The organism is Rothia sp. 27098_8_29 (genome assembly GCF_041432785.1).
GTDB lineage: Bacteria > Actinomycetota > Actinomycetes > Actinomycetales > Micrococcaceae > Rothia > Rothia mucilaginosa.
Map to the genome: position 1 here is coordinate 1 of NZ_JAPWAI010000001.1, position 230,686 is coordinate 230,686.

A 230,686-nucleotide genomic window follows, 5' to 3' on the forward strand; every position below is an offset into this window, starting at 1 on the left:
ATCGCCTACCTGCTCGCAACCCACCGCGCGACCCCCGGCCAGATTCTCGCCATCACCTTCACCAATAAGGCTGCCGCCGAAATGCGTGAACGTATTGAGGCGCTGGTTGGCCCGCGCGCCAAGCACATGTGGATCTCGACCTTCCACAGCTTCTGCGTGCGCGTGCTGCGCCGTGAGGCCGCCGCCCTGGGTCTGAAGTCCACCTTCACCATTTACGATTCGACCGACTCGCAGCGTCTGCTGAGCCTCATCATTAAAGAGCTCAACCTGGACACCAAGAAGTTCACCGCCAAGGCTGTGGGCAACCGCATCTCCGCGCTGAAGAACGAGCTGGTCAGCGCCGAAGCGTACGCATCCCGCGTGGCGAGCGATAACCCGTACGAGAAGACCATCTCGCAGATTTACACCGTCTACACGCAGCGTCTGCGCGCCGCCAACTCCCTCGACTTTGACGACCTGATTGGCCGCACCGTCTTCTTGCTCAAGAAGTTCCCCGAAATCGCGAACTACTACCGCCGCAAGTTCCGTCACATCCTCGTGGACGAGTACCAGGACACTAACCATGCCCAGTACCAGCTGGTGCGTGAACTGGTCGGCGCCCACACGAAGGCACCGGCTGACCGCGGCCCCTACCCGGATGCCGCGCCCCCTGCCGAGCTGACCGTGGTGGGTGACTCCGACCAGTCCATCTACGCTTTCCGCGGCGCGGATATCCGCAATATTACGGACTTTGAGAAGGACTACCCGAACGCCCACACGATCCTGCTGGAACAGAACTACCGTTCCACGCAGAATATCCTCTCCGCGGCGAACGCGGTCATCGAACGCAACCCTGACCGTCGCCCCAAGAAGCTGTGGACCGCCTCCGGCGCCGGTGCGAAGATCATCGGTTACGTTGCCGAATCCGAACACGCCGAGGCACGCTACATCACCCGCGAAATTGACCGCCTTGCCGATGAGCACGGCGTGCAGCCCGGTGACGTCGCAATCTTCTACCGCACCAACGCGCAGTCCCGAACCCTCGAGGACATGCTCATGCGTGCCGGCCTGCCCTACCGCGTGGTCGGCGGCACCCGCTTCTATGAGCGTAAGGAAATCAAGGACGCGCTGGCGTACCTGCGCGCCCTGAGCAACCCCGATGACGACGTGAACGTGCGCCGCATCCTCAACGAACCCAAGCGCGGTATCGGTGCTAAGTCTGAGTCCGTGGTGGCGGAGTACGCGAGTGCGAACCGCATCTCCTTCTACGCCGCCGCACGCCAGGCAGCCGACATCCCCGGCCTGGGTGCCGCCGCGGTCAAGAAGTACGCCGAGTTCGTGCGCCTCATGGACGACCTGGCGCAGATTGCCCGCACCGAACCCGCCGCAACCTGCCTGGAAGCGGTCCTGGAGCAGACCGGGTACCTGGCGGCTCTGCGCGCCTCCAAGGACATTCAGGACGAATCGCGCGTGGAGAACCTCTCCGAGCTGCTCGACGCCATGGTCGAGTTCGAGACCGAGAACCCCGGCGCTGACCTGGAGCAGTTCCTCGAACACGTGGCTCTGGTCGCCGACGCCGACTCAATCCCGAACCGCCCCGCCAGCGCGGAGGGTGAGAACGCCTCCGCCGCACAGATTGCCGCCGAAGCCGCCGAGGCGAAGGCGCAGGGTATGGTCACTCTCATGACCCTGCACACCGCCAAGGGCCTGGAGTTCCCCGTGGTGTTCCTGACCGGCATGGAGCACGGCCTGTTCCCGCATCAGCGTGCCCTGACCGACGAGAAGGAAATGAGCGAGGAACGCCGCCTGGCGTACGTGGGTCTGACCCGCGCCATGGAGCGCCTGTACCTGACCCGCTCCGAGACCCGCACCATGTGGGGTAAGAGCCAGTTCAACCCGCCCTCGCCCTTCCTGGAGGAGATTCCGGAGGAGCTGATTGAGTGGAAGCGCACCGCCGGTTTTTCGGGCTTTGGCGCCTCCGGTATGGGTGCGTATGGCGCTCGCGGCAGTTCCTATGGCGGTAGCTCATACGGGAACTCGTACGGTGGCGGCTATTCAGGCGGTTCTCGTTCCGGCTACGGTTCCGGCGGCTATTCGGGTGGTTACAGCTCGGGCGGCTACGGCTCGGGTGGTTACAGTTCCGGCGGCTCGCGCGGCTCATACGACCCCTACGAGTCCCGCCCCGCACGCCGTTCTGAGCCGTCCACCGCGGATATTAACGGCTCGGCAAGCTACGGGCTGGCGGCGGCCACCTCGAAGGTGACGAACCGTTCCCGCGTGCACCAGAGCAAGGAAATCCCGACTCTGGCGGTTGGCGATACCGTGCGCCACACCAAGTTTGGTGAGGGTCGCGTGCTCGCCGTTGAGGGTAGCGGCGATAAGACCGTGGCGAAGGTCCGTTTCGGTTCGGAAGAGAAGCGCCTGCTGCTGCGTTACGCGCCGCTGGAGAAGGTGAGCTAACGCGTCGGGCGTAAGAACCTGACAATGCCTATGGAGGGGCGGGTACCTGAGGGTGCCCGCCCCTCTTTTGTGCGCTGTACCGGGCGTATTGTCCGCCTGCTGAGAAGGTGGCCGGGGCTTTGCAGAGCACGGCGGTAAACGCCGCATTTTCGCCGGTATTTCGCGGCGGATCGGGGAGCGTTAGTTCGGGTTAGTTACCCGGTGCACAGCCTTTGGGTGGAATGTACCCAAAATATTTGTGAGCTGAGTCGCTAAAATCTCAGATTTGGGGCTCTGTGAGTGCGAGCTCACGCCGAATCCGATAGAGTAGAGACGAGAGAAATTCCCCGCGTCAATGATGCGTGTGCGCCGGGTGCGAGAGACCCCTATCGCACCGTACTGACCACACGGGGGAACCTCCTCTAATGAGACCAGGCCGAGTGCACCAGTACTCGGCACCACTTCGAAGAAGAAGGACACCTGTGGACCTTTTCGAATACCAGGCGCGCGAGCTCTTCGCAAAGCACGGTGTACCCGTGCTCAAGGGCATTGTTGCGACCACCCCTGAAGAAGCAAAGGCAGCAGCTGAGGAAATTGGCGGCCTGACCGTCATTAAGGCTCAGGTTAAGACCGGCGGCCGCGGTAAGGCTGGCGGCGTTAAGCTCGCAAAGTCCCCCGAAGAAGCTTACGAGCACGCTAAGGCAATTCTCGGCATGGACATCAAGGGCCACACCGTTCACCGCGTGCTGGTCGCTGACGGCGCAGACATCGCCGAAGAATACTACTTCTCCCTCCTGCTGGACCGCGCAAACCGCTCCTACCTGGCAATGTGCTCGGTAGAAGGCGGTATGGAAATTGAGCAGCTCGCTGCTGAGCGCCCCGAGGCACTGGCAAAGATCGAGGTTGACCCGCTGGTCGGCCTGGACCAGGCTAAGGCTGAGGAAATTGCTAAGGCAGCAGGTTTCTCCGCAGAACTGCAGGAGAAGGTTGTTCCCGTTCTCGTCAAGCTGGGCGAAGTCTACACCAAGGAAGACGCAACCCTGGTTGAGGTTAACCCCCTCGTTCTGACCCCCGAGGGTACCATCCTCGCCCTGGACGGCAAGGTCTCCCTGGACGACAACGCAGAATTCCGCCAGCCCGAGCACGAGGCTCTCGTGGACAAGTCCGCTGAGAACCCGCTGGAAGCTAAGGCAAAGCAGTTCGACCTGAACTACGTGAAGCTGGACGGCGAGGTCGGCATCGTTGGTAACGGTGCAGGTCTGGTTATGTCCACCCTGGACGTCGTTGCATACGCTGGCGAGAACCACGGCAACGTCAAGCCCGCAAACTTCCTTGATATTGGTGGCGGCGCGTCCGCTGAGGTTATGGCTGCCGGCCTGGAAATCATTCTGGGCGACGAGCAGGTCAAGAGCGTTTTCGTGAACGTCTTCGGCGGCATCACCGCATGTGACGCAGTGGCAGACGGCATTGTGAAGGCTCTGGAGATTCTGGGCGACGCAGCAACCAAGCCCCTGGTTGTGCGCCTGGACGGCAACAACGTTGCTGAGGGTCGCCGCATCCTCTCCGAGGCGAACCACCCGCTGGTTGTTCTGGCTGAGACCATGGACTCCGGCGCTGACAAGGCAGCAGAGCTCGCTCACAAGGCGTAATCGCCAGCAAAGGATTTCAAGGAAGTAATATGTCTATCTTTGTGAACAAGGACTCCAAGGTCATCGTTCAGGGCATCACCGGTGGCGAGGGTACCAAGCACACCGCACGCATGCTCGCAGCAGGCACCAACATTGTGGGCGGCGTGAACGCTCGCAAGGCTGGCACCACCGTCACCCACAAGGCGAAGGACGGCTCCGACATCGAGCTGAACGTGTTCGGTTCCGTAGCTGAGGCTATGGAGAAGACCGGCGCGAACGTCTCCATCGTCTTCGTTCCCCCGGCCTTCACCAAGGCAGCAGTTCTCGAGGCTATCGAGGCTAAGATTGGCCTCGTCGTCGTCATCACCGAGGGCGTTCCGGTTCAGGACTCCGCAGAGTTCTGGGCAGCTGCTAAGGCATCCGTGGACGAGAACGGCAAGCAGATCACCCGCATCATCGGCCCCAACTGCCCCGGCATCATCTCCCCCGAGGAGTGCCTGGTTGGTATTATCCCGGCGAACATCACCGGCAAGGGCAAGATCGGTCTGGTTTCCAAGTCCGGTACCCTGACCTACCAGCTGATGTACGAACTGTCCGACATTGGTTTCACCACCGCTATCGGTATTGGTGGCGACCCCATCATCGGCACCACCCACATCGACGCTCTGGAAGCTTTCGAAGCTGACCCCGAGACCGAAGCAATCGTCATGATTGGTGAGATCGGTGGTGACGCTGAGGAGCGTGCTGCAGAGTACATCAAGGCAAACGTGACCAAGCCCGTCGTTGGTTACATTGCAGGCTTCACCGCTCCTGAGGGTAAGACCATGGGCCACGCAGGCGCTATTGTCTCCGGTTCCTCCGGTACCGCTCAGGCGAAGAAGGAAGCTCTGGAAGCAGCAGGCGTGAAGGTCGGTAAGACCCCCTCCGAGGCTGCAAACCTGATGCGCGAAATCTTCGCAGCGAAGTAAACAGCATAGTATTGCGGCAGATGCCGGTAGTCGAAAGACTGCCGGCATTTTCGCGTTAAATCAGGTTTTTGAAAATAGTTCAGTGAGCTGAAGAGCCTATTTTGTTATATATATCATGCGAAACAAATGAAAAGTCTATGCTGAAGGACTATACAATAGAACGCATTGAGCCTAGTCAGATTGTTATACCAGCGGGCTCTATCTATATGTCATCACATACGAGGAGAACATTCACTCATGACTCAGTCCATTTCCCGTCGTTCTGTCGCGAAGGCAGGCGTCTGGTCTGCACCTGTTATTGCGGCTTCTGCTGCAGTGCCGGCCTACGCAGCATCCTCCAGGAGCGATGATTCTGAGGAGAAGCTGACTATCCAGAGCGGCCTGTTTGTCAGCGCTCAGTACGGTGGCGGCTTTGTTGGTTACGCTTCGTCCACCAGCACCGGTCCGATTCACCCGACCACTCCTGAGGCGTACTTCGCATCTTCTTCCAAGCCCCAATCCGACCTGAACTGGGACGATAGCGCTTCCAAGCCCACCAACCCTGACCTGTTTATCAACGGTGAGGGTACCTTTACCCCGGTCAATAACTCCCAGACTGCATCCCCCGGCTCCTACGTGGCATCTAGCGGTTTCTGGTGGTCTGTTCCGACTACTGCACCCAAGACTGGTACCGGCTACGTTGCAGGTTCTACCGCGACCCTGGCTGCCGGGGCAACCTTCGTGACTGATGTTGAGTACACCGTGCCTGCTAATGCTCTGAACGCTGCTAAGAGCGGTAAGGTCAACGGTCAGGCATGGACCCCCAACGGCCGTGCGCCGAAGGGTACGCTTGCAGAGCTGGTTGCTTCGGCAGGTCAGGCACGCTACCTGTCGGTTGCTCAGGCAGCAGGCAACTGGTCTGCTTCGGTCCCGACCGTGACCAAGAATTCTGATGGCACCTACACCTTCAAGGGCCGTATTACCTTCACTACCACCAAGGCGTACACTCTGAAGCAGACCGGTAACAAGCTGTACGGTCAGGTCGTCATTATGCCCGGTATTGTGTTCTTCAACCCTGCACAGGGTTGGGTCTCCTACAAGCAGACCTCCAGCATCCAGAATGCAACCATTACCTACTCCGGTAACGGCTACACCGACACCAAGGTGCTCTCTGGCGCTGAGACTACCACCCAGATTAACCCCTAATCTGGTTATACTGTAGGGCATCAGCTTAACGCCCCGTGAGGTTCGCCCCGCATTGTTGCTTGCCCCGTGCTGAGCGGTGCAAGTGCAGAGAGTGATGAATCCCCCGGCGGATACACTGAATGTATCCACCGGGGGATTTCTGCATCTGTATAGTTCTCAAACGCTTGAAAACGAATTCCAGAGCGGCTATATACACTTGTCGAGAGATTACGTGGGGTGCGACTAGCCGACCGTCGTGCCGAAGGCCAGACCCAGCAGATAGGTCACGAACGCCGCACCAAAGCCAATTAGAATCTGGCGAATACCGCGCTTGAGGGGGGAAGCACCCGAAAGCAGGCCCACCACGCCGCCGGTGAAGCCCAGCGCCGCACCCACAAACAGCAGGGACAGCACCATCGCGAACACACCCGACAAGCCAAAGATATAGGGCAGAATCGGAACCAACGCACCCGAAGCGAAGAACGCGAACGACGCTGCGGCGGCACCAATATCGGTACCCAAAGCCACATTCTCCTCACGATCCTCTTCCTCGCGGTGAGACAGCGACGGATCGCAGTCACAATCCAGGTAGCCGAAACGCTCCATCGCACGGTGATGTGCCGCTTCCGGCTCCATGCCGCGGGCACGGTAAATGAGCTCCAGTTCGTTCGAATCCAAATCCAAATCGTGCGCAACACGCAGGGTCACCTGGGTCGGCTGGGAAGCATCCAGCAGTTCGCGCTGAGAACGCACAGACACAAACTCACCCGCCGCCATCGACAGCGCACCCGCCAGCAGGCCCGCAATACCCGAGAGCAGGACCATCGAGCTGGACGCGCCCGAGGCGGTAATACCCATAGTCAACGCCAGGTTCGACACCAAACCGTCGTTAGCGCCAAAGACCGCCGCACGGAAATTACCCGAAAGCTTCTCGCGACCGTTAGTTGCCAGGGCGCGAATAATTTCCTCGTGAATCGCCTCGTCGGCCGCCATTTCCTCGGTAGCGTCCGGGTCCTCAGCGTAAGGGGAACGAGACTCCGCGCGCTGCGCCATCGCCAGAATGAACACCGAACCGAAGTTCTTCGCCAAGAACTGCAACACTAGAGACTGCATAGACGGGCGCACGTGAACATCCGCGTGTTCGCCGAGCATGTCACGCCAATGCTGCTGGTGACGCTTCTCCGCCTCAGCAACCTGCAAAAGGATTTCGCGGTCGGTACCCTCGGCGCGGCGAGCCAGGTAGCGGTAGATGCGCGCCTCCGACTCTTCATCAGCTAGGTAGCGGCGCCAACGCTTAATCTGCGCGGGGGAGGGGGAAGTAACCGCACTGTGGCGGGTCGGTTCGTGCTCGGTCGCCTCAGCTGCGGTCTCTTCAGCCTCGGCCGCGTTAGCCTGAAGCTTCTCGGTCTGCTCGCCGTGCTTGTCTTCGCCGTGCTCGTTCGGGGCGTGCGTGCTCATATCTCTCTTTCCGCCGGGTACGGGCCGCGCCGGGTATCTTTCGGGCGCTCAATCATGTGTTCGATCTGTGTGCTCTGTGTTGATCAGTGAACCACTGTAGAGCACTCCGAACAGAAAATCTAGGACGGCCTAACCCGGTGTTATTGTTCGCCTCAACGTACTTTGCTGTACCGCATGGACGAGGACTCAAGGGTCGGGAAGAGTGAAAGTGGGCGGGAAGAGGCGGGGTAGCTTCGAGCATAAAAAGCCGGGCGGGCGCACCCTCCGTATAGGAGAGCGCACCCGCCCGGTTCGTGACTCTAAAAGCTTGCGCCTATATAACTTGCCGCCGTATGTAGGCTGCAGTTTAGAGGCTACGGCTTAGAAGCCTATGACTTAGAAGGCTGCAGCTTAGATGTTGCCTTCGCCGTTCTCCAGGAACGCGCGGATGAACCACTGGAACTTCTCCAGCTCGGCGGTCTGACCGATCAGCAGGTCCTCGGTGACGGGGTCGGACTCGCCAGCGAACGCGATCGCCTTGCGGTGAGCCTCAATCACGCGGGTGTAGACGTCGTTCAGGGCGCGCAGGTGAGCGGCGACGGGTGCGCGGCCAACTGCGTAGTCCTCGACGGTGCGCTGTGCGACCAGTGCGCCAGCCAGGCCGTTGGGGGTTGCGCCCAGGGTTGCCATGCGCTCTGCGATGGCGTCGACGAACTCGCGGACGGTGTCGACCTGGGGGTCAATCATTTCGTGAACGGCGATGAAGCCGGGGCCGGTCACGTTCCAGTGAGCGTGCTTCAGCAGCAGGTGCAGGTCGTTCAGGTCGTGCAGACGTGCCTGGAGAACCTCGGAAATGCCCTTGCCTTCTTCGAGGGTCAGGCCGGGTGCGGTGTAGTTTGCAAATGCCATGATGGTCTCCTTCATGATGCTGTGATGTTTGTGGTTCGGTGGGGTTTGCGTGCCCCGCCGAATCGTTATTATGAGTAAATCATTTTAAGGAACCGCTGTCAAGGTTATTTTGAGTAATTCGTAATAAATTGTCATCTATGTGTCGCGCCGCACTTAAAAGCCCCTGTTCAAAAGGCGCTGCTTAAACGTGTCAGCCCCAAATGCCCGTGTGGCTCACCGCCCAAGCACGCACAAAGGGTGGGACGCGCGGTATCTCATCTTGTGCATCCCACCCTTTACGGTGAAGTGTATTCAGTTTTCTACAGGGCCTCTAGCCTTTCTGCAGAGCTTTCCGCGTGCGAATCGGGCGGTTACGCCAGCGCGCGAACCGCCTCCAGAGTCAGCTCCTCATGCTTGAGGCGCGCGGTGCCCAGCTCCGCCGGAACCTCCAGCTCGCCCGGCACAACAATGACACGCATACCCGCCGCGGTCGCACTGCGCACGCCCGACGGGGAGTCCTCAAGAGCCACGCACTGAGTCGGATCAACACCAAGACGCTCCGCCGCCAAAAGATAGGGCTGCGGGTCCGGCTTGGGGTTGGTGGTCTCATCGTTGCCAATAACCACCGAGAACGTGCCCTCGGGTGCCGCGTTTGCGGTGCGGCGAGCCACGGAGGTGGTTGCGTTTGTGACGATGGCGGCCGGAATCTGTGCATCGTGAACCTCCGAGAGGAAACGCTCAATGCCAGGAAGGAACTCGACCGGCTGCTGCGCCAGGGCCTCGCGCACCTTCGCCACCAGTCGATCGTTAATCTCCTCGTCCGGCAGGTTCACGCCGCGCTCGCGCAGACGATCCAGGGTGAACTGCATCGACAGGCCCAGGCAATCGAGGGTGTCCTGCTCGGTCCAGGTGCCGCCAAATTCTGCGGTGAGAGCAACCTTTGCGGCAGCCCATACGGGTTCAGTATCGACGAGGGTTCCGTCGTGGTCGAAGAGAATGGCGGCGGGGAAGGTGTTCGTAGTCGTCATGTCATTAAGCCTACCGGTTTATTTCTGGGGCGAGTGTAGGGCAACGTCCCCAATCGTCACCAAAAAATCTGTGCCCGCATTCTGAGGGTTCTTGGCGATAGTGAGCAGTGCATCGGCAACGTCTTCACGGGCAATCGTGGGGATGCCCGGAGTTCGCTCGACGCTCGCCATGTCAAATACCTTCACCCCGCCCTTACCGGGCTTATCGGTCAGCCTGCCCGGATGAGCACGCGAAATATATGGCTGATATTCGGCAACCAGGGCGTCCGCCTTAACCTTGTCGGTGAAAATGCCGCGCATGATGACCTTGCACACCAGGCGCATGGGGAGGGACGCGGTCCGTACCGTATTGCCGACACCGTAGGCACTCATCAGAACGCAATGCTTTACGCCTGCGCCCGTGACCGCCTCCATGATGAGGGGCAGACGCTCCTGCATGAACGTGGAGGAGAGAAACTCTCGCACCGTGGCTTTCTGCCCCAGGACGCTCACCATGACGTCCTGCCCGGAGGATGCTGCGGCGAGCTGTTCGGCATCGTTCAGGGTCCCCGGAATGATAGTGAGATTTTGGTGCGCCCCCAAAAGCGCTTGTGCCCTATCGGGGTTGCGCACGTAGGCGGTGACGGTGTGCCCCTCCTCTAGGGCTTTGCGGGTGAAGAGGTAGCCGGTGCGGCCGGTTGCACCTAGAACCAGTATTTTCATGTGGGTCCCCATTCGTGACTGTGATTGTTGTGGGAGCCCGCAAGCACCCAGCCTCGCAAGTACCCAGTCCGGTCAGTATAACAATGCGGTTTTGACTGGGGCTTTTGTCCGGGGCTTTTGTTTGGGGGTCAGGGGTGTGAGGTGGGGTGAGGTGGGGTGAAAAATATGAAAATTTTTTTGCAGGAGGCTTGCGAAACATAATTGAGTCGAGTAGACTCAAGTTATGTAATGCAGGGGCGCATAGGATAAGCCCCTCGAAATGCGAAAGGAACATCATGGACAACAAGTTCACGACCAAGAGTCAAGAAGTTATCTCGGCGGCAAATACTAATGCTCAAACCGCCGGTAACCCCACTATTGAAACCGCGCACATCCTCAAAGCCCTCATGGACCAGCGCGAAGGCGTCGCCGTAGCAGTCCTCAAGGCTGCAGGCCTGGATGTGGACGCTATCTCCGAGGCGGCATCCGCTGAAATCAAGAAGCTGCCGAAGGCATCCGGTGCCTCCGTGCAGAATGCTTCCCTTAGCCGTGCAGCGCTCTCTGCTCTGCAGGCGGCACAGACCCGTGCCCAGGGCTTCGGAGATACCTACGTTTCTACCGAAATGATTCTGCTCGGCATTGCCAGCGGAACCGATAGCACCGCTGAAGCAATGCACAAGCTCGGCGCTACCGCAGAGCTCATCGCACAGACCATCCCCAACGTCCGAGGAGACCGCACCGTGGACACCCCCGACCCCGAAGGCACCTTCCAGGCGCTCGAAAAGTACGGCACCGACCTGACCGCCATTGCCCGCGCGGGCAAGCTCGACCCGGTCATCGGCCGTGACTCTGAGATTCGCCGCGTCGTGCAGGTGCTTTCCCGCCGAACCAAGAACAACCCCGTCCTGATTGGTGAGCCCGGCGTCGGTAAGACCGCCGTCGTGGAAGGCCTGGCACAGCGCATGGTTTCTGGCGACGTGCCCGAATCCCTGCGCGGCAAGACCCTCATCAGCCTGGACCTGGGCTCCATGGTCGCAGGCGCAAAGTACCGCGGTGAGTTCGAGGAGCGCCTGAAGGCAGTCCTCGAGGAAATCAAGAAGTCCGAAGGTCAGATCGTGACCTTCATCGATGAGATTCACACCGTCGTCGGTGCCGGCGCATCCGAAGGCTCCATGGACGCAGGCAACATGCTCAAGCCCATGCTTGCCCGTGGTGAGCTGCGCCTGATCGGTGCAACCACCCTGGACGAGTACCGCGAGAACATCGAGAAGGACCCCGCACTGGAGCGCCGCTTCCAGCAGGTGTACGTGGGCGAGCCCAGCGTAGATGACACCATCGGTATTCTGCGTGGCTTGAAGGAACGCTACGAGGCACACCACAAGGTGCAGATCGCTGACTCCGCGCTGGTTGCCGCAGCAACCCTGTCCAACCGTTACATTCCCTCCCGTCAGCTGCCTGACAAGGCAATTGACCTGATTGACGAGGCAGCATCCCGCCTGCGCATGGAAATTGACTCCGCACCGGAGGAAATCGACCAGCTGCGCCGCGCCGTGGACCGCCTCACCATGGAGGAACTGGCACTTGCCGACGAGACCGATCCCGCATCCGTGGAGCGTCTGGAAGCGTTGCGCAAGGACATGGCTGACAAGAAGGAACAGCTCGACGCCCTCAACGCTCGTTGGGAGGCCGAGAAGGCTAGCCTGAACCGTGTGGGTGACATCAAGACCCAGATTGACGAGCTACGTTCCCGCGCAGAGGTTGCACAGCGCGAGGGTAACCTCGCTGAGGCATCCCGCCTGCTCTACGGCGAGATTCCCGCAAAGCAGGCTGAGCTGGAAGAAGCACAGCGCGCCGAGGACACCGCCAAGAACGAGTCCATGGTCTCCGAAGAGGTCACCGCGGACGATATTGCCGAGGTGATTTCCTCCTGGACCGGTATTCCCGCAGGCCGCATGATGCAGGGTGAATCCGAGAAGCTGCTCGAAATGGAGAAGCGCATCGGTGCCCGCCTCATTGGCCAGGAAGCCGCAGTAGTCGCTGTCTCTGACGCTGTGCGCCGCGCCCGCGCCGGCATCTCCGACCCGAACCGCCCGATTGGTTCCTTCCTGTTCCTGGGCCCGACCGGTGTCGGTAAGACCGAGCTGGCTAAGGCACTGGCTGAGTTCCAGTTCGATGACGAGCGTGCCCTGGTACGCATCGACATGAGCGAGTACTCCGAGAAGCACACCGTGTCCCGCCTGGTCGGTGCCCCTCCCGGATACGTTGGCCACGAAGAGGGCGGTCAGCTGACCGAGGCTGTACGCCGTCGCCCCTACTCGGTGGTCCTGCTCGACGAGGTCGAGAAGGCACACCCCGAGGTCTTCGACATCCTGCTGCAGGTACTCGATGACGGCCGCCTGACCGACGGCCAGGGCCGCACCGTGGACTTCCGCAACGTCATCCTGATCCTGACCTCGAACCTCGGTTCGCAGTACCTGGTCAACCAGGATTTGCCCTTCGAGGAGCGATCCGAGAAGGCGCTGGAGGTTGTTCACCAGGCATTCCGCCCCGAGTTCCTCAACCGACTGGACGACATCATCATGTTCCAGCCCCTGTCGGCTGAGAACCTGGGCCAGATCGTGGGCCTGCAGATCAAGAGCATGGCTAAGCGTCTGGAGGACCGCCGCCTCACCCTGAACGTGACCGAGGCAGCCCTCGAGTGGCTGGGTAAGACCGGCTACGACCCGGCATTCGGTGCCCGCCCGCTGCGCCGCCTGGTTCAGCGTGAGATTGGCGACCGCCTGGCTCGCGGCATCCTCTCCGGCGCAATCCACGACGGCGACACCGTGACCGTGGACGTGAACCCGGACGTTGCCAGCGACGGCCTGTCGGTGACCTCCGAGCGTGAGCAGAAGGCTGAGAACTAAGCTCAACCGGTTGGCTGGGCGGACTTAGCCTGTGGCTGAGTTTGCACATTCGAAACCATAAGAAATAGGCTGTGGGGTACCCTCAAAAGGGGTACCCCACAGCCGTTTAACGCACTAGAACCGCACTAATACACAGAGCATTGAGGAGAAGAATGGACCGCTGGACTGACCACCAGAACTTCGCCGCCGCCGGTGAGCAGCGCGAAGAAATCGCCTCCGTGCACCGTGCCGCAATCCGCTCGATTCAGCGCGTTGTCTCTGAGAACGCCACCCCGCACGACGAAGAATACGCCTCCGCGGGTATTGCCAAGCTACTCAAAGCGGGTAAGGTTCTCGTGCTCACCGGCGCGGGAGTGAGCACCGAATCCGGCATCCCCGATTACCGCGGACCCGGCGGCTCCCTGCACGACCACCGCCCCATGACCTACCAGGAATTCCGCTACGATGACGCCGCCCGCCAACGCTACTGGGCGCGCTCCTACGTGGGTTGGCGCCGCATGCGCCGCGCCGAACCGAACCGCGCCCACTATGCGCTCGCCGAGCTGGAGCAGCTGGGTGCCGTGAGCGGCGTGATTACGCAGAACGTGGATGGGCTGCACGCCCGTGCTGGAAGCTCCCGTCTGCTGGCGCTGCACGGCGACCTGTCGCGCATCGTCTGCCTGGACTGCGGGCAGGATGAGGGCCGCGAAAGCCTGGATGCGCGCCTGGACGCGGCGAACCCCGGCTACCTGGCGCGCCTTGATAACGAAGAGCTGCGCGTGAACCCTGACGGTGACGTGGAGCTGGACGAACGCTATATCCGCGATTTTCAGATGGTGCCCTGCATCGCCTGCGGTTCGACCCGCCTCAAGCCGGATGTGGTGTACTTTGGTGAGTCCGTGCCCGCCGAACGTAAGGCGCTCAAGGACGCCATGCTCGCTGAATGTTCGGCGCTGCTGGTGGTGGGCTCCTCGGTGGCGGTTATGAGTAGCTACAAGATTGTGTTGGAGGCTCTGCGTGCCGGCAAGCCGGTCGCTGTCATCAATGGCGGCCCCGGTCGTGCGGATGCGAAGGCTACCTACCTGTGGCGCACCGGCGTGGGTGAGGCGCTGGAACTCATGCTCGACGCCGTTGACGTTTAAGGTTGCTGGAGTCGTTGCAGAGGTCTAGGCTGCGCTGTTTTCCAGTGAATGCTGTTTCTCTAGCGAATTTTGCCGCGCGTGCACTGACCTATAGCTGGCCCGTCGTTAACTGCACGAAAGTGCTATTTTGTGTTGCAAGTCATTGCAAATAGCCCCTGGACAGGCGGATACACCCAGAGCGCGGGGATAAAATGATGGGATGGACATTCGACACACTATCACTCGCTTCGGTGCCACCGCCCTGATCGGCTGCGGTCTGGCGGTCACCGCAATCCCCGCAACGTTCGCTCAGAACGGTGAAGAGTCCGTCACCCACGTCTACTCCGACAAGGCGACTTCCCACATCTCTGAGGTCTGGTACAAGGGCGAAACCCTGAAGATTACCGGCGAAGGCTTCCTGACTCAGGACGGCACCTCCGGCTCCGTCATCGCTATCAAGCTGAACAAGGGCTCCGTCAAGATTGACGGCAAGGACTACCTGGAAGTTCAGGCTGACGAGAAGGGCAACTTCTCCGTTTCCATTCCCTGGCAGAACGACCTGGATGAGCGTATCTCCGTGGACGTCTACCTGCTCTCCGGCTCCCTGAAGGACAACGACACCGCTCGCGGCGGCAAGGCTGCGACCGTGAAGATTGAGGCTCGTTCCGTTCAGGAAGCAACCCCCTCCGCTACCGCTTCGGTGAGCCCTTCGGCAACCGCTTCTGCTTCGGCTTCCGTGGTGGCTACCCCCTCCGCTTCTGTTGCGCCCTCCGCATCTGCGACTCCTTCGGCTTCGGCTACCGCCGCTGATGAGGTTGTTGCCTCCGTGGATGCAAAGATCAAGGACCGCGCCGATGAGAAGGCGTCCGCTACCGCTTCGGTGAGCCCCTCGGCTACCGCGTCGGCTTCCGCTTCTGTGGTTGCAACCCCCTCTGCTTCGGCTTCTGCTTCCGCATCGGCTTCCGCTTCGGCCACTACTGAGCAGAACGCACCTGTAGCGAACGAAGCGAAGGATCAGCTGGGTGATTCCACCTCCGCTACCGAGCAGGTGACCGCTTCGGCTGAGAGCACCCGCTTCGCGAACTGCGCAGAGGTTGCGGCTGCTGGCCTGGCGCCCATTCACGAAAGCCACCCGGACTTCCGTAAGAAGTTCGACAACGATGGTAACGGCCTGGGCTGCGAGGTCATTAACAGCGAGGTGACGGACGGTTCCTCTTCCAACGGTTCCTCGGGTTCTTCTTCCCGCAACTCTGGCGGCCTGGACAACCTGGGTAGCGGTTCCTCCTCTTCGAGCAATTCCACTTCGAGCCGCGCTCAGCGCTCCTCCCTGGCTAACACCGGTGCTTCCAACGCCTTCACCATGGCTGGCCTGGGCCTGGTAGCTCTGGGTCTGGGCGTTGCTGGCGTGACCGCTGTGCGTAACCGCAAGAACTCCTAAAACTATCGTCACCGCCCGGTGCGGTGCGTGAGAGTCCCCTCTCCTGAACGCTTTTGAATGTTCGGCGGAGGGGATTCTTGCGTTTAACGGGGTGGTTTTTGTTGGCGTGTTGTGTCGGTGGGATGGCGCATGTACTTGCTGGTTTCTTCAAGTCTCAATTGAGACTTTAGGGGTGCACGGCGGTGCAAAAGGTCTCTATGGTTCAACCATGCCTTCAATAAACCTTCAAGAAAACCCCGGTTTGTGAGTCAGGTCATGGCAAATTGGCGTCTTGGGAGCCGGTATCCCAAGCTTCGCTCGTTAGAATGGGGGGCATGAACATTCGAAACAACATCGCACGCATCGGTGCCACCGCTCTGATTGGCTGTGGCCTCATTGCTACTTCCGTTCCCGCAACCTTCGCTGTTGAAGGCGCGCCTCAGACTGTCTACACCTACGCAGACTCTGCACAGTTCATTGCCCCCGACACCTGGTATGAGGGTCAGGGCCTGAACATTGGTGGCGAGGGCTTCAAGACCGCTGACGGCACCTCCGGCTCCGTTCTGGCTCTGAAGCTGAACAAGGGCGCCGTTAAGATTAACGGCCAGGACTACCTGGAAATCCACGCTGATAGCGATGGTAACTTCTCCGCCACCATCCCCTGGCAGGAAGAGCTGCACGGCAGCGTTTCCGTTGACATTTACCTGCTGTCCGGCTCCCTGAAGGACGGCGACGTTCCCCGCGGCGGTAAGGCAGCTACCGTGACCATTAAGGTTGCAGAGCAGCCCGCACCGGCTCCTTCGGAGGACCCGACCCCCGCTCCTTCTCAGGACCCGACTTCGGAACCCACCCAGGATCCCACTCCCGAGCCCTCCAAGGAAGCAACTGCTGAGCCGACCACCGAGGCTCCCAAGCCTGCTGAAGAGACCTCCGCACCCGCAGTTGAGGACGCTAAGGAAACCAAGCCTGCCGAAGAGCAGAAGTCTGAAGACCAGAAGTCTGACCAGGCTTCCGACTCCTCCGCAAAGGACGAGAAGACCTACAAGTACCAGAACTGTGCTGACGTGTGGGCAGACCGCGGCACCTCTATTCATAGGGGTGACCCGGACTTCCGCGATAAGTTCGACGCTGACGGTGACGATGAAGGTTGCGAAGAGCAGCCGAACTACGAGAACTCCAACAAGTCTGACAGCGTTTCGCTGAGCTCCGGCTCGAATGACAACCTGGGCTCCGGTTCTTCGAACGCATCCTCCAAGAGCTCTTCTTCCCTGGCTAAGACCGGTGCATCCGACGCGATGACCGCTGCTGGTCTGGGTCTGATTGCTCTGGGTGCTGGTGGCGCGACCATCGTGGCAACCCGTATGCGCAAGAAGGCATAATAACGCCTAGTCGCTAAGTTTTTAGCTGCTTTTATGGGCTCCCTCCATATCGGAGGGAGCCCATTTTTTGTGCTTTTTGAAGCTGTGGGATGCTCCGTCAAGGACGCGAGAAAAGAGAAAAATTACGATTGAATAGCGCCACGATTAGGGTATTTATTAGAGACATATAACACTTATCTATAAGTTAAGGCGAGCACAGGGTAAACACAGGCTTGCACGGGAATCTAGATACTACAAAGAACGCACAGCCCGAAGCTGAAGAACAGACAGCAAAGAGCACCGCGAACATCACGACACGATACCTGGAGCACCCAATGACTATTCTGACCATGGCGATTGCCGATGCCATAGCCATCGCAGCTCTCTGCACCCTCTACATGGTGCGGCACCGCAACCGCGAACTGATGATTTCCTACGCGGTCATCAACGCCGGCATCTTCACCGTCTCGGTGGCGCTGGTATCCGCCGGATCGAACGCATCCGCTATGGGTATGGGCCTCTTCGGTGTCCTGTCGATTATCCGATTGCGTTCCACCGCCCTGAGCCAGCGCGAGGTGGGTTACTACTTCGTAGCCCTCTCGGTCGGCATGATCGCAGGTGTGAACATTAGCCCGGCGTACATCGCCTTCGGCCTCATGGCTACCCTGGTCGCCCTGATCGCGATTCTCGACTCGCGCAGCACCCCGGTCTCTACCGATCAGACTCAGGCCGTCACCGCCGATCGTGCGATCAGCGACGAGGAAGAGCTCAAGGCATACCTGAGTGCTCGCCTGGGTTACACCGTCACCTCGGCGAAGATCACCGAGCTGGACATGGTGAACAACCTGACCCGCGCCACCGTCACCTACCAACCCAAGGAAACCACCGAGGGCGGCACCCCCGCGGCAGTGGAGACAGCACCGGCTAACGCAGCACCGATTGCGGCTCAGCCTGTAGCCGCTCAGACGGTAGCATCGCAGGCTCCTGCGGCCTACCCGGCAGCACCTCAGGTTCCCACCGCCGAGGCGCACACCACCCTGGACACCCGGATGGTTCCGCTCCAGCGCACCCCGGTAGGCAAGTAAGACCAGCCGGTATAAAAGCCTCCGATTCACTCTAACTGCACAAACATCTCCGATACCCACGACACGCCGCCCCCAGCGCACAGCACGCAGGGACGGCGCCCCAGAAGGACGAAGACCCATGACTAACGCAGCCGCAAACATCATCCCCGCAGAGTGGAAGAGCATCAGCCTCGAAGCCATGAACGAGAAGGCAGCCATGCAGACCCGCGTGGACCGCAAGTACATTGTCGACGCAGAAACGGCCGCCAAGGTACTCTCCACGCTCGGCGCAGATGCCTCCGTCATGGAAATCGATGGCCAGCGCGACTTCGCCTACGACTCGGTCTACTTCGACACCCCGCAGATGCAGAGCTACCACTCGGCAGCCTACAGCCGCGATGACACCTTCAAGATTCGTACCCGTAGCTACCTGGACTCGGAGCTGACCTTCCTGGAGGTCAAGACCGACGGTGAGCAGGATATGACCGTCAAGAAGCGTATCCCGTACACCTTCGAGAACCGCGATACGCTTACCGTGGAAGGCCACGAGTACATCACCGCAGCACTCGGCGATATTCTCGCCGGCCCCGTGCACAAGCTGGAGGCGGTTCTGACCACCGGCTACCGCCGTACCACGGTCTTCCTGCCGCAGAGCGAGAAGAACCCGGTCGCCTCCCGTATGACCGTAGATAACGCCCTGACCTGGACCCCTCTGTCCGAGAACATCCTCATGGCGGGCGTGAACTACCGTAACTTCCACGGCAACCTGGTTGGCACCACCTACGGCCTGCCGAACGCGGTCATCATCGAAACCAAGTCCGGCGTGGAGCCTTCCGTGGCAGATCAGCACCTCTGGGATGCGGGCATCACCCCCGCGAAGATTTCCAAGTTTGCAACCGGTATGGCGGCGTTGAACCCGCAGCTGGCAAGCAACAAGTGGGAAGAAACCCTGAAGAACTGGATGCACCTGGAACCGGTCAATGGCACCCGCCTGAACGTGGATGACATGACCGAAGAGGACTACCAGAAGCTGCTGACCGAGCGTTTCGCAGCCGCCTAAAACGGCAATCTGGCTATAACAACAATCTGGATGCGCGGGTAGGGTAGCGCACCTACCTTACCCGCGTCCCCAGCCCCCTAACCTATACCCCCGAACCAAGCACAACATCGGCCTTATTCGCCCCACACAGGCAATAACCGCTCTCACACATATTCACATTTCACATACGTCTTACCCCTGTGGCGCTGGCTCTACGCGAGTGGTCACCCAAACACAAAGGAAAACCCGTGAAAAAGAGCAATATGATTAAGAGCGCAACCTCCATTACCCTCCTGGCAGCCCTGGCGTTGACCGGCTGCTCGGCAACCTCGGCATCGAATGCCAGCGCTTCGAGTGCAATCAGTACCTCCGCTTCGAGCACTTCGGGCACCACGTCGAAGGTGGCAGACTCCTTCTCCACCGACGTGAAGAGCGGAGCGAAGCTCGCCGAGGACACCCACTACTCCGCGAAGGATCTGACCTGGGATTCCTCCAGCGAAGTTACTATCGATCTTTCTAACCCGACCGCGACCGACGGTGTGACCGTCAGCGACGGCGTCATCACCATCACCAAGGCGGGCAACTACAAGCTCACCGGCACCTACGATGGCCAGATTAAGGTTGATGCAGCCGACAGTGACATGGTCCGCCTGATCCTGAACAACGCGACAATCACCAACTCCACCGGTGCAGCTATCAACGTTGTTGAGGCGGACGAGGTCGTCATCTACACCGCATCGGGTACCACCAACACCGTCTCTGACGGCTCCTCCTACTCGGATACCGCCAGCGGCAGCCCCGACGCAGCTATCTACTCCAAGAGTGACCTGACCCTGGCGGGCGAAGGCACCCTGAAGGTTGAAGGTAAGTACGAAGAGGGTATCCACACCTCTGACGGCCTGGTCATTGCCTCCGGTACCCTGGAAGTGAACGCGGCAAACACCGGCATCAAGGGTAAGGACTACGTCGATATCCTGGACGGCACCATCACCGTGACCGCAACCAAGGACGGTATCAAGGCAACTAACGACACCGACGGCAACCGCGGCTGGGTACGCCTGAGTGGCGGTACCGTGAACATCTCTGCAGGTGATGACGGTTTCAAGGCTGAGCGCGTGCTTGAAATCTCCGGCGGTACCCTGAACATTACCAAGGCGAACGAGGGTATTGAGGCGCAGTACATCAACATTCTGGACGGCACCGTGAACGTGACCAGCTCGGATGACGGTATCAACGCCTCGTACAGCACCACCTCGACCAGCACTGAGCCGACTACTGCAACCTCGACTAAGCAGAGCGCGCAGAATGGCCAGAACTCTGCACCCCAGGCGCCCAGCGGTAGCGCAGGTCAGGCTCCGGCAGGCGGTCAGGCACCCTCCGGTACCATGGGCCAGCCCCCGGCTGGCGGTGGCGCAGGTGGCGGCATGGGCGGTGGCGGCAGCACCTTCGAGGTGGTCGACGCAACCATCAACATCTCCGGCGGTACCGTCACCGTGAACGCGAACGGCGACGGCATCGACTCCAACGGTACGGCAACCCTCTCCGGTGGCACGCTGATCGTGAACGGTCCCTTCACCGGCGGTAACGCATCCCTGGACACCAACGGCAACCTGCTGCTCAACGGCACGACCGTGGCCGCGGGTAACTCCGGTGACATGTTCGAGGCGCCCGCGACCAACTCCACCAGCGGCTACGTGAAGATCAGCAACGTATCGAACCTGAGCGCAGGCACCACCGTACAGGTGACCGACTCCTCCGGTACCGTGGTGGCGAACTACAAGGTGGCTAACTCCAGCACCACACTGATCCTGGTCTCCAGCTCCAAGATCACCAAGGGCGAGAGCTACACCGTGTACACCACCACCGATAGCGTGGATGCCTCCAGCACCACCCTGGCTTCTAACGCCACCTCGCTGGGCTCCTTCACTGCAAGCTAAGCGGCAGGAGTGCCCCTCAAGCTCCGTGCTGGATGTCATGACCGGCACGGTACCCTCTCCGAACCCGGTCTTGTGAGTGAGCCGGAGGCAGAGACACTCACCCCGCATCGGATGTAGTGATATATCCGGTGCGGGGCTACGTGTTATATAGGGAGTGTGGCGGCTGGGGTAAAAAAGCTGCGGGTGCAAAATAAAACGGTTGTTCCGGTGCGAAGAAGTGCTCTGATACGCAAAATAGGTGCCGTTGAGCGAGACATTCAGGGCTGAAACAGGGTACTCTATAGTGTAGTAAAGACTGTTGAACGATCCGAGAGCGATGCGCCGCGCGTGCTGTTCGCCTCGGACAGGATGAAAGAGGGGGTCACGCCATGGGGCGCGGCCGTCAGAAGGCTAAAGCAACAAGGCAGGCTCGGGAGATGAAGTACTTCAGCCCCGAGACCGACTACAGCGCACTCGAGCGCGAGCTCAGCAGCGCGAAGAAAACGAAGTCCTCCGATTCGTCCCGCCGTCGCTATGACGACGAGGACGACTACTCGGCATACGCAGAAAAGTACGCGTCTTACGAGGATGAGGCATAAAGAATACGCGGAATGATTCGGTGCATATCGACCGAGCGTATTTCATAGATGATGAACCGGCTTGAGGCCCCGCACGGGGTGCTCAGCCGGTTTTTTCGTGCCCGCAGTTTTTGAGGATGCACTCTCAGGTGTGTGCGCGAGGACAGGTTGCCCACCGGGTTCTCAATTATGTGGAGTACAAAGCCAATACACATGTTTATACACATATATGCATAGCGCCATCTGGTAATAAAGCATAGGCAGTAATAAAAAAGTTTGGAATGAATAAGCATACATAGCTTCTGCACAGCTTAGTCATGCCTGGCGCAGAGAATAGACCGGCATTCTAGAGACATGAACAACGAACAGAACATGACTCAGAGCATTGACCAGGCAACCCAGACCGCAGCAGAACAAGCTAACGCAGCGCAAACCGCAGCAGAGCAGAAGCTAGCCAAGAAGAAGCTCACCCGTCGAATCTTCATCGGCGGCGGCCTCGGCGCACTCGCAGTAGTCGGCGGCGGCGCAGGCTGGGCCTACAACCGCTACCTGGCAGAGCACACCGAAATCGAAGACACCACCGCCTACGAGGCGGCAGCAGCTCAGGCAAACGCAAGCGCCTCCGGCTCCGCCACCGCAGATCCCACCGAACTGACCGGCGTGAAGGTCAACGGCCAGAGCCTCACTGCTAACGAAGGCTCGATCACCATCACCTCCAACACCACCGGCAGCGGCTCGGATGCGGTCGTCTCCTTCGTAGCAGACATCAAGCTCGACAATGCAACCCTGCTGCGAAGCGCCTTCGCCAACAACAAGTTCGGCCAGAACATCATCGACACCCCCTCGAACATTGCCTCCGAACACAACGGCATCTGGGCAATCAACGGCGACTATTACGGCTTCCGTACCACCGGCATCGTGATTCGAAACGGTGTTGTCTACCGTGACTCCGGCGCTCGCGAGGGTTTGGCCTTCTACCGCGACGGCTCCGTCAAGCTCTACGACGAAACCGCAACCAACGCCCAGACCCTCGTCAGCGAGGGTGTGTGGAACACCCTCTCCTTTGGACCCGCACTGGTCAAGGACTCCGCAATCGTCGACGGCATCGACAGCGTCGAGGTGGACACCAACTTCGGTAACCACTCCATCCAGGGCAACCAGCCGCGAACCGGTGTGGGTGTGCTCGGCACCAACCACCTGGTCTTCATCGTGGTCGACGGCCGCTCCACCAACTACTCGCGTGGCGTGACCATGCCCGAGTTCGCCCAAATGTTCAAGGACCTCGGCTGCGTGAGCGCCTACAACCTGGACGGTGGTGGCTCCTCCGCCATGGTCTTCAACAACAAGCTGGTCAACCGCCCGCAGGGTGGCACCAAGGAACGTAGCACCAGCGACATCCTCTACATTGCAGGGAGTGCATCGTGATTATCCTGATACCCGCCTATAAGCCGGACCAATCACTGGTCCGCCTTGCCCGGGCCCTGCGCGAACAGGACCCTGCCGCCGAAATCCTCGTGATTGACGACGGATCCGGTAGCACCTACGCACCCATCTTTACCGAACTGCGCATCGACGGCGTGACCGTGCAGACCCACCCCGCCAACAAAGGCAAGGGTGCGGCACTGCGCACCGGCATCGCCTGGGCGAAAGCAAACCGCCCCGGCGAGGTCATCGTCACCGCCGACGCGGACGGCCAGCACCTACCTCGGGATATCTTCCGTGTGGGCGTGCGCACCGAAACCGCCGCGGTGGCAGGTCAGCGGAGCATCATCCTCGGCGTGCGTACCAAGCCCGACCCAAACGCCGGCGAAGAAGGCACCAAGGTGCCGCTGCGCTCCAAGATTGGCAACAGCACAACCGTAGGCTTCTTCGCCCTGGCGACCGGCGCTCGCGTGGCAGATACCCAGACCGGTCTGCGCGGCTTCACCCCGCAGATCCTGGACTGGCTGTTGCAGATTCCCGGCGATAAGTACGAGTACGAGTTCTCCATGCTGCTACGCGCAACCCGCGCAGACGTGGAACTGGTGCAGGTGCCCATCGTGAAGGTCTACGAGCCCGGCAACCCGACCAGCCACTTTAGGCCTCTGCAGGATTCGGCGCTCATTTACGCACCGCTGCTTGCCTTCTTGGCATCGTCTTTCCTGACCGGCTTCCTCGTGGATGCTATCGCCCTCTTCGTCCTGGTGGGCATGGGCGCTCCGCTACTGGCAGCCGTGGTCGGTGCGCGTGTCATCTCGGCGCTGACGAACTTCACCGTCAACCGAATGCTCATGCACGACGGAGGCGCACGCCCCTCGGCATCCTCCTCGCTGGTACGGTACACCGTGCTGGCGGTGGGTATCCTCGCCGCCAACGCGGCCCTGATGGAAGCTTTGACCGGCCTGGGTGCATCCCTGCTGGTCGCCAAGATCCTGACCGAACTGATTCTGATCCCGATCAGCTTCGCGGTCCAGCGCCGCTGGGTCTTCCTGCCCACCCAGGGTCAGGAAAAGCCGCGAGAGAAGGCAGTAGCAACCAACGCCCCCTCGGGTCTGCATGCGGTCAGCTACGAGTCCGCCCGCATGGAGGCTGCCGGTATTCGTACCGGTGCGCGCGCCTCCCAGGTACGCCCCTAGCTCGCTTACCCTAGCCTCCAACAGGCTCGGGGCGTACCCAAAGATTTCTCCCACCTGTCGGTCGTGAGGGTGGGTGGGAGAAGCAAGCTGCAGCACCAAAAGCCGCAGCGTTTCTGTTCACGAAAAGCCCCCGCTGAGAAAACTCAACGGGGGCTTTTTGTATGTGGCATCCTTCAGAAGCCTATTGGCTCACCGGCTTCCGAGCTGGCAACATGCCGATTACTGACCGGGAATCAGGCCGTGAGCAGTAATCAGGAACGGCGGGTTGTGGTTAACAGCCGGGTTAGTCACGTAACCAACACGAGCCGCACGGGTCGGGTGCTTGGGTGCACGCTTCGGCCAGGGCTTTGCCTGCGGGTTCGGGTCCTTCTTGCCCTGCACCATAGCCAGTGCGCTCGCGGCGTTCACAATGCCGGAACCGCAACCGTTCACATCGCAGGTGAGTGGCTTGGAGCTCTGCTTCAGAATCTGCTTTGCACGCTCAGCGTTCAGCGAGGGATCCACGGACTTCATTAGAGCAATCACGCCAGCAACCTGGGGTGCCGCCATGGAGGTGCCGTCGTACTCGGTGTAGCCCGCACCCTTGGAAACGGTGGTGCCCAGGTCCACGGTGGACATGATGCTACTGCCGGGGGCGCTCACATCAACAAGCTTGCCGTAGTTGGAGAAGTCGCTACGCTTACCGTTCTGGTCGGTAGCGCCCACCACGATCGAACCGCCGCAGTTAGCCGGAGCGACCTTGGAAGTGTCCTGACCATCGTTACCAGCAGCGACAACGAGAATCGCGCCGCGCTTGTTCACTTCAGCAATAGCCTTGGAGTAGGTTGCGGGGCAGGTGCCTTCGCCGCCGAGGGAGAGGTTAATGATCTTGGCGGGGTTGGAGTTCGCAGGAACGCCTTCAACGGTGCCGCCGGCTGCCCAAACCATTGCATCCGCAATGTCGGAGTCGTAGCCGCCGCACATGCCCAGGGCACGCACGGGCAGGATCTTGGTGGAGGGTGCCACGCCGACGATACCGCGCTTATTGTTCATAATCGCCGCGATGGAGCCGGCAACGTGGGTGCCGTGCCAGTTCGACTCGCTTGCCTCTGCATCAGCACCGCAGACGCCCGCTTCTTCCCAGTTGCCCTGGTCGGTCGGGTCGGAGTCGCGGCCGTTGCCGTCACGAGCAATGGAGGGCTCGGTGATGAAGTCGTAGCCGGGCAGGACGTTAGCGTCCAGGTCGGGGTGCTTGACGATGCCGGAGTCAATCACAGCAACGGTCACGCCGGCACCCTGGGTGGTCTTCCACGCTTCGGGGGTAGCCAGACCCTTGGTGCCGTGCAGGTTCCACTGCTGCGGGTAGAGGGTGTCGTTCGGCGCCACAACCTGGTTCGACGCCTGGGCAGCCTGGGCTACCTGAGCGACCTTGGAGTTTGCGGCGGTACGGGTGCGTGCGTTGGAGCGGCGCAGCAGGTCGGGCTCAACCGACGCGACGGAGGGGTTAGAGCTCAGCGCCGCCATGTACTTCTCTGCCTGCTCCGCGGTGAGCTTGGAGGAGAGAGTCACCACGGTTGCCTTCTGAGCGGTGGTGCGTACGTAGCTGGTCTTGATTTTGAAGAGGTCATCGACGCTCTTCACCTCGGAGGTGAGACCCTGGTAGAGGCCGTCGTTCCAGGTGGCAACCTGGGTGCCTGCGGGGCTTGCCCAGTTGATGCCACCTGCGTTCAGAGCGCTATCGGTGTAGGTGATAACGAATCGGTTGAAGCCTGCCTTCTGCTGTGCGGAGCTGAGGGAGGAAATGGTGGTGTGCGCCTTGGCGCGCTCGGCTCCGTTAGCCTTGGCGGGTGCCGCGAAGGATGCGGGGGCGCCCAGGGTCGTGACGAGTGCTGCGGCGGTGCCCAGGCTCAGCGCGGTGCGTGCGACACCGCGCGCTGAGGGGTGAGTGGTAAAAGACATCGGGGTCCTTTGCGTATGTGAGTGCCGGAAGCGGCAAGTGGGTTGGTCATCCACTCACATAAATGCACCTTCGAGAAAATATTTGCATTCTTTTGCATATTTGCTTGTGAGGAGCGAATAGAAAAAGAAAATGCACATCACTGCATTGATGTGTATTTTTCTCTAAACCCCCGTGCGGGAGTTCATCGGAAGTAGTTTATGTGGTGAGATATCGCTATCCTAGCACCTTTTTCTATGTTTGGCGGGGCTAAAACTCGATAGTGTGGCGTAAATAATGAGATTTTTCTTTCATGTAAATGCAGATAAAGAAATGCCTAGTCGGAATATTCTCGCGACTTAAAGTAGTGATTTAAGTTTTACTCATCTATGCATAAAATGACATGCATCACAAAGGTTATTTTATTCATAAAGTAACTGAAAAAGGGTGCTAGAGTATCTCACGGTGCGTACCCGTGCACGCACATTGTGGAACCACTTCACAGCACACACAATGCACCAACACCTCACTCTTCCGTATTCACTCGTACCGAGTACACACACCTCACTCTGCGCCCTCAACGCGAGTCGGCAACGCTACGCCGCATCGTGCGCACCCGGTACCACTCACCTCAAGGACGTCCATGCTTCGCATTGCTCGCCCCTCGCAGGCACGCTCCTCACAGCGTTCCCTGCTGAGCTTCGTCACCGCAACCTGCCTGCTCTCGGCAAGCGTGATCCCCGCCGTGGCGGCACCCACCGCGCAGGCTACCCACGCAACCCAGGCTTCTGTGGCGACACAGGCTTCTAACACCACCCAGTCCGCGCCCGTGGCATACAACCGCTTCATCATCACTTACACCGATGAAGCGAAGAACGCCGCCTCCACCGATGCCACCGCAGACCAGATTGACTGGTCCGCAGCCGCCGGTACCCAGCAGGCAACCTGGAGCGACGCACTCTACGCGGGCATCACCTCCGAGGTGCAGAGCATTGACGAGCTGCTGAACATTAAGACCAGCTACGTCCGCTCCACCGCGCTGGATGCCAGCGTGGTCACCACCTCCGCGGAGCTCACCCCCGCTCAGGCCCAGCAGTACATGGACGCCCTGAGCGCGAACTCCAAGGTCGCCTCCGTGTCGCCCGATATGCGCCGCTACGCCACCGTGGACAACACCTCGGAGACCGTCAAGATTAACGACCCGAAGATGAACCGCATGTGGTCCCTCACCGGCGAGAAGGGCGTCTCCGCTCTGGAGGCGTGGGGCACCACCCGCGGCAAGGGCGTGACCGTGGCGGTGCTGGACTCCGGCATTACCGCCCACCCGGACCTGGACGCTAACGTGCTGCCCGGCTACGACTTCATTGCCGAATCGGCGTTCTCCAATGACGGCGACGGCCGCGACTCCGACCCGACCGACGCCGGCAACTGGACCGTAGATAACCAGTGCTTCACCGGTTCGAAGGCGACCGCCTCCGACTGGCACGGCACCCACGTGGCGGGCACTATTGCCGCTATCGCGAATAACAACGAGGGCATTGCCGGCGTGGCACCCGAAGCGAAGATTGTGCCCGTGCGCGTTCTGGGCGCCTGCGGTGGCTTCGACTCGGACATCACCGACGGCATTATTTGGGCTGCCGGTGGTAGCGTGCGCGGCGTTCCCGCAAACCAGAACCCCGCCCAGGTCATTAACATGTCCATCGGTAGCGAGGGCACCTGCACCACCCCGTACCGCCAGGCGATTGCCCAGGCGAATAAGCGCGGCTCCAGCGTGGTTGTCGCTGCGGGTAACAATAACTTTGACGCGTCGAAGTCCAGCCCCGGCAACTGCGAGGACGTCATCACCGTGGGCGCGACCGATAAGAACGGCAAGCGCTCCTACTTCTCTAACTACGGCTCCCGCGTGGACGTGAGTGCCCCCGGTGGCGACCGCCGCTACTGGGGTGGCGGAATCCTCTCCACCCTGAACGCTGGCAAGACCGCTCCCGGTAAGGCTGACTACGCCGAGTACCAGGGCACTTCCATGGCGGCACCGCATGTTGCCGGTATTGTGGCGCTCATGAAGTCGGTTGATCCGAAGCTGACCTACGCTCAGGCGAAGAAGGTTCTGCAGTCCACCTCTCAGGGTGTTGAGTGCGACCAGTCTGCGTGCGGTTCCGGCATTGTGAATGCGGCGCGCGCGGTTCAGCAGGTCCGTTCCGACCGTGAGGCTGCGGATGCCGCCGCAGCTGAGGCGGCACGTAAGAAGGCTGAGGAGGAGGCCGCACGTAAGAAGGCGGCCGAGGAAGCGGCCCGCAAGAAGGCTGAAGAGGACGCTAAGCGTCAGCAGGCTCCCGCGCCTAAGGCGACCCCGGCTCCGAAGACTAACCGTCCGGTGACCCGCCCGTCCCGCCCGGTGACTCGCCCCTCGTACCCGTCGCGTCCGCGTCACGGTCACACTCCGCGTTACCGCTCCTGGTACGGTTCTTCTGCGAACACCTACCCGAGCAGTGGTTACTTGGGTTTCGCTTCCGGTAATCACCGCTAGTCGAAACTCTTTTTAGATACGAAAAGCCCCCGATGATTTCTCTCATCGGGGGCTTCGCTATGCCCGTGAACCGGGTCTGTCTACGCTACGGGTAGCTTAGTGCTGATCGTCTGCTTCGCGGGGCTTCTGTGCGGGGTTGGTGACCAGCGGCTCGTCCTGGGTGACGGGCTCGGCGTCACCGTTCAGGTCTTGGACCTGGGCGTCTTCGGGGATTTCCATGGCGGGTGCGCCGGGAATTCGGTCGTAGTCGCCGGTGAGGGTCTCGCCGTTGGTTCCTGCCGCCTGCGCTGTTGCGGTAGTAGTTGCCTCTGTAGCTTCACCGGTATCGTCCGCAATCTTGGTGTTAGATGCTCCGGCGCTCAGGCCCTTAGAAATGATCTTGCGCGGTCGCAGATAGGTCACCCTGCCGTTCGCGTCCAGGTTTCCAGCCTTTTTCGCCAGGTTGAAACTGTTGATAATGCCGCGGCTGCAGAAGACCTTGTCGCATTTGATGCGATTACCTCCCGCGAGGGTGAATGCTCTCTCGACCTGCTGAGTGGTCATGGAGGTGCCGTTGACCAGCTGCTGCGCCAGGAGTGCGGAGACGTGCGGCGCCGCCATGGAGGTGCCGCTCTCGTAGACGTAGGTGAACTTGGTGTTATCCGGGCGGTCGAGGCTGTTCACGGACAGGGAGAGGATGTTCTCACCGGGTGCGGAGATATTGACCCTCGTGCCGTAGTTGGAGAACGACGCTCGCTTGCCTTCCTTGGTGGTTGCGCCAACCGTGATGACGCCCATGCAGTTGGCGGGCGCGTACTTGGATGCTTCCGTGTTGCCGTTACCCGCCGCGGCGACCACGAGTGCACCCTTGGAGCGTGCAATGTCGATGGCGCGCTGGTAGGCGGCGGGGCACCGGGTTACGGTGCCGATGGACATGTTGATGATCTTGGCGGGGTAGGTGTTGTCCGGCACGCCGTCAACGTGTCCGCCGGCTGCCCAGATAATCGCGTCGGCAATGTCGGAGGTGCGGCCACCACAGCGGCCCAGCACGCGCACGGGCTGCACGCGGGCGAGGTCGGCGACGCCGACGATGCCCATGCCGTTGTTACCGCGGGCACCGATAATGCCCGCCACGTGGGTGCCGTGCCAGGTGGAGGTGTGGGCGTTCGCCTGGTCCTTGCAGAGGTTGTAGGGTGCGTAGTCGCCTTCATCCAGGGGGTTGGGATCGCGGCCGTTGCCGTCGCGGGCGCTGAGCGGGTCGCTGACGAAGTCGTAGCCGTTCGCCATGCCGGTGACCAGGTCGGGGTGCGGCACGTAGCCGGTGTCGAGCACGGCGACCTTCACGTTTGCGCCGCGGCGCAGGCGAGCGTTACCGGTGTTCTGCACGCCGGTGGTGGGGTTGGTGAGGTTCCACTGCTTGCTGTACTGCGGGTCGTTGAACTGGAAGGTGATGTCGCCTTCTGCGGCGGGGTAGTTGATGTAGTCGGGCTCGACGGATGCTACGTCCGGGTCGGAGGCGACCTTCGCCATGAACTCCTTTGCCTCGTTTTTGTTGAGGGTTTTGGAGGTCTGGATGACGGCGTCATCGGTGGAGGTGTTGTGCAGGAACTTGGTATCGACGTTCAGCGCTTCGCTGACGACCTCGACAGTGTCCATGATGTCGTCAACAATGCCGCGGACTGCGTCCCAGTCGCCGTCGCGCTGCATTTTGCGCTGCTTGGCTTCCTTGGTGTAGGTGACGATGAATCGGTCGAACACCTGCTGGGGGAGCGTACCGGGCGCCGCCGCGGTGGGGGTGTTGGGGCGTGCCGCGCCGTTGCGCGCGAGGGTGAGGGGGCTGACCGGGCCTTCGATCTGGGGTGCCGCCTGAGCTGCTGCCAGGATGGCTTCGTCGCTGGGTGCCTGCGCGAGGACGGCGGGCAGGTCACCTCCGAAGAGGATGGCGCCGGCGGCGAGCAAGCTCAGTGCCGCGCGTGCGGGGCGCTTGCGGCGGCGGTTATCGGTGCAGGGGCGAGGAGGTGTTTCGGTGCGCTGCGCGCCGATGTATGGAAGCCTCATCTGGTTCTCCTGATGTAGGTGGTATGCGGACTGTGTGATGTGTACTGGTGTTTCCGTCTGTAGGTGCACGAGGTGCGGATAGGGTTTTTACGGGGCGGCAAAAGGGGTCTGATTTTGGGCGCGCTGAAGTAATAAATGGGGTGAGGGAATAGTGTTTTGTGGACCCTTTTTTCGTACCGGAAGAACTCTTTTTTGGACGGTGTGCAACGTACGTTTCTAAGGTATCACTTCAAGGTGAGCTTGAGGGATTTTTGAGGTGCTTTTCACGGGTTAATGTGCAGAAAATCAACCTGTGGAGGCTGAATAGCGCCCAATGATTGAGAGTTTATGTAAGTAAAGCTTGAGGGTTGGAATATGCGAGGCAGGATATGCGGCACCTCTTGCTGACAGGGGAGAAAAATAAATGTTTTAACACTATGGTGTAAGCACTAGAATGCATTAAAAATGCAGTTGATAGCAAAAAATAAAAATAGCCCAAAATACGCGTGAAAATAAATAAAAAGCTGGCATCAAACACACGGGACAGCACGCCCCGCCGGTAGACACACAAAGACCGGGGCGGCCACCGCATGGGTGACCGCCCCGGTCTATAGAATCATCAGCACCAGCAAGCTGGCGCTCGCTACCTGCTGGAGAAAGCGTCCTTAGGAAGCGTAGGAGCCCAGCAGGCGAACCGCGCCGCCGTCCACGCCCTTAGCGCCCTGAACGTAATCGGGGTTGTTAGCCTCGGGCTCACCGGCGGCAACAACGTCACCCATAATCCAGGAGGGGATACCGCGGTCGTTCAGACGCTTGGTAGCAGCCTCAGCCACGGAGGGGTCAACGATAGCGATCATGCCCACGCCCAGGTTCAGGGTGCGCTCCAGGTCGGCAAGGGGCACGTTGCCCAGCGAACCAATCAGGGAGAAGATAGCGGGAATCTGCCAGGTGGAGCGGTCTACGCGACCCTCCAGGCCCTGGGGCAGAACGCGAGCCAGGTTAGCAGCCAGGCCGCCGCCGGTCACGTGCGAGAAGCCGCGTACACCGCTGCCGGTGGTGCCGTCTTCGCCGTTGACGGGGAATGCTGCCGCCAGGTCCAGGCAGTCTGCAGCGTACACGCGGGTGGGTTCGAGCAGTTCTTCACCGATGGTGCGGCCCAGCTCGTCCACCTGGCGCTCCAGACCCCAGCCGGCAACGTTCAGAACCTTGCGGACCAGGGAGTAGCCGTTGGAGTGAATACCGGAGGATGCCATAGCAATCAGCACGTCGCCCTCACGCACGCGCTCGGGGCCGAGCAGCTCGTCTGCCTCAACCAGACCGGTTGCTGCGCCCGCAACGTCGTACTCGTCTTCTGCGAGCAGGCCGGGGTGCTCAGCGGTTTCGCCGCCAACCAGGGCGGTGCCAGCCTGTGCACATGCGCCAGCGATACCGCGCACAATGTCAGCGATACGCTCGGGAACGACCTTGCCGGTGGCAATGTAGTCGGTCATGAACAGCGGCTTCGCACCGCACACGACGATGTCATCCACGACCATGCCGACCAGGTCGTAACCGATGGTGTCGTGAATATCGAGTGCCTGCGCAATAGCGACCTTGGTGCCCACACCGTCAGTGGAGGTGGCAAGGTAGGGCTTGCGGTACTTGACCAGCTCGGAGACGTCGTACAGGCCCGCGAAGCCGCCCACGCCACCAACGACGGAGGAGTTGTGGGTCGCCTTGATAGCGCCCTTCATCAGCTCAACGGCGCGATCGCCAGCCTCTACGTCAACACCTGCGCTTGCGTAGGTTACGGTGGTGGTGTTCTCGCTCATTAGGATTCCTTCGGGGTAGTGGTAGCGGAGGAGTTTGCGGGGGTGCGGTCCTGCTCGGTGAGCAGTGCCTCGAGGTCGGCGTCGGGGCCGGGGTTGCACATGCCCATACCGGCATCGTCTGCGGCAATCTGTACTGCGGAGGGGTCGAACTTCGTTTCGAGAGTTTCGGTGCCTTCGCGAGTTTCAATGGAGACAGCCTCGGCGTGCTCGGGCTTGGAGGGAACGGGACGTTCCACGGTCACCTCTGCCGCCATACCGGCGAGGGGGCCGCCCTTGCCCTTTTCTTCAGCGTCAAAGAGGGACTTACCGCGTCGTTCTTCGCTGGGCAGCTCAATCGGGTATTCGCCGGTGAAGCATGCGGTGCACATGTTCTCGGCGGGCTGTTCGGTGGCTGCCATCATGCCGTCCTGGGAGATGAAACCGAGCGAGTCGGCGCCCAGGGAGGAGGCGATTTCGTCCACGGACAGGCCGTTAGCGATCAGCTCCGCGCGGGAGGCGAAGTCAATACCGTAGAAGCAGGGCCACTTTACGGGCGGGGAGGAGATGCGCACGTGCACTTCCTTCGCGCCGGCTTCGCGGAGCATACGCACGAGGGCGCGCTGGGTGTTACCGCGAACGATGGAGTCGTCAATGACGACAAGGCGCTTGCCAGCAACCACGGACTTGAGCGGGTTCAGCTTCAGACGGATACCGAGCTGGCGGATGGTCTGCGAGGGCTGAATGAAGGTTCGACCCACGTAAGCGTTCTTGACCAGGCCGTTACCGTAAGGAATGCCGGACTCTTCGGCGTAACCGATAGCAGCCGGAACACCGGATTCGGGGGTGGGCATGACCAGGTCAGCTTCAACGGCGTGCTCGCGGGCGAGCTGACGGCCCATTTCTACGCGGGATTCGTAAACGCTACGGCCGGAGATGGTGGTATCCGGGCGAGCGAGGTAAACGTACTCGAAGACACAACCGGCGGGCTTAGCCTCAGCGAAGCGCTGGGAACGCAGGCCGTTCTCGTCAATGGTGAGGAATTCGCCGGGCTCCACTTCACGCACGAAGGACGCACCGACAATATCGAGTGCCGCGGTTTCGGATGCGACAACCCAGCCGCGCTCCAGGCGACCGAGCACGAGGGGGCGTACACCCTGCGGGTCGCGTGCGGCGTAGAGGGTGTTCTCGTCCATGAAGGTGAGGCAGAAGGCACCGCGCAGGGTCGGCAGTAGGTCGAGTGCTGCTTCTTCGAGGGAGTCGAAGTCGTGCTCTGCCAGCAGAGCGGTGACGAGTGCGGTGTCGGTGGTGTTACCCTGGGCGAGTTCGCCGTGCTTGGGGGGCTTGCCGCCGTTCTTTTCAATCAGACGGTCGTAGAGATCAGCCGAGTTGGTGAGGTTACCGTTGTGCGCCAGGCAGAGCGTGCCGTGCGGGGTGGTACCGAGAGTCGGCTGTGCGTTAGCCCAGTGGGATGCGCCGGTGGTGGAGTATCGGGCGTGGCCGATAGCGTGGTCGCCGGGCATGGAGCTGAGGGTGGCTTCGTCAAAGACCTGGGAGACGAGTCCCATATCTTTGTACACGTGGATACGTTTGCCGTTACTGGTTGCGATACCTGCTGATTCCTGGCCGCGGTGCTGGAGTGCGTACAGGCCGTAGTAGGTTAGCTTTGCCACGTCCTCGCCGGGTGCCCAGACGCCGAAGACGCCGCAGGCGTCCTTGGGGCCGTGGTCAATCGGATCGAGATCGTGAGTGAGTTTTCCGTCGGGGCGAATCAATTCACTTCTTTTCGACGTTGGGACTGCGGATGCGTCTGCGCAGGCGCAAGATTGGGGCGTGTTGCCGCACTCACACCTGCCTGCGTGTGCCGTAGCATACACCAGACCTTTAAAAGTGTACCGGGTTTCGGGGTCGATGCGGTGAAGGATACGCTAAATACCTCAGGATGGACCACTAGAACAGGCAACAAACACGCCAAATTACGAAAACTGCGTGGGCCTGCGGGCTCGTAGCAAATTCTAGAAGAGCGGAAGAAGCGCCGATAAATCACTGCGCTCGCCCGAAGCGTCCAGCGCACCGGCACCCACCGCCTGATCCCACGAACACGCACCCAACACCAGCGCCGCCCACACGAGCGGGCGCGCCTCCACCACGGACGGCGGGGTGCCGCGCGTATGGCGAGGACCCGCCACGCACTGGGTCACGCCCAGCGGGGGCACACGCACCTCCACACTATTGCCGGGGGCGAGGGTCGCCAGCTCTTCAAGGGTGAAGCGAACGAAGGTCGCACGCACCGAACGGGGGAGCGCGGCAAACGCCTGCTCCACCTCCGGGCTATTCAGCAAGTAGCTGTTCAGCAGGTACTCGCCTCGGGCGTGCGAATCCGCAGGCTCGCCGGTTGCTACACACTGTTCCTCAAAGAAAGCGCGCACTTCGCGTACCGCCGCCATGCCGTCTGCTTCGGAAGTTTTACGTCGAATCGCCACGACTAGTCCTCTTCCGGGGTGCCGGGAGCCAGATTTTCGCGGGTGAAAAGCTCCTCATGCACGCGCAGCTCGCCCACCTCAACCGGCTTGCCGTCCACGAAGCCGCCGGTCACCGGGTGAACTACCAGCGCGAGTAGGCGCTCGCATTCCTCGGCGCTCAGGTAGCCGCCAGCGGTGAGAGCGCGCAGAGCCACGGCGTACATGGCGCGGTGCGAACCGTCGCTCATCTTCACCACCACGGATGCACCCGAACGCAGGCCGATGCAGAGCACGCCCTCCGCGCCGCCCTTGACGATCGCGTCCAGTTCTTCGCTGAGCACGGTGTCGGGGGAGCCGGGTGCCTGAATCAGCTCGGGGTAATCCACCATGGCGGTCGCGACCGTGGAGGCGCGCGCATCCGCCCCGAGGTTACGGATTGCCGCACCCAGGGTCGAGTAGGCGCGTGCGGCACCGGCCAGGGAGACGGCGTGCACGGGCGCACCGCAGCCGTCAACGCCGATTGCGGCTACGGGCTCGCCGGTGAACGCCTCAATTTCTTCGGTGATGACCTGTTGCAGCGGGTGTGCGGGGTCGAGGTAGTTGTGCAGGGTCCAGTTCTGCGAGCCCTCTTCGAGGTCACCGCGTTCAAGCTTGGCGGTGCACGCCCACAGGAATGCGGCGTGCTTGCCGGAGCAGGGATGCGCCAGAGTAGTAGCGGCAAGGTTCGACTGAACCATTGCCTGGCGTGCCTGCTTGTCGGAGGGGAGTGTGGGCTTGAGTGCCAGGTTTGCCGGGGTGAGCGGGTTGGTTTCGGTACTGCCCTGGGTGAGTACGTCCTGCACGGCGCGCATCTGCTCGAAGGTGCCGCGGTGCGAGCCGCAGGCGATGGCGACCTGGGATCCGCGCAGGGGCGCGCCCGCCTTCATGGATCCGATAGCCTGCAGCGGTTTGGCGGCGGAGCGCAGGTAGAAGGGCTCGTGAATGTCGCCGAGGGCAAGCTGAATTTCGCCGTCGGGGCCCAGCAGGATGAGGCGGCCGCGGTGGCGTGCCTCAATGAAGTTGTTGCGGGTGAGCTGCGCGAGTTCTACGTCGAAGGCGCTGCTGTGGTCGGTGGTGTGAGTGGTTGCCTGTGGGGTGGTGCTGTTGGTCATTCTTCTAGTTTAAACGGGGCGTGCGGCTTGACCCTATTTGTCTCTGGTGGCGCGGAGCTAAGATGGGCTGGCACGGTCGAGGGAGAGACGTGTGAAGAGATTCACGCCCACTACGGGTTGAAGCTATGAGTAACTCATTTTTATAATTGAAGGGTGCTCAAGCGCAACGGGTAAGACTAAGGTAAGTGAGCGAGGCACAGCCCGCACGAACCGAAAAACCCAGCACCGCATAGGACCGACCACGATTGACGCCCGACGAACCATTCTGGCGCCTCGACGTACCGCCTCATGAATACGGCGATGACCAAGGCAGCGGCAGATGAGCAAAACCCCACCCCGTCAATCGATGAGCTATGAGTGTATCCACGGTTTATCATCTCTGACATGCCCCAATATGCAGTCTGAGAACGGGCGTATGTATCCAGTTAGGAAAATGATGCGGCCCCGGGGTCCTATATCTAGGCAAAACTAGTTAGACGTGACCCGGTACGAGTATGCATCGCTTAATGCCCCTCACCCCTCCTTGATTGGTGAGCGGCAAACCATGTAAAGGAGTACATCCATGGCAGAGCAGAACAACACCTCCGTAAACACCTCCGCACAGAACACCTCCCACAAGGGTGGCGTGGGCGTGGATTCTGAATTCCACGCAAAGTTCTTCCCCATCCTGGCTCGCGTTGCTTCTGTGACTGCAGTGCTCATGTACGTCTTCTACTTCCCGCAGATTATCGGTAACCTGAACGGTCACAAGGGTGACTGGATCCAGCCTCTGGTTGCTGCTGTGAACTGCACCCTGTGGGTTCTGTACGGTCTGTGGCGCCCCAAGAAGGATGTTCCGATTATCATCGCGAACGCTCCCGGTATTCTTTTCGGCGGCCTGGCAGCTATTACCGCCCTCATCTAGTGCTTTTAGCTTGATTCGGTAGCTTCGGTTACCGCGCTGTGCGGCTCTTCTCTAGCGTGCATTCTTGCGAATGTGCCGCTACATGAGAAGGGCCGCATTTTTAGTGTGCTCAGCTCACATTTTTGAGAGGGTACCGGGTACCCTAAATACTATGAAGGTTTTGGTACTGGGCCCCGGCGGCCGCGAACACGCAATTATTCGAGCGCTTCTGCGCGACCCTGAGGTAACCGAGGTGCACAGCGCCCCCGGCAACGCCGGCATTGCCCAGGATGTTCCCGTCCACGCAATTGATGCGAATGACCCCGCCCAGGCAACCGCCCTGGCACGCGAACTGAACGCCGACCTGGTCGTTATCGGCCCGGAGGCGCCCCTAGTCGCAGGTGTCTCCGATGCACTGCGTGAGGCGGGCTTTGACGTTTTCGGCCCCTCCGCAGCTGCCGCACAGCTGGAAGGCTCCAAGGCGTTCGCTAAGCAGGTCATGGAAGAGGCTTCCGTACCGACCGCCCGCGCCTACGTGGTGAAGAACGCCGCTGAGGCGCAGGCGGCACTGGACGAGTTCGGTGCACCCTACGTGGTGAAGGACGACGGCCTGGCTGCGGGTAAGGGCGTTGTGGTGACCGAGGACCGCACCGCGGCACTGGAGCACGCTCAGGCTTGCTTCAACGCCGGCGGCACCGTGGTCATCGAAGAGTTCCTGGACGGCCCCGAGGTGTCCCTCTTCGTCATCTCTGACGGCAAGAACGTTCTGCCGCTGTCCCCGGCTCAGGACTTCAAGCGCATTTTCGACAACGACGAGGGCCCGAACACCGGCGGTATGGGCGCCTACACCCCGCTTCCCTGGCTGCCCGAGGGCTTCGTGCAGGAGGTCGTGGAGAAGGTTGCCCGCCCGACCGTGGCTCGTATGGCTGAGCGCGGCACCCCGTTCGTGGGCGTGCTCTTCTGCGGCCTGGCTGTGACCAGCCGCGGCGTGCGCGTTATCGAGTTCAATGCCCGCTTTGGCGACCCGGAAACCCAGGCGGTTCTGGCTCGTTTGCGCACCCCGCTGGGTCAGCTGTTGCGCGCGGCTGCTCGCGGTGAAATTTCTGAGGGTACCGAGCTGGATTGGGATCCCCGCACCGCAGTTGACGTGGTTATGGCTGCCGAGAACTACCCGGACACTCCCCGCAAGGGTGACGTTATCTCCGGTCTGGATGAGGCGAACGCCCTGGAGGGCGTGCACGTGATTCACGCGGGCACCGTCGCATCTGAGGAGGGTGTGCTGACTGCTGGCGGTCGTGTGCTGGCTGTTGTTGCTCTCGGCGATGACCTGGCTGCCGCCCGTAACGCCGCCTACGAGGGTGTTCGTGCTATCTCCTGGGCTGGCGCGCAGTACCGCACCGATATTGCGCTGAAAGCTGTGGAGAACCGCATCCACATTCCCGCTCCGCGCGGCTAAAACCTAAGGTGACCGGCTTCCCCGCTTGAGGGTGGGGGAGCCGGTCGCTTCTTTGCCACTCGCTTCTTGCCGCCTCAGCTTTTCCCGGGTTCATTTCCTCAGCTCGGGGTGCTGTCGGCGGCGACCGGGGCAGGTTGGGCTCTCAAGATTGTGCCGTATTGATGACTGGTTGGCACTATCGGGAGCCGTGCCTGTCGCGGTATTGTAATTACACAGACTTTTTGCATCCACATCACACCACCTCATCAGGAGAAATTCTCATGACTTCTCGTTCTAACCCCGTGGAAATCCCGGGCTGGACTCACATTTATTCCGGCAAGGTCCGCGACCTGTACGTTCCGAATGAGGAACGTTTTGATGCTACCGGCTTGACCGTCAATGATGACGCTGAGCTACGTGCCGGTTCGGTCATGGTTGTTGCCTCGGACCGTATTAGCGCGTTTGACCGTATTCTGCCCACCGAAATCCCGGATAAGGGCAAGATTCTGACTCAGATGTCCCTGTGGTGGTTTGAGCAGCTCAAGCAGGTTCCGAACCACGTGCTGTCCACTGACGTTCCGGATGTTGTGGCTGGTCGAGCAATGATTTGCCGCTCCCTGAACATGTTCCCGGTGGAGTGCATTGTGCGCGGTTACCTGACCGGTTCGGGTTTGGCTGTGTACAACGAGACCGGTGAGATTGCTGGTGTGAAGCTGCCTGCGGGCCTGGTGGATGGTTCCCGCCTGGACACCCCGATTTTCACTCCGACCGGTAAGGCTGAGGTGGGTGAGCATGATGAGCTGGTGACCCGTGAGGAGCTGTACGCTGAGGTTGGTCAGCCGGTGGGTGAGCGCCTGGAGGAGCTGAGCCTGAGCCTGTACACCACTGCGGAGAAGATTGCTCGTGAGCAGGGCATTATTCTGGCGGATACCAAGATGGAGTTCGGTACTGATTCGTACCGCGGCGAGATCACGCTGGGTGATGAGGTTCTGACCCCGGATTCTTCGCGTTTCTGGGACGCTCAGCAGTACGAGCCGGGTCGTGCGCAGCCGAGCTTTGATAAGCAGTACGTGCGTGACTGGCTGCGTTCCCCGGAGGCGGGTTGGGACGGTTCGGATAACGTGCCGCACCTGCCTGAGGAGGTTGTGGAGAAGACTCGTGCCCGTTACGTTGAGGCGTATGAGCGTCTGACCGGCACGAAGTTCTAAACTGAATATTTCGGGCTGAATAAGTCTTTGAGATAGCTAAAGGGCGGTGCCCCGGAAGGTCATTCTTCCGGGGCACCGCCCTTTAATCCATAAGCTCTTTTACATGCATTCTTATAGGTGCTATACGTCATAAATACATCTTGTGTGTCTATTGTACGGGGGGGGGTTGTCCTCTATCATACTTAGTAATCGGCTCATGATGCTTCTACTCCGCAAAACGCAGGTTTACACCATATAGCTGGTCTGTAGATAGCCCTCACGATACGCTCGTATCACTGCCGGTTCTCGCCCATCAATGATGCTTGAGAAAGGTGAAGTCCATGGCAAAGAAGCCCTTCGCATCCCTCGCCCTTATCGGTATTGCCTGTTGCCTAGGCGTATCGAGTTGCTCCACCACTGTTGAAGTTAAGCAAGACATTCGTAATGTCCTGGCAAGCTACGAGAATCCCTCCCCGGATATTAACGTGGCCCTCGTCAACGAGGTCAAAAAGTGTATGAGCGAGAAGTCCTTCACCTACTCCGGTAGCCAGAACATTATTGACGGCTCCTCCGTTCATGAACTTGCGATGAGTGGCGCCCACTTCGCCAACGAAGAAGCGGCCACCCAGGGATACTGGTCCACCCGGCAGGGCAACGCTAGCTCCAGCAATGCACCCGCGATGGAAAACCCGGCATATCGGAAGGCGTTCCTAGGCGACTCTCAAGCCCCAGACAGCAAAACTGTCACCATCACGATGAGTAACGGTGCCCAGACCAGCATGGCAACAGATTCATGCCTCGGACGTGCGGCAGAAGCTGTCTTCGGCTCAGCAGAAAACTACCTCAAATACACCAACTTCGTTAACGAACTCACCACGGGCGGATCCAAAAACAACGCGGTAGAAGAAATGGGGAAATACTACCGTAATGACACCACCTACGGTGCATGCATGAAAGAAAGCGGATACGCCGATATCCAGCACTTCGGAGATGCTCCCAGCTACGCAGAGAAAACCTGGGGTAAGTACAAGGCAGCCAATGTAGCCGCCAATGCGGAAGAGCAGTCCCTAGCTCACGCCGACTACAACTGCCAAAAGTCCACTGGAATCCTGACTAAGGCACAGAATATCTACTACGAAAAGGCTGCGACCTGGCTCAATGAGCATGAGCCGCTCATCCTTGAAGTACGCGATATCGAACGTCAGGCCCAGGAGCGTGCCGCAGCTCTACTCAACGGCAACTAGTCAACGGCAACTAGCCGACGGCAACCAGTAAACGCTGATTCCTCGTTGGATATTTTCTAGCGAGATTTTTCTACCGATCCTCTGCTCTCAACCGCTTTCACCCGCGGATGAGAGCAGAGGATACACCCCTTTATTCAGTCCCCGCCACGTTGTTTCCCTCAGCAATTACCTCTAGTCCCGCCCCATATTTCACCGCAGAAAGGTGAACCCATGAACACGCAGCAGAGTTCAGAAAACCCCCGCCGCGCCGCTACGACGGCAACCATACGCGCCTACCTGGTTCCGGTGCTCGTCATTCTGCTCGTCATCACCGGCGGGTTCTCCATCTACGCACTTAATACGGGGCTACGCACCAATGTTGAATCCAATGCGCAGCCGTCCCGCGCCGCGCAACTAACAACCCGAATTAGCACGCAGACTGTTACCCGCACCTACTCGGGAGAAGTTAGCGTGTCACCCGCCCGAAGCTACACCGTAGGAACCCCTCAAGGAGTGGTGACCAGGGACGGCGCCAAGGCGGGTACCCAGCTGAGTAACGGCTCAATTATCACCACTATCAATGAGCGTCCCATCATTGCGTTCAAGGGTAGTATTCCCGCCTACCGCGACCTTGCCGTAGGCGCTCGCGGCGATGATGTTAAACAGCTCCAAGAAGCTCTAGAATCGCTCGGCTACAGTATCTGGGATGAGGAAGGAAACTACGGCGAAGCAACCGCTAACGCTGTCTACCGTTTCTACCTGGATCGTGGCTACTACCCTCCCGGGGATACTGACCGAACCGAAGAAGGACGCTACAGCACCGCACTGCCGCTCTCTGAATACCTCTTCGCTGACGGCAATGAATACACCGTAGACAACAGCTGCGGCACCAAAGGCCAAACCTCAACTCCGGCGCTGTGCACCCTATCCGCGGGTGGATACCGTCTGGTACTCTCCGCGGACGGTAGCGCTCTCAGCAATGAACTCGCTGAGGGACAGAAAGTCCAGATTCTTACCGATAACGGAAGTCCGCTCGAAGGCACTCTGGGCGCGGCCCTCACACCCGAAGGCTCAACTAACGCTGACGGCGGCGCTAACGCAGGTGCCTCCAACGGTGCGCAGAACAGCGCGCGACCTAACAGCGATACCTCCGCACAGGGAGCTACCGCACGGAAACGCTACCCCATCACAATCGACTTGCCGGAAAACACGACGGCATCAACACGTTTTCAAGCAACCGTCACTCTCAACCGAGGCGCTGAAAACGCCCTCGCAGTGCTTGAAGCAGCCGTCAAAACCGAAGAAAACGGAACGCACTCCATCACCCTGGAGAACGGTCAGAGCGTTCCCGTCACCCTCGGTGTGTGCTCCGCCGGAATCTGCGAGCTCGTCAACCCCGCTGCAGAACTCAAGGCAGGTACCGTCGTGAAGCTGAAGGAGCGCTAAAATGCCTCATCACGAGACAGAACGTGCCCTCCCCGCGAGCGCTACCGCCACAAAACCTAATATCGAGTGCCACAATATTGCGCGTTTCTTCCCGCCCTCCACTTGGGCGCTTAAAAACGCAACCCTCAGCATTCATGAAGGCGAATCAGTGGCCATTACTGGCGCCTCCGGAAGCGGAAAATCTACGCTCCTCTCTATCATTGGGCTACTCGATCAGCCCTCCGAAGGTGAGCTGAAAATATTGGGCCAAAACATGGGCACCGCCAGCGACGCCGAGCGAACAGTGGCGCGCCGTGAGCATATTGCCTTCGTCTTTCAGGCGTACCACCTCATTGCTCATCTGAACGCCACCGAGAGCATTGCCCATACCCTCCGGATGCGCGGCGTACCGGGCCGTCAGGCACGTCAGCGTGCGTTGCAGGCACTCGAACAGGTGGGTTTGGGGCACCGTCTGGAGGTTCTTCCACGCAACATGTCCGGTGGTGAACAGCAACGAGTCGCGGTTGCGCGCGCGTTAGCTTGCGCCCCGCGTATCCTGCTGTGCGATGAGCCTACAGGAAACCTCGACACTGAAAACTCTCACAAGGTGTTGGATCTGCTCCTCGCCGGCCGTGCGGAGAAGCAAAGCCTGGTCATCATCACCCATGAACCCGATATCGCGGCTCGCTGCGACCGGCAGCTACACATGGTCGATGGGATGCTCGTTAGCCCCGAACTCACTCGTCCCGAAGAATCGGCCTATCAATCGCTCAAAGAACCCGTTGTCAGGGGAGGATAGATGCTAAGGAACAACCTTCACTACGCTCTCCTTGCAGTTGTTCGTCGTTGGCGCCGCAACCTGCTCACGGTACTGGCGATGCTCGCGGGAACAACCACCATCATCATGCTTGTGGGCGTCAGCGAGTCATCGGCGCTCAATACGAGCTCGCAGCTGGCCAGCTACGATTCCACCCGGCTCGGTGTGCGCCTCCAGCCGCAAACCTGGGATATACCGGAGGATGAACTGCTCTGGCGTGTTAACCAAGTTCCAGAGGTCAAAGCTGCCGGTACAGTCACCATCGATACGCAGACAACGCGCCCGCAGGTCAACAGGCCGGGGCAGGAGGGCCAACAGACACCCCTTGCAGTCGTTTCAGAAGCAGGTTTGAAAGCACGAGGTGCGCACATTGTCGAAGGGCACTTTTCGGAGCCTGCCCGCGAACGCCCCGGTGAGCCTACCGTCTATCTGGGCGTTGCCCTCGCAAAAGAGCTAGGGGTCAGTACTGAGCCCGGGCGGAACATGATTGAGGTCAACGGAATGCGAGCTTACGTGCTCGGCATTATCCGTGACGGCGGCAAAAACGCGGCTCTCAGTAGCGCTCTTATCCTGCCGACCACCTCCACTTTCTTGCCGCAAGCCCACACCCTGCAACGCGGTATGGACGTCATCGTGAATCCAGGAAGTGCAGATACGGTCGCGGAACAGCTCAAGCAGGTACTCGATCCGCAGCGTGCCCCCGTTGATACAAACATTGAGATTCCGCCTTCACCGGTGACTCTTCGTGCTTCCTTGACGAAGGATAGCCGAGCTCTTACGACCATCATCCTGGTGGTTCTTATCGCCTCGACAAGCTTCGGCATTGTGATGACCATGCAGATTTCGGTCTGGGAACGCCGCAGGGAAATCGGCATTAACCGTGCATTAGGGTTGGGACGGCGAGATGTGGCGGTGAGCTTCTTGGCGGAGGCGGCTCTCCTCGGGGCCCTGGGCGCTCTTGGAGGCTTTATCCTCGGTATTCTCGGTTCCTGGGTTGTGTGCCTTCTCAACGGATGGGCGCTATCTCTGCCGCCCCTTATCTTAGGGATTCCTTTCCTCGGCTTGGGTGTGGGCATCGTGGCGGGTGCATTGCCCGCCTACGCGGCAACGAAGGTTCAGCCGCTTGAGCTCTTGCAATAATTGCCCCGCTGAAATAATTGCTCGGCGCATAAGGGCGGCGCCCCGGAAGGTCATTCTTCCGGGGCACCGCCCTTTAGCTATGTGGGTTTATGGGGTTGAGGGGCGAAGCCTAGCCGGCGTGAACGTCTTCGTCATGTACGTTCTCGTGGCACAAATCCTCGTGCAGAATATCCCGCGCCGGATGCTGCCGCGCCCGCTCCTCCGCAGCACGGTCAGACAGCGAATAAAACCACGTAATGTGCTCGCACACCCGCTCATAGGCTGCCTGCTCATCGTGAGAGGCAATCGCCTCAATAATGCCGTAATGCTGCTGCTGCAACGTGCGCTTGACCGCCTCCCAATCCTTTAGGAAAGGAACCGCCTCCTGCACATAACTCATCGTCGCCATGTGCAGAGAGTCAATCACTGTATCAAGCACAATATTGCCGCCGAGCTTCGACAGCTCATAGTGAAAACGCGTATCGCAGAAATGGAAGCGCTCATCGCTGATCTGCTCATCCATCTCCGCCAGATGTACGCGCGCCCGCTCCAGCGCCGCCGCACGCTCCGGGGTGTCCGGCGCGGCAGCCGCCGCACGCGCCGCAGGGCCCTCCAGTAGCAGACGGGTTGAGACAACGTCCTTCACCGGCAGGCTACGGGTCGCAATGTGCATGCGCAGCGCCCAGCTGAGCGCATCCGACGGCTCCGAAATGATAATCGCGCCCGACTTCGGCCCCGAACCGGTGCTGGAACGAATCAGACCCAGCGCGTTCAGAACCCTCAACCCCTCACGGACCGAGGGGCGGGAAATGCCGTGCCGTGCCGCCAGCTCACGCTCGGAGGGGAGCTTATCGCCCACACGCAACTCACCCAGGCGCAGGCGCCGTTCAAAGGTCTCCAGAATGATGCTGTAGCTGCGGTCCGCCAGAATCGGCTGGCGGTCAACCGCAGGGGGCGCCTCAGCAGGCTGGGTATCGTCATAAGAACGAGGCATAATCTCTCCTGATAACGAGGCGGATAACGAAAAGAAATACTCTGCGCCTGAGATATCTCAGAGCTAATTCAGAGATATTTCGGGCTATTCGTTGAGTGGTCAGGACATAAAAAGCGGGGCGGCAGAACCGAGAAGGTTCGCCGCCCCGCCGTGGCCACCGGAAAATACCGGGGCGAATGTCCTACGGCCCTTGAGGCTTTCACCTCAAGAACTCTCTAAGGGGTGAGCCTCAGATTAGGGAACCAGGAAGGACAGAACGTTGGTCTGCAGGAAGACCAGGACGCAGACGAACAGGAGCATAGCGAAGGACCAGGGGAGGACAGCCTTGAGGATGTCGGATTCCTTGCCTTCCATGTCCACGGAGGTAGCAGCAATAGCCAGCGACTGCGGGGAGATCATCTTACCGACCACACCACCGGTGGTGTTAGCAGCCAGCATGAGCTCGGGGGTTGCGCCGTGGATACCTGCGTGCTGCAGGTTCTCAGCAGCAGACACCTGCAGCTTGGAGAACAGTGCGTTCGCACTGGTGTCCGAACCGGTCACAGCGGTACCGATCCAGCCCAGAGCCGGTGCGAGGAACGCGTAGACGGTGCCCAGGCCTGCCAGGAAGGTACCCATAGCAATGGTCTGACCAGAGAAGTTCATGACGTATGCCAGTGCCAGAACCGAAGCAATGGTCAGGATGGACCAACGCATGCGGTAGACAACGGAACCGAACTCGGTGAAGATTGCCGGGAACTTGAAGGCGTAGCGGCCCTTCTCGTTGAAGAAGAAGTAGACCACAGCAACAACCAGACCGGAGATGATCAGCAGGGTGCCGGGGTTGGACATCCACGCGAAGTTGTAGACTGCATCCTTGACGGGCTTGCCGTCAGCGGTGACGAGGCGGGAGCTCAGAGCCTGGATGTCGATCTTGAGGACGAAGCTCTTCAGCCATGCCTTCAGGCCAGCGTGCAGGTTAGCAACACCGAAGATTGCAACGACGATGACGTAGGGCAGCAGTGCCATCCAGACGCGAACGGCGGGCAGAGCTTCCTTCTCTTCAGCCTGTGCGGGCAGGCCGTAGCGTTCACGAACGCCCTCGACGCCGCGCGGCTTCCAGAACTGCAGGAAGATAACAGCAACACCCATGGAGACGATGCAAGCAACAACGTCGGTCAGGTTGAACGCGGGGGTAGCAGCGGTGACCCACTGGGTAATTGCGAAGGAAACACCGATGATCAGTGCGGGCAGCCAAGCGTCCTTCAGGCCCTTCATACCGTCGAGGATGACGAGCAGGATGAGCGGAACGAGCATTGCCAGGAACGGAGCCTGGTGACCAACGATGGTTGCGATAACGTGTGCGTCCTTGCCGCCGACGTCAGCTGCGGTGGTAATCGGGACAGCAACTGCGCCGAATGCCACGGGTGCGGTGTTAGCGAGCAGAACGGTAATAGCAGCCTTGAGGGGCTTAACGCCCAGGGCGAGAATCATGGTTGCGGTAATTGCAACGGGAGCGCCGAAGCCAGCCAGTGCCTCGAGCAGACCGCCGAAGCAGAATGCGATGAGGATAGCCTGGATGCGCAGGTCGCCGCCGCCGAGGCGGTCGAAGACGCGGCGCAGGTCTTCAAAGCGGCCGGAGAGAACGGTGAGCTGGTAGAACCAGATTGCACCGAGGATAACCCAGCAGATGACCAGGCCGTAGATGCCACCGCGGACGGCGCTCAGACCGGCGAGGTCAGCGGGCATGTGGAAGCCCAGGACTGCTACGAGGATGGATGCTGCCAGTGCCACGAGTGCGGACCAGTGAGCGCGTGCCTTAACGCCCAGTAGCATCACAAAGAAGGTGAGGAGGGGAATGGTTGCCACGAGCGCGCTGAGGCCGAGGCTACCTCCCACTGCATTGGTTACAGCGGTATAAGTTTCCACTGGAACTCCTTTGGTTCAGGGTGTGTTTTGTGTGTGGTCAGACCATAGATAATTCTGTGGGGAACGAGTCATTGTTCCCTGCATGGGGATGTGGTCAGACCATTGATCGCATGTTTAGAAGAGTACCGGATAATGTGGTGTTTCACCAAAAGTGACCTGACTCATTTTTGTGGAAGGCGACCGGAACCTGGGCTCGCTTCCAGTGAAACTGCCGAAATATTGCGGTTCTGATAGTTAATTCCAGGTTCTGAAACTCGAATATTTTCAGATACATCACGAGTTGGGTGTATGGGTCATTGGTTTACCCAGGGGAGAGTCTTCATTTGGACGCATATACCCGAAAAGAATGTTGTTTTAAAAAGGAAAAGCCCCATAAAACAACCATAAAATCTTCAGAACGGCGGATTTCTAGGGGGTTTATGGTCCACTTCTGTGTGTTTGATAAATGTTCAATCTGCGAAAAGAATATAGGGGTCTTACGGGGGGTGCATGGGAGATGAGGTCACATGTACCGGAAGGTAGGGAAATATACCTTAAGGTCAGGTCGACCTAACCGGTTATTTAACAAGGAAAGTATGTGCTATTCCAACTAGAGAAAAGCCGTCCAACGGTGTTAAATGGCTAGAAAGATAAAAGACATCACCACGGTTTCTGATCCCACCGCATCCCACCTCCACTTGGGGCGCGCACATTAGCCGGAACCATCCGGCCCAGCTTCCCCGACTCAATACATCTGAGTCGCTTCTTTGGAAGACCGAACTTGTTCGGACTGTGCCCCGCCTACCCCAGACGCAGGCGGTGAGACCGAGAAACTCTGAACACAGAGGAAAGGACGGACAAGTCATGCGCATTGCACTCTTCTCCACGTGCATCGTTGACGGCATGTACCCCCGCGTAGCACGCGCCACCGTCGAAATTCTTGAGCGCCTGGGCCACGAGGTTGTCTTCCCCCCGAACCAGACCTGCTGCTCTCAGATGCACGTCAACTCTGGCTACTTCGATGACGGTTACGAAGTCATCAAGAACCACGTTGAAGCTTTCGACTCCTGGGACTGGGACGTAGCTGTTGCACCCTCCGGCTCCTGCGTTGCTTCCCTGCGTCACCAGCAGGCAATGGTCGCACGTAGCCGCGGCGACGAAGCGCTGGCTCTGAAGGCAGAGCAGATCGCTTCCCGCACCTTCGAGCTTTCCCAGCTGCTGATCGACATCCTCGGCATCACCAACGCTGCTGAGCAGCTCGGCTCCTACTTCCCCGAGCACGTCACCTACCACAGCTCCTGCCACGGTATGCGTATGCTCGGCCTGGGCACCCGCCAGCAGGACCTGGTCCGCACCGTCGAAGGCATCAAGTACACCCAGCTCGAGGGCATGGACCAGTGCTGCGGCTTCGGTGGTACCTTCTCCTTCAAGAACGCTGACGTCTCCGGCGCAATGGTCAACGACAAGGCAGACAACGTTGAAGCAACCGGTGCTTCCGTCTGCACCGGCGGCGACTGCTCCTGCCTGATGAACATCGGCGGTGCGCTGATGCGTCGCGGCTCGGACGTTCAGACCATCCACTTCGCTGAAATCCTCGCATCCACCAAGGAAAACCCGCTCAAGATCAACTCCGAGCGTGTTGAGCTCTCGATCGGCTAAGGAAAGATAAGACCTCATGACCGCTATTCAGCTTGGTATGCCCAAGGTCGTTCACTACGGCGAGGGCAACATTTTCGAAGAAACCCCCTTCCCCAAGTACGCGAAGGAAGAGCTCAAGAACGAGCAGCTACGCGCCAACCTGCGCTTCGTGACCCACGCGATCCGTAACAAGCGCGCACGCGTCACCGCAGAGGTGCCCGACTGGCAGGACCTGCGTAACACCGGTGAGTCCGTCAAGAACTACGTTCTGGCGAACCTGCCCGAGCTGCTCGAGCAGTTCGAGCGTAACTTCACCGCCGCAGGCGGCCACGTGCACTGGGCACGCAACGCCTCCGAGGCAAACCAGATTGCTCTGGACCTGATCCGCGAGCAGGGCGTGGACGAAATCATCAAGATTAAGTCCATGGCAACCGCAGAGACCGGCCTGAACGAGTTCCTCGAGGAAAACGGCATCAACGCTATTGAGACCGACCTCGCGGAAGAAATCGTCCAGCTCGGCCACGACCGCCCCTCCCACATTCTGGTGCCCGCAATTCACCGCAACCGCCGCGAAATCCGCGACATCTTCCTGCGCGAAATTGAGGGTATTAACCCGGACATCACCGATGAGCCGGCAGAACTGGCAGAGGCATCGCGTAACCGTCTGCGTAACAAGTTCCTGAACACCACCGTGGCAGTCTCCGGCACCAACTTCGGTATTGCTGAGACCGGTACCCTGACCATCGTGGAGTCCGAAGGTAACGGCCGTATGTGCCTGACCCTGCCCGACACCCTCATTACCTTCATGGGTATTGAGAAGATTCTGCCCACCTTCCAGGACTACGAGGCATTCCTGCAGTTGCTGCCCCGTTCCTCCACCGGTGAGCGCATGAACCCCTACACCTCCATGTGGACCGGTGTAACCCCCGGTGACGGCCCGCAGAACATGCACGTCATCCTCATCGACAACGGCCGTACCGCCGTTCTGTCCGACGAGCTGGGTCGCCAGGCACTGCGTTGCATCCGTTGCTCCGCTTGCATGAACGTGTGCCCCGTGTACGAGCGCGCAGGTGGTCACGCCTACGGCTCCACCTACCCGGGCCCCATCGGCGCGATTCTGTCCCCGCAGCTCTCCGGTATCGAGGCTGCAGAGAACAACTCCCTGCCGTACGCATCCTCCCTCTGCGGCGCATGCTACGAGGTCTGCCCCGTGAAGATTAACTTCCCCGAGGTCCTCGTGCACCTGCGCGCTAAGGACGTCGAGTCCAAGCACGCTATCCGCGAGTTCGAGGGTAACAAGAAGGCTCCCTTCTCGCAGATGGACGGCATGATGCTCGGCGCGAAGAAGCTCTTCACCTCCGGCAAGATGATGTCCATTGCAGAGCGTGGTCTGCCCATGTCCCGCCTCATCAGCGGCCGCAAGCACAGGATCACCGCTGTTCCCGGTATCGTCGGCGGCTGGACCGCTTACCGCGACATCCCCGAGCCTCCCAAGGAATCCTTCCGCAACTGGTGGAAGAAGGAGAAGGGTCAGGCTCCGGCACGCGATAACGCACAGCGCGTTGACATTCAGGCCCTCATCGAGGCTAACAAGGGTAAGGCAGCTGAAGCGGCTGCAAACGCTAAGGCTGCTCAGGAAGCCCGTGAAGCTAAGGAGAACAACTAATGTCCTCTGCTAAGGAAGATATCCTCGCACGTATCCGCTCGTCCCTGGCTGACGCACCCGTCGCCCCCGAGCCCGTACGTAACTACCGCCGCGTCAGCGAGCTGAACGAAGAGCAGACCATTGAGATGCTCGTCGACCGCCTCATTGACTACAAGGCAAACGTGTTCCACGCGAACAAGGAGAACATCTCCGAGGTCATCGCAGAGCGCCTGGGTGAAAAGTCCACCTACGTGGTTCCCGAGGGCCTGAACATGGAGTGGCTGCCGGCTGACACCGCTGACCGCAAGCGCGTCACCGACTCCGGTAGCACCCTCAAGCCCGGCTGCCTGTCCCTGAAGGAACTGGACGCAGTTGACGCTGTGGTGACCGGTTCGACCGTCTCCTGCGCAGAGACCGGCACGATCTTCTTGAATACCAACCCCGATGAGGGTCGCCGCGCCATCACCCTGGTGCCCGACCACCACATCTGCGTGGTGCCCCGTTCCACCGTCGTGGAGCTGGTCCCCGAGTCGATCGAGCGTATCACCTACACCCGCCCCGTGACCATGATTTCCGGTCCGTCGGCAACCAGTGATATCGAGCTGATCCGCGTGGAGGGTGTGCACGGCCCCCGTACCCTGGACGTCATCATCTACGACGCCTAAGGTACAGCGCCAGAAGGCAAACCTCTAAAGAAAACCGCCCGAGAGCTAAGGCTCCCGGGCGGTTTCTTTATGCCCTCATGCCGCGGTAAAACGGTGGAGAGAATAGACGAACGGTGGCGGGCCCATGTTTCCCGCCACCGTTCTGTGCTTTATAGGGTGGTGTATCGACGGTTAGCGTCGTAGCGCCCCGTAAGGGTGCTTAGGCGCGTGCGTCGAAGTGCTGCAGACCGGAGTCCTCGCGGCTACCGCCCTGGCCATCGCCAACATCGCGGTAGTCCTTGATCCACTCGATCTTCTGAACCCACTTGACCATCTTGTAGCCGTGCATGGAGTCCGCACGCAGACGCAGCGGGCCACCGTACACATCCGGCAGGGGCTTGTCGTTCATGCCCCACGCCAGGATGGTCTCATCTTCCATTGCCATGGAGATGTCCAGGCACTCGTAGTAGGGTTCGGTCGGTCGGCCGTCGTAGGTGTGGCCCACGTGGCCGAAGGAGGTCACCATAACGTAGCGTGCCTCGTCGGTCTTCTCGACCAGTGCGAGAACGTCGCGCAGGCGCACGCCCTCCCACTTGGCGATGCCGGTCCAACCCTGCATGCAGGTGTGCATGGTGATGTTGACTTCCTTGCCCAGCTGCTTGAGCTCGTCAATGCTCAGGGACTTGGATTCCTTCACCAGGCCGCCCAGTTCCAGGCGGTAGTCAACGAACTCGTGCTCCTTCAGGCGGTTCCACTCGGTGCTCTCACGCTCTGTCGGCGGGCGAGTGTTGACCCAGTGGAAGGGCGAAATGTCGGCATCGGTGAAGGTCTTCTTCTGCACCTGACGGGAGGTGATGCGGTCCAGCAGGACGTTACGAATCGGCTGGGTCAGACCCCAAATGAAGGTCTGAGTGAATCGCAGGTCGCGCAGGGACCAGTACGAAGCGAAAATCCACAGAGCCACGGCGAAGACAATGCCGCCAATGAGCATGGTGACTGCCTGAGCGAACTGTGCTGCGTCCACCTCGTTGTAGGGCTTGTTCAGCATCATGTGAGCGATGTTGTACTGGGGGTGAACCACGAACACCAGCGCCACGTGAATGACGGTGAAGACGCAGTAGAACGCCATGCCCAGGAAGTGGATGGAACGTGCGGTCTGGCGGTTACGGAAGAGGCGCACGTAGCCGGGGAAGCGGCCGCAGAATGCCGGGCTCATAATCGGGCCGGTTGCAATCATCAGCGGTGCCACGATGAACACCACGGTGAAGTACATGATCTGCTGCAGAGCGTCGTACGGCTGGAAGTGCTCAATCGAGGGAATCTGGAAGCCAGCGTAAATCTGGATGGACTCCCATGCCTGCGGGATGATGTCCCAGCTGGTCGGGACGATGCGGCGCCACTGACCGGTCAGGAACAGCAGGGAGACATATACCAGACCGTTAACAATCCAGATGACGGTCACCAGCGCGTGCCATGCGCGGCCCAGACCAATCTGAGCCTTACCGGGCAGAGAAATCAGGGGAGACAGGGTGCGCTGGTCATCGCGCGCAGTAAATGCGCCGGGGGTGGTAGGGACCTTGTCCTTGGTGAACTTAATCCACTCAGAACCCGGGGTGCAATGGTTGTTCCAGTACAGGCGGGGGTGAGAGGCGAGAACTTCCCAACCTGAACGAATCAGGAAGCCCATCATAATGAAATTGATGAAGTGCGTAATTCGGAGCCAGGCCGGGAAGTCCAGCTCTACGCCACCAGTGCTCGCGGTGAGGAGTAGTTGGTGCATGATATTTCCTTCGGAAATGACTGTGTGTGCAGACAATCGTTAGGATTCAGTGCGAGGCCTTGAGATGCGAAGTTAGAAATAGTTACCTTTCTGAACCATATAATCCTCCTCCATGGTTGGGAGCCGCCGGGGGTATCGTCGCGGATACTCCCGAAAGGGGCGCCTCCCGTGTGTGAGATGGGAGGTGCGCCAGCTCCCGCTGGGGCGGAAGCGGCTCTGTGTATGTATGTTGGTTTATGTGTGTTTTAGGGAAAATCCCTGTCCGCTTTCAATTTTATAGGACAAAGTGTCAGTCGAGAAAGCTAAGACACGTCATGTTCTGTAATATTTGCATAAAAAATCCGAATTTAAGGAAGATTCTCATCTTTCCGCGGTTTATAAGGTCACTCGGGTGTAAAAAACCCACCGCAGCCTCAAGAGAGGATGCGGTGGGTTTTGATCATATATGTGGGATGCATGTTGGTTTGCGGGGTCTTAACTGCCTGGTATTGTGTGGTTTTATAAAGTTAAACCCACATAAGGTTGGGGTGACTGTAAGCGGGATACCCGCTCAAACCGGTTCGTAACCCGCCCTTGAAACGCTGAAGGCAACCATACCGTAGCCGCTGCTAGATTTCTGCAGAACCCGTATTTTCCGCAGAACCCTTACGCTTCTTTGCCCCAGCCCGAGAGGCTGCTCGGGACGCAACGCTAGAACCAGCGGAAGCGCCCGCAGCCTCGGCAGAGCCGGGCTGAGCATCAGCCGGGGACTCAGAATCAGGCTGGGACTCAGAATCAGGCTGGGTTTCGGAATCAGCCTGCGACTTCAAACGAACCACCGGAATCATGCCCGTGGCAAGCTTCGCCTGCGCATTACGCTGAGCCTTCAACGCATTCATCTGCTCCTTACGGCTCGGCTCCTGCTGAATCGGCTGACCAGAACCAAACGCCTGACGAATACCCAACGCCCATAGCGGGAACAGCAGAACCGTCAGCGCGCCGCCGGCAACCAGCAGCGACGCCGTGGACTCCTCCAAAAGATCCGAACTGGTCGCAACCTCCGTCACCGCCACAATAATCGGCAGACCCGCAGCCGAATACAACGCCAACTGCGCCTTCTGTGCGCGAGTGGTCAGACCCGAACGGGTATCGAAGAAATGCTCCGCCAAAAGAACCGGAACGCCGCGGCACAGCAGAATACCCACCACCACGGCAAGCAGACCCAAAGGCTTAGCCACCACAGCAGAGACATCAATGCCCATACCGCTAACCACAAAGAACAGCGGAATCATGAACGTAAAACCAACCACCTCAAGGCGACGAGTCATCATATGCAAAGCCGCCGGAGGGGTCAGGGTACGCAGAATAAGGCCCGCCGCAAAGGAACCGAGCACCGCATCCAAATCAAAGAGGGCAGTGCACATGATTAGGGTCGCCAGCAGGAACATGGCAAGACGCAGAACCGTCTGACCGGTCGTATTCGCCTCCGCAGCCATAATCTGACGCAGACCCGGCACATGCGCAAACAGACGGTGAGGAATCAGCGCCACAATCACCGCCACCACCATAAACGCCAGCAACACCACAAACGCCATGCCCGGCGAACGCGAAGACAGCAGTAGTGAAATAGCGAAAATCGGCAGAAGCTCACCCACAGCACCGTGCACCAGCACCGCATTACCCACCGGCGTACCGGCAGCACCGTGAGACTTCAACATCGGCAATAGCGTGCCCAAGGCCGTGGAACTCAACGCCACGCCCACCGCAATATACGTATTCAGCTCATGCGAGAACGACGTAATAACCGCCGCACCCGTCATACCCAGAGCAAAGCACACCACCCACGTGGCAATAGCGCTATAACCCTGACGGCTACGCAACGACGACACGTTAATCTCAAAGCCCGCAATCAAAAAGAGCATGCCCAAGCCCAGCTCCTTCAGCAGCGGGATACCGCCCTCACTGCTGGCAAGGTTGAGCATATTCGGGCCAATCAGCAGACCAAAAATGAGCAGGAAAACCACATCAGGGATCTTCTTGCCCGTCAGCCGCGAAAGAATCGGCGACAGCAACGCAACCAACGTAATCCAGAAAATGGACACAAACTGGCCGCTATCGTGGCTCGACCCTTCCGACAGAGTCGTACCCGAAGCAAGAAGAGCACCAGAAGTCCCCAAATCCGTCAAGAAAAGCGGGGAAAAAGTCGAAAACATAAAACCTCAACGTGGTGTGTGCAGGTGGGGCGCGTTTGGGACAGTAAAAGGAGCGAAATCATGCTCCCGCGGGATTGCCCCACCTTTAAGAACGTACCAATGGTACACACCTAACCTCGTGCAACAACACTTGAACAGCACGTATCGAGCGCCTGAACACCGAAAATAACCGCACGAGGAAACCACATGAGAGCAAAACCTCCGCGCCACCACCTGAGCAGACACAGCTTCCACCGTTACACTTAACACCTATGCCAGAGCATCCGGCTCACACCACCGGACGCGGCAGATACCCTGGCAGCGCACATCCCCTGGCAGGGTACACACCCCTGGCAGGGCGCACAGACTCTCAAACACGGCACTACAAGGAGCGAGGACATGGCAGCAGGGCGCACACAACCCATCCCCACCGTCAGCAGCGGGGCACGCGCCGCCTCCCTCGGAGGCACCCGACGCGACCTCGGGCTCGACCTTGCCCGCGCCTTCGCCGTGCTCAGCCTGCTCATCCCCTTCGGATACTGGCTGCAACTGATTCCGGTGTCCTGGAAGTTCTGGATTCCTCAGACCCTCGTACCGGCAGAGCCGCTCTTCGCCGCGATCCTGGGCGCAGCCGCCTGGCGCTACGCCCGCACCGCAAACTTTCCGCAGCTCTTCGCCGGAACCATCGTGCGATTCCTCGCGCTACTCCTGCTGGGCGTGGCACTCATGCAGGGCATCACCTACCTGCCGCAAGCCGGCGTGACCGTACCCGCGCAGGGCTTCTCCTACTCCCTGCCCTTCGACATGCTCGTGCACCTGGCGCTACTCACCCTGCTGACCCTATTCGTCGTGCACCTGCCCCTGTGGGCAATCGCAGTGCTAGCGGTAGTCACCAGCCCCTTCATTACCTGGACCTACACCCTGCTCATGGACGTAGCCGCCCAGGCAGATGCGTGGACCGCCGTCCAGCTACCCTTCCTCGCAAGCCACGGCGTCAACCATGCCCAAAGCGCCCAGCTCATCTGGGTCATGTGCCTGGGCATCGTACTCGTGCGCCTCTACGACAACCTGCAAGCAAAGCTCGCAATCCCCGTGGTACTCGCCGTGCTGGCGCTCGCCGTCTACCGCACCTTCAACCCCTACACCGAGCTCGGCTTCCTCAACAGCCCGCAGGTGCTGCTAACCCTAAACCTCGCGGCAACCCTCTACTTCTGGGCCGAATGCGCGCGCCTGCTCTCCGCACAGGCGGGAATGCTCACCCCCATCGCCCGCCTGGGCCAGATGTCGCTGAGCGCCTCCATTGTGCTGAGCGGAATCATCATCTACGCCGGACCCACCATCAAGGCATTCACCGTCGGCGAGCACTACGTCGCCACCGGAGGCTGGGGCACCGCCGTGTACTGGAGCGCCTTCCTGCTACTCGGCGCTGTTATCGCCCTGGGCTTCTGCACCCTCTGGTCACGCATGGCACGCTCCATTGCCGGACGCGGCCCCCTGGAGGCGATTCTCGCCCTCATCTCCGGGCGCGGCTAAACGGAACTGAACTCAACGTGAAAGCGGCCCCCTCCCTGCGTTCCTGCGCGGGGAGAGGGCCGCTTCTATACACTCAAACTGCGCAGCAAAAATACTGCGGTACGACAAAGCCCCGGTCCAGAGGACCGGGGCTATCTGTCGGGATGACAGGATTTGAACCTGCGACCTCGTCGTCCCGAACGACGCGCGCTACCAAGCTGCGCCACATCCCGATGTTGACCTATCAGTGAATACCGTAGGCAACTCACCTAGGATAACCCAAAAAAATTCAGAACGCAACACAGCGGCACACCACCGCTCGGAGGAGGGGCAGATAAAGCTTCTAGGCTTCAGTCTCCTGAACCTGATTCAGCTCATCCCAGGAGGCGTACATCGCCGCAAAACGACCGCCGGAGGCAATCAGTTGCTGCGGGGAGCCATCCTCCATTACGGAGCCCTCATGAATCACCAGCACACGATCAGCACCCAGAACTGTCGAGAGGCGATGCGCAATCACCAGCGCCGTACGCCCCGCCAACACGGTTCGCAGCGCCGCCTGCACCGCACGCTCACTCGGGATATCCAGCGAAGCCGTCGCCTCATCCAGAATCAGCACCCGCGGGTTCGCCAAGAACACACGAGCAAACGACACCAGCTGACGCTGACCCGCCGACAGGGTAATACCGCCGCGGCCCAGCTGCGACTCGTAGCCCTCACTCAGACGCTCAATGAACGCGTCAGCACCCACCGCCTTCGCGGCAGCCTTCACCTGCTCATCGGACGCCTGCGGGTTACCCATGCGGATATTCTCCAGAATCGACGCGGAGAACAGGAACACCTCCTGGGTCAGCATGAGCACCTCACGGCGCAGCTGCGCATCCGCCAACTGGCGGACATCCACGCCGTCAATACGCACCTGACCGGCTGAAACATCGTAGAAACGAGCCACCAGCTTAGCGATAGTCGACTTACCGGCACCCGTAGCACCCACCAGTGCCACGGTCGTACCCGGCTCAATGCGCAGGCTTGTCTCCTTCAAAGCGTGACGATCCGAAGTGTACCCAAAGACCGCCGAATCCAGCTCCACCAGAGCACCCTGAACCGTGCCGGACGTGCCCGCAGCGGTACCGGTAGCAGACTCTACAGCGCGCTCATGCGGATGCTCCGGCTCAGCAACCTCCGGCTCCTCAGCCAAGAATGACGACAGCTTCTCCAGCGCAGACATCGCCGACTGGAACATGTTGTAGAACTCAGAGAGCTGCATGACCGGCTCAAACACACGGTTCGCGTAAATCACCAGCGCCAGCAACGTACCGATCTGCATGGTACCGCCCAGTACCGCATAACCACCCAACACCAGCGCACCGGCAATAAACACATTGCCTAAAAGCATCAGCACGGGCGAGTAGACGCCGAAAATCTTAATGGAATCCATCACCGCAAGGCGGTAACGCTCCGACGCCTGAGCGTACTCATAACGCATCTGCGCCTCCGCACCAAACGCCTTCACCGCGCGGATACCCGTAAAAGTCTCCACAAAACGGCTCGTCAAATGCGCAGACTCGGTACGCATCGTACGGAAAACCGGCACCGCAGCCTTCTGGAACCAGCGCGTCAAGAAGTAAATCGGCACGCCCATGACCAGCATGAACAGACCAATACGCCAATCTAGAAGGAAAATAGCGACCGCAGAAATCACCATGGACAGCAACGTAATCGCCAACTGGCTGATGCCGCTGTCCAAGAAGCTGCGGACCGTATCAATATCGCTGGTCAAACGCGAAATGACCTTGCCCGAGGTGTACCGCTCATGGAACGACACGCTCAGCGACTGCGCGTGACGGAACACCCGCTTACGCAGGTACACCACCACACCCAGCGACACACGCACCGTGTACGCCACGTTGACCCACGAAAAAATCGCGGTCACCGCGGTAGCCGCCACAAAAAATACCAGCAGGGTCAGCAGAGGAGAAACGTCGCCCTGCTTGAGCGGCTCAATGGAACTATCCAGGACGCGGGCAATCAGAATCGGCGCAACCGCCGAGGAACCCGAGACCAAAAGCACCGAAATAATCGACAGAGCCAACGCCCCACGATGCGGGCGCAACATCTGGCGTAACAGCGCCATCGAGCGTTCACGGGTCTCCGCGCGCTCCTGCGGGCTCATCTGCTCCCGCGGCTCCGCCGGACGATGATGGGCCATTAGGCCTCCTCCTCCATCGTCATCAGCTGACGGTACTGCTCCGAAGAGTCCATCAGCTCAGCGTGAGTGCCCTCGGCGACCACAGCACCATCAACCATCAGCAGCACGCGGTCCGCCAATGCGACGGTGGAGGGGCGGTGCGCCGTCAACAGGGTAGTAGCGCCGCCCAGTCCCTCCAGACCCTCACGCAGACCGGTAATAATACGCTCCTCGGTGTTCACATCCAGCGCCGAGAACGGGTCATCCAGCAGCAGCACGGAGGGGCGCTTCGCCAAAGCGCGCGCCAACGACAGACGCTGACGCTGACCACCCGAAAGGCTCAGACCCTCCTCACCAATGACGGTATCCAGACCCTGCGGAAGCTCCGCCACGAAATCGCACGCAGCCAGCTGCAACGCCGTCTGGAGAGTCGCCTCCAGCTCTTCTGCGGCGGGGTAGTCCTCATCCTCGGTGCCGTGCTCGTACTGCTCGGCAACGCCCATCAGTACGTTCTCGCGGACCGTGCCGGAGAAGAGTACCGCCTCCTCAAAGACGAACGCGGTCTGGGCGCGCACCTCCTCAAGAGACATGTCGGCGGTATCTCGGGTGCCAAAACGCAGGGAACCGGAGGTCGGCTCGTAGAAACGCGGAACCAGCGACAGCACGGTCGACTTGCCGCTACCGGTTGCACCCACCAGCGCCAGAATCTCACCCGGGAAGACCTTGAAGTTTACGTCCTTCAGCACCGAAACCTCGGGTGCCTTCGTCTCAGAAGCAACTTCAGAATTCGCCTCAGTGGTAGCCTCAGCCGGCGCCTTGGCAGCGTCGTAGCTGAACTGAACGTGATCGAAAGTGACAGATACTGCGCCACCGCTGGGGTACTGCATAGTTTCCTTCCCGGAGCCGCCCTCGGCAGACACTCCAGCTACTGTTGACGAATCAGAAGCACCCTGCGGATGCTCGGGCCCAGACATAGCCGCGGAGCCACGAACCAACGGCACCGCCTCAAAGCCGGGCTCGTCCATGACCTCGTTGTGGCGTTCCAATGCCACCTTATAGCTCAAATAGGCAGACATCAGCGCGGTCGAGCGCGTCACGTGGCTGAGCACGGTCGTCTGCACCGCAAAGTAGGCGGTCATCGCGCCCAGGCTCAAGGTGCCCGCCGCAACCTGCGAAGCGCCCACAGCCAGCGCCACTGCCGTGGAGACACCCACAATTAGGCCCTGGTACAGGGCAACACGAGCCACCAGCATCGACCTGCCGTACTCGCGCACCTGTAGGGCGTCCACCGACTCGGAATATTCCTGAATCTGCTCGGGGGAGCGACCCAACGCCTTAATCACGCGGATACCGCGCACCGACTCCTCAATGCGGGTGGAGAGGTCGCCCGTCATCTGCTGAATCTCATGTGAAGCGCGGTAGTACTTGCGGGTGAAGTTCACCAGCGACAGCACCAGAATAGGCACGGTCACCACGAACACCAGCGCCAGAGACGGCGAAGAACGCAGCATGAAGAAGCCACCGACCAGGAACATCACCGCAACAGTCAGCATCTGAACAATACCGAAAGACAACCAACGGCGAATCGTCCCCAAATCGCTCATGGAGCGGGTCAGCAACTGACCGGAGGGCCAACGATCCAGCAGAGAAAGCGGGGCGCTGAGCAGGCGGTCAAAGAAATTCATGCGCATGGACAGCTCAATCGTGGAGGTCGGGTCCACAATCAGCCAGCGCCTCCAATACATGAAGGAGGCGTGGGCAATACCCAGCAGAAGCACCAGGCCACCGGCAATCCAGATGGCGCTCTCGGTGGTGCTCTGCGAGAGATGATCCACAATAATCTGCAGTACCTGCGGGATGGAAATCTCAAGGGCACCGGCACCGAACGCCACCAGCAGGCCCACGCCCCAGCGCACACGAATCGGACGTGCATACGCGGCGAGGGTGTGCGGGGCACGCTGACCGTGCGCGTAGTCGATCGGGTCGGGGGTCGGTTCGCTCGCCGTCTCCAAGAAGGGGTTACGGCGGCGCTTAGTCGTGCGTGCTGTAGAAGCCTCAGACATTAGAGATGACCACCCGCTGCGGTAGCGGAGGCGCCCTGCTCCTGATCACGAGCCGTGAGGGTCACCAGGATTGCCTCCGGCGGGCAGAACAGACGCACCGGCGCAAAACGAGAGGTGCCCAAGCCGGCAGAAACCTGAACCGGAATACCGGACTGCTCACTGACACCCTTCGCACGCGAAGGCGGCAAATCGCAGTTGCTGACCAGGGCATGACCGCCGGGCAGGCAGACCTGACCGCCGTGCGTATGACCGGCAAAAATAGCCTGCGCACCGTCCTGCACGAAGCGGTGCAGGGTACGCATATAGGGGGCGTGCGCCACGCCGATACGGACGCTCGGCTCCTCACCCTCATCGAAGGCGCCGGGAGCGAAGCCGGGGTGCTCATCGTAGCGCAGATGCGGGTCATCCACACCGGAGAACTCCAGACGCAGACCCTTAAGGTTCAGCGTATCGTAGCGGTTGACCAGGCCCGTCCAGCCGCGCGACTCGAACGCCTCGTGCATCCGCTCAATGGGCAGTGCTACACGCGAGCCCTCCTCAATCATCTGCGGGGTGCGCGGCTGCCACAGGTAGCGTGCCGGGTTCTTGAAGACGGGTGCGAAATAGCAATTCGAGCCGGGCACAAACACGCCGGGGAAATCCATGAGCGGGTCGAGCGCCTCCAGCAGCGGACCCATACCGTCCACGTGGGAGAGGTTATCGCCCGTGTTCACCACCAAATCCGGCTCCAGGGCAGCCAGCGAGTGCATGAAATCAATCTTCTTCTGCTGGCCCGGGATCATGTGCATATCCGAAATATGCAGAATCCTGAAGTCAGGACTACCGGCGGGCAGTACTGGCAGGGACTCGGTGCGGAGCTGAAAATTGTTCAGCTCAATAAAGTGCCCATACGCCGCCGTGGCGGCCCCCAAGGCTGCAGTGGCGGCTACCGCCCCCGCTACCTTCTTCAGGAGCGGGGAGGAGCCGCGTGCGCCGGGGACCGCCACGGGGACGCGGGCGTTGACTGCGTTTTCACACATTATCAATCGCCTTTCAGGCTTCAGCTGATGAGCTGTGATTCTAGCTGTACGACAGAATCTTATCGCTGGGGGTGGTGAAGTCCTTCGTGTTGTACTTCGGTGCGATCGTCTTCATGAACGACTGCCACTGAGCACCGGCGTAGGTCGCACCATCCACATAGTTCAGAACACGACCGTTAATGCCCACACCGTTCAGGGAACGGAAGCCGAGGTTGTTAGAACCAACCCAAGACGCGGTGGACAGGCCACGAGTGTAGCCAACCTGCCAGGTCTGGGAGGAGTTATCGTTCGTACCGGTCTTCGCAGCCGAACCGTTCGGCAGACCAATACCGCGCTGAGAAGCGGAACCGCCAGGCTGGATAACACCCTTCAGAACCCAGCTGACACCGTTCGCGATGTCCGGATCCAGAACCTGCTCACACTGGTTCTGGTATTCCTTCATGGTTTCACCGTTGGTCTTGGTGATCTTCTCGATGGGGCGCGGGGTGCAGTACTTACCCTCAGAAGCGAAGATAGCGTACATGGATGCGCTGGTCAGCGGGGAGATACCGTACTTGGTACCACCAATGTTGGTACCCAGGTCGGGGATGCTGTGCAGCGGTTCGCCGGTACCGTCCAGGGCGTGCATCTTGATTGACAGGTCGTGCACATCGCACAGGTCAAGCTGGGAGAGCATGCCGTACAGGTACGAGTTCAACGACTGGCGAATACCGTACGCAGCGGTACCGTAGGTCAGACCGCCGTTGACTGCGTTCTTATAGGACCAGCCGTTCGGCTGACCGGTGTAGTAGTACTTACCGCCGTCGTAGCACTTGGCGTTCCAGCCGAAGCTGGTGGGCCAGAACAGCTGGGTACCGTTCACGGTAGCGTTAGCGCCGCGGCCGCTGATGAGCCACTGAGCCAGAATAATCGGTTTGAACGTCGAACCGGGCTGGAAGCCGCGGGTACCACCGTAGGCGCTATCAACGTTGTAGTTGTACTCGGTCTTGGAGTGGTCGTTTGCGTCAGCCGGGGTGCCGAGCTCAGTGTTCTGTGCCATCGCGATGACACGGCCGGTGCCGGGCTCAACACTGGTCAGCGCGGAGTTCACGTCGTTCCAGTTGGTTGCTGCGGGCTGGGTGGAGTCAACTGCCTGCTTTGCCGCGGTCTGAGCCTCGGGGTTCAGGGTGGTGATCACCTTCAGACCGCCACGCTTGATGGCGGTGTTACGCAGCTCAGCGGTTGCGCCGAGGGACTCATCCTGCAGCAGGTAGTTGACCACGTAGCGGCAGAAGAACGCCTTATCACCTGCCAGGGAGCAACCCTGGGACTTGGTGTGGACGTTGAGCTTAATGTCGCTGGCGATAGCGTCGCTGTATTCCTTATCGGTAATCTTGCCGTCGCGGAGCATGGTGCCCAGAACGATGTCGCGGCGTTCACGGGCGAGCTCGGGGTTCACGGTCGGGTCGTACACGTTCGGTGCCTGCACCAGACCGGCAAGAAGCGCGGACTGAGCCACGTTCAGGTCCTTAGCGGAAATACCCCAGTAGTACTGTGCAGCAGCCTCAACACCGTAGTTCGAACCGCCAAGGTTCACGATGTTCAGGTAGCCTTCAAGGATTTCGTCCTTGGACTTGTTCTGCTCCATAGAAATCGCAAGCTTCATCTCGCGAATCTTTGCGGCGTAGGTCTTGTTACCGTTCAGGGTTGCGGTTGCGTCCTCACCACGAGCCACAGCGGAGTCAACAATGAGGTTGTTAACGTACTGCTGGGTCAGGGTGGATGCACCCTGACGGCGGCCGCTGTTGGAGTTAATGATGTTGTTCAAGAACGCACGACCGATACCGATAGCGGAGACCGCACCGTGGTTGTAGAAGTCACGGTCCTCCACTGAGACGATAGCGTCCTTCATGTGCTGAGAAATCTGATCCAGCTTGACCGGTTCACGGTTCTCTTCAAAGAAGGTTGCGATTTCGGTCTTGCCGTCAGCAGCGTAAATAGTAGAAGGACGGGAGGAGATGCCATCGGCAATGTCGTCAGGAAGGTCCTGGAACCATGACATCGACGCGTTCGCGACCATACCGGCACTCACTGCCGGGGGTACGACAATAATTGCCGCGAGGAAACCGGCAATCACGCTGAACGCGAGGAACTGCAAAAAATCTCCCGGGCGGCGACGCGCACGGGTTTTCTTAGATGAAGCCATTCATTCAGTTTATCCCATGAAGCTGTGAGAGAAAGCCCGTCTCGCCACCCCACAGGGAGGTGGGCGCCTCAGCCCTGAGAATAAAGCCCCCAAAAGCGCCGGACATTGACCAAAACCATAGTGAATCCCTTTTACTTATTGAACACCGGGCGATAGGCTAGAGGGTATGAAGAAATGGGAATACGCAACTGTACCGCTGATGATCCACACGACCAAGGCAATCCTCGACAACTGGGGTGAAGACGGCTGGGAGCTCGTAACCGTTCTCCCCGGCGCATCCGCACCTGCTGGCGCAACCCCCGCATCGAACATGGTCGCTCCGACTCAGGGCAACCCCATCGCCTACTTTAAGCGCGAGAAGGCTGACTAAGAGCAGCGTACCCGGCGGTCACCTCGCTATCCCGGCTCTCCTTTAACTAGGGGAGCGCGGGAATAGATGAGGAAGGCCGCCGGTTAGCCGTTTAACAGCTGCCTGAATATCAGTAGCGTTTAGATTTACGGCATTTCCCCTATCACCGTTTGGGTGCCAGCACCCGCCATCCTTCTGGAGTAATCATGACTGAATCCCGTATTGAAGCACGTATCCGCGAACTCGGTTACGAACTGCCCGTAGCACCCGCCCCCGTCGCAGCCTACGTTCCGGCTGTTACTTCCGGCTCCTACGTGTACACCTCCGGTCAGCTGCCCTTCGTTGAGGGCGCCCTGCCCGAAACCGGTAAGGTGTCCGACTCCGGTGCTGAAGGCTTCGTGACCCCCGAGAATGCGAAGAAGTACGCGGGTATCAGCCTGCTCAACGCCCTGGCAGCGGTCAAGTCCGTCATTGGCGACCTGGACCGCGTGCAGCGCGTCGTGAAGGTTGTCGGCTTCGTGGCATCCGAGGTGAACTTCACCGCTCAGCCCGCCGTCATTAACGGCGCATCCGAACTGCTCGGCGAAATCTTCGGTGAGGCAGGCCAGCACGCCCGCTCCGCCGTCGGCGTTCCCGTTCTTCCCCTGGACTCGCCCGTAGAGGTCGAGATCATTGTTGAATATGTCTAATCTGTACACCGGCGCGCTGCCGCTGTCTGCTATTCGTGCTGCCCAGGCTCAGCGGGCAGCACAAAGTGGCGCCCAAAAGACGGTGAACGGTATAGACGGTCACGGATCCGGCGAATCACAGGATATCAAGACTCTGCCCCTGCCGGTGCAGGAACGCCGCTTCGGCACCCCCACCCCGGCTGAAGGCGTGGAACGCCCCCGCATGTTTACCGGCCGCCAGTCTGCGGCTAACCCGCGAACCTCCTGCATCCAGCGTCTCTACACGATTCCCGAGTTCATGCGCACCGCAGCCGAAAGTTGGCGTGAAGGCGGTAACGAAGGTGCGACCGGCTGTACGATGCGCCAGGCGGCATCCGTCATTTTTGTGCGCGATGGTGACAACGGCCTCGAAACGATTCTGACCTACCGCCCCGGCACCTCTCCGTTGGGCGTGGTGGCTTTCCCCGGCGGCACGGCTCTTCCCGGTGATGATGAGGCGGCCTCCTGGGTCGGCCCCGGTGCCGAATACTGGGAAGAGCAGTTCCACTTCTCCGATATTGCTCAAGCACGCCGCAGCGTCATGGCTGCCGTGCGTGAATCCTTTGAAGAGACCGGCATTCTGCTCGCTGGTGAGGACGAACAGGACGTCGTGGAGCGCTCCAGCACCCCTGAGCTCATGGCGTGGCGTGAAGCGGTTGCCGAGCAGGACAAGAGCTTCTCTAACTTCTTGACCTCCAGCGGTCTGAGCGTACGCGCCGACCTGCTGCGCCCCGTAGCGCGTTGGCAGTCCCCGGACTTCTTCCTCAAGCGTTACGACATTGCCTACTTCACCACGGCGCTACCCGTAGGCCAGGACCCGAAGCTGCTGCTCGGTAAGGGTGTGTGGGGCGACTGGCTGAACGTGCGTGAACTGCTCGAAGCTAAGGACACCAGTGAACTGGGCGACCGCATCGGTCAGTCCAATACGGTGGGCCGTACCCTCGACCAGCTCATCACCCCCGGCGTGATGTGCCTGCTCGAATCTTTGGCGAAGGCCCAGACTTCCGTGGCCTGGCTGTCCAAGCGCCGCAATATTGAGGTGAAGAAGCCCGTGCTCGTCACCCACAACGGTGCGTGCATGCTCTCCTTCACCGAGGTGGTTCCGGCTACGACCGGTTCCATGTACACCGGCGCAATGGGCGTGCTCTAGCGAGCTGCCGCCTACACTTGCTTTCGAGATGAAGCGTTAAAGAAATCAGGAGCCGTTTCCCCAGGCAGAGGGAAATGGCTTCTGATTTATTTAAGTCGTGCGTCTTTTAGCGAGGGCGTCCTAGAATGCCCTAACTCAAAGAGACCTTAGCGGGAACGCTGGCGCAGGCGGGGCAGGTCCAGAATGACAACTGCGCGTGCCTCCAGGCGGATCCAGCCGCGAGAAACGAACTCGGCAAGAGCCTTGTTCACGGTCTCGCGGGATGCACCAACCAGCTGTGCCAGCTCTTCCTGGGTCAGCTCGTGAGCAACGAGCACACCGTCGGTTGCGGGGCGGCCGAAGCGGTCAGCCAGGTCCAGCAGTGCCTTAGCGAGGCGGCCGGGAACGTCGGAGAAGACCAGGTCAGCCAGTGCCTCGTTAGCGTGGCGCAGGCGGCGAGCCAGAGTCTTAATGACCTGATCGGAAATCGAGGGATCCAGCTGCTGTGCGCGCTTGAAGGACTCGTGCTTGATGGCAGCCAAGCGGGTCTCAGAAACAGCCACAGCGTTGGTCGAACGGGGCGAGGGGTCGAAGAGAGCCATCTCGCCGAAAACATCACCGGGACCCATAATCGCGACCATGTTCTCGCGGCCGTCAGCGGCGGTGCGGCCCAGCTTGACCTTACCGGAGAGCACAGCGAAGAGCTGATCGTCCTGGTCACCCTCGTAGAAAAGGACAGCGTTGCGGGAGAGGTCAATCTCCTGAATGTCATCGGTCAGCAGAGCGAAAGCTGCGTCGTCGAGGTTAGCAAAGAGAGGGGTACGACGGAGGATCTCGAGATCCATAAAGTTCTCCTAGATGTGAGGTGATGAGCCGAAGCTCGTAAATGTTCAGTGAGTGAGCCCGAACCGGTGCCATGCGTCTCAACATCTGAAATGTGAGAAGGCTCAAGCTAGTGTGACATATTCAACTGATATGAGCGTACCCTAAAAAAGCTGTTTGTGCATTCCGATAGGGCGAGCTTTACAGCAAAAGTTATTTCTTCCGAGAAAATTCAAAGCTTACCCACAGGTTCACCACCTAATATCAGGCATTCAGGTGTGTACTTTTTCGGTACCAAGCACGCAGACACCCTCATGACCAGGAGGCGCACCGCCTCCACACACGGTACGATGCGACGAGGCAGAAACCCGAGCCCAAAAACCCCGGGAACACAAGCTCGCCGCACCCACCACTGGGTGTTAACGCGCCGCCACACTCACCGGGCACAGCCCGCACCAACCACATGGGCACACCGTGACCATTTCTACCCACCAAGGAGGCAATTAGTCGTGACGACTGGCATCAACCTGCTTGATATTGCTATCCCCATCATTCTGCTGCTCTACTTCCTCGCCGGAGTCCGCAGCGGATTCTTCACCACCCTCGGAACCTTCCTGGGCCTGGGCCTGGGCGTCTGCGCCGCAGCCTGGCTCGTGCCCCTCGCCGTGGCATCCGTGGGATCCCAGTGGAGCCTCATTACCGCCGTCGGCGTGCTCATCATCTGCCTGACCATCGGACAGTGGCTCGGCCTCGTTGCCGGACGCACCATCCGCCGCGTCACCGACATCACCCCGCTCAAGGGCGTAGAACGCTTCTTCGGCGGTGTGCTGAACCTCGCCGCCTGTGCCCTAGTCATGGTCGTGCTGACCATCTCCATGCGCACCGTACCCATCCCGCAGCTCAACACTGCGCTCAGCGACTCCAAGACCCTCTCCTGGATGGTCGCCTCCACCCCCGAGGTCGTCAAGGACCGCATCAACACGGTACGCAATGACGTGCTCGCCTTCGGAACCATTCCGGAAGTCAGCCAGCTCATCGCCCCCGAAACCAGCGCCCCCACCGAGACGGTAGAATCCGCGGCACTGGACCAAGCGGCAGCCTCCGTGGTTGAGATTCTGGGCGCCGCAGAGCAGTGCGGCTACACCTCCACCGGCTCCGGCTTCGTAGCGGACAACGGCCTGGTCGTCACCAACGCCCACGTGGTCGCCGGCGTGACCTCCCCGGTCGTACAGGACTCCCGCGGCCGCACCTGGCCCGGCACCGTCGTCTACATGGATACCGAACAGGACCTCGCCTTCATCAGCGTGCCCAAGCTGCCGCTCGAACCGCTGACCATCGGCACCAACGCCACCGCAGGTAGCCTTGTAACCTTCATGGGCTACCCCAAGGGCGGCCCGTTCAAGGCACTGCCCGCCACCGTGCAGGGCATCGGCAACACCCAAACCATCGATGCCGACACCGGCCGCGCCAACGCCATGCGCCAGGTCTACCAACTGGCAGCCGACGTGCAGCACGGCAACTCCGGCGGCCCCGTCCTCGACGAAAACGGCAACGTGGTCGGCGTGATCTTCGGTAAGGCAACCACCGGCCAGACCGGCTACGCCATCACCGCAAGCACCCTCAAGCAGGCACTGGCCGAAGGCGGCGACAACACCGCCGCAGTCTCCACCGGCACCTGCCACAAGTAACTAGCCGCTAAATAGCGATAAAAGTTCAGGCTCTCGCCCTCACACGAGGAACGGGAGCCTGAACTATTTAACGAAAGGAGGCGGCGCGCTGTTATTCCGCGAAGCGCTGGGCTACTCCACCAAATGTTGCGCTGTTATTCCGCCAGGTGCTGTGCCAGGAAATCAACCGCCATGACATAGCCGTACGCACCCGCACCGGCAATCACCGCGGTAGCCTGCGGCGACACAAACGAATGATGACGGAACTGCTCACGACGATGCACATTCGACAGATGCACCTCAACCACCGGAAGCTCAGCTGCCTCCAGCGCATCATGCAGCGCCACCGAGGTGTGCGTGTACGCCGCCGGGTTAATAATAATCGCCGCGCCACGAGTACGAGCACGCTGAATCTCATCCACCAGCGCACCCTCATGATTCGACTGCATAAACTCAACATCAAAACCATGATCCGCCGCGCGCTCACGCACCATACGCTCAATATCGTGCAGAGTGGTGTAGCCGTACACCTCGGGGCGGCGCTGCCCAAGCAGGTTCAAATTCGGTCCATTAAGCACAAAAATCGTATCTGACATAAAACCAGTGTGGCACAGCAGGTGCCCGCTGAGCGTCAGTCGGCGCGAACTGCCCAGAAAATGATGGGGAGCGGGCCAAGTACGGTGAGCCTCGCTACCGCCCGCACCCCCAAGCCCGGTACCCTCGCGCTATGACCGAGAACGCCACCCGCACCGAAGTAGAGAACACCGCGGCAGAAAATAACGCGGCTGAGAACAACGCGGCAGAGAACACCGAATCGCTCCTGCAGATCCGATTCGTTCCCGAATTCAAAGCCGCAGCCGCCGCACGCCGCCTCAACGCCCGCGCACCCGAAAGCCACCTCGCCACCGTGCGCCGCGCCCGCAAAATCAACCGCATCCTCGGCGAAACCTACCCCTACGCCGTTGCAGAACTCGACTTTGACAACCCCTTCGAGCTACTCATCGCCACCGTGCTCTCAGCACAAACCACCGACGTGCGCGTCAACTCCGTCACCGGTGCACTCTTCGCACGCTACCCGGACGCCGCCGCGCTCGCCTCCGCACGTAGCGAAGAGGTCGAACCCTACATTCAGTCCCTCGGCTTCTACCGCGCCAAGGCACGCTCCATCGTCACCCTCTCCCAGCAGCTCGTAGAACGCCACAACGGGCAGGTTCCCTCAACCCTCGAAGAGCTCGTAGAACTCGCCGGAGTCGGCCGCAAAACCGCGAACGTGGTCCTCGGAAACGCCTTCGACGTGCCCGGACTGACCGTAGACACCCACTTCGGCCGCCTCGCACGCCGCATGGGATTCACCACCGCAGACGCCCCCGAGACGGTCGAAAAAGACGTCGCCGAACTCATCGAACGCAAAGACTGGACGCTCTTCTCACACCGCATGGTCTACCACGGCCGCCGCATCTGCCACGCCAAAAAGCCCGCCTGCGGCGTATGCCCCGTCGCCGATCTCTGCCCGTCCTATGGCGCCGGGGAGACGAACGAACAAGCAGCACGTAAACTCATGAAATACGAAATGGCACCCGGCCGAGAAGACCTGCACCTGCGATTCCTGCAGGGCGCAACCCGCCGCGAACTCATGGCAGAAGGCTACCCGCTCAGCGCCTAACGGCGACTGAGCCGAACCGGAATGTAGCCGCGCAGAAGAGAGGTACACAGATGAGCGAAAACACGTCCCAGCAGGAGGCGCAGCACCCCGCCCAGCAGGCACTGGCGGCTCTCGCAGAGGGCGGCGTGGAATTTGACGTCCAAGCCCTACTGCGCAGCGCACCCGCCAGCCCCCTGAGCAAAGAAGCCGCCGTGCTGATCCTCTTCGGAGTGCTCGACAACTCGCCCTCCACCGGCGAATTTGACGGCTGCCCCGAAAACGTCAGTGCCGACCTGGATGTACTGCTCCTCGTACGTGCCGCAACCCTGCGCTCACACGCCGGTCAGCCCGCCTTCCCCGGCGGCAAAATCGACCCCGAAGACTACGCGCTCGCCGAAACCACCGGCGAACCCGTCGCCCACATCGCCGCCCTGCGCGAGGCGGTCGAAGAAACCGGGCTCGACCCCGCCGGCGTGCAGATCCTCGGCCAGCTGCACACCCTGCCGCTACCCATCAGCAACTTCATGGTCACCCCCGTCATCGGCTGGTGGAACAGCCCCGTGCCCGTCGAAGTCGTCGACCACAACGAGTCCGCGCTCATCGCCCGCGTGCCCGTGCGCGACCTGCTCAACCCCGCCAACCGGCACACCGCCTACGTCAAACGCGGCCGCACCTCACACCGCACCCCCGCCTTCGAGGTGCGTATGCCCGGCGGCGAAGAATTCACGGTGTGGGGATTCACCGCGATTCTGCTGGACCGGATCTTCGACTCGCTTGGCTGGACCGTGCCCTGGGATACAAAAAAGATGCGCCCGGCACCCGGCTACGAGGAGTAAAGCTTATCGCAGAATAAACGCCTGACCAGCGGATATAGGGAGCAGAATAGTGCGCAGATAGGGGCGGTAGGTAACTTGAATGAAGTTACCTGCCGCCCCTATTTTTTTATTGCACGGTGCCGCTTATGCGCAGCTGATTATTTACCGCAGATTATTTACCGCTGATTATTTATTTACCCTCAGCGTAGTTGCGCACTCGCGCCACCGACACCGGAAAATCAACCGGCACACGACCGAACAGCAGACGCGCCGCCTCCGCAGCGCCCTCACGCACAATACGCTCCACGCGATCCGCCTCCAGCTCGGGACCGCACAGCAGAAGCTCATCGTGCAAAAAATACACAATGCGGGTGCGCATCGGCATACCAAAAATCCGCTCCGACAACAGACGAGAACGCACCGCGCCCATCCAACACAGAGCCCACTCCGCCGCCGTACCCTGCACAATAAAATTGCGGGTCATACGCCCGTGTGCACGCGCAGTCGACACCGCACGCGACTCAGCCGCCGGCGAAGACCGATCAGCCACAATCTCACGGAAACGCTCATCCACCGGCGGGGACGTACGACCCAAAAAAGTCGTCACCTGACCGCCCGCCTCACCAATGCGCGCGGCACGCTCCGTAAAGTCCATCGCCTGCGGAAAAAGCGCCGCCACATGCGGCAACAGGGCGCCAATCTCACCGCTGCGGCCGCCATACATAATCGCCAGCATGCCCACCTTCGCGTGGGAACGCTCCGTCAAACCCACACCCTTCATGCGCGCCAGCTCGGCAATACCCGCATACAGGTCAGCGCCACGACCCGCCGAAGCGAGCGCCTCATCACGGCTCAACGCCGCCAAAATACGCGGCTCAATCTGCGAGCCATCCGTCACCGTCAGCACCTGACCCTCCGGCGCCTGCACCGCCTGACGAATCTCCGCAGGAAGCTGCAACGCACCACCGCCGGAAGCGCCCCAGCGCCCCGTTGCGGCGCCACCCACCTCAAGATGCGGGCGGAACGCACCCTCAGAAACCCAAGTATCAGCCCACGTCCAGCCGTTAGCAGTCCAAATACGGTACAGCTTCTTATAACGCAGAATCGGGTCAATCAGCGCCCAACGCTTCTGCCGCTGGGCTGGAATCGCATCCGCCCAACTCTTCAACTCCCACGAACGCGTAGACTTCACCGAAACCCCCGCAGACTGCAAAGCACGCAAAAGATCCTGCGGCGAATCCGGGTTCAACGACGGCATAAACAGCATGCGCTGAATCTGCTCCGCCAACTCCTGCATCTTCTGCGGGCGCTCCCCAGGCACCGGGCGCGGACCCAACAACTCGCACAGATGCTCATGATGTGCCTGCACATTAAACGGGATGCCGTAATAGCCAATCTCAGCCGCCACCAATGCACCAGCAGACTCAGCCGCCGCCAAAAGACGCAGCCGCTCCGGGTGCCTCGACTCGCTAATAGCGCGCGCCTGCGCCAGCCATTCACGCATCAGCACGCGCACCACCGGATGCTCCGGCAGCAGAGTCACCGGGCCTGCCGCCAACTGCGGGGCAAAAGGCTCATGAGGCGCCGCCTCAAGGAAATCGGGGGAGGAATCAGCAGGGGGCTGGGTGGCGTTGGTAGCGGGGGCACTCAAAAAATCAGCGCCGAACAGCTCCTCCTGACCCTGAACCTGCCGCGCCACCGGCAGATACCCCTGAGGCTCGGCCGCCTCACGCACATCAGAAAGATCTAGCACCGGGCTGTACTCCACAAAACCGCTCGGATGCGTAGCGGCAGTCGTCAAAATTCGCTGCACTAGACGCAAATCATGGCACAGATGCACCCGCACCCCGCGGCGCAGAAGCAGCGGGTCAACGTGGCGGGTATCAGCCCAAATCCAGCGGGGGAAACGCCCCTGCGCCGAATCTGCCGCCTGCCGCTCCACCTCTCGCACATACGCCGGAAGATTCGCCGCACTCACCCGATCCGCGCGCGTAATCCGCGGAATAAAGGTCGGGTCCTGCAACTGCTCAGCGGTCGGCGCCGAAAAATGAAAAGCACCCCACGAGGTCACCGGCTGAGCACCGCGCGGGGACGCACCCGCGGCAATAGCCGATGTAACCGGGTGCGCGGAGGTGCCGGTCTGAGCGGTAATACCCGCGCCGGTGGCAGGACTGAGCAGAACGTACATTCTTCCATTATCGGTGACCGGGTGCGAAGGCGCGCGGTTTGTGGTCGTGGGTGGGCGGTTTGCAGAAGGGGCAGGGGAGGGCTGAACGTGCCGTGGTTTGTCATAAAAGTGCCGGATGCGTGCGTTTTGTTCGTTTAAGGTGCGTGCAACGTGGATATTTCGGGGTGTGCGAGGAGTTATCCACAGAACGCCCATTCTCTTAAAAATCGAGGCGAGTGCAATGCTCTCCTAGAGCTATGAACCCCTCCAACAATCCCGCCGAGCACACCGCCACCCCCAACGGCTACCCGCCCCGCACCGCGCAGAGTCCAATCACGCAGGCGCAGGGCCCCATTGCGCAGGCGCAGGGAATGGGGCAGTCGAGTATGAATCAGCCGGGCGTCCAGAACACCGGCGTGCACTCGCTACCCGCCCTGCTCATTCCCGAAGACTATCGCGCCCGCGCCGTCGCCCTGCACGCCCGTGAGCTGATCCTGCGCTCGCCGCAGATGAGTGCTATCGCCCTGGGCGGTTTTAGTGCCGGGTTCAGTGGCGGATTCAGTAACGGATCCAACGCCGGGTTTGAGAATGCAGGGGAGCGGCCGCCCACAGAGGGTGTAGCCGCCGCGGGCAGTGCAAACACTGCGAGCACCGCGGGCGGTGGGTTACTCCAGGAATCCCAGCCCCTCCGCGAGATCCTCGAAAACGCCGTGGACGAGGCAATCTGCGCCATCGACGGCGGATGCCGGGGGAATGCTCGGGGGAACACGAGCGCAGAAGGAACGGGCGCAGACGGAACTAATGTGACGAAGCCCCGAAAATTCCGCACCAAAACGGTGCACCCCGCGCCCACCTCCTGGAGCTACCCCAGCGTGGAATACGTGCCCGTCAACCGGCAGACCGCGCTACGCTACCTCGCCGCGGAACTCTACGGCCTCGGCGTCCTCGACCTGCTCCTTGACGAGGGGCAACGCGCCGGAACCATCACCGATATCTACGTGAACTCGCCCTGCGATATCTGGGCGGGCATCAACGGAACCACCCGCCCCGTGGCGCTGAGCCTCGGCAATGAGCGGCGCGTGCGTGACCTCGCCGAGCGGCTCATCCGCAGGCACGGCGGGCAGCTGGATGCCGCGCATCCGGCGGCTGACATTAGCGATGAGCACGGCAGGCGCATTCACGCGATTATCCCGCCGCTGAGCGAACGTACCCGGCTCTCCGTGCGTCTACCCGCCCGCGAGCGCCCCACCCTGGCGCAGCTGCAGGCCGCCGGGCTGTGCGATGAGGCAACCGCCGCCTACCTGCGCCGCATGATTGCTGAACGCCGCGGATTCCTCATTAGCGGGGGCACCGGTACCGGCAAAACCACCCTGCTCAACGCCCTGCTGGGGCTGTGTACGCCGCAGGAGCGCCTTATTTTGCTCGAAGACACCCCGGAGCTGACGCCGCAGCATGAGCAGGTTATTGCCCTCAAAACCCGCGCCGCCAACTCCGAGGGTGCCGGCGAAATCGGGCTGGGTGAGCTGATTGTGCAGGCGCTACGCATGGGCCCGGATCGGCTCGTGGTCGGTGAGTGCCGCGGCGCGGAGGTGGTGCATCTGCTGACCGCCATGAACACCGGTCACCGCGGCGCCGGAACGACCCTGCACGCCAATAGTGCGCAGGCGGTGCCCCTGCGTTTGTGCGCCCTGGGCGCGCTCGCCGGACTGGATAGTAGAACGGTCGCTCTACATACGGCGACGGCTTTTGAACGCATTATCCACCTGGAACATCGGGATGGTCGCCGTCGCATCGAGGGTATTTACAGCCTGCACCCCGCCACACGGGGGAGTGAAGAGTACCTGCAGGTCAGGCGTATTTCTACTGGTTCTGAAGTTGGGTACTAGCCCCCCCGAAATGGGGGGAAGCAGAAAACGTGAAAGGAGGAAGCAATGGAGCAGAACGAGAAGAGCAACGGAAGCCTTCGCGAACGCTGGGCTGAGCGCTGGGCCGAGCGTATCGCTGGAGCAGCCAGTGCCGAGGAAATGCGCATGTGGCCGCTCATGCTACGTACCCTCGCCCTGAACCTACGCGCCGGCATCCCCCTGCAGGAGGCGGTGCACGCCAACCCGAGCTCCGGGCAGTTCGGGGAGTTCGGGCAGGGCGAGCTGATGCAGGGTACGGGGAAAACGCGTGCGAAGAATAGCTCTCGGAAAAGCGCCCGATCCCGACGGGCACGAGGGCCCCTTTCCGAAGACTACGGGCACAAGCGGTGCGCCGAAGATATCCGCCGCTTCACGCAGGCTCTCGCCACGGTCACCTCCTGGGGTGCCCCCGCGCAGCTCGCCTGCGCCCAACTGCTCGAAAATAGCGCCCGGATGCGCCCGCACAGCCGCGAGCGCCTGCACGACCTGCAGCTGAGTCTGCGCATGAGCGAGAGCGCCGGTGCGCCGCTCGCCACGAGCCTGGAACGCGCCGCTGAACACGCCGAAGAACGCATCGACGCGCTCATGGGCAGGCAGAGCGCCCTCGCCGCACCACGCGCCACCGGCAGGATTCTCTCCTGGTTGCCGCTGCTCGGCCTGGGGCTGGGTGTGCTCATGGGAAGTGACCCCGTGGGCGTGCTGACCGAATCCGTTCTCGGGGCGCTCACCGGTTTGCTCGGGCTGGGGCTTGCCTTCGCCGGGCGCCGCTGGACCGCCGCGCTCGTGCATCGGGCAGAGGTGGAGAGCACGGCAAGTAATGGAGCCGAACAAACCTCGAATATGCCGCCCGTTGATACCGCCCTCGTGCTGGAACTACTCGCCGCGCAGTTGAGAGCCGGGCTCGCACCGCTCGCCGCACTGGGCACCCTCGCCGAGGCGCTTAACAGCCGACCGTTGCACACGGTCTGCCAGCGCCTGCAGATGGGCAGTGGCTGGGGGAGCGCCTGGTCGGGCTCCGCGGCGGGAACCTTCGGTGAGCTGCGGGATGCACTCGCCCCCGCCTACACGGGCGGCGCACCCAGCACGGCGCTACTGCTCTCCCTTGCCGATGCGCACCGCCTCAGCGAACGCCGCGCGGCAGAACGCGCCGCCGGAAAGCTCTCTGTAGCGCTCGTAGTACCCCTCGGGCTGTGCTCGCTACCCGCCTTTATCTGCCTGGGCATTGTACCCATCCTCATTTCGCTACTACCCACACTGACCGGCTAAAGAACCATGCCCATAAGCGCTGTTGACTAGCCGAAATGCCGAAAAGTTTAGACCTTTGCTTTAGACCTTTGCTCATCTGCCGTGAACGCGGATGAGTACCCACCCCGCCCCGAACGAACGGGGCACAACGAAAGGAAAACCAATGACGAACACCCTCTGCGAAGCAATCCGCCACGACCTGCACACTGCCGATGCTCCGGTCAACGCCCCGGCCGGTGCTCCGCGTGAAATTCAGCCCACCGCATCCGGCGCAGAAGCCCAGACCATTCTGGGCCCCGTGCCGCTGTCCGTTGACACCGCAACCACCATGAAGCAGTTGCGCGAAGAATGCCCCGAACTCTTTACTGATGCTGAGCTTTCCGCCGGCGCTGAACAGAAGCACGCCGGCCCCAGGATTGACCCTCACGAAATGGAGATTGATATGAACACGAATCACCTGAGCCCCGAGCAGGCGCTGACCATTGCCCGCGCTCTCGCCGAGGGATGCACCCTGGATGAATGCGGCGCCACCTGCCGCAGTCTGGGTGAGCACGCGCCCGACTGTACCGAATATGTACCCGCTGAGGAGCAGGAAAAGGTGCTCGAAGAGTACGCCCCGGCGGGCGATCCGGAGGAGGGCGCCTCCACCGCGGAGTACGGCATTGTGATGCTCGCGGCGGTCGGTTTCGCGGGCCTGCTGGTGCTGATTCTCAAGTCGGATGAGGTGCGTTCCATGCTCCTGGATATTGTGCGTAACGCCCTGTCGATTGCGGGCAACACGGGGTTGCTCTAGAACCTTTGGAGAATCCATCGCAGGGTTTGACTCTAGGTTTTGGGAGCCCTGGAAAATCAAGTCAGAAAGGAGGAATAAAGAATGAACGCTCATGTGAATTTGGGTGCTTTGTGGTGCACTTGCTCCGCAGGGAAAGCCGGAGCGGAACCAGCACCCTCGACCCCGCACAAGAGTCCAGCAGAAGAGGGCGTGATTACCGCCGAATTTGCGGTCGCCCTACCCGCCGTGACGGTGGTGCTCGCCCTCTGCCTGGGTGCCGCCTCCACGGGGGTTGCACAGCTGAAGGTGGAGGAGTCCGCGCGAACGGCTGCACGCGCCGCCGCCCGTGGAGATTCCGAGGTGCAGATTCGCTCCGCCGTTAGCCGCATCGACCCGGCGCAGAGCGTGCAGATTTCCGTTTCTCCTGATGATGCAGCCGTGACGGAGGCGGGGCGCGCCCGGCAAGTGCACGTGCGGGTGAGCCGCCCCGCCCCCGGTGTAATCGGCTCGGCAACCGGCTGGGTGCTGCGGGCGGACGCCCACGCCCGCGTTGAAGGCGGCAGCGAAAACGATGCTGAAAACGGTGCGGTGCATGAGAACGAGTAGAGCCGCTATGTGCCCCGCTCCGAAGGCATCCTCCGAGAATCAACGCCCCGAAGAGGGGAGCGGCACCGTCCTCGCCCTCACCATTATTGCCGCATTACTGGTGCTGACCGTGGTGATTGCCGGGCTCATCGGGGTGGTATTCGCGAACCGCAGGGCATCCGCAGCCGCCGATTTGAGCGCGCTCGCGGCGGCGGATGCCTACCGCGGGCTCACCGAGGGCGACCCGTGCGCGGTCGCGGCGGATCTTGCCGAACGCCACGGGGCGCACCTGGAATCCTGCACTTTTCCGGATCGACCCGAAACGGTGGAGGTGACGGTCGCCGTCCCCGTCGCAGGGCCCATGGGGATGCTGGGCCCGGCGAGGGTGCGTGCCCGCGCCGGGGCTGAGCGCCCCGAAGAAGAGCATGACGCGGCGGGCAACGCGGAGGAGCTGAGCTCCGATGAGGTTGCCGCGTTGGAGGAGGAGCTGGAAGCTGGGCAGGATTCGGTACCCGAATCTCCCGAGCCGGAAAACCCTGCCGAGTCAGAAAACCCAGATGAGTCGGAAAGCCCTGCCGACTAGGTTATTTGCACTCGCCGGGAGTTGTCATCCCAGCGCGCCCCGCGTCCCCAGTGTGCCCTACACCCCAGTGCGCTCTATGCCTCCGCCATGCTCCGCAACATTGCCTGCAGTAGCGCCCGTGCGCCGTGCTTGCTGAGCGGCTCGTTGCGGTTGCCGCACTTGGGTGAGTGTACGCAGGAGGGGCAGCCGTTGTCGCATCCGCAGCTTTCGATGGCTTCGAGGGTGGCGCTCAGCCACTGCGTAACCGCGTTGAAGCCGCGCTCGCTAATACCCGCACCGCCGGGGGCTGCGTCGTAGACGAAAATGGTGGGCCTGCCGGTGTCTACGTGAAGCAGCGTGGAGAGCCCGCCCAAGTCCCAGCGGTCGCTGGTGGCGATGAGCGGCAGCAGTCCGATGGCGGCGTGCTCGGCGGCGTGTAGGGTGCCGGGGCCGTCCTCTTCGGTCACGCCCGCGCCGAATAGGTAGCTGGGTTCGAAGGTGAACCAAACCGCCTCGGTCATGAGCACTTCCGGCGGCATGGGTTGTGCCTCTTCGCCCAGGTATTCGCCGCCGTAGACGGAGAAGCGCCGGTAGCCGGTGACCTGGTCGGTGACCTGAACCTGCCCGCGGTGCATGGTGAGCGGGGCAAGCTGCTGCGCGTTGGTTTCGGGGATAGAGATTTCGGGAACAGGCTCTCCAGGAGCGGGTTCACCGGGAACATACTCACTGGGAGCAGTCTCGCCGGGAACCGCTTCCCCAACAGCGTTTTGCGCACCGTAACTAACCCGTGCACGCTCGACCAGAATACGCACCTCGGTGCTCTCAATGGCGCGCGTGTAGTAGTCCGGGTAGACGCGACTGAGTAGAATCACGCGCTCGCCCTCGCTGAGGGACTCGACCACGTACTGCGCGTTCTGGTGAATGTAGATTGCGCCCGGGTGCCCCTGGCTCATGGCGTGCGCGGCGTCCATGGTGCCAACCAGGGTGCCGTCTTCGGCGTCGATGAGCTGGTAGGGGCCGCCACCGGTTCCGCGGATATCGACCAGGTCGGCGGCTGATTCGGCGTGCGTCCAGTACCAGCCGTCCGGGCGGCGACGCAGGTACCCCTGCTGCACCAGCCGATCCAGCAGGGCTGCGGTATGCGGCCCGAACAGGCTCAGCTCTTCGGCACGGAGGGGTGCCTCCTGCGCGGCGGCGCACAGCTGCGGTGAGAGCACGTACGGGTTTGTCGGGTCGAAAACGGTCGCCTCAACCTCCTGCCCGAAAATCGCCTCCGGGTGGTGCACCAGGTAGGTGTCGAGCGGGTTGTCGTCGGCAATGAGCACGGCGAGCGCGTCCTGACCGCTTCGACCCGCGCGGCCCACGCGCTGCATGAAGGAGGCACGGGTACCCGGCCAGCCAGCCACGAGTACGGCGTCCAGCCCGGAGATGTCGATACCCAGTTCCAGTGCGGAGGTGCTCGCCAGGCCGAGCAGTTCGCCGTTGCGGAGTTTGCGTTCGAGTTCGCGGCGTTCTTCGGGGGTGTACCCGGCGCGGTATGCGGCGACGCGGTGGGAGAGGCCCGCCTCCACCTCGTCGAGGTAGCGTTGGGTCTTCTGCGAGAGGATTTCTACGCTGCGGCGCGAACCGGCGAAAACCAGGGAGCGGGTGCGGGAAAGCACCAGGTCGGTGAGCATTTGCGCGCCCTGCTCCACGGGGGAGACGCGGCGCGGCGCCTCCTGCTCAGCCTTCGACTGAACCGCTTGCTGCTGGGTGCTGCGGGCGCCCTTGGCGAGCTGATCGTGCGCCTTGGGCGGCATGAATTCGGGCTCCCAGAGCGCGACGGTGGTTTCACCGCGCGCGGAGGTGGACTCGGTAATGGCGGTGACCGCCTGCTGCGGCACGCCAATGAGCTTAGAGAAAGACTCGACCGGGTTGGAACTGGTCGCGGAAGCGCCGTAGAACACGGGTACGGTGCGGTAGAGCGCGCAGACGCGGCGCAGGCGGCGCAGCAGGTTGGCGATGTGCGCGCCGAAAACGCCGCGGTAGCTGTGTGCCTCGTCGAGCACCACGTAGCGCAGCCCGCGCAGGAAGGATGCCCACTGCCGGTGGTTGCTCAGGATTGAGTAGTTGAGCATGTCCGGGGTGGTGAGGATGAAGTTGGCGTGTTCGCGGATCCAGCGGCGTTCGCCGGTTGGGGTGTCGCCGTCGTAGCTTGCCGCGTGGAGTCCGGGCAGGTTGTAGGAGGTGAGGGCGGTGAGCTGGTCGGCGGAGAGTGCTTTCGCCGGTGAAATGTAGAGAACGTTCGATCTATTATTAAGGTTTTCCTCCCCAGAATACGCGGAAGTTGAGCTCACCGGCTCGCCGCACGATGCACGATAAATAGCGTCCAGGGTAGGCATCAGGTAGCTCAGGGTCTTGCCCGAGGCGGTACCAGTCGCCACAATCACGTGCCCGCCGCTGCCGGTGCTCTTTACGTCTTCGGCGTGCGCGGGAGTCGGTGCTTCAACCCGCTCAGCCTCAATCCGCCCCGCCTGCCAGCCGTAGCGTGCCGCACTTGCCGCCAGCGCCGCATCAAGACCCGCGTGGGCGGCGTCTGCCGCCTGCACCTGGTGGGCGTAGGGCTCGGCAATGCCGAGCGATTCAAAGGCCTCCACCACGCGCGGATGCAACCACTGCGGCCACGGCGCGTAGCTCGCCTCCCTGGCGGCAATGGTGTGAATATGGGTCACCTGCTCGGGTAGGGTTCCGGTGCGTTCTGCCTCCGGCAATAAGGACGCCAGCACCTGCTGTGCGCTCACGGGTAGCTCGCGGTAGCGTAGCGTTTTTGGGTGCGCCGCAGACTGCCCCTGCTCGTGCCGGTGAGCGGGTTGCTGTTCAGGGTGCTGGTTGGCGTTCTGCGAGGAGGTACTGTGCGGCATGGGTTCCATTGTAGAGCGGTGGGCTAAAACCTGACCTGCCGCCGGTCACGCGCTACCCTGGACGCCGGCTCCGAGCCCGGTTCCGCACCCGCTCGGATCCTGCCCTGACCCCGAGCTTAGCCCCTGCCCCGACCCTGAGTCCAACCCCGCCCCGGCACCGCTTCTGTGCCGCCGACCCCGTAGTCAGCGCGCACATATCAAAAAATTTGCATGCTTTAGACGTATATGACGATAAAATAGTTTCGTGGCTCAAAATAAGATTATTCTGTATTACCAGTTCGCCCCCATCGCCGACCCGCAGGCGGTCATGCTCTGGCAGCGTGCCCTCTGCGAGAAGCTCGGCCTGCGCGGGCGCATCCTCATTTCCAAGCACGGTATTAACGGCACCCTCGGCGGCGAAATCAACGCGGTCAAGGCGTACACCAAGGAAACCCGCAAGTACCCCGGCTTCAAGAACATGGAGTTCAAGTGGTCCGAGGGTGGCGCGGAGGACTTCCCCCGCCTGTCCGTGAAGGCACGCGACGAGATTGTGGCTTTCGGCGCTCCCGACGAGCTGCAGGTGGACGAGAACGGCGTCGTTGGCGGCGGCGTGCACCTGAAGCCTGAAGAGGTTAACAAGCTTGTTGAAGAGCGCGGCGACGAAGTGGTCTTCTTTGACGGCCGTAACGCGTTCGAGGCGAAGATTGGCAAGTTCAAGAACGCTATCGTTCCCGACGTGCGCACCACCCACGACTTCATCCGCGAGATCGAGTCCGGCAAGTACGACCACATTAAGGACAAGCCGGTCGTCACCTACTGCACCGGCGGTATTCGCTGTGAGATTCTCTCCGCGCTGATGAAGAACCGCGGCTTCAAGGAGATCTACCAGATCGACGGCGGTATCGTGCGTTACGGCGAGAAGTACGGCGATAAGGAACTGTGGGAAGGCTCGCTCTACGTCTTCGACAAGCGCATGCACATGGAGTTCACCCCGGACACCGTCACCATCGGCAAGTGCGAACAGTGCGGCGCCCCCTCGAACAAGTTCGAGAACTGCTCCAACGATTCCTGCCGCGAGCTGGTTCTGCTCTGCCCCGAGTGCGCAGCTGATGACGCGAAGCGCCACTGCGTGCCCGAGTGCTCGGTGGACCGCGAAGCAGCTGAGGCGAACGCCTAATGGCAGCCGCTAAGGGCGGCGCGGTTCAGATTTCTGAACCTCGCATTGAGGAGCACCCGGCGATGGTCGTTGCCGGCGTTTCGCAGGTGTTCCCCCTGGATGGCGACTTCTCCTCGCTGTGGGATGAGCTGAATCAGAAGGCGTCCCCGGCGATGCTGGATGTTCTGAATGTGACCCAGTACCTGGGCGTGTGCACTCAGCCGAACCCGAAGGGTCAGGTCCGCTACACGGCGGGCTTCCTGGTGTCGGAGCCGGCGAGCGCGGCGAAGCTTGGTCTGGGCGTGCTGGAGTTGCCTGCGAGCACCTACGCGGTGGTTGAGGTGACCGGCCCGATTTCGGAGTCCATTCCGGCTGGCTTTGCGAGCTTTGAGGAGGCGTTCTTCGCGAAGAATCCGCAGTACCGCCCGGTGGGCGGCCTTGAGGTGTACGGTCGCGGCGATATGCAGGCGGCTGATTACCGTATGGAGCTGTGGGTTCCGCTGGTAAAGCGTTCCTAGGGCAGTTTGTTTCTGTCGTTTTAGTTGCAGTTTTAGCTGTTGAATAGAAGGGCCCGGTGGTGCGATGTGTTCGTGCCGCCGGGCTTTTTTGTACCCTTTTCGGCTGTATTTTGTGCCAGCATTTTGTGGCGGTATGTGTGCCCCGGGTGGGTGGGGCGTGCGGGTGGTGTGTGCGGCGAAAGGGGAGCGGTGCTCTGTGCGTAATACCCCGAAACAAAATACTTGACATGTAAAGTATTTTGGTTTAGATTTAAACCACCAGCCCGGCACTACACGAACCCGGGCGCAACTCGCTAAGGAAAAACAATGAGCACCCCCACTAACCCCAGCACCCCGCAGCTCGACGAATCCATCCGCATCAGTCACCTCGAACCCATGCGCGGTGAGGAGAAGAAGCTCGGCTTCCTCTCCTTCGGCCACTGGGCTGAGGTTCCCGGCTCCCGCGTGCCCTCCGCGGCAGAATCTCTGCACCAGGCAATCGACCTTGCCGTAGGTGCCGAAGACATCGGGCTGGACGGTGCGTTCTTCCGCGTGCACCACTTCGACCAGCAGCAGGCAACCCCCTACCCGCTGCTCTCCGCAATCGCCGCCAAGACCGAACGCATCGAGCTCGGCACCGGCGTGATTGACATGCGCTACGAAAACCCGCTCTACATGGCTGAACTTGCCGCCATAGCAGACCTCATTGCGGCGGGCCGACTGCAGCTCGGTGTCTCCCGCGGTTCGCCCGAATCCGTGATTCGCGGCTTTGAGAGCTTCGGCTACTACCCGGCAGAAGGCGAAAACGAGAGCGATATGGCGCGCCGCCACCTCGACATTTTCCTCAAGGCAATCGAGGGTGAGGGTATGGCGCCCAGTGCCCGTGTGGCGGGCAAGTACGCCCCCGTCCAGCCGCAGTCGCCGGGTCTGCGCGAGCGCATCTGGTGGGGCGCGGGCACCGATAGCACCGCCGTGTGGACCGCGCAGAAGGGTCTGAATCTCATGTCTTCAACCCTGATGCTGGAAGATAAGGGTATTCCGTTCGATCAGCAGCAGGCGCAGCAGATTCGCCTTTTCCGCTCCGGGTGGGTGAAGGCGGGCAATTCGGGTGTTCCGCGTGTTTCGGTGTCCCGCTCGGTGCTGCCCATTATTGATGAAACCTCGGCGCGCTACTTCGGTCGCTGCGCGGCAGAGGACTCGCAGGATTACACCGGCATTATTGACAACAGCTTCTCCCGCTTTGGTCGTAGCTACATTGGCGATCCGGCGGATATTGCCGAAGAGCTCGCCCGTGACGAGGCAGTCCAGGCAGCGGACACCGTGCTGCTGACCGTACCAAACCAGCTGGGCGTGGACTTCAATCTGAAGATGCTGGATGCCATCGTCAAGGAAATCAAGCCCGCGCTGACCACCAAGTAAAGCCCCTGAGGTGAAGACTCCGCAGAACCTTCTGCGCTAGCAGGGTTTCGCGCCAGCGTGCCGCCGTCGCTTCCGTGATGGGCGGTGGTCGCTGATGAGCGCGAACTCTGCCGCCTCCCGAGGGCAAGGGCGCGGAGCACGTGCGACAGCCCGCACAAGTGGACAATTGGTCAGTTATCACTGTATAGTCATCGTATGCTGACTATTGCTTCACACCTCGACGTCATGAACCGGCTCGGCCGCGCCATGGCCGACCCGACACGTTCCCGGATTCTGATGACCCTCCTCAGCGGCCCGAGCTATCCAGCCGTGCTCTCGCGCGAGCTGGAGCTGACCCGCTCGAACGTGTCCAACCACCTGACCTGCCTGCGCGATTGCGGAATCGTCGTCGCCGAGCCCGAGGGCCGCCAGACGCGCTACGAGATCGCCGACCCGCACCTCGCCGCGGCGCTGACGTCCCTGATCGACGTCACGCTCGCGGTGGACGAGGCCGCGCCGTGCATCGACCCGGCATGCTCGGTGTCGGGCTGCTGTGGAACGGCGGCGGGAGCATGAGCGAGACCCTGACCACCGCACGCCGCGCGATGCTGCACCGGCGGGTCCGCTTCATCGTCGGCTTCACGATCACGTACAACGTAATCGAGGCAATCGTCGCAGTCTGGGCAGGCGTCCTCGCCTCGTCCGCGGCGCTCATTGGCTTCGGGCTCGACTCGGTTGTCGAGGTACTCTCGGCCGCGGCCGTCACCTGGCAGTTCACCCGCAAGGACCCTGAGCGGTGGGAAACGGTCACCGTCAAGGCCATCGGCATCGCGTTCTTCGCGCTGGCGGCCTACGTCTCGATCGACGCGGTGCTGGCCCTGGTCGGCCAGGAGGGCCCCGACCGCAGCCCGCTGGGTCTCGGTATCACCGCGCTGAGCCTGGTCGTCATGCCTCTGCTGGCGTGGATTGAGGTCCGCACCGGGCGGGAGCTGGGCTCCAAGAGCGTGATGGCCGACGCCAAGCAGCTCATCCTGTGCATCTACCTCTCCGGTGCGGTGTTCATCGGCCTCGTCCTCGACAGCCTGTTCGGCTGGTGGTGGGCTGACTCGGTCGCGGCGCTGGTCGTGGCGGTGCTCGCGGTGCGCGAAGGCCTGGAGGCCTGGCGCGGCGACGTCGAGTCGCCGTTCGAAGTGCTAGAGGACCTCGAAGACGAGGACGACTGACCCGTCGCCCGACGATGAAGAGCCAGTGCTGCAACCCAGACATGCGCTACAAAAACCCGCTCTACATGGCTGAACTTGCCGCCATGGCCGATCTCATTGCGGCGGGTCGACTGCAGCTGGGTGTGGACTTCAACCTGAAGATGCTCGACGCAATCGTCAAGGAGATCAAGCCCGCGCTGACCACCAAGTAAAGACTCTGAGGTGAAGGTCCTGGGGTAAAGACCCTGAGGTAGACCCCGTGCCAAGCTGTTTCCAGCGCTCTGTAATGCGCTGAGATGCTTGTTTCCATACAGCTTGAGCCACGCATACAGCGATGCCCCGGCAGGCACCCGCAAGGGTTCCGCCGGGGCATTACTATGCTCACGTTCTTAGGAATCCTTCTGTCTAGAAATCCCTCTGTCTAAAAGTCTTTCGTCTTTTCCCAGGGCTCAATAGCGCCCGGAACCACCTCAAAGAGCGGATGCGCGCACGCCGCCAACTCGCCGCGCGCCGCCAGGCGCTCGCTCAACTGGTGCTCCCACTCGGGGTCGCGCCCAGCCACCTTGTGCCGCAGAAAGGCGAGCTCGTACTCCAACTGGCCCAAAGGAACGGGAATCAATGCGACTGAAGCGTACGGGTCTTCCGCCTTGTCGGCACCGTTTTTACCTGCGCTATTCTCGCCCGCATCATCTTCGCCTGCACCAATCAGCGCACGGTTGAACGAGTAGCCGCGGGCATCCGCCTCATCCGCCAGCCCCCACAGGTAGGCGGCAACCGCCTCCAGCGGCTGCGGATGCGCGCGAAAACGAATCAGCTGCGGATGGTTCGTGTACCCGCGAGTCAGACCCCGCAGCACCTTCTGCGCCAGCAGAGTTTCACGCCAACAGGCGACCAGGGCGCGACGATCGAGCAGGGAAGGGTGAAGGGACCAAAAGCGCACGCCTAGCCCTGCGCTTCTGCCGCATGTACCTCAGCGGCATTTTCGTCAGCCGATGCTGCGCCCGCGTGCTCGTCGCTAAAGTGCAGGAAGCTCTTGAGCACCAGCTCACGCACCGCGTGCAGCAGGGTGTCGCGCGGATGCTGCTCCTGCGTACCGCGCGCGGCGGCGGCAGCCTCATCGTATTCGGGCCAGGACAGCAGCATAGCAAGAGCAGCCACAATCTGACCCACGGCAAGCTCACCATCGCTCGCCGACGCAAAACCTGCCGTCTCGGTGGAGAGCAGCTGGGTGCGGCACAGACCCGAACCGGCACGCAGCAAAATGACGCTGGGGTGCTCTGCACCGGGGCGGCCGTGGCGTTCCTCGGTGACGTCCTCGGCAACCTCCAGGTGTGCGGTTAGGAGCGCCTCATCGTCCATGGTGGCGAGGCGGTCGTAGCGGCGCACGGACTCGGTGAGGGCGCGGGCGATGGGCTGCTGAATCGGGTAGGTGATCTCCTCGAAACGCTGCAGGGGCTCGGTCACGCCTGCCGCGGTCGCCTCGGTCGGGCGGCGCAGCCAAATCATGCCGAAACCAATAGAATGAACGTTCCGGGAAGCGAAGTCGTTCAGGTACGCCACGTAGGTCTGCTCGTAGTGGCTGCGGTCGCGGTTCTCGCTCGCATCCTTCAACCAGGTCTCCGCGTAGGAGGCGGGGGTCAGCGCCTCACGCTGAATAAACCAGGCCTCCGCGCCGCCGTCGGCAACCCAGGCGCGCGGGCGCTCATCCCACGGGCGCGGTGCATCCGGATCCTCAGAATCGCGAATAATTTCCCAGTTACCCAGCATCTGCGCGCGACCACCGGGCACCAGCACCGACGGCAGCTGACGCACCATCGTGCTCACAATTTCGTCACCGGGCAGGCCGCCGTCGCGGTAGGTGAACTGCTCCTCGGCGCTCTCACCGGCAACGCGCGGGGTAATCACGAACGGCGGGTTTGACACCACCAGGTCGAAAAGCTCACCGGCGACCGGCTCCAGCAGGGAACCCTCACGCAGGCTCACGCGCGCCTGCGGGTTCTGCGGATCAATATTGAGTGCCTGCGCGTTCAGCAGCAGGTTAAAACGGGTGAACGCCAGGGCACGCTCCGAAATGTCGGTGGCGGTCACGTGCTTAGCGTGGGCGAGCAGGTGGAAGGTCTGAATACCGCAGCCAGTGCCCACATCCAGGGCACGCTTGACGGGGGTGCGCTCGGTAATCTGTGCCAGAGTCAGGGAGGCGTGACCAATGCCGAGCACGTGATCCTTACGGAGCACGCCGGGGCGCTGATGCGCACCCAGGTCGGCGGCAACAAAGATTTCGGTGCCGTCATCGGCGGCGTGCGGGCGCAAATCAACGCTCGCGGACCAGCGGGTAGAATCCGCAGCGTCGCGCTCAATCAGCGCGGCATTCTCGAAGTCAACCAGGGTATCGCCGAAAACCTCGGCTGCCTCAGACACAGTGAGCGGGCGAGCCAGCAGGAAAAACGCCAGCAGACGCGCCAGGTTCTTCTTACCCGCGCTGTAATCGCCGCGCAGAATATGCTCCACACGCCACAGGCCCGGAACTACCTGGTCGCGAGCCATCGCCTCAGCCGCCTCAGCACCGAGCAGTTCCTGCACAGCGTCATAGCTGTAGTTCAACGCCAACAGGCGTTCACGGATGCGGGTCAGGCGGGCGTAATCATCGCTGCGGGGAGCATCCGCAACGGCGGCGTACTCGGGAGCGAAAGAGGCGGCAGAAATAGTCATGCACACCATTCTACGCACCCGCCGCATCTGCCCGGGCGCGCCCACCGTGTATAGGCGGCAGCGCAATGACACAGCCCCGACCCACCCACTGACCAAAACCGTCATCTGCGCAAGAGCACCCACCCCATCGCATACACTGAAACCATGAGTAACCTGTACCCCGATGAAAGTATCAGCGTCGACAAGTGCTGGGAGCGTCTGCACGCAAACACTCTCGGCCGCCTCATCCTCACTGACGGACAGCACGTCGATGTGCTGCCCGTGCTCTACGCCGTCGCCAGCCAAGACGACAAGCAGGAAATCTATATCCGCACCACCCGCGGCAACAAGTTCTCCTCCGTGGTGGTCAGCCGCCGCGTCGCCTTCGAAATCGACGAAACCCTCGAAGACGGCATCCGCTCCGTCATCGTGGTCGGTATCGCCCACTGGCTACCGCCGGAAATGACCCCGCAGATTGTGCGCACCTTCGACCTGCCCGATTCCGAAACCCACGAAATGCAGTGGGTGCGCATTGCGCCGCAGACCGTGTACGGCCGCGAATACCCGCTGTTGCCCGCATACCTGGACGGCACCCACCCCGACTCTGATACCCTCACCAGCTAGAAACGCAGGTGAGCGGGTGCGGTGCGCCCCAGCAACCGCCCCCATGTATCCCGTGCACACACCACCGCTCCGGTACCGTATGATGTACCGAGTACCCTGCGCACTTATGCAAGCTCAACACGCCCGGTCCTCATCAACCAGAACCGGGCCAGCTCGCCTCGCGCCGGGTTCCGTGCGCTCGCCGCATGAAACGAACCGAGCGCACCACATCAACCCAACATAAACTACACCCCCACCGATCACCTCACCCGCGTACAACCACACCCCGCCGGCGCCCACAAGCGCCAGCGTAGGTTATGGTTGAATACGTAGCTTTTCAACACACAGATAGAGGAGTGCCGTGCCCGCTCAGGCAAAGACCGGAAAAGCCCTGCTGATTGTGGAGTCTCCCTCCAAGGTCAAAACCATTAGCAGCTACCTCGGCGAGGACTACCTTGTCGACTCGTCCATGGGCCATATCCGCGACCTTCCGCAGCCCTCCGAACTGCCCGAAAACCTCAAAAAGAGCCCCGTCGGCAAGTTCGCTGTCAACGTTGAAGAGAACTTCGAACCCTACTACGTGGTCAACCCCGACAAAAAGAAAAAGGTCGCCGAACTCAAGCGCAAGCTCAAAGAAGTAGACGCGCTCTACCTGGCAACCGATGGTGACCGCGAAGGTGAAGCCATCGCATGGCACCTGAAGGAAGTCCTCAAGCCCAAGGTACCCGTCTACCGCATGACCTTCCCCGAAATCACCCGGGAAGCCATTCAGCGTGCCTTCGGCGAACTGCGCGACATCGACCTGCACCTGGTCGACGCACAGGAAACCCGCCGCATCCTCGACCGCATCTACGGTTACGAAATTTCCCCCGTACTCTGGCGCAAGGTCGGCCGCGGCCTCTCCGCAGGTCGCGTGCAGTCCGTCGCAACCCGCCTCGTCGTTGAACGCGAACGCGAACGCATGGCATTCGTCGCCGCCAACTACTGGGACCTGACCGGACGCTTCCTGACCGCAGCCTCCGAAGGCTTCGACGCCAAGCTGGTCGCTGTAGACGGCAACCGCATCGCCACCGGCAAGGACTTCGCAGACAACGGCACCCTCAACACCTCCAAGGTCACCCACCTGAACGAGGAAGCCGCCCGCGCGCTCGCCGCAGCCCTGCAGACCGCCGCGTTCTCCGTACGCTCCGTTGAGACCAAGCCGTACAAGCGCCGCCCGGCAGCACCGTTCACCACCTCCACCCTGCAGCAGGAAGCCGCCCGTAAGCTGCGTTTCTCCTCCCGCGTGACCATGCAGGTGGCGCAGCGCCTCTACGAAAACGGTTACATCACCTACATGCGTACCGACTCGGTGGCGCTGAGCGAGCAGGCAATCTCCGCCGCACGCCGTCAGGCATCCGAGCTGTACGGCGCAGAATTCGTGCCCTCCGCACCGCGCGTGTACACCTCCAAGAGCAAGAACGCACAGGAAGCCCACGAAGCAATCCGCCCCGCCGGTGACACCTTCCGTACCCCGGACGCTGTGCGCGGCTCCCTGTCCAACGACGAATTCCGCCTCTACGAACTGATCTGGAAGCGTACCGTCGCCTCCCAGATGGCTGACGCGACCGGTTCCACCGCCTCCGTGCGCCTGGGCGCCGTGGCATCTAACGGCCAGGACGCTGAGTTCGCTGCATCCGGAACCGTCATCACCTTCCGCGGCTTCCTCGCCGCCTACGAGGAGGGCGTTGACGCATCCCGCGTGGCTGAGCGTGAGGCGAAGGACGCTGAGAAGCGCCTGCCGAACCTGACCACCGGCGAGGCGCTGACCGCCGAGGCGATTGAACCCGCCGGCCACGAGACCCTGCCGCCCCCGCGCTACACCGAGGCGTCCCTCGTGAAGACCCTGGACGAGCTGGGCATCGGCCGCCCGTCTACTTACGCGGCGGTTATTTCGACCATCATGGACCGCGGATACGTGAACGTTCGTTCTGGTTCGCTGATTCCGTCCTGGATCGCGTTCTCCGTGGTGCGCCTGCTCGAATCCAGCTTCGGCCCCTACGTGAACTACGAGTTCACCGCGCAGATGGAAGAAGACCTCGACCGCATCGCACGCGGCGAAGAATCCCGCGTCGAATGGCTGGGCGAGTTCTACTTCGGCGGCGGCTCCAAGCGCGGCCTGAAGCCCATCGTAGACAACCTCGGCGAGATTGACGCCCGTAGCATCAACTCCATCCCGATTGCGGACGGCATTGTGCTGCGCGTGGGCAAGTTCGGCCCCTACCTGGAAGCCGAAGGCACCCTCGACACCGAGACCGGCGAGCTGACCGAACCGATCCGCGCGAACGTACCCGCCGACCTGGCACCGGACGAACTGACCGAAGCGAAGGCACGCGAACTGCTCGAACAGGGCAAGTCCGACGGCCGCGTGCTCGGCGTTGACCCGGTCTCCGGCAACCAGATTGTGGCTCGCGACGGCCGCTATGGCCCCTACGTCACCGAGGTAATCGAGGAGATGACCGAGGAACAGATTCAGGCGTACCTGGACGCGCAGCCGACCGAATACTACAAGAACGGCAAGCCCAAGCCGAAGAAGAAGCCGAAGCCCGCCAAGCCTCGCACCGCGTCCCTGTTCAAGTCCATGGACCTGGCGACCGTGACCCTGGAACAGGCGCTGCAGCTGATGAGTCTGCCGCGCGTGCTCGGTACCGACGCTGAGGGCGTGGAGATTACCGTGCAGAACGGCCGCTTTGGCCCGTACCTGAAGAAGGGCACGGACTCCCGCTCGATTGGCAGCGAGGACGAGATTTTCACGATTACGCTGGAGCAGGCACTGGAGATTTACTCCCAGCCGAAGCAGCGCGGCCGTGCGGCGGCTAAGCCTCCGCTGGCTGAGCTGGGCGTGGACCCGGTCAGCGAGAAGAAGATCGTGGTGAAGGACGGCCGCTTTGGCCCGTACATCACCGACGGTATTACGAACATTACGGTTCCGCGTGCGGAGTCGGTCGAGTCGCTGACCCACGAGCGTGCGGTGCAGCTGCTGGCTGACAAGCGTGCGAAGGGCCCGGTCAAGCGTAAGACCGCCGCGAAGAAGACCACTACTGCGAAGAAGACTACGACTCGTAAGACTGCGGCGAAGTCTACTACCGCGAAGAAGACGACCACTCGTAAGACTGCGGCAAAGAAGACCGCCGAGTAACGCTTCTGCTTGAAGGCGCAGGATGCGTCCCGAAACCCCCGCGTGGGGGAGGGGCGCCTCCTGCGCCTTTTGCGTGCCCGAGGAAGGTTTTTATGCCCGTGCTGTGCTGATGCTGGGCATCCGCCCGGATTGTTTGCGGAGTGAGCCGCGCCTCTGACAGACTGGGAGAGGAGCCGCACCTGCGGTACCGCACACAGATAGTATCCCGCCGCGGGGCGGGGGAGGGGAGCGCATCGTGCGCCTGGGAGTTCTGGATGTCGGGTCGAATACGGTCCACCTGCTGCTGATTGACGGTAGCCCTGGAGCGCGCCCCGAACCGTACGCATCGCATAAGATTCCGCTGCAGCTCGTGCAGTACCTCGACGCTGAGGGCAATATCTCGCAGGAGGGTGCGGACGCGCTGACCCGCTTCGTGACGAGCGCCCGCGACTTCGCGATTGAGAATGAGGCGGAGGACCTGCTGGCGTTCTCCACGAGCGCTATCCGCGAGGCGGGTAACGGCCCGGCGGTGTTGCAACAGGTGCGTGAGCAGACCGGTGTGAGCCTGAACGGTATTTCGGGCGACCAGGAGGCGGCAATTACGTACTTTGCGGTGCGCCGCTGGCAGGGTTGGGGCGCGGGCCGCATCCTTGATTTTGATATTGGTGGCGGTTCGTTTGAGTTTTCGACGGGTACGAATGCGTTGCCGGATGCGGCGATGAGTGTGCCGTTGGGCGCGGGCCGCCTGACTCGTGAGTTCTTTGATGAGCAGCCGCCGAAGCCGAAGCAGGTGAAGCGTCTGCGTAAGTATGTGCGTGAGCAGATCGCCCCGGTGGCGGAGAACCTGCTGAAGTATGGTGCGCCGGATATGACGGTGGGTACGTCGAAGACGTTCCGTTCATTGGCGCGTATTTGTGGTGCGGCGCCGTATTCGGCGGGCCCGCACGTGAAGCGTGAGATGCACCTGCAGGATTTGCGCCTGTGGACTCGTCGCATGGAGGCGATGACGGTGTCTGAGCGTAGCGATCTGCCGGGTGTTTCGAAGGCGCGTGCGGAGCAGATGCTGGCGGGTGCTATTGCGGCGGAGGCTGCGATGGAGGCGTTTGGTGTTGAGACGATGCGTGTGTGCCCGTGGGCGCTGCGTGAGGGCCTGATCCTGAAGCGTATTGAGCATTTGGCGGAGGGTACGGGTACTCCGGTCAACCCGAAGACCCTCCTGGGTGATTAACTGGTGCGTAACGTGGCCGAATAGCCGTAGTGAACCCCGCAGGCTGGTGCGTAACGGGCACCGGCCTGCGGGGGTCACCGCTTTTCTTGTATATAACCCACCGACAAAGACGTAGGAAAGGAACAATCACCGATGAAAATCCAAGACGTTATTGACGAGGTCAACAACACCTGGGGCGAAGAACACGAAGAAAAACGAAAAAAGATATTTCGGGAAAATATTTTTTGGAAACCCGTGGAAGCGTTTTTTATAGTTTCTGGACTTTATTTTTGCACTACATTTTTTGCATGGTTTTCTCTTATTACTGCCCCCAGTGAAATGAATGACGGGGCGATTTTCTATTTAAAATTAGTATTTAATATTCCTTATTATTTATTTGATATACGCTTAGGAATCATCGTTTCCTTAGCGAGCCTCCTTTTGAGTCTTTATGTTAGTGTTGGTAAATTTGCAGATGGTGTAGAAGGTGCCGTTGGTGACGCTCGTCGCGCAGCATATCGCCATTTTGCTAAATATGTAAGTCGCATTATATTTGCAATCTTTATTCTAAATTTTTGGCATGCTTTACTTTCGGTGTATTTTCAGAGTCCCCATTATGCTCCTGAATTTCTAGGGGGTATGCGTGTAAGCCCTGACTGGGGAAATCTTGTTGTTCCTGAGAGTATGAGCCTTTCTCGATATAGTGAAATTCCATTGTGGAGTTTATTGTTCTTTGCATGGTTTACTCTAGCATCTTCCCGTATGTTAACTTATAGTGAAAAAGATATATTGGTTAAAAAAATATATTTGTTGAGAAGGATTAATAATGTTAGCGGGGGCAAAGATTTGCTAGCTCGCCATGTATATGAAGTTGCGGCTGATGAAATTAATTCTAAAGGAACCGTTCCTGCTTTGTCTAGCAGTAGAAAAAATAGGGGGCAAGAGGGGTATGCCAATCTCTTCTATTGGGACTATGGATATTCGGGCTTTAGATATAAATATGAGCGTCGATGGGAATGTGTTTTATATGGGGCGCAGTTTCTGACGATTCCTGCATTCTTATTTTTAGTTGAATACTATATTGGATATGTTGTAATTGGGGTTATGTTGTTCCTCTGGGAGGTTGCAATATTTTGTGTCTCTGAGAATTGTCTGCATGGTGCAGTTTATCAATTTAATAAGAATTTTGAAAGTAAATATGGTAAATTCATTGAATTCTGGAGATTTTATTCATCAAGGGTTTTGTTTGAAGCCCTTCGGGTGATGCTTTTGCTAGCTATTTTAATTGCGATCTTGATTGCAAATACTCAGTATTTTGTGCAATCTACGCTGCTTATTGTTGTTTTTTATGCTTGTCGGTGGAAGAATTTTAAAAAGATTAAGTATGGTTTTTATTGTCGTCTTAAGCAGGATACTAGGGCTCTGCTATCAGAGGGGGCATTATCTTTAATTGACGAATTTCAAAAATTTCCCAAAAGGAGAGAATGCGATAAGTCTGAGATTGTAAATAAAACTTCTCGGGAGGGGTATAGGTTAAAAAAGCATCGCGTGTTTAGTGTTCGACTTGAAAAATTCCATATATTGATGGGGAAAATCTATTTATGGATGAAGGTGGCTGCAGGGTTTTTTATTCTTGATGAGAAAAAGCATGAGGAATATGCTGAATATATGTTGCTTGCATATGTTTATTGTTTAATGATTAGGGTAAATGAATCTTATATTGAATATGAACTGGAAAGTGGTGGAAATAAAGGTGGGCGGGGCTCTATTGTTACAAATAATTTGATTCGCTATAAATATTCCAGACCTGCTACCCATAGGTCTCTTCGCCGTAAGTAGCCTCCAGTCTCGGCGAGGGTAAGCGCTGAGAAGCCACATGTGTTTCGAACAGCCACGTGATACGTGGCTTCTCGAAACATATGTGGCTTTTCGCTATGAGGGAGCTGTACCCCCCCCGCAGAATTTGTGCCATGGTTTAGCTTTTTCGGTAATGGGTTAGTGACTTCGGGCTGGGGTTTTAACCATTACCAAAGACGCTAAGTCATGACTGAAATTGCTAAGTCATTACCAAATTTCCGCCCCGCGCCGAGCAACCCAAACGAAACAGAGTGGCCCCGGACATGCACGCATCCGGGGCTGCTTCTTTCGCTTTTTTGACGAATTCTCTATTATCATTTTGATATAATTATAGGAGATGTAATTAATAGTCAGAAGGACTGGGGTATCTTGATATATTGCAGAATTTTTTCATATTAAAATTTAGTGACGCAACAAGAGAAGTGACTCTATGAGAGGCTATTGGAGGTATCGATGACTTTTCTAAACTATAACAAAGACGAAAAGTTAGAATTTAACTATAAGAGGGCATGCGGTCTGTGGCTAATTGTGGTAGCGGCAGTTATAGCAATAGCCACCATGACTGGAGGAAAACAAATAATAAATATGCAAGTATTCAGCACTGGGTACATCGTCAGCTTTTTGCTAATCAACATGAATAAAAAGGTGCTGAATAGCCTGTCTGATGGGCCTTCGAGTGAATTTCAAAAGAAAGTATCTTCACGTGCCGTTATTCTATTGTTTGTCTTAATGGTTTTGCTGGGCGGCCCATTCTTCGCAACTGAAAATTGGAGACTGATTTGGCTAGGGGCACTGATGGCAACCGCGCTGCATTTCTTCCCATACTATTATGTGCATGGAAAGTCAATGATATACCTGGGTCTCGCCTGTGCCATTAACGTGTTTGCGGGATATATTTTTACCAACATTCCGTTAGAGGTAATTGCGTATATCGACGCGGCAATTAAGCTCGTCTTCGGAATTTATCTGCTATTCCTTTCAAAGCCGTCAAAGCAAATTTAAGACAGTTCTTCGGCACCGCAAAACAGAACGGCCCCGGACGCACACACGCATCCGGGGCCGCCCCCTTACTTCTGAAAGCTACTTCTTAGAGCCGAACACTCGCGTCCACGCCCAGCGGGTCAGCACCGCCGTACCCACCGCAACCGCCATCGGCAGCCACGCACTCGCACCCTGACCCGTAAAACCAATCAACAACGTCAACGCAGATAACGGCGCATTCATCGACACACCCAAAAACGCCGCCGTACCCGTCAACGCCGCAGCATACAACACCATCGACGCGCCACCCGGCACCCCGCCCAAACCCGGGAACGCCCACAGCACCAGCGCCGCCACACAAAACGCAGCCGCCGCACCCAACGCCAAACCCGGCGTCAACGTACCGCCATAAGAACCAAAACGCAGACTCAACACCACCACCGCAGCCTTCGCCACGCACAACGCCAACACATACACTGCCGCCGCCGCAGTCAAACCGCCCGCCGCCGCATCCAACGACACATTAAACGTGTGCTGAGTCAGCAGACGACCATTACCCAGAATCTCCGGAAGCCACAGCGAAACCACCGCGACCAGCGCAAACGCCACAGGAATACGCCACAGAAGAGAACGATCCTTCGCCTTCAACTTCTCCGCACGCTGCGACAACGCCCTAAAACCCAACGCCAACGGAGTCAACACCACACCCGTCAGCGCCGCCACCGTCAGCGTCGTCGCATCCAACGGAAGCTGCGGCACCGGGTACGTCGGCTCATTGACAATCACCAGATTCGCCGTGACCGTCGCCGTCCACACCGTCACCGCACCCACATACAGCGACCGCAGGCTCAAACCAACAGCCATCGCCTCCACAAGGTACACCACGCCACCAATCGGCACCTGATACACCGCCGCCAAACCAGACGCCGCACCCGCCGCCACCAGCAGACTACGCTCACGAACACCCAACAGCGGGGCACCATCAGCGCCCACAAAACCAAGACGCACCAGCAGATTCGAGGTACGGCCAGCAGCCAAAGCACCCAGCTCACGAGGCGCGACCTCCTTACCCACAGGAGAGCCCGCACCCACAGCAACAATCTGAATCAGCGAATGCGAAATCTGCCGCCACAGCGACGGGGTACGGTCCTCCTCGGTAGCACCGGCAATCTGCGACTTCACGCCGACCACACGCCGCCCACCGGACTGCAGGTAATACCAGACCAACGCCACAAACGGGCCTAGTGCCGCTAAAACCAGGGCACGACGCGCCGGATCGGCACCCTCAGTCACCATCGGGTGATGCCCCTCAGCCTGACCGAAAGTTAGCTCCTGCATAAAGTCCAGAACATAATGCAGAGCAATCGCACCCAAGCCGCTGAACACGCCCGTGACCAGTGCGGCAAGAGTCAGCCCCAGCAGGAGGCGAAACGAAAAAGAACGGAAACCCGCAGAATTCTGCGGGCTATTCGGGGAAGAATTCGAGGAAGAACCAGTATGAGAAGACATAGAAAAAGAGGTTTGTGTGTTGCGTGCTGTGTGGTGTTGGAGGCTTCATGCCCGGCACAAACTGCCGCGGGTGATGCTGTTCTCATTCTACGCCCGCAGAATTACGCCCTCCCCGGCATGCCAGAACGTGAGAAGCGGAGCCCCGCGCATTGGGTCGCGGAGCATGAGGTGAAGCCGCCGCCCCAGAAAACGCGGAAGAAACACGAGCCAGGTCACATGCCCGTAGCCGCACCCGCTATGCTGGAAGGGTACGCCTCCACGCGCCCGCCGCGCACCGAACAGTAGCCCCCGGAACACACCGGCGGCACGCCTGCCGGCACCCGGCGCAGGCATCCCATTAGGAAGGATCAACGATGACCGCAACTATTGCTTTTCTCGGCACCGGCTCCATGAACGGCTCCATCGCCGCAGGTCTGCTCGCTGCAGGCCACGACCCCGCCCACATCCGCGCTACCGTGCGTAGCGAAGAATCTCGTGCCGCCCTCGCCCAGCGCCTCGGCGACAAGGTAGAAATCATCACCACCGGCGGCGAAGCTGACGGCAACCACAAGGCAACCGCCCACGCAGACGTCGTGCTGCTCGGCGTGAAGCCCTACGGTATCGTTGAGCTAGCCCGCGATATCGCACCCGCTCTCGCGCCGAATGCTGTTGTGGTGTCCGTTGCTGCTGGCGTGACTCTCGAAACCCTCGCCGAGTGCCTTCCCGCAGGTCAGCCCATTGTTCGCTGCATGCCGAACACCCCCTCCTCCGTGGGCAAGGGCGTGCTCGCCATCTCCACCACCGACACCGTGAAGGACGAGCAGAAGAAGCTCGTCGAAGAGGTCCTGGGCACCGTTGGCTTGGTCGTTGAGGTCCGTGAAGACCAGATGGATGCGGTCACCGCCGTCTCCGGTTCCGGCCCGGCATACGCGTTCCTGCTTGCGGAGGCGATGGCAACCGCCGGTGAGAAGCTCGGCCTGGACGCAGACACCGCCCTCAAGCTTGCCAGCGCAACCGTTGCCGGTGCGGGTTTTCTGCTCGACACCAACCCGGATGCACCCGCCCTGCGCCGCGCCGTGACCAGCCCGAACGGCACCACCGAGCGTGCACTGAACACCTTCGTGGACGGTGGCCTCTTCCAGCTGACCGAGGACGCGATGCGCGCCTGTGCGGCACGTTCGGCGGAAATGAGCCAGCTGTACACCGCTGACGAGGACTAATCAGTGGGGACTAACCAGCGGAGACTATTACCGTCCGGTAGCATCCCCCCTGACTAGGTGAAACTACAGAAAAACAGCCTCCTCCCGGCAGAACGGGAAGAGGCTGTTTTTGCTATGTCTAATCGCGGGCTACTCAAACGTGGGCTGCTCAACTGCGGGCTCCTCAAAACCAGCAGAGCTGGGGAAGATAACCGCCGCAGCGAGGAAAAATGCGCTTAGGGCCGCGCCGCGAAACGCTCAATCAGGTCCACCTGACCGGACACAATCAGAATGTCACGCGAATGAATGCGGGTGGTTGCATCCGCGTAGGTGAAGTCCTCACCGGGGGACTTAATGCCGACCACGGACACGCCGTACTTGGAGCGGATATCCGATTCAGCAAGGGTGAAGCCGTGGGTTTCCTTCGGCGGGCGCATCTTCGCAATCGCGAAGTCGTCATCAAACTCAATGTAGTCCAGCAGTCGACCCGAGACGAGGTGCGCGGCGCGGCGGCCGGCGTCCGCCTCCGGGTAGACCACGTGGTGCGCGCCAATACGCTCCAGAATCTTGCCGTGCGCGGGGGTAATAGCCTTCGCCCAAATACGCTCCACACCAATGTCCACGAGGTTCGCGGTAATTAGCACGGATGCCTCCACGGAGGTGCCCACACCCACCACGGCGGAGCCGAAATCGTCCGCACCCAACTGGTGCAGGGTGTCGATATCGGTCGCGTCGGCGGAGACCACGTGCGTCAGCACGCCGGACCACTTCTGCACTAGCTCGGGGTCCTTCTCAATAGCAAGGACCTCCTTGTTCTGCAGGCGCAGCTGGGCCGCCACCGCGGAGCCGAAGCGCCCCAGACCAATCACGAGGACAGGGGCGTTATGTGCACTAGCCAATGGTGGGCCTTTCTTCGGGGAACTTGTAGAGGCGGCGGCGTGAACGCAGCGCCAGGCCGGTCGCGGCGGTTGTGGTGCCCACACGGCCAATGAGCATCAGGCCGCTGAGCACGTAGATACCGGCCGGTGGCAGGCTGGAGGAGAGACCATTCGAGAGGCCGCAGGTCGCGAAGGCGGAGATGACCTCGAAAATGACTTCCTTGAGGTCCGCGCCGCTAATAATCAGAATCGACGCGGCGCCGACACCTACCACGGTAGCACCCATAACAATCACGGAGATAGCAATACGCAGGGAGGACTCGGGGATGGTGCGGTTGAACGCGACAACCTTCTGATCGCCTCGCGCCTCAGCAAGGATAGACAGGGCAATCACGGCGATGGTCGTGACCTTCACGCCACCCGCGGTCGAGCCGGAGCCACCGCCAATGAACATGAGCATGTCCGTCAGGAGCGTGGAGACGGGGGTAATGCTGCTAATGTCGACCAGATTGAAGCCGCCCGAACGCATCATTACAGAAGCAAAAATGGCGTTCAGAACCTTGTCACCTGCGGAGTAGTCGCCGATGGTGGCCGGGTTGTTCCACTCGAAGAGACCCCAGAAGAACGCGCCAAAAGCAAAGAAAAACAGGGTCGTCACGGTGGTCAGCTTCGCGGTGAGCGACCAGTGGCGGGGGCGGAAAGGATGATGCTGAATCGCAATGAAAACAGGGAAACCGAGCGAGCCCAAGAACACGGCAATGCAGATGGGCACGAGCAGGAAAAGGTCATGACCGTAAGGCACGATGCCGTCGGAATGCGGGGTGAAGCCTGCATTGTTGAAGGCTGAGATGGAGTAGAAAATGCTGTGCCAGATCGCCTGGAACGGGTCTTCGCCGAGGGTCAGGAAACGAGGAATCAGCACAAGCGCAATGATTGCCTCGATGGAGAATGAAGCATAGGAGACGCTCTTGATGATGCCACCGACCTCGCCAAGACGGCTGATGTTCAGGTCTTCCTGTGCGATGAGCTTGGTGCGCAGACCCATCTTACGGCCGATAGCCAGCGCCAGCAGGGAGGTAATGGTCAGAGTACCCAAACCACCGACCTGACAAGCCACAAGAATCATTGCCTGACCGAAGGTGGACCACTGCTCGGCGGTGGAGACGGTAGTCAGGCCGGTCACGGTCACCGCGCTGGTAGAGGTAAAAAATGCGTGGTGGAAAGGCGCGGGCTGCCCATCATTGGAGGAGATGGGTAGTAGCAAGGTGAGCGTAAAGAAGATGATGACCAGCAGAAACGCAGTGATTGCGGTGCGCGAAGGCGAGGCAAGAACGGTCACGTCAATAAAGTCACGGAACCGTTCGAGGGTCTGCAGATTGAACCCCATGGGGGCGCGCTTACGCTGAACCTCGGAGGTTTCGCTCACGTGGTCGCGTAGGGCGAGCAGACGATCGAGGTCAATACCGGGCACGCTCGTGAGGATGCTAAGGTTTTCGGCCTCGAGGCGGTCGCGTCGGCTACGGTGAACCTGCTGCTTTTGAGGCACGGATGTGGTGCCGCTGAGGGTGTCCCAGCGGCGGTTGAGCTGGCCCTGGGGGTGGTGGTGTCGGCGCCGGGTGCGGCGGAGTATGCGTCCCATGCGCCTCCTTCAGCGGGTGTCTGGGTGTTGGTGTGTTGGGCGGCGGATTTGTGCCTGTTTTGACGCCTTCTAGTGTATCGCGCCGGGTGCTTTGAAAGGGGGTAGTGTGTTGATAGCTGGACGCTCAATATGTGAGTTTGGCAAAGGCGTAGGGGCGGTTTTCTGTACGAGGCGCGGAAGAGTGTATATGCTCTTTGCGGTATATATACTGTGGTGGGTTGAAATATCAGCATATGCCCAAGAAGAGATACAGATATGTACCCTTACAATGTGACGGACACTTCATGCTTGTATCCCCTTCAATCCTGCATTTTGAGCTAGTGCTCAGGCTTCTTTCAGAATTTTTGAAGGTAATTTCTGCATCACCCTCATTCTAAGCTTGAGGCGCCACTTTATATGTCATAATCGCTATATGCATTCTGATGTTTTTTCTGTCATCGCGGATCCGACTCGCCGCCGAATTGTGCGTATTCTCGCTGAGCAAACCCACACGGTGGGTGCTGTGGTTGAAAAGCTGGGCATGAGCCAGCCGACCATTTCGAAGCACCTGAAAGTCCTTCGTGATGCAGATGTGGTCTCCGTGACCGTGGAGGGGCAGCGTCGCCTCTACTCCCTGAACCCGGATGTATTCGCCACCGTGACCGAGTGGATCAACGAGACCGTTCAGATTGCACGTCAGTCCAGCGAAGCGCACGTGCCCGTGGCACTGCCCGGTGGTGCTACCGCTCCCGCTGAGAATAAGGCAGCGGATAAGGCTCCCGAGAAGGTTGCTGTGAAGACCGCTGAGGTTGCAGAAAAGCCGGAGGTCGCGGCATCTGAGAAGCCCGCCGAAAAGGTTGTTACCGAGAAGACTGCAGCTGAGAAGCCCGCCGCTGAGACCGAGAAGAAGGTTGCGGAGCCCTCTTCTGCCGAGGCGACCGGCTCTGAGACTCCCATTGTTGAGGCTCCTTCCGCTGAGGAAATCGAGCAGGCACGCATTCAGCGTGCCCGCGCCCAGTACCTGACCCCGAGCGCACGTATTTACTCACGCCCGGCGGAGCAGGCTGCTGAAAGTGCCGCCTCCGAATCGACTGTTGAGAAGACCGCTGCTGAGCCCACCTCGCAGGAAGAGACAGTGGATAGCACCCCGATGCGCCCCTTCACTCCTGCATCGTACGGTTACGATGCTGGGGTGACCCCCGCGGCGTCGGCAACCCCCGCTCAGCCCGCTACCCCGGCGGCATCCGCTGAGGTGAAGCCCGCTGAGACCACCAAGACCACTGAAGCTAAGCCTGCCATAGCGGAAAAGCCGGTGGTAATTGCTCAGCCTGCGGCTGCGGTGTCTTACGGTATTGACCCGGCTGCGGTTGTGGGCGGTTCGATTCAGCCTATTGCTGTGACCCCCGAAGCTCCTGCTGCCGAGGAGCCCGCGGTGGCTGAGAAGACTGTCAACGAACAGCCTGCAGAAAAGGCTGAGGAGAAACCCTCGGTTGAAGAAACCGTAGCTACTGAGAAGCCTGCAGTTGAAGAATCTGCCCCCGAGAAGGCCGCTGTAGAAGAGCCTGACAAGGCTGAAGGCGCGTCTGAGACTTCCTCTGAGGAGACCGAGTATCAGACCATGCCCGCCTACGATTCGGTGTACCGCCCCAGCACTGAGACGACCAGTACCGAGGCGAAGGACACCCACCGCGGTGGTCTCTTCGGCTTCCTGCGTGGCCGCCGCCGCTAAGGCGCGCCCCGGCTCTCTGCCGTTCAACCTCCGGCACAACTCTGTATAAACACGCACTCTCACTCACTTTTTGACCGAAAGACGCATTCACGTGGCTATTCATCGTAAAATTCTGCGCTGGCTCGAGAACGAACTGTTCGAGGGCAATATTCAGCTGGGTCAGGACCTGCCCAGCGATAGCGAGATTGCACGCGCTATTGGTGTGGGTCGTTCCCGCACTCGCGAGGCTCTGCGCACCCTGGAAGATATGGATCTGGTGCAGCTGTACAACGGCCGCGGCAAGGAAATGCTGGTACACCTGAGTGATGAGCCTGCTTCCGCCGCGAGTGCCGCTCTGCGCCTGCACATGTCCAGTTCGCGTTACCCGACTCGTGACCTGGTGCAGACCCGTATTTTGCTGGAAAGCTGGGCGATTGCGCGTATTGACCCGAAGACCGTCTCCTTCGCGGAGATGGACGAGGTCCTGGAGCAGATGGAAGATTTCGACCTGTCGATTCGTGACTTCCTGGAGCTTCTGTTGACGTTCCACCACCAGGTGATGCGTTGCGGTGGTAACGAGCTGCTGGTGGGTCTGCTCGCATCGGTGCGTCAGCCTAGCTTTGAGTCGATGCTGTCGCTGGTGGGCCGTATGCCGCTGTGGAGTAGCGCTGTGGAGCGTCTGCGTGCTGAGAGCCGCGCTATTGCGGAGGCTCTGAAGGCTGGCGACGCTGCGACTGCGCGTGCCATGGTGATTGGTCAGCTGCGCGGCATGTATTCCGATGCCGGTATTGACCTGGAGCAGGAGGCGACCTCGGCGAATGGCCTGCCGGGCGAGCCGATTGCCTCTGAATTTGCGCCGGTTGATGTGGATGAGTTCGCCGCTGATGACTTTGACGATTTGCTGCAGGATGACCCGTCCTTCGCTGATGCGGAGGCTCTGCCCGTCGCAGATGCACCCGTTGCGGCACCCGCTTCTGTGGAGCCTGCGGCTGAGCCTGTTCAGGTTTCTGCTCCGTCTTCTGTCGTGGAGTACACGGTGCCTGAGGGCGATATTGTCTACATTGAGGAGACTGCTGCTGAGACTCCTGTGGAGCGGGTTGATGAGCCTGCTGAGGTTCTTTCTAGCTCTAACGCTTCTGGCTCTGACAAGGTAGAACGTTCCATTCCCGCTGTTGTTCAGCCCGCACCTGCTGCAGCTCCTGCTGCTCCCGCGCAGCCTGCCACTCATTCGGTGAGCGCGGATGTGCCGCTGAGCTTCGGCACCCCGCGCCGCAGCACCCCGGTAGCGCAGGTAACCCCCGCGGCTTCTGCGGCTCCGGTGTCTGGTGCCCAGGCGCCCGCCTCCCAGACTCTCAATTTGCAGACTCTCAACTCCCAGACTCCCAGCGGTCAGCTGCCGAGCGTCCCTGACGCTTACGCGCAGGAAGAGGCAGAGGGTCCCGCAAAGGTTCTGCGTGCTTCTACGGCGGCTCCGCGTCGTCGTAGCGGTCAGATTATTTCTCCGGTGCGTGCGACCATCATTAAGCCGGTGGATCGCAGTAAGGTGCTGACTGCGCCTGCTCGTACGGCGCGTCCTGCGGCTGTTGTGACTGCCGCGGCGCCTGCGGAGTCTGAGTCGGCTGAGAAGGTTCTGCGTGCCCCTGCGCGCCAGGAAGCGCCCGCTACTGAGCCTGCTGAGCCTACCCGTCTTGAAGCGGCTGCGACCATTCACGATACCTACGAGAAGCTTCCGCATGATGAGCCGGTGCAGGAGCGTGGCGGCATCTTCTCGAAGATGAAGCGTTTCTTTGGCGTGGATGTGTACGAGCCTGAGCATGACGAAGCGCAGGAGAGCGCTGAGAAGGATCAGGCAGTGAAGGAGCAGGTTCTGAAGGCTGAAACGAAGTCCGAGCCCCAGCATGAGCTCCAGCCTGAGCCCCAGCCCGTCATTGATCAGGAGGCGCTGGCTCGTGCCGAGGCTGAGCGTGCTGAGCGTTTGAAGGCGTTGCACGCGGCGGCTGAAGAAGAGGCAGCTGAGGAAAGCGCCGTTGAAGAGGTTTCGGTGGAAGAGCCGGTTGAAGAACCCGCTGAGCCTTCTAACCCCGCGCAGGAATTGGCTGAGGAATCGGTAGAGGCTGCCTCCTCGGCTGAGGAGAGCACTCCTGATGCTGCTGTAGCTTCTTCCGGCTCGGTGCTGTCTCATGGCCGCGCTAAGGGCTCGAAGAAGTCGAAGAAGAAGCGCCGTTAGGGCTACCGAATCCCCGTTTTCGCCCCGAGATATCCTCGATATACCCGCGGGAAAAGCGGAAATTCAGGGAAAAACTCCTGAAAAGCCGCTCTCGAATGGTGAAAATGGGGGTAAACCTAGTACTCTAGGTAGGTAGCGCTCTAAAACGCAAGGGTATTTCTGTGCCTAAAATGCGTTTTGGATCGGTTATACCGGTATAAATATCCCCGGGTAGCTACCGAGTCGAATGCCTCGGCCGGGTACGAGTAAAGTGAGGAAATCCTATGGGTTCCGTTATCAAGAAGCGCCGCAAGCGTATGTCCAAGAAGAAGCACCGCAAGCTGCTTCGTAAGACCCGCCACCAGCGCCGCAACAAGAAGTAAATAGACTTCTTTCGCCCCGCCCTCCGTATGGAGAGGCGGGGTTTTTGCGTTCCTGCAGTTTTGCGGGCTGGGTTTTGTACGCCGGGTTTTGTATTTGTAGAGGGTATGTGCGGGTCACCTGTTTGGGGTGCGGCGCGCTATCTGAGAGACTGGGATTATGACTGAAACTTCCACCATTAAAGTTCACCTCATGCGTCACGGCGAGGTGCACAACCCCGAGCGCATTGTGTACGGCCGTCTGCCCGGCTACCGTCTGTCCGATAAGGGCCAGCAGATGGTGCGTCTGAGCGCCGAGGAGTTCGCGGCTCGTGCTGAGCGAGGCGCCCGTTTCGTACACCTGGTCTGCTCGCCGCTGCAGCGTACCCGTGAGTCTGCCGCCCCGGTTGAGGAGCTGCTGGGTCTGACCGCGCAGCCGGATGAGCGCGTCATTGAGGCGGATAACTACTTTGAGGGTCTGCACGTGAACGCGCAGGAGCTGCTGAGGAACCCGCGTCACTGGACGAAGCTGTACAACCCGGCGCGCCCCTCCTGGGGTGAGTCGTACCTGGATCAGATTCGCCGTATGGCGGCGGCGGTTCAGGATGCGGCGCGTACCGCCTACGAGCGCGGCGGCGAGGGTGCGGAGGCGATTATTGTGTCGCACCAGCTGCCGATTTGGATTACTCGCCTGGGCGTTGAGGGTCGCATGCTGCAGCATGACCCGCGTGCCCGTGAGTGCAACCTGGCGTCGATTACGACTCTGGCGTTTAGCACCACTGATTTTGAGCATGAGATGCCGCATTTTGTGGGGTATTCGGAGCCTGCTGCGCCGCTGTACGGTGGTGTGATTCAGCTGCCCGGTAGCTAAAATTCGGTTGCTATTTTCTGCGGCTTTTTGAGCATAGTAAGAGGCTGTGAGCCCATCCGTTACGGATGCGCTCACAGCCTCTTTCTGTAAATCTTGAGGGGCGCACGAGCCTAGTTACCCTGACTAGTTCTGCCCGCTGCTTTGACCAGGAGTGTTGTCCTCGGGGTCTTGTTTGTTCTGGGATTCTGCTTCGCGGCTGCGGCGTTCGCGTTCTGCTTTTGCCTTGAGCCAGCGCAGGTACTCTTCATCGTCGTCGGGGGAAGACACCGAGGGCGCCGGGGTGCTGCGTCGCTGACCGAAGCCGGGACGAGGAGCGCCCGCTGCGGGCCGTGCCTTGGGGCGGCCCAAAATAAGCCACATGAGCGGGCCCACCACGGGGAAGAGCAGGGTGACGAGAACCCACAGCCACTTGGGCAGGGTTCGCGCCTCGTGTGCGGGGGTGCGGACGGCGTCCAAGAGGGTGTAGAGGGTCAGCCCCACGATGAGGGCGGCACCGCCAATAATCAGCATGGCTCGAATCATAAGCACTACTATGACATACCGCTGCGTTATTGCGGAACTGTGAACCGGGTGCCCGCCAACGGCGTAATGGCGCGGCAATCCGGCGCAGATTCGTACGTCAGCTTAGTAGCCGGTGAACACCTGAACCTCGTGGCTAATAATATCCAGCGAGCCCAGCCACACGGCGAGGGCAAGAATCACGGAGTACACGAGCGCCACAATACCCGCCTGCTTGAGCACGGGAATCAGGTCGCGGCCGCCGCGCGTCCACACGGTCACGCAGGAGTGGATGGTCGGGCCGACCAGCAGGAAAATCAGCAGGAACCAGGGGTTCTCATCGAGCAGGAGTACGCCCAGGCCCAGTGCCAGCGCCATCTCCACGATGTAGGTGATGCGCGACCAGCGTTCGCCCAGGCGGACCGCCATGGTCAGCTTGCCCGCCTCAATGTCGGTGGGAATGTCACGCACGTTATTCGCCATGAGCAGCGCACATGAAATCAGACCAATGCCGATAGCACCAACCCAGCCGAGCAGGGTCAGGGTGTGCGCCTGCGTGTAGAGGGTGCCCAGGGTCGCAACCAGACCAAAGTAGACGAAGACGAATACGTCGCCCAGGCCCATGTAGCCGTAGGGGTGCTTGCCGCCGGTGTAGCCCCAGGCCGCGAAGACGCTGGAGGCGCCAATCGCCAGGAACCACCACTGGTTCGCCAAAGCAACCAGGGCAAGACCTGCAAGCATCGCTAGACCGAAGCAGGCGAAGGCGGCGAACTTGACGGAGCGGGGGCTTGCCACGCCGGAACCGACGAGGCGTAGCGGACCCACGCGGTCTTCGTCGGTGCCTTTGATGCCGTCGGAGTAGTCGTTGGCGTAGTTCACGCCGACCTGCAGGAAGAACGCGACGAGGAACGCCAAGAACGCGTAGAGCGGCTTGAATTCGTTGACCTCGTAGGCGGCAGCTGAGCCGGCAATAATGGGGGCGACGGCGAGCGGCAGGGTGCGCAGGCGAGCGCCTTCAATCCATTGGGCGGCAGTTGCCACGGGGGTTCCTTCCGGGTCTAAGTGCGTATGATGCGTGGGTTTTGTGATGAGACGGGTTGTGACGGTGACGGTCAGGGCGTGCGGCTACGTGTGCGGGGTGAAAACCCGCGGATGAGCCTGCTTTAGCCCTGACGGTAGTCTCTGTCCAGGATACTGTATATTTCTGCGCGGTCCGGCTTGCCGGTGCTGGTGAGCGGGAAATCCGGCAGGATGCTCAGCTGCTTGGGGGCAGCGGGGGCGCCGAGCTTTTCGGCGCAGCGGGCACGCAGCAGGGCGCTGAGTTCTTCGTTGAGGGCGGGGCGATTCTCGGTAGATGTAGCCGCGGCACCGGCAGAAGGTACGAGCGTGACCGCGGCGGCAATGGCTGTGCCCCAGCGGGCATCGGGTAGGCCGACTACGCAGGCTTCGCGTACGGCGGGGTGCTCTTCGAGTACGGTCGCCACGGCGCGGGCGGAGATTTTTACGCCTCCGCTGATGAGTACGTCGTCGCTACGGCCGAGCACCTGCAGGCGCGGCTCACTACCGTGCGTAGCACTGTCGGGGCCGTTTGCGGGGCTGAGCAAGCCGTAGTCGTCGGTACGGTACCAGCGGGTGCCGTCGGCGGCGGTGAAGAAGTGCTCGGCGGTGCGGGCGGCGTCGCCAATGTAGCCGCTGGCGAGGTGCGCTCCGCTGATCCAAATACGACCCACCTGCACAGACTCTTCATTCGCCGACTTCCCCTCAATATCCGGCACGGCGGGCATACCTTCTTCGGGGACGAGCTCCACCCGCACGCCGGGCAGTACGGAGCCGGAGTAGACGCATCCGCCGGCGGTTTCGGCGCTGCCGTAGGTGGTCACCGTGTTCAGCCCCAGGGCGGTGGCGGCGGCGAGCAGGTCGGCGCTGGCGGGGGCGCCTCCGAGCAGGATTCCGGTGAAGGAGCCGAGCACCTCGTGAATTTCAGCGCCCAGGTGCGGGTTGGCGTCCGCGCTTTCGAGCAGCTTATGGAGCTGGGTGGGTACCAGGGAGATAAACCGGCGTGCCGAGCTCATGCGCTCAACCGCCTGCAGGAACACCTCGGGGCTAAAGTGCACGGGCTCAATGACGGAGCGGGCAATGACCGGGGCGGTACCGGCGAGTACGGAGCGGGCGAGCACCTGCGCACCGGCAATGTAGTGCGCCGGAAGAGCCAGGAGCCACTGCGAGGCAGCATCGGAGTTTGAGCCGAAGAAGCGTTCGGTGGCTACCGTACTGGCGGCAAGAGCTCGGGCGGTCAGCGCGGTGCGTTTGGGGGTTCCGGTGGATCCGGAGGTGCCCACCACCAGAGCGATAAGCTCCGCACCCGCAGCCGCATCGGCATCCGCCGCGTACCCGTCCAGCAGTTGCTCAAAGGCACTCAGCATGGCGTGCGGGTCGGCAGGCTGATCGGCGCGCACCTGTACCGCCTGTGGGTGCAGGGCAGCCTCCTGCGGGGCGGGGGAGGGCACGAGCCCGAGTACGGGGGTGTTAATCATGGCTAAATCCTTAGCGGCTGTTTGTCGCGGCTACGTGCTGTCATGCGCCGGTGTCATATGCCGGTGCGGCATCAAATGCGCCGGAGCCGGATTCTTAGCTGAGGTTCTCAGGGTTGAATCCGGCTCCGAGCCTATGCATCTGAAACTACTTCTGTAGATGGGGCTGTCTCTTAGAAGTAGTAGGGGTAGTTGGACCAGTCCGGGTCACGCTTCTGCAAGAACGCGTCGCGACCCTCCACAGCCTCGTCGGTCATGTACGCCATGCGGGTTGCCTCACCGGCGAAGACCTGCTGGCCGAGCATGCCGTCATCAGGCAGGTTGAAGGCGTACTTGAGCATGCGGATTGCCTGCGGGGACTGGCGGGCAATGTGCGCCGCGTATTCCAGGCCCTTGTTTTCGAGCTCTGCGTGGGGGACTACGTCGTTGACTGCGCCCATTTCGTACATGCGCTGTGCGTCGTATTCCTTGGCGAGGAAGAAGATTTCGCGGGCGAACTTCTGACCCACCTGGCGTGCGAGCAGCGCCGAACCGTAGCCTGCGTCGAAGGAGCCGACGGTTGCGTCGGTCTGCTTGAACTTGCCGTACTCTTCGGAGGCGATGGTCAGGTCAGCAACTACGTGCAGGGAGTGGCCGCCGCCTGCAGCCCAGCCGGAGACGAGGGCGATAACGACCTTGGGCATGGTGCGGATGAGGCGCTGCACTTCCAGGATGTGCAATCGGCCTGCGCGTGCCGGGTCGATGCTTTCTGCGGTGTCGCCGCTGGCGTAGTGGTAGCCGTCGCGGCCGCGGATGCGCTGGTCGCCGCCGGAGCAGAACGCCCAGCCGCCGTCCTTGGCGGAGGGGCCGTTGCCGGTGAGCAGTACGGTACCTACGTCGGAGGTCATGCGGGCGTGGTCGAGGGCGCGGTAGAGTTCGTCCACGGTGTGCGGGCGGAATGCGTTGCGGACCTCGGGGCGGTCGAATGCGATGCGCACGGTGGGCAGATCGCGTAGGATTTCGCCGTTTTCGTTGCGCTCAACCTGGCGGTGGTAGGTGATGTCGGTGAAGTCTTCGAAGCCTTCGACGACGCGCCAGTCGGCGGGGTTGAAGATGTCCGAGACCTTTTCGGGAAGTTGTGCAGTCATAGACCCTATTCTACGTTGCCCGGGCGCTGTCTGAGGCTGTGAACTTGGTTGCCCGGTATAGCGAATCAGGTTGCCTAGCATAGCGAATCAGGTTGCCGAGCATATAGGAAGGCCCGGACCGCGTGTGTGCGGCCCGGGCCCTAGAGATTGGGTAAGGAACCTTACCCAGTCTTGGTTACCTAGGGGCTACTTGACCTTTGCGAGCTCTACCGCGCGGTCGAACTCTTCGTCAATGACCTGGTTCTTCTTGTAGGTGACCAGGGAGACGATGATTGCGACCAGCATTGCCGAAGCGAAGCCGGGAACCATTTCGTAGAGCACGGACTTCATCGGGCTCTGGCCCCATGCAAATGCCACAACGGCACCGGTGATCATGGAGGCGAGTGCACCCTGGGTGGTCAGCTTACGCCAGTAGAGGGAGAGCAGAACGGTCGGGCCGAATGCCGAACCGAAGCCAGCCCAAGCGAATGCGACCAGCTGCAGAATGGAGCTGTTGGGGTTCCATGCCAGGGCACCGGCGACCAGTGCCACGATTGCCACGCCTGCACGGCCGAGCCACAGAGACTTGGACGCGCTGAGCTTCTTCGAGGAGAAGATGCCGTAGAGGTCCTCCACCAGAGCGGAGGAGCACACGATCAGCTGCGAGGAGAGGGTGGACATAATTGCCGCCAGAACCGCAGCCAGAATCAGGCCCGCAACGAGGGGGTGGAACAGAATCTGGGAGAGGTCCAGGAAGACCGACTCAGCGGTTTCGGGGTTGGTGAGGGATGCCTCGGGGTGGCGTGCAAAGTATGCGATACCCATGAACGCGCCGCTCAGTGCACCGAACACGGTCAGGACCATCCAGCTGATGCCGATGCGGCGGCCGGACTTAGCGTCCGCGGGGGTGCGCATTGCCATGAATCGCACGATAATGTGCGGCTGGCCGAAGTAGCCCAGACCCCACGCGAGGGATGAAACGATACCGGCGAAGGTGGTGCCTGCGAAGATGCTCAGCGCGTCGGGGCGTACCTGGCTGATGGACTCAACCACGGGGCCCACGCCGCCGAGGTCAATAATGGTGACGACCGGAACGGCAATGAGTGCTGCGAGCATGAGCAGGCCCTGAACCATGTCGGTGTAGGATGCGCCCATGAAGCCGCCGAAGAAGGTGTAGAACACGGTGATGCCTGCCAGCAGGAGCATACCGGTGTGGTATTCCTGTCCGAAGGAGGACTTGAAGAACAGACCGCCGGACACCATGCCGGAGGAGACGTAGAAGGTGAAGAACACCAGAATCACGACGCCGGAGACGATGCGCAGTACGCGCTTGGTGTCATGGAGGCGGTTGCTCAGGAAGACGGGGACGGTCACGGCGTCGCCTGCTACTTCGGTGTAGCTACGCAGTCGCGGTGCCACGAACTTCCAGTTGCACCATGCGCCGATGGTCAGACCGACGGCGAGCCATGCCTGGGAGAGGCCGCTGAGGTAGACGGCGCCGGGCAGACCCATGAGGAGCCAACCGGACATATCGGAGGCGCCCGCTGAGAGAGCGGCGACGGTGGGGGAGAGCTGTCGCCCGCCCAGCACATAGTCGTCAAGACTGTTGTTTTTGCTATTTGCCCATAGGCCGATTGCGATCATGGCAACAAAATAAATCGCCAGCGCGATGACCTGGTATGTACTCGCGGCCATAATGTTCCTTCTCTCCTGGTGATAGTGTGCGCCTGTGTGTATTTATGCGCTACCCCATAACTTTATGAGTGGCATAGGATACAGTCTAGGCTTTGAGGGGCTGAAAATAAAGTCTATTTGACGTCTAGGAATGAGAAGCTATGGAATAAATATTTATTTTCTGTGTAAATTCCTTGGTCGTACACGTGGGGCAATGTGGGAGCGTGTGCGAAAAAGTGCCCGAAAAACCCCTGAAATTCAGGGTTTCGGGCACTTCGGTGCAAGAGACGCAGTTTAAAAGCAACGTAAACGATCAGAGCTGTATGCATCTAAAACGAATTAAACGAAAAATTTAAAAGCCGTTCGGAGTGTTGAACTGTTACACAACAATGTCACAGAGGCTTAGAGATCCCTCACGACCCACGGCTCAGAAGCCATACGAGCCGGGTCAAAACGCTCCAAAATCGCCGCCGCATTAGGCACCGGAACATCCGCGGAATGGGCGGAGCCATCAGCGTTATACACCGGAATAGACGCGGCAATCCAACCCAGAATCGTCGGAATCTCGACACCCGCCTCACGCAGCTGCGGCAGGGTTACCGCCCCGTCACGCTTCGCCAGGCGCTTACCCTCCTCATTCAGCGCCAGGGGCACATGGGCGTAACGCGGCTGCGCCAAATCCAAAAGCTGCGCCAAATACGACTGGCGAGGCGCCGAAGGGAGCAGGTCATCACCGCGCACAATCTGCTCAACCCCCACAAATGCATCGTCCACCACCGAGGTCAGGTTATAGGCGTAGGTGCCGTCATTGCGCACCAGCACAAAATCATCCACCAGGCCGATGTAGGCGCCGTAAAAATCATCCTGCACCGTGTAGCTCGTGCACTCGGCACGCAGACGCAGAGCCGGTGGACGCTGGATGCGGCGCTCCTCCCGCTGCGCCTCGCTCAGCTCACGGCAGGTACCCGGGTATGCGCCCGGCGCACCGTGCGGGGCGCTCGACGCCTCCTGAATTTCGCGGCGGGTACAGAAGCACTCATAGACGAGGTTTGCCTCGCGCAGCTGCGCAACCGCCTGCTCATAGGCGGCAAGGCGCGTGCTCTGATACAGTACGCCCGCTTCCTTGCCCTCGGTGCTTTCGCTGCCCTCAATATGCTCTGTCGGGGCGCCGGGGCTTGCATCCCAATCCAGACCCAGCGCCGCCAAATCAGCAATCTGACGCTCCGCAGCACCCGGGCGCACGCGGTCCAGATCCTCCACGCGCAGGTAGAAGGGCTTGGTGCCACGGCGAGCCATCGCCCACGCCAAAATAGCGGTACGCAAATTACCCAGATGCAAATCCCCCGAGGGGGAGGGAGCGTAGCGTCCGGTACCGCTGGGGAAAGGCAGGTTTGAAGGGGTGGAAGACGAGGTCGGGGAAGAAGTCATACTCCTATCCTATAGGGCGTGATTTCTGGTTCTTGCTCAGAGCCTAATCAGAGCTGGACTAGCTGGGAGAACGCGCTACCCGACTAATCAATCTGCAGAGGTTGTCAAGCATCACGTGCCACCTGCCCGTAGAGGCGTAATTATGCGGAATGATGCACTTTTATGCCCTTAGTGATGTGCAATAGTGCAAAAATATGTTCTCCAGAAGCCCGAATAGCCCCGCAAGTACCAAAAATTACAGTAGGGTTGTATCTATGGCTCGTACTATTGAACTCGCAGACGGCGTGTACCGTATTGCGACCGACAACTACCGACTGAACACCGGACTGGTCCTCGGACTGGAACGGGCACTTGTCGTGGATACCGGCGCAGGTCCCCGTCAGGCAACCGAAATCTATGATGAGGTTCGCCGTCTCACGCGCCTTCCTATCACCGTCGTAAACACTCATGGACACTATGAGCGTTTCTTCGGTAACGATGTTTTCGCGGCAATGGGTGCCGAAGAATTCTGGGCGCATCCTCGCGCCGCGCGCGCAATTCGTAAATACGGTGAGGCGCAGCGTCCCTACGTCGAGACGCTCGAACCGGAAATGGCGCACCATCAGGGTGCAGCCACCAACATTATTGTCCCCAACCGCCTGGTCGCCAATAGCGGTGACGGTATTACCTTCACCCCCATTGATCTGGGTGAGCGTAGCGCAACCCTCATGTACATGGGTCCCGGCCACACCGATGGTGACATTCTGGTCGGTATTGAAGATGTGCTCTTCATGGGTGGTCTGATTGAAGAGGGTACCGACCCCTACTTCGAGGATTCCTTCCCCGACCGTTGGATTGGCACTCTTGGTGCCGTGCTCGAATTTGACCGTTACCGCGTGTTTGTGCCCGGTAACGGTGAGCCGGTAGACCGCACCTTCGTGGAGCGTGAACGCAACACCATGGTGACCGCTATTGAGTCGATTCGTTCCTCCACCCTGGACCGTGATGACGAGGCGACGACCGCGGCAATGTATAAGCTGCCGTACGCACCGGGTGCTACGCGCTTCCTGCTGGATCGTTTGGCTCAGCTTGAAGGCGCACCGGTGGCGGCGTACCTCGATGCGGAGCATCCGGATACCAGTGGTTTCACGGGTCCGATTACGCTGGGTCAGGCTTCATACTAAAACCCCGTATTCAATATGCCTCATGGGGCATAAATACAGGTGAGGGCTGGTTTCTACAGTAGAAACCAGCCCTCACCTTTTATATACCCTCAGCTGCTACATGCTTTTAGCAAGGGTGATGTTTTTAGCGCTGAACGTACTGGGCGCGCATTGCCTCGCAGTCAGCGGTCAAAGAAGTCGGGACCTCACCCATCGCCTCGCACAGCTGCACGAAACGGTGACGCCAATCCAGGTGCTGCAGCGCCTGACGAATCTGCTGCTCACCCTGTGCGGGGGTCCAGCGGGCGGCAGCGTCGGCAACCTGCGCGAGGCCCGCGCGTGCATCCGCGTGATCAATGTCGATGGTCGCGCCGTCCCAAAGGATTTCACGTACGGTGGTGGTGTTCGGTACCTTGCCGACCACGGTCACGCCCGAAGCCAGGGCATCGGTCCAACGGCCGGTAATGTACTCCTTGGTCGGGTGAGTGTAGGGGGCGGGGCTCACCGAGGTAGAGAAGGCTAGCAGGAACTTCGCGCGGTTCAGCGAATCCTGCAGATGCTGAGCCGACTCGCGGTCGTTCGCACCGAAAGGCGGGCGGCCCTCAAAGCTCAGGCCCAGCTCGCCGGCAAGAGCGGCGGTCGCCTCGTCATCTTCGTAGGCAGCGGGCTGACGGCCCACGCGCAGCAGGTCGGTGCTCTTCGACTCCAGCGCCGCCAGACGGTCGCTGAACTTGCTCCAAACATCCGCACCCCAGGGCAGAACGCCGGGGGCCTTCACGCCCGCAGCGGTCCAGGGCTGAACGTCGTCAACGTCCGCAACGAAAATACGGTCGTAGGTGGAGGACTTCGCAACGGCGGGAATACGGTCATCCCAGAAGCTATCAATCACCCAGCCGTAGATTGCGCCGTAGCGGCGGAACGCGAAGGAACGCTGCGAAATGGCGTACAGCTGACCGGGATCAGAAGCAATCACCAGGCAACGCTTGGAGCCGCCCTTGAGACGGGGCAGACGCGCCAGAAGCTTCGTTTCCTTGCTGAGGGATGCGCCTACATCCACGGTGTGTACGGTACCACCGGTGTAGCGAGCGAGAAGCTCCGCCATGGCGTGTACGGGAACCCAACCGGCTCCGGAGGGGACAGCAACAATAATATCGAGTGAGCTCATGAGAATCCTTGGGAGCGACGTCCGCCGCATGCACCGGGCTCGCCGGGGTAAAACCTCGGGTTGCGGGCGGTGTGCATCAGCGGCAAGAGCGTGAATGTCAATCAATGATAGATAGGGTGCCTTGCGTCAGCAGGCGCGCAAAAAACGCGAATGCAGCGGCGAGTGAAACCGCTACGACCGGCTAGCTTTCAGCCACGGAAGGCTATGGCACAGGTAATTTTCAGTATATCGGTCAACCCTGCGCACGGGGCTTAGCCTGCAATCTTTAGAAACGGCTTTAGGGTGTGTGAATGCGCACCTCAATGCCCGACTCGGCACCGAAACCGGCTGCCATGCGAGCAAGATCTGTGTTCGGGGCGGCAGCCACCGTGAAGAAACGATCCACAGCGGCAGTGAACTGCTCCTGACGAGCCATATCACCGTGCTCAAGGGTCGTGAAAATACCGCCGCCGGCATCGTCAAAGACCTCAACGCGCAGTTCGGGCAGAAGCTCAGTATTCGGCAGGTTCAGCGAGGAAACATCGTGCTGGAAGGTCAGGTCACCGCACAGCAGGGTCACCGGCAGGGCGGCACCACCAATGACCGGGCGGGAGTTCTCATCCACACCGGCAGGGTAGTAGCCCGACAGAGACACGCCAATAGCGGTCGCGATGGTGCCGTCAATACCGGCAAGACCGCGGTTCGCAAACACGCGCGCGGGGGCGGGCTCGCCCAGGGCGGGGGCTGCCGCATCCAAATCACGCACCAGGTTTGAAGAACCCAGTACGAGCAGGCGGCGCTGAGCCACCGCATCCTGCCAGACGCGGCGGGCGTAGGAGCGGCCAGCGGTGCGGTTGCGGTAATCGGTGTAGTCAACCGAGCTCTCAGCACCGGGGTGTTCGTAGGCGGCAATGGTGCGCAGGCACTCATCCTGTAGCTCGCGGGCGGGCTCAACCCACTGCTCCAACCAGCTCAGCTCGTCCACCAGCTCATCAGCGGGCACAGTGGAGGCGCTCGCAAACTCGGCAAGCTCGTGCGGGGTTGACAGTTCTACAAAGGAGCGGGCGCCCGGCTCATACCAGCTGGCGCGGCGCGGGGCGTAGAACGCGCACTGAATATCTTTGCGTTCCAGCAATGCGGTAATCGGGCGCGAGAGCGTCGGGTGGCCGAAGAGCACCACACGCTCAATCTGCGCGGCGGGGGCGAACGAACCATCAGCGAGCAGCTGCGGGTAGTGAGGAATGGAGGTGGCGCCGTGGCGCGCCTCGGAGGAAGGCTCCGCAAACAGCGGCAGGTTCAGCACGCGCGCGAACTCCGCCGCAAACTCACCGGCACCGTCAGCAGCAACCACCACGGTGCGGTGCGCCGGGGTGAACTCCGACAGGTCAGCCTGTGCCTCCAAAGAATCCAGAAGCCAACGCTGCTCGGCGCTGGAGAGCCCGGAACCCTCAGCGCGGGCGGTGCGGGTGCGCCCCTCAGCCTGCGGGTCGTAATCCTCCAGCAGGCTCTGCGCCCACTGCGGCAGCATCTGCGCAAAACGACCCGAGGGGGTCAGCGGCGTATCAAAACAAATGTTCAGGTGCACCGGGCCAATCGGCTCGGCAGACTGCTTGCGCCAATGCTCGGCGCTACGACCGGTCAGCGCGTTCAAGCACGCCGCAAAAGCCTGAGTCTGCTCGCCCTCCACCTGCTCGGGGTAGGAGGTCAAATCAGCTTCAGCACGCACAAAAGGATAGAAGAAACTCGCCTGGCGGGTCGTCTGATTCACGCCGCTACCGCGCAGACGCTCCGGGCGGTCCGCGCTCAGCACCGCCAGGGGCACACCGGCGTGATACGCCTCCATGACGGCGGGCACGTACTCGCCCAGTGCCGTACCGGAGGTGCACACCAGACCCACGGGCTGACCGGATGCCTTGGCAATACCCAGGGCGGTAAAGGCTGCACTTCGCTCGTCCACGCGCACGTGCGCAATGAGGGCGCCGGCTTCAGCGGCTGCGGCAATAGCGTACGCAAGAGGTGCACTACGGGAACCCGGAGACACGACAACATGCCGCATACCGGCACGAATCAGCGAATCGAGCACGGATACTGCGGTGAGCATGGCGGGGGTTGAGCGGTTTTCAGTCACCGTACCATTCTAATGCCGTAAGGTTTTTCATTCAGTTATGGTTACCCTTCACGGGCGCGACCTTGATAACTTGCAGTCTTCACAGTCCGCAGGCGCGTTCCAGTACCCGGTAGCAGGCGGTGACGCGCTCCACCCACCATTGGCGGGTCTGCTTGTCGGTGGCAAGACGCTCCAGGCGCCGCGGGTTGGGGGTGATGGCGCGCAGGTCCATGAACCCGTCGCGGGCGATGAGCGGCTCATCGGTGACGTCCTCAGCCATGAGGGAGACCGTGCCCAGACCGCACCCGTACCTCAAGGTCGGTAGGGAGGCCGCCAGAGAGGCACCGGTAGCAATGCCCACCGAAGACTCCAGCGCAGAAGAAACTACCGCCGGAAGCTGCGCCTGCTCCACCAGCGCGAGCGCACGGCGTACACCGCCCAGCGGTGCCGCTTTGATAACCATCAGGTCCGCGGCGTTCGCGCGTGCCACCTTCAGCGGGTCTTCCGCCTTACGAATCGACTCGTCCGCGGCAATGCGGGCGGGCAGCCCCTCCTTAGCAATGGCAAAGCGGAGCGCAGCCATATCCTCAATGGATGCCACGGGCTGCTCTGCGTAGATAATGCCGTACTCGCAGAGCTTGCGCAGTGCCTCAAGGGCACCGTCGAGGGTGTAGCCCATGTTCGCGTCCACCTTCAGGCGTGCATTAGGGAGGGCATCTCGTGCCGCCGCCACGCGGGCAATATCGTCAGTGAGGCTCTGGCCCTTCTCAGCCACCTTGATTTTGAGTTCCTGAATCTCCCCCTCGTACTTGGCGAGCACCTCCGGTACACGCTCCGCAGGTACCGCAGGCAGGGTCGCGTTCAGCGGGATGCGCGTACGCACCGGCTCCGGGGTGGGCAGCCACGCCGCCTCTAGCGCGCAGGCAAGCCACGCGGCAGACTCCTGCGCACCGTACTCGAGGAAGGGTGCAAACTCGCCCCAGCCGTGCGGGCCGCGAATCAGCGCACTCTGGCGACTGTTGACCCCGCGGAAGGTGACCGTCATCGGAATTTCGACCGTGAACAGGTTCTCCAGAACCTCCTGCAGCGGCGGCAGGGGAGTGTTCGTGAGGTGAAAACCGTAGCCGAGAGGCGGCACGCTCATGCTGGTGTTCAAGGTATCTGCCCTTCTTTGATGCGCTATGAGCTCACCATAACATTCTGGGGGCGGGCGGGTGCGCTCGCGTTCTGTCACGCATTCTCTGGAAACTCTCAGGTTGTGGTCGAAAAAACTTTAGTTTTTCATAGCTTAACCTGGGATAGTAGGTAGTTATTCGCCCGAGAACTCGGACGGTGCTTCGCATAAAACGGCAGCTTGGGGGCTACTGTTTTGAGGGGCTGGCATCGGCGGGCTCGGGTATGGCTAACAGACATGAGGGCAAGAAGGTACGAAGGGTTATGAAGAAGAAAACACCGGCAAATACATCGGGTTCGGAAAACTCCGGTTGGGAGAGCTCCGAAAACCTCGATGCTACCAGTGTGCTTCACCCCGCTGATGTGCATGCGGCCGCTGCTGACAATGCGCCCACTACGGTGTTTTCCTCTGATGAGACTGCGGTGCTCTCTGATTATCAGGACCCGACTGCGGTGCTCTCTGATTATCAGGATGCTACCCAGGTGCTCACCTCCCACGAAACGGCTACCCCTGCCGCTACGCACAGTGATGACCGCACGAAAGTTTTGACGGATTACGGTTCCTCGCCGGCTAACAAAACTGCGCCTGCAGGTTCCATGAATACCGGTTCCGCGAACGCTGAATCTGCGAATACCGAAGTTATTTCTTCGCACCCCGACACCTCAGAGGTTATTGGCGCGACTCGTCCTTTGCCGCGCGCTTACCGTGCCCCCATTAAGATTCCTGAGACGATTCCCTCGCCGCAGGAACGTGCTTCCCAGGGGAACTACAGTGTGGATGAACCGATGCAGGCTACGCGCCGTCTGGACCCGCCGAAGCCTCCGGTGAGCGGTTTCCCGCTGAACAATCAGATGGGTGCTTCCCCAATGGGTGCGCCTCAGATAGGTGCTCAACAGCCTCTTCCCACGCGTGCGATGCCTCCGCAGCCGGTGGCTTATCCTCCCGAGGCGTATCCTGCCGCCGCCTACCCGAACGGTGCGTATGTTCAGACCGGTCAGGTTCCCGTGGATGCTTCGGGCCGCCCGGTGAATCGTCCCGGCGAAGAGCAGGGGCACCATCTTCCGAGTACCGGTATTTTGATGCGTCACGTGATGGCGTTGCTGTTCTTGGGTCTGTCTCTCTACGGTGCGTTCGTGTTCTTCATTTACACGGCGACCGGCCAGCAGGTTGATGAGCAGGCGTACACCGAGTATGCGCATCAGTTCAAGAGTTACCGCGGTCCGACCCTGACTGCGCTGGATTCTTTGCCCACGATTGTTGGTGTGATTGCGGTGCTGGGTCTGATTGCGGTGCTGATTTGGAAGCACCGGTTCCTGCCCTCGCTGATTGGCGTGCTAGTTGGGGCTGCGGCGGTGACGAGCACGTACCTGCTCAAGCACTACCTGATCGTGAAGCCCGACCTGGGTGTTCAGGAGGCGCTGAGCAACTCGGCGCCCAGTGGCCACACGACCTTCGCGGCGGCGGCTGGCGCGGCGCTCTTTTTGGCGGCGCCTCGTTTCTTGCGGCCCACGGTGGCTCTCTGCGCGGCGTTGGCGACCTGCCTGACGGGTGCCTCCACGATTATTAACGGTTGGCACCGCCCGGCGGATGTGGTGACCGCTATTCTGGTCACCGCCATCTGGACGGTTGTGGGTATGGGTGTGTTGCGTTATGTGCGTCCGGCAGATTTTGCGGTGCCGGCGCGTGGTGGTTTGGTGCTGGTGCCGTTGATGACGATTGCGACGCTGTTCCTGTCGTTCTGCGCGGTGATCCTGTATCTGATTGCGATTTTTGCGCCGATTCCCGGTGGTGCGTTTACCGCGGCGACCTGCATGATTATTGCGGTGAGCTTTGGTACGACGGCGTTGATGGTGAACCTGTTGCGTCCGCGTAATAGTAATCGCTCCGCCTATTCGAAGGTGTGGAGTTATCAGTAGACGTTGTTCCCCTCCCTGCTCGGGGTGTTTCAGCTTGATGTGAGCTGATGTATTGTCCGGGTGCGGGGAGGGGAATACAATATAAGTAATTTAGTATTTTAAATACCAATAATAGGGAGGGGGTTGCGCACCCCCTTTCACTCACCCCTGAAGAGAAAGGTGCGTACCATGGCAGGTACCCACGAAGGCCGCGTCCTCGTATTCCCCCAGCTCACCGAAGCGCTGACCCCCTTTGAAGATAAGCCCCAGGCCCGCAAGATCGTTGATGCCGACGGCGGCAACCTGACCCTCATGGAACTGGCTGCAGGCCAGTCCTGGCACGAGCACCACAGCGTCCACCCCGTCTTCGTGCAGGTGCTCAAGGGCGAGGTGATTTTCCACGTGAAGGACCGCGATATTACCCTGGTGCCCGGCAAGCCGATTCACGTGACCGCCAAGCTGCTGCACTCCCTGCGCGCCGTGAAGGACTCCACCCTGCTGGTGACCATGCTGACCGGTGAATCGCACCCCGAACCCAAGGTCAATATTGACGTCGAAGAGGTCTAAAAACTGACCCAAAAGCTCGCCGCCGCATCTGCACCGGATGCCGCGGCGAGCTTTTGTATGCCTTCCTGCCCTCACATATGCCGGCGAGAATACCCTCACGCTACGCCCTGAGCTTTCTGCACGCTCGTACACCCCGCGCGGGCGTACCCTGAAAAGTACACTCCCGCTAACCTCACAGGGAGCAACCCGAAAGGATACGCAATGCCCAAGTCACTGCAACGCCCCGTCGTTCTTCTCACCGGCGCCAGCTCCGGTATCGGCTACGACGTGGCGCCGCTACTGGTGCGCTACGGCTACATCGTCTACGGTGCCGCCCGCCGCGTTGAGAAGATTGAAGAGCTCGCCTCCGAGGGCGTGAAAGCGCTCAGCCTGGACGTTACCGATGAAGCATCCATGGAAGCCGCCGTGCAGCAGATTATTGACGCAGAAGGCCGCATTGACGTGCTCATCAACAATGCAGGCTACGGATCCTACGGCGCCATTGAAGACGTCCCCATCGACGAGGCACGCCGCCAGTTCGAGGTGAACCTCTTCGGCCTGGCGCGCCTCACCCAGCTGGTGCTGCCGCATATGCGCGCACGGGGCAGCGGGCGCATCCTGAACATCTCCTCAATGGCGGGGCGTATTACCTCGCCCCTGGGTGCCTGGTACCACGCCACCAAGTATGCCCTCGAGGCGTTCAGCGATGCACTGCGCATGGAGGTTGAAGAGTTCGGTATTGACGTGGTCATTATCGAGCCCGGCGGCATCAAAACCCCCTGGGGACTCATCGCGGCAGACCACCTCGAGGAATCCTCCCGAAACGGTGTCTACGCGGCTCAGGCGCAGCGCGTTGCGGCAAATATGCGTAAGCTCTACTCGCCGTCCTCTAACCTTTCAGAGCCTAAGGTTATCTCTAACGCTATTCTGTGGGCACTGGAGGCGCGCTGCCCCAAGACCCGCTACCTGGTGGGTTTCGGTGCTAAGCCTTCCGTGTTCCTGCATACCGTGCTACCGGACCGTCTCTTTGACAAGGTGGCGCGCCGTATCTTCTAGAACCGAAATAGCCGCGAACTAGAGCATTAAAAAGCGGGCGGTGCTGCGCGAAACAGAATGTTTCGTACAGCACCGCCCGCTACGTTTTTCAAGAGCTAGTACTAGTCTACTACGGCGTGGGTCGGATCGAGCACGCGCGCCAAGAAAGCCCGAGTACGTTCGTGCTGGGGATTGCCAATCACCTGATCGGCGGGACCCTCCTCCACGACCACGCCATCGGCCATGAAGACGACCTTATCGGCGACCTCGCGGGCGAACGCCATCTCGTGGGTCACCACAATCATGGTCATGCCCTCGTCAGCAAGGTTGCGCATAATGCTCAGAACTTCGCCGACCATCTCCGGGTCGAGCGCACTGGTCGGCTCATCGAAGAGCATCAGGTCCGGGTTCATGGACAGCGCACGCGCAATAGCCACACGCTGCTGCTGACCACCGGACAGCTGAGCCGGGAAGCGGTCTTCCTTGCCTTCCAGACCAACCTTGGCGAGCTGCTCGAGGGCAACCGCCTCCGCCTCAGCCTTGGAACGGCCCAGAACTTTAATCTGAGCGATCGTGCAGTTATCCAGAATGTTCAGGTGGCCGAACAGGTTGAACTGCTGGAACACCATACCCATGTGGGTACGCACGCGGTTAATGTCTACGTCCGGGTCGGTGACCTCGGTATCGCCCACCATGATGGTGCCGTCGTTCGGCTCCTCCAGCAGGTTCACGCAACGCAGCAGGGTGGACTTACCGGAACCCGAAGGGCCGATAAGGCACACGACCTCGCCCGGCTTGACCTGCATGTCAATGCCCTTGAGAACCTGAACCTTGCCGTAGGACTTGTGCAGGTTAGAAATGCGCACCGAGGCGGCGGCCATGGATGAAGTTGAAGCAGTCATAGTATCTTCCGTAATCCGTATCTGTCGTTGCGCTTACTTGCGGCCCGCAAGCTGGGTGCGGCGCTCAAAGTATGCGGAGAGCTGGCCCAGCGGAACAGTGATAATCAGGTAGCACAGACCCGCAACCACCAGGGGAGTCAGGCCCGCATTAGCGGCGGTCAGGCCCTCACGGCCGAACTTCGCCAGCTCGTACTGCGAGACGGTTACGCCCAGCAGGTACACGAGGGAGGAGTCCTTGGTCAGCAGGATAACCTCGTTGGTCAGCGGGGGCAGAACCACGCGGAACGCCTGAGGAATAATGATCGAAATCATCGCACGAGTGTGGGACATGCCCAGGGAGCGTGCCGCCTCCATCTGGCCCTTCGGGATCGCCTGCAGGCCCGCACGCAGAACCTCACTAATGTAAGCTGCCGAAACCATACCCAGGGACAGGGTCACCGGAATCAGGTTATCCACGAAGCGGATCTTGAACGCCAGAGGAATACCGTAACCGAACGCGAAGAAAACCAGCAGCGCCGGGATACCGCGGAAAAGCTCCACGTACAGGGTCGCAATCCAACGGTAGGGGGCGATAGAAGAAATACGCATGAGCGCCAGCAGCAGACCGCCGGAGAGGCCCACAATGAAGCCCAAGGTGGTGTACAGCAGGGTGTTCTTCAACGCCACGGTGATGACGTCGGGGAACTGCTGAGCCGCAACATCCAGGTTGAATACCTGCTGGCTGAGGGTCTTCCAGTCAGCCAGAAGAATGGCTGCCAGGGCGATAACTGCCAGAAGGACGTACTGTGCGTAGCGGAAGAGCTTCTGCTTCTGACGGGGTGAGAGTTTAGAGGACATGCGCTTTCTTATCCGTGTGCTGTTCGGTCAAGAGCGTTCTACACGCTCACAAGGGGTAAAGGCCGGAGAATCCCCCAACCCAAAAGTAATAAGGGTACTCCTGAATTGGGGGAGAGGCTAACCTGCTAGATGCTTAGGAAGCGGAGGAAGAGGCGCTCGCGGAGGTCGAGGAGGTGGTGCCCACCCACTTGGCCTTCATCTTGTCGAGCTCGCCGTTCTTCTTGAGCTTGTCGATGGTTGCGTTAGCCTTGGCCAGCAGTGCCTTGTTATTGGAGGAAACTGCTGCGGCAATCTGCTCGGTGTTCTCGGAATCCTGGTAGGCGATCTTGAAGGAGTCCGGGTCATTGGTCAGTGCCTCGGACACCACGGAAAGGTTCGCTGCGACTGCCTTGACCTGACCGGTCTTCAGGGCGGAGAACATGAGGGAGGTGTCTTCGTACTGGATGACCTCTGCGCCGTTTTCCTTGGCGTAGGTTTCACCGCTGGTTGCCTGCTGCGCACCAACGCTCACGCCCTTCAGATCTGCGGCGGAGCTGATGGAGGAACCCTTGGGGACCAGGATTGCCAGGTTGTCGTCGAAGTAGACGGTGGTGAATTCCATCTTGCTCTTACGTTCATCGGTCACGCCGATACCCGCAAGGGCGATATCGCACTGACCGGTGGCCAGGCCGGTGCCGGAGTCCAGACCCTCAAAGCTGATGGAGGTCAGCTGAGCCTTCACGCCCAGGTCGGAGGCGATAGCATTGGCGATGTCTGCATCCAGACCGACGATGGTGCCGTTTTCTTCGTATTCGAAGGGCTTGTAGGGGGTGTTGGTGCAGACGCTGAGGGTGCCGGACTTGACGAGGCTGACCTCGCCGTTGGCGTCGGAGTTATCGTTGGCGGTGGAGACGCAGCCGGTCAGTGCCAGGGGCAGTACTGCCAGTAGTGCGAGGGGCTTAAGGGATGCCTTCTTGAGGATTGCGGTGTTCATTGGGATGCTCCTGTGTGGGGTGTGCGTTCACTCGTTGAGTGGTGCGTTCTATGAAATCTAGAGTCTATTGTGCGCCCGCATGTTAAAAAATGCAAGCACATACATAAATATTCATAAATTTTTGCTGAATATGCATAAATCAACCCTTAAAGAGTGAATAAAACCCCGTCTGAACGACTCAAAAACCTTCACGGCACGCCCCTTAGCACGCCACATGATGCAACTACGGTTCACCCAACTATCGAATCCCCTAACCTCCATGCCACAATTGAGAGCGTGAACGCAGAGAAGAACACCCGCGCAACCCGCGCAACCCTAGACAAGAAAACCAGCGACATCGCCGCCATGTTCGATACCGTAGCCGAACGCTACGACCTCATGAACGGCATCCTCTCCCTCGGCCAGCACATCTACTGGCGCAAGCAGGCAGTCGCAGCCGTCGACGCGCACCCCGGCCAGAAAGTGCTGGACGTAGCCGCAGGTACCGGCGTCTCCTCCGAACCCTTCGCCGACGCCGGTGTGGACGTCATCGCAGCAGACCTCTCCGAAGGCATGCTGGATGTGGGCCGCCGCCGTCGCCCCGACATGACCTTCGTGCAGGCAGACGTCACAGCCCTACCCTTCGACGACGAAACCTTCGACGCAGTGACCATGTCCTACGGCCTGCGCAACGTCGCAAACTACCCCAAAGCGCTGAGCGAAATCTACCGCGTGCTCAAGCCCGGCGGACGCATCGTCATCCTCGAGTTCTCCACCCCGACCTTCGCCCCCTTCGGCGCGGTCTACAAGAACTACATCATGAAGGCGATTCCGCCGATTGCCCGCGCAATCTCCTCCAACCCCGAATCCTACGAATACCTCGCCGAGTCCATCATCGCCTGGCCCAACCAGCAGGAACTGGCGCAGAAGTTCAAGGAGGCGGGCTTCACCTCCGTGCAGTACCGCAACCTCACCGGCGGCATCGTCGCCATTCACCGCGGTTTCAAGCCTGAAGCACACAACGCATAGACACCGCGTTCACACACCACCGAAGACACCAACACCAAGAAGATAGAAGACACCGTGAGCAACGCAGAGCAGCCCATTGCCGCAACCGACCTGCTGGGAGACCTCGACCTGAAGCTTCCTGCAGGCTTCGAACTCATCGCCGCAGACCCCAAGCTGGGTCCGCAGATTCTTTCCTCCCTCGCGCGTATTGAGGAGCGCCTGGCAGAAGCCATCGCACAGACCGATCACCTGGCGGATGTTGCATCCCGCCACCTGCTCTCCGCGGGCGGCAAGCGTGTGCGTCCCCTGCTGGCGCTGCTCTCGGCAGCTGTCGACGGCGAAATCAACGACGAGGTTATCGAGGCCGCCGTGGTCGTTGAGCTGACTCACCTGGCAACCCTCTACCACGACGATGTTATGGACGACGCCCCCAAGCGCCGTGGTGTGGACAGCGCCCAGATGATTTGGGGCAACTCCGTCGCCATTCTCACCGGTGACCTGATCTTCTCCCGCGCATCCCTGCTGGTCTCCGAGCTGGGTACCCGCCCCATGAAGATTCAGTCCCAGACCTTTGAGCGTCTGGTGCTCGGTCAGCTCTTTGAGACCACCGGCCCCCGCGAGGGCCAGGACCTGCTCGACCACTACATCGCGGTCATTGAGGGTAAGACCGGTTCCCTGATTGCCGCTGCCGGTGAGTACGGCTCCCTGCTTTCGGGCGCTTCCGAAGACGTCATCTCCATGGTCAAGGCGTACGGCGAGCTGGTCGGCGTGGCATTCCAGCTGGCTGACGACGTGATTGACATTGTGAGCGACGGCAAGACCAGCGGTAAGACCCGCGGCACCGACCTGCGCGAGGGCGTGCCGACCCTGCCGACCATCCTGCTGGACCGCGCGGTAGCCGCCGGCGACGAATCTGCTATTGCTGTTCGCGCCCTGCTGGATGCAGACCTCAGCTCCGACGAGGCTCTGGAGACCGCTGTGGAGGCGCTCGCCGCCCACCCGGTCACCCAGGAAGCATGGCAGATTGCTTACGACTGGGCGGACCGCGCGATTGCCGCGATTGCTCCGTTGCCCGAGTCCACCGCGAAGGCTGCGCTGGAGTCCTTCGCTCACGCTGTGGTTCACCGCGAGGGCTAAAATGCCTCACCACGTAACGTGTGCGCTGGCGTAAGCGCTGATGCGTCTCATACTTCAAAACCCCCGCTGAATCCAGTCAGATTCAGCGGGGGTTTTCTGCATTATGGCTAGTCAGTACCGGTTTTCAGGGCAGGTATGAGCGGGTGCCCTGTCCCGCATAGTTCCGTATGCTGGGGTCTCCTTGACCGCTATATGCCTTTAAGGTAATCCTTATAGGCATGCCTGAGGCGCACATCCACCCTTCAGACGTTTGACGGCTTCCACGCCCACCCCGTGTTGGAGAGCCGTTTACTATTTCTGGACGCGAGCAGAGCCCACCACTCCGACGGGTTATTCTCGCACCAACCATCCGCGTCCCCACACATTCGAGGTTTACAACTATGGGAGCATCTACCCCTAAGGCGCCCACGAAGCGCGAAGGCTTCTCTAGCCGTCGCGTCTTTATCTTTGCCGCCATCGGTTCTGCTGTTGGTCTGGGCAATATTTGGCGTTTCCCCTACATCGCATTTGATAACGGCGGCGGCGCCTTCATGATTCCCTATATTGTCGCCCTGCTGACCGCCGGTCTGACCTTCCTGTTCTTTGACTACGCAATCGGTCACCGTGCGCGTGCGTCGTCCCCGCTGGCTTTCCGCCGTCTGAACCGTAAGACCGAGTTCATTGGCTGGTGGCACATGGGTATCAACTTTGTCATCGCTATCTACTACGCCGCTATTGTGGCGTGGGCTCTGCGTTACATGGTTTTCTCCTTCACCAATGAGTGGGGCGATAACCCGAAGGCGTTCTTCCAGGGCGAGTTCTTGAAGGTCGCAAAGGATCCCGGCGTCTCCCTGGACTTCAACATGAACATCCTGATTCCCATGGTTCTGGTGTGGGGCGTTCTGCTCGCTGTGATGGCTCTGGGTGTTCAGAAGGGCGTGGGCGCAGCCAACATTATCTTCATCCCGCTGCTGCTGGTCATGTTCGTTGGTTTGGTGATTTACTCGCTGACCCTGCCCGGCGCTGTGGACGGTCTGAACGCTCTGTTCACCCCCAGCTGGGACTCCCTGGCTAACCCGGACGTGTGGGTTGCTGCGTACGGCCAGATTTTCTTCTCGCTGTCCATTGGCTTCGGCATTATGGTCACCTACTCTTCCTACCTGAAGCCTAAGACTGACTTGACCGGTTCCGGTGCTGTGGTTGGTTTCGCGAACTCCGGTTTCGAGCTTCTTGCTGGTATTGGTGTGTTCGCTGCTCTGGGCTTCATGGCTCAGGCTGCTGGCACCCAGGTGAGCGAGGTTGCGACCAGCGGTATTGGTCTGGCGTTCATCGCGTTCCCGACCATTATTTCTCAGGCGCCCGGCGGCGTGCTGATTGGTATCCTCTTCTTCGGTTCCCTGCTTTTTGCTGGTTTCACCTCCCTCATTTCGATTCTTGAGGTGATTATCGCCGGTATTCAGGACAAGTTCGCGACTTCCCGTCTGGCGTCCACCATACTGGTGATTGTTCCGATGGCTCTGATTTCGCTGCTGCTGATGCCGACCACTACCGGCCTGTACGTGCTGGATATTCTCGATAACTTCGTGAACCTCTTCGGTATTCTGGCTGCCGGCCTGTGCGCCATTATCGTGGTTGCATACGTGGTGCGTGCTCTGCCCGCTCTGGCTGAGCACCTGAACCGCTACTCTTCCATCAAGGTCGGCAAGATCTGGATGGGTCTGCTGGCTGTCGTGACTCCGCTGGTTCTGGGTTACTCTCTGATTCAGAGCGTTATCAAGCTGATTGCGACCCCGTATGAGGGTTACCCTGCGGATCTGCTGGCGATTTTCGGTTGGGGTATGAGCGCACTGCTTCTGGTTGGTGCGATCGTTGTTTCTCTTCTGCCCTGGTCGAAGAAGTCTCGTGCGGCTGAAGAGCCGCCGGCACCTCCGGTGATTTCCGGTCAGGTGGAGCACGGCCACGTTGATTCGACTATTACCCGTTAGGAGCCCTCATGTCTATCTCCGCAATTGTGATGCTCATTGTGGCAATCCTGATCATTTGGGGTGGCCTGGGTTTGGCTCTGCTGAACCTGCACCGTCATCCGGATCTGGATGCTCTCGATGCTGCTGCTGAAGCTCAGGGGTCTGAGCTTTAGCGTGTGAACGCGACATAAAGTGATGCCCCGCAGGCTAACGTCTGCGGGGCATCACTTTGTTGTATGCGGGAGTGTATTTTGTGCGGGACAGTGTTTTAGCCGGGTTGGGGAGAGCTACTTGCTCTGTACGTCTTCAGCTTTTACGAGCGGGATCATGCCGGTTTCCGGGTCGGACAGCGCGGAGGCGCGGTAGGAGCGGGAGGCACGCACCGCATCCACGGTGAAAATGATGAGCGCAATCCAGATGAGGCTCAGACCCAGCACCTTATCGGCGCTCATCTGCTCGTGCAGAACGGTCAGCGCCAGAACAAATTGGATGGTCGGGCCCAGGTACTGCACCATGCCAATGACTGACAGCGGTAGCGCCTTGGTTGCCGCCGCAAAGAGCATGAGGGGCACAACGGTGACCACGCCGGTGGATGCGAGAAGCCAGAAGTGCCCGGCACCTTCGCTGAAGAGGGTCATTTGTCCCTGAGCATTGAGCACAAAGAGGGCGGCAATGCCGAAGGGCGCCAGAATCAGAGTTTCGAGAGAGAGTGAAACGATGGGGCTCACGTCGTGGGCTACGCGTGCCTTGAGCAGGCCGTAGATGCCGAAGGAGAACGCCAGGCCCAGACCCGTCCAGGGCACCTGACCATAGATGAGGCTCATCATCAGCACCGCGATACATGAAATTGCGACGGATACCCACTGCGCGGCGCGCAGGCGCTCCTGCAGGAAAATCACGCCCAGCACCACGGAGACCAGCGGGTTAATGAAATATCCCAGGGACGCATCAATCGTGTGACCGCTGGTTGTTGCCATCACGTAGATAAGCCAGTTCGCGCAGATGAGGAACGATGCCGCCGTCAGTACCAGCATGATGCGGCGATCCTTGAGGGCGCGGCGGAAGTCCGCGGTTGCCCGCACAATCGGTAGTAGCAGGGCGCAGAAAATGAGGGAGAAGACCACTCGCGCCACCACAATCTCAATCGGTCCTGCCGGCGCCATCAGCACAAAATACAGGGGGAGCAGACCCCAAATGATGTAGGTGCCGATGATGGTGATAAACCCGTTGCGGGTGGTGTGCTTCTGCGTTTCTGACATGGTTTCGTCTGACCTGATTCTTCGGTTACGTTCTTCTAAGCTATTCATCGGGATGCGCCGGCTGGGTATCCACACAGGTTTCGATGCGCGCACACTACTGTACCCGATACAGGGTGCAGCATACGCTATAGATGCCTCAGGCGCGGTACCACGAGGATACCGCGCCTGAGGAGTGCTGCGTATTCGGTTTAGAGGCCGAAGAAGCGGGAGAAGAAGCCCTTCTTCTTGGGCTGCTCTGCCTCGCGGCGTGCAGTTTCTTCCTGCTCGCGGCGGGCTGCCTCTTCGTGCTCTGCCTGCAGGTCGGGAGCTGCGCCAGCGTTGCGGATGGGCTCCACGTGCTGCTCTTCGTATTCTGCTGCGGGCTGCTCGGCCTCTGCGGGCTGCTCAGCTACAGTCTCAACGGCGACCGGCTCCTCAGCGTACTCTGCGGAAGCCTCAACGGTCTCGTACTCGGGCTGCTCGGCGCCGATGGACTCGTCAGTGTAGACGCGAGCCTGCTCGGTCTCCTCTGCCTCGTACTCGCCGGGCAGGGTCTCCACGGTGACCAAGCCGGGCTCTGCGTACTCTGCCGGCTCCTGATCGAAGGGAGCCTCGTCGGCGGGGTAGAGGTTCTCGGTGCTCTCGACGCCGGGTACCTCGGTCTCTGCGACCGGTGCGTGCTCGGCGATCTCGACCGCGCGCTCAGCTTCGGCCTCGGCACGTGCGGCGGCGCGTTCTGCTGCCTCCTGCTCGCGCTGTGCGTTCTGAGCGGCTGCCTCTGCGGCTGCCACGCGCTCAATCTCGGCGCGCAGTGCGGCGAGGGATTCGCGACGCTGTGCGGCAGCGGCTGCGCACTGCTCCAGAACCTCGGGGCCAACCTGGGGCTCAGCCTGCTCGATGCCGCTGATGCGACCCTCGTCGAACCACAGGCGCAGGGCACCGTCGGTTGCGGTCAGCACGGCGGTTGCCTCGGTGTCCCAGGCGATGTGGAAGCCGCGCTGCTGAGCGTAGGAGTCCACCGCCAGAACCTGGTTGTGGATTTCTTCGCTCTGCAGGGTCTTCGCGATTACGCGACCGATACCCTTGTAGGTCGGGGCCTCGAGGGTCAGCTCGGCACCCTCCAGCAGGGTCCATGCGCGCACGCCAGCGCCCGCGGGCAGCGGGTAGTGTGCGTACAGGCCGCTGATGGTCTTGGTTGCCAGGGTCAGGCGGCGTGCCAGGGACTCGGAGAGGGGCAGCTCGTCGGTGGTCAGTTCGGCCAGGCCGTCACGCTCACCGGTTTCGCGCGTCTGAATAGCAGCGGAAACAACGGAGTCGGGGAAGTAGCCCAGCTGCTGCCAAGACCAAATCCAAGTACCGCGGTTCTCGGATTCGGTGCCCAGCAGGTGCGGCTTGAGCGAAAGCGGGGGAGTGGTCTCAAAATCCAGAGACTGGGAGGTGAAATCCACGTTCCACTCGGAGGTACCCACGAGCTCAGCGAGTCGAGCCTGGTACTCGGTGGAGATAAAGATCGATGCGTCGATAAGGTCCTGCAGAGAATTCGTCATGCTTCAAGATTATCAACCTTTTAGCGTTCACTATGCCGTGTATCCCCGGTTTTGGGGTGCGCTTTAGGCGTATTGGACGTTAAGAGGGTCGAATGCACCGTCTGTAAGAGGTGTAGGGGAGAGGTAGAGCATATATCTTTCGGCGTAAACTATCTGCGTGGAGTGCCTGTGTTCGTTAGAATCGAAGAGACGGCTTCTTCCGGCACCCTGTAAGCCGACACTACGACCGAACACGGATGCCTCCAGCCGCGCCGTATTCACACTCAAGGATGTATGAACTATGACTGAACCCCGCCTCGCCGAGACGAGTAGCCGCGCCGCGCGCATCCAGGATGCGCTGAACAACATTGGAAGCTGGCTGCTGGATGTCGTTAGTGTTGACCCCGGCTGGAGCGAAATGGTGCTGGACGTCAAACCTCTGGCAGGTCAGATTTTCGTGCGTGTGCGTGAATTCCGCGACGGTGAAGAGTTCATTGGCACTATCGGCCCGCTCAAGGACGGCTCGCCCATTATTGCTGAGGTTCGCAAGTTGCAGCGTGCCGCCTACGACGGTAACCGCGGCACCTGGTTCACCGCCTCCATTGTGGTGGCGGCAACCGGCTGGCCGAACCCGCAGTTCAGCGTGGGTGCCTCCTATAACCGTGACGATGAGCCCGCCAGCTGGAAGAATGAAGGCACCCTGACCGCGACCGACGTGCGTGAGCACCTGACTGAGTTCCCGCGTGACGCGTCGCGTATTCCCGCCTGGGCTCGTGAACGTATGGAGGGTCGCGCCCGCCACTCTGCCGCCGCAGCGCTGTCTTCGAGCGAGCACGAGATTCCGAACCCCTACCTGGTCGCCGCTCTTGAGACGTTCCGTAACGATGTGCAGGAGCGAACCCTCATTAACGTGGTTCGCACGATGCTCGGCGGCGACGTTCTACTGGATGCGACCGGTTCCCTGCTGATTCCTTCTGAAACCGACCTGATGGGCCCCGAGTCGGTGCTGACCCACCAGGTCATTCGTATGCCCGAGACCGGTATGCAGGCGCTGTGCGTGTTCTCCTCCTCCGAGCACATTGGCAAGAGCTACGTGCGTCAGGAGTCCGAGGGCGACGAGTTGATTCTGCGCGAACCGGCGATGAAGGTCTTTATCGATTTCCTCGGCAACGAGGCGCTGGACCTGATTGTGGTTGACCCCGGCACCGACCACGAGTGCTACATTGAGCGCGCTCAGGTGCAGTGGATTGTCACTTCGCCCCGTAACGACGGCGCGAAGATGGCGCTGACCCAGGACAACATGCAGATGCTACTCGGCTCGCTGGTGTCCCCGGCGTCCGTGCTGCTGGTGGGTGTTGACCCGGCTGACCCGTCCGGTACCTCTTTCGTCTTTGACCCGGATGAGAACGGCAACCCGCAGAGCCTGCTGGTGTTCACTTCGCCCATTGAGATTGCGGCACTGGATCCGCATATTGAGGTGCGTTCGGCGAACGCCCTGGATATTCTGCGTTACGCCCTGGAGATTGGTGCTCCGAGCGTGAAGGTGAACGCGATTAACCCCTCCACGGTGCTGAGCGCGGCGCAGATCCGCGAGCTGCTGGAGATTGTGGACTCGCAGCCCCGTATGGGTGCCTAAGCTCCTGCATTAAATAACTTAAACCGTTGAGGCGGCGACACTGCTTGTGTCGCCGCCTCAACGGTTTAAAACGCTCATGACCGAGCCTGCCCGAGACTCCCGGGGCTATAGGGTTATGCCGCCAGGATGCGTGCTGCCGCTTCCTGCTGGGTGCGGGCGAGCGCCGCCTCCTGCTCGGTCTGGCAGTCTACGCACACGCCTTGGTAAAGCACGTCTGCGCTGAAGAGCACCATGCCGTGAAAATCACTGGGGGTCAGGCAGGGTGCGGAGCCGACCGCGCAGTCCACGTCTTCGACCTTGCCGCAGCGTACGCAGAAGGCGTGGTGGTGGTTGTCGCCCGTGCGGGTTTCGTAGAGGGCGGGGGTTCCCGGCGGCTCAAACTTACGCAGCAGGTCGATGTCGGTCAGGTCGGCAAGAATCACGTAGACCGACTGAACCGTAATGGCGGGGATGCGCTCGCGGACTGCCTGCACGATGGTGTCGGCGGTGGAGTGCGGGTGTTCCTGCACTGCGTGGAGTACGGCGAGGCGTTGCTTGGTGACGCGGCGGCCCCTGGCGCGCAGCCCGGTGGTCCATGCTTCTTCGAGCTGTTCAGGGCTCATTGCGGAGAGCATGGGCAGGCCGGTGGTGTGGGCGCAGCCGGTATTGTAATGGTCTGGGCTTTGAGCCTTCTTCGTGTCGGAGGTTGTCTTTGCGTCGGTCATAAGTTTAAGTCTACACATTATTATGAGAAATTCATCATTATCTTATGAAAAACTCATAATAAGCCGGCAGGGCGTCCCTTTCATCCACTCTGTGGCGCCCCTCCTCACCCCGGCCTCGGGTGTGAAGAGATGCCGTACAATCAAAGAACCTAGAGTAACCCGTACCGGCGATCACCATCAAGGAGGATAGGGTCATGGTGTACGACTTCACAAACCCCATCTACATTCTGCTGATGATTCTGCTCTTCGGTGTGCCCATCGTGACCCCGGTGATTTACGGCCAGTACCGCAGTACTACCACCGGTTTTGATCTGGAGGGTCAGCTGATGCTCGGCCTGCTCTTCATCCTTTTTCTGGGCGCGTACGGCACGATTCTGCTGCTCGGTATTTTCCCGACTGCTACGGCGCAGGTGCTGGAGCAGGTGCCCCTGGTGAATATTCCGGGCGCTATTCCCTAATCCCTTTTGAGCTTTCGGCGTATGGGTGACGCTCTGGGTGAATCCGCGCTCCAGAAGGTGCGCCCGCGGGTGCTTGCACGTATTCTATAGAGTCAAGTACACGCTGTACGCACTGACCTAATTGTTCAGGAGGATACCCATGCACAGCCATAACAACGGACTGAAAACTGCCCTGTTGATGGGCTCCATGGTGGGCATGATGCTGCTCATCGGTGGCCTGCTTTCGGCGACTTTCCGCACCTCCATTTTCATCTGGGCTATGGGCCTGTTTAGCTTGGGTTCGGTTGCGTACACCTACTGGAACTCCGATAAGCTTGCTCTGCGTTCCATGAATGCTTACCCGGTCAGCCGCGAAGAGGTTCCGGTGCTTTACGACATTGTGGAGGAGCTGTCCTCCCGCGCGGGTCAGCCCATGCCCGCCCTTTATGTGGCACCGACCATGACCCCGAATGCGTTTGCAACCGGTCGTAACCCGCAGAATGCAGCCGTGTGCTGTACTGAGGGTATTTTGCAGTTGCTGGATGAGCGCGAGATGCGCGGCGTGCTCGGCCACGAACTGATGCACGTGTACAACCGCGATATCCTCACCTCTTCGGTGGCGGCGGGTATCGCCTCCATTATCGGTACGATTGCGCAGATTCTTTCGTTTGGCGCGATGTTCGGTGGTTCCAGCCGCGACGGTGAACGCTCGAACCCTCTCGCCATGTTTGTGATTGCGCTGCTGGCGCCCATTGCTACGCAGGTTATTCAGATGGCTATTAGCCGCACCCGCGAATTTGATGCCGACGAAGACGGTGCACGTCTGACCGGTGACCCGCTGGCTCTGGCTTCGGCGCTGAACAAGCTGGAGAGTGGTGTGTCCATGTATCCGATGGACCCGAACAACCGCAACACGGAGGCGGCGAGCGCCATGATGATTGCGAACCCCTTCGGCTCGCTGAAGAACATGCTCTCTACTCACCCGCCGATGGACCAGCGTATTGCGCGTCTGCAGCAGCAGGCTCGTGAGATGGGGCAGTACTAAGTCTTTTCTTCGCTGAATCATCCGGGAGCAAAAGCGATGCTGTATGAATATGACCCGGCGTGACGATTGTGACCCGCGATGACGGGTCGGCAGGCAAAAAATCCTCGGGGTGGCTACTGTGGAAGTAGCCACCCCGAGGATTTTGCATTTCGGCTTCTATCCGCTTCCCTCACCCATCACTGGGTGGGGGGTGCATGAGCTTAGCGGTAGTTGACGAACTGCAGGTCAACTTCAAGGTCAGCGGACTTGAGCATTGCAATGACTTCCTGCAGGTCATCGCGGGACTTGGAGGAGACGCGCAGCTCATCACCCTGGATGTTTGCCTTCACGCCCTTGGGGCCCTCTTCGCGGATCATCTTGGAGATCTTCTTCGCCTGATCCTGCGCGATGCCTTCCTTGATGGAGCATTCGATGCGGGTTTCCTTGCCGGATGCGTAGGGCTTGCCGGAGTCCAGGGACTTTAGGGAGATGCCGCGCTTGACCAGCTTGGACTGGAAAACGTCGAGCACTGCCAGGGCGCGCTCTTCGGCGTTTGCCTTGATGAGAATCTTGTCGCCGGAGTAGTCGATTTCTGCACCTACGCCGCGGAAGTCGTAACGCTGGGAGATTTCCTTCTGTGCCTGGTGCAGTGCGTTGGAAACTTCCTGCTTGTCCACCTTGGACACAATGTCGAATGACGATTCGCTAGCCATGGGCTTTCCTTTCGTGAATGAGGTGCTACAGGCACCGGTTAGTACTAGCCTACCGGGTTGGGGGCTCTTGTTCACAGCTAACTATCAGAAATACGAGCCTGTTTTACAGGCGTTACTAACCTTAAAAGAGGACAATAGAAATATGACCACTCCTAACCTGTCCACGACGGACCTGCGCACGAGCGAGGAAGCTCGCGACCTGCAAACCCTCCTTTTCATCGACCTGCATACCTCTCTGGGTGCTGAGCCCGAGGGTATTCCTGAGGCGGAGCGTCTCAACGAATCTGACCACCACGAGATTCATCTTGATTTGCATGAGGAAGATGCTGAGCCTTCTCCCTTTGACGGTATCGGTATCACTCTGACGGAACCTTCGCTGGTGGCGCGTTTCCGTGGCGTTCGCCGTGACCTGGAGCGTGAGATTGCTGGCGACATGTGCACCGTGGAGCAGGCGCGCCGCTATCTGGAGCACCTGGAGATTGTGCTTCTGCTTGAGCAGGATGGCGATACTCCGTCCCGCTCCTTCTAAAGCTACTGTAGGCATCGGCTTTATTTACGGCTTTATTCATGAGGGCTTTATTCAATTAGGATGAGGGCGCGGGCGCTGCGATAGATATGCGCGATAGATATGGATGCGCGGTGAGCGTGCACCGACGCTCTGATGTGACGAAAAGACGATAAATATAACCAGATATATAACCTTCGTCACAAAACCCTGTGTGAAGTGTACAAGTCCCTAAAACTGCTGTAGAGTAGTCTCTGTTCGCGTGAGCGAGCAACTAGCACCTAGCTAGGCGGCAGGTTACCCGAGCGGCCAAAGGGGGCTGACTGTAAATCAGCTGGCACTGCCTACGGGGGTTCGAATCCCTCACCTGCCACAAATAGCCCGGTTACGAAAGTAACCGGGCTTTTGTGTATCTAAAACCAATTTCATGACAGCCTCAGCGGCGGCGAGGCACAGCCTGCTGAGCTTCTCGGCAGAACTCTTGCTGGACTTTCGGCAGCCGGTGGTGCGCCTCTGCGACTCTGATACGGGAGCCTCCACGATACGCCCGCGGGTCGGCTGAAACAGCCGCGAAAAGTATTTACTATGACGGCAATTTGTCATATCTTTCACAATGTTTGAATCCCAGGGCGAACAATTAGCGATTGGGGTCTTGAGGGTGTAGCTTTATCTCATGGCTACTATTGAAATTACTCAGCAGAACCTGACTGCTACCGTCGAGAGCAATGACATCGTCTTCCTGGACTTCTGGGCAGATTGGTGCGGTCCCTGCAAGCAGTTCTCCCCCGTCTACGAGGCGGCTTCGGAGAAGCACAGCGACATCGTTTTCGGCAAGGTTGACACCGAGGACCAGGGCCAGCTCGCTCAGGCAGCAGGCATCACCTCCATCCCCACCATCATGGGCTTCCGTGGCGGTATCCTGGTTTACCAGCAGGCTGGCGCACTGCGCGAAGACCAGCTGGAGACCGTGATCGGTTCGATCCGCGAGCTCGACATGGACAAGGTCCGTGCAGAAATCGCAGCAGCAGAAGGCTCTGCAGAGAAGAAGTAAGCTCACCACCACAAAAAGAGCTTGAACGGGGCGCACCCGCCGGTACAACCGGCTGGGGCGCCCCGTCCCCTTTTAACCTCGTTAGGGTGCAGTCGCGTTAGCGGTCGCGGTGGTCCTCAATGGTCATGCGCGCCCCGAAGCGCTGCTTCGAAAAGCCTGAAGCGTGCATGAGCCGCACCAGGCGCTGTCGATGGGGGCTGTAGGGTGCCAGCAGAGCGAGCATTCCCGCATCATCGGTGCGCTGACCGGTGAATAGCTCACCGACTGCGTGCGCCAGATGGTAGTCGCCTACGCTGATGGCGTCAGGGTGCCCGCATACCCGTTGCAGAGCCTCGGAAATACTCCACGGGCCCACGCCGCGCACAGTGTGCAGGCTCCGCGCCAGAAGCGCCACGTCGCCTTCTGCCGTAATGTTTTTCAGAGACTCGGCGGAACGAGCGTAAGCGTACACGGTATCGTAGCGGTTTTTATCAACGCCCGCCCGATGCCAATCCCAGGTTGGAATCGTCGCCAGGGTCCGGGCGCTCGGGTAGACGCGCATGCCTTCGGGCTGGTGACCCAACCCGGTCGAAGGGGCGGGGGAGCCGTACTTGCGCAGAACCCAGCCCAGGGTTCTGAACGCTTCAGTCTGGGTGATGCGCTGCTCCACAACGGCGTTGAGCATCTGCCGGTCCAACTGCCCCGAGGCGCTGAGGCGGAGCCCCGGATTCTGCCGCCACGCCTGCTGAATACGCGGCGGAAGAGCCTCAAAAGATGACAGCGCGCCAAACTGCTCTGCAGGGTCGTGCAAACCCAGCCAGTACGTCATTTCCTGCGCCAACGCCTGAAGACCGGCTCGCGCCTGCATCTGCTGATCTGCGGCACTATAAGAAACCCAGATGCGAATACGCACCGGGCGCATCAGCACACGAAACAGGGAAGGGATAGACTCGGGAAGCTCGGCTGGCTGCGCCAAACGTTCGGCGTACAGCACGGCCGGGAACTCGTGAAACGGTGTGCGAGCCGTCACCCAGATTCGCTCGGCACCATCCGCGCGGCTCAGCGCACGATACGAAAGATCCTGAGCACCGCGGCGCAACGAACCCAAAGTCTGCGCCAACTGCACCGGAACATGCGGCTCAATTACAACCTCGCACGCCTCGGGAGCCAGGGCACCGGGAAGAGGCGAAGCGGCGGAGGAGAGAGTACGAACCTGAACGCGCGGCTGGCTAAGAATGGTAGGCTCCTGAAGAACATCCGTAAACGCCGGCGCATAGGGCACACCAGCTGCCGCCAAAGGATGCCGGATGCGCCGTGCACCCGCTGCCGGGAGGCTACCGGAGGCCGTACCGCCGGGGTTTGAGGAAGGAATCGTACTCACTCCACCAGTCTATTCCCTCATCGACCACGCCCCACCAATCTACGCCCCCCAGCTAAAGCACCAGAAATACTCGGCAGGGCAGGCACACCGCTAATGCGATACCCTAAAAGGTAGAGCGAGAACGAACGCAAACTCCGCCACCGGCACAACACAGGCTATGCGTTCCGCCCGTTCACAAGGGCGCCCACGCCCGGACACGCACCCCGGACATACACCCCGAGAGAAGGACGCCTATGGCACCGGAAGCACATGACGCACCCTCGACAACTAACGCACCTGAAACGACGAGCGGCACCGCTACAGGCGCGCGCCGCCAGCGTACCCAGAAAAAGCCGCGTCAGTCCTTCACCGAGCGCGTCAAGAGCATCCGCCCCCTTGAACTTCTACCCGGTCTGCTGCTTGCCGCCGCCGTCATGGCGCTGTACACCTACTACTCGCTTCAGCAGATGAAGCACTGGGTGACCCCCTCCTGGGACCTGGCGATTTTTACTCAGATGGCGCAGGCGTACTCGCACTTCTCCGTGCCCATCGTGCCGATTAAGGGGCCCGACTTTAACCTCTGGGGTGACCATTTCCACCCGATTCTGGTGCTTCTGGGACCCATCTACGCGCTGTTCCCCTCGCCGACCACGCTACTGGTCGTGCAGAACGCCCTGGTCGCCTTCGCAAGCTTTGCCATTGTGCGCTTCACTCAGCGTGCCTTCGCACTTGCTCAGAAGACTGAGGACGCGCAGAAGAACGAACCTGCGCAGAATGCTCAGTCCGCAAAACTTCAGAGCGTCATCCCGGCCATCACCGGTCTGCTACTCGGCGCCGGATTCGCCCTCAGCTTCGGAGTTCAGCAGGCTATCGCCGCCCAATTCCACGAAGTAGCCTTCGCCGTGCCGCTGCTCGCCATGAGCCTCGGCTACCTGGTGCTCGCCTCGCGAGTGAGTGGCACCGAACGTGCCCGCTACCTCGCCTATGCCTGCTGGTGGTCCCTGCCCATCGCCTTCGTCAAAGAAGATATGGGTATTACTGTCGCAGCCATCGGCCTCATCATCTTTATCCGCACCGGCTGGTTGAGCACCGCTGTTGACATTCTGATGCCGCGCCTCTCCGCTGGTACCCCGGCTCCCATGCGCACCCGCATGCAGCAGCTCTACTCCTCGTGGGCACGCACCCCCGCCGTCGCAGAATCCACCATGGTCATGATGTGGGGCGTATTCTGGTCCGCCGTCGCCATCTACGTGATCCTGCCCTACTTCAATAGCGGCGGAAACTTCGATTACGCCGACAAGGTGAACTTCTCCGCAGCCCTGGGCGACCCCTTCGGCTCAGCGCTGCAGATGCTCAGCAACAACACCAAGCTGGCAACCCTCGGCCTGCTGCTCATTACCGGCGCAATCCTCTGGGTCATTTCTCCGCTCGCGGCAATTGCCCTGCCGACCCTCGCCTGGCGTCTGCTCTCCACCATGGAATCCTACTGGGCAAGCACCTGGCACTACTCGCTCGTGCTCATGCCCGTCGTCTTCCTCGCCTTGCTGGATGCGGTCGTGCGTGTACGCTACGGCGTGGTTCCCGCCGCAATTCCGATACGCTCGGCTGCGCGAGTAGCCGATAGAGCCTCCGTGCAGGAAGCTGATGCAGCGGCTGAGCCTGGCCGCCTCAGCGCCATGGCACGCCGCATGCCCGTATGGGCTCTACCCGCCGCGGCGCTCTTCCTTGCCGCGTCCCCGATTTTTGTGCCCGGCTCCCAGCAGCCCCTCGCCTCCCTGGGCAATGCGCAGTTCACCGCCTCCGCGCTGACCACCACTGACCAGATGAAGCAGGACGCCGTGCAGAAGGTACCCGAAGGGGTGACGGTCGCCTCTGACCTGTCGATTCTGACTCAGCTGATTCCCGGCCGCACCGTCTACTGGATTGGTCACACCGGTGAGCCCGCACCCGACTACGTGGTCATCGACCGCAGGAGCAACTCCTGGGGCGGCAACCCGCCGACCAACGCCGCACAGTACGCGGCCGACCGCTACGGCCATTCCTACGCTAAGTACGCGACCGTTGGCACGATTGATATTGTGCGCCGCGTAGACTAGCACCTCGGTTCAGCGGCTCAATGAGCGCCCACCCCGCAAACGCTGGGGTGGGCGCTCGCATTTAAGAGATGAGGTTTTAAGCACCTTTTTATAGCTCAAGTGGGGACCCTGCTGTACACTGGATAGAACACGGGAACCCCCGATGAAGGTCTTGTGCGCACCCGGCACCCAAGGTGGTGCTGGAATTGTAGGTGCGCCGTACTCACCATCACCGATTGATACGCCCCATAAACTTGCGGTTTACACCGTACACGCGGGCTTCTCTTAACGATCTCTGGTCCAGCGTCTTTGCTGCGTCTGCTGTAACAGACACACCACCGCCGTGTAAGCGGGAAGGCGAACCACCAGGAATACGTGACATTGCATGTGAGCATTACCCACCCTGTACACCCCTGATTCATAGGGACTACTGTGCGCCGAGCGCAGAGTACAAACAGGCGTTTGGATAATGTGCCGAGAAATTCAAGACCACCCCCAGCAAAAGCCGCTACCCGCAGCATCCGCAGAACACCTCTGCAGAATGCGCCGGTAACGGAGGACCCCTGGACGTTCTACTCCCCAGGGGATGATGTGTGGCTGGGCCGTGAAGGGGACACCCGGTAAGCGCCGAAAAGCGTGCGCTTCCACCCCTACCGTATAGAGGAAAAATTGACTGAGAATACTGCTACCCCGGCCGAACTGAACGCCGAGGCAGAGACCGTTGTGACCACCGAGAACATCACCGAGAACACCGTTGAGAGCCCTGCTGTAGAAGCAGAAGAAACCACCGCAGAAGCTACTGCAGAAACCCCTGCAGAAGAAACCGCCGAAGAAACCACCGAGAAGGCTGAAGAAGAAGGCGTACGCTTCACCGACCTGGGCCTGGACGCCCGCGTCCTGGCAGCCCTGGAAGAGGTCGGTTACGAGAAGCCGTCCCCCATTCAGGAACAGACCATCCCCCTGCTGCTGGAAGGCCACGACGTGGTCGGTCTGGCACAGACCGGTACCGGTAAGACCGCAGCATTCGCGCTGCCGGCACTGTCCCGCATGGCTGAACTCGCCGACATTAACGGCATCTCCCGCGACACCCAGGTTCTGGTCCTGGCACCCACCCGCGAGCTGGCTCTGCAGGTTGCAGAAGCCTTCTCTTCCTACGCAACCCACATGGAGGACTTCACCGTCCTGCCCATCTACGGTGGCTCCCCCTACGGCCCGCAGCTGGCTGGTCTGCGCCGCGGTGCGCAGGTCGTCGTCGGTACCCCCGGCCGCGTGATTGACCACCTGGAGAAGGGCTCCCTGGACCTGTCCAACCTGCAGTACCTGGTACTCGATGAGGCAGACGAAATGCTGCGCATGGGTTTCGCCGAAGACGTGGAAAAGATCCTCGAAGGCACTCCCGACAGCAAGCAGGTTGCGCTCTTCTCTGCAACCATGCCCAACTCGATCCGCAAGATCGCTCAGCAGTACCTGAACGACCCCACCGAGATTCGCGTCAAGGCTAAGACCACCACCAGCGCAAACATCTCCCAGCGCTACATGCAGGTCATGCACTCCCACAAGCTGGATGCAATGACCCGCGTGCTCGAGGTCGAAAACTACGACGGCATCATCGTCTTCGTGCGCACCAAGAAGGAAACCGAGGAAGTTGCCGACAAGCTGAAGGCGCGCGGTTTCGCGGCAGCAGCGATTAACGGTGACATCCCCCAGCAGCTGCGTGAGCGTACCGTTGACGCCCTGCGTGACGGCCGCATCGACATCCTCGTGGCAACCGACGTGGCGGCACGCGGTCTGGACGTTGAGCGCATCTCCCTGGTCGTCAACTACGACATCCCCCACGACACCGAGTCCTACGTGCACCGCATCGGCCGTACCGGCCGTGCAGGTCGTGAAGGTGCCGCAATCCTCTTCGTCACCCCGCGTGAGAAGTACATGCTGCGTCAGATTGAGAAGGCAACCCGCCAGAAGGTCGAGCCGATGCACATGCCCACCGCAGAGGCAGTGAACGAGACCCGTAAGCAGCGCTTCGCACAGCAGATTACCGAGACCATCGAGTCTGAGGACCTGAGCTTCTTCCGCGAGATTATCGAGGACTACGAGAACGAGCACGACACCACCGCTGAGGACATCGCAGCCGCACTGGCTGTTATTGCCCAGCAGGGTCGCCCGTTCTTCCTGGATGAGGAAGAGGACATCGCGCGCAACTCCCGCCCCTTCTCCGACGACGATTCGGACCGCGGCGGCCGCAAGGCTAAGCGCGCGCACAACGACGAGGGCATGGTCAACTACAAGCTGAACGTTGGCCGTTCCTCCCGCGTGACCGCAGGTGCTATCGTGGGTGCCCTGGCTAACGAGGGTGGCATTAAGGGCTCCCAGATTGGCTCCATCGACATTCGCCAGCACTTCACCATTGTTGGCCTGCCTGAGGACCTGCCCCGCGACTTCTTCGATCGCCTGCGCGACACCAAGATCGCTGGCGAGTTCATCAACATCCGCAAGGACAACGGTCCCAAGGGCGGCGGTGGTGGCCGCAGCTTCGGTGGTGGCCGTCGTGAAGGTGGCTACCGTGGCAACCGTGACGGTGGCCGCGACTTTGGCGGTCGTGATAACCGCCGTGAGGGTGGCTACCGCGGTAACCGTGAGGGTGGCCGTGATTTCGGCGGTGACCGCGACTTCAAGCGTGGCGGCCGCGATTTCGGTGGCAAGCGCAATGACCGTGACTTCGGCGGTCGCGACTTCGGTGGCCGTGATAACCGCCGTGAGGGTGGCTACCGTGGCAACCGTGACGGCGGCCGCGACTTCGGCGGCCGCGACTTCGGTGGCCGTGATAACCGTCGTGATGGCGGCTACCGCGGTAACCGTGACGGCGGCCGCGACTTCGGCGGCCGCGGCAAGCGCTACTAAGATTTCAGCTAAGCCTGGATTAGCGGTATGAGGGGCTTGCTGAGGCTATCGGCTAGCAGCCTTGTCATCCGCAGATGATTCAAAGACCGGCAGGGGAGTGATGAGCTCTCCTGCCGGTCTTTATGTATTTGTGTGTTGATGTGTTTGCATCAGCTGTTGCGGTGGTGCCTGGTCAGTGCTGGAGCTCCTGGTCAAAGCTGGGCTCTCGTGCGGCAGTGTGGAGAACAAATAAGCATGAAATGTGGTGTATGCCATAGCTTCTCCGCTTGCGAGCATTCTTGAAGACCTGTATAGTTTTACCTGTTGCCCCGATAGCTCAGTGGTAGAGCGCCATCTTGGTAAGATGGAGGTCCCGGGATCGATTCCCGGTCGGGGCTCTCTCATTAATTCATGCGAGAGCACGTATTAATGATGTGGCGGTGTAGCTCAGCTGGTTAGAGCGCACGACTCATAATCGTGAGGTCGACGGATCGAGCCCGTCCACCGCTACGCCCCGATAGCTCAGTGGTAGAGCGCCATCTTGGTAAGATGGAGGTCCCGGGATCGATTCCCGGTCGGGGCTCAGATAAGCCTGTCTCTTCGGAGGCAGGCTTTTTTGTTTGTGCCAATTTTGTCTGCCTATTTTCTTTGTCTGAAGCCCGGTCTGTAGGTGCTCAATAGGTACTCAGCCCCGCGGCTCGATGCCGGGCATAGCGAAGCCCCCGAGAAAAATACTCGGGGGCTTCGTCTTTATGCTCTGATCAAAGCGTTAGGAGGCGCGGCGCACCACCGGCAGCTGGGACAGCAGCTCGTAGGAGCGCAGGCGGTCCTCATGTTCCCACGCCTCGGTCATAACGATGAGCTCATCAGCGCCCGTGCGCGCCACCAGGTCCTCAATACGGGCCTGTGCGGTGGTGGGGGAGCCCACAATTGCCTCGGCGGTCATGCGTTCAATGTGCATCTTCTCTGCGTCGGTCCAGACGGCGTCCATATCTTCCACGGGAGGTGCGAAAGACAGATTGCCGCGCACTACGCCCAGGAAATGCTGCTGCTGGCTCGTGTACAGGTAGCGTGCCCGCTCGTCGGTATCGGCGAGCATTGCGGTTGCACCCACCATGACGTAGGGCTGTTCCAGGTGCTCCGAGGGCTTGAAGTTTGCGCGGTAGGTGTCTACCGCCTCCTGCAGCATTGCGGGCGCAAAATGCGAAGCGAACGCGTAGGGCAGGCCCAGCTGCGCGGCAAGCTGCGCACCGAACAGGGAAGAACCCAGAATGTACAGGGGCACCTTCGAGCCCTGGCCGGGAATGGCGTGCACGCGGTGCATGGGGGAGGGCTCGCCCAGGAAGCGCTGTAGCTGCTGCACCTCGGCGGGGAAGCTCATGGCGGCAGAATCGTCGCGGCGCAGAGCGGCGGCGGTCATCGGGTCGGTGCCGGGCGCACGGCCCACACCCAGGTCAATGCGGCCGGGGTGGAATGCGTTAAGGGTACCGAACTGCTCCGCCACCACGTAGGGTGCGTGGTTGGGGAGCATAATGCCGCCCGAGCCCACGCGAATACGCTCGGTTGCGGCGGCAATCTCCGCCATGACCACGACGGTCGCCGAGGACAGCAGGGAGCCTGCATTGTGGTGCTCGGCAACCCAGAAACGCTCGTAGCCGTAGGACTCCGCCGCGCGTGCGGCATCGATGGTGTTGAGCATGGTCTGGTGCTGGCTCTGGTCGGGGCGGTGCGGCATCAGGTCAAGCACCGAAATTTTTACGTTGGAAGACATAACTTTTCCTTCTGAAATAGATTGCGGGTACCCGTCCAGCCTACGCCTGCTTGGGCTGGATGGGTAGGGGCCTTCGCTAGCAGGTAAAAATGCGACGAAATACTGCACGCCTGCACGCTGGTTGCCTGCACGCCGGTTACCTGTACAGTGGTCTGTCCACTCTGTGCGTTTGAGCTGAACACTGTGCACAAGAACGGTAGACTGAAATCATGAGCATTAACCCTGAGATTGTGGGCAGGGTCTACCCGTCCGAGAACACCTACATTGTCGGTCGTGAGAAGATCCGCGAATTTGCCCGAGCAGTTCACGCAGAAAACCCCCTCCACCACGACGTTGAGGCAGCCCGCGCGGCAGGGTACGCAGATGTGATTGCCCCGCCGACCTTCGCCATTATCCTGGCGCAGGCAGCTGACGCGGCACTCATCAACGACGATTCCGCCGGTATTGATTTCTCCCGCGTGGTGCACGCCGACCAGCGCTTCACCCATCACCGCCCCATTGTTGCCGGTGATGAGCTGCGCACCGAAGTTCACGTGGACTCCGTGCGCGTGATGGGTGCCGGCGCAATGCTGACTACCCGTGAAGAAATCGTTGATGCGCAGGGCGAGCCGGTCACCACCTGCATTTCTTCCCTGCTGGTTCGTGCTGAGGAGGAAAACTAATGGTGCGTTTTGAAGATCTTGAAAAGGGCCAGGACATCGGTTCGCGTACCGTGGAGCTCTCCCGTGCGTCGCTGGTGCGTTATGCCGGCGCATCCGGTGACTTCAACCCGATTCACTGGAACGAGCGTTTTGCTCAGTCGGTGGGTCTGTCCGGCGTGATCGCTCACGGTATGCTGACCATGGGTACCGCCGTGCAGCTCGTGAGCGACTGGGTGGGCGACCCCGGCGCGATTGTGGACTACCAGACTCGCTTCACCAAGCCCGTTCCCGTGGCGGATGCACCCGGCGGCGAAAACCCCGACACCCCCACGAACGCCCTGACCATCAGCGGTAAGGTGGGCGCCCTGAACGAGGAGGAGCGCACCGCCCGCATTGACCTGACTGTCACGGCTCGTGATGAGGAAGGCAAGGAGCAGAAGGTTCTGATGAAGAGCCAGGCTGTGGTTCGTCTCTCGGCATAGAGTTTCTGCGCATGCAGATAGTTGCGTGAAAGCAACCATGTGAAAGCCCTGGCGCTACCCGATGCGGTGGTGCCGGGGCTTTTGTATGCTCACTGCTTTTGTGTGCTTATCGGCGGGGTGGTGGCGTTTTTCTGAGGCAAGTGCGCCGGAAAATGAAGGCAAAATCACCATAAGGTTTTCGTGACTTTAACGCGTGGCGGGTGTTGACCCCGCACAACGACCGGTATTCTTAACCTATGACTGAAAAGCTGTTGAGCGAACTGACCACCGCCCAGGTAGGCGGCCCCGCTAAGACCTACGTCCGCGCCACCTCCGAAGCAGAAATTATCGAAGCAGTCTCCGCTGCAGACGCCGCAGGCGAACCCGTCCTCATCGTGGGTGGCGGCTCCAACCTGCTGGTTTCCGACGAAGGATTCAACGGAACCGTCGTGCACATCGCCTCCGAAGGCGTAGAGGTTCTGCCTATCCCCGCATGCGGCGGCGCGAACGTGCGCGTGCAGGCGGGCACCATCTGGGACGACTTCGTGAAGCTCAGCATCGAGAATGAATGGGTTGGCCCCGCGGCTCTCTCCGGCATTCCCGGCACCGTGGGTGCAACCCCCGTGCAGAACGTCGGCGCATACGGCGTTGAGGTGGGCGAGTTCATCGCCTCCGTACGCACCTGGGACCGCGAAAAGAACACGCAGAAGACCTTCGCGAGCGCAGACCTGCGCTTCGGCTACCGCGACTCGGTGCTCAAGCGCGCAACCGTCAACGGCTCGCCCCGCTACGTGGTGCTGACCGTTGATTTCCAGTTCACCTTGGGCAGCCTGTCCTCCCCGATTCGTTACGCCGAGCTGGCGAAGAGCCTGGGCGTTGAGCCCGGTCAGCGCGCCGAATCCGCCCTGGTACGCGAAAAGGTGCTGGAGCTACGTGGCTCCAAGGGCATGGTGCTCAACCCCGAGGATCGTGACACCTTCTCCACCGGTTCCTTCTTCACCAACCCGATCGTTCCGCGCTCGGCCCTGGATTCCCTGCCCGAGGGCGCCCCGAACTTCCCGGTGGTCGTGAAGACTTCCCCGTTCACCGCGGGTGTTGAGGATCCCGATCATGTGAAGCTCTCGGCTGCTTGGCTGATTCAGCACGCCGGTTTCGAGAAGGGCTTCGGCCTGGAGGGTGAGTCTCGCGAGATCGCTCAGGGTCGTGCAAGCCTGTCGACCAAACACACCCTGGCGATTACGAACCGCGGCGGCGCATCCGCTGAGGATATTTTCGCTATTGCCCGCGCTGTGCGCGACGGCGTGCATGAACGTTTTGGCGTGACCCTGGTTCCTGAGCCTGTCGTGGTTAACGGCGAAATCTAAACGCTTAACTTCTCGCCTCTCGTAGCGCGAGGACGCATAGAATAAACGCTTCGGGCGGTCTCTTCATTGGAGGCCGCCCGAAGCGTTGTATTGACTCACTGAGCTAGTGGCGAGGTGAGGAGATACGCACCTGCCCCGGCAGGTAGGGCCTGCGTTTGGGCGCTGTGCGCGTTGTCGCCAGGGGAGCGGCGGGCAGGTGCTCCATCAACACCTGGACCGCAAGAGGAAGCTTCTGCGGCGGGCTGGGGGCGTGGAAAATCGGCTTATGGCGCGTGGGTCGGTACGGGTAGTATTCCGCATCCTCGCCGTGCGACCAGACAAGGTTGCCGAACTCGCCGGGAACAGGGGAGAGCACGTTGGCGTAGTAGGCGCGCGTCTGCAGGTCGGCACGCTCGGAGGCGCCGGTAGTAGTGCCGGTGGATACGCCGCTGGGTACGCGGTCCTGCTCGATGATGAGGGCGCGGACCATGCCGCCTACGGTGCTGATCGCGTTTACGTGTAGGGCGAGCAGATCCCCGTCCTTGTGGTCGACCTGTACCTGCCCGTCCGCGAGGATTTGGGTGCCCATTGTGATGCTGCTGGCGATTCCTTCGCAGAGGGCGCGGATGAGCGCCATGCGTGCAGGGTAGAGGTCTGCGATATCCCAGCCGATGAGGGCGGGCGCGGCGGAATTGCCGGCGTAGTCCTCGCAGGATTCGTAGGCTGCGACGTCCACGTAGCCGCGGGCGATGGGCTCGCGGTCGTAGGGGCGGCCGTCGCGCTGCTCCCAGAAGCTGAGGGCGGTTGCAGTGAAGACAGCCTGGCCGTCGCGTACGGCGACGCTGAGCGTAAAGTCCTGCGGGTAGCTGTTTTTGGTGCGCGGGCGCAGGGTGATTGCGCGGGTGTATTCGTTGAATTCCTCGGGCCAGTCCAGGTAGTAGCTCATTTTTGCCCCATCGCTACGGTGCACGGTGAGTTCGCCCGGCAGCAGCATGGCTTCGGGCACGCCGCCGGCACGTTCGGTGGCGTAGTGTTCGCTCACGGGCCAGGGGCTGAACTCTGTGCGGTAGGGGCTGGAGAGGAAGGAATCGAGCATAGAACGTATCCTCTCATAGTTTGAGGTTGTGGCGCATGGATAGGGGGCTTAAATGACAAATGAGCTGTCCCTTCTGGTTGCTCGGAAAGAGTGTTCAGGAGGGACAGCCCATCATGTAGGCTGGGCGGCTCGTTAGAGGGACTCGCCGCGGCGTTCAGGCAGCAGGAACACGGTGGTTGCCGCTACCAGGAACGCGGTGGAGAAGAGCGTAAAGAGCAGCGGGGTTCCACCAAATGCGACCAGCGGCGGCACAATGAGCGGCGCCGCGATGGAGGCGATACGGCCGATACCGGCGGCGGCACCGGTGCCGGTTCCGCGCAGGTGGGTCGGGAAGATCTCCGGGCTCAGGGCGTAGAGGGCGCCCCACGCGCCGAGGTTGAAGAAGGAGAGCATGCAACCGGCGAGGATAATGAATACCTCGGAGTGCGCCATGCCGTAGCCAGCAGCCGCCAGTGCGGAGCCGAGCAGGAAGGTCGCCAGGGTTGCGCGTCGGCCCCACTTTTCGATGAGATAGGCGGCGACCGCGTAGCCGGGCAGCTGGGCGAGGGTCATGATGAGGGTGAATGCGAAGGACTTCACGAGGCTGAAGCCCTGGGCGTTCAGCAGTGCCGGAATCCAGATGAACGCGCCGTAGTAGGAGAGGTTGATGCAGAACCAGATGACGCACAGGGCGATGGTCTTGCGGCGCTGACCGGCAGCCCAGATGGAGTGGATTTTCGCGGATTCTGCGTTGTCGGCACTTTCTGCGGCACCGTGTGCGGAAGCGTCTTCGGTCTGCTTCTTACCGGTTCGGGAGAAAAGCGCGGGGGAGGCCTCGAAACGTTCGACCACCTGGCGTGCCTGATCGTGCTTGCCGACCGACTCCAGGAAGCGCACGGACTCGGGGGTTCCTATACGGATCACGAGAGAGTAGATGGCGGGAATCAGACCGATGGCAAGCGCCCAACGCCAGCCGTTCGCCTGCGGAACGATGAAGGTACCGATGAGAGCGGCGAGAATCCAGCCCAGAGCCCAGAAAGCCTCCAGGGCGACCACGACGCGGCCGCGGATAGCGCGAGGCGAGAACTCAGAAATCAGGGTGGATGCCACGGGAAGTTCCGCGCCCAGACCCAGACCGACCAGGAAACGGAAGACGAGCAGCACACCCAGGGAGGTTGCCAGGGCGGAAGCGCCGGTCGCCAGACCGTAAATCAGCAGGGTGAGTGCGAAGATGTAGCGGCGGCCGAGCTTATCGGCGAGTAGGCCGCCGAAGGTTGCGCCGAGCGCCATGCCGGCGAATCCGATGGATCCGAGCCAGGAGGCTTCGGTGGGGCTCAGATGCCATTCCTTGATGAGGGCCGCCATGACGAAGGAGATGAGGCCAACGTCCATGGCGTCCAGCGCCCAGCCGAGACCCGAGATACCCAGGAGCTTGCCGTGGGCGAGGGTGAAGGGCAGGTTTTCGAGGCGTTCGTTGAGGGTTGGTGCGGCGTTGCGTTCAGCAGCGGGTGCAGAGGTACCAGCGGGTGCAACAGCGTTGGTGCGGGATGAGTCCGTTGATACGGGACGAGGGGAGGACACGGTAGTGGGTCGCTTCCTTAGTGTTTAGGCGTAGTGCCGGGCGAATTGTTCCCTTACAGTGTATAAAGGTACTTTCGACTTGAACACTATCGAAACGAAAAAATTTTGAAGATGACGGAAAAATCTCAACATGAAGAAATCTTTCACAGCCGCCGCCCAGCGGTAGGTGCTATTCTCTAACCACCGCCGCCCGGTGAAACTCACCTACGGCACGTTTGGAAGGACCACCCCTGAAAACCATTGAAGATGAAGTCAAAGAAAGCGAGACCAGCCGCTTTCACCGCTGGCTCGAAGCCCGCAAGGAGCGCATGCACGCGCATCCGGTCATGCGTCATCTCTACAAGCCCCTCGTCATCGGCGTGGGCGCCTTCTGCTTTATCGCCGGACTGATTATGCTCGTCACCCCCGGCCCCGGCTGGCTGTTCATCTTCATAGGCCTGGGCATTTGGGGTACCGAATTCACCTGGGCACGCCGCGCCAATATTTTCATGAAGCACGTGGTGCTCACCGCCTGGTACCGCTACCGCGCCTGGCGACAGCAGCGCAAGGAACGCAAAGCCGCACGCAAGGCAGAACGCAAAGCCGCCGCCGCAAACCAGCGCTAAACCAGCTCGCGCTAAGCCCACACGCGCTATACGCAGGCACAAAAAGCCCTCGCCCCCATCCGAAAAGAATGGTAGCGAGGGCTTTCTTATAGCTTGTCAGTGAGCCTTAGAGCTTGCCAACAGCAATCTGCAGCATGCGGCGAATCGGCTCAGCAGCACCCCAGAGCAGCTGGTCACCCACAGTGAACGCGCTAATGTACTCGGGGCCCATCGCGAGCTTACGCACGCGACCAACCGGAATTTCCAGAGAACCGGAAGCAGCCACGGGGGTCAGCTGCTCCATGGAAGCCTCACGCTCGTTCGGCACGAAGCGAACCCAGGGGTTGTCCTCAGCGATGATGCGCTCAATCTCCTCGAGCGGCAGGTCCTTCTTGAGCTTGATGGTTAGCGCCTGAGAGTGCGAGCGCATCGCAGCGATGCGGACGCACAGACCATCCATGGTAATCTTCTCGTCCTCGGAGCGGCCCAGGATCTTGTTGGTCTCAACCTCAGCCTTCCACTCTTCGCGGGACTGGCCGTTACCCAGATCCGAGTCGATCCAGGGAATCAGGGAGCCGGCGAGCGGCACACCGAACTGGGAGGAATCCAGCTCACCGGAGCGCTGCTTAGCAAGAATCTTGCGGTCAATGTCCAGAATTGCGGATGCGGGGTCGTTCAGCTCCTCGGAGACCTCGTTGCCCAGGTCGCGGAACTGTGCGAGCACCTCGCGCATGTGGCGGGCACCGCCGCCGGACGCTGCCTGGTAGGTCATGGAGGTAGCCCACTCGACCAGGTCGTTCTTGAAGAGGCCGCCCAGGCCCATCAGCAGGCAGGAGACGGTGCAGTTACCGCCGACGAAGTCCTTCACGCCAGATGCCAGGCCGCGGTCGATGACGTCGCGGTTAATGGGGTCCAGCACGATGATGGAGTCATCGTTCATGCGCAGGGTGGAAGCGGCATCAATCCACAGGCCGTCCCAGCCTGCTGCACGCAGCTTCGGGTGCACAGCCTCGGTGTAGCCACCGCCCTGAGCGGTCACAATAATCGAGTGCTTACGCAGCTCGTCAATGTCGTATGCGTCCTTCAGTTCGGACGGTTCAATTACGCCGTCGAAGGTGGGCGCAGCGCCACCAACATTAGAGGTAGTGAAGAAGACGGGGGTAATGCCCTCGAAGTCGCCTTCCTCAACCATGCGCTTCATGAGGACGGAGCCCACCATACCGCGCCAGCCAACAAAACCTACAGAGTCACCGGGATTAAAGTTCATGGTTCCCAGTGTACTCTCAGGCTGGCGGGTGCGGACTAACACCGTACAAAAAATTTGATATTCGGAACGGAATACCGTGTGAAGAGGCGGGGCTTATTACCGGGGCACCGGGAGGCGCATTAAACACTCAAGCCCGCGGTACTCCGGGTGGAGCAGCCGCAGGCTTGAAATGCATGTCTATATCAACGAGTGAACGAGGGAAGCTTGAACTAGATACGTTCGAGCCGCTGGAACGAGAAGTACATGGGGTTCTTCGTGCCCGACTCATCGAGCAGGTAGCCCTTCTCGCTATTCTCCCAAGCACTTTCGGAGGTGACTCGCCAGCACCCGTTCGGTGAGCTGCCCTCGCAACTGCCCGCAGAATTTGCAAGCTGCAGTTCGGGCGCTCGCGTATCGCCGGTAATCTCGTTGCCTTCCTGGCAGTAGAAGAGGGTCCGCTCCACCGTCTCCACCCGACCGAAGGTGGGCAGGTCGGTGCGGGAGAGCGCCTCCGCGTAGACGGAGCCGCCACCAATAATCCAAGCATCAACCGCGGCGGTATCTGCGGGGGTAGCTTCGACCGGCGCGCCCGCAGCGTCACGAGCCGCGTACAGCGCCGCATCCAGCGAAGGAACCCACAGGGCACCATCGCGTTCTTCCGCCTCGGTAACCGAACGGCTAATCACAATATTGGTGCGACCCGGCAGGGGACGAAAACGCGGCGGGAACGACTCCCAGGTGCGGCGACCCATAATCACCGGAGCGCCCAGCGTCACCTTCTTGAAGTGCGCCAAATCCTCCGGCGCGTACCAGGGCATATCCCCGTTACGACCAATGATGCCGACATCAGTTTGAGCCCAAATAGCGCCCAGACGAAACATCATTCCTCCTCGTTACCTGCAGTTAGACCGCAATCGGGGCGGCAATACCGGGGTGGTGCTTGTAATCCACCAGCTCAAAGTCTTCATACTCGTAATCGAAAATAGAAGGCTTCTTCGTCTTAATGACCAGCTTCGGGTACGGGTACGGCTCACGCGGCGGGTAGGGGTTACCCTCCGGGTCGGTGCCGTAACCCAGCTGCTTCTTCACCTGCTCCAGGTGGTTCGAGTAGATGTGGCAGTCGCCGCCGGTCCACACGAACTCGCCCGGCTCCATGCCTACCTCCTGCGCAATCAGGTAGGTCAGCAGCGCGTACGAGGCGATGTTGAAGGGCACGCCCAGGAACATGTCCGCGCTACGCTGGTACAGCTGGCAGGACAGCTCCTTCACACCGTCCGGGCGCTCGTGCACGTAGAACTGGAAGAGTGCGTGGCAGGGCGGAAGCGCCATGTTGTCCACCTCGGCAGGGTTCCACGCCGAAACAATATGGCGGCGCGAGCTCGGGTTATTCTTCAACGAATCAATAACCTTCGCAATCTGGTCAATCGTGCCACCATCGGGGGTCGGCCACGAACGCCACTGCACGCCGTACACCGGGCCCAAATCGCCGTTCTCATCAGCCCACTCATCCCAAATGGTCACGCCGCGCTCCTGCAACCAACGCACATTCGAGGAACCGCGCAAGAACCACAGCAGCTCAATGGCAATAGACTTGAAGTGCACGCGCTTGGTGGTAATCAGCGGGAACGACTCACGCAGGTCAAAACGCATCTGACGGCCAAACACGCCGAAAGTGCCGGTGCCGGTACGGTCGGAACGCTGCGCATCCGCCGCGATGGCGTCCTTGTTCTCCTCGAGGATTTCGCGCAGAAGATCTTCATAGGGAGTGGGGATTGCGTGAGTCATAAGAAAAACCTTGAATCCTGTCAGTAGACGTGAGAGACGGTCACAAATCAACCGCCCCTCTATTGTAAAACCCCCGAATGGGCGCGGGTAGAGCAAACGCGCTGAGTATAAAGCCCAGCGCGCTCGCCGTTAGAAGATCAAAGTATATGGATGCTAGTCCAGAGCCGCGCGTACTCGCTCCACCGAGACAATACGCGGGTTATCGCCCTCGGTCACCTGCAGAACCAGGGCGTCGCCGGGCTCCAGGTACGGGTCCTCAGTCGGAAGAACCTCCGCGGAACCCTCAAACAGGTAATCACGCAGAACATCCATCACCTGGGGCAGCACCGGGCGGTGAGTGCACAGCAACGAGGAAGAATCCTTATCGAACAGTGACGCCACGGTGCGGGCAGTACGTGCCGGGTGACGCTGAGCGCCAGCCTCCGACAGGGACTTCTTCTCCTTCACAGACACACCGTAATCCACCGAGTACGGGGTCACGGTCTGAACGCAACGCAGCCACGGGGAAGAAATAATACGGCTCGGAGCCCACGCCGCAAAGAGACGGCTAGAAGCCAGCGCCTGACGCTTGCCGGTAGCCGCAAGCGGGCGGTCATCCTCAGCGGCAGCCCAGTTCGAACGCGGCTTCGCCTTCGCGTGGCGGGCAATGAGAATCGGGCGGGTACGCAACGCATCCGCCTCAGCCAGAGCCTCCAGGGACTCCAGGGGTGCCAGGTCGTCCTCGTTGGTCAGCAGGGCGCGAGCAACCTCGGTGGATACCCAGCGCAGCTCATCCACTTCACCCTCATCCGCCAGGGCACGGGCGCCCTCGGGAAGCTCAGCAGACCAGTAGAAAACATCCTTCGGACGGCCACCCACCGGATAGGAAGTCACCGCCAGGGGCACACCCAGAACAACCTGCAGACTGACCTCTTCGCGAATCTCACGGATAGCGGTCTCAGCCAGGGACTCGCCCGGATCCTGCTTGCCCTTAGGCCAGGACCAGTCGTCATAGCGGGGGCGGTGAATGATCAGGACCTCAAGCGCACCATCGCGCATGCGCCAAATCAGTGCGCCAGAAGCAACAATATCCGCAGTGTTCGCGGGGGCTCGGTCAATGCTGTTGACCGCGTCAAAACGTCGTGCCGAGTAGTAGATGGAGGGGGAATCCAGCGGTGCCATATCTCTCTCTGAACCTCTTCGCTAGGCTTGCGCACAATGCCAGAGGGCACCATGCTCCGCGTCTAATTGTAGGTGAGAGAGCGGTCAAGTTGTAATCTCAACGTAACCTGTTGTTCACTTTTGCGCTAAGTGCACTAGTCCACCGCACGTTTTTGCACGACACGCGGAAAACCCCGCCTGCCCCACGCTATAAAGCGTGAGAACAGACGGGGTTCACAACCAGAAATCACTGGCAGATCAGAGGAAAGTCCTTAGACCTTATCCACCACGTTCTTACGGGAACGCGAGCTCAGGTAGTACGACTGCACGTCCTGCAGCGGGTTGCCCTGATCGTCGGTGTCGTGGCGGGTCCAGTTGCCCTCAGAATCCAGGTGCCAGGTACGCGAAGAATCACTCATGTAGATGGTGAACATGTCACGCAGGTACTTCACATGGCGCGGATCCTTCACCGGTACTAGAGCCTCAATGCGGCGGTCCAGGTTGCGGTGCATCATATCGGCAGAACCAATGTAAACAATCGAATCGCCACCATTCTCAAACGCAAACACACGCGAATGCTCCAAGAAACGGCCCAGCACCGAACGGACGCGAATATTCTCGCTCAGACCCTTAACACCCGGGCGCAGAGCGCAAATACCGCGAACCACCACATCCACCGGCACACCAGCCTGCGAAGCGCGGTACAGCGAATCGATGACGGCCTCATCCACCATGGAGTTGCACTTAATCTGAATCTTCGCCGGACGACCAGCCTTGTGGTTCTCAATCTCCTGGTCAATGCACTCAATCAGGCCGCTACGCAGAGTACGCGGCGCTACCAGCAACGACTGGTAGTTGGTCTTCGGCGCGTAACCGGACAGCTGGTTGAACAGGCGGGAGACATCCTCACAAATCTGCTCATCGCAGGTGATGATGCCCAAATCCTCGTAGAAACGAGCCGTCGACGGGTGGTAGTTACCGGTACCAATATGAGCGTAACGGCGCAGGTGGTTACCCTCACGGCGCACCACCAGCGACAGCTTGCAGTGAGTCTTCAGACCCACGATGCCGTACACCACGTGCACGCCGGCGCGCTCCAGCTTACGAGCCCACGAGATGTTGGCTTCCTCATCAAAGCGAGCCTTAATCTCCACCAGCGCCACAACCTGCTTGCCAGCCTCAGCCGCCTCAATCAGCGCATCCACAATGGGGGAGTCACCACTGGTGCGGTACAGGGTCTGCTTAATCGCCTGAACACGCGGGTCAGCGGCAGCCTGCGCCAAGAACGCCTGCACACTGGTCGCAAACGAATCGTACGGGTGGTGCAGCAGTACGTCGTGGTCGCGGGCGGCAGCGAACACATCCGCAGCCTTCGCGGTCTCGGTGGCGTTGAGCCAACGGGAAGTGTGCGCAATGTGCTTGGGGTAGTGCAGCGCCGGACGGTTCGCACGAATAATCGCACTCATACCGCGCAAATCCAGCGGGGCCGGCAGACGGTACACCTCAGACTCGTTGATGTTCAGCTCAGAAATCAGCAGATCCAGGATGGTCGGGTTGATGGTGTCCTCAACCTCCAGACGGACCGGAGGACCGAAACGACGGCGCAGAAGCTCCTTCTCCAGAGCCTTCAGCAGGTTCTCTGCGTCGTCCTCTTCCACCTCAAGATCCTCGTTACGGGTCACGCGGAAGACATGGTGCTCCACAACATCCATGCCCGGGAAGAGGGTGTCCAGGTGCTCAGCAATGATGTCTTCGAGCGCAATGTAGCGGCTCTCGCGGCCCGCAGTGTTGGCGGCGCGGGAACCATCCACAGAGACCATACGGTCCAGCTGATCGGGCACCTTCACACGAGCGAACAGCTCCTTGCCGGTCTGCGGGTTACGCACCAGCACCGCAAGGTTCAGCGACAGACCCGAAATGTACGGGAAGGGGTGCGCCGGGTCAACAGCCAGAGGGGTCAGAATCGGGAAGATATCCTGCATGAACTCCTGGCGCAGACGCTGCTTAGCGTCCGCATCCAGGTCGTTCCAACCCACAATGCGGATGTTCTGCTCCTCCAGAGCCGGAAGAACCTGGTTGTGGAACACATCAGCGTGGCGAGTCTGCAACTGGTGCGCGCGCTCAGCAATCTCTTCCATCTGCTCCTCGGGGCTCAGACCTGCTGCCGAAGGCACCGCCAGACCGGTCGCAATGCGGCGCTTCAGACCCGCCACGCGCACCATGAAGAACTCATCCAGGTTAGACGCCACAATCGACAGGAAGTTCAGACGCTCCAGCAGGAACAGGTTCGGGTCCTCCGCCAGCTCCAGCACGCGGGTGTTGAAGTCCAGCCAGCTGCTCTCACGGTCGAAGAAACGCTCCGGGCCGAACTCCTCTTCCAGACTGAAGTAGGAGCGCTTCTCGCCCTTCTCAATACGGTCGCCGCGAGACTCGGCACGCTCAATCTTCGAAATATCGTGGCCGATATGAATGACACCGGTCATGGGTGCCGGCTCAGACGGCTTAGGCTTAGGCGCCTTATTCAGGCCATTGGGGGCGGGTACCATACTGTACTTGCCTTTCTGATCGGGGATAAGTCGTGAAGAAGCACGCCAACTGTGGCGCACCAAAAACTAGGCGGCAGGCGCGTCCTGCTGGGCGGGGGCGTACATGCGGTCAACCGTCGCCACACCGAAACCCAACGAAGTGTAGAGGGAATATGCGGTGGTGTTATCGGCGTCCACGTACAGGTCGATGGCGCGCAGCGGCTCGCCGTTCTCGTCCTCAGCGCATGCCAGGTATGCCAGCGCGCGCAGGGTGAGGGTTCGGCCCAGGCCGCCTCCCTGAGCCTGCGGGTTCACACCCACCACATAGATCTCGCCGGAGGGGGACAGCTCGCCCTGCTCCTGACCGGTCGGAATCTTCGTCCAGGTGAATGCCGCAATGGCGGAGTCATCATCCACCTCGGAGGCGATGAAGAAACCCTCGGGACGGAACCAGGGGGAGCCGGTGCGCTCGCGCAAATCGGCAAGGGTGAGCTTGCCCTGCTCCGGGTGGTGCGCAAACGCTGCGGCATTCACGCGCAGCCAGGGGAACTCGTCCGCGCCGGTGAAGGTGCGCATCCGCAGGTTCTCCGGCAGAGTGCGCGCGTCGGAGCGTTCCACGAGCTCTTCGCGGGTCTGAGCGTCCAAAGGCAGAACCATCTTGTACAGCACGCGCACCGGCTCGAAGCCGTGCAGGGTAGCGAACGCGTGGGCGGGGCTTTCAATGCCGGTGTCGGTAGCGCTGCCGTGAACCCAGAGTCGGTATCGTACAGCGTCTTCACCCAGCTGTCGGACGGCGTGGTCGAAGAATGCGCTGCCGGCGCCTCGTCCGCGGTATTCGGGGGCGACGGCTGCCTCAATTACGCCGGTGTCTTCGTCGTTTGCCGGGGTGAGCGCCACAAAGACGGCGGCGAGGGTGCCGTCGTCCTCGGCGACAAAGAAACGCGGAGGGGTGAGGGTGCTTTCGCGCAATGCCTTGCTCAGCTCAACGCGGGTCTGCTCAGAGAACGCCGAGACGCCGTCATGGCGGGCAACCTTCTGTGCAAAGGAATCGAATCGTTCCAACAGCTCTTCGGTGAGCTGCGGTTCCGCGTAGACAAGGGAGCTTTCAGCGGGCAGGGTGGAGGGATTGGGTGTCTGACTGTGTACCATCATCGCCTTCTTTCGTAGCCTTCTGATTCAACTCTACCGGGGATAGTTGCTCTTTGAAGAGTTTGTTCTTCGTCCTGGGCGAATATGACAAGAACCGGAACATTTACACATTCTGGTACTCGGCTCAGCGGCGAGGCTACTTCATAACGGGTACACCAAAACAGGGGTTGGAGCCCTAAAAATTTAGCGGGTGCTGTTGAAGGAATAGCCCACGTTACGCACGGTCGAAATCATCTGCTCGTATTCGGTACCGAGCTTGGAACGCAGACGACGCACGTGCACGTCCACGGTGCGGGTGCCGCCGTAGTAGGAGTCGTAACCCCACACCTCGGAGAGCAGCTGGGCGCGGGAGAAGACGCGACCGGGGTGCTGAGCCATGAACTTGAGCAGTTCAAACTCTTTGAAGGTCAGATTCAGAGCGGTGCCGGAGAGGTGCGCCGAGTACGCCTGAGTGTCAATGACGAGGTTGCCCGCACGCACGATGCGCTCTTCGGAGTTCTCTTCTTCTGCGGCTGCGTCGCTCTTGATGGCGAGGCGCAGGCGCGCATCCATTTCGGAGGGGGACGCCTGGTCAGAAACAATATCGTCAACCTGCCAGGAGGCTGCAACCGCCGCCATACCGCCTTCATTCAGGAGTGCGATGAGCGGCAACTGTACGCCGGCGGCGCGCAATAGCTGGGCGCATTGGCGTGCTTTGACGAGTGCGGTGCGGGCGTCGACCATGAGCAGGTCGAATGTCTCGGTTTCGAGAGCCGTATGGGCGGTGTCGAGGGGGAAAACGTGTACCTTGTGGCTGAGTAGACTCAGCGAAGGAATCATATCCTGCGCGGCGGTATCGCTCAGAAGCGCAATACGGTACACACCCTCTCCTTTCCCGGTAAAATATTAGGCTCTTTCTAGTGTACTCGCCCGGCTGTGATGCAGCTGTGGGAGCCGGCGCAGGCGGGGCGCAAATATCGTATTCCGGACTGTTCATATAGCCTTTTCAACCGATGACTGCGGGGGTTCTGGCATGCTGGCGCGGAACCGGGGTCTTGCCCGGCGCTAGGCGCGTCTTGCACCCGGGAAGCAGCTTGGGTGTCCACTATGTTTCCGCTGTTGATTCTGCGCCCTTTCGGGGTGGGTCTGTGGTAGGTTTAAGGCATGGAAAACAATCTTATGGCTCTTGAAGCTCTCTTCATGTCGCTGATGGCTATTATCTCCGTGTGCATCGGTATCGGTGCATTCGCAGTGTTGCGTGGCCTCTTCAGCGGTCAGAAGTAGTCTTCCCCGCACAGAGCAGAAGCATCGCCCACACAGGGCTTTAGGCGGTCGTACGGTTCGTACCGCCTCGCCAATGACGGCGTGAACCCCCACCCGGTCCCCTCCGGTTGGGGGTTTTCTTTATGCTGCCTGCCGTACCGTTTACTCTGCAGACGGCGGCGCTACCCCGTGCCGTGAGCGAACGAACAGGCTACCGTTGTACGCACGGGTACTAAAATGGAAGGTATGGCTATTGAAATCCCTACCAACCTAACCCCTGAACTTGTTCCCTTCGCATGGCTGCTTGGCACCTGGGAAGGCACCGGAACCATGTGGTACGAAGGCCAGGAAAACACCCCCTTCGGCCAGATTATTACTTTTGAGCAGGATGGTCTGCCCTTCATCGAATACCGCGCTGAGTCTTTCCTGCTCGATGACGAGGGTCAGAAGCTGCGCCCCATCACCGTTGAAACCGGTTTCTGGCAGATTGACCGCCCCCTGACCGACGCTGACGGCGGCTTCGGCATTGTCCCCAAGGACGTTGTTCCCGCCTTCGCTGACGCGGCAAGCGTAGAGACTCTCCGCAATGCCGACGACGGATTCTCCCTGCTGGCGACCATTGCGCACCCCGGCGGTATTAGCGAAAACTACGTGGGCATGGTCAAGGGCCCGGTCATTCGCATGCAGACCGGCAACCTGCTACGCGATGATATTTCCCACGACTACGCCGGCTCCGTGCGCCTGTGGGGTCTGGTCAACGGCAACCTCATGTGGGACTGGGAGGTCGCAGACGCCGAGGGTAAGCTGCACAAGCACGCCTCCGCTGAACTGCGCAAGACCTCCTCGATGACCGGTGAATCCCTGGGCACTTCGATGTTCGGTTCCCTGGATGGCGAAGAGCCCACCGGCGAGCCCGGCTCCGAGCCCACCGCCTAATAACTAACTTGTGTCTGCCCCGCCGGTCGGCGGGGCAGACTCTTTGCGTGAAAGGTGCACCTTCCGTGACTGAATCTTCGCTTGAAGCGCCTCAGGCTGAGGCACCCCAGCCCGATGCCGCCCGCCCGGTGAGCCCCCTGCTGAGCCTGCACGGCGCTTTTGCCGCCTCCGGGCTGGATGCCGGCGTCGCCGCACACTACGGCAACCCCATGCTGGAGCAACGCGCCCTCAGCTTCGACCGCTCCGCCAGTGCGGACGAGCCGCTGGTGCTGGTGGACCGCTCCTCCCTGGGCGTGGTGCGCGTTGAGGGGCCGGACCGCCAGACCTGGCTGACGTCCATCGCCTCGCAGATTCTGACCGGCATGACCGCCGGGGAGAGCCGCGAGTTCCTGCTGCTTTCCCCTCAGGGCCGCGTGGAGTACGCACCCTCCGCAATTGAAGACGGCGAGGCGCTCTGGCTGATCGTTGAGGGCTACCAGGCTCAGCCGCTGACCGATTACCTAAACCGCATGAAGTTCATGATGCGCGTTGAGGTGCAGAACCTCAGTGACGAGTATGCGGTACTGGAGAGCGCCCGCAACCCGATCCTGCAGGACGGTTCGGTACATCCTGCGCTCGCTGAGGGTAAGCCGCTGGTGTGGGAGGACCCTTGGCACACTCCGGCACCGGGTAGCTACCGCTACGATGAGGCGGGCGATGCTCACCCGGGTGCGGACTACGTGCGTTTCTTGAGCATTGTGCCGCGCTCTGTTCTGCCCGCCCTAGCTGAGTCTTCGGACGCGCGTTTTGCGGGGCTGTGGGCTGCGGAGGCTCTGCGTATTGAGGCATGGCGCCCGCGCTACGGTACCGAGGCGGACGATAAGACGATCCCCCAGGAGCTGGATTACACCCGTACGGCGGTGCATTTTGATAAGGGCTGCTACAAGGGGCAGGAGACGGTGGCTCGCGTGCATAACCTGGGTCGCCCGCCGCGCCGCCTGGTGTTCTTGGATATTGACGGTTCGGAGCACACCCTGCCGGCGGCAGGTAGCGAGCTGTTTGTGGAGGGTAAGTCACGCCCGGTCGGTCGTATTACCTCGGTGGCGCTACATTATGAGGCGGGCCCGATTGCTCTGGCTGTGATTAAGCGCGGCGTTGACCCGCAGGCGCCTTTGCGTGCGGTTGATGGCGGCGATTTCCTGCCCGATGGTTCGCCGGCGCCGGCGACCGAGTACGCGGTGGCTCAGACGACGGTGGTTTCGCCGGAGTCCGGTGAGGTGGCGCGTCGTTCTTTGGCGGGTCAGGACTTCCTGAAGCGCTAGGCGCTCCCCGACCCAAAACCGCCTGAACTAGAACCCATCCCAACTAGAACCGCGGAGGCGGACACCCGTTGCGAGTGCCCGCCTCCGCGGTTCTAGTATGAGTGCTCAGCGAGCTTGCTGAGCTTGCGGGGTTTAGCGGCCGAAGAGGACGGCTGCTTCTTCCCAACGTTCCTGAGGTACGGACTTCAGGCCGTCCAGTGCCTCTTCGAGGGGTACGTACTTGATCTCGGTGCCCTGCACAGAGACCATCTTGCCCCACTGCTTCTGAGCGACCATGTCGACTGCACCCATGCCCAGGCGGGTTGCGAGCACGCGGTCGTAGCCGGTGGGCGCGCCACCGCGCTGGATGTGGCCCAGGATGGTGTTACGGGTCTCGACGCCGGTCATCTTCTCGATCTCGTGGGTGATGTACTCACCGATACCACCGAGGCGGGGACGACCGTCCTTTTCGGTACCCTTGTTTGCCATGACGTCGTCGAAGCCTTCGGGGATGAAGCCTTCAGCAACGACAACTAGGGGAGAGCGGCCGCGGTCGTGTACTTCCTTGACCCATTCAGCAACCTGCTCCATGGAGACCTTGACCTCGGGGATCAGGATTGCGTGTGCGCCTGCAGCCATGCCGGAGTGCAGTGCGATCCAACCGACGTGGCGGCCCATGACCTCGGCAACCATGCAGCGGTGGTGCGACTCACCGGTGGTGCGGATGCGGTCCATTGCCTCGGTTGCGATGGACACAGCGGTGTCGAAACCGAAGGTGTAGTCGGTTGCGCGCAGGTCGTTGTCAATGGTCTTGGGGACACCGATGACGGGCAGGCCTGCGTCTGCCAGACGCTTTGCGCCTGCGAGGGTGCCTTCACCGCCGATAGCAACGATTGCGTCGATGCCGTGGCGTTCCATCATAATTTCGATGTTTTCGGGGCCACCGTTGGGGCCGTCGAAGGGGTTGGTGCGGGAGGTACCGATGATGGTGCCGCCCTGGGCTGCCAGGCCGCGGACCTTCTGACGGGGCAGGTCCATGTAGTCGCCTTCAACGACGCCGCGCCAGCCATCACGGAAGCCGACGAACTCGTAGCCGTACTTCTTGACGCCGTTGAGGACAGCGCCGCGGATGACAGCGTTCAGGCCGGGGCAGTCGCCGCCGGAAGTAAGCAGACCGATCTTCATGGTTGGCTCCTAATGTCTGCGCGTTTTAGGTGTTGTGCGCGCGTGTATATAACTATGACCTCCACGAATTCGGCACGCGAATGTTCGCCGGTCGGGAGGTCGTTCTCTTGGTCTCTATTTTAGCGATGTTTGGGTTGTGTGGGTAGTGGTGGAAAGCCGTGGGAACGCCCGTTTCGGTGCTGAAAAGTTCAGGTTTTTAGTACCTGTATGTTTGGGTTTGAAACACAAATAGCCGCCCTTTCCCACCTATGGCACCGAAGAGGCGAATGAGGCTTCCTCACATCTGTAAAGATGCGGGAAGCCTCATTCGTTTTAAAAATATTTTTAAATATTTGTGGGATTCTCCGTTCTTAGGACAAAAAACGGTCAATAGTCCTGTGATTGATCGTTTCGCACCGGTTTATCCCACGTCTGAACCGCTTCCCACGGGGTGAGTTGCAGGTTCAGCAGGCGCGCTCAGAGGGAGACGGAACTAGTCGTGTGCCTGACCGAGGAACTTCTGCAGGCGTGCCAGACCCTCCGCCAGGTCCTCGTCGCTCAGGGCGTAGGAGAGGCGCAGGTAGCCACTGGGGCCGAATGCCTCGCCGGGAACTACGGCGACCTCAGCCTTTTCGAGGATGAGCTCAGCCAGCTCTGCGGTGGTCTGCGGGCGTACGCCCTCAATTTCCTTGCCGAGCAGTTCGCGTACGTCCGGGTAGGCGTAGAACGCACCGGTGGGTACGGGGCAGTGCACGCCTTCAATAGCGTTCAGGCCATCTACGATGGTGCGGCGGCGGCGGTCGAAGGCTGCGTGCATGATTTCCACGTCGTCCTGCGGGCCGGTCAGGGCGGCAAGGGCTGCGCGCTGTGCGATGTTGTTGACGTTGGAGGTCATGTGGGACTGCAGGTTGGAAGCTGCGGCGATGACGTCGCGCGGGCCAATCATCCAGCCCACACGCCAACCGGTCATGGCGTAGGTCTTTGCCACACCGTTGAGGATGACGCACAGGTCAGCGAGTTCGGGCACCGCCTTCAGAATGGAGACAGCCTGAACACCGTCATAGGTGAGGTGCTCGTAGATTTCGTCGGTCAGAACGAAAATACCCTTGGACAGAGCCCATTCGCCGATGGCGCGGGTTTCCTCTTCGGTGTAGACGGCACCGGTCGGGTTGGAGGGGGAGACGAAGATGAGCGCCTTGGTGGCGGGGGTGTAGGCTGCTTCGAGCTGCTCGACGGTGACCTTGTAGTGCTGGTCGCTACCGGCGAACACCTCGATGGGGTTGCCGCCGGCCAGGCGGATGCACTCGGGGTAGGTGGTCCAGTAGGGTGCGGGCAACAGGACGTCGTCGCCTTCGCCAATGACGGTTGCGAATGCCTGATAGACCGCCTGCTTGCCGCCGTTGGTGACGACAACCTGGGAGGGGTCAATCTCTACGCCGGAGTCGCGCAGGGTCTTTTCCGCGATTGCCTTCTTCAGTTCGGGAAGACCGGAGGCGGGGGAGTAGCGGAAGTTCTTGGGGTCGTTGAGCGCTTCGCGTGCGGCGTCCACAATGTGCGCGGGGGTGGGGAAGTCCGGTTCGCCTGCGCCGAAACCGATGACGGGGCGTCCCTGAGCCTTGAGTGCTTTTGCCTTTGCGTCGACGGCAAGGGTTGCGGAGGGTGCGATGGCACCGATGCGGCTTGAAATACGCGCCATGGGGCTCTCTTCTCTTTCTTCTTGTGCGCTGCCGGCCTGAAGTCGACAAGGAAATAGGTGATGGGAATGCGCGTGTGGGACCAATCCGCGCGTGATGGGCGCGGGTGTGTGCGGCGTTCCTTGTAATAGGATACGGTCCACTAGTAGCGATACGGAACCCTTCGTCAAGGTATCTCAAGAGGTTTTTCGAAAAATATTACATTTTGAAGTTGCATCGGCCCCGAAAGATGGTTTACAGTTAGTTCTGCACCCGCAAGGGTGTAATTGTTTGCCCCTCTAAAGCCCACGGCTTGCGAGGCAATAGAGGAGTAGACAAGTGAGAAGCAACTCTCACACCTGAAGTTAACGCTTCAAAGGGTGGTGGCTCAATTGGTAGAGCAGCGGTCTCCAAAACCGCAGGTTGCAGGTTCGAGTCCTGTCCGCCCTGCTTTTATTGCCTCAATAAATAATTTGTACGCCCGCACCCCGGGCGTACTTTTTTAGACTCAGAAAGGGGCAGAAGAAATGGCATCGTCTGCTACCGCCGAGAAGGCTGTCCAGCCCGGCGCATCGTCGAAGAGCGATAAGAAGCTCGGTTTCTTCGGCCGTATTTTTGCATTCCTCCGTGAAGTTTTTGCGGAGTTGAAGAAGGTTACTACTCCCACCGGACGTGAACTGGTTGGTTACTTCTTCGGAGTTCTGTTCTTCGTCGTGGTGATGCTCCTTCTTATTTCTGGTCTGGATTATCTTTTCGGCCAGGGAGCATTCTGGATTTTCGGTAACGGAACCATTCAGCGTAACTAGTACAGGCTGCATCCTTATCTGGGGTGCCCCATCAGTGATTTCCCTCAGCGCATTGGCGAGTGGAAGTCCCCTCTAGATGATTAACGATAGAAAGTAGGAGCGACGTGTCCGAGCAGGAACTGGTATCCGAGATTGAAGAGGTCGAGGTAGCCGCTGCTGAGGCTACTGAGGAGTCTGCAGCTATTGAGCAGCAGGCTGAGGAAGCTACCGAGGCTGTCGAGGTGGCTGAAGCAGCTGCTGAGGCGGCTGAGGAAGTCGACGCTCTGGAAGAATTCAAGTCCAAGCTGCGCCGTCAGATGGGCGACTGGTATGTGGTTCACACCTACTCCGGCTACGAGAACAAGGTGAAGACCGGTATCGAGACCCGTATCCAGAACCTGGAAGCTGAAGATGAGATCTTCGAGGTTCAGGTTCCCATGGAGACCGTGGTTGAGTTCAAGAACACCGTGAAGAAGACCATCCGCCGCGTGCGCGTTCCCGGTTACGTTCTGGTTCGCATGGAACTGACCGACCACTCGTGGGGTGTTGTCCGCCACACCCCCGGTGTGACTGGCTTCGTGGGTCAGGATGCGTACAACCCGGTCCCGCTACGTATGGACGAGGTCTTTGACATGCTCCTGCCGGTCTTCGAAGAGCAGCAGCAGAGCCAGGGCCTGCCTGTTTCCAAGCCCGTTATCGAGTCCGACTACACTGTGGGCGAGAACGTCCGCGTGAAGTCCGGTGCTTTCGAGGGCATGGACGCTACCGTTTCGGAGATCAAGGGCGAGTCCCAGCAGATTGTCGTGATGATTTCCGTCTTCGGCCGCGATACCCCGGTGACCTTGAGCTTCACCGAGATCGAAAAGATTTAACGTTTTTAGCGTGTGAATATGAGCCTCGCACTTCGGTGTGGGGCTCATATTTTGTGGTGGTTGCATAACCGGCGGCGGCTGTATGGACAAGGTTTAATCTTTCTGCTAGCTGGCGCTGGATTAAGTCGCTGATTAACGCTAGAATGTTGGTTTGTGTATGCGCATGTCACGCTTTCATGTGGATGCACAGGTGACCGCGCCACGGTCACCATCTTGCCGGCGTACGCTCCTGTGCGTCGGTTCCCAGCTAAGAAAAGGACCCTACATTGGCTCCCAAGAAGAAGGTCACTGGCCTCATTAAGCTGCAGATCCAGGCAGGCGCCGCTAACCCGGCTCCCCCCGTCGGCCCCGCACTGGGCTCGCACGGTGTGAACATCATGGAGTTCTGCAAGGCATACAACGCTGCAACCGAGTCGCAGCGCGGTAACATCATCCCCGTTGAGATTACCGTCTACGAGGATCGCTCCTTCACCTTCATCACCAAGACCCCTCCGGCTTCCCAGCTGATCAAGAAGGCTGCTGGCGTTGCTAAGGGCTCCGCTGTTCCTCACACCACCAAGGTTGGTTCGCTGACCGAGGCTCAGGTGCGCGAGATCGCTGAGACCAAGATGCCCGACCTGAACGCAAACGACCTGGATGCTGCTTCCAAGATCATCGCAGGTACCGCTCGTTCCATGGGTATCACCGTCGAGTAATTTCGGTTCGCCGAATAGCCGAGTAATCGGCACCGTAGATTTTTCTACACAGAACTTGTAAATGCCCGTCGTATGGACGGGATGTGGCAGAGCCGAGCGCGGCTCACGAGACCACAACTGCATAAGGAGAAAAGCAGATGGCAAAGCGCAGCAAGGCGTACAAGGCAGCTGTAGCCAAGATTGAAGAGGGTAAGCTCTACACCCCCGCTGAGGCAGTTGCCCTGGCGAAGGAAACCTCTTCCACCAAGACCGACGCAACCGTTGAGGTTGCAATGCGTCTGTCCGTTGACCCCCGTAAGGCAGACCAGATGGTTCGCGGTACCGTGAACCTGCCCCACGGCACCGGTAAGACCGCTCGCGTGGTCGTTATCGCAGCAGGCCCCAAGGCTGCTGAGGCTGAGGCAGCTGGCGCTGACTACGTTGGTTCCGACGAGCTGATCGCAAAGATCGCTGGCGGCTGGACCGACTTCGATGCAGCGGTTGCAACCCCCGACATGATGGGCAAGGTCGGCCGCCTGGGTAAGATCCTGGGTCCCCGTAACCTGATGCCGAACCCCAAGACCGGTACCGTGACCATGGATGTTGCAAAGGCTGTTGCAGACATCAAGGGCGGTAAGATCGACTTCCGCGTTGACCGTAACTCCAACCTGCACTTCATCATCGGTAAGGCTTCCTTCACCGCTGAGCAGCTCGAGGAGAACTTCCAGGCAGCTCTGGAAGAGGTTAACCGTCTGAAGCCCTCTTCGGCTAAGGGTCGTTACATCTCCAAGGCAACCGTTGCTACCACCTTCGGCCCCGGCATCCCCGTTGATCCGGCTGCCGTTGCTGCCTAAGGTATGCACCTGTAGCTTCTAGCATGAGCTAGTAGTCGCCCCCGACGTTTAGGCGTCGGGGGCGATTTTTTTTGTGCATGATTTTGTCTGTGCGAAGATTCAAAACACAGCGTGAAGATTCAAGACATTGCGTGACCGGAATCGGTTAAAGTACGTCACGGACTTCCAGCTTGTATAGGCTTAAAAACATAGAATGATTTTCTGGTCCCTGGTTCCTATGGCGTTGCCCATGCTCCGGTACCGTCGAAACACATATTGGGGCTGCGTGCCCACAGTCTGCCCTACAACCATGAGAGGTAAAACCTAATGCCTTCTTCCCTTCAGAGCGAGCAGAGCGCCCGCCGCGGCCTCAGCGTGCCGGTCAATTATTTTGCGGTGGCGCTGGGTACCGGTGCGTTGGGTGCTGCCTGGCGTACCGGAGCCTCGAAAGGTATGGCTCCTGGATGGGTGGGGGAGAGCATCCTGGCTTTTAACGCTGTGGTGTGGCTGCTCCTGATGGGTTTTCTGGTTCACTCGGTGGTGAAGTATCGTGCGTGGGTGTGCAGTTTTTGGGAGCATCCGGCGCGTACCTGCTTCTTTTCGCTGATTCCGGCAACGACGGCGCAGGTGGGTGCGGCTCTCTACCTCTATGCGGAGACTCCGGCTCTCGCTTTGGTGGTACTGGGAGGCGTGGGCCAGCTGTACTTTGCCTCTCACCGCATTGCGGGTACGTGGCGTGGTGGGTATGTGCCTGAGGCTGCTTCGCCGGTGCTGTATCTGCCGACTGTGGCGACAAATTTTGCGACCGCTACGGCGATGGGTTTTGTGGGGTGGCGCGATATGGCGATGCTCTTCTTCGGTGCGGGTCTGATTTCGTGGTTCAGTATCGAGGCCGCGATTCTGAGCCGCCTGCGCACCCTGGCCCCGCTACCTCAGGGGGAGCGCGGCATTATTGGTATTCAGATGGCGCCGCCTTTTGTGGGTGGTAACGCGTACCTGGCGGCTAATGGCGGCACGGTGGACTGGTTCTTTTTGGTGCTGACCGGTTATGGCATTCTGCAGCTGTTCTTCTTGATGCGTTTGCTCCCGTGGACTCTTGAGGGTGGTTTCTCGATGAGCATGTGGGGTTTCTCGTTCGGTATGGCTTCCATGGCGGCGAGCGGTATTCGCTTGACGGCTGCTGGCTCGCTGGGGTTGGTGGGTCCTGCGCTAACGGTGGCGGGTACTGCTTTCCTCATCTTCCTGTGGGTGGGTACGCTGCATCTGGCGTTGAAGGGGCGTTTGCTGGTACGACCGAGCTAGGGCGCTCAATGAGATTCTGGCGCGAGGCTCACGCGCTGTTTTATGACGGTGCTTATCTTCTGCACCCGTGCCGGGCACAAGTTTCAGCGATAATGGGGGAATGACTTCTGCATCCTACTCTTCTGCCGCGGCGGAGCCTTTTGAAGGCCTGCGTATTCGAGGTGTCGCTAAGACCTTTGGTGCCGATACGACGGTTCTGAATGAGATTGACCTGGATGTGCACCCCGGCGAGTTGATTTCTCTGGTTGGTTCTTCGGGTACGGGTAAGTCGACCCTGCTGCGTATTATTGCCGGCCTGGAGGAGCCGAGCGCCGGTCGGGTGACCTACGCCGGTCAGCCTCTGGAACGCGGCTCGGTGGGTGTGGTTTTTCAGCGCCCTATTCTGTACCCGCACCTGAGCGTGAAGGACAATATTCTGTTTCCGACCCGGCTGGGTGCGTTCGCCGGTCAGGTTGATATGGACTACTACCATGAGCTGCTGGAGGCTTTGAAGCTTGAGGGGCTGGAGTCCCGTAAGCCTTCGCAACTGTCGGGTGGTCAGGCTCAGCGTGTGGGTATTGCGCGTGCTTTGATTCGTCGTGCTCCGGTGGTTCTTTTTGATGAGCCGCTGGCGAGTGTGGATGAGCAGATGAGTGCGAGTATCCGTGCCGATATTGTGCGCCTGCATGAGCGTTACGGTTTTACGGGCCTGTACGTGACCCATGATCAGAATGAGGCGCTCATGCTGGGGCAACGGGTGGCGGTCATGGATGCTGGCTACCTGGTGCAGGTAGACACTCCGGAGCGGCTGCTGGCGCATCCGCATACTCTGCAGGTGGCGAAGCTTTTGGCGGCGCCCGCGCTGAACCTTTTGGCCCTTGAGGATTCGGAGTCGCTTCCTGTTGGGTGCGAGTTGGCGATTCGTGCGACCGCTCTGTGCCCTGTGGCGGCAGACGCTGCTCATGCTCTGCCGGTGCAGGTGCTCGGCAGCCGCCATCTGGTGGGTGGCATGCTGTACCGTGCGCGTCTGGTGGAAGCTGTGTCCCTGCCTCTGGAATCTCGGCAGGCTTCGGCGGATTCTGAGCTGAGTGCCCGAATGTGTGCCCGAGTGCGTGCCGGTCAGGAGCTTGAGTTCTTTATCTCGGATGCGCAGGGCGGCTCCTCCCTAAGTGTTGGGGAGCGGGTGCACCTGGGGGTGGCGGCGGAGCGCTGCTTCTTGTTCTCGGGCGGAAAGCGCTTTTACCTCTAGAACACGGTTTCTGGGCCTTTCAACCGGGCCTTTTAGGCGGGAGAAAGAGCGGTTAATTGGCTTAAAAGGGGTCTTTAAGTGATTAATCCCGCTTAACCACGTTTTTAACTTGCGGCTCGGGCTTTAACCTGAGATGATGAATGAACCAAAGACCGCCGGTCTAGAACTATGTCCTTTATCGCCACCTCGATGGAGACGAAGAACAGAGTTCTGATAAGAGCAGATTTCACTAGAAATCGCCGCCCGCGTAGGTAACTCGAAGTGAATAGCCGTCGCCCTCATGCAGGGTTCCGTCTATCGTGCCTCGTACGCCTACGCGTCGGGGCATTTTTTATTGCTTGCAATAAATGCTTCGAGGCTCTACCGGCGACCTTACAAGAATCGGAAGAAGGAACTACCATGGCGACTCAGGAAAAGATCGCTGCAGTATCCGAGCTGAAGGAACTCTTCGAAGCTTCGAACGCAGTCATCCTGACCGAATACCGCGGTCTCACTGTTGCACAGCTCAAGGAGCTGCGCCGCGCACTCGGTGCAGAGACCGAATACGCCGTGGTGAAGAACACGCTGGCTGCTATCGCAGCTAAGGAAGCTGGCATCGACGCATTCGAAGGCCACCTCCAGGGTCCCTCCGCACTGGCATTCATCAAGGGCGACCTGATTGATGCTGCTAAGGGCCTGCGTGACTTTGCCAAGGCTAACCCCCAGCTGATTGTGAAGAACGGTTACTACGAAGGTGCCGCTCTGACCGAGGACGACGTCAAGCGCTACGCTGACCTGGAATCCCGCGAGGTTCTGCTGTCCAAGGTTGCAGGTGGTGCAAAGGCTACCATCGCACGCATCGCACAGGTTGTGGACGCACTGCGCGTCAAGCTGGAGGAGCAGGAAGGCGCAGCTCCCGCTGCTGCCGAGGAGGCTTCGGAAGAGGCATAAGCCCCTTTCGTGCTACTGCACCAGCGCTGAGATACTCAGCAGCGTGAACGCGAATAGCGTGTAACGCACCCTAAATTTGACCGACCCTCTCGGGTAGGTACTGAAGATTTACACCGCGGGCGTCAGCCCGCACCAGATAGTGAAGGAGCCAAACAATGGCTAAGCTGTCCATCGAAGAACTCATTGCAGCATTCAAGGAACTGTCCCTCGTTGAGGTTTCCGAGTTCGTCAAGGCATTCGAGGAAGAGTTCGACGTCACCGCAGCTGCTCCCGTTGCAGTTGTAGCAGGCGGCGCAGCAGGCGAGGCTGCTGAAGAGAAGTCCGAGTTCGACGTTATCCTGGAGTCCGCTGGCGACAAGAAGATCGCAGTGATCAAGGAAGTTCGTGCCCTGACCTCCCTCGGCCTGAAGGAAGCAAAGGACCTGGTTGACAGCGCTCCCAAGGCTCTGCTCGAGGGCGTTTCCAAGGAAGACGCTGAGAAGGCTAAGGAGCAGCTCGAGGCTGCTGGCGCAACCATCACCCTCAAGTAATCGACTTCTTCTCGATTCTTACGCGGGCGGTGCATCCATCGGATGTGCCGCCTCGCGGCATTTAACAGCCCCGAACCCGCCCGGTATGAAGACTGGGGAGGTTCGGGGCTTTGCCGTGTCCGCTCTTTTCTCCTGTAGCAAACGGGGTATGCGCTACATATTCGGCAGGTGGCGGTATAAGCCGCTGTGACCACCCTGTGCCCCGGGTGAGAGAGGCTGAGAGCACTGTGGTGCCTCTCTCCTAGAGCCCGGCAACGGGGCAGAGGTGCCGTATGATGGGATGAGACAACCCAGACATTCCTTTGCACGAAAGCGGATAGACATGAGCGAGCAGAAGAAAAAGAAGAAGAGCGCAACCGAGCGACCCGCCCGCGACTTGGCGGCTGAAGCACAGCAGGTCCTGGACGCTTTCGGTGCCGGTGTTCGTGAAGACCGCGATTACCCGGCTCTACACCTGGCGCCTCCCGTGGGCCGTCTGAATGACCCGAACGGCCTGGTCTTCGATGGTAAGCGTTATCACGCCTTCTACCAGTACTCGCCCCTGCACCCGGAGCGTATGGTCTACTGGCGCCATGCGGTCAGTGAGGACCTGACCCACTGGACCGATGAGGGTACCGCGCTGGTTCCCGATAGCCGCTACGACTCGCACGGCTGCTACTCCGGCTCCGGTATTAAGGTTCCCGGCGGTTTTGAGTTCTTCTACACCGGTAACGTGAAGGACGAAAAGGGCAACCGCGAAACCTACCAGATTCTCGCAACCGCTGGTGAGGACGCGAAGCCGACCCGTCAGCTGCCCCCGCTGATTTCCGGCCCCGCAAAGGGCTACACTGCACACTACCGCGATCCGCACGTTTTTGAGCGTAACGGCGAATGGTGGATGGTCATTGGTGCTCAGCGTGAGGACCTGACCGGCGCTGTGGTCGTGTACACCTCCAAGGATCGCCGCGAGTGGACTTTCCGCGGCGAGCTGGGCATCAAGGACAAGACCCTCAAGGGCACCTACATGTATGAGTGCCCCTCCCTGCTGAGCATGCGCGATGAGCTGACCGGCGAAATCCGCGACGTGCTGATTTTCAGCCCGCAGGGCATGGAGCCCCTCGGCGAGAAGTACAACAACATTTTCCAGAGCGGCTACATTGTCGGTTCGCTGGATAACGAGACCCTCAAGTTCACCGTGGAGACCCCCTTCACCGAGCTGGATGCAGGTTTCGAGTTCTACGCTCCGCAGACCATCTCCGGTACCGGCCTGACTGCTGACCCGAAGGCACCGCACACCGTGAGCGGCGATGCCCCGGTGATGATTGCGTGGCTGGGTAACGCAGCCCAGGACGACCTGCCCTCGTGGAGTCACCGCTGGGTGCACATGTTCACCTACCCGCGTGAGCTGCACCTGCGTAACGGCAAGATTTTCCAGCGTCCGGTTCCGCAGCTGAATGACGCGATGGAGATGAAGCCTCTGTACCGTGAGGAGGAGAAGGGCAAGCTCGTAGAGCTGAAGAACGCCCTGACCTTCCGTCTGCGCGGCCGCGTGAACGTCTCTGATGAGAGCGTGAAGCTGAAGATTAAGGACACTCACGGCGTGGCTCTGAGCATTGTGCTGGATAAGGACTTTGTGCAGATGGACCGTGGCGGTACCCGCTACACCGAGGGTGGTAGCCTGCGCCGCCGTACCCTGAAGCGTTCGAAGATTCGCGAGTTTGATCTGCTGGTGGATGGCTCGGCTACCGAACTGTACGTGGGCGGCAAGTTGGTCGCGTCCATGGGTGCTGAGGTCATGACCGCTCGTACCTTCTTCAAGGGCGATAAGCGCCGTGTCCGCCTGACCGGTGGCGAGGTGCTGTCCCTGGAGTACGGCCGTCTCTAAGCCGTTTTCTAAGCGTTAGGAGCCGCCTGCACGGGTGGTTTCTGGTAATTTCTGAATATGTCTGAGGGCTCACTTTCCGTATGGAGGGTGGGCCCTCGCTTTTAAGAACTTTCCCGTGATACCATGTTTTACATCCGATATGTCAAACGTATGACATATGCATGACATGCACACACAGACATATCTCACCTCATTCACAAAGCATCATACGGTGGTGCTCCAAACAAAGGAGAGCGAGCGTGGACCACAAGTCAGTGGCACAGCGCGTGCTGAAGGACGTCGGTGGCGCCGGCAACATCGTTGCAGCCGCACACTGCGCAACCCGCCTTCGCCTCGTCCTGAAGAACCAGGACAAGGTCGACCAGGCGGCAATCGACAACGACGAAGACCTCAAGGGCAGCTTCCTCAACGCTGGCCAGTTCCAGATCATCGTCGGCCCCGGCGACGTCAACGAGGTGCATAAGCACCTCATCGCTGCTGGCGCACCCGAGGCATCCAAGGACGAACTCAAGGAAATTGCCTCCAAGCAGGGCAACATTGTCTCCCGCTTCATCAAGACCATTGCTGACATCTTCGTGCCGCTCATCCCGGTGCTGGTCGGTGGCGGTATGCTGATGGCGCTCAATAGCCTCCTGACCTCTAAGGGTATTTTTGGCCCCCAGGCAGTTATTGAACTTTTCCCTGAGTGGGCTGACTTCGCGGATATCGTCAACCTGCTCTCCGCAGCTCCCTTCGCCTTCCTGCCCGTGCTGGTCGGCTTCTCCGCCACCAAGGTCTTCGGCGGTAACCCCTACCTGGGTATGACCATGGGTGCCGCAATGGTATCCCCGGCCCTGATGAATGGCTACAACGTCGCAGCATCCCTGGCAGGTGCTGAAGGCACCGACCCGATGAAGTACTGGAACCTCTTCGGTCTGCAGGTTCAGCAGGCGGGCTACCAGGGTACCGTGCTGCCCATCATGCTGGTCGCATTTATCCTGTCCCACGTCGAGAAGTTCTTCCACAAGGTCCTCAAGGGAACCATCGACTTCATCTTCACCCCGACCCTCACCATCCTGATCACCGGCTTCCTGACCTTCCTGTTGGTCGGACCCCCGATGTTCCAGCTGGGCACCTGGCTGGGTGAAAGCATCAACTGGCTCTACACCGTTGCCGGCCCGCTCGGCGGTCTGCTCTTCGGTACCTTCTACGCATTCATCGTGATGACCGGTATGCACCAGGCATTCCCGCCCATCGAGATGAGCCTGTGGGCTACCGGTGGTTCCTTCATCTTCGTCGTTGCCTCCATGTCTAACGTGGCTCAGGGCGGTGCCGCAGCCGGTGTCGCGCTGACCACCAAGAACAAGAAGATTAAGGGTATTGCTTCTGCAGCCGCACCCTCCGCGTTCCTGGGCATTACCGAGCCCGCAATGTTCGGTGTCAACCTGGCTCTGCGCTGGCCCTTCTACATTGCAATCGTTTCCGCGGGTATTGGTTCGATGGTTACCTCTATTCTTGGAATTAAGGCGGGTAAGCTGGGCGCTGCTGGTTACCTTGGCTTCCCCTCGATTGAAGCAACCGTTGGTGCAGGTATCCCGGGCTTCTTGGGCTGCCTCGTCCTGACCACCGTCATCGCCTTCGTTGCCTCCTTCATCTGGGGTAAGAAGGTCGAGGCAGGCAACACTGAGGAAGCTGAGGCACCCGCTGCTGCAACTCCCGTAGCAGCTGCCGCAGCCCCCTCTACTGCCGTAGCAGCTGAGGTTGGCGAGAGCGTCGAAATCGGCTCCCACATGGTCGGTTCCGTGGTTCTGCTGGCTGACGTCAAGGACCCCACCTTCTCCTCCGGCGCACTGGGTGCAGGCACTGCTGTGGAGCCCACCGAAGGTAAGCTCTACGCACCGGCTGACGGCAAGATTACCGTCGCATTCCCCACCGGCCACGCCTACGGTCTGCGAACCGAGGACGGTCTGGATTTGCTGATGCACATCGGCATGGACACTGTTGAGCTCGACGGCAAGCACTTCGAGCCCAAGGTTGCTAAGGGTGACACCGTCAAGCGCGGCGACGTGATCGCTGAGTTCGATATTCCCGCGATTAAGGCTGCTGGCTATCCGCTGGCAACCCCCATGGTGATCACCAACTCCAAGAAGGCAGCTGCTTCGGTTGAAGATGTCCAGGCTTCGGGCGCTTCTGTGACCAACGCGGATTCGCTCCTGAAGGTTGCACTGAAGGCAAAGGCTAACGCATAGTCTGCGCTCTTAATGAGTAGATAACCTCAACGTGATGTGCACCCCGTACCGCTCTCCCTAGAGCTGGTGCGGGGTGTTCAATTTTTCCTGCAAGAGCGTGCAAAAAGTATGTGAATAAATATTCGCTAAAATTATGCATATTGGTGCAATATAAGCTGGCACACATTGGTGCATGGCCATGAAAAATGTCTTGATAAGGAACAATTTATTAGCCAGGAGTGAATAATCCAGCTAATATTTATGTATAGTTTCAAGCTTTTGTAAAGGGTGAATATGACCTCAGCCTCCTATACCGTCCGCACCGCCGAGTCTCATGAATATGCAGATGCGCTCGAGGTGCTGATTGCCGCATTCGACGGAGACCCCGCCATGATGGCAGTCATTGCAGGTGGTAGCCGCCGACAGGAACTTGCCAAGCTCCGCGCAATCATGACCCTGCAGGTCTACGGTAACTTCCAGGGCCGCGGACGTATCGACATTGCTATTGACAACACCACCGGAAAAATCGTGGGTGTCTGCCTCTGGAACACCCCCGAATCCCAGGAAGGTTCCTTCGCTAACGAACTCAAGCAGATTGGCGCCTACTACAAGGCGCTCGGCTGCAAGACTCTGCTGAAGGCGATCCTAATGGAGCTGCATCTGCTCAAGTACCGCCCCGCGTACAAGCACTGGTACCTCTTCAACATTGGTGTTCTCGAAGAGTATCGTAGCCGGGGCATTGGCTCCCAGCTACTCGACTACGGTACCGAACGCATTGGCGACTACCCCGCCTACCTCGAAGCATCGACCTACGACAGTGCACGCCTCTACGAGCGCCGCGGATTCTTCTCCCTCGGCCCGTTCCACGGCATCTTCTCCAAGGCGCACGCCGTCGGCATGGTCTACCCCGGAACCGGCCCGGCCGAGATTGTGCAGCGCAACTCCTAAAACTTCCGGACGCTCACAAAACCGATAAATGTATATACAAAATCCGCCCCACCGTGAGCACTCGCACGGTGGGGCGGATTTTTATTCTCAGAAGACGAGATTCTTATTGGAGCTCATCCGGAGCAGACATATCAGGCTGAATCTGATCCAGATCTGGGATGGAACGCACCGTAGCCCCCAGATGGAGCTCAACGGGGAGTACATCCTCAGGCTGGCTCATCGGGGGAGCAGCTTCCTCCGCGGATTCTCCCTGTTGCAGCTCAACCAACTCCAGCAGACGCTGCGCGGTACGCTTCGCTATACCCTCAATCGGCTGAACCACGGTCGCTAGTTCCGGCATGAGTAACTGAACGCTCTGCGTGCCGTCATAGCCAATCACCTGGAAATCCTCAGGAACGCGAATGCCTCGAGCACGCGCCCACCCCAGGGTGAGTGCGGCGTAATTATCGTTGGAGGCGAAGACCGCGTCCACCGGCTCGGGGCTATCGGCACGCTCATCCAGGTAGCGGTAGAGCACCTCGCGCTTAATGCCCAGCGAAGGGCGGAAGCCCAGCTCTACAAACTCCGGCATGAGCCCCGCCTCAAGCATTGCCTCACGGTAGCCGCGCTGACGCTCATTATGCTCACCCAGGGTAGAAGTTACGTGCACAATATTCTGCGCACCCGTGGCGATGAGGTGCTCCGTGGCGGCGCGGGCACCTCCGTAGTTATCGGAGCGAATATTCGGGTAGAAACCACTTTCGAGACGGTCTACGGTCACCAGGGGAGCCTGCGCATGCGGAATGTTAACCAGCGCATCTGAGTGGGCGCCGCTGATGATGCCGTCCACCTGATTGGAGAAGAGCATCTCCAGATAGCGCTTTTCTTGCTCGGGGTGATCGTCGCTATTGCAGAGAATGACCCGGTAGCCCTCTTCGGCAAGGTGGCTTTCGAGGCGGTACACCATCTCCCCGTAGAAGGGGTTCGCAACCGTGGGGAAGATAAGGCCCACCATCTGCGAGCGCTGACCCTGCAGGCTACGGGCGATGGCATTGGGGCGGTAGCCGAGTTCCCGCATCGCCTCGTGGACCTTGGTGCGGGTATTTTCGCTCAGGTAGCCGCGGTTATTGAGTACGCGGGAGACCGTGGTGGGGGAGACGCCCGCTAGGGCTGCAACGTCGCTGAGTTTGGGCTTTGCCACGGGGGCTCCCTTCGATATGTTAAACGATTGACATATCTTTCTACTATACCTTCTTCACAGGAGCTAACGGAGCCTCGAAAATCAGACGAGGCCTCAAAAAACTAGAAAAAGCGCTTTTCCCCTGTGCTGCCAACCGCACCGATTTGCCGTGCCGGTCTACAGCACCGGAATAACCGGAACGCGAGCCCCCACCTCATGCGCAGAACCTCGCACCGAAGAATCATCCAACACTGCGCAGTGAGTAGCCGCCGCCAACGAGGACAGCATATGCGACGCCGACTTCGGCAGAGGATACGCCACACCATCACGCACCGACACCGGAAGCAGACGAGCCCCCGCCGACTTACGCAAAGTATCCACCGGATCACCCAGAACCGCCGAATCTAGCTCAGGAAGAGGCATATCCCTCATACCAGCCAAAAGCGGCGGCAAATACGAATACAAAGCCGTGTACGCCGCCAAAGGATTACCCGGCAGACCCAACACAAAACGCTCACGACCCGAATTCGGACCCTTCTCCGGAACCGGCAAACGCGCAGCCAACGCAGGATGACCCGGACGCACATCCACCGACTCAAACAGGTACGTCGCACCCATATCGTTGAGCACCTTACGCACCAAATCAACACCCGAAGTACTCGACCCGCCCGTAAACACCAGCACACGAGCCGTCGATGTGGACAAGAACGTGCGGAACTCAGACTCAACATCCGCCAGGCGAATCGACGGGCGCGCCTCGCAACCAGCAGAAATAATCGCATGCTCCATGAAGCCGCCAAAGGCATCACGCACCTGACCCGGCGCAGGCACACCAAAGGTAATGACCTCATTACCCGTAAACGCGCAACGCACCGGAATCGGGGCATACACCGGCAACTCATCAAAACCATTCGTGCCCAAGAATGCCGCCATACGAGCAGACACACGGTCACCGTGGCGCGCCAACAACTCGCCACGTTCCAGCTCAGCACCAGCATGGCGAATATCAGCACCCGGTGCTGGAGGCTCAAAACCCTCCGCCATATCCAGGTAATGAATGCTCGACGCAGTCTCCAAATGAGCGCTCACGCCCGGATGCGAAGAACCCTCCGCACCTTCATACAGACGCGAATGCTCCTCACGCACAATCGCCTCCGCGCCCTCCGGGATCAAGCCACCCGTCAGAATTGGGGTCGCCTCACCCGGAGCAATCGGCACCGTTAGACGGTGAATATTCGCGCGAGAATCCTCCGGGTACGCAGGAGTCACCAGACGCCACGGAGGCACACCCGCCACAGCGTAACCGTCCATCGCGGAAGAGCTGTAGTGGGGCACCGGCATCATCGAATAGACATCGTCCGCCAAATAGTGGTCAATCGTCGCCAACAGCGGCAAAGACTCCGTCTTCACATGGTGAGCAATCTCCAGGCCCTGCTCATGCAGAATCTGGCGGGCCTGCTGCCACGAAACAGAAGGAATATGGTGAGACATCGTACCTCGTAAAAGTGTGTGCGGGACGCGCAACAGCGCGCGAGCTCAAAAACATCGCCCGGTCGGGCGTTAAGACCTACCACTAGGGTACTCGTAGCTTGGCAACTAGCGCTCCCGCGCGCCTCAGATGCTAATAACTCGTGCTAATAACTCGACCAGAGCGAGGTCGTATAGCCGAGAGCCTGCGCCTGCTCCCAGGTATCAACATCGGCGGTATCAGCGGCAGACATCTCCACCGCCGCGGGGTTCAGACGGCGCAAAAAAGAACGAACAGAAGCGTCAGTCGTACCGGTCGAAAAGACCGAACGGATCGCCTCAAAACGGTAAATACCCACCAGCGGCTGATAGATGCCCTCAGAAACACCCCAGAAACCCTCAGAAGCTTCAGAGTCACTGGGCGCTTTAGAACCGGTGGGGGAGAGGGTAGCCGCTACCTGCTCAGCACTTCGTGCCGCGGCAATCAGCTGCTGAACCGCCGGAGCAATACGCGGAGTATCCACACCCAAAATCAGGCACCAGCCCGGCAACGGGGTCTGCGAGCGCTCACAATCCGCCGCAATACACTCCAACCCGGCATGAATCGCCGCGGCAGGACCCGAAAACGGCGGATCCTCACGAGTACGCAACACCCCGGTAGGCAACGGCAAGCTCTCAGGACCCACCACCACACGCGGGGACGCGGCGTCCACCGCCTCCAGGGCACAACCCAGCAGGGTATTCGTGCCATCAGACAGGGACGCCTTCGGCACGTGGTTCAGGCGGCGAGAAGCGCCTCCGGCAACAACGACCGCGGCGCACGAAAAATCACCCTCAGCGGCAAGCTCAGAACCGGGTATCTTATCCGCCCGCATTATCCACCCGCAAAGGGAGGCAGAACGTCCACACGATCGGTATCCTGCAGCGGAGCCTGCGCATCAGAACGGGCACCGTTGACCAGGAACGAGCACTGCTCCATGACCTGCGCAAGAGTCAGACCCGAAGGGGTCGTGCCCTCCAAGCTCTGGCCCAGATGCTCAATCAGCGCGCCAAGAGTTGCAGACGGCAGCTCAGCCAGGGGCACCGACAGCTGCGCGGTACCCGCCGCAGAACGCGCGGCAGCGAAAAAATGAACCTGCATAATGCTCCTCAATCCTTGATCAAACTCTGAGTAGGGTAGCCGAAAGCCAGAGGGTGTAAGGTGCCAGTAAAAGACCTTGTCCCACACGTATTGGGCTGTATATCCGGCTAATAAATAGGGTAGTTTCCTTAGCCACCAATAGCGCTCATCGAGCGGCTCGCCTTGGCGAACTCCTCAATATCGAAGTCAGCGTCTTCCTTACCGTGAGCGCGCGGCTTAAACCACATGCCCTCACGCCAACGTAGAGCCAGCTGCTGATCGTCAGCGCCGGAGCGTAGAAGCTGCATTAGATCAGTCTCAGTGTCAGAGAACAAGCACGAGCGAATCTTGCCGTCCGCCGTCAGACGGGTACGAGTGCACGCATTGCAGAACGACTCCGTCACCGAAGCGATAATGCCCACACGGCCCAGCGACTCGGTGTCGTCAGCCGGGAAGCCCGCCTCATCCAGGGCAGTGCCGAGCGGGTACACCTCCCACAGCTGAGCGGGGGAGTCGCCGCGAGCCTCAGCCACCGAACCTAGAACGTACTCAGCCGACAGTTTCTCGCGAATCTCAGCGGCAGTAATCGTGCCCTCACGGGTCCAACGGTTATCGGCATCCAGCGGCATCTGCTCAATAAAACGCAGCTGATAACCGCCCGCCAATGCCCAGCGCAGAAGCTCCGGAGCCTGATCATCATTCAGACCCGGCATCAGCACAGCATTAATCTTGATGGGCCACAGACCAGCCTCAGCAGCACCGTCAATACCCTTGAGCACGGCATCGAGCTTATCGCGGCGGGTCAACTCGGCAAAGGTTTCACGGCAAATCGTATCCAGAGAAACATTGATGCGGGTCAGACCAGCCTCCGCCAGGGCGGTGGCACGCTTCTCTAAACCAATACCGTTCGTTGTAATAGCAAGCGGAACATCCGGATGCGCCTGATGGATACGGGAAATAATGTCCACCAAATCGGCGCGCACCAGCGGCTCGCCACCGGTAAAGCGGATCTCCTCAACGCCCAGCTCAGTAATCGCAATATCGGCAAGGCGCGCGATCTCCTCGGCGGAGAGCAGATTCTCCTTGGGAAGCCACTGCAAACCATCCGCCGGCATGCAATAAATGCAACGAAGATTACATTTATCGGTCAGAGAGATACGCAGATCCGTCGCCACGCGACCCCAACGGTCCAAGAGCGGACCGCTGTTTGTAATATTCGGGAGCTTACGCTCGACCTTTACGCCACTCTCAGATTTTTCGGGCGTAATAAAAGCAGCCCCGTTACCCTCCGCAGAAGATAAGGTGCTTAACGTTGGGCCCGCAATGAGCTCAGAAGAGGCCGAATTTGCCGTGTACGCCATGTAAAACCTATGTGGAAAATTTGCATATTTCAGGTGACAATATGATTATTCCATGTTCCGGCGCCCCGTACATAGTGTGTGCAGGGTAAGTTACAACTGCGCCACGGCAGACAACCACGACGAAGTAACGCCGCGTGTACAAGCTAGGGACGTACACGGAACGTCATACAGAGCCCGCACATGGACGCACCTCACCTTCAATAGCAGTACGAACTAACCAAGGAAATACCTCATGAAGACCCCCCTCGCAGCCCTCAGCGCGCTTGCCGCAGCAACCCTCGCCCTCACCGGATGCGGCGCCACCCAGAGCTCCTCTTCGTCCACTGCCTCCGCATCGAGTAGCCAGGCTGCTTCCGGCAAGGTCGAGGTCTTCGCCGCCGCCTCCCTGAACAACGCAGGTGCAGACCTCGAAAAGGCATACGAAGCCGCCAACCCCGGCGTAGACGTCACCTTCGTCTATGAAGGCTCCGCAAAGCTCGTCAACCAGATCGAACAGGGCGCAACCCCCGACCTGCTCATCACCGCAGACACCAAGAACATGGACAAAGCAAAGAAGCTCGACCAGTTCTCCGACTCCGAAACCAACGTTCTGGTCACCAACAAGCTCGTGCTCGTCACCGCCGAAGGCAACCCCGGCAAGATCAACAGCCTCGACGACCTCAAGACCACCGACGGCGTCGTCGCAGTCTGCAAAGAAGACGTCCCCTGCGGCACCATCGCCCACCAGGAACTGAAGAAGCACGACATCACCCTCAAGAACGCAACCACCGAAAGCAAGGTCACCGACGTAGCCACCAAGGTCACCACTGGTAACGCCGATGCGGGCTTCATCTATACCACCGACCTCGCCGCCGCGAAGAAAAAGGGCGTCAACCTCGGCTCCGTCGAGCTGACCGATGTGGAACGCAACGAATACCCCGCAGCGCTCAGCAAGACCGGCTCCTCCTCCGAAACCGCGAAGAAGTTCAACGAATGGCTGAAGAACTCCGACGAGGCGAAGAAAATCCTCACCGAGTACGGCTTCAACACCGCACAGTAATTCAACACCGCCACAGTAGGGAACAACCCGCGTCTCATCACCCATGACAGACACTACCGCTACCCATCGCAACGCCGGAACCTCACGCACACCCGGAAGTAGCCTCTTCGCCTCCGTGCCCGTGCTCTTCCTGGTTCCGGCGTCGCTGGGTGTTTTCCTCATCGCCGGGCCGCTCCTCGGGCTCTTCCTCAATATCCCCTGGAGCCAGCTCGGCAGCATCTTCACCCCGCAGGTGCTCGGGGCGGCGAACCTCTCGCTAGGCACCGCTGCCGCCTCCACCCTTATCTGTGGCCTTCTCGGCGCACCCCTGGCGCTCGTGCTCTCCAAAGTGCTCAACCGCTCGCGGTTGCACCGATTCGGGTCAGTTCTCTACGCCATCATCTACACCCCGGTGATTCTCTCCCCGGTCGTCTCCGGCCTCGGACTGCTCTTCTTCTGGGGACGCAAAGGCATGATCGGCACCTACCTCTACCAGGCAGGAATCTCCATCCCCTTCACCCCCAACGCGGTGATTATCGCCCAGGTCTTCGTCGCCCTACCCTTCTTCGTTGCCACCGCAGTCACCACCCTGCAGGCTATTCCCCGCGAATACGAAGAAATCGCCCTCGTCGAAGGCGCTAAACCCGCAGAAATCACCTTCAAAGTGCTCCTGCCCCTCGCCGCGCCCGGCCTCGCCACCGCCTTCCTTCTCTCCTTCGCCCGAGCGCTTGGTGAATACGGCGCAACCGTCACCTTCGCCGGCAACGTCCAAGGAAAAACCCAAACCATACCCCTCGCCATCGACCTAGCCATCAACAGCAGCGACATCCCCAGCGCCCTCGGAAGCGCCCTGATACTCATCAGCCTCTACTTAGGAATCTTCGGGGTCCTCGGCCTGATCCGTGCCCTCAAAAAACTACGCGAAAGCACCCGATAAGCCGCTTCGTCACTTGCCCCACATACCGGCCGGCACACACCGGTCCTTAGGCAAAACTGCATTTACCAGTCCACAAACACACACCTACACTAGTCATAACCGCCGCCGCACGATTGGAACCGCCATGATTTCCCCCGAATTCAATGGAACCCCTAGCACCGAAGAATACCGCGCCTACCTGGCGCTCCTGCTACGCGAAGTCTTCATCGGCACAGCAGAAACGGTTCCCCTCTACCATGCGGCAGGACGCATCCTCGCCCAAGACGTCACCGCACGTATGGACGTACCCAGCTTCGACAACTCCCAAATGGACGGCTACGCCCTCACCGCTGAAGCCGCAGGACGCGAAGACCGCATCTTCACCGTCGGACGCGAAATCCCCGCCGGCCGCCCCCTGCAGCGTTCCCGCTCCTCCGACGACCTGACCTACCCCATCATGACCGGCGCGCCCATGCCCAAGGGCTACGACGCCGTTATTGCCGTCGAACAGTCCGAACGCATCGAATACCCCGACCTGCCCGAATCCTTCGGCCGCCCCAGCGAAAAGGTCAAACTTGCCCCCGGCAAGCCCGGGCAGTTCGTGCGCCGCCGCGGTGAAGACGTCGTCACCGGTCAGGTCCTCGCACGCGCCGGTGAACGCGTCACCCCCGCTCTGCTCGGTGCGCTCGCATCCCAGGGCTATGCCCGCTTGACCGTCGCGGCAGGTCCCCGCGTGCTCGTCTGCACCGGTGGCGACGAGATCCTCTCCGGTGTTGAAGAAGACGGCAGCGCCACCACCCAGGAACTCGGCCAGGGCCAGATTTTTGACGCCAACGGCCCCATGCTCACCGCCATGCTCCGCGAAGACGGAGCGGAGGTGCGGCGTATCGCTATTGGTGATGATCCCATCGAGCTGTTGCACGGCCTCACGGCAGAATACGAGAGCTTCAAACCGGACATCATCATTACCTCAGGCGGTATTAGCCACGGTAAATACGAGGTGGTGCGCAACGCCATCGCCAAGGCGCACGAAGCCGATATTCTGGTGCCCGTCTCCTGGTTCGGCCACGTCAGCCAGCAGCCCGGCGGCCCCCAGGGCGTAAACGTTCTCGCTTTCAAGGGTCACCGCGTGCCCATGATTTCCTTCCCCGGCAACCCGGTGAGCACCCTCATCTCGTACGCGCTGATTCTTCGCCCCTACCTGCGTGCCGGTGGCCCCTACGGCGTGCCCCACGCGGTTGCCTCCGAACAGGCAAGCCTGAACAACGCACCCCGAGGCGTGCTCGTCACCGACACCCCGCTCACCGCACCGGCGACTAAGCGCCAGTTCCTGCGCGGCACCCTCGCCATGGTCGAGGTGGAACCCGGAACCTACCGGGTGGAGCTCTACCCGGACATCCTCTCAGGCTCGCACCTGCTACACCGCGCCGCCCAGGCAGATGTGCTCATCGAGCTGGCGCCCGGAACCACCTACACCGGGGGAGAGGCGGTACACTACCACCGCATTCGCCTCACCGATAACTAAGCGAAACACCCCCGCATTGTTCCTTGCTTGAACGACAAGGAATAATTGAGACTCACACTAAGTAACGATTCGCGGCAGAAGAATACCGCGCAGAAGCCAGGAGAAACGATGACCTCTACCTCGCAGCCCAACCAGGAACTGACCCATGTGCGCGCCGACGGCTCGGCACACATGGTGGACGTTACGGAGAAGTCGGTCACTACCCGAACCGCCCTGGCTGAGGCGACCGTGCGCACCCGCGAAGACGTGATTGCCATGATTTTTGATGCCGATCTGCCCAAGGGCGACGCTCTTCCCGTTGCACGTGTTGCCGGCATCATGGGCGCTAAGCGCACCCCGGAAATCATTCCCCTCTGCCACCCGCTGCCCCTGGGTAAGATTACGGTGGACTTTGAGCGTGGCACCGACTTTGTGCGTATTGAGGCGTCCGTGAAGACCCGTGGCGTCACCGGCGTAGAGATGGAGGCGCTCACCGCCGTCTCCTCGGCGGCGCTGACCGTTTTCGACATGATTAAGGCAGTCGATAAGCACGCCGTCATTACCGATATCCGTGTTCTGGAGAAGAGCGGCGGCAAGTCCGGCGACTGGTCCGTCCGCGAGGACTCCTAAGCTGCGGCGGCGCACCGCCCCCATCGTCATCTGATAGATACAGAAAAGGAATTCCAATGAGTAGCGAAGACTACACCATGCCCGAGAACCTCACCGGCTTGGTTATTGTCGCCTCCACCCGTGCAGCCCGCGGCGTGTACGAGGATAAGTCCGGCCCCATCGCTGTGGAGTGGCTGCGCTCGCGCGGTTTCGACACCCCGGATGCCGTGGTCATTGAAGACCGCGATATTGTCGAGTACTTTAACACCCTGGTGGCCGAAGGTAAGAAGAACGGTAACCTGCCGACCTTCATCCTGACCAGCGGTGGTACCGGTCTGAACTCTGACGACCAGACCGTGGAGGCGGTTCGCCCCCACCTGGATAAGGAAGTACCCGGCATCATGCACGCTTTCTGGATGAACGGTCTGAAGAACGTTCCCGCGGCGGTGCTTTCACGCGGCGTGGCGGGCGTCATTGACCGCACCTTCGTGATGACCCTGCCCGGTTCGCGCGGTGGTGTGAAGGACGGCGTGGCAACCCTCGACCCGCTTGTTGAGCACATTTGCCGCCAGATGGAGGACTACCATGACCACTAAGCCGCAGAACGAAGAATCCCTGGACCATTCGGGTGCGCACGGTGCTGAGCCGAGCGGCTCGACCGTGGTGTTCACCGATATTACGGAGGCGCCCCTGGAGCCGCTGTACGCGGCGGCTAAGGCTGAGGTCATGACTGACGCCATGGGTGCCCTGGTAATTTTTGACGGTATTGTACGCAACCATGATCACGGTAGTGCGGTGCGCGGGCTGTCCTATAGCGCGCATCCGCAGGCTCGTGAGTATATTGCGGAGGTTGCCGCCGAGGTTGCTGCCGAGCTGGACGGTGTGCGTCTGTGGGCTGTGCATCGTGTGGGTCCGATTGCTATTGGTGAGTCGGCTCTGACCGTGATGGCGGCGGCTGCTCACCGTGGCCGCGCGTTTGATGCCTGTGAGCTGGTGGCTGACCGGGTGAAGGCTCGTGTGCCGATTTGGAAGGAACAGGAACTGCTCGATGGAAGCATCGAGTGGGTTGGTGTGGACACTTCGCCTGCTTAGCCTTCTGAATATTCTGATATCTCTATATAAGCCTGTCAGGGGGATTTCTCTCGGGCAGGCTTATTCTCCTTGAAAGCTCAAGTCACCTCTACTACTAGACGCGAGGAATCCCTATGTCTTCTCAGCCTTCAACTAGCACGGGCGAGCTCTCTGCCGTTGAGCGTGCGTTCTATTCTCGTCAGCTGATTCTGCCCGAAATGGGCTACGAGGCTCAGCTGGCGCTCAAGCGCGCACGCGTGGTGGTGCTGGGTGCTGGCGGTTTGGGTGCTCCCGCGCTGCTGTACCTGGCGGGTGCTGGGGTTGGTCAGATTGTGGTGGTTGATGATGACTTCGTGGATGCTTCGAATCTGCACCGCCAGGTGATTCATACGCACGCCAGGGTGGGTAATTCTAAGGCTGAGTCTGCCGCAGAGTCTTTGCGCTCGCTGAATCCTTTTATTGAGGTTGTGCCTGTGCGTGAGCGTTTGACGGAGGCGAATGTTGATGAGCTTCTGTTTGGTGCTGACCTGGTGCTGGATGGTAGCGATAATTTTGAGTCGCGTTATGTGGTGTCGGCGGCGGCTGCGCGTGCTGGGATTGCGCATGTATGGGCTGCGATTCTTGGTTTTGACGCGCAGCTGAGTGTGTTTTGGGCTGGTCGTGGTCCGGTGTATGAGGATTTGTACCCTCATGCTCCTGCTGCCGGTAGCGTGCCGTCGTGTAGTACTGCTGGCGTGGTGGGTGCTATGGCTGGCGTGGTGGGTGCTGCGATGGCCATGGAGGCGGTGAAGCTGCTGACCAGGGTGGGGGAGCCGCTCATGGGTGAGGTTGGCCTATATTCGGCGTTAAGCGGAAGGTGGGAATATATACCTCTTGTAGCTAGCGTGCAAGCTGTACCTAAGAAAAGCGCTGTTTTGCCCCAAGAAACGAGTCATAAGCCCAAAAATCATGTAACAATTCGTAACATTTCTCAGGATTTTACAAGCTCTTCTGCCGACTCGAAGCCCCGCTCAATGAGCGCTCAGGACCTTAAAAAGATGTCATCGGGTGAAAATATTGCCCTTTTGGATGTCCGTGAGCAGGTGGAGTTCAATGCCTTTGCGATTGATGGTGCCATCAATCTACCCCTCACTGAATTGCTTGAAGCAGCTCGAAATGACTCTCTCAAAGCCCTGATTGAGCGTAAAATCCCCGCAAATGCCCAGAAAATCGTTATTTACTGCACTGGATACACCCGAACGGTTGAGGCGGCTCGTGAAATAGCGCCTCTGGAGGAGCGTTCTGTGTACATGCTTGAGGGTGGAATTTCCGCCTGGCTTACGGTCTAAAGCACCCTTATTTCGCATGAATTAGGCAAGGTTTTTATCTCGTATTTTCCATGCCAAATTTCCGATATATTGGGCAGTATGGAACAAGCATCACAGATTAAGGGCCCGGACGGCCCCCTTACCGATCAGCTGATCAAGTTCGGTAAGTTCTTCTCCCGCTGGGATGAGACTGAAGACGGCCGCGCCGTCTTCCGTGAAGGCGGCCGCGAAGGTGACGCCTTCTACCGCGACCGTTGGAGCCACGATAAGGAAGTTCGCTCTACCCACGGCGTGAACTGCACCGGCTCCTGCTCCTGGAAGGTGTACGTCAAGGACGGCATTATCACCTGGGAAGCACAGGAAACCGACTACCCCTCGGTTGGTCCCGACCGCCCCGAGTACGAGCCCCGCGGTTGCCCCCGCGGTGCAGCATTCTCGTGGTACACCTACTCTCCCACCCGCGTTAAGTACCCCTATGTTCGCGGTCTCCTGCTGGAGATGTACCGCGAAGCGAAGGCAATCCACAACGATCCCGTGGACGCCTTCCACTCCATCGTGTCCGACCCCGCCAAGCGTGCACGCTACGTGAACGCACGCGGTAAGGGTGGTCTGGTGCGCTCGACCTGGGCTGAGGCTCTCGAGCTGATGGCTGCTGCTCACGTGCACACCATCAAGTACTACGGCCCCGACCGTAACACCGGCTTCACCCCGATTCCGGCAATGTCCATGGCGTCCTTCAGTGCGGGTGTTCGCTACATCCAGCTGGCCGGTGGCGTCATGACCAGCTTCTACGACTGGTACGCTGACCTCCCCGTGGCTTCCCCGCAGGTCTTCGGCGACCAGACCGACGTGCCCGAGTCCGGTGACTGGTGGGACGCTGCATACCTCATCATGTGGGGTGCAAACGTTCCGCTGACCCGTACCCCGGACGCTCACTGGGTCTCCGAGGTCCGCTACCGCGGTACCAAGGTCGTCACCGTGAGCCCCGACTACGCCGACAACACCAAGTTCGCTGACGAGTGGCTGCCCGCACAGGCAGGTACTGACGCGGCTCTGGCAATGGCAATGGGTCACGTCATCCTCAAGGAGAACTACGTCGACCAGCGTGTCGAGTTCTTTGAGGACTTCTCTGTAACCTACACCGACCTTCCCTTCCTGGTCACCCTGGAAACCCGCGAAGACGGCATTAAGGTTCCCTCCAAGTTCCTGACCGCAGCTAAGCTCGCTGGCGAGGCTGAGCAGGCTAACGCTGACTTCAAGCCCGTCCTGATGGACCGCGAGACCGGTGAGGTCTTCGTGCCCAACGGCACCATGGGTCACCGTTACGCTCAGGAAGACCAGGGCAAGTGGAACCTGGACCTGCAGGGCCGTAAGCCGATCCTGTCGATTCGCGACCTGCCCCAGGGCCAGACTGCAGCTGCAGAGATCAAGATGCCGACCTTCGACAACCCGAAGGGCCACGGCGACGTCATTACCCGCGGCGTGCCCGTAACCTACGTTGATGGTCACGAAGTTACTACCGTCTTCGACATCATGCTGGCACAGTACGGTGTGGGCCGTGAGGGTCTGCCCGGTACCTGGGCTAAGGACTATGAGGACTGGAACGTTCAGAACACCCCGGCATGGCAGGAGCAGATTACTTCTGTCCCCGCCGAGGCTGTTATTCGCGTTGCCCGCGAGTTCGCCAAGAGCGCCCTTGATTCCGGCGGTCGCTCCATGGTCATCTTCGGTGCAGGTATTTGCCAGTGGTACCACGCTGACACCACCTACCGCGCTATCCTCGCTCTGCTGAACCTGACCGGTTGCCAGGGCCGTAACGGTGGCGGTTGGGCTCACTACGTGGGCCAGGAGAAGGCACGTCCTCTGACCGGTCTGACCAACATTGCGAACGCTCTGGACTGGAGCCGCCCGCCGCGTCACATGATCGGTACCGGCTTCTGGTACATGCACACTGACCAGTTCCGTCAGGACGCATACTCCACCGACTACCTGCAGTCCCCGCTGGCTAAGGGCGAGCTGCGCGACGTTCACACTGCTGACGTTGTGGCACGTTCTACCCGTATGGGCTGGATGCCGTTCTACCCGCAGTTCCCCGAGAACTCGCTGGATCTGGCAGACAAGGCAGAGCAGGCAGTGGCACGCGGCGAGGCTTCCTCGAACGCGGACTACATTGCACAGCGCCTGAACTCCGGTGACCTGGAGTTCTCCGTTGAGGACGTTGACAACCCCGTCAACTGGCCTCGTACCCTGACCCTGTGGCGTTCGAACCTGTTCGGTTCCTCCGCTAAGGGTGAGAGCTACTTCCTGAAGCACCTGGTCGGTAGCATGGACAACGTCCAGGGCTCCGACTCGGAGAAGCTGCCGAACGAAGTGAAGTGGGTTGAGGACGCGCCTCAGGGCAAGCTGGATTTGCTGGTCACCTCGGACTTCCGTATGACCTCCACGACCCTGCTGTCTGACATCGTTCTGCCGACTGCTACCTGGTACGAGAAGCACGATATCTCCTCGACCGATATGCACCCGTTCCTGCACGCATTCTCCCCGGCAATTGACCCGCCGTGGGAGGCAAAGACCGACCACGAGACCTTCAAGGCACTGGCGTTTGAGTTCAGCCGCCTGGCTAAGAAGCACCTCGGCGTCCGTAAGGACATCGTTTCGGTCCCGCTGTTGCACGACACCCCCGGCCAGATTGCTCAGCCCGGCGGTCACGCACCCGACTGGAAGAACACCCCCGGTATGGTGGGCGTACCCGGCAAGAACATGCCGAACTTCGTCACCGTCGAGCGCGACTACGGCGCACTGTACGACATGTACACCACCGTTGGCCCGCTGTTCGATAAGCTCGGTGCAACCACCAAGTTCATCACTTACGACCTGAAGGACGAAGTCGCGAAGATGGCTAAGGAATTCGGTGTGATGGACTCCGGTAAGGGCGCAGGCCGTCCGGCACTGGATACCGACGTGAAGATTTCTGAAGCAATCCTCATGATTTCCGGTACCTCCAACGGTGAGGTCGCTGTCAAGGGCTTCAAGGAGCTTGAGAAGCAGACCGGTCTGCACCTGATGGACCTGGCAGAAGGTAACGAGGAACGTCGTATCACCTTCCCCATGACCCAGGCCGCACCGCAGCCCGTGATGACCTCCCCCGAGTGGTCCGGTTCGGAGACCGGTGGTCGCCGTTACGCTCCGTTCACCGTCAACATCGAGAAGAAGAAGCCGTTCCACACCCTGACCGGCCGTATGCACTTCTTCCTCGACCACGACTGGATGCACGAAATGGGCGAGGCTCTGCCGATTTACCGTCCGCCGCTGGATATGACCGGCCTGTACAACGAGCCTGAGCTCGGTACTACCGATGGTGTTTCGGTTGCTGTTCGCTACCTGACCCCGCACAACAAGTGGGCAATTCACTCGCAGTACTTCGATAACCACTACATGCTGAGCATGTTCCGTGGCGGTCCGACTGCATGGATGAGCCCGCAGGACGCTGAGAAGATTGGCGTCAAGGATGGCGAGTGGATTGAGTGTGTGAACACCAATGGTGTCTTCGTCGGCCGTGCGGTTGTTTCGCACCGTATGCCCGAGGGCGTTTGCTACGTCTACCACGCTCAGGAGCGTATGGTTAGCCCGAAGTCTGAAGTCACCGGTAAGCGCGGTGGTATTCACAACTCGGTGACCCGTATTCTTCTGAAGCCCACCCACATGATTGGTGGCTACGCTCACCAGGCGTTCGCCTTCAACTATCTTGGACCGACCGGTAACCAGCGAGACATCGTCTCGTACATCCGTCGCCGTAAGTCCCAGGAGGTAACTTTCTAATGCGCGTTATGGCACAAGTTGCTATGGTGATGGCGCTCGATAAGTGCATCGGCTGCCACACCTGCTCCGTGACCTGTAAGCAGGCATGGACGAACCGAGCCGGTACCGAGTACGTCTGGTTCAACAACGTTGAGACTCGTCCCGGCCAGGGTTACCCCCGCCGTTACGAGGATCAGGAGAAGTGGAAGGGCGGCTGGGTGCTGAACAAGCGCGGTCGTCTGGAGCTCAAGAGCGGTAACCGCTTCCAGAAGCTCTTCACGATCTTCGCTTCCCCGATTCAGCCCGAGCTGAACGACTACTACGAGCCCTGGACCTACGATTACCAGAACCTGACCAGTGCTCCTCTGGGTGATGACTTCCCGGCTGCTAAGCCGGTCTCCCTCATCACCGGTGAGGACACCAAGGTCGAGTGGGGTATGAACTGGGACGACAACCTGGCTGGTGCGACCGAGTACGGTCACCTGGACCCGCTGGTTGAGAAGGTTCGCAAGAAGGCAGAGGACAAGATTAAGTTCGAGTTCGAGCAGACCTTCATGTTCTACCTGCCTCGTATTTGTGAGCACTGCTTGAACCCCTCCTGCATGGCTTCTTGCCCCTCCGGCGCTATCTACAAGCGCGCTGAGGACGGTATCGTTCTGGTTGACCAGGACCGTTGCCGCGGTTGGCGTCAGTGCATCACCGGCTGCCCCTACAAGAAGGTGTACTTCAACCACAAGACGGGTAAGGCTGAGAAGTGTACCTTCTGCTACCCCCGTATTGAGGCTGGTATTCCGACCGTGTGTGCTGAGACCTGTGTTGGTCGTATGCGCTACATCGGTATCTTCCTCTACGATGCAGACCGCGTGACTGAGGCTGCTTCGGTCGAGGATGAGAAGGATCTCTACGAGGCTCAGCTGTCGCTGATGCTTGATCCTTCGGATCCGGCTGTGATTGAGCAGGCTCGTAAGAACGACATCCCCGATGCGTGGATTACTGCAGCTCAGAAGTCGCCCGTGTACAAGCTGGCGAAGGAGTGGAAGGTGGCTCTGCCCCTGCACCCCGAGTACCGCACCATGCCGATGGTTTGGTACGTGCCGCCGCTGTCTCCGATTGTTGACCTGCTCAAGGAGCAGGGCCACGATGCAGAGAACAGCAACAACCTGTTCGGCGCTATTGAGTCTCTCCGTATTCCGGTTGAGTACCTGGCTGAGCTGTTCACCGCTGGTGACACTGAGGTTGTTACTAACGTTCTGCGCCGCCTGGCTGCGATGCGTTCGTACATGCGTGACATCAACCTCGGTGGCGAAGGCAACGAGGAGATTGCTCAGGCAGTTGGCATGACTGGTCAGCAGGTGTACGAGATGTACCGCCTGATGGCTATCGCTAAGTACAACGAGCGTTACGTCATTCCGAAGGCTCACATGGAAGACGCCCACAACCTTGAGGAAATGGGCTGCTCCCTGAGCGTGGATGGCGGACCCGGCATGTACGGCGATGCGTTCAACGACATGGAGGGTCGCCCGACCCCCGTGTCCACCGGTGTCTACGAGGCTAACAACAAGGTCAGCTTGTTCAGCTGGGACGGTTCTTCCCGTCCTGACGGCCTCTTCCCGAATACCACCGGAAAGAAGTAATAAGTGGCTGGATTCTTTTCCAAGCTCATGGGCAAGGCCGGTTCCGAGGCTACTGTCTCGGAGCCGGCTCAGCCGGAGAACCCGTTTGATATCGATTACGGTCCCGGCGAGGATAAGGACTCGGTGATTTACCAGGTGAGCGGTATGCTCCTGGGCTACCCCGATGAGGAGACTCTGAAGGTTCTGCCTGAACTGGTGGAGATTACCGCTTCCACCCAGGATGAGGCTTTCATTGCTGCCGTTGATGCGGTTCAGCAGTGGCTGACTTCTAAGGACCTGGAGGATGTGCAGTCCGAGTACGTGCAGGAGTACGACCTTTCACGTCGTCATTCTCTGCATCTGTCCTACTGGACCGATGGTGATACCCGCCGCCGTGGTGAGACGCTCCTGCGTTTTAAGCAGATGTACCGCGACTCCGGTATGTTGACCGTTTTGAATGGTGAACTTCCGGACTACCTGCCGCTGGTGCTGGAGTTCTGTGCGTTGGTGGATCGCCGTAAGGGACGTTCCGCTTTGCAGGCGTACCGTCCGTCCCTTGAGCTTCTTCGTCTGTCCATGAAGGACGGAAATCTGCCCCACTACGGGTTGTTGCAGAGCATCTGCGATACCCTTCCTGGCGTCTCTCCGCAGACTCAGGAGGAGGTCCAGAAGATGGCTGGCTACGGCCCTCCCGTCGAGACTGTTGGCCTGAATGGCTACGCTGATCATCAGCTGCTCCAGCAGGCTTCGGCTCGTTCTAACTAGTTTTATCCCTTGTGAGGAGACAACACGTGTACGTACTTGCTTCTGAGAACGCAGGACATGCTGCACAGGCTGTAGCCGATCCGGGTATTGTTGACATCCTGCTGTGGGGCGTTCTGCCCTATGTTGCACTGGTCATTCTGATTGGTGGCACCATTTGGCGTTACCGTACTGACCAGTTCGGATGGACTACCCGCTCGTCCCAGGTCTATGAATCGAAGCTGTTGCGCATCGCTTCGCCCCTGTTCCATTACGGTCTTGCGGCCGTTTTCCTTGGCCACGTTGGTGGTCTGCTGGTGCCTAAGGCATTCACCGACCTGGTCATTTCGGAGGACACTTACCACATTGTGGCGCTGGCTGGCGGTTCTGTTGCTGCGGTCGCAACCATTGTTGGTATGTTTGTTCTGATTGGTCGCCGTGTTTCGAACTCTCGTGTGCGTTCGGCTACCACTCGTAATGACGTTTTCATGTATGTCGTTTTGGTTCTGGTGATTCTCGCCGGTACTGCGGCTACTCTAATTTCGGCAGTGAACCCCTCGGGTGGTTTGCCTCCGGTGAATGGTCACGAGGTTCACTTCAACTACCGTGAGACCATTTCTGTGTGGTTCCGTTCGCTGTTCTACTTCCACCCTGAGGTGGCTCTGATGGTGAATATTCCTGTGGCTTTCAAGATTCACATCGTGGTGGCTATGGTTCTGTTCATCATTTGGCCGTTTACCCGCCTGGTGCATGCACTGACTGTGCCTCTGCACTACCTCTTCCGCCCCTACACCGTGTACCGCTCTCGTGGCGGCCAGCGTGTTGGTGCACGTCGAGGTTGGGATCCGGTTGGTACTCTCCCGCGTGAGCGCGCCGACCGCTAATACACATATCCATATTGCAAAAGAGGAAATATGAGCACCCCTGCTGCACCGAGCTACGACCTGAAGAATGGTCAGCTCCGTAACGTTCTGCTTGCAACCTTCGCCTCGACCATTGGTTTCTGGGCGTGGACCGTTGTTGGCCCGCTGGCCAAGATGTACGCAAAGCAGATGCACCTGGACGCTGGTATGACCAGCCTTCTGGTTGCTATGCCGATTTTCATCGGCGCTATCGGCCGTATTCCCGTTGGTGGTCTGACTGACCGCTACGGTGGTCGTATTATGTTCACCGCTGTTCTGGCGATTAGCGCACCCCTGGTCTTCCTGGTTGGTGTTGCTGGTCAGATGAACTCGCTGCCCATGCTGCTTGTTGTGGCGTTCTTCCTGGGTATTGCGGGTACCGTGTTCGCTGTGGGTATTCCCTTCAGTTCCGCATGGTATGACGCTTCCAAGAAGGGTTTTGCGACCGGTGTGTTCGGTGCCGGCATGGTGGGTACTGCAATTTCTGCATTCGCTACCCCCCGCCTGGTGCAGGGTATTGGTTACTTCCAGACTCACGTTCTGATTGCTGTTATCTGTGCTGTAACCGCTGCTATCTCTTTCTTCTTCTTGAAGGATTCCCCGGCAACCATCGGCCGTGAGGTTACTCCGCTGATGCCGAAGATTGTTCAGGCATTCAAGGTGAAGACCACTTGGCAGCTGTGCTTCCTCTACGCTGTTGTGTTCGGTGCGTTCGTGGCATTCTCGAACTACCTGCCTACTTACCTGAGCAACATCTACAACTTCAACGCTAACGACGCTGGTATGCGTGCGGCTGGCTTTGCGGTTGCTGCTGTGATTGCTCGTCCCTTCGGTGGTGTGCTGGCTGATAAGTTCGGTCCGAAGATTATCACCCTCATCTCCCTGGGTGGTGTGGTGATCCTGGCAGTTATTACCGCGTTCCAGCCTGATGCTGAGCACGTGTATGGTGCTGTTTTCATCCTGATGGCTGCTCTTCTGGGTCTGGGCCACGGCTCGGTCTTCGGCTGGGTGGCTCGTGCGGCTGATCCGAAGAACGTTGGTGCGGTGTCCGGTGTGGTTGCTGCTGCTGGCGCTCTGGGTGGTTTCTTCCCGCCGCTGGTGATGGGTGCAACCTACAACCAGGCTGAGAACAACTACTTCATCGGTCTGATGCTGCTGGCTGTGACTGCGGCTCTGGCTTTCCTGTCGGCATTCCTGGTGCCGCACGGTGGCAAGCCCAACCACGCTAAGTAGGTTCTTCTAGTACATCCTTCTGCAGGGTGTATGTGAAGTTTGCTTTGACTGAGCCCGGCTCGTTTTCTCTTCGGAGAGGACGAGCCGGGCTTTGCGTATTTTTGCTGTTTTTCAGCTAGTAGAGGGTGGGATTTGGGGTAGCGAAGAGCTTGATATTCTGGCATGTCGAATGCTGATAAAGGTGGCAAAACTTCATGGAGATGTGGGACACTTAAGATGTTCGACTCGTCGCAATAGCGCGACGTGACCCCTCTACGGTTTGCGCCGACCAATAGGAGAATCCTATGTCCTTTATTGATCGTCATCTCGGCCCCCGTTCCGCAGACGCAGAGCAGATGCTCGAAACCCTGGGATACTCTTCCCTGGATGCGCTGATGGACGCTGTCGTCCCCTCCCAGATTCGCCTTGACGGCGAATTGCAGTTGCCTGCTCCGCTGTCGGAGCATGAGGCTCAGGCAAAGATTGCCGGCTATGCTGCGAAGAATAAGGTTCTCGCCCAGATGATTGGTGCCGGATACTACGATGCAGTAACTCCCGCGGTTCTGCGCCGTAACATTCTGGAAAACCCCGGTTTCTACACTTCTTACACCCCGTACCAGGCTGAGATTTCTCAGGGCCGTCTGGAGGCTCTGCTGAACTTCCAGAACACCGTGATGGAGCTGACCGGCCTGGAGATTGCAAACTCCTCCCTGCTGGATGAGGCATCCGCAGTAGCTGAGGCAGCTGTCATGATGCACCGTGCGAACCGCAAGGTGAAGAATGGCTTCTTCGCGATTGACTCCCGTTGCCTGCCTCAGGTTATTTCGGTGACTCGCGGCCGTGCAGAGATGCTCGGCATTCCCTTCGTCATTACTGATTTCTCTGAGGGTCTGCCCGAGGGCGACCTGTACGGTATCGTCCTGGCGTACCCCGGCAATGAAGGCGATATTCGCGATATTGAGCCGCTGATTAAGGCCGCTAAGGAGCGTAACGCCCTGGTCACTGTGGTCGCTGACCTGTTGGCTCTGACCCTGCTGAAGTCTCCGGGTGAGCTGGGTGCTGATATCGCTGTGGGTAACACTCAGCGTTTCGGTCTGCCCTTCTTCTTCGGTGGCCCCCACGCTGCGTACATGGCTGTTCACAAGGGCATGGAGCGTACCATGCCTGGCCGTCTGGTGGGTGTTTCTAAGGATTCGGCTGGTAAGCCTGCGTACCGTCTGGCTCTGCAGACTCGCGAGCAGCACATCCGCCGTGAGAAGGCTACTTCCAACATTTGTACTGCTCAGGCTCTGCTGGCGATTGTTGCTGGCGCTTACGCGATGTACCACGGTCCTGAGGGTCTGCGCGCTATCGCGAACCGCCTGCACACTAACGCCGCTCGTGTTGCTACCGCGCTGAAGGCTGCGGGCTACGGTATCGCTCACGATACTTTCTTCGACACCGTCGTGGTGGAGGCTGCTGGCCGTGCTGACGAGCTGGTTGCGAAGGCTCTGGAAGCTGGCGTGAACATCCGCCGCTTCGACGAGAACCGCGTCGGTATTTCCGTGGGTGAGTCTCACGGTGAGGAACTGCTCAAGGGCCTGGTCGAGGCTCTGGGCGGCACCCTGGGCGAGGCAGATGCACAGTACGATCTGCCTGCTGAGCTGCTGCGTACCGATGAGTACATGCAGCACCCGATTTTCCACAAGTACCGTTCCGAGACCGAGATGATGCGCTACCTGCGTCACCTCGCTGACAAGGATCTGGCACTTGACCGCACCATGATTCCGCTGGGTTCGTGCACTATGAAGCTGAACGCGGCCGCTGAGATGGAGCCCATCTCCTGGCCTGAGTTCGCGAACATCCACCCGCTGGTCCCGGAGAATCAGGCTGAGGGCTGGCACGAGCTGATTAAGGATTTGAGCGAGTGGCTGGTTGCTATTACCGGTTACGATGCTATCTCGCTGCAGCCGAACTCGGGTGCGACCGGTGAGTACGCTGGTCTGCGCGCTATCCGTTCCTTCCATGAGGCTAACGGTGACCACGAGCGCGATACCGTCCTGATTCCGCTGTCTGCTCACGGCACCAACGCGGCATCTGCTGCTCTGGCTGGTCTGAAGGTTGCCGGTGTGGCAACTGCGGCTGACGGTTCGATTGATGTTGACGACCTGAAGGCAAAGATTGAGAAGTACGGCCCCAAGGTTGCCGGCATCATGATTACCTACCCTTCCACTCACGGTGTGTTTGAGGAGCAGGTTGCTGAGGTTTGCCAGCTGGTTCACGAGGCTGGCGGCCAGGTGTACCTGGATGGCGCGAACCTGAACGCTCAGATGGGCTTCGCTCAGCCCGGTAAGTTCGGCGGCGACGTTTCGCACCTGAACCTGCACAAGACCTTCTCCATTCCTCACGGTGGTGGCGGCCCCGGTGTTGGCCCGCTGGCTGTTCGTGAGCACTTGGCGAAGTTCCTGCCCGGTGACGCATACCGCGCTGATGCTGAAGGTAAGCTCCCCAACGATGCTGCACTGCCGATTTCGCAGGCGTTCTTCGGTTCTGCTGGTGTTCTGCCGATTAGCTGGATGTACATTGCGATGACTGGTGCTCAGGGTCTGAAGGACTCTTCGCAGTACGCGGTTCTGAACGCTAACTACATTGCGAAGAAGCTCAACGACAAGTACCCGGTGCTGTACACCGGCCCCGGCGGTCTGGTCGCTCACGAGTGCATCCTGGACCTGCGTCAGCTGACCGATCAGTCTCACGTGACTGCTGAGGATGTCTGCAAGCGTCTGATGGACTTCGGCTTCCACGCTCCGACCCTGGCGTTCCCGGTTCCGGGCACCCTGATGGTTGAGCCGACTGAGTCTGAGTCGAAGGAAGAGCTGGACCGCTTCATTGAGGCAATGGAGACCATCTACGATGAGATTATCGAGGTGGCTGAGGGCAAGGTCGCTGTGGAGGATTCGGTTCTACGCAACGCACCGCACACCGTTGATGTGGTGAGCGCTGATGAGTGGGATCGCCCCTACAGCCGTACTCAGGCAGCTTTCCCTGTCCCGAGCCTGCGCGCTAATAAGTACTTCACTTCGGTGGGTCGTATTGATGGCGCTGGCGGTGACCGTAACTTCGTGTGCGAATGCCCCCCGATGGAGGCTTTCGACCTGGAAGCATAAGGAGCCTGTAACGCTCCTGGGTAGGCTGTAGCGGTCTACCTGCCTCACCCGTCCTCAGGTTCCTGGGGGCGGGTGGGGATCGCCTCCGCAGCGTATCTCGTGTCTGTGGGGGTGAACTAAATCTACGACGATTGAACGATAACAGCACAAGGCTGTGCGTGAGGAGAATCTAATGTCCCCCAAGAAGACCTCTCTGTACTCTGTCCACGAGAAGCTTGGCGCTTCTTTCACCGACTTCGGCGGCTGGGATATGCCCCTGAAGTACGCTAATGATGTTGCTGAGCATGAGGCGGTCCGTACTCGTGCCGGTATTTTCGACCTGTCCCACATGGGTGAGTTCCGTGTGACCGGTCCGGATGCGGGCGCGTTCCTGGATTACGCTCTGGTGTCGAACATGTCCATCCTGAAGGTCGGTAAGGCAAAGTACTCGATCCTGGTCAACGACAAGGGCGGCGTGATTGACGACCTGATTACTTACCGTCTGGGCGATGAGGAGTTCATGGTCGTTCCGAACGCTTCGAACATTGACACTGACTTCGCTGCGATGAGCGAGCGCCTGGGCGATTTCAACGTTGAGTTCGTGAACGAGTCGGAGCAGACTTCCCTGGTGGCTGTTCAGGGTCCTCGTGCTGAGGAGATTCTGCTGGCTGCTGGTGTTTCTGATGAGGAGGCTGTCCGCGAGCTGAAGTACTACGCTTCGGTGCCGCTGACTGTTGCCGGTGTTGATGTTCTGCTGGCTCGTACCGGTTACACCGGTGAGGACGGCTTCGAGCTGTTCGTTCCGAATGAGAACGCTGTTGAGCTGTGGGATAAGCTGGCTGCTGCTGGTGAGCCTTTCGGTATGATTCCTGCCGGTCTGGCTTCTCGTGACTCCCTGCGTCTTGAGGCTGGTATGCCGCTGTACGGTCATGAGCTGGGTCTTGAGATTACTCCGTTTGAGTCCGGTCTGGGCCGTCTGGTTGAGATTGCTCTGGAGAAGAAGGCAGCTGACTTCGTTGGTCGTGAGGCTCTGACTGAGCTGGCTAAGAGCGAGTCGAAGCGCATCCTGGTTGGTTTGAAGGCTCAGGCGAAGCGTCCTGCTCGTGCCGGTTCTAAGCTGGTGGATGCTGAGGGCAATGAGATTGGTGAGGTTACCTCCGGTATTCCTTCCCCGACTCTGGGCTTCCCGATTGCTATGGCGCTGGTGAACCGTGAATTCTCTGAGGTTGGTTCTACTGTGGATGTTGATATCCGCGGTAAGCGTGCTCCGTTTGATGTTGTGGCTCTGCCGTTCTACAAGCGTGAGAAGTAAGAGTTTTTCTGCAGGTAATCTGTAGGGTAGAGGCGTCGTGTCCTGTGTGGGCACGGCGCCTTTTCTGCGCCGTGAGGTGGGCGTTGAGTGGTGGGGGAGTGTATGAGGTGTTCTGAGCCTTAGTTTGTGCTGGTTCTGAAGTGCGTTAGGATTAGAGCGGCCAGTCAAGGGTGATTGTCCGCACTTATAGACCGCAGGTTGATGTGTGGTTCCTCCGTTGAGGGGCGCGTATCTTTTGGTGCGGTGCACAGACATTATTTATTTGAAGGACAGAACGTGGCTATTAACCAGAGCGCGCCCAGCAGCGCCCAGAAGAAGGCAGAGGCTCTGCCGTATGACATCAGTGTTTTTGAGATGTTCAGCGTTGGTGTGGGTCCTTCGAGCTCGCATACCGTGGGGCCGATGCGCGCTTCGAACCGTTTTGTGGCGGAGCTGATTGATGAGGGCCTGTTGGACCGTGTGACGGGCGTACATGTTGATCTGTATGGTTCGTTGGCGGCTACGGGCGCTGGTCACGGCACGATGAGCGCTGCGTTGAAGGGTCTGTGTGGTTTTGTTCCGGAGACGATTAATATCGCTGATTCTGAGGCGATGATTGAGCGTAATAGCGTGGATGGCACGTTGCCTCTGGCGGGTTACCCCTCCTCTGCTTACGGTGTGAGTGCGCCCGGTGGTGAGGAGCAGAAGGTGTACGGCCCGGTGGTGAATTACCGTGAGCTGGATATGACTCTGCGTCCGTTGACGGTTCTTCCGCGCCATACGAACGGTATGAAGATTGCGGCGTTTGCGGGTGAGCAGTTGCTGTTGGAGCGCACTTACTATTCGATTGGTGGTGGCTTCATTGTTGAGGGTGATGAGGAGGCGACCGGTTGTGCGTCGCTGATGAACCCTCCGTATCCGTTTGGTTCGGCTGCTGAGCTGCTGGAGATGGCGAATGAGTCTGGTCTGTCGATTGCGCAGTTGAAGATGGCGAATGAGTGTTCTCTGCGTTCTGAGCAGGAGGTCCGTGATGGCATCTTGCATATCTACCGTGTGATGAAGGAGTGCATTGGCTCTTCTCTGGCGCGTGTGGGTTATTTGCCGGGGCCTCTGAAGGTGCGTTGCCGTGCGGGTGCGTGGCATCGCGATTTGATGGTGGAGGATCCTTCGAAGTCTCCTGAGTTCGCTATTGACTGGGTGAACCTGATTGCTTTGGCGGTCAATGAGGAGAACGCTTTTGGCGGCCGTGTGGTGACTGCTCCGACGAATGGTGCTGCGGGTATTATTCCTGCAGTGTTGCATTACGCGATGAATTACACGCAGGGTATTCGCCATTGCGGTCAGGCTGCTCGTGATCAGGCGGTTGTTGATTTCTTCTTGGCGTCTGCTGCTGTGGGTGTGCTGTATAAGAAGCGCGCGTCGATTTCTGGTGCTGAGGTGGGTTGCCAGGGTGAGGTGGGCAGTGCCTCCTCGATGGCTGCTGCTGGTTTGGCGCAGGTGATGGGTGGTACTCCCGAGCAGGTTGAGAATGCGGCTGAGATTGCGATGGAACACAACCTGGGTCTGACGTGTGACCCGGTGGGTGGTTTGGTGCAGATTCCCTGTATTGAGCGTAATGCGATGGCTGCGTCGAATGCTGTGACGGCGGCTCGTATGGCGTTGCGTGGTGATGGTACGCACCGTGTGTCGTTGGATCAGGTGATTGAGACGATGCGTCAGACCGGTTTGGATATGTCTCACCGCTATAAGGAGACGTCCATGGGTGGTTTGGCTGTGAACGTGGTGGAATGCTAGGTGCACGCTGTGGCAGGTTTGCACTCCTGATGAGGGTGTGGTAGACAGAAGGGATTTCTTCCTGTATCGTTAGTATTTACGCTTTCCCTAACCTTTGTGCCTTCATATAGCGGTGGGCACGGGCTGAAGGTGACGTTTTTCCGTCCGACTCTATAGCTTCGAGCACCGTTTTATTCGGGGGCTGAGGTTGTCGTGTCGCCGGTAATGTCGCCGGGAGGCTGATTGCTAACAGACATGTCTGTGGAAGGATCCCCATTTTGGTCGCTTCGAGCACCTCTAACCATGACGCCGCTAACGGCGCAGAGAACGTCTCGCGCCGAATTTCATTCGCGAAGATTAACGAACCGCTGAAGGTTCCCAACCTGCTTGCTATCCAGACCGATAGCTTCGACCGCCTCGTTGGTAACGAGCGCTGGGCGGAGCGTCTGGAGAAGGCGCAGGCTGCTGGTGACACTTCTGTCCCCGCTCAGTCCGGTCTGGCTGAGATTTTTGAAGAAATCTCCCCGATTCGTGACTTCCAGGAGACTATGCAGCTCTCCTTCTCTGAGCCTGAGTTTGCTGACCCCAAGTACTCTGTTGAGGAGTGCAAGGACCGCGACGCAACCTACTCGGCTCCGCTGTACATTAAGGCTGAATTCATGAACCTCGCTACCGGCGAGGTCAAGCAGCAGACCCTGTTCATGGGTGACTTCCCCCTGATGACCGAGGCCGGTACCTTCGTTATTAACGGTACTGAGCGTGTGGTCGTTTCTCAGCTGGTGCGTTCCCCCGGTGCTTACTTCGAGAAGGCTCCGGACCGTACCTCCGATAAGGACATTTACTCTGCCCGCGTGATTCCTTCCCGCGGCGCATGGTTCGAGCTTGAGATTGATAAGCGCGACCAGGTTGGCGTGCGTCTGGACCGCAAGCGTAAGCAGTCCGTGACTGTTCTGCTGAAGGCTCTGGGCTGGACCGAGTCTAAGATTCTGGCTGAGTTCGGTCAGTACGACTCCATCCGCGCAACCCTGGAGAAGGACTCCGTCAAGGACCGCGACGAGGCTCTGCTGGACATCTACCGCAAGCTGCGTCCGGGCGAACCCCCGACGGTTGAAGCTGCCCAGGCTCTGCTGGACAACATGTACTTCACCCCGCGCCGCTATGACCTGGCGAAGGTTGGCCGTTACAAGCTGAACCGTAAGCTCGGTGTGGACGTTCCCATGGATTCCCCCGAGGCTTCCGTTCTGAGCCAGGACGACATCGCTCAGATGATTCGTTACCTCTGCGCTCTGCACGCAGGCGAGACTAGCATCCCCGGCGTCTGTGACGGCGAGGAGATCTCCCTCAAGATTGATATCGACGACATCGACCACTTCGGTAACCGTCGTATCCGCACTGTGGGCGAGCTGATTGAGAACCAGATCCGTACCGGTCTGTCCCGTATGGAGCGCGTGGTTCGCGAGCGCATGACCACCCAGGACGTGGACGCTATCACCCCGCAGTCCCTGGTGAACATCCGCCCCGTCGTGGCGGCTATCAAGGAGTTCTTCGGTACTTCTCAGCTGTCCCAGTTCATGGACCAGAACAACCCGCTGGCAGGTCTGACCCACAAGCGTCGTCTGTCCGCACTGGGTCCGGGCGGTCTGTCCCGTGACCGTGCAGGCATGGAAGTTCGAGACGTCCACCCCTCGCACTACGGTCGTATGTGCCCCATTGAAACCCCTGAAGGCCCGAACATTGGTCTGATCGGTTCGCTGGCAACCTACGGTCGTATCAACTCCTTCGGTTTCATTGAGACCCCCTACCGCGTGGTGACTGACGGCCGCGTGACCGATGAGGTCCGCTACCTGACCGCTGACGACGAGAAGTCTGTTGTTATCGCACAGGCAAATGCACCGCTGAACGCTGACCGCACCTTCGCTGAGAACGAGGTTCTCTGCCGCGCGGGCGATGGTTCTGGCGAAGCTGTTCTGGTTGCTCCCGGCGCCGTTCAGTACATGGACGTCTCCCCGCGCCAGATGGTGTCTGTTGCTACCGCTCTGATTCCTTACCTGGAGCACGACGACGCTAACCGAGCACTGATGGGTGCTAACATGCAGCGTCAGGCTGTGCCCCTGCTGGAGTCTGAGGCTCCCGTGGTTGGTACCGGTATGGAGAAGTACGCAGCACTGGACTCCGGTGACTCCGTGCTCGCGAAGAAGCCCGGTGTGGTTTCCTCCGTGGACGCTAAGACCGTTATCGTCCGTAACGACGACGGCTCTGTATCCACCTACCCGATCATGAAGTTCTCCCGCTCGAACCCGGGTAACTGCTACAACCAGCGCGTTGTGGTGAAGGAAGGCCAGCGCGTCGAGTACCGCGACGTTATTGCTGATGGCCCCTCCACCGACGGCGGCGAGCTGGCACTGGGTAAGAACCTGCTCGTGGCATACATGCCGTGGGAAGGCCTGAACTACGAGGATGCAATCATCCTCTCCCAGCGCATGGTTTCTGAGGACGTGCTGACCTCGATTCACATTGAGGAGCACGAGATTGACGCCCGCGACACCAAGCTGGGCCCCGAGGAGATTACCCGCGACATTCCGAACGTGTCCGAGGATGTTCTCTCGGCTCTGGACGAGCGCGGCATCATCCACATCGGTGCTGAGGTTGAGGCTGGCGACATCCTCGTCGGTAAGGTCACCCCCAAGGGCGAGACCGAGCTGACCCCCGAGGAACGCCTGCTGCGCGCAATCTTCGGCGAGAAGTCTCGCGAGGTTCGCGACACCTCCCTGAAGGTTCCTCACGGCGAGTCCGGTACCGTCATCGGTATCCGTATCTTCGACCGCGAGAACAACGATGAGGACGATCTGCCCCCGGGCGTGAACCAGCTGGTCCGCGTGTACGTGGCTCAGAAGCGTAAGATTACCGACGGCGACAAGCTTGCAGGCCGCCACGGTAACAAGGGTGTTATTTCCAAGATCCTGCCGATCGAGGATATGCCCTTCCTGGAAGACGGTACCCCCGTGGACGTCATCCTGAACCCGCTGGGCGTGCCCGGTCGTATGAACATTGGTCAGGTTCTGGAAGTCCACACCGGTTGGCTGGCTAAGCAGGGTTGGAAGATTGAGGGCGAGCCCGAGTGGCTTAAACACATGCCGAACTTCCCGAAGGAATCCGGCCCGACCCGCCTCGCAACCCCGGTGTTCGACGGTGCCCACGAGGACGAACTGTTCGACCTTATGGACCACTCGAACCCGAACCGCGATGGTGACCGTCTGATCAACCGTTCCGGTAAGGCACGTCTGATTGACGGCCGTTCCGGTGAGCCGTTCCCGGACCCGATTTCGGTTGGTTACCAGTACATCCTGAAGCTGCACCACCTGGTGGATGACAAGATTCACGCTCGTTCCACCGGTCCGTACTCGATGATTACCCAGCAGCCTCTGGGTGGTAAGGCGCAGTTCGGTGGTCAGCGCTTCGGTGAGATGGAAGTGTGGGCGCTGGAAGCATACGGCGCTGCATACACCCTGCAGGAAATCCTGACCGTCAAGTCCGATGACGTGGCGGGCCGTGTGAAGGTTTACGAGGCTATCGTGAAGGGCGAGAACATCCCCGAGCCGGGTATCCCCGAATCCTTCAAGGTTCTTATCAAGGAAATGCAGTCTCTGTGCCTGAACGTCGAGGTACTCTCCACCGACGGCAAGATTATTGAGATGAGCGACTCGGAGGAAGAAGGCTTCCGGGCAGCAGAAGATATGGGCGTGAGCCTGACCCACGACGAGCCTAGCTCCGTCGACGAGGCATAAGCACCGCCTCCTTCTAGGGTGGGGAACCCCGCATGCGCTCGCGTGCGTTGTGGGGTTCCCGCCCGCTAACCCAAGTCTTCAGAAACTTACAGAAAGAGATTAGGACCGATATGTCCAACGAATCTTCGCTTGGTTTGATGCGAATTGGCCTCGCCACCGCCGACGACATCCGTCGTTGGTCCTTTGGTGAGGTTAAGAAGCCCGAGACCATCAACTACCGTACCCTGAAGCCCGAGAAGGACGGCCTCTTCGACGAGCGTATCTTCGGCCCCACCAAGGACTGGGAGTGCTACTGCGGTAAGTACAAGCGCGTGCGCTTCAAGGGCATTGTGTGTGAGCGCTGTGGTGTTGAGGTGACCCGCTCTAAGGTACGTCGTGAGCGTATGGGTCACATTGAGCTGGCTGCTCCTGTTACCCACATTTGGTACTTCAAGGGTGTTCCTTCCCGCCTGGGTTACCTGCTGGATCTGGCTCCGAAGGACCTGGAGAAGGTCATTTACTTCGCTGCGTACATGATCACTAAGGTTGACGAGGAGGCTCGTCACGAGGATCTGCCGATGCTGCAGGCTGCTCACGATCGTGAGAAGCAGGAGCTTGAGGCTGCTCTGAACGCTGACGTGAACGCTATCAGCCGTGAGGTTGAGGCGGAGCTGGCTCGTATTGAGGCTGAGGGCGGCAAGGCTGCTGAGAAGCGTAAGCTGCGCGATAACGCTGAGCGTCAGCTCGCGTCGGTGCGTAAGCGCTACGAGCGTGAGGCTGAGCACCTGGATCGTGTGTGGGATCGCTTCAAGAACCTGAAGGTCGCTGACCTTGAGGGTGATGAGGCTCTGTACCGTTCCATGATTGATAAGTACGGCCTGTACTTTGAGGGCGCTATGGGCGCAGAGGCTATTAAGAAGCGTCTGGAGTCCTTCGACCTGGAGGCTGAGGCTGAGGCTCTCAAGGAGATTATTCAGACCGGTAAGGGGCAGAAGAAGACCCGCGCTCTGAAGCGTCTGAAGGTTGTTAACGCCTTCCTGACCACTAACAACTCTCCGCTGGGTATGGTCCTGGATGTTGTTCCGGTTATTCCGCCGGAACTGCGCCCGATGGTTCAGCTGGACGGTGGCCGTTTCGCGACCTCCGACCTGAACGACCTGTACCGTCGTGTGATTAACCGTAACAACCGTTTGAAGCGTCTGCTGGAGCTGGGTGCTCCCGAGATTATCGTGAACAACGAGAAGCGTATGCTGCAGGAAGCTGTGGACTCGCTGTTCGATAACGGTCGTCGCGGTCGCCCGGTGACCGGCCCCGGTAACCGCCCCCTGAAGTCTCTGTCTGACATGCTGAAGGGTAAGCAGGGCCGTTTCCGTCAGAACCTGCTCGGTAAGCGTGTTGACTACTCGGGTCGTTCCGTGATTGTGGTTGGTCCTCAGCTGCAGATGCACCAGTGTGGTCTGCCCAAGCAGATGGCTCTGGAGCTGTTCAAGCCCTTCGTCATGAAGCGTCTGGTGGAGCTGAGCCACGCTCAGAACATTAAGAGCGCTAAGCGTATGGTTGAGCGTTTCCGCCCGCAGGTTTGGGACGTTCTGGAAGAGGTTATTGCTGAGCACCCGGTTCTGCTGAACCGTGCACCTACCCTGCACCGCCTCGGTATTCAGGCGTTTGAGCCGAAGCTGGTTGAGGGTAAGGCTATTCAGTTGCACCCGCTGGTTTGCTCCGCGTTCAACGCTGACTTCGATGGTGACCAGATGGCAGTTCACCTGCCGCTGTCTCCCGAGGCTCAGGCTGAGGCTCGTATCCTCATGCTGTCCTCGAACAACATCCTGAAGCCGTCGGATGGCCGCCCTGTGGCTGTTCCTTCGCAGGATATGATCATTGGTCTGTTCCACCTGACGACTCCTCGCGATGGTCAGAAGAACGAGGGTCACGCATTCTCCTCGGTGTCTGAGGCTCTGATGGCGATGGATCGTCACGAGATTGAGCTGTACACCAAGGTGAAGATTCGCCTTGATGGTGACCAGTTTGTTGCTCCTGAGGGCTGGGAAGCTCCTGAGGGTTACAAGGCTGGCGACCCCGTGCTGCTGGACTGCACCGTTGGTCAGGTTCTGTTCAACCAGGCTCTGCCGAAGGATTACCCCTGGTTCTCCGGTGTGGCAGATAAGAAGGGCCTGGGTAGCCTGATTAACGATCTGGCTGAGCGCTACCCGATGGATGTTGTGGCTCGTGCTCTGGATAACCTGAAGAACTCCGGTTTCTACTGGGCTTCTCGTTCGGGCGTGACCGTGGCTGTTTCTGATATTGCTACTCCTGCTGAGAAGCCGGCAATTATGGAGCGCTACGAGAAGCAGGCTGCTGCAATTCAGGACGACTTTGAGATCGGTACCATCGATGACGAAGAGCGTCGTCAGGAGCTGATTAAGGTTTGGACCGAGGCTACCGACGTGGTTGCAGAGGCTATGCGTGAGAACTTGAGCTCTCACGGTGGTCTGAACACCATTTACCGTATGGTGACCTCCGGTGCACGTGGTAACTGGATGCAGGTCCGTCAGATTGCGGGTATCCGTGGTCTGGTGTCGAACCCGAAGGGTGAGATTATGCCTCGCCCGATTAAGTCCTCGTACCGTGAGGGCCTGTCGGTTCTGGAGTACTTCATCGCGACCCACGGTGCACGTAAGGGTCTGGCTGATACTGCGCTGCGTACCGCTAACTCGGGTTACCTGACTCGTCGTCTGGTGGACGTTTCGCAGGACGTTATCGTTCGCGAGCACGACTGTGGCACTCGCCGCGGTCTGGTTCTGCCTCTGATTGATGAGGACGGCGGTCTGCACCAGGATGTTGAGACTTCGATTCACGGTCGTACCCTTGCGGTTGACGTGAAGGACGAGGCTGGCAACGTTCTGGCTGCTGCTGGTTCCGATGTCTCTGATGAGCTCATTGAGAAGCTCTTCAAGGCAGGCGTGAAGGATGTTCGCGTTCGTTCGGTTCTGACCTGTGAGTCCGCTATTGGTGTGTGTGCACTGTGCTACGGTCGTTCGATGGCTTCGAACGTGCTGGTGGACATTGGTGAGGCTGTTGGTATTATTGCGGCTCAGTCGATTGGTGAGCCCGGTACCCAGCTGACCATGCGTACCTTCCACACCGGTGGTGTGGCTTCGGCTGACGATATTACTCAGGGTCTGCCTCGTATTCAGGAGCTGTTCGAGGCTCGTACCCCCAAGGGTGTTGCCCCGATTTCTGAGGTGTCTGGTCGCGTGACCATTGAGGATACCGAGAAGTCCTACAAGATTGTGGTGACCCCGGACGATGGTTCCGAGCCCCAGTCCTACACTGTTCTGCGTCGTGCGGCTTCTAAGCTGCAGAACGGCGATCACGTTCAGGTTGGCGATCAGCTGGCTACCGGTTCTGTTGATCCGAAGGAGGTTCTGCGTATTCGTGGTCCTCGTGAGGCTCAGAAGCACCTGGTGAGCGAGGTTCAGGGCGTGTACAAGTCGCAGGGTGTGGAAATCCACGACAAGCACGTTGAGGTTATTGTTCGCCAGATGCTGCGTCGCGTGACCGTGATTGAGTCCGGTGATACCGATCTTCTGCCTGGTGAGCTGGTTGATAACATTGCTTTCCAGACTGCTAACCGTAAGGCACTGGTTGAGGGTAAGAAGCCCGCAGCTGGCCGTCCGGAAATGATGGGTATTACCAAGGCTTCGCTGGCTACCGAGTCCTGGCTGTCGGCGGCCTCCTTCCAGGAGACCACCCGTGTCCTGACTCAGGCTGCTATGGAGGCGAAGACTGACCCGCTGCTCGGCCTGAAGGAGAACGTGATCATCGGTAAGCTGGTTCCCGCCGGTACCGGTCTGGCACGTTACAACGATATTGAGGTTGAGCCCAGCGCCCAGGCTACTGCTGAGCGTATGCAGGCTCTGGACACTTTCGGTGGTTACCAGAGCGCGTTCCAGATGGATAACGAGGTGTACACTTACGGCAACGGCGGCTTTATGGCTGTTTCGCTGGATGAGTACGGTCGTGGTCTGGACTAAGGCTTCTGCCGTGAGGGGTAGGTTGAGGGTTTAGAGCCCCGGCCTGGTCCTTGATAAAGAACGCGGATACTCGAGTTGTCTCGGGTATCCGCGTTTTTTGTTTCATGAGGAGGTGGAGGTTTCTTTTAAGCGTGGCTTTAATATTCTTTACCCTTCAATGTGAGGTTGTAGATTTTATGCCTAGTGGACGAATTTATTTATGAAAAAATCATTGGAGTGCATCATTTTTCATGATGAGAAAATTGCTTGACAGAGCAAGAAATTAGATGACGGTCAAATATGCTAAATCTCCCTAGAAACCGCACTAGAACTGCAATATATAGAATATTCACTCGTTTTTCTTTGGGGTATATATAGAATAAATGTTCTTGATTTGAACGATGCTAATTCAACTGGAAAGCCTTTTGACTAGGTTCTATTCTTGAAGGCATGCATATCACTCCAATCACTTCCGGACGGGTGACTACTAGCGGCACCCGACTGCCCTCCGGAACATCTCAATCTCAGATGCCTGAACAGAATTCCTCTTTGTCTGCAGGTGAGCAAAAGCGCTCCTCTGTCTTTTCGCGCTTTAAAGCACCCATGCATTCTCTAACTCGCATTGGTGCTGCATGCCTCATTGCGGCATCCGCAATTCTTCCCGCTGGCCAGATTGCGACGGCAGCTCCTGCCTCTCAGAGCTCCAGTGCTACCCCCTACCTGGTTGGTGCAGGTGCGGCGGATATTACCGGTGAGCCCGGTGAGGTCGGCTTCATGGGTTACGGTGAGACCTCTCAGAAGGGTAGCGGTGTGCATACTCGCCAGTACGCACGCGCTTTCATTGCTGTGGATCGAGCTTCGGGTAAGCGCAACCTCATTGTTGTACTCGATACGTTGACCAGTTGGCAGTCTTTGCGTGATGAGCTGGTGAAGCGTATCCGCGCTGAGTTTGGTTCTGCGTACGATGAATCGAACATTATGATTACTGCAACCCACACTCACGCAACTCCTGGCGGTATCACGCACCAGAGCCTGTACAACATTACGACTCTGGGCTTCCATCAGGACACGTTTAATGCACAGGTAGATGGGTCACTGAAGGCGATTCGCCAGGCGACGAAGGACCTTTCACCCGGTAACCTGACGATTTCTTCTTCAAAGCTGACTGGTGTCGGTGTTAACCGTTCTCGCGAGGCGTTCAACCTGGACTCTCCTGAGATTCGCTCTAAGCTGCCCGGCGGTACCGATCCGACCAATATGACTCTGCGTCTGGAGCGTAACGGTAAGACTCGTGCGGTGTTGAACTGGTTCGCAATTCACCCGACGTCTTTGACCTCGAAGAACACCTTGATTTCGAGCGACAACAAGGGTTACGCGGAGTACCTGCTGGAGAACCAGGACCACGGTGTTGACCGCAATGTTCCTGGCAGTGGTGATGGCTTCGTAGCTGCATTTGCGAATGCTAATGCTGGTGATGTTTCTCCGAATACTTGGTTGAAGCCTGGCCAGGGTCCGACCAATGACCAATTCAAGAACATGAAGATTCAGGGTGAGAAGCAGGCTAACGCTGTGCGTTCTCAGTTGAAGAGCTCGGGTACTCCGGTGGGTAAGGGCTTGGATTCGCGTATTTCGTACTTCAACTTCTCGGGTATGAATGTGGATGCCAAGTACACCGGCAGTGGCCATAATGAGCGAACTTGTCAGGGCTTCCTGGGTACTCCGTTCGGTGCGGGGTCCACCGAGGATGGTGGCGGTGGCTGGGCTGTCTATAAGGAAGGCTCCGGTCGCCCCTCTATTCTGGGTACTCTGGTATTCACTCCGAGTGCTGCCCAGACGCGTTGCCAGCAGCCGAAGGGCATTCTCTTCTCTGCAAAAAATGGAACGATCATTCAGGAAAAGTATCCGGTGCAGATTATGCGCTTCGGTGACTACTACCTGCTGGGTATGCCCGGTGAGTTCACCGGCGCGGTGGGTGTGCAATATCGCCAGGATGCTGCCAAGCTTTTCGGCGTTCCCGAATCGCACATTATTCTGCAGGGCTACACCAATGCCTACGACCACTACGTGACGACTCCTGAGGAGTATGACTCTCAGCAGTATGAAGGTGGCGCGACCCTCTTTGGTCGTTACACCTCCAGTGCGTTCCGCCAGACCATTAATGTTGTTGGAACTTCGCTGAAGAACGGCACTCCGCTGGGTATTGGCGACCGTCCGAATGACCGTCGCCCGGTAGCCAGCCTGCAGGGTAAGGTTGTCTACGATACCCCGATGTTCGGCACTCGTTACGGTCAGGTGACCCAGCAACCTCAGGATGCGATTGCTGGCCGCCAGGAAGTCTCTGCTCGTTTCGTGGGTGCGCACCCGAACAACAACATGCATCACGACGGTAGCTACTTTGTAATTGAGCGTCGTGTGGGTAATACCTGGAAGTACTATACTGCGGATAACAACCCGGACACTTTCTTTGAGTGGAAGCGTATCGGCATTTCTGCTTCTCAGGTGACGGTGCGTTGGAGTGTTCCGGCAAATACCCCTAAGGGTCAGTACCGCATCCGTTACTACGGTAATGCCAAGAAGAACTCAAAGACTATTACCCCGTTTGAGGGGCAGACTCGAGTCTTCCAGGTAGCGTAGTCCAGTAGCTGCTGTGGTGGACCTATAACTGAATACTCTCTTGCGGGAGGCGGGTGTAGATATGCGCTCGCCTCCCGCATCTGTTGGGGGCGCCAAGAATCATTGAGAGGTTCTTGGCGGCCTTCTGCTTTAAATTGCGGCAAGGGGGCAAAAGAAACAGAGCGGGCAGAGGTGGTGGCGGGGGAGAGGTAAATCCCAAAGATGTAATTTAAGTGAGGCAAATCATTGGGTTTTGCCCCTGGGGGGAGGCATTAAAAGCAAAGAATCCCAGCTTGGGCGCTAGATTAAGCGGGATTTAACCTGTATAGTCTTATCCGAAGTACTTGAGCTCGGTGCACAAGGATCCACCCCCGGTGGGTTTACGCGGGATATTTCCCGAGGGCACGGGCATGATGAATCAATGGCAGTATGGATACCGTCCTTTGGCGTTGCTTTTTGCTGACGCCTAAATGCCATTTTTAAGCGTGCCCAAAAACTTTTTCACCTCTGATGGTGGGGAATTTTAGCCCTGAGAACTCGCCGAGATGTCGAGGAACCTATAGAAACCAACCGGATATGCATCCGAGCGTTTCTGATAACCGAGAGCACCCATCCAACGTGATGGGGGCCAGTAAGTTTATACGGGCTTCTCTAACGAGAAACCTGATCAAGCAACGGAGAAAACGTGCCTACTATTCAGCAGCTGGTCCGTAAGGGCCGGACTCCCAAGGTCGTTAAGACCAAGGCGCCCGCACTGAAGGGCAACCCCATGAAGCGTGGCGTGTGCACCCGTGTGTACACCACCACCCCGAAGAAGCCGAACTCGGCACTGCGTAAGGTCGCTCGTGTCAAGCTCAACGGCGGCGTCGAGGTTACCGCATACATCCCCGGTGAGGGTCACAACCTGCAGGAGCACTCGATCGTGCTCGTTCGCGGTGGTCGTGTGAAGGACCTCCCCGGTGTTCGCTACAAGATCGTTCGTGGCGCTCTGGATACCCAGGGTGTTAAGGGTCGCGGCCAGGCTCGCTCCCGCTACGGCGCTAAGAAGGAGAAGAAGTAATGCCTCGTAAGGGTCCCGCTCCCAAGCGTCCCCTCGTAAACGATCCTGTTTACGGTTCCGCTCTGGTCACCCAGCTGATCAACAAGGTTCTGCTGGACGGCAAGAAGTCCGTCGCAGAGCGCATCGTCTACGGTGCCCTCGAGGGCGTCGAGAAGAAGACCGGTTCTGACCCGGTCGCAACCCTGAAGAAGGCTATGGACAACATCAAGCCTTCTCTCGAGGTTCGCTCCCGCCGCGTTGGCGGTGCAACCTACCAGGTTCCGGTTGAGGTTCGCCCCGGCCGTTCCACCGCTCTGGCTCTCCGCTGGCTCGTTGGCTTCTCCAAGCAGCGCCGCGAGAAGACCATGACTGAGCGTCTGATGAACGAGATCCTGGATGCATCCAATGGTCTCGGTGCCGCTGTGAAGCGTCGCGAGGACACTCACAAGATGGCCGAGTCCAACAAGGCCTTCGCACACTACCGCTGGTAATTCTCCGTTTAGAGCCTGCCGAGTCGATTCGAGTCGGCAGGCTTTCGGAGTATCTCATTTAGGGAGAATAACGTGGCACTTGACGTGTTCACCGACCTTAACAAGGTCCGCAACATCGGTATTATGGCGCACATCGACGCCGGTAAGACCACCACCACTGAGCGCATTCTGTTCTACACCGGTATTAACCACAAGATTGGTGAGACTCACGACGGCGCTTCCACCATGGACTGGATGGCTCAGGAGCAGGAGCGAGGTATTACCATTACCTCCGCAGCAACCACCTGCTTCTGGAAGGACAACCAGATCAACATTATCGACACCCCCGGTCACGTCGACTTCACCGTTGAGGTTGAGCGCTCCCTGCGCGTCCTCGACGGCGCAGTTGCTGTGTTCGACGGCAAGGAAGGTGTTGAGCCCCAGTCTGAGACCGTTTGGCGCCAGGCTGACAAGTACGATGTCCCCCGTATCTGCTTCGTCAACAAGATGGACAAGATGGGTGCTGACTTCTACTTCACCGTTCAGACCATCATCGACCGCCTGGGCGCACGTCCGCTGGTTGTTCAGCTCCCCATCGGCGCTGAGAGCGACTTCCTCGGTGTTGTTGACCTGCTCGAAATGAAGGCATACGTCTGGCCCGGCGACGCCAAGGGTGACGTGAGCATGGGTGCTTCTTACGAGGTTCAGGACATTCCTGCTGACCTGGTTGAGAAGGCTGAGCAGTACCGCGCTGAGCTGGTTGAGGCTGTTGCTGAGTCCAGCGAAGAGCTCATGGAGAAGTACCTCGAAGAGGGCGAACTGACTATCCCCGAGATTAAGTCGGGTATCCGTCAGCTTGTTATCTCCGGCGAGGCATTCCCCGTTCTCTGCGGTTCTGCATTCAAGAACCGCGGTGTTCAGCCCATGCTGGACGCTGTGATTGAGTACCTGCCCTCCCCGCTGGACGTTCCGGACGTTGTCGGTTCCAACCCCTCCAACGAGGAAGAGAAGCTGACCCGTAAGGCATCCGCAGACGAGCCCTTCGCAGCACTGGCGTTCAAGGTTGCAGCTCACCCGTTCTACGGTCAGCTGACCTACACCCGTGTTTACTCCGGTGTTGCAGCTCAGGGCCAGCAGGTTCTGAACTCCACCAAGGGTAAGAAGGAGCGCATCGGTAAGCTCTTCCAGATGCACTCCAACAAGGAGAACCCGGTTGAGGAGATTACCGCAGGTCACATTTACGCTGCGATTGGTCTGAAGGACACCACCACCGGTGACACCCTGTGCGACCCCGCACACCCGATCGTTCTCGAGTCGATGACCTTCCCCGACCCTGTGATCTTCGTGGCTATCGAGCCCAAGACCAAGGGTGACCAGGAGAAGATGTCCACCGCTATCCAGAAGCTTTCCGCTGAGGACCCCACCTTCACCGTTTCGCTGAACGAAGAAACCGGTCAGACCGAAATTGGTGGTATGGGTGAGCTGCACCTGGACATCATCGTTGACCGTATGAAGCGCGAGTTCAAGGTTGAGGCTAACGTTGGTAAGCCTCAGGTTGCTTACCGCGAGACCATCAAGAAGGCAGTCGAGAAGGTCGACTACACCCACAAGAAGCAGACCGGTGGTTCCGGTCAGTTCGCAAAGGTGCAGGTCTCCTTCGAGCCCCTGCCCCTGGATGGCGAAGAGCTGTACCTGTTCGAGGACAAGGTCACCGGTGGCCGCGTTCCTCGCGAGTACATTCCCTCGGTCGACGCTGGTATCCAGGACGCTATGAAGTTCGGTGTCCTCGCTGGCTACCCGATGGTGGGCGTGAAGGCAACCCTGATCGACGGTGCTTACCACGACGTCGACTCCTCCGAAATGGCGTTCAAGATCGCTGGTTCGATGGTCTTCAAGGAAGGCGCTAAGCGCGCTAACCCGGTCCTGCTCGAGCCGCTGATGGACGTTGAGGTTCGTACCCCCGAGGAGTACATGGGCGACGTTATCGGCGACCTGAACTCCCGCCGTGGCCAGGTTCGTTCCATGGAGGACGCATCCGGCGTTAAGATCATCAAGGCTATCGTGCCCCTGACCGAAATGTTCGGTTACATTGGCGACCTGCGTGGCAAGACCCAGGGTCGTGCAGTGTTCTCGATGGCATTCGATAGCTACGGCGAGGTTCCCAAGAACGTCGCTGACGAGATCATCCAGAAGAGCCGCGGCGAGTAATTTTCGCGTCTCACCCGTGGGCCACGGGCTAAAAACCTGTGGCCCACGTCAAAATTTTCAATTAAATCCATTATTGAGAGCATGAACAGTTTCATCTCTGCGGCGTAATCCGCTATTGTAGACGCTAGACCGTTTTATAACGGGATGCGCCGGAGCGAAGATCCGCGTGCATGTTTTCAATCGTTCTAGGAGGAACACTCTTGGCTAAGGCTAAGTTCGAGCGCTCCAAGCCTCACGTTAACGTCGGTACCATTGGTCACGTTGACCACGGTAAGACCACCCTGACCGCAGCAATCTCCAAGGTTCTGGCTGACAAGTACCCGGACCTGAACGAGAAGCGCGACTTCGGTATGATCGACTCCGCTCCCGAGGAGCGCCAGCGCGGTATTACCATTAACATTGCTCACATCGAGTACCAGACCGAGAAGCGCCACTACGCACACGTTGACGCTCCCGGCCACGCTGACTACGTCAAGAACATGATTACCGGTGCGGCTCAGATGGACGGCGCAATCCTCGTGGTTGCAGCTACCGACGGCCCCATGGCACAGACCCGCGAGCACGTTCTGCTCGCTCGCCAGGTTGGCGTCCCCACCCTGCTGGTTGCACTGAACAAGGCAGACATGGTTGACGACGAAGAGCTCCTCGACCTCGTCGAGATGGAGGTCCGTGACCTCCTCTCCTCGCAGGAGTTCGACGGCGACAACGCTCCGGTTGTTCGCGTTTCCGCGCTGAAGGCTCTCGAAGGCGATCCCGAGTGGGTTGCTAAGGTCGAGGAGCTCATGGACGCAGTCGACACCTACATTCCGGACCCCGTGCGTGAGAAGGACAAGCCCTTCCTCATGCCCATCGAGGACGTCTTCACCATCACCGGTCGTGGCACCGTTGTTACCGGTCGTGCAGAGCGCGGTACCCTGAAGATCAACTCCGAGGTCGAGATCGTCGGTATCCGCCCGATCCAGAAGACCACCGTTACCGGTATCGAGATGTTCCACAAGCAGCTCGACGAAGCATGGGCAGGCGAGAACTGTGGTCTGCTGCTGCGTGGTCTGAAGCGTGACGATGTTGAGCGTGGTCAGGTTGTCGTGGAGCCGGGCTCCATCACCCCCCACACCGAGTTCGAGGCAAACGTCTACATCCTCTCCAAGGATGAGGGTGGCCGTCACAACCCCTTCTACTCCAACTACCGTCCTCAGTTCTACTTCCGTACCACTGACGTGACCGGCGTTATCACCCTCCCCGAGGGCACCGAGATGGTTATGCCCGGTGACAACACCGAGATGACCGTTACCCTGATCCAGCCCATCGCAATGGAAGAGGGTCTCGGCTTCGCTATCCGTGAGGGTGGCCGCACCGTTGGTTCGGGTCGCGTTACCAAGATCATCAAGTAATTGCCGTAAATTTACGACAATTCGCTAAAGATCTGCCGGAGAGAAAACTCTCCATCAGGTAGCGATACTCAAGGACCCCCGCAGATGCGGGGGTCCTTTTGTTATGCCCATATTGGCCTGTTGAGGACTCCGCCGAAGCAGAGAAAGCGGCATTATCAGCAGGGCCGCCAAAGTACAGCTCTGGGCATTCTCGGTCCCCTTTAGCAGCCGCTCAAGACTTCTGAGTGGGGAAACATGCGTAGTAATAGCGGAAGTTCACGTTGCATCCGTAACGATAGAAATCCCCCTGCGGCGGCATGGCAAGTCCGTACCTTCTAGCTGTAAATCCTGAACTCCCGGATATGGAAAGAGCACGGGCAGGTGAATGACTGCCTGATCCGTTTAGAGATTTGCAGACCTCAGAAAGAACCTGGTCATGTGGACCGGCTTGCGGCGGGGGAGCGTCTAAAGACCCTGCAGATAGGAATATAAGATCTGCGGACAAAGAAAAACGGTTCCCAGCCCGAAGGCTGGGAACCGCGATTCGAATGACTGCCCCTCGTAAGGGACATAGGTAATCCTACTACAGAATGCCGCAGGAAAAGAACCTATACCTGCAACAGGTTAGATATTCTCCCCGTCACGAGGCTGGTATCCCTGCTGAGGAACCGGAGGCAGCTGCATCTGGACATTACCCTGGGGGTACATGCCCTGCTGATTCTGAGGCTGTGTGAAATCCCCAAGCTGCTCAGAATCCTGGTGCGGAGCTACTGCATCCTGCTTGTTCTGTCGCACCAGCAGACGCCAGATAACGCCGGCAATAAGCAAGATAGAGATAATCAGCAGGGTCAGCGGGTTCAGACCGTTGAGCAAAATTGCCAGATCGAGGGTGACCAAGGCGGTTGCAATATAGGTCCAGACTCGGTCGAGCAGCAGAGCGCTCAGGAGAGTCAGGGCAATGCCGAGTACCAGCACCACGATATCCGGACCGTCAGCGGGAACTGCCCACGTTACCAGGGTGAGGAACACCTGCAGACCCAAAGCCCAGTACAGAGGAGAATCCGACACCTGCTCGTCTACAGGCCTCTTTGCGATGAAGTTCTTGAGAACCTTGGCTGCCACAACGGCCAGCAGAATCAGGAGAGCAACCTCAAGAATGACGCTCAGAGGATTGGACTTCGAGTAATCAATGACCAGACGGGCGATGAAGAGGCTGAACGCCGTAGTGCAGACGATCGGCAGGTTCTTCGCCTTGGTGACAGACACGAAAGACAGAGCGCCTAGACCCCAGAGAAGTGCGTTGAGTTCTACCTGCTTGGGCTCAAAAGCCAGCCCAACGAAAGTGTAGAATCCCAGCACCACCAGAGCGGGAATCATCAGCAGCGTATTGACCGGTGCATAGATGCCCTGGCTCAGGGGGCGGCGAGACATGAAACGCGCGTAGGGGGCACCCAGCGGGCCGTGCATCGGCAAATCAACCATCGTATTACCGACCGGGACAGCAATGCGAGGACGAACGTTTGCGTTCACACCGAAGACCTCAACCGGGAGAGTGACCTTCAGAACGAACAGGATAACGACGGCAATCAGAGCGTAGTAGCCCAGAAGAGTCATCACCATTGTGCTTTCCCTCGTGTTGAAGAGATTCCATAGAGAACCAATGCAGAAAGTCGTGATACTGATGGAGGCACCAATCTGCATGCGGGGGATCCTGAAGATGAGTGCTAGTACCCATACGGCGATGAAGATCATCGGGGTTGCTACTGCGAACAGCAGATTATCAAAATCACCAATGAAACGGCCTGCGCTCAGAATAGAACCAAGAGTGAAGAAAATTGCTGCCGCGTATGCTTCGTAGCTTCGCTTGGAGTACGCGTAGAGTAGCACGCTACACAGTGCCTGAACCGCCAACAGTGCAAGTACGAGGAAGTCTACGAGCGATTCCTTCATATTGCCGCTGATAGCCAGCAGAATGACAGACCAGCAGATGGGGAAACGCGCAACGGTGAGTAGCTCCGAACGAATCGAAGAGCCAACCGGCATAAAGAAACCAAGCGCACCATAAACAACGGTCAGGAGTGCCGGTAGCGCTACAGCGATGTACTCCTTCTGCAATCCGTACAGCAGGTAGTGTCGCGAGCCAATCGTCGCGATGATCAGAGTCGTGTAGAACGCGACACGGATGGAAGAGACAAGCGTAGAGCGGAAGGAACCAACGTCCGAAAGCCTTAGCGCGCGAGCCAGAATAAGAGCGCTCAGGACGCTCAAGAAGAGGACGGCACCCGAGAAGAGAGGGAAACCAACCCAGAACCGGCCATGTGCTCCGCCATCAATATGGTTAGCCACGTACCCAACGAAGAGAGCAAAAACGCCCAAGAAGAGGTAAATCGACATCTCTACAAGACGGTAGCTTGCGTTCTGCGCTGCAACGCCCTGAGAGAGGACAAAAGTCAGTAGCGCAATAGCGGCGCAGACCAACGCAAACATCAAAAGCGACTCAGAAGTCTGCATCTCAGGAATGAGAGCAAGGAAGAGCTGAATCATACCAATGGCATAACCGATGTTGCTTAGTACCGCTCCCGCGGTACGTGCCTCGGGAGCCTTAGCACTGACCAGATAGATGACTACAGCCGCGGTAAAGAAGAGGTAGAAAGTGCCCTGATTGCCAGGGGAGGCGTACATGCCAACAACTGGAATGAGCGCTACAAAACTCATGAGCAGCAGAGGCTGAATTGCCTTGCGGTACAACAAGAAACTCACAATGCAGAGGACACCAATAACCCAGGGGGCAGGGAAGATACCTTGATTACCTTCCGCATAAGGAAGGAAAGCGCTCCAGCGCGTTGCGTATACAGGGCTATCGGCAGCATGAGCAGTGAAGAAGGCATCAAGGAGAGCAAAGAAGGAGAAGAATACGCCGACGCATGCATCGATGGCAGGCAACCACTCTATCTTGCGAGCGGGTTGGTGAAGAGATTCCTTCGCCCATGGGATAGACGGGGTGCTTTGCAGCTGCTTGAGCTGTTCATCGGCAGCAGGAGCGGAACCAGCAATAGTCTTCTGCAGACGAGGAATAAATACGTAGGCAGAAATCAGGTTAACAACCAGAACAGAGACGAAGAAGATGCTGGGGAACCACGGGCCGTGATCCGAGTCCATGATGAAGGAGAGAATGGACGCAATAGGGTAGATGCGTGCCTGGGCGTAGTAATCCGCCGTACCGTTCAGCCAGGTGAACAGAATGGCGTGCACAGACATAACTGCAAACGCAATACCCGCGTCCGTGTAGCTCAGGTTGCTGGTGAAGAAGAAAATGGCGATGGCAGTAGCCGGGACAAAAATACGGGAAGAATCAACAAGACCTTCGCGGATGCCCTTCGGGGCAGCATTCGGGGCAAAGTGCAGAATCAAACCCAGAACAGTGGCAACTGCAGTCAGTGAAACAAAATACCAAACGAAAGGCAGAGCCGCTACCTTCGTAGCCGCCAATGAGTCCGAAACGATGAACGAAATCAGCAGGTACGCCATCACACGGTTACGCATGAGGGTGCAGGCTCCAACAATGGCTGCAGTGCCAACCAGAGACGTGAGGAGCCAGATGTAGCGTCCTTCAGTCCAAATCTTGAGGACATAGATAGCAACGCCAGTCAGAGGAATAAACGCAAGACCGGTTGCTGCAAAAGAGTAGGAAGCGATACGTAGGCGCTCCACGAAACGGTAGGTGAGCAGACCAGCTCCGTAGAAGACGACTGCTCCAAGCGCCATTGCAAGGACACGGAAGATAGCCGTTTCATCCTGAGAAGACGTCACAGAGGTGACAAAAAGACCCGCAGCACCGATGAGCAGGAGCGAACCGATATACAGAACAATATTGAGGAAGATATCCTCATTGACCCGGCGTCGCTGCGCAGGAGGCTGAGGATACGGACCCGACAGGGACGGGGGAACATACAGGCCGAGACCTTGCGGCTGGACATGCTGAGGGCTCTGAGATGAAGAGTGAGAGCTAGAGGATGCCTGATGAGGTTGTGTCGGCTGAGACATGGTTTCTCCTTAGGCTGTAGTGATACTTCTACGATACGAGAGTCTTTAGACCTAAAAGCTTTATTACGAGCAATAAAGCGCATGGAACTTACTGAAAGTAGATTGAAAGCTCCCTGAGAGTTGCATTCAGGGAAGTGCCTCAAATTGACAGAGACAGTTAAGTGTTCTTAAGCACTTAACTCGTGTTTGTATTGCGTAAGCGCTCTATCTCTGAGAGAATTGACGACGTTGTCAAAGCGTCTACCTGCACTAAAGGTAGGCCCACGTATGACCCGGTCCGAAGGATGACGGGATGAGTCTGTCTAGAAAATAGGCGACACGCCCGAGTTCGGGGGTCGGTACTCAGGCGGGGTGAGGAACCCGGCAAAGCCGGATTCAGTCCGTTCTGAGTGGCGCACGTGATGAATATATCGCGTTCCTTAAGCGCTATAACAAAGGGGCAAAAGCTCCGATACAGGGAATACATCAAGAAAGAGAGTCCGACAGATGGCGGGACAGAAAATCCGCATCCGTCTGAAGTCCTATGACCACGAGGTCATCGATTCTTCGGCACGGAAAATCGTCGAAACGGTAAAGGGCGCAGGCGCAACTGTAGTTGGCCCCGTGCCGCTGCCGACCGAGAAGAACGTTTACTGTGTTATCCGTTCTCCCCACAAGTACAAGGACAGCCGCGAGCACTTCGAGATGCGTACGCACAAGCGTCTGATCGACGTTGTTGATCCGACCCCCAAGGCTGTTGATGCCCTCATGCGTCTCGACCTGCCGGCAGACGTAAACATCGAGATCAAGCTGTAGAGGATCGCATCTAATGACTAACAAATTCGAGCGCCAGGTGAAGGGCCTGCTGGGCACCAAGCTCGGCATGACCCAGGTCTGGGACGAGGACGGCAAGTTCGTGCCTGTCACCGTCGTCAAGGCTGATTCTAACGTTGTTACCCAGATCCGTAACCAGGAAACTGACGGCTACGAAGCTGTTCAGATCGGTTTCGGTGCAATCGACTCTCGCAAGGTTACCAAGCCCCTGGCTGGTCACTTCGAGAAGGCCGGTGTTACCCCCCGTCGCCACATCGTCGAGCTGCGTACCGCAGATGCTTCTGAGTATTCCCTCGGTCAGGAACTGACCGTTGAGCTCTTCGAAGCAGGCCAGAAGGTCGACGTCGTTGGTAAGACCAAGGGTAAGGGCTTCGCAGGTGTTATGAAGCGTCACGGCTTCAAGGGTGTTGGCGCGTCTCACGGTCAGCACAAGAACCACCGTAAGCCCGGTTCCATCGGTGGCGCATCCTACCCCGCACGCGTGTTCAAGGGTATGCGCATGGCTGGCCGTATGGGCGCAGCACGTCACACTACCTTGAACCTGACTATCCAGGGTGTGGACGCAGAGAACAATGTCCTGCTGATCAAGGGCGCAATCCCCGGTCCCAAGGGCGGCGTTGTTCTGGTTCGTACCGCTGTGAAGGGAGCCTAATACATCATGGCTGTTAAGACCCTTAAGGTAGACCTGCCCGCAGAGATTTTCGACGCGCAGGCATCCGTGCCCCTGCTACACCAGGTTGTCGTTGCACAGCTCGCTGCTGCACGCCAGGGCACCCACAAGACCAAGAACCGCGGCGAGGTTTCCGGTGCAGGCCGTAAGCCCTTCAAGCAGAAGGGTACCGGTAACGCACGTCAGGGCTCCATCCGTGCACCGCACATGACCGGCGGTGGCGTTGTTCACGGTCCGACCCCGCGTAACTACGCACAGCGCACCCCCAAGAAGATGATCGCCGCTGCACTGCGCGGTGCTCTCTCCGATCGCGCTCGTCACGACCGCGTCCACGTTGTCGAGAACTTCATCTCCGGTGAAACCCCCTCGACCAAGGCTGCAAAGGCTGCATTCGCAGCTATCACCGAGCGCAAGAACATCCTTCTTGTGATTGCTCGTGCAGAGGACGTTGTGGCTCTGTCCGCACGTAACCTGGAGAACGTCCACGTTCTGTACGCAGATCAGCTCAACACCTACGATGTGCTGGTTTCTGACGACGTGGTCTTCACCAAGGCAGCATTCGACGCATTCGTTGCTGCAGCTCAGAAGAAGGAGGGCGCTAAGTAATGAGCGTTTCCACCAAGTCTGTATACGACGTGATCATCGCTCCCGTCGTTTCCGAGAAGAGCTACGGTCAGCTCGACGAAGGTAAGTACACCTTCGAGGTCGCTACCGATTCCAACAAGCTGGAAATCAAGCAGGCCATCGAGAAGATCTTTGACGTCAAGGTTGCTTCCGTCAACACCATCAACCGTCAGGGCAAGCGCAAGCGCACCCGTTTCGGTTGGGGCGCTCGCAAGAACACCAAGCGTGCGATTGTGACCCTCAAGGAAGGCACCATCGACATCTTCGGCGGTCCGCAGGCATAAGCCCCGCGGAGACCACTTTAACGAAGGAAGAAATATCTAAATGGGTATTCGTAAGTACAAGCCGACGACCCCGGGTCGCCGCGGTTCGAGCGTTGCTGATTTCTCCGAGATCACCCGCTCCACCCCGGAAAAGTCCCTGCTTCGTCCGCTTCACAAGACCGGCGGCCGTAACAACACCGGCCGCATCACCACCCGTCACAAGGGTGGCGGCCACAAGCGCCAGTACCGTCTGATCGACTTCCGTCGTCACGACAAGGACGGCGTGAACGCACGCGTTGCACACATCGAGTACGATCCCAACCGTACCGCTCGCATCGCACTGCTGCACTACTTCGATGGTTCCAAGCGCTACATCATCGCTCCGAACAAGCTCGCTCAGGGCGACATCGTCGAGTCCGGCCCCGCAGCTGACATCAAGCCCGGTAACAACCTGCCCCTGCGCAACATCCCCGTTGGTACCGTGATTCACTGTGTTGAGCTCCGCCCCGGTGGCGGCGCAAAGCTGGCTCGTTCCGCAGGTGCTTCTGTACAGCTGGTTGCTAAGGAAGGCAAGTACGGTCAGCTCCGTCTGCCCTCCGGCGAAATCCGCAACGTGGATGTTCGCTGCCGCGCAACCGTTGGTGAAGTTGGCAACGCTGAGCAGTCCAACATCAACTGGGGTAAGGCAGGCCGTAACCGCTGGAAGGGCATCCGCCCGACCGTCCGTGGTGTGGTCATGAACCCGGTTGACCACCCGCACGGTGGTGGTGAAGGTAAGACCTCCGGTGGTCGTCACCCGGTTAACCCCAACGGTAAGCCCGAGGGTCGTACCCGTCGTCCCAACAAGGAAAGCGACAAGCTCATCGTTCGTCGCCGTCGTACTGGCAAGAAGCGCTAAGGAGCCTGAAACATGCCTCGTAGTTTGAAGAAGGGCCCTTTCGTTGATCAGCACCTCTACCTGAAGGTTGCAGCTCAGAACGAGAAGGGCACCAAGAACGTAATCAAGACTTGGTCGCGTCGCTCGATGATTATCCCCGACATGCTCGGTCACACCATCGCAGTGTACGACGGTCGCAAGCACGTGCCGGTGTTCATCACCGAGTCGATGGTTGGTCACAAGCTCGGTGAGTTTGCTCCGACCCGCACTTTCCGCAGCCACGTGAAGGACGACCGTAAGGGCAAGCGTCGCTAATCGGTTCACACCGATAAGCTAACGTTTCCCTTTCGGCAATAGACGAAAGAGAGATAGGCAATGGAAGCCAAGGCATCAGCGCGTTTCGTTCGCGTTACGCCTATGAAGGCCCGCCGTGTCGTCAACCTGATCCGTGGTAAGCAGGCGGAAGAGGCTCTGGCGATTCTGAAGTTCGCCCCCCAGGCAGCTTCGGAACCGGTATACAAGATCGTTGCTTCGGCAGTAGCTAACGCTCGTCAGAAGGCAACCCAGCAGGGTCTGCCCTTCCGCGAGGAAGAGCTGTTCATCAGCGAAGCATTCGTGAACGAGGGCCCGACCATGAAGCGCATTCAGCCCCGCGCTCAGGGTCGCGCATACCGAATCAACAAGCGCACCAGCCACATCACCGTGGTAGTTGCTACCCCGGAGAAGGAGGAGGACCGCTAAATGGGTCAGAAAATTCACCCGAACGGTTTCCGACTGGGCATCACCACTGACCACGTCTCCAAGTGGTTCGCTGATTCCAACAAGCCCGGCGAGCGTTACGCTGACTTCGTCCGCGAGGACGTAAAGATCCGCGAGCTGCTGGCTAAGAACCTGGATCGCGCAGGCGTTGCAAAGGTCGAGATCGAGCGTACCCGTGACCGCGTGCGTGTGGACATCCACACCGCTCGTCCCGGTATCGTGATTGGCCGCCGTGGCGCAGAAGCAGACCGCATCCGCGGCGAGCTCGAGAAGCTCACCAACAAGCAGATTCAGCTGAACATCCTCGAGGTTGCTAACCCCGACCTCTCCGCTCAGCTGGTTGCACAGAGCATCGCAGAGCAGCTCGCATCGCGTGTTGCATTCCGCCGTGCAATGAAGAAGGCAATCCAGTCCGCACAGCGTGCAGGCGCAAAGGGTATCCGTATCCAGTGCTCCGGCCGTCTGGGTGGCGCTGAAATGTCCCGTTCCGAGTTCTACCGCGAAGGCCGTGTGCCCCTGCACACCCTGCGTGCGAACATCGACTACGGCTTCTTCGAGGCTAAGACCACCTTCGGTCGCATCGGCGTGAAGGTCTGGATCTACAAGGGCGACCTGACCGACAAGGAGCTGGCAGCTCAGCAGGCAGCAAACAACCGCCGTGGCAACCGCCGCGATGGTGACCGCCGCCGCCAGGGCAACCGTGGTCCTCGTCGCGAGCGCCGCAACGAGAACGCTTCGGCAAAGGTCGAGGCCAAGACTGCAGAGAACGGTGAGGCATAAATGCTTATTCCCCGTCGAGTAAAGTACCGCAAGCAGCACCACCCCAAGCGTAGTGGTCTCGCAAAGGGCGGCACCGAGGTTAGCTTCGGTGAGTGGGGCATTCAGGCCCTGTCGCCCGCATACGTGACCAACCGCCAGATTGAGGCTGCACGTATCGCAATGACCCGTCACATCAAGCGTGGCGGTAAGGTCTGGATTAACATTTATCCCGACCGTCCGCTGACCAAGAAGCCCGCTGAAACCCGTATGGGTTCCGGTAAGGGTTCGCCCGAGTGGTGGGTCGCAAATGTCAAGCCGGGTCGAGTCATGTTTGAACTCTCCGGTGTGTCCGAAGAAGTGGCTCGCGAGGCAATGCGCCTGGCAATCCACAAGCTCCCGATGAAGGCACGTGTTGTGCGTCGCCGCGAAGGTGGTGAATAAGCGAGATGGCAGTAGGATCCAAGGACCTGAGCATCGATAAGCTCGCAGAGCTCTCCAACGAAGAGCTGGCTGCAAAGCTGAGCGAAGCGAAGAAGGAACTCTTCAACATCCGCTTCCAGGAAGTCACCGGTCAGGCTAACGCAGGTCGTCGCCGCACTATCAAGCGCGACATCGCACGTATCTACACCGTGCTGCGTGAGCGCGAGCTCGGTATTCGTCCCGCAACTGAAGGTGAGTCCAAGTGAGTGAAGTAAAGAACGAAGAGCGCGGCTACCGCAAGACCCGCCGCGGCTACGTTGTCTCCGACAAGATGGACAAGACCGTTGTCGTCGAGGTCGAGGACCACGTGAAGCACGCACTGTACGGCAAGGTCGTTCGCCGTAGCTCCAAGATCAAGGCACACGATGAGCAGAACGCTGCTGGCATCGGTGACCTCGTTCTGATTGCAGAGACCCGTCCGCTGTCCGCTTCCAAGCGCTGGCGTATCGTGGAGATCATCGAGAAGGCTAAGTAAGCTCTCTTCATGACTCTCTGCTAGAGCAGTAAAAGAGCCCCTCTCCTACTTCGGTAGGAGAGGGGCTCTTTGCTTTTAACCTTTGTACGGGGAAAACCGGGGCGGGCGCCCTATTGCACGGGCTAATAACAGGCGCTAAGACAACATTTGTCATAAATGTCTTGATATGTCATACGAGAAAGCAATATTTTTCTCTCGCGTTGATGGCGCAATCCATGAGTAGACGCTACTAGAGAAGAAAACGCATGTGGATGCGGAATTAGGGCGAAAAAATGAAAAGTAATACGTGAGTAAGGCGCCTGGGGACTGCGGAATCCGATGAGCAGCACTTGAAAACAACCTGATTAGGGACTTATTATCAACTTTATAGTTGCTTAGCATAACCTTTCCTAATAATTAGTCGGGTGGCTTTGCACCTTCCGGAGGTTGCACGACCTTTGGAGAAGTACCACTACACATCATTGAGGATCATCATGACTTCTTCACCCAAGCCCTCACGTAAGCTGCTCGCCATTGCTGGCGCACTTTCCGTTGTTGCAGGCTCTTTCGCTGCCGTTCCCGCTACCTTTGCGGCAAACGTCTCCGCATCCGTTCCCGGCGGGAACTCCCAGAGCTCCACTGAGGAATGCCGCCACATTGCAGTGAGTGCTACCCAGTACCAGGGCCTGCCCGGCCAGTACCAGCTTGCATACTCGGCAGCAACCTCCTCCCTCTACACTTCCTTCTCCTCCGGCCGCCCGCCGGTACTGACCGGTGGCGTCGGCACCTGGAACGTTGCATCCAACCCGAGCCTTGCCACTGTCTACCAGTTCCCGACCACCGACTTCACCGCACGTGGTGCTACCGCACCGACCGGTAAGCAGATCGAATCTCCCTACGGTATCGCCTACGACGAAGCAACCGGATACGTATGGGTGACCCAGACCCGCGTCAACAAGGTATCTGTCTTCGATCCCGCGACCAACAAGATTATCTGGAGTAGCGCAGAAGGCGACGTCAACCACCCCCGCGAGGTACGCATCGACCCCTCCAGCGGCAAGGTCTTTGTATCTGGCTCCGGCGGCATTAGTGTCTTCGACACCACTCGGCACGCCCTGGTCAAGAAGATTGAATTTACTGACGCCAAGGGCGAATCTGACATCGCAATGAACATGCACGTAGATTCCGCAGACGGCAAGCTTTACGTGCCCTCCTTGAGTGCCGGCACCGTGAAGGTAATCGACACCAAGAGCTACGAGGTTGAGAAGACCATTCAGCTGCACAAGGACAATGCTGGAGCCGACCTGAACGCCTCTGACGTCACTATCGA

180 protein-coding genes, 6 tRNA genes and 1 pseudogene (1 of these 187 cut by a window edge) are annotated in these 230,686 nt (G+C 59.6%); 124 read left to right on the forward strand and 63 right to left on the reverse strand.

Features of this window, described 5'->3' with window-relative positions; genetic code table 11:
• The 4 genes from O3649_RS00005 to O3649_RS00020 all read left to right on the forward strand — a co-directional run.
• Positions 1-2,439, forward strand: a 2,439-nt coding sequence (locus tag O3649_RS00005; protein WP_371572203.1) for a UvrD-helicase domain-containing protein, incomplete at its 5' end; no start/stop codon positions are given.
• A 461-nt stretch (positions 2,440-2,900) separates the two neighbouring features.
• Positions 2,901-4,067 (forward strand): ADP-forming succinate--CoA ligase subunit beta, encoded by a 1,167-nt coding sequence (gene sucC, locus O3649_RS00010; RefSeq protein WP_005504561.1) that lies wholly within the window; start codon positions 2,901-2,903, stop codon positions 4,065-4,067.
• 29 nt (positions 4,068-4,096) lie between these two features.
• Positions 4,097-5,014, forward strand: coding sequence for a succinate--CoA ligase subunit alpha (gene sucD / locus O3649_RS00015; RefSeq protein WP_005504562.1), 918 nt, complete (start codon positions 4,097-4,099; stop codon positions 5,012-5,014).
• Positions 5,015-5,251: 237 nt separating this feature from the next.
• Complete coding sequence (locus O3649_RS00020; RefSeq protein WP_371572205.1) at positions 5,252-6,199, forward strand: amino acid oxidase; 948 nt, start codon at positions 5,252-5,254, stop codon at positions 6,197-6,199.
• 222 nt (positions 6,200-6,421) lie between these two features.
• Here O3649_RS00020 and O3649_RS00025 read toward each other — a convergent pair whose 3' ends face one another.
• From O3649_RS00025 to O3649_RS00040, 4 genes are all read right to left on the reverse strand, one after another.
• A complete protein-coding gene (locus O3649_RS00025; RefSeq protein WP_371572207.1) occupies positions 6,422-7,636 on the reverse strand; it encodes a VIT1/CCC1 family protein in 1,215 nt (404 codons plus the stop codon).
• Positions 7,637-8,026: 390 nt separating this feature from the next.
• Positions 8,027-8,524 (reverse strand): Dps family protein, encoded by a 498-nt coding sequence (locus O3649_RS00030; RefSeq protein ID WP_070674637.1) that lies wholly within the window; start codon positions 8,522-8,524, stop codon positions 8,027-8,029.
• Positions 8,525-8,874: 350 nt separating this feature from the next.
• Positions 8,875-9,531, reverse strand: a complete 657-nt coding sequence (locus O3649_RS00035) for an HAD family phosphatase (RefSeq protein WP_049340938.1) — start codon at positions 9,529-9,531, stop codon at positions 8,875-8,877.
• 18 nt (positions 9,532-9,549) lie between these two features.
• The gene (locus O3649_RS00040; RefSeq protein ID WP_049346086.1) at positions 9,550-10,233 is read right to left on the reverse strand and encodes an NAD(P)-dependent oxidoreductase; all 684 of its coding nucleotides are present in this window, start codon (positions 10,231-10,233) and stop codon (positions 9,550-9,552) included.
• A gap of 275 nt (positions 10,234-10,508) precedes the next feature.
• On the opposite strand from O3649_RS00040, the gene clpB reads away from it, so the two are divergent.
• The 10 genes from clpB to O3649_RS00090 all read left to right on the forward strand — a co-directional run bounded on the left by clpB (position 10,509) and on the right by O3649_RS00090 (position 24,205).
• Complete coding sequence (gene clpB, locus O3649_RS00045) at positions 10,509-13,118, forward strand: ATP-dependent chaperone ClpB (RefSeq protein ID WP_070614819.1); 2,610 nt, start codon at positions 10,509-10,511, stop codon at positions 13,116-13,118.
• Positions 13,119-13,270: 152 nt separating this feature from the next.
• Positions 13,271-14,239 (forward strand): Sir2 family NAD-dependent protein deacetylase, encoded by a 969-nt coding sequence (locus tag O3649_RS00050; RefSeq protein WP_070641851.1) that lies wholly within the window; start codon positions 13,271-13,273, stop codon positions 14,237-14,239.
• Positions 14,240-14,438: 199 nt separating this feature from the next.
• A complete protein-coding gene (locus O3649_RS00055) occupies positions 14,439-15,656 on the forward strand; it encodes an excalibur calcium-binding domain-containing protein (protein ID WP_070634927.1) in 1,218 nt (405 codons plus the stop codon).
• Positions 15,657-15,970: 314 nt separating this feature from the next.
• The gene (locus O3649_RS00060) at positions 15,971-17,014 is read left to right on the forward strand and encodes an excalibur calcium-binding domain-containing protein (protein ID WP_371572210.1); all 1,044 of its coding nucleotides are present in this window, start codon (positions 15,971-15,973) and stop codon (positions 17,012-17,014) included.
• A gap of 314 nt (positions 17,015-17,328) precedes the next feature.
• Positions 17,329-18,078 carry a DUF4956 domain-containing protein gene (locus O3649_RS00065; protein ID WP_070634925.1) on the forward strand — a complete coding sequence of 250 codons (750 nt, stop codon included), beginning with the start codon at positions 17,329-17,331 and terminating at the stop codon, positions 18,076-18,078.
• A 118-nt stretch (positions 18,079-18,196) separates the two neighbouring features.
• Positions 18,197-19,117, forward strand: coding sequence for a polyphosphate polymerase domain-containing protein (locus O3649_RS00070; protein ID WP_070641853.1), 921 nt, complete (start codon positions 18,197-18,199; stop codon positions 19,115-19,117).
• Positions 19,118-19,344: 227 nt separating this feature from the next.
• Positions 19,345-21,033, forward strand: coding sequence for a carbohydrate-binding domain-containing protein (locus tag O3649_RS00075; RefSeq protein WP_371572212.1), 1,689 nt, complete (start codon positions 19,345-19,347; stop codon positions 21,031-21,033).
• A 368-nt stretch (positions 21,034-21,401) separates the two neighbouring features.
• Positions 21,402-21,611, forward strand: coding sequence for a DUF3073 domain-containing protein (locus O3649_RS00080; protein WP_005504588.1), 210 nt, complete (start codon positions 21,402-21,404; stop codon positions 21,609-21,611).
• Between the two features lie 333 nt (positions 21,612-21,944).
• The gene (locus O3649_RS00085) at positions 21,945-23,015 is read left to right on the forward strand and encodes a phosphodiester glycosidase family protein (protein WP_371572214.1); all 1,071 of its coding nucleotides are present in this window, start codon (positions 21,945-21,947) and stop codon (positions 23,013-23,015) included.
• Complete coding sequence (locus O3649_RS00090) at positions 23,012-24,205, forward strand: bifunctional glycosyltransferase family 2/GtrA family protein (RefSeq protein WP_314849529.1); 1,194 nt, start codon at positions 23,012-23,014, stop codon at positions 24,203-24,205. Before O3649_RS00085 ends, O3649_RS00090 begins: the two co-directional genes overlap by 4 nt.
• Before the next feature lie 219 nt (positions 24,206-24,424).
• On the opposite strand, the gene O3649_RS00095 is transcribed toward O3649_RS00090, so the two are convergent.
• Positions 24,425-26,143 (reverse strand): S8 family peptidase, encoded by a 1,719-nt coding sequence (locus O3649_RS00095; RefSeq protein ID WP_070630002.1) that lies wholly within the window; start codon positions 26,141-26,143, stop codon positions 24,425-24,427.
• Positions 26,144-26,763: 620 nt separating this feature from the next.
• Between O3649_RS00095 and O3649_RS00100 the strand changes: the two genes are divergently transcribed.
• A complete protein-coding gene (locus tag O3649_RS00100; RefSeq protein WP_371572217.1) occupies positions 26,764-28,647 on the forward strand; it encodes a S8 family peptidase in 1,884 nt (627 codons plus the stop codon).
• Positions 28,648-28,743: 96 nt separating this feature from the next.
• Here the strand turns inward: O3649_RS00100 and O3649_RS00105 are convergent, their stop codons facing one another.
• From O3649_RS00105 to O3649_RS00125, 5 genes are all read right to left on the reverse strand, one after another.
• Positions 28,744-30,684, reverse strand: coding sequence for a S8 family peptidase (locus O3649_RS00105; protein WP_049353908.1), 1,941 nt, complete (start codon positions 30,682-30,684; stop codon positions 28,744-28,746).
• Positions 30,685-31,328: 644 nt separating this feature from the next.
• Positions 31,329-32,474: a phosphoribosylformylglycinamidine cyclo-ligase gene (gene purM / locus O3649_RS00110; protein WP_005504604.1), complete on the reverse strand. Its 1,146-nt coding sequence runs from the start codon at positions 32,472-32,474 to the stop codon at positions 31,329-31,331.
• The gene (gene purF / locus O3649_RS00115) at positions 32,474-34,225 is read right to left on the reverse strand and encodes an amidophosphoribosyltransferase (RefSeq protein ID WP_371572219.1); all 1,752 of its coding nucleotides are present in this window, start codon (positions 34,223-34,225) and stop codon (positions 32,474-32,476) included. Before purF ends, purM begins: the two co-directional genes overlap by 1 nt.
• A 240-nt stretch (positions 34,226-34,465) precedes the next feature.
• Positions 34,466-34,933, reverse strand: coding sequence for a sterol carrier family protein (locus tag O3649_RS00120; protein ID WP_304269459.1), 468 nt, complete (start codon positions 34,931-34,933; stop codon positions 34,466-34,468).
• A gap of 2 nt (positions 34,934-34,935) precedes the next feature.
• Positions 34,936-36,063, reverse strand: a complete 1,128-nt coding sequence (locus O3649_RS00125) for an asparaginase (protein ID WP_371572221.1) — start codon at positions 36,061-36,063, stop codon at positions 34,936-34,938.
• 562 nt (positions 36,064-36,625) lie between these two features.
• Between O3649_RS00125 and O3649_RS00130 the strand changes: the two genes are divergently transcribed.
• The 7 genes from O3649_RS00130 (at position 36,626) to O3649_RS00160 (ending at position 44,173) form a co-directional block, all read left to right on the forward strand.
• Positions 36,626-36,967, forward strand: a complete 342-nt coding sequence (locus tag O3649_RS00130) for a hypothetical protein (protein WP_371572223.1) — start codon at positions 36,626-36,628, stop codon at positions 36,965-36,967.
• Positions 36,968-37,118: 151 nt separating this feature from the next.
• Positions 37,119-38,402 carry a phosphoribosylamine--glycine ligase gene (gene purD / locus O3649_RS00135; protein WP_371572225.1) on the forward strand — a complete coding sequence of 428 codons (1,284 nt, stop codon included), beginning with the start codon at positions 37,119-37,121 and terminating at the stop codon, positions 38,400-38,402.
• A gap of 260 nt (positions 38,403-38,662) precedes the next feature.
• On the forward strand, positions 38,663-39,589 hold the full coding sequence (locus O3649_RS00140) for a phosphoribosylaminoimidazolesuccinocarboxamide synthase (protein WP_005504616.1): 927 nt from the start codon (positions 38,663-38,665) through the stop codon (positions 39,587-39,589).
• Positions 39,590-39,909: 320 nt separating this feature from the next.
• Positions 39,910-40,812, forward strand: coding sequence for an adenylate cyclase (locus tag O3649_RS00145; RefSeq protein WP_102033515.1), 903 nt, complete (start codon positions 39,910-39,912; stop codon positions 40,810-40,812).
• A gap of 210 nt (positions 40,813-41,022) precedes the next feature.
• On the forward strand, positions 41,023-42,237 hold the full coding sequence (locus O3649_RS00150) for a peptidoglycan-binding protein (protein ID WP_102033514.1): 1,215 nt from the start codon (positions 41,023-41,025) through the stop codon (positions 42,235-42,237).
• Position 42,238: 1 nt separating this feature from the next.
• Complete coding sequence (locus O3649_RS00155) at positions 42,239-43,015, forward strand: ABC transporter ATP-binding protein (protein WP_102033513.1); 777 nt, start codon at positions 42,239-42,241, stop codon at positions 43,013-43,015.
• Positions 43,016-44,173, forward strand: coding sequence for an ABC transporter permease (locus O3649_RS00160; protein WP_371572228.1), 1,158 nt, complete (start codon positions 43,016-43,018; stop codon positions 44,171-44,173).
• A 109-nt stretch (positions 44,174-44,282) separates the two neighbouring features.
• Here the strand turns inward: O3649_RS00160 and O3649_RS00165 are convergent, their stop codons facing one another.
• Together O3649_RS00165 and O3649_RS00170 are read right to left on the reverse strand one after the other, a co-directional pair.
• Positions 44,283-45,146, reverse strand: coding sequence for a FadR/GntR family transcriptional regulator (locus tag O3649_RS00165; RefSeq protein WP_371572230.1), 864 nt, complete (start codon positions 45,144-45,146; stop codon positions 44,283-44,285).
• Positions 45,147-45,380: 234 nt separating this feature from the next.
• Positions 45,381-47,054, reverse strand: coding sequence for an L-lactate permease (locus tag O3649_RS00170; RefSeq protein WP_070649925.1), 1,674 nt, complete (start codon positions 47,052-47,054; stop codon positions 45,381-45,383).
• Positions 47,055-47,897: 843 nt separating this feature from the next.
• On the opposite strand from O3649_RS00170, the gene O3649_RS00175 reads away from it, so the two are divergent.
• The 3 genes from O3649_RS00175 to O3649_RS00185 are packed head-to-tail and all read left to right on the forward strand — an operon-like array spanning position 47,898 to position 50,981.
• Positions 47,898-48,692: a (Fe-S)-binding protein gene (locus O3649_RS00175; protein ID WP_005504630.1), complete on the forward strand. Its 795-nt coding sequence runs from the start codon at positions 47,898-47,900 to the stop codon at positions 48,690-48,692.
• A 16-nt stretch (positions 48,693-48,708) separates the two neighbouring features.
• Positions 48,709-50,337, forward strand: coding sequence for a lactate utilization protein B (locus O3649_RS00180; protein WP_371572232.1), 1,629 nt, complete (start codon positions 48,709-48,711; stop codon positions 50,335-50,337).
• On the forward strand, positions 50,337-50,981 hold the full coding sequence (locus O3649_RS00185) for an LUD domain-containing protein (protein ID WP_049347182.1): 645 nt from the start codon (positions 50,337-50,339) through the stop codon (positions 50,979-50,981). Before O3649_RS00180 ends, O3649_RS00185 begins: the two co-directional genes overlap by 1 nt.
• A 199-nt stretch (positions 50,982-51,180) precedes the next feature.
• On the opposite strand, the gene O3649_RS00190 is transcribed toward O3649_RS00185, so the two are convergent.
• Both O3649_RS00190 and O3649_RS00195 read right to left on the reverse strand, forming a co-directional pair.
• On the reverse strand, positions 51,181-52,740 hold the full coding sequence (locus tag O3649_RS00190; RefSeq protein WP_314893161.1) for a molybdopterin-dependent oxidoreductase: 1,560 nt from the start codon (positions 52,738-52,740) through the stop codon (positions 51,181-51,183).
• 608 nt (positions 52,741-53,348) lie between these two features.
• Positions 53,349-54,932 carry a cation:proton antiporter gene (locus O3649_RS00195; protein ID WP_371572234.1) on the reverse strand — a complete coding sequence of 528 codons (1,584 nt, stop codon included), beginning with the start codon at positions 54,930-54,932 and terminating at the stop codon, positions 53,349-53,351.
• 378 nt (positions 54,933-55,310) lie between these two features.
• Between O3649_RS00195 and O3649_RS00200 the strand changes: the two genes are divergently transcribed.
• Positions 55,311-56,444 (forward strand): hypothetical protein, encoded by a 1,134-nt coding sequence (locus O3649_RS00200; RefSeq protein WP_371572236.1) that lies wholly within the window; start codon positions 55,311-55,313, stop codon positions 56,442-56,444.
• 138 nt (positions 56,445-56,582) lie between these two features.
• Here O3649_RS00200 and O3649_RS00205 read toward each other — a convergent pair.
• The 5 genes from O3649_RS00205 to O3649_RS00225 all read right to left on the reverse strand — a co-directional run bounded on the left by O3649_RS00205 (position 56,583) and on the right by O3649_RS00225 (position 63,875).
• Positions 56,583-56,656, reverse strand: a tRNA-Pro gene (locus tag O3649_RS00205).
• Positions 56,657-56,766: 110 nt separating this feature from the next.
• Positions 56,767-58,629 carry an ABC transporter ATP-binding protein gene (locus O3649_RS00210; protein WP_371572238.1) on the reverse strand — a complete coding sequence of 621 codons (1,863 nt, stop codon included), beginning with the start codon at positions 58,627-58,629 and terminating at the stop codon, positions 56,767-56,769.
• Positions 58,629-60,671 carry an ABC transporter ATP-binding protein gene (locus tag O3649_RS00215; RefSeq protein WP_371572240.1) on the reverse strand — a complete coding sequence of 681 codons (2,043 nt, stop codon included), beginning with the start codon at positions 60,669-60,671 and terminating at the stop codon, positions 58,629-58,631. The genes O3649_RS00210 and O3649_RS00215 overlap by 1 nt, the downstream gene beginning before the upstream one ends.
• Entirely contained in the window at positions 60,671-61,690 is a 1,020-nt protein-coding gene (locus tag O3649_RS00220) for a metallophosphoesterase (protein WP_371572242.1), read from the reverse strand. Before O3649_RS00220 ends, O3649_RS00215 begins: the two co-directional genes overlap by 1 nt.
• Before the next feature lie 40 nt (positions 61,691-61,730).
• The gene (locus O3649_RS00225; protein ID WP_371572244.1) at positions 61,731-63,875 is read right to left on the reverse strand and encodes a transglycosylase domain-containing protein; all 2,145 of its coding nucleotides are present in this window, start codon (positions 63,873-63,875) and stop codon (positions 61,731-61,733) included.
• A 166-nt stretch (positions 63,876-64,041) separates the two neighbouring features.
• Between O3649_RS00225 and O3649_RS00230 the strand changes: the two genes are divergently transcribed.
• From O3649_RS00230 to O3649_RS00240, 3 genes are all read left to right on the forward strand, one after another.
• Positions 64,042-64,245, forward strand: coding sequence for a hypothetical protein (locus tag O3649_RS00230; protein ID WP_005504647.1), 204 nt, complete (start codon positions 64,042-64,044; stop codon positions 64,243-64,245).
• 185 nt (positions 64,246-64,430) lie between these two features.
• A complete protein-coding gene (locus tag O3649_RS00235) occupies positions 64,431-64,913 on the forward strand; it encodes a RidA family protein (protein ID WP_005508253.1) in 483 nt (160 codons plus the stop codon).
• Positions 64,906-66,081, forward strand: a complete 1,176-nt coding sequence (locus O3649_RS00240; protein ID WP_371572246.1) for an NUDIX hydrolase — start codon at positions 64,906-64,908, stop codon at positions 66,079-66,081. The genes O3649_RS00235 and O3649_RS00240 overlap by 8 nt, the downstream gene beginning before the upstream one ends.
• Positions 66,082-66,227: 146 nt before the next feature.
• Here O3649_RS00240 and O3649_RS00245 read toward each other — a convergent pair whose 3' ends face one another.
• Positions 66,228-66,905, reverse strand: coding sequence for a Crp/Fnr family transcriptional regulator (locus tag O3649_RS00245; protein WP_005504653.1), 678 nt, complete (start codon positions 66,903-66,905; stop codon positions 66,228-66,230).
• A 486-nt stretch (positions 66,906-67,391) separates the two neighbouring features.
• Between O3649_RS00245 and O3649_RS00250 the strand changes: the two genes are divergently transcribed.
• Entirely contained in the window at positions 67,392-68,570 is a 1,179-nt protein-coding gene (locus O3649_RS00250; protein ID WP_371572248.1) for a MarP family serine protease, read from the forward strand.
• Positions 68,571-68,704: 134 nt separating this feature from the next.
• Here O3649_RS00250 and aroQ read toward each other — a convergent pair whose 3' ends face one another.
• Complete coding sequence (gene aroQ / locus O3649_RS00255) at positions 68,705-69,145, reverse strand: type II 3-dehydroquinate dehydratase (RefSeq protein ID WP_005504658.1); 441 nt, start codon at positions 69,143-69,145, stop codon at positions 68,705-68,707.
• 131 nt (positions 69,146-69,276) lie between these two features.
• Between aroQ and nth the strand changes: the two genes are divergently transcribed.
• Both nth and O3649_RS00265 read left to right on the forward strand, forming a co-directional pair.
• Positions 69,277-70,212 (forward strand): endonuclease III, encoded by a 936-nt coding sequence (gene nth / locus O3649_RS00260; protein WP_070629983.1) that lies wholly within the window; start codon positions 69,277-69,279, stop codon positions 70,210-70,212.
• Between the two features lie 50 nt (positions 70,213-70,262).
• Positions 70,263-71,027, forward strand: a complete 765-nt coding sequence (locus O3649_RS00265; RefSeq protein ID WP_070629982.1) for a CoA pyrophosphatase — start codon at positions 70,263-70,265, stop codon at positions 71,025-71,027.
• A gap of 169 nt (positions 71,028-71,196) precedes the next feature.
• On the opposite strand, the gene O3649_RS00270 is transcribed toward O3649_RS00265, so the two are convergent.
• Complete coding sequence (locus O3649_RS00270) at positions 71,197-73,194, reverse strand: bifunctional 3'-5' exonuclease/DNA polymerase (RefSeq protein WP_371572250.1); 1,998 nt, start codon at positions 73,192-73,194, stop codon at positions 71,197-71,199.
• 236 nt (positions 73,195-73,430) lie between these two features.
• On the opposite strand from O3649_RS00270, the gene O3649_RS00275 reads away from it, so the two are divergent.
• The 5 genes from O3649_RS00275 to O3649_RS00295 all read left to right on the forward strand — a co-directional run bounded on the left by O3649_RS00275 (position 73,431) and on the right by O3649_RS00295 (position 78,262).
• Positions 73,431-75,059: a CpaF family protein gene (locus O3649_RS00275; RefSeq protein WP_371572252.1), complete on the forward strand. Its 1,629-nt coding sequence runs from the start codon at positions 73,431-73,433 to the stop codon at positions 75,057-75,059.
• Positions 75,060-75,104: 45 nt separating this feature from the next.
• Positions 75,105-76,343: a type II secretion system F family protein gene (locus tag O3649_RS00280; RefSeq protein WP_371572254.1), complete on the forward strand. Its 1,239-nt coding sequence runs from the start codon at positions 75,105-75,107 to the stop codon at positions 76,341-76,343.
• A 142-nt stretch (positions 76,344-76,485) separates the two neighbouring features.
• Positions 76,486-77,115 carry a DUF4244 domain-containing protein gene (locus O3649_RS00285; protein WP_314608521.1) on the forward strand — a complete coding sequence of 210 codons (630 nt, stop codon included), beginning with the start codon at positions 76,486-76,488 and terminating at the stop codon, positions 77,113-77,115.
• A 189-nt stretch (positions 77,116-77,304) separates the two neighbouring features.
• On the forward strand, positions 77,305-77,700 hold the full coding sequence (locus O3649_RS00290) for a TadE family type IV pilus minor pilin (RefSeq protein WP_314608522.1): 396 nt from the start codon (positions 77,305-77,307) through the stop codon (positions 77,698-77,700).
• Positions 77,701-77,707: 7 nt separating this feature from the next.
• Entirely contained in the window at positions 77,708-78,262 is a 555-nt protein-coding gene (locus O3649_RS00295; RefSeq protein WP_371572257.1) for an Rv3654c family TadE-like protein, read from the forward strand.
• A 74-nt stretch (positions 78,263-78,336) separates the two neighbouring features.
• Here O3649_RS00295 and O3649_RS00300 read toward each other — a convergent pair whose 3' ends face one another.
• Entirely contained in the window at positions 78,337-81,150 is a 2,814-nt protein-coding gene (locus O3649_RS00300) for a DEAD/DEAH box helicase (protein ID WP_371572258.1), read from the reverse strand.
• 235 nt (positions 81,151-81,385) lie between these two features.
• On the opposite strand from O3649_RS00300, the gene O3649_RS00305 reads away from it, so the two are divergent.
• The 6 genes and pseudogenes from O3649_RS00305 to O3649_RS00330 form a co-directional block, all read left to right on the forward strand.
• Positions 81,386-82,297 carry a rhodanese-related sulfurtransferase gene (locus tag O3649_RS00305; protein ID WP_005504694.1) on the forward strand — a complete coding sequence of 304 codons (912 nt, stop codon included), beginning with the start codon at positions 81,386-81,388 and terminating at the stop codon, positions 82,295-82,297.
• Entirely contained in the window at positions 82,297-82,794 is a 498-nt protein-coding gene (locus O3649_RS00310; protein WP_005504695.1) for a GyrI-like domain-containing protein, read from the forward strand. The genes O3649_RS00305 and O3649_RS00310 overlap by 1 nt, the downstream gene beginning before the upstream one ends.
• A gap of 306 nt (positions 82,795-83,100) precedes the next feature.
• Positions 83,101-84,192 carry an LLM class flavin-dependent oxidoreductase gene (locus tag O3649_RS00315; protein ID WP_371572260.1) on the forward strand — a complete coding sequence of 364 codons (1,092 nt, stop codon included), beginning with the start codon at positions 83,101-83,103 and terminating at the stop codon, positions 84,190-84,192.
• A gap of 195 nt (positions 84,193-84,387) precedes the next feature.
• Positions 84,388-84,747: a helix-turn-helix transcriptional regulator gene (locus tag O3649_RS00320; RefSeq protein WP_005508274.1), complete on the forward strand. Its 360-nt coding sequence runs from the start codon at positions 84,388-84,390 to the stop codon at positions 84,745-84,747.
• Positions 84,744-85,394 (forward strand): cation diffusion facilitator family transporter, encoded by a 651-nt coding sequence (locus tag O3649_RS00325; protein WP_005508275.1) that lies wholly within the window; start codon positions 84,744-84,746, stop codon positions 85,392-85,394. The genes O3649_RS00320 and O3649_RS00325 overlap by 4 nt, the downstream gene beginning before the upstream one ends.
• Positions 85,395-85,432: 38 nt before the next feature.
• Positions 85,433-85,519, forward strand: a pseudogene (locus tag O3649_RS00330) (luciferase); the annotation flags it as partial.
• A 275-nt stretch (positions 85,520-85,794) separates the two neighbouring features.
• Here the strand turns inward: O3649_RS00330 and O3649_RS00335 are convergent.
• Complete coding sequence (locus O3649_RS00335; RefSeq protein ID WP_371572262.1) at positions 85,795-86,313, reverse strand: pyrimidine dimer DNA glycosylase/endonuclease V; 519 nt, start codon at positions 86,311-86,313, stop codon at positions 85,795-85,797.
• Positions 86,314-86,315: 2 nt separating this feature from the next.
• Positions 86,316-88,082 (reverse strand): methyltransferase, encoded by a 1,767-nt coding sequence (locus O3649_RS00340; protein ID WP_246826891.1) that lies wholly within the window; start codon positions 88,080-88,082, stop codon positions 86,316-86,318.
• Between the two features lie 144 nt (positions 88,083-88,226).
• Here O3649_RS00340 and O3649_RS00345 point away from each other — a divergent pair, with 144 nt between their 5' ends.
• The 5 genes from O3649_RS00345 (at position 88,227) to O3649_RS00365 (ending at position 95,887) form a co-directional block, all read left to right on the forward strand.
• A complete protein-coding gene (locus O3649_RS00345) occupies positions 88,227-88,685 on the forward strand; it encodes a pyridoxamine 5'-phosphate oxidase family protein (RefSeq protein ID WP_044145909.1) in 459 nt (152 codons plus the stop codon).
• A 340-nt stretch (positions 88,686-89,025) separates the two neighbouring features.
• Positions 89,026-91,842: a type I DNA topoisomerase gene (gene topA, locus O3649_RS00350; RefSeq protein WP_371572264.1), complete on the forward strand. Its 2,817-nt coding sequence runs from the start codon at positions 89,026-89,028 to the stop codon at positions 91,840-91,842.
• A gap of 235 nt (positions 91,843-92,077) precedes the next feature.
• The gene (locus O3649_RS00355) at positions 92,078-93,049 is read left to right on the forward strand and encodes a Ppx/GppA family phosphatase (protein ID WP_371572266.1); all 972 of its coding nucleotides are present in this window, start codon (positions 92,078-92,080) and stop codon (positions 93,047-93,049) included.
• 132 nt (positions 93,050-93,181) lie between these two features.
• Positions 93,182-94,867, forward strand: a complete 1,686-nt coding sequence (locus tag O3649_RS00360) for a hypothetical protein (RefSeq protein WP_371572268.1) — start codon at positions 93,182-93,184, stop codon at positions 94,865-94,867.
• A gap of 471 nt (positions 94,868-95,338) precedes the next feature.
• Positions 95,339-95,887 carry a DUF6609 family protein gene (locus O3649_RS00365; RefSeq protein ID WP_371572270.1) on the forward strand — a complete coding sequence of 183 codons (549 nt, stop codon included), beginning with the start codon at positions 95,339-95,341 and terminating at the stop codon, positions 95,885-95,887.
• 78 nt (positions 95,888-95,965) lie between these two features.
• On the opposite strand, the gene O3649_RS00370 is transcribed toward O3649_RS00365, so the two are convergent.
• Positions 95,966-97,375: a chloride channel protein gene (locus tag O3649_RS00370; protein ID WP_371572272.1), complete on the reverse strand. Its 1,410-nt coding sequence runs from the start codon at positions 97,373-97,375 to the stop codon at positions 95,966-95,968.
• A 353-nt stretch (positions 97,376-97,728) separates the two neighbouring features.
• On the opposite strand from O3649_RS00370, the gene proC reads away from it, so the two are divergent.
• On the forward strand, positions 97,729-98,574 hold the full coding sequence (proC, locus tag O3649_RS00375; RefSeq protein ID WP_049351893.1) for a pyrroline-5-carboxylate reductase: 846 nt from the start codon (positions 97,729-97,731) through the stop codon (positions 98,572-98,574).
• Positions 98,575-98,789: 215 nt separating this feature from the next.
• On the opposite strand, the gene O3649_RS00380 is transcribed toward proC, so the two are convergent.
• Together O3649_RS00380 and O3649_RS00385 are read right to left on the reverse strand one after the other, a co-directional pair.
• Positions 98,790-99,452, reverse strand: coding sequence for a TrkA family potassium uptake protein (locus O3649_RS00380; protein ID WP_005504725.1), 663 nt, complete (start codon positions 99,450-99,452; stop codon positions 98,790-98,792).
• Positions 99,445-101,070, reverse strand: coding sequence for a TrkH family potassium uptake protein (locus O3649_RS00385; protein WP_371572274.1), 1,626 nt, complete (start codon positions 101,068-101,070; stop codon positions 99,445-99,447). The genes O3649_RS00380 and O3649_RS00385 overlap by 8 nt, the downstream gene beginning before the upstream one ends.
• A 412-nt stretch (positions 101,071-101,482) precedes the next feature.
• Between O3649_RS00385 and O3649_RS00390 the strand changes: the two genes are divergently transcribed.
• From O3649_RS00390 to O3649_RS00405, 4 genes are all read left to right on the forward strand, one after another.
• Entirely contained in the window at positions 101,483-102,778 is a 1,296-nt protein-coding gene (locus O3649_RS00390; RefSeq protein ID WP_371572276.1) for a metalloregulator ArsR/SmtB family transcription factor, read from the forward strand.
• Between the two features lie 91 nt (positions 102,779-102,869).
• A complete protein-coding gene (locus O3649_RS00395; protein ID WP_371572278.1) occupies positions 102,870-104,984 on the forward strand; it encodes a FadR/GntR family transcriptional regulator in 2,115 nt (704 codons plus the stop codon).
• A gap of 263 nt (positions 104,985-105,247) precedes the next feature.
• Positions 105,248-105,346, forward strand: a complete 99-nt coding sequence (locus O3649_RS00400; protein ID WP_005504750.1) for a 30S ribosomal protein bS22 — start codon at positions 105,248-105,250, stop codon at positions 105,344-105,346.
• Positions 105,347-105,503: 157 nt separating this feature from the next.
• Positions 105,504-106,193, forward strand: a complete 690-nt coding sequence (locus tag O3649_RS00405; RefSeq protein WP_070598954.1) for a histidine phosphatase family protein — start codon at positions 105,504-105,506, stop codon at positions 106,191-106,193.
• A 123-nt stretch (positions 106,194-106,316) separates the two neighbouring features.
• Here O3649_RS00405 and O3649_RS00410 read toward each other — a convergent pair whose 3' ends face one another.
• From O3649_RS00410 to gluQRS, 6 genes are all read right to left on the reverse strand, one after another.
• Positions 106,317-106,715 (reverse strand): PLD nuclease N-terminal domain-containing protein, encoded by a 399-nt coding sequence (locus O3649_RS00410; protein WP_371572280.1) that lies wholly within the window; start codon positions 106,713-106,715, stop codon positions 106,317-106,319.
• A 102-nt stretch (positions 106,716-106,817) separates the two neighbouring features.
• Positions 106,818-107,732 carry a 1,4-dihydroxy-2-naphthoate polyprenyltransferase gene (locus O3649_RS00415; RefSeq protein ID WP_315285080.1) on the reverse strand — a complete coding sequence of 305 codons (915 nt, stop codon included), beginning with the start codon at positions 107,730-107,732 and terminating at the stop codon, positions 106,818-106,820.
• Between the two features lie 122 nt (positions 107,733-107,854).
• A complete protein-coding gene (locus O3649_RS00420) occupies positions 107,855-109,225 on the reverse strand; it encodes an AMP-binding protein (RefSeq protein ID WP_371572283.1) in 1,371 nt (456 codons plus the stop codon).
• Between the two features lie 170 nt (positions 109,226-109,395).
• Positions 109,396-110,349 (reverse strand): 1,4-dihydroxy-2-naphthoyl-CoA synthase, encoded by a 954-nt coding sequence (locus tag O3649_RS00425; RefSeq protein ID WP_070633744.1) that lies wholly within the window; start codon positions 110,347-110,349, stop codon positions 109,396-109,398.
• A 186-nt stretch (positions 110,350-110,535) separates the two neighbouring features.
• Positions 110,536-112,023 carry a sodium/proline symporter PutP gene (gene putP / locus O3649_RS00430; RefSeq protein ID WP_070633745.1) on the reverse strand — a complete coding sequence of 496 codons (1,488 nt, stop codon included), beginning with the start codon at positions 112,021-112,023 and terminating at the stop codon, positions 110,536-110,538.
• 381 nt (positions 112,024-112,404) lie between these two features.
• Complete coding sequence (gene gluQRS / locus O3649_RS00435) at positions 112,405-113,430, reverse strand: tRNA glutamyl-Q(34) synthetase GluQRS (RefSeq protein ID WP_294632309.1); 1,026 nt, start codon at positions 113,428-113,430, stop codon at positions 112,405-112,407.
• 254 nt (positions 113,431-113,684) lie between these two features.
• Here gluQRS and O3649_RS00440 point away from each other — a divergent pair, with 254 nt between their 5' ends.
• Positions 113,685-114,593, forward strand: a complete 909-nt coding sequence (locus O3649_RS00440) for an MBL fold metallo-hydrolase (protein ID WP_294632311.1) — start codon at positions 113,685-113,687, stop codon at positions 114,591-114,593.
• A 124-nt stretch (positions 114,594-114,717) separates the two neighbouring features.
• On the opposite strand, the gene O3649_RS00445 is transcribed toward O3649_RS00440, so the two are convergent.
• The 3 genes from O3649_RS00445 to O3649_RS00455 all read right to left on the reverse strand — a co-directional run bounded on the left by O3649_RS00445 (position 114,718) and on the right by O3649_RS00455 (position 118,967).
• Positions 114,718-115,737, reverse strand: a complete 1,020-nt coding sequence (locus O3649_RS00445; RefSeq protein WP_294632313.1) for a glycosyltransferase — start codon at positions 115,735-115,737, stop codon at positions 114,718-114,720.
• 277 nt (positions 115,738-116,014) lie between these two features.
• Positions 116,015-117,844: a 2-succinyl-5-enolpyruvyl-6-hydroxy-3-cyclohexene-1-carboxylic-acid synthase gene (gene menD / locus O3649_RS00450; RefSeq protein ID WP_102033475.1), complete on the reverse strand. Its 1,830-nt coding sequence runs from the start codon at positions 117,842-117,844 to the stop codon at positions 116,015-116,017.
• A gap of 79 nt (positions 117,845-117,923) precedes the next feature.
• Entirely contained in the window at positions 117,924-118,967 is a 1,044-nt protein-coding gene (locus O3649_RS00455; RefSeq protein WP_371572287.1) for an o-succinylbenzoate synthase, read from the reverse strand.
• A gap of 293 nt (positions 118,968-119,260) precedes the next feature.
• On the opposite strand from O3649_RS00455, the gene O3649_RS00460 reads away from it, so the two are divergent.
• The 3 genes from O3649_RS00460 to O3649_RS00470 all read left to right on the forward strand — a co-directional run bounded on the left by O3649_RS00460 (position 119,261) and on the right by O3649_RS00470 (position 122,494).
• Positions 119,261-120,913: a phosphatase PAP2 family protein gene (locus tag O3649_RS00460; protein ID WP_371572289.1), complete on the forward strand. Its 1,653-nt coding sequence runs from the start codon at positions 119,261-119,263 to the stop codon at positions 120,911-120,913.
• Between the two features lie 168 nt (positions 120,914-121,081).
• Positions 121,082-121,459 carry a cupin domain-containing protein gene (locus O3649_RS00465; RefSeq protein ID WP_005504776.1) on the forward strand — a complete coding sequence of 126 codons (378 nt, stop codon included), beginning with the start codon at positions 121,082-121,084 and terminating at the stop codon, positions 121,457-121,459.
• Between the two features lie 201 nt (positions 121,460-121,660).
• Complete coding sequence (locus tag O3649_RS00470) at positions 121,661-122,494, forward strand: oxidoreductase (protein ID WP_294632320.1); 834 nt, start codon at positions 121,661-121,663, stop codon at positions 122,492-122,494.
• Positions 122,495-122,595: 101 nt separating this feature from the next.
• Here the strand turns inward: O3649_RS00470 and O3649_RS00475 are convergent, their stop codons facing one another.
• From O3649_RS00475 to O3649_RS00485, 3 genes are all read right to left on the reverse strand, one after another.
• Positions 122,596-123,375: an amino acid ABC transporter ATP-binding protein gene (locus O3649_RS00475; RefSeq protein ID WP_371572291.1), complete on the reverse strand. Its 780-nt coding sequence runs from the start codon at positions 123,373-123,375 to the stop codon at positions 122,596-122,598.
• A 33-nt stretch (positions 123,376-123,408) separates the two neighbouring features.
• Entirely contained in the window at positions 123,409-124,212 is an 804-nt protein-coding gene (locus O3649_RS00480; RefSeq protein ID WP_303981250.1) for an amino acid ABC transporter permease, read from the reverse strand.
• A gap of 133 nt (positions 124,213-124,345) precedes the next feature.
• Positions 124,346-125,185 (reverse strand): ABC transporter substrate-binding protein, encoded by an 840-nt coding sequence (locus O3649_RS00485; RefSeq protein WP_070629954.1) that lies wholly within the window; start codon positions 125,183-125,185, stop codon positions 124,346-124,348.
• Positions 125,186-125,461: 276 nt separating this feature from the next.
• Here O3649_RS00485 and O3649_RS00490 point away from each other — a divergent pair, with 276 nt between their 5' ends.
• From O3649_RS00490 to O3649_RS00505, 4 genes are all read left to right on the forward strand, one after another.
• A complete protein-coding gene (locus O3649_RS00490; protein WP_049349165.1) occupies positions 125,462-126,193 on the forward strand; it encodes a demethylmenaquinone methyltransferase in 732 nt (243 codons plus the stop codon).
• A 54-nt stretch (positions 126,194-126,247) separates the two neighbouring features.
• Positions 126,248-127,309: a polyprenyl synthetase family protein gene (locus tag O3649_RS00495; protein WP_049356287.1), complete on the forward strand. Its 1,062-nt coding sequence runs from the start codon at positions 126,248-126,250 to the stop codon at positions 127,307-127,309.
• A gap of 380 nt (positions 127,310-127,689) precedes the next feature.
• Positions 127,690-129,273 carry a sodium-dependent transporter gene (locus O3649_RS00500; protein ID WP_049353378.1) on the forward strand — a complete coding sequence of 528 codons (1,584 nt, stop codon included), beginning with the start codon at positions 127,690-127,692 and terminating at the stop codon, positions 129,271-129,273.
• A gap of 8 nt (positions 129,274-129,281) precedes the next feature.
• The gene (locus O3649_RS00505) at positions 129,282-129,425 is read left to right on the forward strand and encodes a methionine/alanine import family NSS transporter small subunit (protein ID WP_005508316.1); all 144 of its coding nucleotides are present in this window, start codon (positions 129,282-129,284) and stop codon (positions 129,423-129,425) included.
• Positions 129,426-129,539: 114 nt separating this feature from the next.
• Here the strand turns inward: O3649_RS00505 and rarD are convergent, their stop codons facing one another.
• A complete protein-coding gene (gene rarD, locus O3649_RS00510) occupies positions 129,540-130,511 on the reverse strand; it encodes an EamA family transporter RarD (protein ID WP_049349172.1) in 972 nt (323 codons plus the stop codon).
• Positions 130,512-130,699: 188 nt separating this feature from the next.
• The gene (locus O3649_RS00515) at positions 130,700-132,037 is read right to left on the reverse strand and encodes a DUF6882 domain-containing protein (protein WP_371572295.1); all 1,338 of its coding nucleotides are present in this window, start codon (positions 132,035-132,037) and stop codon (positions 130,700-130,702) included.
• Positions 132,038-132,317: 280 nt separating this feature from the next.
• Here O3649_RS00515 and O3649_RS00520 point away from each other — a divergent pair, with 280 nt between their 5' ends.
• Entirely contained in the window at positions 132,318-133,652 is a 1,335-nt protein-coding gene (locus O3649_RS00520) for an SseB family protein (protein WP_371572297.1), read from the forward strand.
• A gap of 113 nt (positions 133,653-133,765) precedes the next feature.
• Here the strand turns inward: O3649_RS00520 and O3649_RS00525 are convergent, their stop codons facing one another.
• Positions 133,766-134,356 (reverse strand): Fur family transcriptional regulator, encoded by a 591-nt coding sequence (locus O3649_RS00525; RefSeq protein WP_371572299.1) that lies wholly within the window; start codon positions 134,354-134,356, stop codon positions 133,766-133,768.
• Positions 134,357-134,550: 194 nt separating this feature from the next.
• Between O3649_RS00525 and O3649_RS00530 the strand changes: the two genes are divergently transcribed.
• On the forward strand, positions 134,551-134,814 hold the full coding sequence (locus O3649_RS00530; protein WP_005504804.1) for a hypothetical protein: 264 nt from the start codon (positions 134,551-134,553) through the stop codon (positions 134,812-134,814).
• A 139-nt stretch (positions 134,815-134,953) separates the two neighbouring features.
• On the forward strand, positions 134,954-135,838 hold the full coding sequence (gene htpX / locus O3649_RS00535; RefSeq protein WP_070615257.1) for a zinc metalloprotease HtpX: 885 nt from the start codon (positions 134,954-134,956) through the stop codon (positions 135,836-135,838).
• A 200-nt stretch (positions 135,839-136,038) separates the two neighbouring features.
• Here the strand turns inward: htpX and O3649_RS00540 are convergent, their stop codons facing one another.
• Entirely contained in the window at positions 136,039-136,530 is a 492-nt protein-coding gene (locus tag O3649_RS00540) for a YajQ family cyclic di-GMP-binding protein (protein ID WP_005508322.1), read from the reverse strand.
• A gap of 142 nt (positions 136,531-136,672) precedes the next feature.
• Between O3649_RS00540 and O3649_RS00545 the strand changes: the two genes are divergently transcribed.
• The 3 genes from O3649_RS00545 to O3649_RS00555 all read left to right on the forward strand — a co-directional run bounded on the left by O3649_RS00545 (position 136,673) and on the right by O3649_RS00555 (position 138,086).
• Positions 136,673-137,059 carry a hypothetical protein gene (locus O3649_RS00545; RefSeq protein WP_049347079.1) on the forward strand — a complete coding sequence of 129 codons (387 nt, stop codon included), beginning with the start codon at positions 136,673-136,675 and terminating at the stop codon, positions 137,057-137,059.
• 267 nt (positions 137,060-137,326) lie between these two features.
• Positions 137,327-137,408: transfer RNA gene (locus tag O3649_RS00550), tRNA-Tyr, on the forward strand.
• Positions 137,409-137,708: 300 nt separating this feature from the next.
• Positions 137,709-138,086, forward strand: coding sequence for a co-chaperone YbbN (locus O3649_RS00555; RefSeq protein WP_005504813.1), 378 nt, complete (start codon positions 137,709-137,711; stop codon positions 138,084-138,086).
• Between the two features lie 97 nt (positions 138,087-138,183).
• Here O3649_RS00555 and O3649_RS00560 read toward each other — a convergent pair whose 3' ends face one another.
• Positions 138,184-139,446 carry a DNA-3-methyladenine glycosylase gene (locus O3649_RS00560; RefSeq protein WP_371572302.1) on the reverse strand — a complete coding sequence of 421 codons (1,263 nt, stop codon included), beginning with the start codon at positions 139,444-139,446 and terminating at the stop codon, positions 138,184-138,186.
• A 233-nt stretch (positions 139,447-139,679) separates the two neighbouring features.
• Between O3649_RS00560 and O3649_RS00565 the strand changes: the two genes are divergently transcribed.
• The 5 genes from O3649_RS00565 to O3649_RS00585 all read left to right on the forward strand — a co-directional run bounded on the left by O3649_RS00565 (position 139,680) and on the right by O3649_RS00585 (position 144,963).
• Entirely contained in the window at positions 139,680-141,521 is a 1,842-nt protein-coding gene (locus O3649_RS00565; RefSeq protein WP_371572304.1) for a DUF2079 domain-containing protein, read from the forward strand.
• Between the two features lie 648 nt (positions 141,522-142,169).
• Positions 142,170-144,401, forward strand: a complete 2,232-nt coding sequence (locus O3649_RS00570) for a DEAD/DEAH box helicase (RefSeq protein ID WP_371572306.1) — start codon at positions 142,170-142,172, stop codon at positions 144,399-144,401.
• 305 nt (positions 144,402-144,706) lie between these two features.
• Positions 144,707-144,778, forward strand: a tRNA-Thr gene (locus tag O3649_RS00575).
• A 38-nt stretch (positions 144,779-144,816) separates the two neighbouring features.
• Positions 144,817-144,890, forward strand: a tRNA-Met gene (locus O3649_RS00580).
• 1 nt (position 144,891) lies between these two features.
• A tRNA-Thr gene (locus O3649_RS00585) sits at positions 144,892-144,963 on the forward strand.
• A gap of 186 nt (positions 144,964-145,149) precedes the next feature.
• On the opposite strand, the gene O3649_RS00590 is transcribed toward O3649_RS00585, so the two are convergent.
• The gene (locus O3649_RS00590) at positions 145,150-146,151 is read right to left on the reverse strand and encodes an LLM class flavin-dependent oxidoreductase (RefSeq protein ID WP_371572308.1); all 1,002 of its coding nucleotides are present in this window, start codon (positions 146,149-146,151) and stop codon (positions 145,150-145,152) included.
• Between the two features lie 209 nt (positions 146,152-146,360).
• Between O3649_RS00590 and O3649_RS00595 the strand changes: the two genes are divergently transcribed.
• The 3 genes from O3649_RS00595 to O3649_RS00605 all read left to right on the forward strand — a co-directional run bounded on the left by O3649_RS00595 (position 146,361) and on the right by O3649_RS00605 (position 148,617).
• Positions 146,361-146,813: a MaoC family dehydratase N-terminal domain-containing protein gene (locus O3649_RS00595; RefSeq protein ID WP_371572310.1), complete on the forward strand. Its 453-nt coding sequence runs from the start codon at positions 146,361-146,363 to the stop codon at positions 146,811-146,813.
• Positions 146,813-147,274, forward strand: a complete 462-nt coding sequence (locus O3649_RS00600; protein WP_005508334.1) for a MaoC family dehydratase — start codon at positions 146,813-146,815, stop codon at positions 147,272-147,274. The genes O3649_RS00595 and O3649_RS00600 overlap by 1 nt, the downstream gene beginning before the upstream one ends.
• Positions 147,275-147,510: 236 nt before the next feature.
• Entirely contained in the window at positions 147,511-148,617 is a 1,107-nt protein-coding gene (locus O3649_RS00605) for a UDP-N-acetylmuramate dehydrogenase (RefSeq protein ID WP_371572312.1), read from the forward strand.
• A gap of 103 nt (positions 148,618-148,720) precedes the next feature.
• On the opposite strand, the gene O3649_RS00610 is transcribed toward O3649_RS00605, so the two are convergent.
• Both O3649_RS00610 and O3649_RS00615 read right to left on the reverse strand, forming a co-directional pair.
• Positions 148,721-149,692 (reverse strand): histidine kinase, encoded by a 972-nt coding sequence (locus O3649_RS00610; RefSeq protein ID WP_371572314.1) that lies wholly within the window; start codon positions 149,690-149,692, stop codon positions 148,721-148,723.
• Between the two features lie 132 nt (positions 149,693-149,824).
• Positions 149,825-151,252, reverse strand: a complete 1,428-nt coding sequence (locus O3649_RS00615; protein WP_314910698.1) for an MFS transporter — start codon at positions 151,250-151,252, stop codon at positions 149,825-149,827.
• A gap of 308 nt (positions 151,253-151,560) precedes the next feature.
• Between O3649_RS00615 and O3649_RS00620 the strand changes: the two genes are divergently transcribed.
• Positions 151,561-151,857, forward strand: coding sequence for a PGPGW domain-containing protein (locus O3649_RS00620; RefSeq protein WP_005504836.1), 297 nt, complete (start codon positions 151,561-151,563; stop codon positions 151,855-151,857).
• Between the two features lie 106 nt (positions 151,858-151,963).
• Here the strand turns inward: O3649_RS00620 and asd are convergent, their stop codons facing one another.
• The 7 genes from asd to O3649_RS00655 form a co-directional block, all read right to left on the reverse strand.
• A complete protein-coding gene (asd, locus tag O3649_RS00625; protein WP_049327531.1) occupies positions 151,964-153,103 on the reverse strand; it encodes an aspartate-semialdehyde dehydrogenase in 1,140 nt (379 codons plus the stop codon).
• 209 nt (positions 153,104-153,312) lie between these two features.
• Positions 153,313-153,963 carry a dihydrofolate reductase gene (locus tag O3649_RS00630; protein ID WP_303970041.1) on the reverse strand — a complete coding sequence of 217 codons (651 nt, stop codon included), beginning with the start codon at positions 153,961-153,963 and terminating at the stop codon, positions 153,313-153,315.
• A gap of 22 nt (positions 153,964-153,985) precedes the next feature.
• Positions 153,986-154,867, reverse strand: a complete 882-nt coding sequence (locus O3649_RS00635) for a thymidylate synthase (RefSeq protein ID WP_070687264.1) — start codon at positions 154,865-154,867, stop codon at positions 153,986-153,988.
• 153 nt (positions 154,868-155,020) lie between these two features.
• Complete coding sequence (locus tag O3649_RS00640) at positions 155,021-156,028, reverse strand: NUDIX hydrolase (protein ID WP_070687265.1); 1,008 nt, start codon at positions 156,026-156,028, stop codon at positions 155,021-155,023.
• 251 nt (positions 156,029-156,279) lie between these two features.
• Positions 156,280-158,553 (reverse strand): RNA degradosome polyphosphate kinase, encoded by a 2,274-nt coding sequence (locus tag O3649_RS00645; RefSeq protein WP_083311364.1) that lies wholly within the window; start codon positions 158,551-158,553, stop codon positions 156,280-156,282.
• A gap of 66 nt (positions 158,554-158,619) precedes the next feature.
• A complete protein-coding gene (gene mshD / locus O3649_RS00650; protein ID WP_304269592.1) occupies positions 158,620-159,684 on the reverse strand; it encodes a mycothiol synthase in 1,065 nt (354 codons plus the stop codon).
• 180 nt (positions 159,685-159,864) lie between these two features.
• A complete protein-coding gene (locus tag O3649_RS00655) occupies positions 159,865-160,542 on the reverse strand; it encodes a response regulator transcription factor (protein ID WP_083311365.1) in 678 nt (225 codons plus the stop codon).
• 627 nt (positions 160,543-161,169) lie between these two features.
• On the opposite strand from O3649_RS00655, the gene O3649_RS00660 reads away from it, so the two are divergent.
• Together O3649_RS00660 and O3649_RS00665 are read left to right on the forward strand one after the other, a co-directional pair.
• Positions 161,170-161,859 (forward strand): FABP family protein, encoded by a 690-nt coding sequence (locus O3649_RS00660; RefSeq protein WP_070687267.1) that lies wholly within the window; start codon positions 161,170-161,172, stop codon positions 161,857-161,859.
• Between the two features lie 65 nt (positions 161,860-161,924).
• Positions 161,925-163,160: a folate-binding protein YgfZ gene (locus O3649_RS00665; RefSeq protein WP_070687268.1), complete on the forward strand. Its 1,236-nt coding sequence runs from the start codon at positions 161,925-161,927 to the stop codon at positions 163,158-163,160.
• A 132-nt stretch (positions 163,161-163,292) separates the two neighbouring features.
• On the opposite strand, the gene O3649_RS00670 is transcribed toward O3649_RS00665, so the two are convergent.
• Both O3649_RS00670 and O3649_RS00675 read right to left on the reverse strand, forming a co-directional pair.
• On the reverse strand, positions 163,293-164,324 hold the full coding sequence (locus O3649_RS00670) for a 6-phosphofructokinase (RefSeq protein ID WP_005504866.1): 1,032 nt from the start codon (positions 164,322-164,324) through the stop codon (positions 163,293-163,295).
• Between the two features lie 472 nt (positions 164,325-164,796).
• Entirely contained in the window at positions 164,797-165,999 is a 1,203-nt protein-coding gene (locus O3649_RS00675; RefSeq protein WP_070687269.1) for a pyridoxal phosphate-dependent aminotransferase, read from the reverse strand.
• A 354-nt stretch (positions 166,000-166,353) separates the two neighbouring features.
• On the opposite strand from O3649_RS00675, the gene O3649_RS00680 reads away from it, so the two are divergent.
• The 12 genes from O3649_RS00680 to O3649_RS00735 all read left to right on the forward strand — a co-directional run bounded on the left by O3649_RS00680 (position 166,354) and on the right by O3649_RS00735 (position 178,149).
• A tRNA-Trp gene (locus tag O3649_RS00680) sits at positions 166,354-166,426 on the forward strand.
• Positions 166,427-166,503: 77 nt separating this feature from the next.
• Positions 166,504-166,782 carry a preprotein translocase subunit SecE gene (gene secE / locus O3649_RS00685; RefSeq protein ID WP_005504868.1) on the forward strand — a complete coding sequence of 93 codons (279 nt, stop codon included), beginning with the start codon at positions 166,504-166,506 and terminating at the stop codon, positions 166,780-166,782.
• Between the two features lie 104 nt (positions 166,783-166,886).
• Entirely contained in the window at positions 166,887-167,633 is a 747-nt protein-coding gene (gene nusG / locus O3649_RS00690; protein WP_049338063.1) for a transcription termination/antitermination protein NusG, read from the forward strand.
• A 266-nt stretch (positions 167,634-167,899) separates the two neighbouring features.
• The gene (gene rplK, locus O3649_RS00695; RefSeq protein WP_005504870.1) at positions 167,900-168,328 is read left to right on the forward strand and encodes a 50S ribosomal protein L11; all 429 of its coding nucleotides are present in this window, start codon (positions 167,900-167,902) and stop codon (positions 168,326-168,328) included.
• Between the two features lie 137 nt (positions 168,329-168,465).
• Complete coding sequence (rplA, locus tag O3649_RS00700) at positions 168,466-169,161, forward strand: 50S ribosomal protein L1 (protein ID WP_005504876.1); 696 nt, start codon at positions 168,466-168,468, stop codon at positions 169,159-169,161.
• A 306-nt stretch (positions 169,162-169,467) separates the two neighbouring features.
• Entirely contained in the window at positions 169,468-170,442 is a 975-nt protein-coding gene (locus O3649_RS00705; RefSeq protein WP_303949366.1) for a TDT family transporter, read from the forward strand.
• Between the two features lie 100 nt (positions 170,443-170,542).
• Positions 170,543-171,670, forward strand: coding sequence for an ABC transporter ATP-binding protein (locus O3649_RS00710; protein ID WP_314075198.1), 1,128 nt, complete (start codon positions 170,543-170,545; stop codon positions 171,668-171,670).
• Between the two features lie 399 nt (positions 171,671-172,069).
• Entirely contained in the window at positions 172,070-172,600 is a 531-nt protein-coding gene (gene rplJ, locus O3649_RS00715; protein WP_005504882.1) for a 50S ribosomal protein L10, read from the forward strand.
• 155 nt (positions 172,601-172,755) lie between these two features.
• Positions 172,756-173,130 carry a 50S ribosomal protein L7/L12 gene (gene rplL / locus O3649_RS00720; protein ID WP_005504884.1) on the forward strand — a complete coding sequence of 125 codons (375 nt, stop codon included), beginning with the start codon at positions 172,756-172,758 and terminating at the stop codon, positions 173,128-173,130.
• Positions 173,131-173,452: 322 nt separating this feature from the next.
• Entirely contained in the window at positions 173,453-174,994 is a 1,542-nt protein-coding gene (locus tag O3649_RS00725) for a glycoside hydrolase family 32 protein (RefSeq protein WP_371572320.1), read from the forward strand.
• A 239-nt stretch (positions 174,995-175,233) separates the two neighbouring features.
• Positions 175,234-177,222, forward strand: a complete 1,989-nt coding sequence (locus tag O3649_RS00730) for a PTS beta-glucoside transporter subunit IIBCA (protein ID WP_102033456.1) — start codon at positions 175,234-175,236, stop codon at positions 177,220-177,222.
• Positions 177,223-177,495: 273 nt separating this feature from the next.
• On the forward strand, positions 177,496-178,149 hold the full coding sequence (locus O3649_RS00735; protein WP_005504890.1) for an N-acetyltransferase: 654 nt from the start codon (positions 177,496-177,498) through the stop codon (positions 178,147-178,149).
• 103 nt (positions 178,150-178,252) lie between these two features.
• Here O3649_RS00735 and O3649_RS00740 read toward each other — a convergent pair whose 3' ends face one another.
• The 5 genes from O3649_RS00740 to moaA all read right to left on the reverse strand — a co-directional run bounded on the left by O3649_RS00740 (position 178,253) and on the right by moaA (position 183,256).
• Positions 178,253-179,329, reverse strand: a complete 1,077-nt coding sequence (locus O3649_RS00740) for a LacI family DNA-binding transcriptional regulator (protein ID WP_049353793.1) — start codon at positions 179,327-179,329, stop codon at positions 178,253-178,255.
• A 156-nt stretch (positions 179,330-179,485) separates the two neighbouring features.
• Entirely contained in the window at positions 179,486-180,799 is a 1,314-nt protein-coding gene (locus O3649_RS00745) for a molybdopterin molybdotransferase MoeA (RefSeq protein WP_371572323.1), read from the reverse strand.
• 143 nt (positions 180,800-180,942) lie between these two features.
• A complete protein-coding gene (locus O3649_RS00750) occupies positions 180,943-181,650 on the reverse strand; it encodes a molybdenum cofactor guanylyltransferase (protein WP_371572325.1) in 708 nt (235 codons plus the stop codon).
• Complete coding sequence (locus O3649_RS00755) at positions 181,650-181,916, reverse strand: MoaD/ThiS family protein (protein ID WP_294640228.1); 267 nt, start codon at positions 181,914-181,916, stop codon at positions 181,650-181,652. Before O3649_RS00755 ends, O3649_RS00750 begins: the two co-directional genes overlap by 1 nt.
• Positions 181,917-182,044: 128 nt before the next feature.
• Entirely contained in the window at positions 182,045-183,256 is a 1,212-nt protein-coding gene (gene moaA, locus O3649_RS00760) for a GTP 3',8-cyclase MoaA (RefSeq protein ID WP_371572327.1), read from the reverse strand.
• A gap of 232 nt (positions 183,257-183,488) precedes the next feature.
• Between moaA and modA the strand changes: the two genes are divergently transcribed.
• From modA to tuf, 22 genes are all read left to right on the forward strand, one after another.
• A complete protein-coding gene (modA, locus tag O3649_RS00765) occupies positions 183,489-184,295 on the forward strand; it encodes a molybdate ABC transporter substrate-binding protein (RefSeq protein WP_070688586.1) in 807 nt (268 codons plus the stop codon).
• 115 nt (positions 184,296-184,410) lie between these two features.
• On the forward strand, positions 184,411-185,211 hold the full coding sequence (locus tag O3649_RS00770; RefSeq protein ID WP_371572330.1) for an ABC transporter permease: 801 nt from the start codon (positions 184,411-184,413) through the stop codon (positions 185,209-185,211).
• Positions 185,212-185,335: 124 nt separating this feature from the next.
• On the forward strand, positions 185,336-186,715 hold the full coding sequence (locus tag O3649_RS00775) for a molybdopterin molybdotransferase MoeA (RefSeq protein ID WP_371572331.1): 1,380 nt from the start codon (positions 185,336-185,338) through the stop codon (positions 186,713-186,715).
• A 108-nt stretch (positions 186,716-186,823) separates the two neighbouring features.
• On the forward strand, positions 186,824-187,324 hold the full coding sequence (moaC, locus tag O3649_RS00780; RefSeq protein WP_044150196.1) for a cyclic pyranopterin monophosphate synthase MoaC: 501 nt from the start codon (positions 186,824-186,826) through the stop codon (positions 187,322-187,324).
• Positions 187,325-187,380: 56 nt separating this feature from the next.
• The gene (locus O3649_RS00785; RefSeq protein WP_005508377.1) at positions 187,381-187,899 is read left to right on the forward strand and encodes a molybdenum cofactor biosynthesis protein B; all 519 of its coding nucleotides are present in this window, start codon (positions 187,381-187,383) and stop codon (positions 187,897-187,899) included.
• Complete coding sequence (locus tag O3649_RS00790; protein WP_005504913.1) at positions 187,889-188,395, forward strand: molybdenum cofactor biosynthesis protein MoaE; 507 nt, start codon at positions 187,889-187,891, stop codon at positions 188,393-188,395. The genes O3649_RS00785 and O3649_RS00790 overlap by 11 nt, the downstream gene beginning before the upstream one ends.
• Before the next feature lie 113 nt (positions 188,396-188,508).
• Entirely contained in the window at positions 188,509-189,702 is a 1,194-nt protein-coding gene (locus tag O3649_RS00795; RefSeq protein WP_371572334.1) for a ThiF family adenylyltransferase, read from the forward strand.
• Positions 189,703-189,780: 78 nt separating this feature from the next.
• Positions 189,781-193,500 carry a nitrate reductase subunit alpha gene (locus O3649_RS00800; RefSeq protein ID WP_371572336.1) on the forward strand — a complete coding sequence of 1,240 codons (3,720 nt, stop codon included), beginning with the start codon at positions 189,781-189,783 and terminating at the stop codon, positions 193,498-193,500.
• The gene (gene narH, locus O3649_RS00805; protein ID WP_005504921.1) at positions 193,500-195,113 is read left to right on the forward strand and encodes a nitrate reductase subunit beta; all 1,614 of its coding nucleotides are present in this window, start codon (positions 193,500-193,502) and stop codon (positions 195,111-195,113) included. Before O3649_RS00800 ends, narH begins: the two co-directional genes overlap by 1 nt.
• 3 nt (positions 195,114-195,116) lie before the next feature.
• On the forward strand, positions 195,117-195,857 hold the full coding sequence (gene narJ, locus O3649_RS00810; RefSeq protein WP_005504922.1) for a nitrate reductase molybdenum cofactor assembly chaperone: 741 nt from the start codon (positions 195,117-195,119) through the stop codon (positions 195,855-195,857).
• A 26-nt stretch (positions 195,858-195,883) separates the two neighbouring features.
• Entirely contained in the window at positions 195,884-196,717 is an 834-nt protein-coding gene (narI, locus tag O3649_RS00815; RefSeq protein ID WP_070642956.1) for a respiratory nitrate reductase subunit gamma, read from the forward strand.
• Between the two features lie 30 nt (positions 196,718-196,747).
• On the forward strand, positions 196,748-197,968 hold the full coding sequence (locus O3649_RS00820) for a nitrate/nitrite transporter (RefSeq protein WP_005504924.1): 1,221 nt from the start codon (positions 196,748-196,750) through the stop codon (positions 197,966-197,968).
• Between the two features lie 284 nt (positions 197,969-198,252).
• Positions 198,253-201,093: an aminomethyl-transferring glycine dehydrogenase gene (gene gcvP, locus O3649_RS00825; protein ID WP_371572338.1), complete on the forward strand. Its 2,841-nt coding sequence runs from the start codon at positions 198,253-198,255 to the stop codon at positions 201,091-201,093.
• A gap of 172 nt (positions 201,094-201,265) precedes the next feature.
• Positions 201,266-202,384: a glycine cleavage system aminomethyltransferase GcvT gene (gene gcvT, locus O3649_RS00830; protein WP_005508390.1), complete on the forward strand. Its 1,119-nt coding sequence runs from the start codon at positions 201,266-201,268 to the stop codon at positions 202,382-202,384.
• A gap of 276 nt (positions 202,385-202,660) precedes the next feature.
• A complete protein-coding gene (locus tag O3649_RS00835; RefSeq protein ID WP_314365029.1) occupies positions 202,661-204,157 on the forward strand; it encodes an L-serine ammonia-lyase in 1,497 nt (498 codons plus the stop codon).
• A gap of 257 nt (positions 204,158-204,414) precedes the next feature.
• Positions 204,415-207,921 carry a DNA-directed RNA polymerase subunit beta gene (gene rpoB, locus O3649_RS00840; protein WP_371572340.1) on the forward strand — a complete coding sequence of 1,169 codons (3,507 nt, stop codon included), beginning with the start codon at positions 204,415-204,417 and terminating at the stop codon, positions 207,919-207,921.
• A gap of 110 nt (positions 207,922-208,031) precedes the next feature.
• The gene (locus O3649_RS00845) at positions 208,032-211,934 is read left to right on the forward strand and encodes a DNA-directed RNA polymerase subunit beta' (RefSeq protein ID WP_070687283.1); all 3,903 of its coding nucleotides are present in this window, start codon (positions 208,032-208,034) and stop codon (positions 211,932-211,934) included.
• Positions 211,935-212,516: 582 nt separating this feature from the next.
• Positions 212,517-214,547: a neutral/alkaline non-lysosomal ceramidase N-terminal domain-containing protein gene (locus tag O3649_RS00850; RefSeq protein WP_070819692.1), complete on the forward strand. Its 2,031-nt coding sequence runs from the start codon at positions 212,517-212,519 to the stop codon at positions 214,545-214,547.
• Between the two features lie 664 nt (positions 214,548-215,211).
• Positions 215,212-215,586 carry a 30S ribosomal protein S12 gene (gene rpsL / locus O3649_RS00855; RefSeq protein ID WP_005504939.1) on the forward strand — a complete coding sequence of 125 codons (375 nt, stop codon included), beginning with the start codon at positions 215,212-215,214 and terminating at the stop codon, positions 215,584-215,586.
• Positions 215,586-216,056 carry a 30S ribosomal protein S7 gene (rpsG, locus tag O3649_RS00860; protein WP_005504941.1) on the forward strand — a complete coding sequence of 157 codons (471 nt, stop codon included), beginning with the start codon at positions 215,586-215,588 and terminating at the stop codon, positions 216,054-216,056. Before rpsL ends, rpsG begins: the two co-directional genes overlap by 1 nt.
• Positions 216,057-216,128: 72 nt before the next feature.
• Positions 216,129-218,243, forward strand: coding sequence for an elongation factor G (gene fusA / locus O3649_RS00865; protein WP_005508395.1), 2,115 nt, complete (start codon positions 216,129-216,131; stop codon positions 218,241-218,243).
• A 200-nt stretch (positions 218,244-218,443) separates the two neighbouring features.
• Positions 218,444-219,634, forward strand: coding sequence for an elongation factor Tu (tuf, locus tag O3649_RS00870; protein WP_005508397.1), 1,191 nt, complete (start codon positions 218,444-218,446; stop codon positions 219,632-219,634).
• Between the two features lie 603 nt (positions 219,635-220,237).
• Here the strand turns inward: tuf and O3649_RS00875 are convergent.
• Entirely contained in the window at positions 220,238-223,657 is a 3,420-nt protein-coding gene (locus O3649_RS00875; protein WP_371572344.1) for a Fe2+/Zn2+ uptake regulation protein, read from the reverse strand.
• A gap of 486 nt (positions 223,658-224,143) precedes the next feature.
• Here O3649_RS00875 and rpsJ point away from each other — a divergent pair, with 486 nt between their 5' ends.
• The 12 genes from rpsJ to O3649_RS00935 form a co-directional block, all read left to right on the forward strand.
• Complete coding sequence (gene rpsJ / locus O3649_RS00880; RefSeq protein WP_004005287.1) at positions 224,144-224,452, forward strand: 30S ribosomal protein S10; 309 nt, start codon at positions 224,144-224,146, stop codon at positions 224,450-224,452.
• Positions 224,453-224,465: 13 nt separating this feature from the next.
• Positions 224,466-225,122 (forward strand): 50S ribosomal protein L3, encoded by a 657-nt coding sequence (rplC, locus tag O3649_RS00885; protein ID WP_005504955.1) that lies wholly within the window; start codon positions 224,466-224,468, stop codon positions 225,120-225,122.
• A 6-nt stretch (positions 225,123-225,128) separates the two neighbouring features.
• Positions 225,129-225,746 (forward strand): 50S ribosomal protein L4, encoded by a 618-nt coding sequence (gene rplD / locus O3649_RS00890; protein WP_005504957.1) that lies wholly within the window; start codon positions 225,129-225,131, stop codon positions 225,744-225,746.
• Positions 225,746-226,048 carry a 50S ribosomal protein L23 gene (rplW, locus tag O3649_RS00895; RefSeq protein WP_005504959.1) on the forward strand — a complete coding sequence of 101 codons (303 nt, stop codon included), beginning with the start codon at positions 225,746-225,748 and terminating at the stop codon, positions 226,046-226,048. Before rplD ends, rplW begins: the two co-directional genes overlap by 1 nt.
• A 40-nt stretch (positions 226,049-226,088) precedes the next feature.
• Entirely contained in the window at positions 226,089-226,925 is an 837-nt protein-coding gene (rplB, locus tag O3649_RS00900; protein WP_005504961.1) for a 50S ribosomal protein L2, read from the forward strand.
• Positions 226,926-226,937: 12 nt separating this feature from the next.
• Positions 226,938-227,219, forward strand: a complete 282-nt coding sequence (gene rpsS, locus O3649_RS00905) for a 30S ribosomal protein S19 (protein ID WP_004005282.1) — start codon at positions 226,938-226,940, stop codon at positions 227,217-227,219.
• Positions 227,220-227,279: 60 nt separating this feature from the next.
• Positions 227,280-227,645, forward strand: coding sequence for a 50S ribosomal protein L22 (gene rplV, locus O3649_RS00910; RefSeq protein WP_005504964.1), 366 nt, complete (start codon positions 227,280-227,282; stop codon positions 227,643-227,645).
• Positions 227,646-228,443 carry a 30S ribosomal protein S3 gene (gene rpsC / locus O3649_RS00915; RefSeq protein WP_005504966.1) on the forward strand — a complete coding sequence of 266 codons (798 nt, stop codon included), beginning with the start codon at positions 227,646-227,648 and terminating at the stop codon, positions 228,441-228,443.
• The gene (rplP, locus tag O3649_RS00920; RefSeq protein WP_005504968.1) at positions 228,444-228,863 is read left to right on the forward strand and encodes a 50S ribosomal protein L16; all 420 of its coding nucleotides are present in this window, start codon (positions 228,444-228,446) and stop codon (positions 228,861-228,863) included.
• 5 nt (positions 228,864-228,868) lie between these two features.
• Positions 228,869-229,108, forward strand: coding sequence for a 50S ribosomal protein L29 (gene rpmC, locus O3649_RS00925; protein ID WP_005504969.1), 240 nt, complete (start codon positions 228,869-228,871; stop codon positions 229,106-229,108).
• On the forward strand, positions 229,105-229,377 hold the full coding sequence (gene rpsQ, locus O3649_RS00930; RefSeq protein ID WP_005508401.1) for a 30S ribosomal protein S17: 273 nt from the start codon (positions 229,105-229,107) through the stop codon (positions 229,375-229,377). The genes rpmC and rpsQ overlap by 4 nt, the downstream gene beginning before the upstream one ends.
• Positions 229,378-229,850: 473 nt before the next feature.
• A protein-coding gene (locus tag O3649_RS00935) for an LPXTG cell wall anchor domain-containing protein (RefSeq protein WP_371572346.1) crosses the window boundary here: on the forward strand, positions 229,851-230,686 show its 5' portion. Its footprint extends 1,936 nt past the window's final position; the window shows 836 of its 2,772 coding nt (coding positions 1-836); the start codon lies at positions 229,851-229,853; its stop codon lies beyond the right edge, outside the window.

Excerpts from the sequence above, each read along its gene's own strand:
- O3649_RS00190 (WP_314893161.1), bottom strand. The coding sequence starts at position 52,740 with ATGCACCAACTACTCCTCACCGCGAGCACTGGTGGCGTAGAGCTGGAC.
- O3649_RS00785 (WP_005508377.1), top strand. The coding sequence starts at position 187,381 with ATGAGTAGCGAAGACTACACCATGCCCGAGAACCTCACCGGCTTGGTT.
- O3649_RS00800 (WP_371572336.1), top strand. The coding sequence starts at position 189,781 with ATGGAACAAGCATCACAGATTAAGGGCCCGGACGGCCCCCTTACCGAT.
- O3649_RS00515 (WP_371572295.1), bottom strand. The coding sequence starts at position 132,037 with ATGACGAATTCTCTGCAGGACCTTATCGACGCATCGATCTTTATCTCC.
- gcvP (WP_371572338.1), top strand. The coding sequence starts at position 198,253 with ATGTCCTTTATTGATCGTCATCTCGGCCCCCGTTCCGCAGACGCAGAG.
- O3649_RS00280 (WP_371572254.1), top strand. The coding sequence starts at position 75,105 with ATGGAGCAGAACGAGAAGAGCAACGGAAGCCTTCGCGAACGCTGGGCT.
- O3649_RS00620 (WP_005504836.1), top strand. The coding sequence starts at position 151,561 with ATGCACGCGCATCCGGTCATGCGTCATCTCTACAAGCCCCTCGTCATC.
- rpmC (WP_005504969.1), top strand. The coding sequence starts at position 228,869 with ATGGCAGTAGGATCCAAGGACCTGAGCATCGATAAGCTCGCAGAGCTC.
- O3649_RS00100 (WP_371572217.1), top strand. The coding sequence starts at position 26,764 with ATGCTTCGCATTGCTCGCCCCTCGCAGGCACGCTCCTCACAGCGTTCC.
- O3649_RS00200 (WP_371572236.1), top strand. The coding sequence starts at position 55,311 with ATGGCAGCAGGGCGCACACAACCCATCCCCACCGTCAGCAGCGGGGCA.
- O3649_RS00370 (WP_371572272.1), bottom strand. The coding sequence starts at position 97,375 with ATGTCTTCTCATACTGGTTCTTCCTCGAATTCTTCCCCGAATAGCCCG.
- O3649_RS00285 (WP_314608521.1), top strand. The coding sequence starts at position 76,486 with ATGACGAACACCCTCTGCGAAGCAATCCGCCACGACCTGCACACTGCC.
- O3649_RS00025 (WP_371572207.1), bottom strand. The coding sequence starts at position 7,636 with ATGAGCACGCACGCCCCGAACGAGCACGGCGAAGACAAGCACGGCGAG.
- O3649_RS00475 (WP_371572291.1), bottom strand. The coding sequence starts at position 123,375 with ATGACTGCTTCAACTTCATCCATGGCCGCCGCCTCGGTGCGCATTTCT.
- O3649_RS00030 (WP_070674637.1), bottom strand. The coding sequence starts at position 8,524 with ATGGCATTTGCAAACTACACCGCACCCGGCCTGACCCTCGAAGAAGGC.
- O3649_RS00530 (WP_005504804.1), top strand. The coding sequence starts at position 134,551 with ATGGTGTACGACTTCACAAACCCCATCTACATTCTGCTGATGATTCTG.
- purD (WP_371572225.1), top strand. The coding sequence starts at position 37,119 with ATGAAGGTTTTGGTACTGGGCCCCGGCGGCCGCGAACACGCAATTATT.
- O3649_RS00275 (WP_371572252.1), top strand. The coding sequence starts at position 73,431 with ATGAACCCCTCCAACAATCCCGCCGAGCACACCGCCACCCCCAACGGC.
- O3649_RS00155 (WP_102033513.1), top strand. The coding sequence starts at position 42,239 with ATGCCTCATCACGAGACAGAACGTGCCCTCCCCGCGAGCGCTACCGCC.
- O3649_RS00630 (WP_303970041.1), bottom strand. The coding sequence starts at position 153,963 with ATGTTTCGTCTGGGCGCTATTTGGGCTCAAACTGATGTCGGCATCATT.
- O3649_RS00105 (WP_049353908.1), bottom strand. The coding sequence starts at position 30,684 with ATGAGGCTTCCATACATCGGCGCGCAGCGCACCGAAACACCTCCTCGC.
- O3649_RS00130 (WP_371572223.1), top strand. The coding sequence starts at position 36,626 with ATGGCAGAGCAGAACAACACCTCCGTAAACACCTCCGCACAGAACACC.
- O3649_RS00065 (WP_070634925.1), top strand. The coding sequence starts at position 17,329 with ATGACTATTCTGACCATGGCGATTGCCGATGCCATAGCCATCGCAGCT.
- rplJ (WP_005504882.1), top strand. The coding sequence starts at position 172,070 with ATGGCGACTCAGGAAAAGATCGCTGCAGTATCCGAGCTGAAGGAACTC.
- O3649_RS00265 (WP_070629982.1), top strand. The coding sequence starts at position 70,263 with ATGAGCGAAAACACGTCCCAGCAGGAGGCGCAGCACCCCGCCCAGCAG.
- rpsJ (WP_004005287.1), top strand. The coding sequence starts at position 224,144 with ATGGCGGGACAGAAAATCCGCATCCGTCTGAAGTCCTATGACCACGAG.
- O3649_RS00085 (WP_371572214.1), top strand. The coding sequence starts at position 21,945 with ATGAACAACGAACAGAACATGACTCAGAGCATTGACCAGGCAACCCAG.
- O3649_RS00345 (WP_044145909.1), top strand. The coding sequence starts at position 88,227 with ATGAGTAACCTGTACCCCGATGAAAGTATCAGCGTCGACAAGTGCTGG.
- O3649_RS00500 (WP_049353378.1), top strand. The coding sequence starts at position 127,690 with ATGGGAGCATCTACCCCTAAGGCGCCCACGAAGCGCGAAGGCTTCTCT.
- O3649_RS00480 (WP_303981250.1), bottom strand. The coding sequence starts at position 124,212 with ATGTCCTCTAAACTCTCACCCCGTCAGAAGCAGAAGCTCTTCCGCTAC.
- O3649_RS00790 (WP_005504913.1), top strand. The coding sequence starts at position 187,889 with ATGACCACTAAGCCGCAGAACGAAGAATCCCTGGACCATTCGGGTGCG.
- O3649_RS00640 (WP_070687265.1), bottom strand. The coding sequence starts at position 156,028 with ATGGCACCGCTGGATTCCCCCTCCATCTACTACTCGGCACGACGTTTT.
- O3649_RS00270 (WP_371572250.1), bottom strand. The coding sequence starts at position 73,194 with ATGTACGTTCTGCTCAGTCCTGCCACCGGCGCGGGTATTACCGCTCAG.
- secE (WP_005504868.1), top strand. The coding sequence starts at position 166,504 with ATGGCATCGTCTGCTACCGCCGAGAAGGCTGTCCAGCCCGGCGCATCG.
- O3649_RS00820 (WP_005504924.1), top strand. The coding sequence starts at position 196,748 with ATGAGCACCCCTGCTGCACCGAGCTACGACCTGAAGAATGGTCAGCTC.
- O3649_RS00365 (WP_371572270.1), top strand. The coding sequence starts at position 95,339 with ATGACTTTTCTAAACTATAACAAAGACGAAAAGTTAGAATTTAACTAT.
- purM (WP_005504604.1), bottom strand. The coding sequence starts at position 32,474 with ATGAGCGAGAACACCACCACCGTAACCTACGCAAGCGCAGGTGTTGAC.
- O3649_RS00310 (WP_005504695.1), top strand. The coding sequence starts at position 82,297 with ATGGCAGCCGCTAAGGGCGGCGCGGTTCAGATTTCTGAACCTCGCATT.
- O3649_RS00750 (WP_371572325.1), bottom strand. The coding sequence starts at position 181,650 with ATGCGGGCGGATAAGATACCCGGTTCTGAGCTTGCCGCTGAGGGTGAT.
- rplD (WP_005504957.1), top strand. The coding sequence starts at position 225,129 with ATGGCTGTTAAGACCCTTAAGGTAGACCTGCCCGCAGAGATTTTCGAC.
- O3649_RS00635 (WP_070687264.1), bottom strand. The coding sequence starts at position 154,867 with ATGACTCACGCAATCCCCACTCCCTATGAAGATCTTCTGCGCGAAATC.
- O3649_RS00095 (WP_070630002.1), bottom strand. The coding sequence starts at position 26,143 with ATGTCTTTTACCACTCACCCCTCAGCGCGCGGTGTCGCACGCACCGCG.
- O3649_RS00565 (WP_371572304.1), top strand. The coding sequence starts at position 139,680 with ATGGCACCGGAAGCACATGACGCACCCTCGACAACTAACGCACCTGAA.
- O3649_RS00520 (WP_371572297.1), top strand. The coding sequence starts at position 132,318 with ATGACTGAACCCCGCCTCGCCGAGACGAGTAGCCGCGCCGCGCGCATC.
- O3649_RS00245 (WP_005504653.1), bottom strand. The coding sequence starts at position 66,905 with ATGGATCTCGAGATCCTCCGTCGTACCCCTCTCTTTGCTAACCTCGAC.
- rplP (WP_005504968.1), top strand. The coding sequence starts at position 228,444 with ATGCTTATTCCCCGTCGAGTAAAGTACCGCAAGCAGCACCACCCCAAG.
- gluQRS (WP_294632309.1), bottom strand. The coding sequence starts at position 113,430 with ATGACTTCTTCCCCGACCTCGTCTTCCACCCCTTCAAACCTGCCTTTC.
- modA (WP_070688586.1), top strand. The coding sequence starts at position 183,489 with ATGAAGACCCCCCTCGCAGCCCTCAGCGCGCTTGCCGCAGCAACCCTC.
- O3649_RS00645 (WP_083311364.1), bottom strand. The coding sequence starts at position 158,553 with ATGGTACCCGCCCCCAATGGCCTGAATAAGGCGCCTAAGCCTAAGCCG.
- O3649_RS00160 (WP_371572228.1), top strand. The coding sequence starts at position 43,016 with ATGCTAAGGAACAACCTTCACTACGCTCTCCTTGCAGTTGTTCGTCGT.
- O3649_RS00055 (WP_070634927.1), top strand. The coding sequence starts at position 14,439 with ATGGACATTCGACACACTATCACTCGCTTCGGTGCCACCGCCCTGATC.
- htpX (WP_070615257.1), top strand. The coding sequence starts at position 134,954 with ATGCACAGCCATAACAACGGACTGAAAACTGCCCTGTTGATGGGCTCC.
- O3649_RS00465 (WP_005504776.1), top strand. The coding sequence starts at position 121,082 with ATGGCAGGTACCCACGAAGGCCGCGTCCTCGTATTCCCCCAGCTCACC.
- O3649_RS00390 (WP_371572276.1), top strand. The coding sequence starts at position 101,483 with ATGCATTCTGATGTTTTTTCTGTCATCGCGGATCCGACTCGCCGCCGA.
- O3649_RS00600 (WP_005508334.1), top strand. The coding sequence starts at position 146,813 with ATGGTGCGTTTTGAAGATCTTGAAAAGGGCCAGGACATCGGTTCGCGT.
- rpsG (WP_005504941.1), top strand. The coding sequence starts at position 215,586 with ATGCCTCGTAAGGGTCCCGCTCCCAAGCGTCCCCTCGTAAACGATCCT.
- O3649_RS00445 (WP_294632313.1), bottom strand. The coding sequence starts at position 115,737 with ATGAGCTCACTCGATATTATTGTTGCTGTCCCCTCCGGAGCCGGTTGG.
- O3649_RS00440 (WP_294632311.1), top strand. The coding sequence starts at position 113,685 with ATGGCTCGTACTATTGAACTCGCAGACGGCGTGTACCGTATTGCGACC.
- gcvT (WP_005508390.1), top strand. The coding sequence starts at position 201,266 with ATGTCCCCCAAGAAGACCTCTCTGTACTCTGTCCACGAGAAGCTTGGC.
- rplL (WP_005504884.1), top strand. The coding sequence starts at position 172,756 with ATGGCTAAGCTGTCCATCGAAGAACTCATTGCAGCATTCAAGGAACTG.
- O3649_RS00545 (WP_049347079.1), top strand. The coding sequence starts at position 136,673 with ATGACCACTCCTAACCTGTCCACGACGGACCTGCGCACGAGCGAGGAA.
- O3649_RS00300 (WP_371572258.1), bottom strand. The coding sequence starts at position 81,150 with ATGGAACCCATGCCGCACAGTACCTCCTCGCAGAACGCCAACCAGCAC.
- O3649_RS00225 (WP_371572244.1), bottom strand. The coding sequence starts at position 63,875 with ATGGCTTCATCTAAGAAAACCCGTGCGCGTCGCCGCCCGGGAGATTTT.
- O3649_RS00755 (WP_294640228.1), bottom strand. The coding sequence starts at position 181,916 with ATGCAGGTTCATTTTTTCGCTGCCGCGCGTTCTGCGGCGGGTACCGCG.
- rarD (WP_049349172.1), bottom strand. The coding sequence starts at position 130,511 with ATGTCAGAAACGCAGAAGCACACCACCCGCAACGGGTTTATCACCATC.
- mshD (WP_304269592.1), bottom strand. The coding sequence starts at position 159,684 with ATGATGGTACACAGTCAGACACCCAATCCCTCCACCCTGCCCGCTGAA.
- O3649_RS00035 (WP_049340938.1), bottom strand. The coding sequence starts at position 9,531 with ATGACGACTACGAACACCTTCCCCGCCGCCATTCTCTTCGACCACGAC.
- O3649_RS00210 (WP_371572238.1), bottom strand. The coding sequence starts at position 58,629 with ATGGCCCATCATCGTCCGGCGGAGCCGCGGGAGCAGATGAGCCCGCAG.
- O3649_RS00420 (WP_371572283.1), bottom strand. The coding sequence starts at position 109,225 with ATGATTAACACCCCCGTACTCGGGCTCGTGCCCTCCCCCGCCCCGCAG.
- O3649_RS00235 (WP_005508253.1), top strand. The coding sequence starts at position 64,431 with ATGACTGAATCCCGTATTGAAGCACGTATCCGCGAACTCGGTTACGAA.
- O3649_RS00070 (WP_070641853.1), top strand. The coding sequence starts at position 18,197 with ATGACTAACGCAGCCGCAAACATCATCCCCGCAGAGTGGAAGAGCATC.
- O3649_RS00125 (WP_371572221.1), bottom strand. The coding sequence starts at position 36,063 with ATGACCAACAGCACCACCCCACAGGCAACCACTCACACCACCGACCAC.
- nth (WP_070629983.1), top strand. The coding sequence starts at position 69,277 with ATGACCGAGAACGCCACCCGCACCGAAGTAGAGAACACCGCGGCAGAA.
- O3649_RS00340 (WP_246826891.1), bottom strand. The coding sequence starts at position 88,082 with ATGACTATTTCTGCCGCCTCTTTCGCTCCCGAGTACGCCGCCGTTGCG.
- O3649_RS00735 (WP_005504890.1), top strand. The coding sequence starts at position 177,496 with ATGACCTCAGCCTCCTATACCGTCCGCACCGCCGAGTCTCATGAATAT.
- O3649_RS00050 (WP_070641851.1), top strand. The coding sequence starts at position 13,271 with ATGGACCGCTGGACTGACCACCAGAACTTCGCCGCCGCCGGTGAGCAG.
- O3649_RS00315 (WP_371572260.1), top strand. The coding sequence starts at position 83,101 with ATGAGCACCCCCACTAACCCCAGCACCCCGCAGCTCGACGAATCCATC.
- O3649_RS00080 (WP_005504588.1), top strand. The coding sequence starts at position 21,402 with ATGGGGCGCGGCCGTCAGAAGGCTAAAGCAACAAGGCAGGCTCGGGAG.
- O3649_RS00215 (WP_371572240.1), bottom strand. The coding sequence starts at position 60,671 with ATGTCTGAGGCTTCTACAGCACGCACGACTAAGCGCCGCCGTAACCCC.
- rplW (WP_005504959.1), top strand. The coding sequence starts at position 225,746 with ATGAGCGTTTCCACCAAGTCTGTATACGACGTGATCATCGCTCCCGTC.
- O3649_RS00145 (WP_102033515.1), top strand. The coding sequence starts at position 39,910 with ATGGCAAAGAAGCCCTTCGCATCCCTCGCCCTTATCGGTATTGCCTGT.
- O3649_RS00595 (WP_371572310.1), top strand. The coding sequence starts at position 146,361 with ATGAGCATTAACCCTGAGATTGTGGGCAGGGTCTACCCGTCCGAGAAC.
- O3649_RS00670 (WP_005504866.1), bottom strand. The coding sequence starts at position 164,324 with ATGAAGATCGGTCTGCTTACTTCCGGCGGCGACTGCCCCGGCCTGAAC.
- O3649_RS00385 (WP_371572274.1), bottom strand. The coding sequence starts at position 101,070 with ATGGGACGCATACTCCGCCGCACCCGGCGCCGACACCACCACCCCCAG.
- O3649_RS00795 (WP_371572334.1), top strand. The coding sequence starts at position 188,509 with ATGTCTTCTCAGCCTTCAACTAGCACGGGCGAGCTCTCTGCCGTTGAG.
- O3649_RS00140 (WP_005504616.1), top strand. The coding sequence starts at position 38,663 with ATGACTTCTCGTTCTAACCCCGTGGAAATCCCGGGCTGGACTCACATT.
- O3649_RS00775 (WP_371572331.1), top strand. The coding sequence starts at position 185,336 with ATGATTTCCCCCGAATTCAATGGAACCCCTAGCACCGAAGAATACCGC.
- O3649_RS00710 (WP_314075198.1), top strand. The coding sequence starts at position 170,543 with ATGACTTCTGCATCCTACTCTTCTGCCGCGGCGGAGCCTTTTGAAGGC.
- O3649_RS00555 (WP_005504813.1), top strand. The coding sequence starts at position 137,709 with ATGGCTACTATTGAAATTACTCAGCAGAACCTGACTGCTACCGTCGAG.
- moaA (WP_371572327.1), bottom strand. The coding sequence starts at position 183,256 with ATGGCGTACACGGCAAATTCGGCCTCTTCTGAGCTCATTGCGGGCCCA.
- O3649_RS00185 (WP_049347182.1), top strand. The coding sequence starts at position 50,337 with ATGTCCTCTGCTAAGGAAGATATCCTCGCACGTATCCGCTCGTCCCTG.
- O3649_RS00605 (WP_371572312.1), top strand. The coding sequence starts at position 147,511 with ATGACTGAAAAGCTGTTGAGCGAACTGACCACCGCCCAGGTAGGCGGC.
- O3649_RS00230 (WP_005504647.1), top strand. The coding sequence starts at position 64,042 with ATGAAGAAATGGGAATACGCAACTGTACCGCTGATGATCCACACGACC.
- O3649_RS00460 (WP_371572289.1), top strand. The coding sequence starts at position 119,261 with ATGAAGAAGAAAACACCGGCAAATACATCGGGTTCGGAAAACTCCGGT.
- rplV (WP_005504964.1), top strand. The coding sequence starts at position 227,280 with ATGGAAGCCAAGGCATCAGCGCGTTTCGTTCGCGTTACGCCTATGAAG.
- O3649_RS00485 (WP_070629954.1), bottom strand. The coding sequence starts at position 125,185 with ATGAACACCGCAATCCTCAAGAAGGCATCCCTTAAGCCCCTCGCACTA.
- O3649_RS00220 (WP_371572242.1), bottom strand. The coding sequence starts at position 61,690 with ATGTGTGAAAACGCAGTCAACGCCCGCGTCCCCGTGGCGGTCCCCGGC.
- O3649_RS00675 (WP_070687269.1), bottom strand. The coding sequence starts at position 165,999 with ATGGCGCGTATTTCAAGCCGCATCGGTGCCATCGCACCCTCCGCAACC.
- O3649_RS00425 (WP_070633744.1), bottom strand. The coding sequence starts at position 110,349 with ATGACTGCACAACTTCCCGAAAAGGTCTCGGACATCTTCAACCCCGCC.
- rplA (WP_005504876.1), top strand. The coding sequence starts at position 168,466 with ATGGCAAAGCGCAGCAAGGCGTACAAGGCAGCTGTAGCCAAGATTGAA.
- rpsC (WP_005504966.1), top strand. The coding sequence starts at position 227,646 with ATGGGTCAGAAAATTCACCCGAACGGTTTCCGACTGGGCATCACCACT.
- putP (WP_070633745.1), bottom strand. The coding sequence starts at position 112,023 with ATGGCCGCGAGTACATACCAGGTCATCGCGCTGGCGATTTATTTTGTT.
- O3649_RS00195 (WP_371572234.1), bottom strand. The coding sequence starts at position 54,932 with ATGTTTTCGACTTTTTCCCCGCTTTTCTTGACGGATTTGGGGACTTCT.
- asd (WP_049327531.1), bottom strand. The coding sequence starts at position 153,103 with ATGAACTTTAATCCCGGTGACTCTGTAGGTTTTGTTGGCTGGCGCGGT.
- O3649_RS00240 (WP_371572246.1), top strand. The coding sequence starts at position 64,906 with ATGTCTAATCTGTACACCGGCGCGCTGCCGCTGTCTGCTATTCGTGCT.
- O3649_RS00040 (WP_049346086.1), bottom strand. The coding sequence starts at position 10,233 with ATGAAAATACTGGTTCTAGGTGCAACCGGCCGCACCGGCTACCTCTTC.
- rpsS (WP_004005282.1), top strand. The coding sequence starts at position 226,938 with ATGCCTCGTAGTTTGAAGAAGGGCCCTTTCGTTGATCAGCACCTCTAC.
- O3649_RS00845 (WP_070687283.1), top strand. The coding sequence starts at position 208,032 with ATGTCCAACGAATCTTCGCTTGGTTTGATGCGAATTGGCCTCGCCACC.
- rplC (WP_005504955.1), top strand. The coding sequence starts at position 224,466 with ATGACTAACAAATTCGAGCGCCAGGTGAAGGGCCTGCTGGGCACCAAG.
- sucD (WP_005504562.1), top strand. The coding sequence starts at position 4,097 with ATGTCTATCTTTGTGAACAAGGACTCCAAGGTCATCGTTCAGGGCATC.
- O3649_RS00850 (WP_070819692.1), top strand. The coding sequence starts at position 212,517 with ATGCATTCTCTAACTCGCATTGGTGCTGCATGCCTCATTGCGGCATCC.
- O3649_RS00525 (WP_371572299.1), bottom strand. The coding sequence starts at position 134,356 with ATGACCGACGCAAAGACAACCTCCGACACGAAGAAGGCTCAAAGCCCA.
- O3649_RS00295 (WP_371572257.1), top strand. The coding sequence starts at position 77,708 with ATGTGCCCCGCTCCGAAGGCATCCTCCGAGAATCAACGCCCCGAAGAG.
- O3649_RS00705 (WP_303949366.1), top strand. The coding sequence starts at position 169,468 with ATGCCTTCTTCCCTTCAGAGCGAGCAGAGCGCCCGCCGCGGCCTCAGC.
- O3649_RS00745 (WP_371572323.1), bottom strand. The coding sequence starts at position 180,799 with ATGTCTCACCATATTCCTTCTGTTTCGTGGCAGCAGGCCCGCCAGATT.
- rplB (WP_005504961.1), top strand. The coding sequence starts at position 226,089 with ATGGGTATTCGTAAGTACAAGCCGACGACCCCGGGTCGCCGCGGTTCG.
- O3649_RS00150 (WP_102033514.1), top strand. The coding sequence starts at position 41,023 with ATGAACACGCAGCAGAGTTCAGAAAACCCCCGCCGCGCCGCTACGACG.
- O3649_RS00165 (WP_371572230.1), bottom strand. The coding sequence starts at position 45,146 with ATGCCTCGTTCTTATGACGATACCCAGCCTGCTGAGGCGCCCCCTGCG.
- narH (WP_005504921.1), top strand. The coding sequence starts at position 193,500 with ATGCGCGTTATGGCACAAGTTGCTATGGTGATGGCGCTCGATAAGTGC.
- O3649_RS00540 (WP_005508322.1), bottom strand. The coding sequence starts at position 136,530 with ATGGCTAGCGAATCGTCATTCGACATTGTGTCCAAGGTGGACAAGCAG.
- O3649_RS00660 (WP_070687267.1), top strand. The coding sequence starts at position 161,170 with ATGGCTATTGAAATCCCTACCAACCTAACCCCTGAACTTGTTCCCTTC.
- O3649_RS00405 (WP_070598954.1), top strand. The coding sequence starts at position 105,504 with ATGACTGAAACTTCCACCATTAAAGTTCACCTCATGCGTCACGGCGAG.
- O3649_RS00325 (WP_005508275.1), top strand. The coding sequence starts at position 84,744 with ATGAGCGAGACCCTGACCACCGCACGCCGCGCGATGCTGCACCGGCGG.
- O3649_RS00175 (WP_005504630.1), top strand. The coding sequence starts at position 47,898 with ATGCGCATTGCACTCTTCTCCACGTGCATCGTTGACGGCATGTACCCC.
- O3649_RS00020 (WP_371572205.1), top strand. The coding sequence starts at position 5,252 with ATGACTCAGTCCATTTCCCGTCGTTCTGTCGCGAAGGCAGGCGTCTGG.
- aroQ (WP_005504658.1), bottom strand. The coding sequence starts at position 69,145 with ATGTCAGATACGATTTTTGTGCTTAATGGACCGAATTTGAACCTGCTT.
- O3649_RS00400 (WP_005504750.1), top strand. The coding sequence starts at position 105,248 with ATGGGTTCCGTTATCAAGAAGCGCCGCAAGCGTATGTCCAAGAAGAAG.
- O3649_RS00875 (WP_371572344.1), bottom strand. The coding sequence starts at position 223,657 with ATGTCTCAGCCGACACAACCTCATCAGGCATCCTCTAGCTCTCACTCT.
- proC (WP_049351893.1), top strand. The coding sequence starts at position 97,729 with ATGACCGCAACTATTGCTTTTCTCGGCACCGGCTCCATGAACGGCTCC.
- O3649_RS00470 (WP_294632320.1), top strand. The coding sequence starts at position 121,661 with ATGCCCAAGTCACTGCAACGCCCCGTCGTTCTTCTCACCGGCGCCAGC.
- O3649_RS00180 (WP_371572232.1), top strand. The coding sequence starts at position 48,709 with ATGACCGCTATTCAGCTTGGTATGCCCAAGGTCGTTCACTACGGCGAG.
- O3649_RS00505 (WP_005508316.1), top strand. The coding sequence starts at position 129,282 with ATGTCTATCTCCGCAATTGTGATGCTCATTGTGGCAATCCTGATCATT.
- moaC (WP_044150196.1), top strand. The coding sequence starts at position 186,824 with ATGACCTCTACCTCGCAGCCCAACCAGGAACTGACCCATGTGCGCGCC.
- O3649_RS00060 (WP_371572210.1), top strand. The coding sequence starts at position 15,971 with ATGAACATTCGAAACAACATCGCACGCATCGGTGCCACCGCTCTGATT.
- O3649_RS00725 (WP_371572320.1), top strand. The coding sequence starts at position 173,453 with ATGAGCGAGCAGAAGAAAAAGAAGAAGAGCGCAACCGAGCGACCCGCC.
- O3649_RS00455 (WP_371572287.1), bottom strand. The coding sequence starts at position 118,967 with ATGAGCGTGCCGCCTCTCGGCTACGGTTTTCACCTCACGAACACTCCC.
- O3649_RS00320 (WP_005508274.1), top strand. The coding sequence starts at position 84,388 with ATGCTGACTATTGCTTCACACCTCGACGTCATGAACCGGCTCGGCCGC.
- clpB (WP_070614819.1), top strand. The coding sequence starts at position 10,509 with ATGGACAACAAGTTCACGACCAAGAGTCAAGAAGTTATCTCGGCGGCA.
- O3649_RS00590 (WP_371572308.1), bottom strand. The coding sequence starts at position 146,151 with ATGTCTTCCAACGTAAAAATTTCGGTGCTTGACCTGATGCCGCACCGC.
- O3649_RS00410 (WP_371572280.1), bottom strand. The coding sequence starts at position 106,715 with ATGATTCGAGCCATGCTGATTATTGGCGGTGCCGCCCTCATCGTGGGG.
- O3649_RS00610 (WP_371572314.1), bottom strand. The coding sequence starts at position 149,692 with ATGCTCGATTCCTTCCTCTCCAGCCCCTACCGCACAGAGTTCAGCCCC.
- O3649_RS00360 (WP_371572268.1), top strand. The coding sequence starts at position 93,182 with ATGAAAATCCAAGACGTTATTGACGAGGTCAACAACACCTGGGGCGAA.